Source organism: Streptomyces actinomycinicus, assembly GCF_016741775.1.
Classification (GTDB): Bacteria; Actinomycetota; Actinomycetes; order Streptomycetales; family Streptomycetaceae; genus Streptomyces; species Streptomyces actinomycinicus.
Genome location: NZ_JAERRK010000019.1, coordinates 1 through 180,409 on the forward strand (window position 1 = coordinate 1; position 180,409 = coordinate 180,409).

Annotated in this window: 158 protein-coding genes, 3 tRNA genes, 5 pseudogenes and 1 riboswitch; of the genes and pseudogenes, 68 read left to right on the plus strand and 98 right to left on the minus strand. The window is 72.3% G+C overall.

Annotated features, from left to right (window positions below; all coding sequences use genetic code 11):
* Window positions 1-193: 193 nt before the first annotated feature.
* The gene (locus JK359_RS28615; protein ID WP_201841636.1) at window positions 194-1,612 is read left to right on the plus strand and encodes an amino acid permease; all 1,419 of its coding nucleotides are present in this window, start codon (window positions 194-196) and stop codon (window positions 1,610-1,612) included.
* Window positions 1,613-1,746: 134 nt separating this feature from the next.
* Here the strand turns inward: JK359_RS28615 and JK359_RS28620 are convergent, their stop codons facing one another.
* From JK359_RS28620 to JK359_RS28640, 6 genes are all read right to left on the minus strand, one after another.
* Window positions 1,747-2,958: a sensor histidine kinase gene (locus JK359_RS28620; protein ID WP_201841639.1), complete on the minus strand. Its 1,212-nt coding sequence runs from the start codon at window positions 2,956-2,958 to the stop codon at window positions 1,747-1,749.
* Window positions 2,955-3,089, minus strand: a complete 135-nt coding sequence (locus JK359_RS39950; protein ID WP_269139050.1) for a hypothetical protein — start codon at window positions 3,087-3,089, stop codon at window positions 2,955-2,957. Before JK359_RS39950 ends, JK359_RS28620 begins: the two co-directional genes overlap by 4 nt.
* A complete protein-coding gene (locus JK359_RS28625; protein WP_201841641.1) occupies window positions 3,086-4,840 on the minus strand; it encodes a sodium/solute symporter in 1,755 nt (584 codons plus the stop codon). Before JK359_RS28625 ends, JK359_RS39950 begins: the two co-directional genes overlap by 4 nt.
* A gap of 52 nt (window positions 4,841-4,892) precedes the next feature.
* A complete protein-coding gene (locus JK359_RS39390) occupies window positions 4,893-5,261 on the minus strand; it encodes a hypothetical protein (RefSeq protein ID WP_236678608.1) in 369 nt (122 codons plus the stop codon).
* Between the two features lie 219 nt (window positions 5,262-5,480).
* Window positions 5,481-5,557: transfer RNA gene (locus JK359_RS28635), tRNA-Pro, on the minus strand.
* A gap of 45 nt (window positions 5,558-5,602) precedes the next feature.
* Entirely contained in the window at window positions 5,603-7,030 is a 1,428-nt protein-coding gene (locus JK359_RS28640) for an MFS transporter (RefSeq protein WP_201841644.1), read from the minus strand.
* A gap of 207 nt (window positions 7,031-7,237) precedes the next feature.
* Here JK359_RS28640 and JK359_RS28645 point away from each other — a divergent pair, with 207 nt between their 5' ends.
* Complete coding sequence (locus JK359_RS28645; protein WP_201841647.1) at window positions 7,238-7,816, plus strand: TetR/AcrR family transcriptional regulator; 579 nt, start codon at window positions 7,238-7,240, stop codon at window positions 7,814-7,816.
* Window positions 7,817-8,006: 190 nt separating this feature from the next.
* On the opposite strand, the gene JK359_RS28650 is transcribed toward JK359_RS28645, so the two are convergent.
* Window positions 8,007-8,522: a hypothetical protein gene (locus tag JK359_RS28650; RefSeq protein WP_201841650.1), complete on the minus strand. Its 516-nt coding sequence runs from the start codon at window positions 8,520-8,522 to the stop codon at window positions 8,007-8,009.
* Window positions 8,523-8,664: 142 nt separating this feature from the next.
* Here JK359_RS28650 and JK359_RS28655 point away from each other — a divergent pair, with 142 nt between their 5' ends.
* Window positions 8,665-9,009 (plus strand): cupin domain-containing protein, encoded by a 345-nt coding sequence (locus JK359_RS28655; RefSeq protein ID WP_201841653.1) that lies wholly within the window; start codon window positions 8,665-8,667, stop codon window positions 9,007-9,009.
* Window positions 9,010-9,149: 140 nt separating this feature from the next.
* On the opposite strand, the gene JK359_RS28660 is transcribed toward JK359_RS28655, so the two are convergent.
* Window positions 9,150-10,211, minus strand: a complete 1,062-nt coding sequence (locus JK359_RS28660; protein WP_201841656.1) for a LacI family DNA-binding transcriptional regulator — start codon at window positions 10,209-10,211, stop codon at window positions 9,150-9,152.
* Window positions 10,212-10,332: 121 nt separating this feature from the next.
* On the opposite strand from JK359_RS28660, the gene JK359_RS28665 reads away from it, so the two are divergent.
* The gene (locus tag JK359_RS28665) at window positions 10,333-11,484 is read left to right on the plus strand and encodes a Gfo/Idh/MocA family protein (RefSeq protein WP_201841659.1); all 1,152 of its coding nucleotides are present in this window, start codon (window positions 10,333-10,335) and stop codon (window positions 11,482-11,484) included.
* Here the strand turns inward: JK359_RS28665 and JK359_RS28670 are convergent.
* A complete protein-coding gene (locus tag JK359_RS28670) occupies window positions 11,474-12,496 on the minus strand; it encodes a LacI family DNA-binding transcriptional regulator (RefSeq protein WP_201841662.1) in 1,023 nt (340 codons plus the stop codon). The genes JK359_RS28665 and JK359_RS28670 overlap by 11 nt on opposite strands.
* 155 nt (window positions 12,497-12,651) lie before the next feature.
* Between JK359_RS28670 and JK359_RS28675 the strand changes: the two genes are divergently transcribed.
* Both JK359_RS28675 and JK359_RS28680 read left to right on the plus strand, forming a co-directional pair.
* A complete protein-coding gene (locus JK359_RS28675; RefSeq protein WP_201842062.1) occupies window positions 12,652-12,804 on the plus strand; it encodes a hypothetical protein in 153 nt (50 codons plus the stop codon).
* 14 nt (window positions 12,805-12,818) lie between these two features.
* Entirely contained in the window at window positions 12,819-13,823 is a 1,005-nt protein-coding gene (locus JK359_RS28680) for a Gfo/Idh/MocA family protein (protein WP_201841664.1), read from the plus strand.
* A 97-nt stretch (window positions 13,824-13,920) separates the two neighbouring features.
* Here the strand turns inward: JK359_RS28680 and JK359_RS28685 are convergent, their stop codons facing one another.
* The 5 genes from JK359_RS28685 to JK359_RS28705 all read right to left on the minus strand — a co-directional run bounded on the left by JK359_RS28685 (window position 13,921) and on the right by JK359_RS28705 (window position 18,176).
* Window positions 13,921-14,115, minus strand: coding sequence for a hypothetical protein (locus JK359_RS28685; RefSeq protein ID WP_201841667.1), 195 nt, complete (start codon window positions 14,113-14,115; stop codon window positions 13,921-13,923).
* 139 nt (window positions 14,116-14,254) lie between these two features.
* Window positions 14,255-15,163, minus strand: a complete 909-nt coding sequence (locus JK359_RS28690) for a sugar phosphate isomerase/epimerase family protein (RefSeq protein ID WP_201841670.1) — start codon at window positions 15,161-15,163, stop codon at window positions 14,255-14,257.
* Between the two features lie 2 nt (window positions 15,164-15,165).
* Window positions 15,166-16,077, minus strand: coding sequence for an ATP-binding cassette domain-containing protein (locus tag JK359_RS28695; RefSeq protein ID WP_201841673.1), 912 nt, complete (start codon window positions 16,075-16,077; stop codon window positions 15,166-15,168).
* A 3-nt stretch (window positions 16,078-16,080) separates the two neighbouring features.
* Entirely contained in the window at window positions 16,081-17,157 is a 1,077-nt protein-coding gene (locus tag JK359_RS28700; RefSeq protein ID WP_201841676.1) for an ABC transporter permease, read from the minus strand.
* Entirely contained in the window at window positions 17,157-18,176 is a 1,020-nt protein-coding gene (locus JK359_RS28705; protein ID WP_201841679.1) for a sugar ABC transporter substrate-binding protein, read from the minus strand. Before JK359_RS28705 ends, JK359_RS28700 begins: the two co-directional genes overlap by 1 nt.
* 568 nt (window positions 18,177-18,744) lie before the next feature.
* Here JK359_RS28705 and JK359_RS28710 point away from each other — a divergent pair.
* From JK359_RS28710 to JK359_RS28725, 4 genes are all read left to right on the plus strand, one after another.
* Window positions 18,745-20,058 (plus strand): ABC transporter substrate-binding protein, encoded by a 1,314-nt coding sequence (locus JK359_RS28710; RefSeq protein WP_201841682.1) that lies wholly within the window; start codon window positions 18,745-18,747, stop codon window positions 20,056-20,058.
* A gap of 8 nt (window positions 20,059-20,066) precedes the next feature.
* Complete coding sequence (locus JK359_RS28715; RefSeq protein WP_201841685.1) at window positions 20,067-21,047, plus strand: carbohydrate ABC transporter permease; 981 nt, start codon at window positions 20,067-20,069, stop codon at window positions 21,045-21,047.
* Window positions 21,044-21,931: a carbohydrate ABC transporter permease gene (locus tag JK359_RS28720; protein WP_201841688.1), complete on the plus strand. Its 888-nt coding sequence runs from the start codon at window positions 21,044-21,046 to the stop codon at window positions 21,929-21,931. The genes JK359_RS28715 and JK359_RS28720 overlap by 4 nt, the downstream gene beginning before the upstream one ends.
* A gap of 101 nt (window positions 21,932-22,032) precedes the next feature.
* Window positions 22,033-23,457: a cellulase family glycosylhydrolase gene (locus tag JK359_RS28725; RefSeq protein WP_201841691.1), complete on the plus strand. Its 1,425-nt coding sequence runs from the start codon at window positions 22,033-22,035 to the stop codon at window positions 23,455-23,457.
* 107 nt (window positions 23,458-23,564) lie between these two features.
* On the opposite strand, the gene JK359_RS28730 is transcribed toward JK359_RS28725, so the two are convergent.
* The 9 genes from JK359_RS28730 to JK359_RS28770 all read right to left on the minus strand — a co-directional run bounded on the left by JK359_RS28730 (window position 23,565) and on the right by JK359_RS28770 (window position 33,416).
* The gene (locus JK359_RS28730) at window positions 23,565-24,692 is read right to left on the minus strand and encodes a hypothetical protein (protein WP_201841695.1); all 1,128 of its coding nucleotides are present in this window, start codon (window positions 24,690-24,692) and stop codon (window positions 23,565-23,567) included.
* Window positions 24,689-24,991, minus strand: coding sequence for a helix-turn-helix domain-containing protein (locus JK359_RS28735; protein WP_201841698.1), 303 nt, complete (start codon window positions 24,989-24,991; stop codon window positions 24,689-24,691). Before JK359_RS28735 ends, JK359_RS28730 begins: the two co-directional genes overlap by 4 nt.
* Complete coding sequence (locus JK359_RS28740) at window positions 24,988-25,788, minus strand: hypothetical protein (protein WP_201841703.1); 801 nt, start codon at window positions 25,786-25,788, stop codon at window positions 24,988-24,990. Before JK359_RS28740 ends, JK359_RS28735 begins: the two co-directional genes overlap by 4 nt.
* Complete coding sequence (locus JK359_RS28745; RefSeq protein WP_201841705.1) at window positions 25,775-26,047, minus strand: hypothetical protein; 273 nt, start codon at window positions 26,045-26,047, stop codon at window positions 25,775-25,777. The genes JK359_RS28740 and JK359_RS28745 overlap by 14 nt, the downstream gene beginning before the upstream one ends.
* Complete coding sequence (locus JK359_RS28750; RefSeq protein WP_201841708.1) at window positions 26,044-26,844, minus strand: hypothetical protein; 801 nt, start codon at window positions 26,842-26,844, stop codon at window positions 26,044-26,046. The genes JK359_RS28745 and JK359_RS28750 overlap by 4 nt, the downstream gene beginning before the upstream one ends.
* A 110-nt stretch (window positions 26,845-26,954) precedes the next feature.
* The gene (locus JK359_RS28755; RefSeq protein ID WP_201841711.1) at window positions 26,955-27,656 is read right to left on the minus strand and encodes a Crp/Fnr family transcriptional regulator; all 702 of its coding nucleotides are present in this window, start codon (window positions 27,654-27,656) and stop codon (window positions 26,955-26,957) included.
* A gap of 152 nt (window positions 27,657-27,808) precedes the next feature.
* A complete protein-coding gene (locus tag JK359_RS28760; RefSeq protein WP_307788315.1) occupies window positions 27,809-32,260 on the minus strand; it encodes an NACHT domain-containing protein in 4,452 nt (1,483 codons plus the stop codon).
* A gap of 122 nt (window positions 32,261-32,382) precedes the next feature.
* Complete coding sequence (locus tag JK359_RS28765) at window positions 32,383-32,997, minus strand: hypothetical protein (protein WP_201841714.1); 615 nt, start codon at window positions 32,995-32,997, stop codon at window positions 32,383-32,385.
* 345 nt (window positions 32,998-33,342) lie between these two features.
* Window positions 33,343-33,416, minus strand: a tRNA-Pro gene (locus JK359_RS28770).
* A gap of 102 nt (window positions 33,417-33,518) precedes the next feature.
* Here JK359_RS28770 and JK359_RS28775 point away from each other — a divergent pair.
* Window positions 33,519-34,025, plus strand: coding sequence for a DUF309 domain-containing protein (locus JK359_RS28775; protein WP_201841717.1), 507 nt, complete (start codon window positions 33,519-33,521; stop codon window positions 34,023-34,025).
* Window positions 34,026-34,122: 97 nt separating this feature from the next.
* Complete coding sequence (gene cobF / locus JK359_RS28780; protein WP_201841720.1) at window positions 34,123-34,956, plus strand: precorrin-6A synthase (deacetylating); 834 nt, start codon at window positions 34,123-34,125, stop codon at window positions 34,954-34,956.
* A 94-nt stretch (window positions 34,957-35,050) separates the two neighbouring features.
* Here the strand turns inward: cobF and JK359_RS28785 are convergent.
* Window positions 35,051-35,794: pseudogene (locus JK359_RS28785) on the minus strand (cobalt-precorrin-6A reductase); the annotation flags it as partial.
* A 380-nt stretch (window positions 35,795-36,174) separates the two neighbouring features.
* On the opposite strand from JK359_RS28785, the gene JK359_RS28790 reads away from it, so the two are divergent.
* On the plus strand, window positions 36,175-36,966 hold the full coding sequence (locus JK359_RS28790; protein WP_201842044.1) for a TIGR01458 family HAD-type hydrolase: 792 nt from the start codon (window positions 36,175-36,177) through the stop codon (window positions 36,964-36,966).
* 50 nt (window positions 36,967-37,016) lie between these two features.
* On the opposite strand, the gene JK359_RS28795 is transcribed toward JK359_RS28790, so the two are convergent.
* The 3 genes from JK359_RS28795 to JK359_RS28805 all read right to left on the minus strand — a co-directional run bounded on the left by JK359_RS28795 (window position 37,017) and on the right by JK359_RS28805 (window position 40,695).
* A complete protein-coding gene (locus tag JK359_RS28795; protein WP_201841723.1) occupies window positions 37,017-37,796 on the minus strand; it encodes a sulfite exporter TauE/SafE family protein in 780 nt (259 codons plus the stop codon).
* Window positions 37,797-37,871: 75 nt separating this feature from the next.
* Window positions 37,872-39,383 carry a long-chain-fatty-acid--CoA ligase gene (locus tag JK359_RS28800; protein WP_201841726.1) on the minus strand — a complete coding sequence of 504 codons (1,512 nt, stop codon included), beginning with the start codon at window positions 39,381-39,383 and terminating at the stop codon, window positions 37,872-37,874.
* A gap of 124 nt (window positions 39,384-39,507) precedes the next feature.
* Window positions 39,508-40,695 carry a thiolase family protein gene (locus tag JK359_RS28805; protein WP_201841729.1) on the minus strand — a complete coding sequence of 396 codons (1,188 nt, stop codon included), beginning with the start codon at window positions 40,693-40,695 and terminating at the stop codon, window positions 39,508-39,510.
* A gap of 288 nt (window positions 40,696-40,983) precedes the next feature.
* Between JK359_RS28805 and JK359_RS28810 the strand changes: the two genes are divergently transcribed.
* The 10 genes from JK359_RS28810 (at window position 40,984) to JK359_RS28855 (ending at window position 50,081) form a co-directional block, all read left to right on the plus strand.
* Window positions 40,984-41,475, plus strand: coding sequence for a Dps family protein (locus tag JK359_RS28810; RefSeq protein WP_201841732.1), 492 nt, complete (start codon window positions 40,984-40,986; stop codon window positions 41,473-41,475).
* Window positions 41,476-41,505: 30 nt separating this feature from the next.
* Window positions 41,506-41,850, plus strand: a complete 345-nt coding sequence (locus tag JK359_RS28815) for a DUF3140 domain-containing protein (protein ID WP_201841735.1) — start codon at window positions 41,506-41,508, stop codon at window positions 41,848-41,850.
* Between the two features lie 4 nt (window positions 41,851-41,854).
* Window positions 41,855-42,502 (plus strand): HhH-GDP family DNA glycosylase, encoded by a 648-nt coding sequence (locus tag JK359_RS28820; RefSeq protein WP_201841738.1) that lies wholly within the window; start codon window positions 41,855-41,857, stop codon window positions 42,500-42,502.
* Window positions 42,503-42,570: 68 nt separating this feature from the next.
* On the plus strand, window positions 42,571-43,365 hold the full coding sequence (locus JK359_RS28825; RefSeq protein WP_201841741.1) for an SAM-dependent methyltransferase: 795 nt from the start codon (window positions 42,571-42,573) through the stop codon (window positions 43,363-43,365).
* A gap of 103 nt (window positions 43,366-43,468) precedes the next feature.
* A complete protein-coding gene (locus JK359_RS28830; protein ID WP_201841744.1) occupies window positions 43,469-44,281 on the plus strand; it encodes an SAM-dependent methyltransferase in 813 nt (270 codons plus the stop codon).
* A gap of 38 nt (window positions 44,282-44,319) precedes the next feature.
* On the plus strand, window positions 44,320-45,723 hold the full coding sequence (locus JK359_RS28835) for a type I glutamate--ammonia ligase (RefSeq protein ID WP_201841747.1): 1,404 nt from the start codon (window positions 44,320-44,322) through the stop codon (window positions 45,721-45,723).
* Window positions 45,724-45,725: 2 nt separating this feature from the next.
* Window positions 45,726-46,901 carry an amidohydrolase family protein gene (locus tag JK359_RS28840; protein ID WP_201841749.1) on the plus strand — a complete coding sequence of 392 codons (1,176 nt, stop codon included), beginning with the start codon at window positions 45,726-45,728 and terminating at the stop codon, window positions 46,899-46,901.
* Window positions 46,902-46,917: 16 nt separating this feature from the next.
* Window positions 46,918-47,445, plus strand: a complete 528-nt coding sequence (locus JK359_RS28845) for an NUDIX hydrolase family protein (RefSeq protein WP_201842046.1) — start codon at window positions 46,918-46,920, stop codon at window positions 47,443-47,445.
* A gap of 236 nt (window positions 47,446-47,681) precedes the next feature.
* Entirely contained in the window at window positions 47,682-48,962 is a 1,281-nt protein-coding gene (locus tag JK359_RS28850; protein WP_372445501.1) for a PP2C family protein-serine/threonine phosphatase, read from the plus strand.
* Window positions 48,963-49,043: 81 nt separating this feature from the next.
* Entirely contained in the window at window positions 49,044-50,081 is a 1,038-nt protein-coding gene (locus JK359_RS28855; protein ID WP_201841755.1) for an MASE1 domain-containing protein, read from the plus strand.
* A 28-nt stretch (window positions 50,082-50,109) separates the two neighbouring features.
* Here JK359_RS28855 and JK359_RS28860 read toward each other — a convergent pair.
* Window positions 50,110-50,186: transfer RNA gene (locus JK359_RS28860), tRNA-Pro, on the minus strand.
* 125 nt (window positions 50,187-50,311) lie between these two features.
* On the opposite strand from JK359_RS28860, the gene JK359_RS28865 reads away from it, so the two are divergent.
* Both JK359_RS28865 and JK359_RS28870 read left to right on the plus strand, forming a co-directional pair.
* Window positions 50,312-51,019 carry a thiamine pyrophosphate-binding protein gene (locus JK359_RS28865; RefSeq protein WP_201841758.1) on the plus strand — a complete coding sequence of 236 codons (708 nt, stop codon included), beginning with the start codon at window positions 50,312-50,314 and terminating at the stop codon, window positions 51,017-51,019.
* 144 nt (window positions 51,020-51,163) lie between these two features.
* Complete coding sequence (locus JK359_RS28870) at window positions 51,164-52,084, plus strand: transketolase family protein (RefSeq protein WP_201841761.1); 921 nt, start codon at window positions 51,164-51,166, stop codon at window positions 52,082-52,084.
* Between the two features lie 80 nt (window positions 52,085-52,164).
* Here JK359_RS28870 and JK359_RS28875 read toward each other — a convergent pair whose 3' ends face one another.
* The 11 genes from JK359_RS28875 to JK359_RS28925 all read right to left on the minus strand — a co-directional run bounded on the left by JK359_RS28875 (window position 52,165) and on the right by JK359_RS28925 (window position 63,535).
* Window positions 52,165-53,454, minus strand: a complete 1,290-nt coding sequence (locus JK359_RS28875; protein ID WP_201841764.1) for an MFS transporter — start codon at window positions 53,452-53,454, stop codon at window positions 52,165-52,167.
* Between the two features lie 246 nt (window positions 53,455-53,700).
* Entirely contained in the window at window positions 53,701-54,060 is a 360-nt protein-coding gene (locus JK359_RS28880; protein ID WP_201841767.1) for an MmcQ/YjbR family DNA-binding protein, read from the minus strand.
* Window positions 54,061-54,140: 80 nt separating this feature from the next.
* Window positions 54,141-55,043 carry a LysR family transcriptional regulator gene (locus JK359_RS28885; RefSeq protein WP_201841770.1) on the minus strand — a complete coding sequence of 301 codons (903 nt, stop codon included), beginning with the start codon at window positions 55,041-55,043 and terminating at the stop codon, window positions 54,141-54,143.
* 31 nt (window positions 55,044-55,074) lie between these two features.
* Window positions 55,075-56,268 carry a glycine C-acetyltransferase gene (locus JK359_RS28890; protein ID WP_201841773.1) on the minus strand — a complete coding sequence of 398 codons (1,194 nt, stop codon included), beginning with the start codon at window positions 56,266-56,268 and terminating at the stop codon, window positions 55,075-55,077.
* 66 nt (window positions 56,269-56,334) lie between these two features.
* Entirely contained in the window at window positions 56,335-57,363 is a 1,029-nt protein-coding gene (gene tdh, locus JK359_RS28895; protein WP_201841777.1) for an L-threonine 3-dehydrogenase, read from the minus strand.
* Between the two features lie 207 nt (window positions 57,364-57,570).
* The gene (locus JK359_RS28900) at window positions 57,571-58,146 is read right to left on the minus strand and encodes a GAF domain-containing protein (RefSeq protein ID WP_201841780.1); all 576 of its coding nucleotides are present in this window, start codon (window positions 58,144-58,146) and stop codon (window positions 57,571-57,573) included.
* Window positions 58,147-58,207: 61 nt separating this feature from the next.
* Entirely contained in the window at window positions 58,208-58,807 is a 600-nt protein-coding gene (locus JK359_RS28905; RefSeq protein ID WP_201841783.1) for a GTP-binding protein, read from the minus strand.
* Window positions 58,785-59,156, minus strand: coding sequence for a DUF742 domain-containing protein (locus tag JK359_RS28910; protein ID WP_201841786.1), 372 nt, complete (start codon window positions 59,154-59,156; stop codon window positions 58,785-58,787). The genes JK359_RS28905 and JK359_RS28910 overlap by 23 nt, the downstream gene beginning before the upstream one ends.
* A 2-nt stretch (window positions 59,157-59,158) precedes the next feature.
* Window positions 59,159-59,593 (minus strand): roadblock/LC7 domain-containing protein, encoded by a 435-nt coding sequence (locus JK359_RS28915; RefSeq protein ID WP_201841789.1) that lies wholly within the window; start codon window positions 59,591-59,593, stop codon window positions 59,159-59,161.
* A 91-nt stretch (window positions 59,594-59,684) separates the two neighbouring features.
* The gene (locus tag JK359_RS28920; RefSeq protein ID WP_201841792.1) at window positions 59,685-61,862 is read right to left on the minus strand and encodes an ATP-binding protein; all 2,178 of its coding nucleotides are present in this window, start codon (window positions 61,860-61,862) and stop codon (window positions 59,685-59,687) included.
* A 506-nt stretch (window positions 61,863-62,368) separates the two neighbouring features.
* Window positions 62,369-63,535 (minus strand): MBL fold metallo-hydrolase, encoded by a 1,167-nt coding sequence (locus JK359_RS28925; protein ID WP_201841795.1) that lies wholly within the window; start codon window positions 63,533-63,535, stop codon window positions 62,369-62,371.
* 236 nt (window positions 63,536-63,771) lie between these two features.
* On the opposite strand from JK359_RS28925, the gene JK359_RS28930 reads away from it, so the two are divergent.
* Window positions 63,772-64,950, plus strand: coding sequence for a glutamate dehydrogenase (locus tag JK359_RS28930; RefSeq protein ID WP_201841798.1), 1,179 nt, complete (start codon window positions 63,772-63,774; stop codon window positions 64,948-64,950).
* Between the two features lie 67 nt (window positions 64,951-65,017).
* Window positions 65,018-65,638: a TetR/AcrR family transcriptional regulator gene (locus tag JK359_RS28935; RefSeq protein WP_307788317.1), complete on the plus strand. Its 621-nt coding sequence runs from the start codon at window positions 65,018-65,020 to the stop codon at window positions 65,636-65,638.
* Window positions 65,639-65,933: 295 nt separating this feature from the next.
* On the opposite strand, the gene JK359_RS28940 is transcribed toward JK359_RS28935, so the two are convergent.
* The 3 genes from JK359_RS28940 to JK359_RS28950 form a co-directional block, all read right to left on the minus strand.
* Window positions 65,934-66,719: an SGNH/GDSL hydrolase family protein gene (locus tag JK359_RS28940; protein ID WP_201842050.1), complete on the minus strand. Its 786-nt coding sequence runs from the start codon at window positions 66,717-66,719 to the stop codon at window positions 65,934-65,936.
* Window positions 66,720-66,934: 215 nt separating this feature from the next.
* Window positions 66,935-67,936 carry a M23 family metallopeptidase gene (locus JK359_RS28945; RefSeq protein ID WP_201841801.1) on the minus strand — a complete coding sequence of 334 codons (1,002 nt, stop codon included), beginning with the start codon at window positions 67,934-67,936 and terminating at the stop codon, window positions 66,935-66,937.
* A 5-nt stretch (window positions 67,937-67,941) separates the two neighbouring features.
* A riboswitch (cyclic di-AMP (ydaO/yuaA leader) is annotated at window positions 67,942-68,105 on the minus strand.
* Window positions 68,106-68,408: 303 nt separating this feature from the next.
* The gene (locus JK359_RS28950; RefSeq protein WP_201842052.1) at window positions 68,409-70,580 is read right to left on the minus strand and encodes an alpha-galactosidase; all 2,172 of its coding nucleotides are present in this window, start codon (window positions 70,578-70,580) and stop codon (window positions 68,409-68,411) included.
* Window positions 70,581-70,751: 171 nt separating this feature from the next.
* Between JK359_RS28950 and JK359_RS28955 the strand changes: the two genes are divergently transcribed.
* Window positions 70,752-71,549, plus strand: coding sequence for a tyrosine-protein phosphatase (locus JK359_RS28955; RefSeq protein ID WP_201841804.1), 798 nt, complete (start codon window positions 70,752-70,754; stop codon window positions 71,547-71,549).
* 43 nt (window positions 71,550-71,592) lie between these two features.
* Here JK359_RS28955 and JK359_RS28960 read toward each other — a convergent pair whose 3' ends face one another.
* Entirely contained in the window at window positions 71,593-71,715 is a 123-nt protein-coding gene (locus tag JK359_RS28960) for a DUF6126 family protein (RefSeq protein WP_201841807.1), read from the minus strand.
* Window positions 71,712-72,335 (minus strand): helix-turn-helix domain-containing protein, encoded by a 624-nt coding sequence (locus JK359_RS28965; RefSeq protein ID WP_201841809.1) that lies wholly within the window; start codon window positions 72,333-72,335, stop codon window positions 71,712-71,714. Before JK359_RS28965 ends, JK359_RS28960 begins: the two co-directional genes overlap by 4 nt.
* Before the next feature lie 178 nt (window positions 72,336-72,513).
* Between JK359_RS28965 and JK359_RS28970 the strand changes: the two genes are divergently transcribed.
* A complete protein-coding gene (locus JK359_RS28970; protein WP_201841812.1) occupies window positions 72,514-72,798 on the plus strand; it encodes a hypothetical protein in 285 nt (94 codons plus the stop codon).
* 4 nt (window positions 72,799-72,802) lie between these two features.
* Here JK359_RS28970 and JK359_RS28975 read toward each other — a convergent pair whose 3' ends face one another.
* The 18 genes from JK359_RS28975 to JK359_RS29055 form a co-directional block, all read right to left on the minus strand.
* Window positions 72,803-74,188: an aspartate aminotransferase family protein gene (locus tag JK359_RS28975; RefSeq protein ID WP_201841815.1), complete on the minus strand. Its 1,386-nt coding sequence runs from the start codon at window positions 74,186-74,188 to the stop codon at window positions 72,803-72,805.
* On the minus strand, window positions 74,185-76,167 hold the full coding sequence (dxs, locus tag JK359_RS28980; RefSeq protein ID WP_201841818.1) for a 1-deoxy-D-xylulose-5-phosphate synthase: 1,983 nt from the start codon (window positions 76,165-76,167) through the stop codon (window positions 74,185-74,187). The genes JK359_RS28975 and dxs overlap by 4 nt, the downstream gene beginning before the upstream one ends.
* Before the next feature lie 31 nt (window positions 76,168-76,198).
* A complete protein-coding gene (ispG, locus tag JK359_RS28985; RefSeq protein ID WP_201841822.1) occupies window positions 76,199-77,332 on the minus strand; it encodes a flavodoxin-dependent (E)-4-hydroxy-3-methylbut-2-enyl-diphosphate synthase in 1,134 nt (377 codons plus the stop codon).
* A 4-nt stretch (window positions 77,333-77,336) separates the two neighbouring features.
* Window positions 77,337-78,359 carry an adenosyl-hopene transferase HpnH gene (gene hpnH / locus JK359_RS28990; RefSeq protein ID WP_201841825.1) on the minus strand — a complete coding sequence of 341 codons (1,023 nt, stop codon included), beginning with the start codon at window positions 78,357-78,359 and terminating at the stop codon, window positions 77,337-77,339.
* Window positions 78,360-78,364: 5 nt separating this feature from the next.
* Window positions 78,365-79,006 carry a phosphorylase family protein gene (locus JK359_RS28995; RefSeq protein WP_201841828.1) on the minus strand — a complete coding sequence of 214 codons (642 nt, stop codon included), beginning with the start codon at window positions 79,004-79,006 and terminating at the stop codon, window positions 78,365-78,367.
* A 1-nt stretch (window position 79,007) separates the two neighbouring features.
* Complete coding sequence (gene shc / locus JK359_RS29000; RefSeq protein ID WP_201841831.1) at window positions 79,008-81,038, minus strand: squalene--hopene cyclase; 2,031 nt, start codon at window positions 81,036-81,038, stop codon at window positions 79,008-79,010.
* A 118-nt stretch (window positions 81,039-81,156) separates the two neighbouring features.
* Window positions 81,157-82,221 carry a polyprenyl synthetase family protein gene (locus JK359_RS29005; RefSeq protein WP_372445504.1) on the minus strand — a complete coding sequence of 355 codons (1,065 nt, stop codon included), beginning with the start codon at window positions 82,219-82,221 and terminating at the stop codon, window positions 81,157-81,159.
* A 71-nt stretch (window positions 82,222-82,292) separates the two neighbouring features.
* Window positions 82,293-83,720 carry a hydroxysqualene dehydroxylase HpnE gene (gene hpnE / locus JK359_RS29010; RefSeq protein WP_201841837.1) on the minus strand — a complete coding sequence of 476 codons (1,428 nt, stop codon included), beginning with the start codon at window positions 83,718-83,720 and terminating at the stop codon, window positions 82,293-82,295.
* On the minus strand, window positions 83,717-83,845 hold the full coding sequence (locus JK359_RS40455) for a DUF6380 family protein (protein WP_372445502.1): 129 nt from the start codon (window positions 83,843-83,845) through the stop codon (window positions 83,717-83,719). Before JK359_RS40455 ends, hpnE begins: the two co-directional genes overlap by 4 nt.
* Window positions 83,845-84,807, minus strand: a complete 963-nt coding sequence (gene hpnD, locus JK359_RS29015; RefSeq protein ID WP_201841840.1) for a presqualene diphosphate synthase HpnD — start codon at window positions 84,805-84,807, stop codon at window positions 83,845-83,847. The genes JK359_RS40455 and hpnD overlap by 1 nt, the downstream gene beginning before the upstream one ends.
* Window positions 84,804-85,730, minus strand: coding sequence for a squalene synthase HpnC (gene hpnC, locus JK359_RS29020; RefSeq protein ID WP_201841843.1), 927 nt, complete (start codon window positions 85,728-85,730; stop codon window positions 84,804-84,806). The genes hpnD and hpnC overlap by 4 nt, the downstream gene beginning before the upstream one ends.
* 330 nt (window positions 85,731-86,060) lie before the next feature.
* Window positions 86,061-86,861 (minus strand): ABC transporter ATP-binding protein, encoded by an 801-nt coding sequence (locus tag JK359_RS29025; protein ID WP_201841846.1) that lies wholly within the window; start codon window positions 86,859-86,861, stop codon window positions 86,061-86,063.
* On the minus strand, window positions 86,854-87,783 hold the full coding sequence (locus JK359_RS29030) for an ABC transporter permease (RefSeq protein ID WP_201841849.1): 930 nt from the start codon (window positions 87,781-87,783) through the stop codon (window positions 86,854-86,856). Before JK359_RS29030 ends, JK359_RS29025 begins: the two co-directional genes overlap by 8 nt.
* Window positions 87,784-87,887: 104 nt before the next feature.
* A complete protein-coding gene (locus JK359_RS29035; protein WP_201842054.1) occupies window positions 87,888-88,760 on the minus strand; it encodes a glycosyltransferase family 2 protein in 873 nt (290 codons plus the stop codon).
* A gap of 5 nt (window positions 88,761-88,765) precedes the next feature.
* On the minus strand, window positions 88,766-89,551 hold the full coding sequence (locus JK359_RS29040) for a CDP-alcohol phosphatidyltransferase family protein (protein WP_201841852.1): 786 nt from the start codon (window positions 89,549-89,551) through the stop codon (window positions 88,766-88,768).
* Window positions 89,529-90,590 carry an iron-containing alcohol dehydrogenase family protein gene (locus JK359_RS29045; RefSeq protein WP_201841855.1) on the minus strand — a complete coding sequence of 354 codons (1,062 nt, stop codon included), beginning with the start codon at window positions 90,588-90,590 and terminating at the stop codon, window positions 89,529-89,531. The genes JK359_RS29040 and JK359_RS29045 overlap by 23 nt, the downstream gene beginning before the upstream one ends.
* Complete coding sequence (locus tag JK359_RS29050) at window positions 90,578-91,330, minus strand: phosphocholine cytidylyltransferase family protein (RefSeq protein WP_201841858.1); 753 nt, start codon at window positions 91,328-91,330, stop codon at window positions 90,578-90,580. The genes JK359_RS29045 and JK359_RS29050 overlap by 13 nt, the downstream gene beginning before the upstream one ends.
* Entirely contained in the window at window positions 91,327-93,156 is a 1,830-nt protein-coding gene (locus JK359_RS29055; protein ID WP_201841861.1) for a DUF5941 domain-containing protein, read from the minus strand. Before JK359_RS29055 ends, JK359_RS29050 begins: the two co-directional genes overlap by 4 nt.
* A 267-nt stretch (window positions 93,157-93,423) precedes the next feature.
* Between JK359_RS29055 and galE the strand changes: the two genes are divergently transcribed.
* The 3 genes from galE to idi all read left to right on the plus strand — a co-directional run bounded on the left by galE (window position 93,424) and on the right by idi (window position 96,353).
* Window positions 93,424-94,395: a UDP-glucose 4-epimerase GalE gene (gene galE / locus JK359_RS29060; protein ID WP_201841864.1), complete on the plus strand. Its 972-nt coding sequence runs from the start codon at window positions 93,424-93,426 to the stop codon at window positions 94,393-94,395.
* A 234-nt stretch (window positions 94,396-94,629) separates the two neighbouring features.
* Complete coding sequence (locus tag JK359_RS29065) at window positions 94,630-95,571, plus strand: cation diffusion facilitator family transporter (protein WP_201841867.1); 942 nt, start codon at window positions 94,630-94,632, stop codon at window positions 95,569-95,571.
* 188 nt (window positions 95,572-95,759) lie between these two features.
* The gene (idi, locus tag JK359_RS29070; RefSeq protein WP_201841870.1) at window positions 95,760-96,353 is read left to right on the plus strand and encodes an isopentenyl-diphosphate Delta-isomerase; all 594 of its coding nucleotides are present in this window, start codon (window positions 95,760-95,762) and stop codon (window positions 96,351-96,353) included.
* 2 nt (window positions 96,354-96,355) lie between these two features.
* Here the strand turns inward: idi and JK359_RS29075 are convergent, their stop codons facing one another.
* A complete protein-coding gene (locus JK359_RS29075) occupies window positions 96,356-96,853 on the minus strand; it encodes an ATP-binding protein (RefSeq protein WP_201842056.1) in 498 nt (165 codons plus the stop codon).
* Window positions 96,854-97,147: 294 nt separating this feature from the next.
* On the opposite strand from JK359_RS29075, the gene JK359_RS29080 reads away from it, so the two are divergent.
* Complete coding sequence (locus JK359_RS29080) at window positions 97,148-97,903, plus strand: enoyl-CoA hydratase/isomerase family protein (RefSeq protein WP_201841873.1); 756 nt, start codon at window positions 97,148-97,150, stop codon at window positions 97,901-97,903.
* On the opposite strand, the gene JK359_RS29085 is transcribed toward JK359_RS29080, so the two are convergent.
* Complete coding sequence (locus JK359_RS29085; RefSeq protein WP_201841876.1) at window positions 97,890-98,525, minus strand: DJ-1/PfpI family protein; 636 nt, start codon at window positions 98,523-98,525, stop codon at window positions 97,890-97,892. The two genes, JK359_RS29080 and JK359_RS29085, sit on opposite strands and share 14 nt — an antisense overlap.
* A gap of 210 nt (window positions 98,526-98,735) precedes the next feature.
* The gene (locus JK359_RS29090; protein ID WP_201841880.1) at window positions 98,736-99,701 is read right to left on the minus strand and encodes a GlxA family transcriptional regulator; all 966 of its coding nucleotides are present in this window, start codon (window positions 99,699-99,701) and stop codon (window positions 98,736-98,738) included.
* Between the two features lie 153 nt (window positions 99,702-99,854).
* Here JK359_RS29090 and JK359_RS39955 point away from each other — a divergent pair, with 153 nt between their 5' ends.
* Complete coding sequence (locus JK359_RS39955) at window positions 99,855-99,986, plus strand: LPFR motif small protein (protein ID WP_307788318.1); 132 nt, start codon at window positions 99,855-99,857, stop codon at window positions 99,984-99,986.
* 128 nt (window positions 99,987-100,114) lie between these two features.
* A complete protein-coding gene (locus JK359_RS29095) occupies window positions 100,115-102,514 on the plus strand; it encodes a Tex family protein (protein WP_201841883.1) in 2,400 nt (799 codons plus the stop codon).
* Window positions 102,515-102,729: 215 nt separating this feature from the next.
* Here the strand turns inward: JK359_RS29095 and JK359_RS29100 are convergent, their stop codons facing one another.
* Complete coding sequence (locus tag JK359_RS29100) at window positions 102,730-104,370, minus strand: ABC-F family ATP-binding cassette domain-containing protein (RefSeq protein WP_201841886.1); 1,641 nt, start codon at window positions 104,368-104,370, stop codon at window positions 102,730-102,732.
* A gap of 215 nt (window positions 104,371-104,585) precedes the next feature.
* Between JK359_RS29100 and JK359_RS29105 the strand changes: the two genes are divergently transcribed.
* Complete coding sequence (locus tag JK359_RS29105; RefSeq protein ID WP_201842058.1) at window positions 104,586-105,506, plus strand: FAD-dependent oxidoreductase; 921 nt, start codon at window positions 104,586-104,588, stop codon at window positions 105,504-105,506.
* Between the two features lie 261 nt (window positions 105,507-105,767).
* Here the strand turns inward: JK359_RS29105 and JK359_RS29110 are convergent, their stop codons facing one another.
* Window positions 105,768-107,729, minus strand: coding sequence for a Xaa-Pro dipeptidyl-peptidase (locus JK359_RS29110; RefSeq protein ID WP_201841890.1), 1,962 nt, complete (start codon window positions 107,727-107,729; stop codon window positions 105,768-105,770).
* Window positions 107,730-107,905: 176 nt separating this feature from the next.
* Here JK359_RS29110 and JK359_RS29115 point away from each other — a divergent pair, with 176 nt between their 5' ends.
* Window positions 107,906-109,393: a M1 family metallopeptidase gene (locus JK359_RS29115; RefSeq protein WP_201841893.1), complete on the plus strand. Its 1,488-nt coding sequence runs from the start codon at window positions 107,906-107,908 to the stop codon at window positions 109,391-109,393.
* Between the two features lie 150 nt (window positions 109,394-109,543).
* Here the strand turns inward: JK359_RS29115 and JK359_RS29120 are convergent, their stop codons facing one another.
* From JK359_RS29120 to JK359_RS29130, 3 genes are all read right to left on the minus strand, one after another.
* Window positions 109,544-110,452 carry an adenosine kinase gene (locus tag JK359_RS29120; RefSeq protein WP_201841896.1) on the minus strand — a complete coding sequence of 303 codons (909 nt, stop codon included), beginning with the start codon at window positions 110,450-110,452 and terminating at the stop codon, window positions 109,544-109,546.
* 76 nt (window positions 110,453-110,528) lie between these two features.
* The gene (locus tag JK359_RS29125) at window positions 110,529-111,017 is read right to left on the minus strand and encodes a macro domain-containing protein (RefSeq protein WP_201841899.1); all 489 of its coding nucleotides are present in this window, start codon (window positions 111,015-111,017) and stop codon (window positions 110,529-110,531) included.
* 42 nt (window positions 111,018-111,059) lie between these two features.
* Window positions 111,060-112,526: an amino acid permease gene (locus JK359_RS29130; RefSeq protein WP_201841901.1), complete on the minus strand. Its 1,467-nt coding sequence runs from the start codon at window positions 112,524-112,526 to the stop codon at window positions 111,060-111,062.
* Between the two features lie 222 nt (window positions 112,527-112,748).
* On the opposite strand from JK359_RS29130, the gene JK359_RS29135 reads away from it, so the two are divergent.
* On the plus strand, window positions 112,749-113,465 hold the full coding sequence (locus tag JK359_RS29135) for a MerR family transcriptional regulator (RefSeq protein ID WP_201841904.1): 717 nt from the start codon (window positions 112,749-112,751) through the stop codon (window positions 113,463-113,465).
* 52 nt (window positions 113,466-113,517) lie between these two features.
* On the opposite strand, the gene JK359_RS29140 is transcribed toward JK359_RS29135, so the two are convergent.
* The 4 genes from JK359_RS29140 to JK359_RS29155 all read right to left on the minus strand — a co-directional run bounded on the left by JK359_RS29140 (window position 113,518) and on the right by JK359_RS29155 (window position 118,649).
* Window positions 113,518-115,695 carry a 3-hydroxyacyl-CoA dehydrogenase NAD-binding domain-containing protein gene (locus JK359_RS29140; protein WP_201841908.1) on the minus strand — a complete coding sequence of 726 codons (2,178 nt, stop codon included), beginning with the start codon at window positions 115,693-115,695 and terminating at the stop codon, window positions 113,518-113,520.
* A 41-nt stretch (window positions 115,696-115,736) separates the two neighbouring features.
* Window positions 115,737-116,951: an acetyl-CoA C-acetyltransferase gene (locus JK359_RS29145; protein ID WP_201841910.1), complete on the minus strand. Its 1,215-nt coding sequence runs from the start codon at window positions 116,949-116,951 to the stop codon at window positions 115,737-115,739.
* A gap of 43 nt (window positions 116,952-116,994) precedes the next feature.
* Window positions 116,995-118,161 carry a CaiB/BaiF CoA transferase family protein gene (locus tag JK359_RS29150; RefSeq protein ID WP_201841913.1) on the minus strand — a complete coding sequence of 389 codons (1,167 nt, stop codon included), beginning with the start codon at window positions 118,159-118,161 and terminating at the stop codon, window positions 116,995-116,997.
* Between the two features lie 314 nt (window positions 118,162-118,475).
* On the minus strand, window positions 118,476-118,649 hold the full coding sequence (locus tag JK359_RS29155; RefSeq protein ID WP_201841916.1) for a hypothetical protein: 174 nt from the start codon (window positions 118,647-118,649) through the stop codon (window positions 118,476-118,478).
* A 70-nt stretch (window positions 118,650-118,719) separates the two neighbouring features.
* On the opposite strand from JK359_RS29155, the gene JK359_RS29160 reads away from it, so the two are divergent.
* The gene (locus tag JK359_RS29160; protein ID WP_201841918.1) at window positions 118,720-119,898 is read left to right on the plus strand and encodes a saccharopine dehydrogenase family protein; all 1,179 of its coding nucleotides are present in this window, start codon (window positions 118,720-118,722) and stop codon (window positions 119,896-119,898) included.
* Here JK359_RS29160 and JK359_RS29165 read toward each other — a convergent pair.
* Window positions 119,870-120,580: an endonuclease V gene (locus tag JK359_RS29165; RefSeq protein WP_201841921.1), complete on the minus strand. Its 711-nt coding sequence runs from the start codon at window positions 120,578-120,580 to the stop codon at window positions 119,870-119,872. The two genes, JK359_RS29160 and JK359_RS29165, sit on opposite strands and share 29 nt — an antisense overlap.
* Window positions 120,581-120,640: 60 nt before the next feature.
* Here JK359_RS29165 and JK359_RS29170 point away from each other — a divergent pair, with 60 nt between their 5' ends.
* Window positions 120,641-120,937, plus strand: coding sequence for a YciI family protein (locus JK359_RS29170; protein WP_201841923.1), 297 nt, complete (start codon window positions 120,641-120,643; stop codon window positions 120,935-120,937).
* A gap of 10 nt (window positions 120,938-120,947) precedes the next feature.
* Here the strand turns inward: JK359_RS29170 and JK359_RS29175 are convergent, their stop codons facing one another.
* Entirely contained in the window at window positions 120,948-121,286 is a 339-nt protein-coding gene (locus tag JK359_RS29175; protein WP_201841926.1) for a plasmid stabilization protein, read from the minus strand.
* A 55-nt stretch (window positions 121,287-121,341) separates the two neighbouring features.
* The gene (locus JK359_RS29180) at window positions 121,342-122,412 is read right to left on the minus strand and encodes a WD40/YVTN/BNR-like repeat-containing protein (protein WP_201842060.1); all 1,071 of its coding nucleotides are present in this window, start codon (window positions 122,410-122,412) and stop codon (window positions 121,342-121,344) included.
* A gap of 349 nt (window positions 122,413-122,761) precedes the next feature.
* Between JK359_RS29180 and ssgD the strand changes: the two genes are divergently transcribed.
* The 4 genes from ssgD (at window position 122,762) to JK359_RS29200 (ending at window position 127,256) form a co-directional block, all read left to right on the plus strand.
* A complete protein-coding gene (gene ssgD / locus JK359_RS29185) occupies window positions 122,762-123,178 on the plus strand; it encodes a spore wall synthesis regulator SsgD (protein WP_201841929.1) in 417 nt (138 codons plus the stop codon).
* A gap of 326 nt (window positions 123,179-123,504) precedes the next feature.
* Window positions 123,505-125,130 carry an ABC-F family ATP-binding cassette domain-containing protein gene (locus tag JK359_RS29190; RefSeq protein ID WP_201841932.1) on the plus strand — a complete coding sequence of 542 codons (1,626 nt, stop codon included), beginning with the start codon at window positions 123,505-123,507 and terminating at the stop codon, window positions 125,128-125,130.
* A gap of 144 nt (window positions 125,131-125,274) precedes the next feature.
* Window positions 125,275-126,051 carry a dimethylargininase gene (ddaH, locus tag JK359_RS29195; RefSeq protein ID WP_201841935.1) on the plus strand — a complete coding sequence of 259 codons (777 nt, stop codon included), beginning with the start codon at window positions 125,275-125,277 and terminating at the stop codon, window positions 126,049-126,051.
* A 230-nt stretch (window positions 126,052-126,281) separates the two neighbouring features.
* Window positions 126,282-127,256: an acyl-ACP desaturase gene (locus tag JK359_RS29200; RefSeq protein ID WP_201841938.1), complete on the plus strand. Its 975-nt coding sequence runs from the start codon at window positions 126,282-126,284 to the stop codon at window positions 127,254-127,256.
* 48 nt (window positions 127,257-127,304) lie between these two features.
* Here JK359_RS29200 and JK359_RS29205 read toward each other — a convergent pair whose 3' ends face one another.
* Window positions 127,305-127,553 carry a WhiB family transcriptional regulator gene (locus JK359_RS29205; RefSeq protein WP_201841941.1) on the minus strand — a complete coding sequence of 83 codons (249 nt, stop codon included), beginning with the start codon at window positions 127,551-127,553 and terminating at the stop codon, window positions 127,305-127,307.
* Window positions 127,554-127,823: 270 nt separating this feature from the next.
* On the opposite strand from JK359_RS29205, the gene JK359_RS29210 reads away from it, so the two are divergent.
* On the plus strand, window positions 127,824-128,615 hold the full coding sequence (locus tag JK359_RS29210) for a VOC family protein (RefSeq protein WP_201841944.1): 792 nt from the start codon (window positions 127,824-127,826) through the stop codon (window positions 128,613-128,615).
* Window positions 128,616-128,630: 15 nt separating this feature from the next.
* On the opposite strand, the gene JK359_RS29215 is transcribed toward JK359_RS29210, so the two are convergent.
* Both JK359_RS29215 and ligD read right to left on the minus strand, forming a co-directional pair.
* Window positions 128,631-129,734, minus strand: a complete 1,104-nt coding sequence (locus JK359_RS29215; protein WP_201841947.1) for a LacI family DNA-binding transcriptional regulator — start codon at window positions 129,732-129,734, stop codon at window positions 128,631-128,633.
* A gap of 90 nt (window positions 129,735-129,824) precedes the next feature.
* Complete coding sequence (ligD, locus tag JK359_RS29220) at window positions 129,825-130,844, minus strand: non-homologous end-joining DNA ligase (protein ID WP_201841949.1); 1,020 nt, start codon at window positions 130,842-130,844, stop codon at window positions 129,825-129,827.
* Between the two features lie 73 nt (window positions 130,845-130,917).
* Here ligD and JK359_RS29225 point away from each other — a divergent pair, with 73 nt between their 5' ends.
* The gene (locus JK359_RS29225) at window positions 130,918-131,994 is read left to right on the plus strand and encodes an ATP-dependent DNA ligase (protein WP_201841952.1); all 1,077 of its coding nucleotides are present in this window, start codon (window positions 130,918-130,920) and stop codon (window positions 131,992-131,994) included.
* Between the two features lie 222 nt (window positions 131,995-132,216).
* Here the strand turns inward: JK359_RS29225 and JK359_RS29230 are convergent, their stop codons facing one another.
* Entirely contained in the window at window positions 132,217-133,407 is a 1,191-nt protein-coding gene (locus JK359_RS29230) for a zinc-dependent alcohol dehydrogenase (protein ID WP_201841954.1), read from the minus strand.
* Between the two features lie 121 nt (window positions 133,408-133,528).
* Window positions 133,529-134,035 (minus strand): MarR family winged helix-turn-helix transcriptional regulator, encoded by a 507-nt coding sequence (locus JK359_RS29235; RefSeq protein WP_236678612.1) that lies wholly within the window; start codon window positions 134,033-134,035, stop codon window positions 133,529-133,531.
* 179 nt (window positions 134,036-134,214) lie between these two features.
* Here JK359_RS29235 and JK359_RS29240 point away from each other — a divergent pair, with 179 nt between their 5' ends.
* The 4 genes and pseudogenes from JK359_RS29240 to JK359_RS29255 form a co-directional block, all read left to right on the plus strand.
* Window positions 134,215-134,970, plus strand: a complete 756-nt coding sequence (locus tag JK359_RS29240) for a CoA transferase subunit A (RefSeq protein ID WP_201841957.1) — start codon at window positions 134,215-134,217, stop codon at window positions 134,968-134,970.
* Window positions 134,970-135,605: a CoA transferase subunit B gene (locus tag JK359_RS29245; RefSeq protein WP_201841960.1), complete on the plus strand. Its 636-nt coding sequence runs from the start codon at window positions 134,970-134,972 to the stop codon at window positions 135,603-135,605. The genes JK359_RS29240 and JK359_RS29245 overlap by 1 nt, the downstream gene beginning before the upstream one ends.
* 62 nt (window positions 135,606-135,667) lie before the next feature.
* Window positions 135,668-136,045 (plus strand): annotated as a pseudogene (locus tag JK359_RS29250) (hypothetical protein); the annotation flags it as partial.
* A pseudogene (locus JK359_RS29255) lies at window positions 136,042-136,449 on the plus strand (alpha/beta fold hydrolase); the annotation flags it as partial. The pseudogenes JK359_RS29250 and JK359_RS29255, both read left to right, overlap by 4 nt.
* Window positions 136,450-136,504: 55 nt before the next feature.
* Here JK359_RS29255 and JK359_RS29260 read toward each other — a convergent pair.
* A pseudogene (locus tag JK359_RS29260) lies at window positions 136,505-139,190 on the minus strand (ATP-binding protein).
* 296 nt (window positions 139,191-139,486) lie between these two features.
* On the opposite strand from JK359_RS29260, the gene JK359_RS29265 reads away from it, so the two are divergent.
* On the plus strand, window positions 139,487-140,638 hold the full coding sequence (locus JK359_RS29265; protein WP_201841963.1) for a DUF2510 domain-containing protein: 1,152 nt from the start codon (window positions 139,487-139,489) through the stop codon (window positions 140,636-140,638).
* 137 nt (window positions 140,639-140,775) lie between these two features.
* On the opposite strand, the gene JK359_RS29270 is transcribed toward JK359_RS29265, so the two are convergent.
* Window positions 140,776-141,390, minus strand: a complete 615-nt coding sequence (locus JK359_RS29270) for a TetR/AcrR family transcriptional regulator (protein ID WP_201841966.1) — start codon at window positions 141,388-141,390, stop codon at window positions 140,776-140,778.
* Between the two features lie 204 nt (window positions 141,391-141,594).
* Here JK359_RS29270 and JK359_RS29275 point away from each other — a divergent pair, with 204 nt between their 5' ends.
* Window positions 141,595-142,395, plus strand: coding sequence for a phosphatase PAP2 family protein (locus tag JK359_RS29275; protein WP_201841970.1), 801 nt, complete (start codon window positions 141,595-141,597; stop codon window positions 142,393-142,395).
* Complete coding sequence (locus tag JK359_RS29280) at window positions 142,392-143,405, plus strand: DMT family protein (protein ID WP_201841972.1); 1,014 nt, start codon at window positions 142,392-142,394, stop codon at window positions 143,403-143,405. Before JK359_RS29275 ends, JK359_RS29280 begins: the two co-directional genes overlap by 4 nt.
* Before the next feature lie 81 nt (window positions 143,406-143,486).
* Here the strand turns inward: JK359_RS29280 and JK359_RS29285 are convergent, their stop codons facing one another.
* The 9 genes from JK359_RS29285 to JK359_RS29325 form a co-directional block, all read right to left on the minus strand.
* On the minus strand, window positions 143,487-144,335 hold the full coding sequence (locus JK359_RS29285; protein ID WP_201841975.1) for an LURP-one-related family protein: 849 nt from the start codon (window positions 144,333-144,335) through the stop codon (window positions 143,487-143,489).
* A gap of 66 nt (window positions 144,336-144,401) precedes the next feature.
* On the minus strand, window positions 144,402-146,450 hold the full coding sequence (locus JK359_RS29290) for a phosphocholine-specific phospholipase C (RefSeq protein ID WP_201841978.1): 2,049 nt from the start codon (window positions 146,448-146,450) through the stop codon (window positions 144,402-144,404).
* A 193-nt stretch (window positions 146,451-146,643) separates the two neighbouring features.
* Complete coding sequence (locus tag JK359_RS29295) at window positions 146,644-148,821, minus strand: galactose-binding domain-containing protein (protein ID WP_201841981.1); 2,178 nt, start codon at window positions 148,819-148,821, stop codon at window positions 146,644-146,646.
* 57 nt (window positions 148,822-148,878) lie between these two features.
* Window positions 148,879-150,486, minus strand: coding sequence for a glycoside hydrolase family 13 protein (locus JK359_RS29300; RefSeq protein WP_201841983.1), 1,608 nt, complete (start codon window positions 150,484-150,486; stop codon window positions 148,879-148,881).
* Between the two features lie 32 nt (window positions 150,487-150,518).
* The gene (locus JK359_RS29305; protein ID WP_201841985.1) at window positions 150,519-151,397 is read right to left on the minus strand and encodes a carbohydrate ABC transporter permease; all 879 of its coding nucleotides are present in this window, start codon (window positions 151,395-151,397) and stop codon (window positions 150,519-150,521) included.
* Window positions 151,394-152,347 (minus strand): carbohydrate ABC transporter permease, encoded by a 954-nt coding sequence (locus tag JK359_RS29310; RefSeq protein WP_201841987.1) that lies wholly within the window; start codon window positions 152,345-152,347, stop codon window positions 151,394-151,396. Before JK359_RS29310 ends, JK359_RS29305 begins: the two co-directional genes overlap by 4 nt.
* A gap of 5 nt (window positions 152,348-152,352) precedes the next feature.
* Window positions 152,353-153,705 (minus strand): ABC transporter substrate-binding protein, encoded by a 1,353-nt coding sequence (locus JK359_RS29315; protein ID WP_201841989.1) that lies wholly within the window; start codon window positions 153,703-153,705, stop codon window positions 152,353-152,355.
* Window positions 153,706-153,836: 131 nt separating this feature from the next.
* On the minus strand, window positions 153,837-154,835 hold the full coding sequence (locus tag JK359_RS29320; RefSeq protein WP_201841991.1) for a LacI family DNA-binding transcriptional regulator: 999 nt from the start codon (window positions 154,833-154,835) through the stop codon (window positions 153,837-153,839).
* Between the two features lie 146 nt (window positions 154,836-154,981).
* A complete protein-coding gene (locus tag JK359_RS29325; protein ID WP_201841993.1) occupies window positions 154,982-155,653 on the minus strand; it encodes an MmyB family transcriptional regulator in 672 nt (223 codons plus the stop codon).
* 258 nt (window positions 155,654-155,911) lie between these two features.
* On the opposite strand from JK359_RS29325, the gene JK359_RS29330 reads away from it, so the two are divergent.
* The 3 genes from JK359_RS29330 (at window position 155,912) to JK359_RS29340 (ending at window position 157,752) form a co-directional block, all read left to right on the plus strand.
* Complete coding sequence (locus tag JK359_RS29330) at window positions 155,912-156,568, plus strand: helix-turn-helix domain-containing protein (protein WP_201841996.1); 657 nt, start codon at window positions 155,912-155,914, stop codon at window positions 156,566-156,568.
* Window positions 156,569-156,582: 14 nt separating this feature from the next.
* Window positions 156,583-157,140 carry a toxin-antitoxin system, toxin component gene (locus JK359_RS29335; RefSeq protein WP_201841999.1) on the plus strand — a complete coding sequence of 186 codons (558 nt, stop codon included), beginning with the start codon at window positions 156,583-156,585 and terminating at the stop codon, window positions 157,138-157,140.
* A 384-nt stretch (window positions 157,141-157,524) separates the two neighbouring features.
* Window positions 157,525-157,752 (plus strand): hypothetical protein, encoded by a 228-nt coding sequence (locus JK359_RS29340; protein ID WP_201842002.1) that lies wholly within the window; start codon window positions 157,525-157,527, stop codon window positions 157,750-157,752.
* A 242-nt stretch (window positions 157,753-157,994) separates the two neighbouring features.
* On the opposite strand, the gene JK359_RS29345 is transcribed toward JK359_RS29340, so the two are convergent.
* The gene (locus tag JK359_RS29345; RefSeq protein WP_201842005.1) at window positions 157,995-158,690 is read right to left on the minus strand and encodes a 4'-phosphopantetheinyl transferase family protein; all 696 of its coding nucleotides are present in this window, start codon (window positions 158,688-158,690) and stop codon (window positions 157,995-157,997) included.
* Window positions 158,638-159,543: a metallophosphoesterase family protein gene (locus tag JK359_RS29350; protein WP_201842007.1), complete on the minus strand. Its 906-nt coding sequence runs from the start codon at window positions 159,541-159,543 to the stop codon at window positions 158,638-158,640. Before JK359_RS29350 ends, JK359_RS29345 begins: the two co-directional genes overlap by 53 nt.
* Window positions 159,544-159,846: 303 nt before the next feature.
* On the opposite strand from JK359_RS29350, the gene JK359_RS29355 reads away from it, so the two are divergent.
* Both JK359_RS29355 and JK359_RS29360 read left to right on the plus strand, forming a co-directional pair.
* On the plus strand, window positions 159,847-160,968 hold the full coding sequence (locus JK359_RS29355) for an ATP-grasp domain-containing protein (RefSeq protein ID WP_201842010.1): 1,122 nt from the start codon (window positions 159,847-159,849) through the stop codon (window positions 160,966-160,968).
* A 200-nt stretch (window positions 160,969-161,168) separates the two neighbouring features.
* A complete protein-coding gene (locus tag JK359_RS29360; RefSeq protein ID WP_201842013.1) occupies window positions 161,169-162,854 on the plus strand; it encodes a carbohydrate binding domain-containing protein in 1,686 nt (561 codons plus the stop codon).
* A gap of 48 nt (window positions 162,855-162,902) precedes the next feature.
* Here JK359_RS29360 and JK359_RS29365 read toward each other — a convergent pair whose 3' ends face one another.
* Window positions 162,903-164,240: a 6-phospho-beta-glucosidase gene (locus JK359_RS29365; protein ID WP_201842015.1), complete on the minus strand. Its 1,338-nt coding sequence runs from the start codon at window positions 164,238-164,240 to the stop codon at window positions 162,903-162,905.
* Between the two features lie 497 nt (window positions 164,241-164,737).
* On the opposite strand from JK359_RS29365, the pseudogene JK359_RS29370 reads away from it, so the two are divergent.
* The 3 genes and pseudogenes from JK359_RS29370 to JK359_RS29380 form a co-directional block, all read left to right on the plus strand.
* A pseudogene (locus JK359_RS29370) lies at window positions 164,738-165,226 on the plus strand (DUF4981 domain-containing protein); the annotation flags it as partial.
* A 130-nt stretch (window positions 165,227-165,356) separates the two neighbouring features.
* Window positions 165,357-167,216 (plus strand): LamG-like jellyroll fold domain-containing protein, encoded by a 1,860-nt coding sequence (locus tag JK359_RS29375; protein ID WP_201842019.1) that lies wholly within the window; start codon window positions 165,357-165,359, stop codon window positions 167,214-167,216.
* A 19-nt stretch (window positions 167,217-167,235) separates the two neighbouring features.
* Entirely contained in the window at window positions 167,236-168,909 is a 1,674-nt protein-coding gene (locus JK359_RS29380; RefSeq protein WP_201842021.1) for a PHP domain-containing protein, read from the plus strand.
* Window positions 168,910-169,026: 117 nt separating this feature from the next.
* On the opposite strand, the gene JK359_RS29385 is transcribed toward JK359_RS29380, so the two are convergent.
* Window positions 169,027-169,644 (minus strand): TetR/AcrR family transcriptional regulator, encoded by a 618-nt coding sequence (locus tag JK359_RS29385; protein WP_201842022.1) that lies wholly within the window; start codon window positions 169,642-169,644, stop codon window positions 169,027-169,029.
* A 160-nt stretch (window positions 169,645-169,804) separates the two neighbouring features.
* Here JK359_RS29385 and JK359_RS29390 point away from each other — a divergent pair, with 160 nt between their 5' ends.
* Both JK359_RS29390 and JK359_RS29395 read left to right on the plus strand, forming a co-directional pair.
* Complete coding sequence (locus tag JK359_RS29390; protein WP_201842024.1) at window positions 169,805-170,671, plus strand: class I SAM-dependent methyltransferase; 867 nt, start codon at window positions 169,805-169,807, stop codon at window positions 170,669-170,671.
* A gap of 396 nt (window positions 170,672-171,067) precedes the next feature.
* Window positions 171,068-172,459 carry a glycoside hydrolase family 16 protein gene (locus JK359_RS29395; RefSeq protein ID WP_201842026.1) on the plus strand — a complete coding sequence of 464 codons (1,392 nt, stop codon included), beginning with the start codon at window positions 171,068-171,070 and terminating at the stop codon, window positions 172,457-172,459.
* A 27-nt stretch (window positions 172,460-172,486) separates the two neighbouring features.
* Here the strand turns inward: JK359_RS29395 and JK359_RS29400 are convergent, their stop codons facing one another.
* A complete protein-coding gene (locus JK359_RS29400; RefSeq protein WP_201842028.1) occupies window positions 172,487-173,410 on the minus strand; it encodes a helix-turn-helix domain-containing protein in 924 nt (307 codons plus the stop codon).
* A 145-nt stretch (window positions 173,411-173,555) separates the two neighbouring features.
* Here JK359_RS29400 and tkt point away from each other — a divergent pair, with 145 nt between their 5' ends.
* The 5 genes from tkt to pgi form a co-directional block, all read left to right on the plus strand.
* The gene (tkt, locus tag JK359_RS29405) at window positions 173,556-175,631 is read left to right on the plus strand and encodes a transketolase (RefSeq protein ID WP_201842030.1); all 2,076 of its coding nucleotides are present in this window, start codon (window positions 173,556-173,558) and stop codon (window positions 175,629-175,631) included.
* An 18-nt stretch (window positions 175,632-175,649) separates the two neighbouring features.
* Window positions 175,650-176,792, plus strand: coding sequence for a transaldolase (gene tal, locus JK359_RS29410; RefSeq protein ID WP_201842032.1), 1,143 nt, complete (start codon window positions 175,650-175,652; stop codon window positions 176,790-176,792).
* Window positions 176,792-178,375 carry a glucose-6-phosphate dehydrogenase gene (gene zwf / locus JK359_RS29415; protein ID WP_201842034.1) on the plus strand — a complete coding sequence of 528 codons (1,584 nt, stop codon included), beginning with the start codon at window positions 176,792-176,794 and terminating at the stop codon, window positions 178,373-178,375. Before tal ends, zwf begins: the two co-directional genes overlap by 1 nt.
* On the plus strand, window positions 178,372-179,298 hold the full coding sequence (gene opcA / locus JK359_RS29420) for a glucose-6-phosphate dehydrogenase assembly protein OpcA (RefSeq protein WP_201842036.1): 927 nt from the start codon (window positions 178,372-178,374) through the stop codon (window positions 179,296-179,298). The genes zwf and opcA overlap by 4 nt, the downstream gene beginning before the upstream one ends.
* Before the next feature lies 1 nt (window position 179,299).
* The coding region (pgi, locus tag JK359_RS29425) for a glucose-6-phosphate isomerase (RefSeq protein WP_201842038.1) at window positions 179,300-180,409 on the plus strand (1,110 nt) is incomplete at its 3' end.

Consider the following 180,409-nt stretch of genomic DNA (forward strand, 5'->3'; position numbering starts at 1 on the left):
CCCCCCCCCCCCCCCCCCCGCGGCCGGCACCGGACATCTGGCGGCGCGAAGGCCGCCACGCGACGTTTTTTGCATGCTCAGGCCGTCTCCACGGGACAAGAAGCGGCGATTTTGCGGCACATCGGTGCATCCCCGACCATGGCCCGGTCCCGGCGATCCCGGGAACGTCAGTTCCATGAGAGGCGCACCACCCATGCACAGCACCGGAACCGCCACGCAGCCGGCTCCGGCCTCCGCGGAGACCCCCGCGGCTCACATCGAGGAACCGCACGGCGACGCCGGAAGGCATGCCCGCAGGTTCGGCCTGCCCGTCGCCACCGCGCTGGTCATGGGCAACATCATCGGCGGCGGCATCTTCCTGCTGCCCGCCTCCATCGCCCCGTACGGCACGGTCAGCCTGGTCGCCTTCGTCGTCCTGACCGTGGGAGCCGTCGCGCTCGCCCTGGTCTTCGGCCGGCTCGCCGCCCGCGACCCCCGCACCGGCGGGCCCTACGTCTACGCGCGTGAGGCGTTCGGCGACTTCGCGGGCTTCCTCGCGGCCTGGTCGTACTGGATCACCACCTGGGTGTCGAACGCGGCGCTCGCCGTCGCCGCCGTCGGCTACCTGGACGTGCTGATCCCGGTCACCGGCCACCGCTGGACCGCCTGCCTGGCCGCCCTGACCCTCCAGTGGCTGCCCGCCCTCGCCAACTTCGCCGGCACCCGCTATGTGGGCGCCGTCCAGCTGGTGTCCACGGTGCTGAAGTTCGTGCCGCTGCTGCTGGTCGCGGTCGGCGGGCTGTTCTTCTTCGATCCGTCGCGGCTCGGGCCGTTCAACGCCGGCGGGCACAGCGCGATCGGCGCGGTGTCGGCCTCCGCCGCCCTGCTGCTCTTCTCCTACCTGGGTGTGGAGTCGGCCGCGGTCAGTGCCGGCGAGGTCCGGGACGCCCGCCGCAACGTGGGGCGCGCCACCGTCATCGGCACCGCGGGCGCCGCCCTGGTGTACCTGCTGGGCACGCTGTCCGTGTTCGGCACGGTCCCGCACGAGCGTCTGGTGGCCTCGGCCGCGCCGTTCTCGGACGCCGTGAACACCATGTTCGGCGGCAGCTGGGGCGGTACGGCCGTGGCGCTCGCCGCGCTCGTGTCGATGACCGGCTGCCTCAACGGCTGGACGCTGCTGAGCGCGCAGACGCCGTACGCGGCGGCCCGCGACGGGCTGTTCCCGAGCGCCTTCACCCGCAGGCGGCGGGGCGTTCCCACGGTCGGTGTCGGTGTGACCGTCGTCCTCGCCTCGCTGCTCACCGTCTACAACTACTGCTCGGGCTCGGGCAAGGTCTTCGAGATCCTGGTTCTGGTCACCACGTTCACCGCGACGGTGCCGTACCTGCTGGCCGCCGCCGCGCAGATCTTCCACCTCGTCGCCGGCCGGCCCGAGGCGGTCGACAAGGGACGGCTGGTGCGGGACTCGGTGATCACCGCGGTGGCCGCCGTGTTCTCGGTCTGGCTGATGGCGGGCGCCGGCTATGCGGCGGTCTACCAGGGCGTGCTGTTCCTGTTCGCCGGGATCATCGTCTACGCGGTGATGGCGGGGCGGCGCCGGCGCAAGCAGGCACCGGCGGTAGAGGTGCCGTGATTCGCCGGCCCTCGCCGGGCGTGCGGCGGATGACTCTTCGACGCGACGCCCCGCCGTCCGTCACCGCCTGCCCGGACGAGACCTCCCGACGGCTCTGGCGCGACCACCCGTTCACGGCGCCGCCGCTGCCCGTCTCATCGTGACGCGGTGTGCGGGGGCGCGCTGCGCACGCCCGGCCGGTACTTGGGAATGCGCATCGTGATCTTCATCCCGGCTCCGACGCCGGTCTCGATCACCAGACCGTGGTCGTCCCCGTAGACCTGCCGCAGCCGCTCGTCCACGTTCCGCAGCCCGGTGCCCGCCGGGGAGCCGTCCGCCCCGCGCAGGATCCGGCGGAGCCGGTCCGGTTCCATGCCGACCCCGTTGTCCTCGATGACGATGCGGGCCAGCGCCCCCTCGTCCCGCGCGGTGATGCCGATCCGGCTGCGCTCGACGCTCTCCTCCAGTCCGTGCTTGACCGCGTTCTCCACCAGCGGCTGCAGGCACAGGAAGGGCACCGCCACGGGCAGCACCTCGGGGGCGATCTGCAGGGTCACCTCCAGCCGCTGCCCGAAGCGGGCGCGGACCAGTTCCAGGAACTGCTCGATGGAGCGCAGCTCCTCGGCCAGCGTGGTGAAGTCACCGTGACGGCGGAAGGAGTAGCGGGTGAAGTCGGCGAACTCCAGCAGGAGTTCGCGGGCACGCTCGGGGTCGGTGCGGACGAACGAGGCGATCGCGGCCAGCGAGTTGTAGATGAAGTGCGGGGAGATCTGGGCGCGCAGGGCCCGGATCTCCGCCTCGATCAGTCCGGTGCGGGTCCGGTCGAGGTCGGCGAGTTCGAGCTGTACGGACACCCAGCGGGCCACCTCCTCGGTGGCCCGGACCGCGGACGCCGACTCCTCGACGCCGAGCACGACGAGGGCACCGAGCACGCGCCCGTCGACCGTGAGCGGCGCGGCCGCGCCCCTGCGCACCGGGCAGTCCGGGACCTGGCAGGTGACGGCGAAGGTCTGGGTGCGGCCGGTGTCCAGCACGTGGCGGACCCGTTCCAGGGCCGCCTCCTCGTGGTGCCGGCCCGGCCCGTCCCAGGCCAGCAGCCGGTCCTCGGCGGTGAGACCGAGCGCGGCCGGGCCGAACAGCGGGCGGAGCCGGCGTACCGCCTTGCGGGCCGCGTCCTCGGTGAGTCCGGCGCGCAGCGGGGGCGCGGCGGCGGAGGCGGTATGCAGGGTCTGGAAGGTGGCGCGTTCCACGGGCGTGCCGAGGTCCGCTCCGGCCTGGGCGGCCCGGTGTGCCAGGAGCCGTCCGGCGGCGAGTCCCGCGGCGAAGAGCAGTGCGCCGACCGCGGCGGCGAGGAGGAGCCCGGTCACGTACGGGTCCGGTAGGTGGCGGGCCGCTCCGGGATGACGGGTGGCCGAGCGGCGGGCTCCAGGGGGGTGGGCCGCACGGCGGACGGCTCCGCGGTGGTGGGCCGGAGGGCGGCGGGCAGGGGGGTCGTCATCGGGTCGTCACTCCTCGGCGGGTGGCGGGCACGCCCCGGCCGGCCGGGCGTTCGGGCAGGTGGAGGCGGGCCATGGCCGCGTCGGTGCCGGCCGGGATCCGGTCCCGGGTGGCCAGCGAGACCAGGACCATGGTGAGAAAGCCGAGCGGCACCGACCACACCGCCGGCCAGGCGAGCAGCGTGTGCAGCCAGCCGTCGGCGAACGGCCCGGCGATGGTCAGGGCGACCGCGGTGAGGGCGCTGCCCCCTCCGGTGAGGAGTCCGGCGATCGCACCGGGCGCGGTGAGTCCGCGCCACCAGATGCCGAGCACCAGCAGCGGGCAGAACGACGAGGCGGCCACCGCGAAGGCGAGCCCCACGGCGTTGGCGACGGGGAGCTTTCCGGCGGCGGTGCTCACGGTGAGGGGAACGGCGACGGCCAGCAGGGTCGCCAGCCGGAAGTGGCGGACGCCGAGCGAGGGCAGCACGTCCTGGCTGAGCACGCCCGCGACGGAGAGGGTGAGCCCCGATGCGGTGGAGAGGAAGGCGGCACAGGCACCGGCGGCGATCAGGGCGCCGAGCAGGTCGCCTGCGGCGCCGCCCACGAGACGTTCCGGCAGGACGAGGACCGCGGCGTCCGTGTTGCCGGTGAGCAGCAGGTCGGGGGCGTAGATCCGGCCCAGGAGGCCGTAGAGGGGCGGCAGCAGGTAGAAGCCGCCGACCAGGGCGAGCACGATCACGGTGGTGCGCCGGGCGGCCCGGCCGTCGGGGTTGGTGTAGAAGCGGACGAGCACGTGGGGCAGCCCCATGGTGCCGAGGAAGGTGGCGAATATCAGGCCGTACGTCGTGTACAGCGGGTGCTCGTCCCTGCCGCCCGACAGCGGTGCCGCCCAGCTGGAGGCGCCGCCGCCCCGGCCGTCGCCGCTCTCACGCGCCGGCACCGGGGCGCCCGGCGGGAAGCGGAGTGCCGTCCCGGCACGGACCTCGTGGACGCCCGGTTCGAGCGCCAGACGTTCGTCGTCGTAGCGCTTGCCGTCGACGGCGCCGGACGCGACGGCCCGCAGCGGTTCCCGGATCCTGAGGCGGACGGTGTCGTCGACGGTGACCTGGGTGTGCCGGCGGAAGGTCGGCGGTTCGTCGAGGGCGGCGCCGGGGTGCGGGTCGCCGTGCCAGGCGAGGACCAGGAAGAGGGCGGGCACGAGGAGCGCGGTCAGCTTCAGGCAGTACTGGAACGCCTGCACGAAGGTGATGCTGCGCATGCCGCCGGCGGCCACGGCGAGGGCGACGACGACGGCGACGAGCGCTCCGCCGAGCCAGCGCGGCGCGCCGGTGACGAGACCGAGGGTGAGGCCCGCGCCCTGGAGCTGGGGCAGCAGGTAGAGCCAGCCGACGCCGACGACGAGCACGCTGGCGACGCGCCGGGCGGCCCTGGACTCCAGTCGCACGTCGGCGAAGTCGGGCAGCGTGTAGGCCCCGGAGCGGCGCAGCGGGGCGGCGACGAACGCGAGCAGCACGAGGTAGCCGGCGGCGTAACCGACGGGGAACCAGAGCATCTCCACGCCCTGCGCCACGACGAGTCCGGCGATGCCGAGGAAGGAGGCCGCCGAGAGGTACTCGCCGCTGATGGCCATGGCGTTGAGGTACGGCGGGACCGTGCGCGAGGCGACGTAGAAGTCCGAGGTGGTGCGGGAGATGCGCAGGCCCGTCGAACCGATCACGAGGGTCACGACAACGGCCGCGGACACGGCCACCACACCGTAGGTCTGGTTCACCCGGCGGCCCCGGGTCCGCGGCCGGGCCCGCGCGGCCGGGCGCCGGTCACCGTCAGGCCCTCTCGACCGGGTCCGCGGTGTCCCGCTCGTTGCGTTCGGCGCGTACGACGTACCAGCGGCCGATGAGGACGAGGGCGGGGTAGACGGCGACCCCGAGGACGGCCCAGACGATCAGGGCGCTGCCCGGCCAGGCAGCGGGATCGGGCAGGGCGGTGAACGCGAGGGGCAGCAGTCCGACCAGGGCGACGAGCAGCCCGGACGCCGAGGCGGACAGCCGGAACTGGCGGCGTATCAGGGCCCGGACGGCGGCGGTGTCGACGGCGGGGTCCTCCGCGTACGGGCGGACGGGCCCGGGGGCCGTGCGAGGGGGGCGCGGCGCCCCCGTGACCACTTCACGTCGAGGAGTCCCAGGTGCACCCATGCCGCGCCCTCCGGCCCGCGATGATCACACTTCGCAGTGGAGTGTACGCATCAAGAATGCCGAGGGACAGCTTCCGGTCACGCCTCACCGTCGGCCGTCGGCGCCAATGCCGGCGGCCACGGACCGGACGTGCGACCACCCTGCGACCACCAGGGCTCCGGACACACGGAAGGCCGTCCTCCCATCTGTGAGAGAACGGCCTCCGACCTGCTGAAAGCATGGTCGGGACGACAGGATTTGAACCTGCGACCCCTTGACCCCCAGTCAAGTGCGCTACCAAGCTGCGCCACGTCCCGTTGCGGTCTCACGCAGGTCGATCCGCGTGATCACGCAGGTCAACCCTACCGCACCCGCGCGGGTGCCCGTACCGCCTCCGGTGCGGCGGCCTCCGCCGGGTGGCCGGAGCGGCGGACCGGGACGAGGAGCGCGGCGCCCGACGCGGCGAGGCAGAGCAGGGCGAGCAGGGCCCAGCCGTGGGTGTAGCCGGATTCGTACGGCAGGCCCGAGGGCTGCAGCCGGCCGGTGACCAGGACGCTGGTGAGCGCGGCGCCGATGGAGCCGCCGATGGTGCGGATGTTGGCGTTCATGCCGGTCGCGGCGCCGGTCTGCTCGGGCGGCACGCTGCCCACGATGAGGTTGGCCATGGAGGCGAAGGCCAGGCCGATGCCGAGCCCGAACAGGCCCGCGACGACCGCGACCTGCCATTGCGCGTCATGCCAGAGGGTGAGGAATCCGCAGGCCAGCGCGCCGAGCGCGGCTCCCGTGGTGAGCAGCGCCTTCGCACCGACGCGGGGTTCCAGACGGCCCGAGAGGACACCGGAGAGGAACATCGCGACCAGCATCGGGAGCAGCAGCAGACCGGAGGCGGTGACGCCGGCGCCGAACCCGTAGCCGGCGGCGGTCGGCGTCTGGAGGAAGCCGGGCAGGAAGGACCAGATGGCGTACATGCCGGCACCGAACAGCAGGGCGGCCGCGTTGGTCGTCCACACCGCCGGCAGCCGCATCACACGCAGGTCGATGAGCGGGGTGCGGGACCGGGCCTCGGTGGTCAGCCACAGGGCGAACAGGAGGGCGGCGGCGGTGAACAGGCCGAGCACCTTCGGTGAGCCCCAGCCCCACTGACCGGCCTGGCTCAGCGGCAGCAACAGGGCCACCAGCCAGGCGGAGAGCAGCACGGCCCCCAGCCAACTGACCTTGCCCTGAGCCCTCTTGGGCGATTCGGGCACATAGCGCAGGGCGATCAGGGCGGTGGCGGCGACGATGGCGACCGGTATCCAGAACAGCCAGCGGTAGTCCAGCGCGGAGACGATCGGGCCGGCGGCCACGATGCCGACACCGCCGCCCGCGGCGATCACCGCGGAGAGGTTGCTGATGCTGCCGGGCACCTCGGCCGGGGCGAACTCGTCGCGGATGATGCCGAAGGACAGCGGGAACAGTGCGCCGCCGACGCCCTGGACGACCCGGGCGACGATGAGGACGCCGATGTCCGGGGCCAGCGCGGCGATGAGGCATCCGGCGAGTACGGCCAGCAGCACGGCGACGAGCGTGCGCTTCTTGCCGACGAGGTCGCCGACCCGGCCGAGGATCGGGGTGAAGACCGAGGCGGACAGCAGGTAGGCCGTCATCACCCAGGTCGCGGTGGACTGGGAGGTGTGCAGGGCGTGCTGGACGGTCGGCAGGGCCGGCGCGATCAGCGACTGCAGCATGGAGAAGACGCCGGCACCGGTCGCGAGGACCGCGAAGGTGAGGCGGGTGGAGGTGCGGGGCATTCGGGAGCCTCTCCGAGATCAGGGAAGCGGAGGGTCGAGTACGAGGACACGGCACGGCCGTACGGGCCGTGCGCCGGTGCACGGAGGGGGCGAGCGGGCCGGGTAGGGCCACGGCGGAACCGCCCTCCACACGGTAAAGTGGAGGTACCCCTCCACTGTAGCGGAGGTGACCCTCCGTTTCAATCCACGCCCCTCCGGGAGGCAGCAGTGACGGCAACGCCGTTCCCCGTCAGCGAGATCGTGGCGGCCCGCCGGCCGCACCGTAAGGACGCCGCCCGCAACTACGACGCCCTGATCGACGCCGCGCGCGAGGCCTTCGCGGAGCACGGCTCCGACGCCGCCCTGGAGGACATCGCCCGCCGGGCCGGCGTCGGCGTCGGCACCCTGTACCGCAACTTCCCGACCCGCCGCGACCTCTTCGAGAGCGTCTACGCGGACGAGGTCAACACCCTGTGCGCGGCAGCGCTCGAGGTCGCGGACCGGGAGCCGTGGGAGGCACTGACGGCCTGGCTGAACCGGTTCGCCGGATACATGGTCACCAAGCGCGCCGTCCGGGAGGCCCTCGACGGCGAGTCGGACATCTTCCAGTCCTGCCGCGAGTCCATGTACGCGGCCGGCGGTCCGCTCCTGGAGCGCGCGCAGCAGGCCGGGGTCGCCCGGACGGACATGGACTTCGGCGATCTGCTCCGCATGGTCGCCGGAATCACGGCGACGGCGTTCGAGGACAACGCCCAGCGCGACCGGGTCCTCGCGATCGCCCTGGACGGGGTCCGCACCCGCACCTGACCCACCCGGTGCCCCACACCCCCGGCCGGGGTCCGCACCGGCACCCGACCCGTCCGGTGCTCCACACCCCTGGCCGGGGTCCGCACCGGCACCCGACCCGTCCGGTGCCGCGAGCCCGCGTCCCGGACGCGGGCTCGCGGCACGCCCGCGCCGCGGGCGCCCGCTTTCCGTGGGCGTCCCCGTCGTTCGCCTACTTGATGAAGGCGTTGGCCACCACCACGACGAGCCCGAGCAGGGCGTCCCCGAGCCCCATCAGGACGGCGGCCGGCCAGCTCCGCGCCGACCAGCGGGCGGTGAGGATGCCGAGCGCGAACAGGATGACGATGTTGAGCACGAACGCCGCGTACTCGACGCCGTTCGCGGTCCACCACTTCCACCGCGCTCCCGCGAGCAGGAAGACCGTGGGCACCACGGCCGCCACGAGCGACCACTCGTCGCGCATGGCGCGCAGGACGTCCCACCGCCGGTGCGGGGCACGCTCGGCGATGTAGTGGGCGTATCCGTGGGCCAGTGCGGAGGCGAACGCGGTCACCAGCACCCAGGCGGCGTCGTATCCGCGGACCTCGGCGGACGTGTGCCCGTACCGGGTGAGCGCCGCGACCATCGAGCTGGCGAGGACGGCGCCGTACACGCCGCCGAAGAGGACGACCTCGCGCGTGTCGTGCTGCCGGTGCGGTGCACCGGCGGGCGCCGGTGAGTCAGCCATTCCCCCACGATCGCCCGGCCCCCGCGCCCCCGCCAGCGGGCACACCGTCCGCCCCCGCCCGACGAAGTGTCCCGCGACCAGGCACGATGCCCCACACACTGTCCACGGCGGCCCGGCTCGCGCGCCGACTAGGGTCGGCCGCATGACGCACAGTTTCGCGCTCCACATCCCGGACGCCGACCTCGAACCCGAGCCCCTCGCCCCGGAACAGATCGTCTCCGGGAACCCGGAGGTGACCGGGAAGGTGGTCTGGGAGTCGCCGGACGGCCGTCAGATCCGCGGGATCTGGCAGATCACCCCCGGCGTGGTCACCGACACGGAGGCGGACGAGCTGTTCGTGGTGGTCAGCGGCTCGGCGACGATCGAGTTCGAGGACGGCCCGACGCTCCGGGTGGGCCCCGGCGACATGGCGGTGCTCCGCGCCGGCGACCGTACGACGTGGACCGTGCACGAGACGCTGCGCAAGGCGTACGCGATCAACCTCTGAACAGCCGGCGGCGGGCCGGGTTGCAGCCTGCGGCAGGTGGTGCGGCCCCGGACCACGACGGCCGGGCGTAGGGCCGCGGCGGCTACGGCACAGCGCGGCCAGGACCGGACCGCCGCGGCCGGGGCGTACGGCCGCGGCGGCTACGGCACAGCGCGGCCGGGGCCGGACGACGCAGGGCGGTGCGCCTGGCGCCCCGGCCTGCCGGAGTCCTCGGCCGGCGGCCCCGTCGTCCCCCGTACCTGGAGCGTGGGCGGCGACAGGTGGACGGTCCCCGCGCCGCCGTGGCCGGCCAGGCGGTCCAGGAGGCAGCGGGCGGCGCGGCGGCCGGCCTCGTGCGGTGCCGTGTCGACGGTGGTCAGCCAGAGGTGCCGCAGCCGGGAGATGCTGGTGTTGTCGTACCCGGTGACCGACAGCTCGCGGGGCACCTCCAGGCCCAGTTCCCCGGCCGCGGAGAGGGCGCCCACCGCGGCCATGTCGTTGACGGCGAACACCGCCGTGGGCGGCTCGGGGCGGCTGAGCAGGCGTACGGCCCCCCGGTGGCCGCCCTCCTCGGTCAGGTCGCCGGGCTCGACGAGCGGTTCCGCGCCGTGCGCCCGCATCGCCGTCTCGAATCCGCGCCTGCGCAGGGCGCCGACCTCGCCGTGCCCGGCGAGATGGGCGATCCGGCGGTGCCCGAGGCCGAGCAGATGTTCCGTGGCGAGCCGGGCGCCCTGCTCGTCGTCGCCGGCGACGACGTCCACGCCCGCCGGCTGCGGTTCGCGGGCACCCGCCACGACCACCGGCATCCGACGCGCGAGCGCGCCGAGCCCGCCCGCGTCCGGGACCGTGCCGACCACGACCAGGCCGTCGACGCCCAGGTCCAGGAAGGGCTCGGCGAGGTCGTGGCCCATCCGCCGGTTCAGGCGGGCGTCCGCCAGGAGCATGTGCAGACCGGCCGCGTGCAGCAGCGAGTTGAGGCCGTCGAGCAGCTCCACGAACCACGGATTGCGCAGATCGTCCAGGAGGACCCCGACGGTGCGGGTGCGCTGCTCGCTGAGGCTGCGCGCCGCCGCGTTGGGCCGGTAGCCCAGCTCGCGCACGGCCCGCAGGACCGCCTCCCGCTTCTCGGGGCGCACCGGGCCGGAGCCGCGCAGCACCAGGGAGACCAGCGACTTCGAGACTCCGGCCCGTTCGGCCACGTCACGGATCGTCGGCGGTCTCATGCCATGGACCGTTCCATGCGGCGTGCCGACCTGTCAAAGGGTTGACACCCAGCGCATGTCCGCACAAAGGTGGGCCGCACAGAAGATGGACCGGTCCAAACAGACGGGAAAGAGGGCTGCCATGGTGGATGCGCTCGGTGTCGCCGTCATCGGGTTCGGCTGGATGGGCCGGGTGCACACCCAGGCGTACGCCCGGCTCCCGCACCACTACCCGCATCTCCCGCTGCGGCCCCGGCTGGTCACGGTCGCCGAGGAGGTGCCGGGGCGGGCCGAGGAGGCGGCCGAGCGGTTCGGGTTCGCCTCGGCTACCCGTGACTGGCGCGAGGTGGCAGCCGACCCGCGTGTGCGGGCCGTCAGCGTCACCGCGCCGAACTTCCTGCACCGGGAGATCGGCGTGGCGATGGCCGAGGCCGGCAAGCACCTGTGGATCGAGAAGCCGGTCGGCCTGACCGCGGACGACGCCCGCGCGGTCGCCGCCGCTGTCGCCGATGCCGGTGTGCAGGGCACGGTCGGCTTCAACTACCGCAACGCGCCCGCCGTGGAGGCCGCCCGCGACCTGATCGCCTCCGGCGAGATCGGCACGGTCACCCATGCCCGCATCCGTCTGTTCAGCGACTACGCGGCCCACCCGGACGGCGCCCTGACCTGGCGCTACGAGCGTGAACGCGGCGGCAGCGGGGTGCTCGGCGACCTGGCCTCGCACGGCGCCGACCTGGCCCGGTTCCTGCTCGGAGACATCGCCTCGCTCACCGCCGACACCGCGGTGTTCCTCCCGGAGCGAGCCCGGCCGAGCGGTGCGACGGCCGGCCACGCCCTGGCCTCGGGCGGCGAGCCGGGCCCCGTCGAGAACGAGGACTACGTCAGCTGCCTGCTGCGGTTCTCCTCCGGTGCCCGCGGGGTGCTGGAGGCCTGCCGGGTCTCGGTCGGTGAGCAGAACGCCTACGGCTTCGAGGTGCACGGGACCAGGGGCGCGGTGTTCTGGGACTTCCGCCGCATGAACGAGCTGGGCGTGAGCCGCGGTACGACCTACCAGGACCAGCCGGTCAGCACGGTCTACGTCGGCCCGGGCGCCGGCGAGTTCGCCGCGTTCCAGCCGGGCGCGGCCAATGCGATGGGCTACGACGACCTGAAGGTGATCGAGGCCTACCGCTTCGTGCGCTCCGTCGCCGAGGGCACCCCGTACGGCACCACCCTCGCCGACGCGGTGCACAGCGCGACCGTGCTCGACGCCATGGCGCAGTCGGCGGAGAGCGGCCGATGGGTCAGCCTGTAGACATGTTGTACGGCGTGACCACCTGGATCGCCGACGGCGGCAGCGGCCCCGCGGGCGGCAGCGCGCCGTGGAAGCGCATCACCTCGTGACAGGCCTCGCGCAGATCGTGCCGCAGGTCGTGGTGGAGCACGGCGGACAGCCGGTGCTCGCGCAGCAGGCGGGTGTTTTCGTGGTCGAGATCGTGGGCCACGAACACCGCGCATTCCCGTCCGAGGTCGGCGAACGCCCGGAGGGTCGCGTTGTTGCCGCCGCCGATGGAGTACACCGCCCGGATCTCCGGGTCGCGCTCGAGGGCCGCGCGCACCAGGTCGTACTGCGTGGCGTCCAGGCCCTGTCCCCCGGCGGTCTCCACGAGGGTGCGCTCGGGGTGGCGGGCGCGCATCACGCTGCGGAAGCCCATCTCACGCTCCTCCTCGTTGCGGAAGAAGCCGCTGCTGAGGCTGGTGAGGACATGGCCGGGCCGGTCGCCGAGCCACTGGCCGGTCAGGTACGCGGCGGTGGCGCCTGCGGCCCGGTTGTCGATGCCGGCATAGGCGACGCGCCCGCTCGCGGGCAGGTCGGTGACGAGGGTGACCACCGGGATGCCGGCGGCGGTGAGCCGGCCGACGGCGGCGGTGACCTCGGGGACGTCCGCCGCCTTGAGGATCACGCCCTGCGAGCCGCGCCGGGCGATCCGGTCCAGCGTCGCGATCTGCTCCCCGGCCGGGCCGGTCTCACGGAAGTGGAACCGGGAGCGGACCACCGCCGGGTGCAGCGCCGGCAGCTCGGCCTCCAGGGCGGCACGCACGGCGGTGGTGAAGCGCTCGGGTGCCTGCACCACGATGTCGACCATGAAGGAGCGGCCGGTCAGCCGGACCTGGGTGCGCTGCCGGTCCAGATCGGCGATGGCCCGGTGCACCTCCCGCGCGGTGCTCTCGCGCACCCCTCCCCTGCCGTTCAGCACCCGGTCGACGGTGGCCTCGCTGAGTCCGGCCTGACGCGCGATCTCCCGGATCGGGAACGGATGGCCCATGGACCGGCTCCTTGAGGGGTTTTTGATGGCTGTGTGCTGGTTGTTCGAGGGCTTTGTACTGACAAGAATGACAGGGCCGAGTCGCGCCCGTGACCGGAAGGCGCGGACCTCGGGCCGCCGCCGAGCGGAGCGGGAGCCGAAAGGGCGGAGGGGGCATGGTCCTTCCCGACGACAAGGTCGTCGTGCTCTTGCTGCCGTCCGACCGGTCCGGGGTGGTCACCGGCCCGGTGACCGACTGGGACCGGAACGTCCTGGGCGCCCTCGACCGGCCCTTCTTCCCCGTCCCCTCGTCCTTGCCAGGAACCTAGGAGTTGCACGCCCCATGCGCATCGGAATTCTCGGTCTCGGCCGCATCGGCGCCTTCCACGCCGAAACCCTCTCCGGACTGGACGCCGTCGAGTCGCTCGTCGTCGCCGACCCGTTCGCGGACGCGGCCAAGGCCGCCGCGGAACGGTTCGGGGCCGAGGTGGCGGACTCACCGGAGGCCCTCCTGGCGGCCGGTGTCGACGGCCTCGTCGTCGCCGCGGCCACCGACGCCCATCCGGCGCTGATCCGGGCCGGTGTCGAGGCCGGGGTGCCGGTCTTCTGCGAGAAGCCGGTGGCCCGCACCATGGCGGAGGGCGTCGCGGTGCTGGAGTCCGTGCGGGACAGCGGCGTGCCGATCCAGATCGGCTACAACCGGCGCTTCGACGCGGGCTTCGCCGCCGCGCGGGCCGCCGTACGGGCCGGTGAGCTGGGCACGCTGCACACGGTCCGGTCCACGACCCTGGACCCGGCGCCGCCGCCGGCCGCGTACGTCGCCGCGTCCGGTGGCATCTTCCGGGACTGCTCCGTGCACGACTTCGACATCATCCGCTGGGTCACGGGCCGTGAGGTCACCGAGGTGTACGCGGTCGGCGGCAACCGGGGCGCCGACTACATCCGGGCGGCGGGCGACGCCGACACCACCGGGGCGGTCCTCACCCTGGACGACGGCACGATCGCGGTGGTGTCCAACTCGCGGCACAACGCCCGCGGTTACGACGTCCGCATGGAGGTGCACGGCTTCACGGACTCGATCGCCGTCGGCCTGGACGACAAGCTGCCGCTGCGCTCGGTCGAGCCCGGCGTGACCTTCCCGTCCGGTACCCCGCACGACTTCTTCATGGACCGCTTCACCGACGCCTACCGCGCCGAACTGACCGCGTTCACCGAGGTCGTGTCGGGCACCCGGCCCTCCCCCTGCACCGTCGAGGACGCGCTGGAGGCCGGCTGGATCGCGGAGGCCTGCACCCTGTCGCTGCACGAGCACCGGCCGGTGACACTCGCGGAGGTGCGCCGGAGCTGAGCCCGCGGCGGGACGCGATGTGCGGCGCCGGGTATCCGCCCGGCGCCGCACCCGCGTCCCGGCGCAGTGGCGTGCCTCAGCCGTGGTCCCCCGCGGCTCAGCCGCAGTACCGGATGAGCCACTCGTCCGGGTTGTACGTGTCCCGCGCCGGGTCGGGCACGGTCGCCGCCTTGGTCTCCACCGTGTCCTCCGGGCGTATCCGCTCGGGCAGCGAGCCGAAGCGGTCGCGGCGCAAGGACGCCGCTTCGGCGGCGTCCTGGGGTGTCGTGCGAGGTTCCGTGCGGTGTGTCATCTCGTCCTCCCGTCTGCGCGGGCTCCCCCCGGTCATCCTCCACAACGCCCGCGTGCCCCGCTTGGTTCCCGGACGCGGGCGGGCCGAATCCGTCGCAACTGCGCAGGATCCGGCCCGTCCAGGTGTGCGCCGTGGTCCGTCAGGCCCCGCAGGACCGCAGGAAGCGCCGCGTGCGCACCGCGATCGGCAGCGGCTTGTCCGGCTCGCACGGGTACATGTCCTGCTCGACGATCGCGAACAGGTCCACGCCCAGTTTCTGCGCCGCCGCCAGCACCGGGCCCAGCTCCGGCACCCCGGAGGGCGGTTCGCACATCACCCCTCGCTGCACGGCCGGCCCGAACGGCACACCCTGCACGACGACCTCCGCGAGGATGTCCGGGTCGACCTGCTTGAGGTGCAGGTAGCCGATGCGCTCGCCGTAGGTCTCGATCAGCTTGACGCTGTCGCCGCCGCAGTAGGCGTAGTGCCCGGTGTCGAGGCAGAGGTTGACCAGTTCGGAGTCGGTCGAGTCGAGGAAGCGCTCGACGTGCCGCTCGGTGTCGATGTGGGTGTCGGCGTGCGGGTGCACCACGATGTCGAGACCGTACGTCTCCTTGACCTCGTGGCCGAGCCGTTCCATGCCCTTGGTCAGGTGCGCCCACTGCTCGGCGGTCAGCTCGGGCGGTTCGAGGATCTCGGCGGTCTTGTCGTCCCGCCAGAAGGAGGGGATCACCACCAGGTGCCGGGCGCCCATCGCCTGCGTGAGCGCGGCGACCTGGCCGACGTGTGCCCAGGTCTCCTCCCAGACGGCGGGGCCGCGGTGCATGCCGGTGAAGACCGTGCCCGCCGAGACCTTCAGGTTCCGGCGGGCGACCTCCTCGGACAGCCGTGCCGGATCGGTGGGGAGGTAGCCGTAGGGGCCGAGTTCGATCCAGTCGTAGCCGGCCCCGGAGACCTCGTCCAGGAAGCGTTCCCAGGGGACCTGCTGCGGGTCGTCGGGGAACCAGACGCCCCAGGAGTCGGGGGCCGAACCGACCCGGATGCGGTCCAGCGGTGCGGAGTGCGCCATGGTCAGGTGGATCCTTCCGGAGAGGTCGCCACGGGTGCGGTGAGGTCGCCCTCCTCGGGCAGTTCCTCCACGTCGACGCCGCGTACCTGCGCCAGTTCGTGCTTGAGAGCGGCGAGTTCGGCGCCGCCGGCCATGTGGTTGGTCAGTTCCTCCAGACCGACCTGGTCGCGGGAGGCGGACAGTTCGAGGGTGCCCAGGCGCAGGACGCTGAAGTGGTCGCCGACCATGTAGGCGTGGTGGGGGTTGTGGGTGATGAAGATGACGCCCAGGCCGCGGTCGCGGGCGGCGGCGATGTACTTGAGCACCACGCCGGACTGTTTGACGCCGAGGGCGGCGGTGGGCTCGTCCAGGATGAGGACGCGGGCGCCGAAGTAGACGGCGCGGGCGATGGCCACGCTCTGCCGCTGTCCGCCGGAGAGGGTGCCGATGGGCTGTTCCAGGTCGTCCAGGACGATGCCCATGTTGCGCAGTTCCTCGTCGGCGGTCTTCTTCATGCGGGCGATGTCGAGCCGGCGTACGGGCCAGGGGCCCTTGGTCATCTCGGAGCCGAGGAAGAAGTTCCGCCACACGGGCATGAGGGGGACGGTGGCCAGGTCCTGGTAGACGGTGGCGATGCCCTTGTCGAGGGCCTCGCGCGGGCTGGTGAACCGCACCGGCTGTCCGTCCACCAGGAAGGTGCCCTCGGTGTGCTGGTGCAGCCCCGAGATGATCTTGATGAGGGTGGACTTGCCGGCACCGTTGTCGCCGAGCACGCACGTGACCTCGCCGGCGTGCACCTTCAGGTCGACGCCGTGCAGGGCGCGGACGTTGCCGTAGGACTTGCCGGCGCCGCGCAGTTCGACCAGGGGGCCGTCCGGGACGGGGGTGCTGTCCTCGAGGACGGCGCCGTGGGTTCCGTTCGTCTTGTCAGTCATCGGTCACCTCCGGGTCGCCGTGCGCTGGACCCACAGATTGATCAGGACGGCGCCGAGCAGCATCACGCCGAGGAAGGCCTTGAACCAGTCGGGGTTCCAGTTGGCGTAGACGATGCCCTGCTGCACCATGCCGAACATGAACGCGCCGAAGACCGGGCCGATCGCGGAGCCGGCGCCGCCGGTGAGCAGACAGCCGCCGATGACGGCCGCGGCGATGTAGATCAGCTCCTGGCCGACGCCCTCGCCCGACTGCACGGTGTTGAACGAGAACAGGTTGTGCATGCCGATGAACCAGGCGCCGAAGCCGACCAGCATGAACAGGGTGATCTTGGTGAAGTTCACCGGGACGCCGACGGCGCGGGCGCTGTCCTTGTTGCCGCCGACGGCGAAGATCCAGTTGCCGTACTTGGTGCGCAGCAGCACCCAGGTGGCGAGGGCCGCGAAGACCAGCCACCAGACCACGGTGATCTTCACCTGGACCCCGCCGACGTCGAAGGACGACGCGAAGATCTTCTTGGCCTGGTCGAAGCCGTCCATGTCGCTGATGTCGTCGGTGGCGACGTTGCCGGTGATCAGTTTGGTCACGGCGAGGTTGACCCCTTGGAGGATCAGGAAGGTGCCGAGGGTGACCAGGAAGCTGGGCAACCCGGTCCTGACCACCATCCAGCCGTTGAAGGCCCCGATGGCGAGGGAGACGATCAGGGCGACGACGACACCGGTCCACACGTTGACGGTCAGCTGGTAGCTGAGCATGCTCGCGGTGAGCGCCGAGGTGATCACCGCGACGCCGGACGAGAGGTCGAACTCGCCGCCGATCATCAGCAGGGCCACTGGGAGGGCCATGATGCCGATGGTCGAGGACTGGTAGAGCACCGTGGCCATCGAACTGCCCTGGCGGACCGTGGGCGCCGCGATCAGGAAGAAGACCAGTACGGCGACGGCGCCGAGGAAGACGCCGACCTCGGGCCGGGCCAGCAGCCTGAGGGCCAGCGGGCGCCGGGCGGTGCGGCCGTCCTTGTCCTTCGGACCGGACGCCGGCGGCCTGTCCACCGCCGGACCAGCCTGCTGGGTCATGCTCATCACCGGGTGCCCTTCGCGGCGAACTCGGCGACCTTGCCGACGTTGGACTTGTCGACGAAGGCGGGGCCGGTCAGCACCGGCTGCTCGCCGCCGCCGCTGTAGTTGCCGTTGTTCTCGTAGAGCCACAGCGAGTCGACCGCCAGGTAGCCCTGGAGGTACGGCTGCTGGTCGACGGCGAACTCGATCGTGCCGTTCTTGACGGCCTTGACCAGGTCCTTGTTGAGGTCGAAGGTGGCCACCTTCGCCTTGCTGCCCGCGTCGCCCACCGACTGCGTCGCGGTGAGGGCGAAGGGCGCGCCGAGGGTGACGACGGTGTCGATGGAGTTGTCCTGCTTCAGCTTCGCCGTGATGGTCGACTTCACGGAGGGCATGTCGGTGCCGTTCACGTACAGGATGTCAGTGGTGCCCTCGAACGTCTTCTTCACGCCGTCGCAGCGCTGGGTGAGGCCCACGTTGCCCTGTTCCTGGATCACGCAGACGATCTTCTTCGCGCCGGTGGTGTTGAGCTTCTTGCCGAACGCCTCCCCGGCCACGCTCTCGTCCTGGCCGAAGAACTCCAGCAGACCGAGTTGCTTCCAGTCGCTCAGTCCCGAGTTGAGGCCGACCACGGGTATGCCGGCCTGCTGCGCCTTGGCGATCACACCCTTCATCGCGTCCGGCTTGGCCAGCGTGACCGCGATGCCGTCCACCTTCTGGTCGATGGCGTTCTGCACCCAGTTGGCCTGGTTGCCGGCGTTGGGGTCGGCGGAGTAGACGAGCTTGACGTTGTCCTTGGCCGCCGCGGCCTCGGCGCCCTTGCGGACGGTGTCCCAGAAGGTGTCGCCGGGCGCCTGGTGGGTGACCAGCGCGACGGTCATGCGAGGCGTGTCGGCCTTGCCCGCGGAGGCGTTCGCCGCTCCCTCCTCGGCCTTCTTGCCGCCGGAGCTGCTGGAGCAGCCGGCGAGGGTGAGGGCTGCCGCGGCGGCCATGGCGACGACGGGGGCCAGTCCGCGGGAGCGGGGACGAGAAGAGCGGTCCATCTTTCCTGCACCTCACTGTGCGTGCGACGGGGCAAGGGACGCTGTTGCGTTGGGACGGGATACAAGCCTCTGCCGAGCCCGCTGTCAATACTTTGTTAAGACATCATTTCACGCGGTGGTAAGAATGTAAGTACAAAGCATGGGACGGCCGGCCCCGCCTTGCCGGACCCGCAGCCGAGTGGCACGAGCCCAGTACACCGCACGCCGCAGCGAACGGCACCGGCTGATCGCGCACCCGACTCCTCCGGTTACCCGTCGCCCCAGGGGGCCCGGACGTCCCGCCGCTGGTCAGAACCCGAAACGGAACCACCTCTTTCACACAGCCCCCGCGGCCCCCGTGCCACGGGGGCCGCTTCGCCTGTCGTGCGCCCAACGGTGCAGGTGACAGTGACGATTACGTTTCGGGCAAGAGACACACCAGTGCGACCGGAGCTATTGACGCGTGCGCGGACGTGGGGCTGTTATTACGCCCACGATGTTCGGTCGAGTTGGTTTCTGAGCGGTTTCGAAGACCTTTCGTTGATCAACTCATCCCCTTGGCCGAACCCTGTACCCCTCAGGAGCCGCCATGCGCCTCTCCCCCTCAGGTCTCTCCGTCACGGGTCCCAGCCGTCGCGCCCTGCTGCGCGGAGCGGGCGGCGCCGCCCTGCTCACCGGAGCCGGCATACCCTTGCTGTCCGCGTGCGGAAGCAGCGGTTCCTCCTCCGACCCGAAGACCGTCACCCTGGGCTCCAACGCCTCCGACGCGGTGCCGAAGAAGGCCTTCGAAAGTGTCTACGCGGCCTTCAAGAAGCAGTCCGGCATCACCGTCGACGTGAACACGAAGGACCACAACACCTTCCAGGAACAGATCAACTCGTACCTGCAGGGCACTCCGGACGACGTGTTCAACTGGTTCGCCGGCTACCGCATGCAGTTCTTCGCCGCGAAGAAGCTGGCCACGCCGGTCGACGACGTCTGGGCGAAGATCGGGGACAACTTCCCCGAGGCGATGAAGAAGCTCAGCAAGGGCGAGGACGGCAAGTACTACTTCGTGCCGCTGACGACGTACCCCTGGGCCGTCTTCTACCGCAAGAGCGTCTTCCGGCAGCACGGGTACGAAGTCCCCGGCACCTGGGACGACTTCGTCGGCCTGCTGAAGCGGATGAAGAAGGACGGCCTGGTGCCGCTCGCGTTCGGCGACAAGGACGCCTGGCCCGCGATGGGCACCTTCGACCAGATCAACTTCCGCCTCAACGGCTACGACTTCCACGTCGAGCTGATGGCGGGCAAGGCCTCCTGGACCGACGCCAAGGTGAAGGACGTCTTCGACCACTGGGCCGAGATCCTCCCCTATCACCAGGACGGCTTCATGGGCCGCACCTGGCAGGACGCCGCACAGACGCTGGTGTCCAAGAAGGCGGGCATGTACCTCCTGGGCTCCTTCGTGGCCCAGCAGTTCACGGACAAGGCCGACCTGGACGACCTCGACTTCTTCCCCTTCCCGGAGATCAACCCCGCGTACGGCCAGGACACCGTGGAGGCGCCGACCGACGGCTTCATGGTCAGCAGGTCCCCGAAGAACCACGCCGGGGTCGTGAAGCTGCTGGAGTACCTCGGCGGCCCGGCCGCCGAGGGGCTGTACCTCAAGACCGACCCGAGCGTGGTCGCCGCCTCGAGCAAGGCAGACACGTCCTCGTACTCGGCACTGCAGAAGAAGGCGTTCGAGATGATCGGTGGCGCCAAGAGCCTCACCCAGTTCATGGACCGTGACAGCCGCCCCGACTTCACCTCCACGGTGATGCAGCCCGGCCTGCAGAAGTTCCTCCAGAACCCCAAGGGCGTGGACGGCCTGCTGTCGTCCGTCGAACGCCAGAAGAAGACGATCTTCGCATCCTCGTGAGCGGCCCGATGACGACCGATACGACGACGAAGAGCCCGCAGGCGGCGGCCGTGCCGCCGCCGGGCACCACCCCCGGGCGGGAGCAGGTCACGCACGGCCGGCGGCGCCTGCTGACCCGCCGTGACCGGTTCACGCTCGCCGTGATGGCGGGCGTGCCCACCGTCCTGCACGTGATCCTGGTCTGGGTCACCGCGATCGCCTCGATCTTCCTCGCCTTCACCACCTGGGACGGCATCGGGTTCGACTCGATCACCTGGGTCGGGCTCGACAACTTCCGGCAACTCTTCAGCGACAACCCGCAGTTCTGGCCGGCCGTCCAGCACAACGTCATCTGGTTCGTGGTGCTGATCCTGATCCCGACGCCGTTCGGCCTGTTCCTCGCCGTCCAGCTGGACAAGCGGATCCGGTTCACCCGGGTCTACCAGACCGCGTTCTTCCTGCCCGTCGTCATCTCGATGGCGTGCATCGGCTTCGTCTGGCAGCTGGTGTACAACCCCGACACGGGCCTGATCAACAGCATCATGGGCGCCAACGAGCCCGGCCACTACATCGACTGGATCGGCGACCCGGACCTCAACCTCTGGGCGGTCCTGATCGCCGCCTCGTGGCGGCACACCGGCTACATGATGATCCTTTACCTGGCCGGCCTGAAGAGCGTCGACCCGTCGCTGCGGGAGGCGTCCGCGCTGGACGGCGCCAACGAGTGGCAGACGTTCAAGAACGTCATCTTCCCCACCCTGCGCCCGACCAACACGGTCGTCCTGGTGGTCACCATCATCGAGGCGCTGCGCGCCTTCGACCTGGTCTTCGTCTTCAACAAGGGTGCTCAGGGCACCGAGTTGCTCTCGATCCTGGTCACCAACAACATCATCGGCGAGTCCAGCCGGATCGGTTACGGGTCGGCCATCGCGGTCGTCCTGCTGGTCATCTCCCTCGCGGTGATCATCCCGTATCTGATCGCCACCTTCCGGAAGGAGCGGCGCGCATGAGCAGCACCGCCGTCCCGCTGAAGCGGCGCGCCCCGGTCCGCCCCGCCCGCGTCCTGCTGCACGTCTTCCTCGCGGGCACCGCCCTGGCCTGGCTGGCTCCCCTGCTGTGGGCCGTCTTCTCGGCCCTGCGCCCGTACAGCGAGACCAGTGCCAAGGGCTACGTCTCCTGGCCCGACAAGCTGAGCTTCGAGAACTTCACGAACGCCTTCCAGCAGTCGGACATGATGCACTACTTCGGCAACACGCTGATCATCGCGGTCCCGGCCGTGCTGCTGACGCTCTTCCTGTCCTCCTGTGTGGCCTTCTACGTCAGCCGGTTCGACTTCCGCCTCAGCCTCGCCCTGCTGCTGGTGTTCACGGCCGGCAACCTGCTGCCGCAGCAGGTCATCATCACACCCCTGTACCGGCTGTACCTGCTCACGGACCTGCCGGGCATCACGGCGAGCGGCAAGCTGTACGACTCCGCGCTGGGCCTGGTCCTGATCCACGTGGCGTTCCAGTCGGGGTTCTGCGCGTTCGTGCTGAGCAACTACATGCGCTCGCTGCCCCAGGAGCTGACGGAGGCCGCCCTGGTCGACGGCGCCTCGGTGTGGCGGCTGTACTGGCAGATCACGCTGCCGCTGTGCAAGCCGGCGATGGCGGCCCTGGCGACCCTGCTGTCGATCTGGATCTACAACGACTTCTTCTGGGCGCTGGTACTGATCTCCACCGGCGAGAACATGCCGATCACCTCGGCCCTGAACAACCTCTCCGGCCAGTACTTCACCGACCCGAACCTGATCGCCGCCGGCGCCCTGCTGACCGCGATCCCGACCCTGATCGTGTACTTCGTGCTCCAGCGCCAGTTCGTCAGCGGCCTCACCCTGGGCTCCAACAAGGGCTGAGCGCACCCCACTCGACGAGGCGCCCGAGAGCCCGTCGCTCCGGGCGCCGGGGCCCGTCGGGCCCGCCGGGGGACTTGATTACTTCAGCGGCTGCTGATGGGATGCGCGACGCCAAGAACACGTCGGCCCGGAGGTTTCCCGTGCTGCGAGCGTTTCTGACGGCGAGCGCGCTCGTCACCGCGCTGCTCGCCCCCGCAACGGCCCGTGCCGGGGAGGCCGGGAACACCGGCGGGCCCGGGCAGGACATACCCCGGCTCACCGACCGTCAGGGCCGGACGCTCACCCTGCACGGCTGGAACATCGAGGACAAGACGCACCGCGGCGACGAGGCCCTGACCGCCGTCACCGAACGTCATCTGCGGGACATGCGGGCCAAGGGCTTCGACTTCGCCCGGCTGCTGGTCTTCTGGGACGACCTGGAACCGGAGCCGGGCCGGTTCAGCCGCGGTTACCTGCGCCGGATCGAGCGCATCCTCGACTGGGCCGAGCGCTACGACGTCAAGGTCGTCATCGACGCGCACCAGGACGTCTTCGGCCCCCGGTTCGGCCACCGCGGCATCCCCGACTGGGCCACCAGGACCGACGGTCTGCCCTTCGAGAAACACCCGGACGACTGGTTCGCCGAATACTTCGAGCCCGCCGTACAGCGCGCCTTCACGCACCTCTACGACGACCCCGACCTCCGCACGGCCCAGGCCCGGATGTGGCGGACCCTCGCCGCCCGCCTCGCCCGCCACCCCGCGGTCCTCGGCTACGACCTCGTCAACGAGCCGATGGGAGAGCTCCAGCCGGGCGAGGACCTGGCGTCGGCCGCCCGCCGCATCGAACGCGACCAGCTCACCCCGATGTACAACCGCCTCGCGGACGCCGTCCGCTCGGCCGACGACGACGCCTGGGTGTTCGTCGAACCGACCCCGATCGTGGGCGAGGGCGTGCCGACCGGTCTCGGCCGCATCCGTGATCCCCGGGTCGTGTACGCGCCGCACTTCTACAACGGCACCATGGAGGCGGGGGGCGACTACGATCCCGGCGCCGGCTGGATGGAGGCGTACGAGCGGGCGGTCACCGCGTACCCGGAGCGGTACCGGGTCCCGGTCGTGGTCGGTGAATGGGGCCCCCTGAACAGCACCCTGCCGAACATGAACCGCTTCTACCGCGACGCGATGGCCTCCCTCGGCCGCTACTCCTCCGGCTGGGCGGCGTACGTGTGGTGCTACGGCGGCGGGTACTGCGCGGTGGACGACACCGGCGCCTTCCGCACCAACAAGGACCTGACCGCCGAGCCCTACGCGGAGGCGGTGGCAGGCACGGTCCGCTCGGCGGCGTACGACTCGGTGACGGGCGTGTACCGGCTGGCCTACCGAGCGGCTTCCCACGGCTCCCGGACGACCGTCCTGTCGCTGCCGCCGGGCACCTGGCGGATCACGGCCGGCGGCGGCGCGACCGTCGTGCGCAGGACGGCGGGGCGGGCGTGGGTGCTGGCGGCCCCGGGCAGCCGGGCGACGGTCACGGCCGAACGCGGCTGACCCGCCGGGTCTCCCGGACACGGCCGGGACCGGACGCGCCTCCCGGACACGGCGGGGCCGTACCGGATGCCCCGGCACCGCCCCGGCCTGCGTGCCGGCACGTCGTGTCATGCGGTGGCGCCGGGCGCCAGAGCGCGGGCCTTGGCCGCCCACTCCCCCATGCACGTGATGGCCGAGGTCATCTGCTTCACGGCGGCGGAGATGTCCTGCACCGGCTTGCGGAGGTGCCGGCTCACGCGGACCATGCCGCCCGCGGAGGTACCGAAGAAGCCGAGCTGTGCCAGGCTTTCGTGAGCGGACTCGTCCAAGGACACGAGCTGTTCCAGGAACTCCTCCGCTCCCTCGCCGCGCTCGCCGGGCGGAGTCACCTCGATCAGGCCCAGCGCCGCCCTCACCCCGCTGTCCAGTGTCACCATCCGTTCCGCGAAAGTCCCCGCGACGGCCTTCAGTTCGCCGGTCGGCACGCTGATCGACTGTGCGTACCGGGCCACCGAAGCGAGCCGTGCGCCGGCGGGCGCGTTCGCCTGGCCGAGGTCGAGCATCTCGGCACCGGCCTGTTCGGTCAGCGCTCCGATCGTCTCGATCGTCTTGCTGATCGCCTCCATGTCCGCGGTCATCGCGTCCAGCCCGTCCTCGATCGCCGCGAAGTCGTCGAGCAGACCGGGCGTGTCCTCGTCCTCCGCGTTCCCGCTCTCCGTGGCGGGGGACGGTCCGTCGCCGGGCTGGAGTCCGCGCAGCACCCGCGCCGGGGTGAGGGGTTCGAAACCGTCCCGGAGTCCGGCTTCCAGCGCGCCCTCGATCTCCCTGCGCGCGTCGGCGAGGTGGCTGCGCGTCCGTCGATACCGGATCGTCCTGATCGACGCGATGTCGAAGGGCAGCTGCCCGGCCTCCCCGATGTGGATCGTCGGCCTGCCCGTGATGTGACGCAGTCCCAGCTCGTACATCACGTTGGGGTTGCCGCCGCTGACGTCCGCGATGACCAGGTCCGACTCGATGACGTGGCGGCAGATCTGCTCGTTCATGTCACCGGCGTGCGCGATGCCGTCCGCGCGCACGGCGGTGATCCCGTACCTCTCGCAGGCGGGGGCGATCACCTGCTCGAAGATCCCGAGGTGATGCTCGTACGCCGCACGTTCGGGGCTGCCGTGCGCGGCGTACGAGTCGCCGATGGGGCCGATGACGAAACACTTGCGGGGCTGGTGCGGCTCCTGCCGGTGAGCCGGTGGCGTGATCATGCGGGGTCCTCCGTTCCACGGGTGTCGTCGAGGCGGGCGGCGTTGGCGGCACCGGCTTCCAGGTCGACGGCGTACACCGGCCGCTCCTCGATGCCGAGGGCGCGCAACAGGTACGCGGTCGGGATGCGGTAGCGCCGGCCGAGACGGAGCACCGGGCAGGGGAAGGCGCCGAGACGGATCAGCCTGTACGCCGTACCGGGGCAGACTCCGAAGGCGCGGGCAGCCGTCCGCAGGTCGACGCTCAAGGGCAGGTCGAAGGCCTCCGCGAAGCCGAGGGGCGGGCCGGACCGCGCGCTCACCGCGGGGCTCCCGCGGGACGGAGAGCCAGCGTGCCGATGCGCACGGCCTCCTCGTGGCGCCGGGCCCGGAACACCAGCTCGGGCAGGCCCGCGCAGTGGGCGAGCGCTCCGAGGCGTTCCCCTTCCCGCCCGGTGCGCGACTCGGCGAAGCGAATCGTCGCGGACAGCCCGTCGTGCCGGGGCGGCGGCGTCAGGTGCAGTTCCCACCCGTCGGCCGGCCCTTCAAGCTCCTCCGGCGGGACGGGGGCGTTGCGGGCCGCGGCGAAGGCCGCGATGTCCACGACGGGGACCTCCCGTCCGACGCGGTCCGCGTGGGCCCACATCCGGTTCACCGCCTGCCTGATCAGGTGGCCGCCGGTGCCCGGGCTGTCCGGGTCGGCCGTGTCGAGGGCGGCGAGTACCGCGAGGACGGCCTCCGCCTCGAGGTCGGCCCGCTCGACCCGCCGCCGGCGCAGGATCCGGTGCAGGTTCCGGTACGTCCCGGGCAGCGCCAGCCAGACGACGAGCAGCCGCCGGCTGCCGTCGCCGTGGACGGGCTCGCGCCGCGCCTCGGTGACCGCCTGACGCCACACCGCCGTCCGCAGCGCCTCGTCGCGTCGCGGCCCGTACAGCGCCTGCCGTGCCGCCTGCGGTGACAGCTGGACCGAGCGGTCGCCGGCGCGCACGACGAGGTGCGACCGCACGTCGTCCTGTGGTGGCGCGAACCGTGGTGCCGCGAACCGTGGTGCCGCGAACCGTGGTGCCACGAAGTTCTCCTCGATCAGGGCGAAGACGCCCCGGGATTCAGTGGATGTCATCGCTGCTCCTGTCCTGCCCCGGCAGGCCGGCCGCCGCGAGCGCCGCCACCGCCCGTGCGCAGGCGCGTGCCAGGGCGGCCAGCGCGGCACGCGCGGCGGCGTGCCGCGTGGCCGAGAGCGGGCGCGTCCGTCCGTCCGGGAACCGGGCTGCCGCACCTGCCGGGGCCGCCGGGTAGATGTTGATGGTGCCGAGCACGTCGCCACCGACGTTCACCCCGTAGTCCGCCCACTGGGTGCGGTCGGCGCCGAGGGCCGTCACCGGGCAGGGTCCGGGCCGGCCGGCGGAAGGTGCGCCGGAAGGCCGACCGTGATTCCTCCGGAGACGTCACCGCCGACGGCGACGCCCCGGTGGACGTACTGGGAGAGGGCGGCGCCGGTCGCCCTGTCCGGGGTGGGTGGGTCCGGTGCCGGCCGCGGTCCGGCCGCCCCCTCCACCCACGGCCGCAGCTCCTGGGGCCCGTGGCCCGGCACACGGATCCAGCCGTAGCCGCCGAAGTCCTTCACCCGCACATGGGCCCGGACGTACGGGGCCGGGTCGAGCCCGGGGTGCCCGAACCGTACGACGTCCTGGTACAGCCGGTCCGCCACGATGACGGCGAGGTCCGCCGAGGTGAGGGCGGCCAGTACGGATCTGAGCTGGGGGGCGTTCACCAGACGTGCCACGGCGACCGGCGTGGGTCCGGCGTGGCCGAGGGCGGCGTCCGCCACGACGCCTTTGTCGACGGCCAGCCGCAACCTGACGCGGGGGGCGGCCGGACGGGCGTTGAGGACGCGGAGCCGGGCCGCCAGATGGTGTACGAAGGGTCCCAGCACCGTGGCCTCCGAGGTGGCCTCGGGGAGGACGGCGAACTCCTGGTCGCCCTGCGGCTGGCGGGTCCAGGCGGCGCGGTCCAGGCCGGTCAGCGACGCCGCCTCGTCCAGCAGCCGGACGAGATCGGACTGGACAGCCTTCTGGGTCCGGGTGTCGAGGCGGCTGTACTGCTCCACGTCCGCCGCCAGGCACAGCCGGCGGTGCGCGGAGACGTCCGAAGGCCAGGGGCAGGAGGGTTCGTTCACGACAACTCGCCACCTTCCAGGGGTCGTTGAGTGCGATGCACGCCAACTGTGCGGGGAAGGAACCGAGGGCGTCGAACTACCCGCATTAATGCGGCTTCGTGGTCATGGCGCTAGCCGACCGGCACACTCAGCCGGGCTGCCTTCCGCAGTCGGGCCAGGTCCCGCACGTGCGTCTGCCGGATGCCGGTGGTGATGAGTCCGTCCTTGCGCAGCTGGGCGAGCGCCTTGTGCACGGTGTGGGTGGTGGAGCCGGTGAGGGCGGCGAACTCGGACTGGGACAGGTTCACGTCGATGCGCACCGTGTTCCGGTCCGGCCGCCCGTACGACACCGCCAGTTCCACGAGTACGCGGGCCAGCCGGACCGGGACCGGGTAGCCGCCGAACTCCAGACGCCACCGGTCGGAGCGGCGCAGACGACCGCAGAGCAGCCGGTTGAGCGCCAGGGACGTCTCGGGGTTGGCGAGGAGGAAGGGCACCAGTTCGTGCCCCGGGACGACGGTGGCGACCACGTCGCCGCAGGCGGTGACCGTGGCCGATCGCGGTCCGAGGTCCATCGCCGCCAACTCGCCCACGACGTCACCGGCGATCTTGATGTCCATGAGCGACTCCCGGTCACCGTCCAGTCGGGCGGTCACCTTCACCAGCCCTTCGTGGAGCACCACCAACTCCTGTGCGTGGTCTCCCTCGTTGATGAGTACGTCCCCCACGGCGTAGCGGCGCCGGACGCCGAGCAGGGTGAAGGCCGCGCGCGCCCCGTCGGGCAGCATGTCGAGAAACCGGGCGCGATCGTCAGGGTTCGAGCCGTGCGTCATGTGCACAGCAGAGCACTTCCGCGACGCAGTGGTGCGTGTTTCCGCCCGGTCCGCCGGTGCGCCGAACGCACGCCGGGGCGCGCCACGGCGCACAGCCGGAGCACCCGTGGTTCCCCGGTGCAGACCGGCCCCGGGGTCCACGGCGGTGCTGGTCAGCCCCGCGCGCCCCGGTCGGCCTTGCCGACCGCCTCGGCCACGCCGTAGGAGCCCAGCAGGAGCAGCCGGTCCAAGAGGTCGAGGATCTCGGACCGGCGTGCGGCCGAGGGGGCCTGGGCGTGTGCGCGGACCAGCAGCTCACCGATGTGATGCGCGTCCGCCGCCGCACCGCTCGCCCGGTCGGCGGAGGCGGCGCCGAGCACGGTGAGGAATCGCCTCACACACGCCAGCACCAGCTCGTCCACCCGGTCCGGGGCATCCTCCAGCGTGATCAGCAACTGGGGCAGGGCGGGCACGAAGGCACCGGCGTCGATCAGCGCGGTGACCGTCCGGCGGAAGGGCGTCAGGCGCCGGCCCCTCAGCGCGACGGCTACCGCGGCAGCGGCTTCGCGTACGTCCTCCTCGGGGTCGTGGAAGAACCGGACGAGTGCGTGGTGGGCCAGGGCGGCGTCCCCGGTGTTCACCAGGCGCCGGGCGCAGACGTCCGCGGCCCCCTGCCGCTGTGCCCCGTCGTTCCCGGCGAGCACCTTCGCGAGGAGATCCGTCATCTCCCACTCCATCGCCGCGAGCGCGGCGACCTGTCCGCCGACCCGGCGGACCGCCGGCACCGAGGAGCCCGACATGCGTTCCACGACCGGCCTGCCCGACACCGGGTCCCCGTGGCACAGGGCCACCACCAGGCGGGTCACGTGCGGGGAGGCCAGAAGCTGATCGGGGGCCGCGGTGAGGACCGCGAAAGCGTCGGCCACGGCGAGGCGGTCGTGGCGCACCGCGGCGTGCAGCACATGCGCCACGCACGCCCGGACGGCCAGGGAAGGGTCGGCCGCCAGCCGGCCCAGGTGGGGGACGACCAGGGCGGCCCGAGACCCGTCCGTATCGTGCACGAGCAGGTCACCCAGGCATTCGGCCGCGCTGCCCCGTACGGTGTTGAGGCCCGCGGTGAGCAGGTCGCGCTCCACGTCTCCTGCGTCATCACCGGACCCGTCACCGCCGTCGTCCGAGCCGAGGGCCCGGCTCAGCAGCGTCTCCACCAGGTCGAGGGGCGCACGGGTGAGGTGCCTGCGCAGCGCCCACCCGAGCCAGCGGTCGTGCTGCGGCCTCCCCTGGCCGGCGAAATGACGGACCGCGGCGAAAACGGCGTCCGGTACGTCCTGTGGCTCGGCGTCACCGAGGCCGAGGAGCAGCGACGCTCCGTATGCCGGGTGCGTCCCTGCGTCCATCCGCAGGGCGAGCCGCGCGAAGCGGCCGGGGTCCGCCGCCGTCATGCTCCGCAGCACGTGGGACAGCTCCCGGGCCCCGCCGGTGAACGTCGCCCAGTCGGTACGGTCCCGGCTGTGCTTCCGCATGGCTCTCAGCCACTGGTCGTCGCTCATGTGCCGGGCCGCGTCCGCCGGGATGGGTGATCCGATGAACCCGGCCGACCTGCCCCGCGGTTCGTCCGGCTCCCGCAGGTCGGCGTGACGTCTGCGGAGTTCCCCGAGCCGACGCGCCGCCCGCTCCGTCAGACGCCCCTCGGGGAGCGCCGTCAGCAGGGTGAACTCGTGCCAGGGCGAGAACTCCTCGTCCGGGGGAAGGCGCAGGTGGAGGAGGGTGTTCTCCAGCCGCCCGAGGGTGTCGTCGGGCAGTGCGCCACCGACGGCGCGGAGGACCTCTCGTGCGCCCCACACGACGTTGGCCCCGTAGCCCGACAACAGGCGGTGTCCGCCCTGCAGAAGGATCTCGGCGGCCCAGGGGGCGAGAGCCGGCCCCGCCCCGGCGAGCGCTTGGTAGAGCAGCCATTGCGCCGCCTCGTACGGCACGTCCACGAGCCCCTTCACGAGTGCGCGCACCCGAGCGGCGTCTCGGCCCGCCACGGTCCGCAGCGCCCCGGCCGCCCCCTGGAACAGGGCCTCGCCCAGGTCGCCGGGTTCGTCGTCGGGGTAGCGGAACGCGAAGTGCCGGTCGAAGACCAGCCGGGCCGCCCGCGGCGGGCAGGCGGTCGCGGCCATGACGTCCAGCAGCACGGGGAGAAGCCGGGCACAGAACTCCTCGGGAGCGCCCAGGGCTGCGGCCGCCACCAGACGGAGTGCCCAGTGGTCCCGGGACAGCAGCACGGCGACCCTGCCCTGATCATCGAGTTGCAGGGCGTCCGGGCGTTCTGTCAGCAGCACACCGAGCAACTCGACCGCCCATGCGGGCTCCTGGGCCGCGAGGTCGCACGCCGACGTCCAGAGGTCGTGCTCGCGGCCGGTGAAGAGGCCGGAACGTACGCTGTCGAGCAGGAGATCGAAAAGCCGGCGGCTCCCTGCGAGGCGGGCGAAGCGAAGGATCCAGGCGAACCTGGAGCCGTGGCCGGGGTCCGAAGTGTGCGGTTCCAGGAGGCGGGCCAACCGGTCGGGGAAGGTGCCGGCGGCTGCGGCCATCATCCGTACCGCCCAGTCCCGTTCCCTGGCGTCGGGGCTGGTCAGCCAGTTCTCCAGCACCGCCTCGTCGTCGGCGCGACGGAACCATGCCGCGGTGCTGACCGCGTTCACCAGCTGGTCCTGGAAGGCGGGGCGGGTGTCCAGCACCCGCACGACGGCATCCCACTCGGCCGCGGTGGGAGCTTCGAGGCCGCGCAGGACGGCCATGGTGACGTCCTTCAGGTGGTAGCGGATGCCGGGGCTGGTCAGCAGCGCCTCGACCTCGGCGGTGAACCGCTGCGGGTCCAGGTCCCGCAAGTGGTCGAGGACCTGGCGCACCTGACCGCGGCGGAAGAGTTCCTGTTCCCCGCCGGTGAGGAACGCGACCAGGCTCTCGTCGCGCCGGAGCCAGTCCCGCGCGAAGGCGTAGTCGAAGAAGCTCTCGTGGAAGAAGGCCAGTTGCCGGCCGTCGAGCACGCAGACGTGTTCCGAGACCAGCACGTCTCCGGTCGCGGCGAGGTCGTCCGTGTCGAGCAGGCTGTGCGGTACGAACAGCTGCTGCCGGGCGCTCATGGCCGCCACGACGGCCGACACCGCCTCGTGGAAGCGCGCGGCGGGCTGGCGACGCACGCACTCCTTCCGCTTGGTGTCCCAGAAGGCGTCGAAGAGCTGTCGGGTGGTGCGGAAGGAGAGGGCTGACTCCTGACCGGCGACCTGTGCCAGGAGGACCAGGTGCAGCGGTGACCGCAGCAGTGCCCGCTGTGGTGGGGCCACTCGGGAGGGGTCCAGGCCCATGTCCGTGACCGCGGTGTCGACGCAGGCGTCGGAGAGTGACCCGACCGTCATGCGGGCACAGCGGTCGGATGCGGTGAGCTGGCGGATGCGGGGATCGGCCTGGGCGTCGAACGCACGGCACACCAGCACGACGCGCAGGGCAGGGTGTGTCACCGCCTCGGTCACGAGGTCGGCCACCACGTCGAAGGTGTCCGGGATGCGTCCCGACGCGAGGCTCACCGCGTCGAGCTGGTCGATGATCAGTACGGCGGGCCGTCCGTCGGCGACGGCTCCGAGGGCGCTGACCGGGGACATGGCCAGACCGATGCGCCGGCCCAGTTCGTGGGTCGAGGTGAAGGGGTCCAACCGGTCGAGACGGAAGGCGAGCACCGGTACGGCTCGCTCGACGAGCGCGTGCAGGGCCTGATGCAGCACGGCGGTCTTCCCGCCACCCGCGGCACCCGTCAGCAGGACGAGCTGCTCGGTTCCCGTCGTGACCTGCTCCACCAGGCGGTCGGCTTCGTCCCGGGGGATCGTGGGCCGCAGGAGAGCACGTTCGACGCTCGCCGCCCACTGACGCGTGGCCCTGGCCACCGCGTCGGTCACCGCGTCACCGTCCACCCTGCTGACCCGCCGCAGTCCGTACGGGGCCAGCCGGGCGATGATGCCCGATGCGTCGAGAGTGGTGCCCAGGCTGTTCAGCAGGAGGTCGCCGAGTCCGGCCGCCGCGAGCCGGCCCGCCGCCCCCGCGAGGGCCTGTTCGGCCAGGACCGCGTTGGTGCTCATGACGTCCCGTTCGTCGTGCCACTCCACCCAGAGCCCTCTCAGCATGCGCCAGGCGGTCGCGGCCGAACCGTAGATGCCGGCCGCGGCGAGGGCGGCGAAGGGGCCTCGGAGTTCATCGGTCAGCCACTCGGCTTCGAACGAGGCACAGTCGTCGGAGCGACGGGCCCGGTCGGCGAGTTCGTCGAGGGAACGGGCGGGGACCAGGGAGACGAAGTGGAACGCGCGGCCCGCCTCGACGTGGGAACGCAGGTTCCTCCACACGTCCTTGTCGCGGAGGGAGGCCACGTTCCAGCTGTTCGCGTTCCGGTTCTGCCGCTTGACCTGGTGCACCTCCGTTCCGCCGTGGTGGCGGTAGACGAACTCGACACCGTCACCGGAGGCGGGGCCCGGCTCCAGGGTGATCGACGTCCCCATGCCCAGGAGCACGTACAGGGCGTGCCTGACCGTCCAGGCTCCTTCGTAGCGGTTGCCGAACTTGTCCGCCTCGCCTCCGGGCCGTGGTACCACCGTCCCCCTCACCCTCCCCCGGGGCGGCCTCGTCCGTCCGCCCACGAGCGCGGACGCTACCGCACGGTCCGGGGTACCGGGCGCGGTCAACGAGGCTTCACGTAGCCGGCCGCCCCCCGGCGCTATGTGTTGCAACTGGTGACGCCCAGGGCCACCAGGCCCTCTTGCCACTGCGAGAGCAGGGGGTCCACTTTCTTGATTTCGCTGTCGGCGGCGTTGAGAACCCGTAGTGACTGAGTAGGGTTCGCCAAGCTGACCTGACTCAGATCTCCCGCGACTCGCGACATCGCATTACTCGCGCCCACCCCGCCGTCCACCACCTTGTCCACATCCCCCTTGATGCTTTCCGGACGCTCGATGCTCCTGATCTCCCCGTTGATGCTGCGCAGCGCTCCGGCCGCTGCGTCGAAATACCACGCGGCGTTTTTGATCTGCTGATCGGTCAGAGTGCCGGCCCGCAGGCTCGTCTGCATGGCACTGAGCGAAGAACGCGAGTTGAGAGTCGCACTGCTCAGTGTGCCGATCTCGCGCTCACAGACCGCGTTTGCCTCAGACACCCAGTCTGCTTTCGTCCAGGGTTCAGGACGGTCCACAAGCGTGACAACCAGGCCGATGATCCCCGCGATTCCCGCAAGCGCCGCAATGAGGCCGCCGATCCGCTTGGCAAGTCCGTGTCGGGGGCCTTCGGATTGTCCATTACCGCCTGCAGGGTTCTGCCCTCGATCGCCATCTGGCATGTCGTGCCCCCGTTTCGTGCGGTCCCCCCTCTCGGGTCCGGGGCCGGCGGAGACGGCTTGCGAAGTCCTTGACGGATCTCTGGAGACGGGTTCCGGGGCTCGACGCGGGTAGGTGCTGGTTCAGTAGGCGATAGCCCCATGAAGCAGCTGTGTGCGCCTGTCCACACTCCGAGGATCTCGCTTTTCCTCGCAGATCGCTACTTGGAGTGACGCAGAATCCGGCTGCCCGCGGGAAACCTGTCCGGCACCCGAGGAATCGGGGGACGAGTACCCGAAACGATCAAGGGCCTCGCGTCACATGAAGTGATGCGAGGCCCTGACCTGCGACTACGGAGCGAACTCCAGTCGGGACGACAGGATTTGAACCTGCGACCCCTTGACCCCCAGTCAAGTGCGCTACCAAGCTGCGCCACGTCCCGATGCCCTCACGCGCGGTGTCCCGCGTGATCGTGCGGACAGCACTTTACCCCACGACCCGGGCTGTGCCGAAGAAGGCTTGGGCGGAGGGGGACAATCTGCGTATGACGAACGCGGGCGCATCGGAGGGCAGGGACCGGGACACGGCCGGGCGGGCCCGGAACGCGCGGCCCCGGGACGGGCTGGGGCGGCCTATGCCGTACGGCGCCGAGGGCGTGCCGCGGCAGCCGGAGGGGGTGGTGCGGGCGCCGGCCGAGACGGTCGCCCAGGCGCAGGCGCTGCTGGCCGCGGGCCGGCCGTTCCACGCGCACGAGGTGTTCGAGGACGCCTGGAAGTCGGGTCCGGAGGACGAGCGCACCCTGTGGCGTGGGCTGGCGCAGCTGGCGGTGGGGCTCACCCACGCGGCCCGCGGGAACACCGTCGGCGGTGCGCGCCTGCTGCGGCGGGGCGCGGGTGCGGTCGAGGACTGGGAGACCGAGCGGGGCGAGGACCGGCCGTACGGACTGGATCTGGCGGGCCTCGCCCGGTGGGCGCGGGAGTTGGCCGGGCGGGTGGAGCAGGACCCGGCGCCGGTGGATGCGCGCACCGAGGCACCACGGCTGGGCCCCTGAACGGGACCGCGGGGCGGGCCGCTGCTGACCGGGGTGCCGTCGCAGCGCGTGCGGAGGTGGGGGACGCGCTGTCAGTGGCATACGGCAGACTCGGGGCGTGCGAAAGATTCATGTCATCGGTATCGGCGCGGGCGACCCCGACCAGCTGACCCTCCAGGCGGTCAAGGCGCTGCAGGGCACGGACGTGTTCTTCCTGCTGGACAAGGGCGAGGTGAAGAGCGATCTGACGCAGCTCCGCCGGGACATGCTGGACGCGCATCTGCCGGCGGGGTCGTACCGGGTCGTGGAGGCACGGGACCCGGAGCGGGACAGGAAGGCGGGCGGCACGGCCTACTCGCCGGCCGTCGGGGACTGGCGCAGCGCGCGCGCCGGGATCTACGAGCGGCTGATCGCCGACGAGCTGGCCGAGGACGGCACCGGCGCCTTCCTGGTGTGGGGGGACCCCGCGCTGTACGACAGCACCCTGGCGATCCTGGAGGAGGTGCTGGAGCGCGGCGCGGTGGAGTTCTCGTACGACGTGGTGCCCGGCATCAGCAGTGTCTCCGCGCTGGTCGCCCGGCACCGCACGGGCCTGAACCGGGTGGCGCGGCCGGTGCAGATCACCACCGGGCGGCGGCTGGCCGAGGGCTTTCCGCAGGGGGTGGACGACGTGGTCGTGATGCTGGACGCGCACCAGGCCTTCCGGCGGTACGCCGAGGAGGACATGGACATCTACTGGGGCGCCTACATAGGCACGCCGGACGAGATCCTCGTCTCCGGGCCGATCGCCGAGGCCGGCCCGCGCATCGAGCGGCTGCGGGCCGAGGCGCGGGAGCGCAAGGGCTGGATCATGGACACGTATCTCCTGCGCCGGCATCCCCTGGAGGACGGTCCGGCACAGGACCGGCCGAACCAGGACGGTCCGGCACAGGACCGGCCCGCCCGGGACTGACCGCTGCCGAACCGGCCCGCCCGGGACTGACCGGTGCCGGACCGGCCGGCCCACGGCTGACCGGCGCAGGACCGTCCTGTCCGGCGGCGGTCGGTGCCGGGGTGAGACCCAGGGTTCGCAGCACGGCCGCCACGTCCGGTACCGCCCGGACGCCCGCCGGCAGCGGCGGCCGGCGTACGACGACCACCGGCAGCCCGAGGTCGCGCGCGGCCGTGAGTTTGGCGGACGTGGCCTCCCCTCCGCTGTCCTTCGTGACGAGGACGTCGATCCGGTGGGCGCGCAGGAGTTCCGTCTCGTCGGTCGTCGTGAACGGGCCGCGGGCCAGGAGCACCCGGGTGTCCGGCGGCAGGGGCGGCTCGGGCGGCTCCACCGAGCGGACGACGAAGTGCAGGCCGGTCAGATGGGCGAAGGCCGCCAGGCCGAGGCGGCCGGTGCTGAGGAACACCCGGCGGCCGAGGGCGGGCAGGGCCTCGGCGGCACCGGCCAGGGTCGGGACGTCGTACCAGCGGTCGCCGGGGCCCGGGCGCCAGCCGGGGCGGCGCAGGACGACCGCGGGGATCCCGGTGGCCCGCGCCGCGCGGGCCGCGTTGGCCGTGATGGACCCGGCGAAGGGGTGGGTGGCGTCCACCAGGGCGTCCACGTGGTGCGTGCGCAGCCAGTCCGCCAGGCCCTCCGGGCCGCCGAAGCCGCCGGTCCGCACCTCGCCGGGCAGCGCCGCGGGCCGGGTGACCCGGCCGGCGAGCGACGTGGTGACCCGGACACCGGGGCGTGCGGCGAGGTCGGCGGCGAGACGGCGGGCCTCGGTGGTGCCGCCGAGGACCAGAACGTGCGCGGGCACAGGGGGCGACACAGGGGACGCCGGAACAGCGGGGAGCGGGAGAACGGGCGGCCGGACAGCGGGCAGCTGAAGAGCCGGCGGCGGAACAGGGACCACCGGCACGAGAGGCTCGGAGGGCTCGTGCGGCTGGGACAGCTCGGACAGCTCGGACGGTTCGGAGGGCTCAGACGACTCGTGCGGCTCGGACAGCTCAGACGGCCCGTGCGGCTCGGACAGCTCGGACGGCCCGTGCGGCTCGGACAGCTCGTGCGGCTCGGACAGCTCGGACGGCTCGTGCGGCTCGGGCATAGGGGTGAGCGTACGAGGTCGTCCGGGGTGGGCGGTCGTCCGGGTCGGCTCGATCGGGCCTTCGGGTCGTTACGGTCGGGGTCATGGAGTCCTTGGCGTCCGTGCGTGCCGTCCTGATCGACATCGACGGCGTTCTGACCGTGTCGTGGAGGCCGCTGCCCGGTGCGGTGGAGGCGCTGCGTGCCCTCCGCGCGGCGGGGCTCGGCGTGGCCCTGGTGACCAACACGACCTCCCGGTCCCGGGCCTCGATCGCCGGGGCGCTCTCGGAGGCCGGTTTCGCGGTCGACGCGGAGGACGTGCTGACCGCGCCCGCCGTCACCGCCGCCCATCTCGCCGAGCACTTCCCGGGCGCCCGGGTCGCCCTGCTCAACAGCGGGGACATCGGGGCGGATCTGGGTGACATCACACTGGTCGAGGACGGGGCCGATGTGGTCGTGGTCGGCGGGGCCGGGCCCGGGTTCGACTACGCGGCGCTCAACCGGGCCTTCGGCCTGCTGCAGCGCGGTGCGCGGCTGGTCGCCATGCACCGCAACCTCTACTGGCGGACAGACGCCGGGCTGCAGCTGGACTCCGGCGCCTTCCTGCTGGGGCTGGAGAGGGCGGCGCGGGTGGAGGCCGAGGTCACGGGCAAACCGTCCCGGGCGTTCTTCGAAACGGCGCTGGCCCGGCTCGGGGTGGGCGCGGAGCAGGCGCTGATGGTGGGCGACGACATCGAGTCGGACGTGCTGGCGGCCCAGCGCGCCGGGATCACCGGGGTGCTGGTGAGAACGGGCAAGTACCAGGCGGGCACGCTCGAGAACGCGAGTGGCGCCCCGGACCACGTGGTGGACTCCTTCGCAGGTGTCCCGGAGCTGCTGGGACTGGAGCCCGGCGGGGCGGGCTAGCGGTCGGCGGCCAGCGGGCCGGCCAGCGGCCAGTGGCCAGCGGCCAGCGGCTAGCGCAGGACCAGTTGTACGCCGCCCACGATCGTCGCGGCGATCACCAGTTGCTCGAAGAGTCGCTGGTTGATCCGGTTCACGGCCCACTTGCCGAACAACGCACCGGGTACGACGAACACCACGAGCGCCGCGTCAAGGAGCAATGAGCGGCCGTCGATGAGGCCCAGGCCCGCGCTGAACGGGACCTTGGCGACGTTCACGATGAGGAAGAAGAAGGCCGACGTGCCAAGGAAGCCCAGCTTCCGGAAGCCGGCGGACAGCAGGTACAAGGACATCACCGGCCCGCCCGCGTTGGCGACCATCGTCGTGAACCCGCCGAGCACGCCGTACGACCGCGCCTTCATCCGGCCCGTCCGGGTCGTCACCGCATCCGGCTCGTCCGCCGTACCGCCGTCCTCGCGGCGCCGCCGCCACAGGGTGACACCCGCCATGAACAGCAGGATGGCGCCGATCGAGGTCCGTACGACCGCGTCGTCGGCCCACATCAGGAACACCGTGCCGGCCACCACGCCCGCGGCGACGGCCGGGAACAGCCGCCACAGGGTGGGCCAGTGGGCATGTCGCCGGTAGGTGAGGACGGCGAGCACGTCGCCGGCGATCAGGACGGGCAGCAGGACGCCGGTCGAGGCGCGGGCGGGCAGGACGGCCGCGAAGACGGCGAGGCTGATCGTGTTGGCACCGCTGACCGCGGTCTTGGAGAAGCCGACGAGCAGCGCCGCGAAGGCGAGGGCGGCGAACTCCCAGCCGGTCAGGTGCCAGGGCGTCATCGTGTTCATGCGGGGACCGATCTTATGTGCGAGCGCGCGGGGCGCGTAAGGAGCGTCTCGCGGTTCGGTCCCCACACTGGGTGGCTAGCGGCCCGTGTACCGCGCCCGCAGCTCCCGCTTGAGCACCTTCATGCTCGGTCCGAGCGGCAGCGCGTCCGTGAACTCCACGCGCCGCGGGTACTTGTGCCGGCCCAGGTGTTCCTTGGACCACTCGGTGACCGCGGCGGCGTCCGGGGCGGTGCCCTGTGTGGGGACGACGACGGCGCACACCTCCTCGCCGTGCAGGTCGTCGGGCAGGCCGATGACGGCGACCTGGGCGATCTCCGGGTGGCGCATCAGGGCCTCCTCGACCTCCCTCGGGTAGACGTTGTAGCCGCCGCGGATGATGACGTCCCTCTTGCGGTCGACGATCCGCAGGAAGCCGTCGTCGTCCTTGGTGCCGAGGTCACCGGTGCGGAACCAGCCGTCCACCAGGGCCTCGGCGGTGGCCTCGGGCCGGCCGAGGTAGCCGGAGAAGACGTTGTGGCCGCGGATGACGACCTCGCCCAGTTCGCCGGGCGGCAGCAGTTCGACGCGGCCCTCCACCTCGGCGCGCGCGATCTCCGCCTCGACGCCCCACAGCGGATGTCCGATGGTGCCGGCCCTGGTGCCGAAGTCGGGCTGGTTGACGGTGGCCGCCGGAGAGGTCTCCGACAGTCCGTACCCCTCGTAGACCGGCGCGCCGAACGCGGCCTCGAACCGCTCCAGCACGGCGACGGGCAGCGAAGCCCCGCCCGACACGCAGACGTCCAGCTTCGGCAGGGCGGGGGCGTCGGCGGCCGCGGCGGCGAGGGCGACGAACATGGTCGGCACGCCGTGGAAGGTGTTCACCCCTTCCCGCACCATCAGCTCGATCGCGCGGGCCGCGTCGAAGCGGGGCAGCAGCACGAGCGTGGCACCGGCCCGCCAGGTGGAGTTGAGCGACACCGTCTGGCCGAAGGCGTGGAACAGGGGCAGCGCGCCGAGGGTGATGTGGTCGGCGCGGACGTCGTGGGCGTCGAAGGCGTTGACGGTCGCGTTCATCACCAGGTTGAAGTGGCTGAGGACGGCGCCCTTGGGGACACCGGTCGTGCCGCTGGTGTAGAAGATCACCGCAGGGTCGTCGGCGGCCCGGCTGACGTACGACGCGAGCGGCTCGGTGCCGGCCGCGCGCTTCTCCAGCTCGCCGCCAAGGGTGACCACCGGGACGCCCACCGCCTCGGCGGCGGCGCGGCCGGTCTCCTCCTTGGCCGGGTGGACGAGCAGCAGGGTCGCCCCGCTGTCCTCGAGCACGTGCTGGACCTCGCCCGGCGACAGCAGCAGGTGCACGGGGACGACGACACCGCCGGCCGCGGCGATCGCGTAGTAGGCGAGCGGGAACTCGGCGGTGTTGGGGGCCATCAGGGCGACCCGGTCACCGGGCCGTACGCCGAGGCCGGCGAGTGCGCCTGCCTGGGCCAGGGCCCTGCGCCACGCCTCGGCGAAGGTCAGTCGCAGTTCTCCCTCGACGAGGGCGGTCTTGTCGGGGCGGCGCCGGGCGTTCTCGGCGAGGATGGCGGCGACGGACAGGGTGGCCATGTGGTGGTGCTCCGTTTCTCTGCTGCGCTCGGTGTTGCCCGGCCGTCCCCGGGGGCCGCCGCCCCCGGGCCCCCGCTGCGGCCCGCACGGCCTCGTCCGTACGCGCCGGACGGGGCTGCTCGTCTCAATGTCGTTCGACCAGCACCGCACTTCCCTGGCCGACGCCGACGCACATGGTCGCCAGCCCCCGTCGGGCGCCGGTGCGCCGCATCCGGTGCAGCAGCGTGGTGAGGATGCGGGCGCCGGAGCAGCCCAGGGGGTGACCGAGGGCGATGGCGCCACCGGTGGGGTTGACCAGGTCCGGGTCGATGCCCAGCTGGTCGACGCAGGCGAGTGCCTGGGCGGCGAACGCCTCGTTGAACTCGGCCTCCTGGAGGTCACCGGTCCGCCAGCCGGCCCGGGCCAGCGCCTTGCGGGTGGCGGGGACCGGGCCGATGCCCATGACGTCGGGGTGGACGCCGGCGGAGGCGCCGGCGACATAGCGCCCGAGGGACTCCAGTCCCAGCTCGTTCAGGGCCTCTTCGCTGACCAGCAGCAGGCCGGCCGCCCCGTCGTTCATGGGCGAGGCGTTGCCGGCGGTGACCGTGCCGCCCTGCCGGAAGACCGGCTTCAGCCGGGACAGCTTCTCCAGCGAGGTGTCCTCGCGGATGCACTCGTCCTGTTCGACCACGATGCCGTCCGGCCGCTCGACGGGCAGGAGTTCGTCGTCGAAGTGACCGTTCTTGCGTGCGGCGGCCGCGAGTTGGTGGCTGCGCAGCGCGAACTCGTCCTGGCGCTCGCGGGAGACGCCGTGGCGCCCGGCGACCTCCTCCGCGGTCTCGCCCATGGAGAGCAGTCCGTGCAGCTCCTTCATGGCGGGGTTGACCAGGCGCCAGCCGAGCCGGGTGTCGTAGGTCTCGAGGCGCGGCGGGAGGGCCTCGTCGGGGCGGGGCAGGACGAAGGGGGCGCGGCTCATGGACTCGGAGCCGCCGGCGATCACGACGTCGGCCTCGCCCGCGGCGATGGTCCGGGCGGCGGTGGTGACCGCCTCGAGGCCGGAGGCGCACAGCCGGTTGACGGTGGCGCCGGGCACGGACTCGGGCAGTCCGGCGAGCAGGGCGGCCATGCGGGCGACGTTGCGGTTGTCCTCGCCGGCCTGGTTGGCGGCGCCCCAGTAGACGTCGTCGATGCGGGCCGGGTCGAGCGCGGGCACTTCGGCCACCAGGTGGCGGATCACCGTGGCCGCGAGATCGTCGGGGCGGACGGTGGAGAGTGCTCCGCGCAGTTTGCCGATGGGGGTGCGGCGGGCGGCCGCGAAGTGGACGGGACGCACGGCTGAGGACTCCTGACCTACGGCTGACCCACGACGCTGTGGTTCAGACGGACCGGCACAGCACCATTAATTAGCACTGCTAGTTTTTGACTATAGACCTCCGGACGGCTCCCTGGGAAGACGTCCAGGATCCTCCACCGGGACGGCCGCAGGAGAGATGCGCCACGCCCGCGCGCATGCCCCCGTCGGCACGCCACCCGGCTGATCAGCCTGTTTGCCGCCCATGACGCGGGGCACCCGCCCTTTCGGACAGACCGCAGACAGCTGACGAAAGGGGACCTGCCCACCATGACCGTGGTCAAGAGCACGCTGCCCGAGGAGGCCCTCGGCGTCACCGGGACCGCCCTGCAGGAGACGCTCGTCGACCTGCTCGGACTGTCGCTGGTCGGCAAGCAGGCGCACTGGAACGTGGTCGGCCCGCGGTTCCGGTCGGTCCACCTCCAGCTGGACGAGGTGGTCGCCACCGCCCGGACCCACTCCGACACGGTCGCCGAGCGGGCCGCCGCGCTGGGCGTGCCGCCGGACGGCCGGCCGGAGACCGTCGCCGCGGCCTTCGCGTTGCCCGGCGCCAAGGACGGCTGGCTGCGCGACACGGAGGCCGTGGAGCTGATGGTGCGGTCACTGGAGGCGGCGGTCACCCGGTTGCGCGAGCGGATCGCCGCGACCGAGAAGGCCGACCCGGTCACCCAGGACCTGCTGATCTCCATCACGGCCGACCTGGAGAAGCAGCGCTGGATGTTCGAGGCCGAGAACCACCCGCGCGACCGCGAGTCCAGCTAGTACGCCCGTCTTCGCACGGAAGGAAAACCCATGGCCGACGCCCTGGAGATCGAGGCGCTGTGGGAGGATTTCCACCGCGTGGTGAACATGACCTCCGCCGAACTCGCGGCCTGGCTGAGGGTCCGGGACGCCCACGAGGAGACGGAACCGCTGCCGGAGGAGTCGGGCTCGCCCACGGGGCAGCACGTCCTGGCGATCCTCCAGAAGCGCCGCACCGACCTCACCGACGACGACGTCCGCGTGATGTACAGGGTCGTCGACACGGTCGAAGACCTCGTGGACTTGGAGAACGAGCCCGAGCCGGAGAGCACGCCGGAGGACACCCGCCGCCGGCACCGGCTGATGACGCTCGGCCACGATCCGCTCAAGCCGTAGCCCCATGAACCGGGACGAACGGGTCGTGCACGAGCTGGTGTCCGAGTACGGGCGGACGTACGCCGAGGAAGCGGACATCCGCCTGAAGGACACCCCGCAGCCGCTGTACCGGCTGCTCGTGCTGTCCCTGCTGCTCAGCGCCCGGATCCGGACCTCGGTCGCGGTGGCCGCCGCCCGGGCGCTGCACGAGGACCACCTGGACAGTCCCCGCCGGATGGCGGACGCCGACTGGCAGCAGCGGGTGGATGCTCTCGGCCGCGGCGGCTACCGGCGCTACGACGAGCGGACCGCCACCCAGCTCGGTGACGGCGCCGAGCTGCTGACCGAGCGGTGGGGCGGGGACCTGCGCCGCCTGCACCGGGAGGCGGAGGGCGACACCGCCGCACTCAAGCGGCTGCTCCAGGAGGAGCCGGGCATCGGGCCGGCCGGCGCCGACATCTTCCTGCGCGAGGCGCAGCGGGTGTGGCCCGACGTCGCGCCGTACCTGGACGGCAAGGCGCTGTCCGGCGCCGGGCGGCTCGGCCTGCCGAAGGACCCCCGCAAGCTCGCCGGGCTGGCCGGTGACACCGAACCGGCCGTGCTGGCCGCCGCGTTGGTACGCGCGGCGCTCGACGAGCAGGTGGCCGAGGACTGTCTGCGCCGCGCCGGCTGACCGTGCAAGACTGCTCCCCGCACGTCCCGGGGTGACCGCCGGGACCGGACGGGGCGGAGGAGCAGCACGTGACGGGGACCGGGGCGGACATCCAGGACATCGACACCACGCGGCCGCATCCGGCCCGGGTGTACGACTGGTTCCTCGGCGGCAAGGACAACTATCCGGTCGACGAGCGGCTGGGCCGGCAGATCGCGGCGATCGACGGGGGTGCCCCGAAGGCCGCGCGCGCCAACCGGGCCTTCATGCGCCGGACCACGCGCGCGCTGGCCGCGGAGGCGGGAATCCGCCAGTTCCTGGACATCGGCACCGGCATACCGACCGAGCCGAACCTGCACCAGATCGCGCAGTCCGCCGCCCCGGACGCCCGCGTGGTCTACGTCGACAACGACCCCATCGTGCTGGCCCACGCGAACGCGCTGCTGCGCGGCACCCCCGAGGGCGTGACGGAGTACGTGCAGGCCGACGCCCGCGATCCGCGCACCATCCTCGAACAGGCAGCCCGCGTACTGGACTTCGGCCGGCCGGTGGCCCTCTCCCTCATCGCCCTGCTGCACTTCGTCGCCGACGAGGACGGCGCCCATGAGCTGGTCACCACCCTGGTCGAGGCGCTGGCACCGGGCAGCGCGCTGGTGCTGTCCACCATGACCGCCGACTTCGAGCCGGAGAACGTCCACAAGGGCATCGCCATGTACGCGGCGGGCCGGGTGACCCTGGTGGCCCGTTCGCACGCCGAGGTCGGCACGTTCTTCACCGGGCTCGACCTGATCGAGCCGGGCATCGTCTCGGTGGCCGACTGGCGCCCCGAGAGTCCGTCCGACGGGCCGGTCTCCCTGTACGGCGGGGCCGCGCTCAAGCCCTGACCGGCCTTCCGCCTCCTCCCGGTGGTCCACGTGCCCTCTCGCCCGTGGGTTCCGGCCTGCGCGACAATGACGGCGGACGACCCCCCGTGGGAAGGGCGGATACGTGAGTGAGGGCCACCTGCCGCCGGCCGGGCCGGCGCGGCTGAACACCTCCGTGGCGCACAACGCTAGGGTGTGGAACTACTGGATCGGCGGCAAGGACAACTACGAGGTCGACCAGCAGGTCGGCGAGCAGGTCGCCGGAATGTTCCCGGTGATCCGGGCGGTGGCCCGCGCGGACCGGGACTTCCTGGGGCGCGCGGTGCGGTTCCTGGCGGGCGAACGGGGCATCCGCCAGTTCCTGGACATCGGCACGGGCCTGCCGACGGCCGACAACACGCACGAGATGGCCCAGCACATCGCCCCCGAGTCCCGGGTCGTGTACGTGGACAACGACCCGATCGTGCTCGTGCACGCCCGCTCGCTGCTCACCAGCTCCCCCGAGGGCGTCACGGACTACATCGACGCCGATGTGCGCGACCCGGACGCGATCATGCAGCGCGCCGCCGAGACCCTGGACCTCACCCGGCCGGTCGCGCTGATGATGCTCGGCATCCTCAACTTCGTGCTGGACACGGCCGAGGCCCGGGACATCGTGCGGCGGCTGACGGCGACGCTGCCCGCGGGCAGCCATCTCGCGCTGACCCATCCGACGTACGACGCGGACGTGGGCGGCGAGGGCAACGTGGCCGCCATGGAGTTCTGGAACGCCCACGCCACCCCGCCGATCACGGCCCGCGGCCGGGAGGAGATCGCCGGTTTCCTGGAGGGTCTCGAGCCGGTCGAACCGGGGCTGGTGCCGTGCTCGCAGTGGCGCGCCGAGTCGGCGCCGGCGGCCCCGGTGCCCCAGTTCGGCGCGGTGGCCGTGAAACCCTGAACACTCCAGCACCGGGCGGATTCCGCCGAGGAGGACGCATGACCACCCTTGCCGATCCCGTGCCCGGCGGGCGTCCCGACGATCTGCGCCGGGTCGCCGCGCTCACCGCCGGCCTGGCCGCCGGCGGCGTGCGCGGCATCGTGCTGGCGTACGTCGACACGGCGGGCGTCACCCGGGTGAAGACCATCCCGACGGCACGGCTGGAGGCTGCCGTGGCCTGGGGGGTCGGCATGTCCCCGGTGTTCGACACGTTCCTCGCCCACGACTCGGTCGTCACCACCGACGTCCTCGGCTCCCCCGACGGTGACCTGCGGCTCTACCCGGACCTGGACCGGCTGGTGGCACTGGCCGGGCAACCCGGGTGGGCGTGGGCGCCGGTGGACCGGATCACCCAGGAGGGCGCCCGGCACCCCGGCTGCGCCCGGACCTTCCTGCGCCGGGTCGTCGCCGACGCCGCCCAGCGGTACGGCCTCGCCTTCAAGGCGGCGGTCGAGGTCGAGTGGGCGGTCGGGCTCGGCTCGGCGCCCGCCGGGGAGTTCGAGCCGGCGGTGTCCGGTCCGGCGTACGGCGCGATCCGGCAGGTCGAGCTGAGCGACTACACCGCCGACCTGCTGGCCGCACTCGACGCCCAGGACGTGGACGTCGACCAGGTGCACCCCGAGTACGCGGCCGGCCAGTTCGAGATCTCGGTGGGCGCGCTGGACCCGGTGGCTGCGGCCGACCGCAGCGTGCTGGTGCGGCAGACCGTCCGGGCGGTGGCGCAGCGGCACCGGCTGCGGGTCTCCTTCGCGCCCGCGTACCTTCCCGAGGGGGTCGGCAACGGCGGCCACCTGCACCTGTCCTGCTGGCGCGGCGGAAGGAACCTGCACGCCGGCGGCGACCGCCGGTACGGCATGACGGCCGAGGCGGAAGGCTTCGCGGCCGGAATCCTCGCCCGCCTCCCCGCTCTGACGGCGGTCACCGCCCCGAGCCCGGCCAGCTATCTGCGCCTCAGGCCGTCCCAGTGGGCGGGCGTGTTCACGGCCTGGGGCCGCGAGACGCGCGAGGCGGCGCTGCGGCTGATCACGGGCATGGCGGGGCGCCACGACCGGGACGCCAACCTGGAGGTCAAGCCGGTCGACCTGGCGGCCAACCCGTATCTGGCCCTCGGCTGCGTGATCGCCGCCGGACTCGACGGCATCACGGCGGAGCGCGCCCTGCCCGACGAGATCACCGGCGACCCGGCCCGCTACGGCCCCGACGAGGCGGCGGCCCTCGGCCTGCGGCGGCTGCCGCGGTCGCTGCCGGAGGCCGTGGAGGAGTTCCGCGCGGACCCGGTGCTGCGGGCCGCGCTGGGCCCCGTGCTGGCGGACGCGGTGAGCGCAGTACGGCTCGGCGAGGCGGCGGCCGCCCGTGACCTCGACGACGCCCAGGTGGCGGCGGCCTACCGCTGGACGTACTGACGATGGCCGCTCCGGGACCGGTCCACGAGGCCCTCGCCGCGCTGCCGCTGGTGGATCACCACTGCCACGGTGCGGTGACCGCCGACCTGAGCGCCGGGGAGTTCGAGTCACTGATCACCGAGGGCGAGGCCTGGCCCGGCGTCTCGGCCTTCGACAGCCCCGCCGGGGTGGCCGTCCGCCGCCACTGCGCCCCGCTGCTGGACCTCCCCCGGCACGCACCGCCCGCCGAATACGTGGCCCGCCGGGCGGAACTCGGCTGGCAGGAGGTCAACCGGCGCTTCCTGACCGCCGCCGGAGCCGAGGTCTTCTGCCTGGACACGGGCTACGCCCCGCACCCCGTGACCTCCCCGGCGCACCTGGCGGCGGCGGCCGGTGCCACCGCGTGCGAGGTCGTACGGCTGGAGCAGATCGCGGAGTCGGTGGCCGAGCGGGGCGTGGAGGCGGGCGAGTACGCGGCCGTGTTCCGCGCCGCCGCCGAGGAGGCCGTTCGCCGGCCGGGCGTGGTGGCGGTGAAGTCGGTCGCCGCGTACCGCACCGGCTTCGCCCTCGCTCCCGGGCGCCCGACGGACGCCGAGGTGACGCGGGCGGCCCGGCGCTGGCAGGCGCGGGGCGGCCGGCTCACCGACCCGGTCCTGGTCCGGCACCTGCTGTGGACCGCCGTCGACCTGGGCCTGCCGCTGCAGTTGCACACCGGGTTCGGCGACGCGGACCTACGGCTGCACCGCGCCGATCCCGCGCTGCTCACCGACTGGCTGCACCGGACGGCCGGCACCGTCCCGGTGCTGCTGCTGCACTGCTGGCCCTACCACCGCCAGGCCGCCTACCTGTCGGCGGTGTTCGAGCAGGTGTACCTGGACGTCGGCCTCGCCCTGCACTACACCGGCCCGGCCCGCTGCCGTGCCGTACTGGAGGAGGCACTGGAGATCACCCCGTTCCGCAAACTGCTGTACAGCTCCGACGCCTACGGTGTGGCCGAGTTCCACCACCTGGGTGCCCTGTGCTTCCGGCAGGGCCTCGCCGATCTGCTGCAGGACCGCGTGGACGCCGACGAGTTGAGCCTGGCCGACGCCCTGCGGATCGCGGCCTGGACGGGCCGCGACAACGCCCGCCGACTGTACGGGCCGCCCGTATCCGAACCGGCCCGCGAACCCTGCGGACGCCCCGCCCGGAAAGTATGATCAAGCAATGTCTGACATGACCGAGACCACGCCCGGCTGGCTGACCACGGACGAGCTGGAAATGGCCAGGGCCCGGATGCCGATCCTGTACGTCGAGGCCGTGCCCGTGCGCGTGGACGACAGCGGCGAAGTCACCAGTATCGGACTGCTGCTGCGCATCGGCCCGGACGGAACGGTCAGCCGGACCCTGGTCTCCGGGCGCGTCCTGCACCACGAGCGGGTCCGCGACGCGCTGCTGCGCCACCTGGAGAAGGACCTCGGCCCGGTCGCCCTGCCGCGCGTCCCCGCCTCCCTGCAGCCCTTCACGGTCGCCGAGTACTTCCCCACGGCCGGTATCACCCCGTACCACGACCCGCGCCAGCACGCGGTGTCCCTGGCCTACATCGTGCCCGTCACCGGGGACTGCCGGCCCCGCCAGGACGCGCTGGACCTCGTCTGGTTCAGCCCCCAGGAGGCCGCCTCACCGGCCGTGCAGAACGAGATGCCGGGCGGCCACGGCGTCCTGCTCAAGCAGGCGCTCGCGCACGTGGGCCTGACCTTCTGACCGCTGGGGATCAGCGCACACCGATGCCACAATCGAGAACGACACAGTGCACGGGGGTCGTGTCAGGAGGCCCGAATGTGCGGCTCGATCGAGAGGCTCGCAAAGCCGATCCGCGGTGACCCGTGCACGGACGGCCCGGCCCGGTCCCCGGGCTGTCCGGCGCTCGCGGACGGGGCGCAGTGATGGCGGTGGGGCGGGAGGGGAGACGACCGCGGCAGCCCCTTCCCGACCTGCACGTGCGGCTGCGTTCCGAACTGGGCCGGATCGACGAGCAGCTGCGTGCCCTGGTGTCCTCCATGGACCGGCTGCAAGGCCTGCTGGACGCGGTGGTGGCCATCAGCCGTGAGGTGGAACTGCCCGCGGTGCTCCGCCGCATCGTGACCACCGCCATGGACCTGGTCGGCGCCCGTTACGGGGCGCTGGGGGTACTCAACGAGTCCGGGGAGCGGCTGGAGCAGTTCATCTCGGCCGGTCTGTCCGAGCAGGAACGCCGTGATCTGGCCGAGGTGGGACTGCCTCGCGGTCGCGGTGTCCTCGGCCACCTGATCCGCTACCCCGACCCCCTGCGGGTCACCGACATCCTGGCCCACCCGTCCTCCGTCGGGTTCCCGCCCGGCCATCCGCGCCTGCACTCCCTGCTCGGGGTCGCCATCTCCGTGCGCGGCGAGATCTACGGCGACCTCTACCTCTCCGAGCGCCTCGACGGGCGGTCCTTCGACGTGCACGACGAGAACGTGGTCGTCGCCCTGGCCAGCGCCGCCGGCATCGCGATCGAGAACGTCCGCCTCTTCGAACGGGTGCGGGTCGGAGCCGAGCAGTTCCAGCGGCTGCTGCTGCCCACCCTGCCCGACCTGCGGCCCTTCACCGCCGCCGCCATCTACCGGCCCGCCGCCGAGCCCAGCCAGCTCGGCGGGGACTGGTACGACGCCGTCCCCCTGCCCGACAACGTGGTCGCGGTCGTCATCGGTGACGTGGTCGGCCATGATCTGCGGGCCGCCGCCGCGATGGCCGCCACCCGCAACATGCTCCGCGCGCTCCTGCTTCACCCGGCCGCCCCTCCGCCCGGCGCGGTCCTCACCCAGCTCGACCGGGCCCTCGAGGCCGTCACCGACCATCCCGTCACGACCACCACCCTGGCCCGCATCGAACCGGCCGAAACGGGCTGGCGGCTGCGCTGGAGCACCGCGGGCCACGTCCCGCCCCTGGTGATCACCCATGAGCGCCGCGCCGCATACCTGCTCGCCGAGCCCGGGCTGCCGCTCGGCGTCGACACCGCTCAGCCCCGGCCCGACCACTCCCGCTTCCTGCCCCCGCAGGCCACCGTGGTCTTCTTCACCGACGGGCTGATCGAACACCCGCGCCACCCCATCGACCAGAGCCTGAACGACCTCGCCGAACTCGCCTCGGCGCACGCCTCGCTCCCCCTCCCGGAGTTCGTCCGGGTACTGGCCGACCAGCACCCCAGCGACGGGCACGACGACATGGCCGTCCTCGCCCTGCGCACCCCGGCCCCCTGACCGCCCGCCCGGTGCCGTGGAGGATCCCCCGGATCCGGCGGATGATGGGCCTCGGGGCGATGTCGAGACGGAGGTCGCCCGATGGCTGACGCCCGGCACGAACGGTTGCGGCGCACGGGCCTGACCGCCCTGGAGATCTGTGTCGTGGCGGCCCTGTACTTCGGTTCGGCCAGGGCGGGGCTGGTGCAGCAGCTGGTGCGCAGCCAGGTCACCCCCCTGTGGCCGCCCAGTGGTATCGCGCTGACGAGTCTGCTGCTCGGCGGATCGCGGATCTGGCCGGGCATCGCCCTCGGCGCCTTCCTGGCCAACATCTGGCTCGGGCCGTCGCTCGCCGCCGTGCTCGCGATCACGGCCGGGAACACCTTGGCGCCCGTCTGTTCCTACGCGCTGCTGCGCCGGGCGGGGTTCCGCAAGGAACTGGACCGTCTGCGGGACGCGCTCTCGCTGATCTTCCTGGGTGCCTTCACCGGAATGCTGGTCAGCGCCACGACGGGCAGCACGACGCTGCTCCTCGCGGACGCGCTGAGCAGTCACGGCTTCTGGCCGACGTGGTCGGTCTGGTGGACCGGCGACGCGATGGGCGTGCTGGTCGTGACGCCGTTCCTGCTCGTCCTGCGCTCGGCGCGATGGCCGAAGCACGCGTCGCCGTCCCGGTGGGTGGAGGGGCTGCTGCTCACGGCGGCCACCGCCTGTGTCGGCTTGGTCGAGACCAGCAGCACGCCCCTGCTGTTCCTCGGCTTTCCGCTGCTGATCTGGGCCGCCTTCCGCTTCCAGCTGGCCGGGGCCGCACCGTGCGCGCTGGCCGTGTCGACCTTCGCGATCGTCTCCGCCGCCCGGCGGACGGGCCCGTTCGCGGGACACGACCTGCTCACCAACATGATCACCCTGCAGGCGTTCAACACCTCCGCCGCGCTGACCGCGCTGCTGCTCGCCACGGTCATCAGTCAGCGGAACCAGACCGAGCGGGAGATCGCGCGGGCCTGCACCCAGCTCGCCCAGATGGTCGCCAGGATCACCACCGGCGATCAGCGCCCGATGTTCCCCGGCCGGGAGAGCGACCACGACGAGCCGGCCGGGCAGAGCCGGCAGACACAGCAAAGGCCGTCTCCTCAAAGTTGAGAAGACGGCCTCCGACCGGCATCAAAGCTGGTCGGGACGACAGGATTTGAACCTGCGACCCCTTGACCCCCAGTCAAGTGCGCTACCAAGCTGCGCCACGTCCCGGTGCCGTTTGACCTGGGCTTTCCCCGGGCCGAACGCGCACAGAAACAATACCGCACTCGGATCGGTGGTCGCGCGCCCCTTTCCTCGTTGACCTCAAGCTTGGTTGAGGTTGCACGATCGTCCGTATGACGATCACAGCGGACGAAAGCCGCGTGTACGGCTACGACGACCTGTCCCGGCTGATGGGCATGATGACCGGCGACGAGAAACACGGCCCCGCGGCGACCTCCACCCTCGACGTGCTGTGGGTGCTCTACGACCGCGTGCTCCGGGTCACCCCCGAGCGGCGCGACGACCCGGCCCGGGACCGCTTCCTGCTGAGCAAGGGGCACGGGCCCATGGCCTACTACGCCGTGCTGGCCGCCAAGGGCTTCGTGCCGGTGGAGTGGCTGCCGGGCTTCGGGTCGTACGACTCCCCGCTCGGGCATCACCCCGACCGTGTGCTGGTGCCGGGGGCCGAGATCGGCAGCGGGTCGCTCGGGCACGGGCTGCCCATCGCCGTGGGCACCGCGCTGGGCCTGCGGGCGCGGGGGCTGGGCGATCCCGCGGTCTGGGTGCTGATCGGGGACGCCGAGCTGGACGAGGGCAGCAACCACGAGGCGATCGCCTTCGCCGGGCCGGCCGGTCTTGACCGGCTGCACACGGTGGTGATCGACAACTCTTCCGCCAGTCATGCGCTGCCCGGCGGGATCGCCGCCCGGTTCGAGGCCGCGGGCTGGTCCGCGGTGACCGTCGACGGGCGGGACCACGAGGCGCTGTCCGCCGCGTTCACCGCGCCGCATCCGGGCCGGCCGCGCGTGGTCGTGGCCCGCGTCGAACCGAAGAACGCCTGACCCTCCTGCCGCCGCCGTGAAACGCCGTGGCCCGTGTGACCCCGTGGCCGCGGCCCGATGACTCGGCCTCACGGCGCTGACGGCCTCACGGCCGCGCGGCCGCACAGAATCACGGCCTCACTGACTCATGGAAAGGGCCCTTCGATGGACACCATGCGTGACCGCTTCGCCCCCGTCGTCTCCCGGATGCTGGACGAGGACCCGCGGGTCGCCGTCGTCCTCGCCGAGATCGGTGCCGCCGGATTCCAGGAGGCCGCGCGCCGGCATCCCGAACGCGTGATCAACGTGGGCATCCGGGAACAACTGATGATCGGAACGGCGGCGGGGCTGGCGCTCACCGGGCTGCGGCCCGTCGTGCACACCTTCGCCAGCTTCCTCGTGGAGCGGCCGTTCGAGCAGGTCAAGCTGGATCTGGGGCACCAGGACACGGGGGCGGTGCTGGTCAGCGCCGCCGCTTCCTTCGACTGGCCGGCCGGCGGCTTCACCCACATGGCCCCGGGCGACGTGGCAATCCTGGACACGCTGGACGGCTGGACCGTGCACGTGCCCGGACATCCGGACGAGGCCGAGACACTGCTGCACCACGCGGTCGCCGCGGGCGACGACAAGGTGTACGTGCGGCTGTCCGTGCAGTCCAACCGGGCGGGCCGGGTGATCGACGGGCAGCACCTCCGCACGGTCCGCGGGGGCCGCTCCGGGGTGGTCGTCGCCGTCGGGCCGATGCTGGACGCGGTCCTCGACGCCACGGAGGGCCTGGACGTGACCGTGCTGTACGCGACGACCGTACGGCCCTTCGACGCGGCCGGCCTGCGCCGGGCGACGGAAGCCGCGGGCACGGACGTCGTGCTGGTCGAGCCGTACCTCGCCGGGACGTCGACGGCCGCGGTGAACGAGGCGCTCTCCGACGTCCCGCACCGCGTGCTCGGCCTCGGCGTGGGCCGCCGCGAGCTGCGCCGCTACGGCACGATCGAGGAACACGTCGCCGCCCACGGCCTGGACCCGGCGGCCTTGCGGGAACGGATCGGCGGCTTCACGGGCGCTGGACGAGCGGCGGCTGCGGGGTGAGCACCGGGGCCGGGGGCCGGGCGGCCGGCAGGTGCACACCGGAGGCCGGACGAGCGGCTGCTGCCGGGTGAGCACCGGGGTCAGGGGGCGGGGGTGTTCGTGTCCGTGCGGATCAGGTTGCGTATCGCCGGGACGGCGAGCAGGGCGGCGGCCACGACCAGGCTCGTCGCCGCGGCGATGAGCAGCACCCGGTCGGCACCCAGGGCTCCGGCCGCCGGACCGGCGAGGGCCTGGCCGACCGGCATCATGGCGAGCGAGCCCGCGACGTCGTAGGCGTGGATGCGGTTGAGGACGTCGGCCGGTACCTGGGTCTGGACGGTGGTCGCCCACATGACGCTCCAGAACGACAGGCCGACGCCGGCGACGGCGGCCGCGGCCGCCATGGCGGGTACGCCGAGGCCGGCCCCGACGGCCGCCGGGAGGGCGAAGAAGAGGAAGAGGGAGACCGCACCCGCGCGGAGCATGCGGCGGGGCCGGAGCCGGAGCGCGAACAGGCCGCCGACCACCGTGCCCGCCCCCAGCGCCGAGTTGATCAGGCCGTAGGCTCCCGGACCGTGGTTGCGGACCACCTCGGTCGCCACCAGCGGGACGGTCGGCCCCCATGCGGCGATCATGTAGAGACACCAGATCGCGATCACACCCCACAGCCACGTGCGGGAGCGGAACTCCCGCCAGCCGTCGACGAGATCGGCGCGGAAGGCACGCGGTCCGGAGCCGGTGGCGGCGCGGCCGCCCGGGGGGAGCGGGGGCAGCCGGAGCAGCAGCAGGCACAGCGCGCTGACCGCGTAGGTGGCGGCGTGCGCGGCGAAGACACCGCCGGGCGAGGCCAGACCGACCAGGACACCGGCGACGGCCGGGCCGGCCAGCTGAGCGGCGGACTCCGCGATGCGGATCGCCCCGTTCGCGCCCTGGACGTCGGCGGCGAGACGGGGCACCGTGCTGGCCACGCCGGGCTGGAACACGGCTCCGGCCATGCCGTTGACGACACCTGTGGCACAGATCTGCCAGAGCACCACGTGACCGGTGAAGAACAGGCCCGCGGCGAGGGCCTGGGTGCCGAGCCGGACGAGGTCGGCGCCGATCATCAGTCTGCGGGTGCTGAACCGGTCGGCGATCACCCCGCCGAAGACGACCAGTCCGGCGAACGCGGCTGCCGTGGAGGCCATGGCGAGGCCGACGGCGCCCGCGCCGTACCCGTGCTCCAGCAGGCCGGCGGCGAGGGCCACGGGCAGCATGGTGTCGCCGAGGCGGGCGACGGCCCGGGCCGCGAAGAACAGCGCGAAGTCCCGCGACCAGACGGGCGGGGCCCCGCCCGCTTCCCCGCGTACCCGCTGGGCGGCGGTGCCGCGCCGTGCACCCGTTCCGGTCATGCCGAGTTCTCCCCTCCCTGTCCCCGCGTGGCCCGGCCACACTGCCGTCCGGCGAGCGGCGCGAGGAGACGGTGGCGCCGTACGGGGCGGATGCACCCCGCAGACGGCCCGGCCCTCGGGCCGTCGACCCCACAGCTCCTCAGGGCCGTCGACCTCACAGTTCCTCAGGCCTCCCGCCCCGCCCTGTGTCGCGCGCCGCCGACGCGCGGGATCATGCCACGCCGCGGCCCCTGCCCACCGGGGTTTTCACTCCCCGGGCGGCATCCCCAACTCGGGGTGGGCGTCCAGGAGTCGGGGCGGGGCGGCCTGGCGCCAGGAGTCGGCGAGGATGTCCCGCAGCTCGCCCTCGTCCTCCAAGGCGCCCAGTCTCACCCGCACCCAGGCGAACTGGGCCTCGTGACCGGCGATCCAGAACTTGTCCGGCTCCGCCAGCACCAGTTCGTCGCGTTCCTCCTTGGGGCACCGCACCGCGATGGACGTCTCGTCCTCGGGCAGGGTCGCGAACATCTTGGCGGCCACCCGGAACGTGGGCATGCTCCAGGCGGTCTTCTCCGTGGTGTCCGGCAGGGACAGGGCGATTCGGCGTACGTCTTCGGCATCCGGCATGCCACGCACCGTAGCCCCTGCCACTGACAGTCACTCCGCCGAAGCCCCAGGCCGCTCGCGGAAGGAGGCGGCCGGGGCTGTCACGCCTGTGCCGCCTCCCCCAGGGCCTGCAGCACCGGGCGGATCAGCGGGTGTTCCTCGGCACCCCGGCGTACGGCCGCGAAGACCCTGCGGGTCGGGGCGACGCCGTCGACGGGGCGTACGACCACGCCGCTGAGGTCCATGCCGCGCAGCGCCGAGCGCGGCACGAGGGCCACGCCGACGTCGGCCGAGGCGAGGGCGACGACGGCCCTGAAGTCGTCGGAGGAGTGCTCCAGGCGGGGCTCGAACCCGGCACTCTCACAGGCGAGGACCACCACGTCGTGGCAGGGATTGCCCGGGTACGGGCCGATCCAGGGGTCCTTGGCCAGTTCGGCGAGCGGCACCTCGGGTGCGTCCGCCAGGCGGTGCCCCACGGGTACGACCGCGTCGAACGGCTCGGCGTAGAGCGGTACGTGGGTCAGGCGGGGGTCGTCGGCGGGCGGCGCACCCCGGTACTCGACGGCCACCGCCACGTCCACCTGCCGGTCCAGGACCATGGGGAGGCTGGCGTCGCCCTCGGCGTCCTGGACCCGGATCCGTATCCCCGGCGCGGCGGCGACGAGGCGGGCCACCGCCGGGGCCACCACCTGGGCGATGCCGGTGGCGAAGGCAGCCACGGTGACCGTGCCGGCCTCGCCCGAGCCGTACGCGGCCAGCTCGGCCTCGGCCCGCTCCAGCTGGGCCAGGACGGCATGGGTGTGGTTGAGCAGGATCTCGCCGGCCGGGGTGAGCCGTACGCCCTTCGCGCCGCGCTCGACCAGGCGGTGCCCGGTCTCCTGCTCCAGGGCCGTGAGCTGCTGGGAGACGGCGGAGGGGGTGAGGTAGAGCGCGGCGGCCGCCGCCGTGACCGTGCGGTGGTCGGCCACCGCACGGAGGATGTGGAGCCGCCGTGCTTCGATCATGCCTTCCAGTATCCCAGGGCGGCCGCCCTGGTCAGGCCTCCAGCTGGGCGCGCGCCGCGATGAAGGCGTCGACCGCGCGGTCGACGTCCGCCGTGGAGTGCGCGGCGGACAGCTGGACGCGGATGCGGGCCTGTCCCTGCGGGACGACCGGGTAGGAGAAGCCGATCACGTAGACCCCGCGCTCCAGGAGCAGCTCGGCCATGCGGCCCGCCTTCGCCGCGTCGCCGATCATGACGGGCGCGATGGCGTGGTCGCCGGGGAGGACGTCGAAGCCCGCCTCGGTCATCCGGCTGCGGAACAGCTTGGTGTTCTCGGCGAGCCGGACGCGCAGGTCGTCGGCGGACTCCAGCAGGTCGAGGACCTTCAGGGAGGCGGCGGCGATCACCGGGGCCAGCGTGTTGGAGAACAGGTACGGGCGGGAGCGCTGGCGCAGCAGGGCGACGATCTCGGCGCGGGCGGCGACGTAACCGCCGGACGCGCCGCCGAGGGCCTTGCCGAGGGTGCCGGTGATGATGTCGACGCGGTCCATGACGCCGTGCAGCTCGGGGGTGCCCCGGCCGGTCGGGCCGACGAAGCCGACGGCGTGCGAGTCGTCGACCATGACCATCGCGTCGTACCGGTCGGCGAGGTCGCAGATCTCGGCGAGCGGGGCCACGTAGCCGTCCATGGAGAAGACGCCGTCGGTGACGATCAGGCGGCGGCGGGCGTCGGACGCCTCCTTGAGCTTCGCCTCCAGGTCCGCGAGGTCCCGGTTGGCGTAGCGGTAACGGCGGGCCTTGGACAGCCGGATGCCGTCGATGATGGAGGCGTGGTTGAGGGCGTCGGAGATCACCGCGTCCTCCTCGCCGAGCAGGGTCTCGAAGACGCCGCCGTTGGCGTCGAAGCAGGAGGAGTACAGGATCGTGTCCTCCTGGCCGAGGAACGCCGACAGCCGGGCCTCCAGCTCCTTGTGCACTTCCTGGGTGCCGCAGATGAAGCGGACCGACGCCATGCCGTAGCCCCAGCGGTCCAGGGCCTGGTGCGCGGCGGCGATCACCTCGGGGTGGTCGGCGAGGCCGAGGTAGTTGTTGGCGCAGAAGTTGAGGACCTCGCCGGGACGGCCGCCGGCGGTGACGTTCACGGTCGCGGACTGCGGGGTGCCGATGACGCGCTCGGGCTTGTGCAGGCCGGCGGCGCGGATCTCGTCGAGGGTGGCGCGCAGGTCGTCACGGACGGTTTCGAACATGGGTGCTCCTGAAAGTGCTGACGGGGTGAGGGCGTTCGCGTTCCACGGCTCGTGCCGTGCCACGGCTCACGCGGTCCAGTCGAGGATGACCTTGCCGCCCTTGCCGCTCGCGGCGTCGGCGAACGCGGTCTCGAAGTCCCGGTAGTCGTACCGGCCGGTGATCACCGGGGCGAGGTCCAGGCCGCCCTCCAGCAGCACGGACATCGCGTACCAGGTCTCGAACATCTCACGGCCGTAGATGCCCTTGATGGTGATCATCGAGGTGACGATCCGGGCCCAGTCGACGGGGAACTCCTGCGCGGGCAGGCCGAGCATGGCGATCCGGCCGCCGTGCGTCATGTTGGCGATCATGTCGCGCATGGCCTCGGGCCGGCCGGACATCTCCAGGCCGATGTCGAAGCCCTCGCGCAGGCTCAGCTCCCGCTGCCCGTCGGCGATGGTGGACTCGGCGACGTTCAGGGCGAGGCTCACCCCTATCTTGCGGGCGATCTCCAGGCGCTCCTCGCTGACGTCGGTGATGACGACGTTGCGGGCGCCGGCGTGCCGGGCCACCGCGGCGGCCATCAGGCCGATCGGTCCGGCACCGGTGATCAGCACGTCCTCGCCGACCAGCGGGAAGGACAGGGCGGTGTGCACGGCGTTGCCGAAGGGGTCGAAGATCGCGGCGACGTCGAGGTCGACGGGGATGCGGTGCACCCAGACATTGGACGCGGGCAGGGCGACGTACTCGGCGAAGGCGCCGTCACGGCCGACTCCGAGGCCCACGGTGGCCCGGCACAGGTGGCGGCGGCCGGCCAGGCAGTTGCGGCACTTGCCGCACACGAGGTGGCCCTCTCCGCTGACGCGGTCGCCGATGCGGATGTCGGTGACGTCGCGACCGGTCTCGACGACCTGCCCGACGAACTCGTGCCCCACCACGAGCGGCGTGCTGATCGCCTGCTGGGCCCAGCCGTCCCAGGCCCGGATGTGCAGGTCGGTACCGCAGATACCGGTCCGCATGACCTTGATCAGTACGTCACCGGGTCCGATGGCGGGCTCCGGGACGTCCGTCAGCCAGAGTCCCGGCTCCGCCTTCTGCTTGACCAGCGCCTTCACGCAACGGCTCCTGAGGGTGAGGCCCGGGCCGCGGGCATGCCGAAGAAGCCCGCACCGGGTCAGAGGGGTGGAATCACTCCGCAATCTGCCGTATGTGCGGACCGGGGTCCATCGAGCTTTTCTTAACCGCCGCCTCAGCTTTCCTTCAGGCCCCGCGCAGAGCCCTTGGCACAGCCGCGTTCCGTGCCTCTTTCGATGTCCGCCGCGTCAGAGGGGCAGGCCGCCCTCCGTACTCCGTTCGAGGCGTAGGACGAGGTCGGCGGCGAGCGTCTTGATGGTCTCCAGGCCCGCCCTGCCCCAGGCCCGGGGCTGGATGTCGGCGGCGCACACGGTGCCGAGCGTCATGCCGGAGCTGTCGATGAGCGGGGCGCCGAGATAGGACCGGATGCCGTACTCGTCGACGACCGGGTTGCCCGCGAACCGGGGATAGTCGCGGACGTCCTCCAGCACCAGCGCTTTGTGGCGGACTACCACATGGGGGCAGAAGCCATAGTCGCGCGGCAGCGTCCGGCCGATCTCGGCTCTGCTGCCGTCGTCCCGTACGACCGGGGCGGTGGCGGGGGTACTCAGGCCCGCGAAGTACTGGTGGTCCTCGCCGATGAAGTTGACCATGGCGTAGAGCGCGCCGGTGAGCTGGGCCAGGTGGCCTGCGAACGCGTCGAGCACCGGATCGGGCCGGTCCGCCAGGCCGAGTCGGCGCAGCCGGTGCACGCGGGCGGGGGCCTCCTTGTCCTCGGGGGTGAGCAGCAGACCCCGGACCGGCCGGGGCGGCTCGTAGCTCATGACCGGGCTCCGTCGCTGTGGACGTCTCTCATATAGCGGCTCCGTGGGCGGTAGGGCGGGATCACATGTGGGCGCCATGGCTGGGCATGGTCGCCGGGGCGTGGGCGAGGAGGTGGCGTACGAGGGTGAGCAGGGTCTGCACGCCGGAACTGGAGATCCGGGCGTCACAGCGCACCACCGGCACCTCCGGATCGAGGTCGATGGCGGCCCGCACCTCGTCGGGGTCGTAGCGCAGGGAGCCGTCGAACTCGTTGACGGCGATGATGAAGGCGAGCCCGCGCTCCTCGAAGAAGTCCACGGCGGCGAAGCAGTCCTGCAGGCGCCGGGTGTCGGCGAGGATCACCGCGCCGAGCGCGCCCTCGGACAGCTCGTCCCACATGAACCAGAACCGCTCCTGTCCCGGCGTGCCGAACAGGTAGAGCACGTGTTCCGGATCGAGGGTGATCCGGCCGAAGTCCATGGCGACCGTGGTCTCCATCTTGTTCTCGATGCCGTCGAGACTGTCCGTGCCGACACTGACCGTGGTGAGCAGCTCCTCCGTGCTGAGCGGCGCGATCTCGCTGACCGCGCCCACGAAGGTCGTCTTGCCGACTCCGAACCCGCCCGCCACAAGGATCTTGAGCGCGGTGGGGAACGGGTCAGAGCTGTCGTCGTAGTCCATCGAGCACTGCCTCCAGCAGAGACCGGTCAGTGGGGATGTGGTGGTAGGCGGGCGGCTTGGTGGTCAGCGCGCCGCAGTCGACGAGGTCCGACAGCAGCACCTTGGTGACCACGGCGGGCAGTTTCAGCTGGGCGGCGACCTCGGCTACGGAGACGGGTGCGCGGCACAGGTCGAGAGCCTGTGCGTGCTCGGGCCCGAGGTAGCCCAGTGGGGTGACGCCGGTGGCCATCACCTGCGACATCAGGTCGAGGGCGATGCTCGGCTCGGTGCGGCCGTTGCTGATCGTGAAGGGGCGCACCAGCCGCCCGGCAGCGTCGTCCAGCCAGGGCCCGTCGCCGGCTGCGGCCACGCTCAAGTCCTCGTCGCCGTGGCATCGACGGCGTGCTGCCGGGGTGCGGTGACCAGGTAGGGGCGGACGCTCTTGACCAGCATCGCCATCTCGTAGCCGAGCACCGCCGCGTCGGCCTCCCGGCCGGCGAGCACCGCGAGGCAGGTCCCGGAGCCGGCCGTGGTGACGAACAGCAGCGTCTTGTCGAGTTCGACGACGACCTGGCGGACGTCGCCGCCGTCCCCGAACCGGACGCCCGCGCTGCGGCCGAGGGAGTACAGACCGGAGGCCAGGGCCGCCATGTGGTCGGCGCTGTCGAGGTCCAGGCCGTGTACGGACTTCACCAGTCCGTCGCAGGACAGGAGCACCGCGCTGGAGGTGTGCGGTACGCGCTGCACGAGGCCGCTCAGCAGCCAGTCGAGGTCGGTTGCGTGGGCGGTCGGCGCATCGCTGGCCATGGTGGATCGACTCCTTGGGGTACGAACGTCTGAGGGAGCGCTGGGGCGGGGGTACGACATACGGGGGTACGACATACGGGTGCGGGGGCGGTCATCCGGCCGGTGCGCTCCCTTCGGGCCGGCCGGTGCCGCGGGTGCCGTCGGATGCGGGCACATGAGCGGGTGCCTGGGGTATGGGGGCGGGCACCATGTGTTCCGAGGCCCCGTGTTCGGGGCGGGTGCGTGTGGGTTCGGCGGATTCCGGTGCGGCGGACTGGAGGTGGCCGGTGTACTCCGGGTAGTCCGACTCCAGGTGCTGCTGGGCTTCGGCGAGTCCGATCCCGCGCTGGAAGGCGGCCATCAGGCCGGGGTCGTGGCCGGCGACGGTGTCGGTGTCCTGGCGGGGCGCGGGACCGCCGCGCAGCTGGGGCACGATGTGCTGCTGGGCGCGGCGGCGCGGGAGTTGGGGCTTGTCCATCGTGCCGCGTACGGTGCCGTCGCGCGGGGTGGGTGCGATGCCCGCGTGCGCCTCCACCACCGGCCGGTCCGCGGCGCTGACGCCGGGCACCGCGTCGGCGGGGGTGGGCCGGGTCTCATGGGCGCCGCGCACGGGGAGCGGGGCGGGGGCACCTCCGTGCCGCCCACCGTTCTCCGTGCCGTGCGGGCCGGATCCGCTGTCGGCACCGGGGCGCCCGGCTCCGGCGTCCGCGCCACGCCGTCCCGGACCGCGCTGGGCGTGCCGCCGCCGGCCGGTTGCCGGAGCCTGCCCGCCACCCGCCACGCCCTCGGCACCGGCACCAGCACCAGCACCAGCACCAGCACCAGCACCAGCACCAGCACCAGCACCAGCAGGGGAACTGCCCATGCCCCCGGCCGCGGAACCGACGCCCGGTCCGCTGGCCCCGCCGCCCGCGCCCGGCGGCCCGGCCTGGAGAGGAACGTGGCCGCCCCGGGGCGCTTCCGCCGGCTGCGCGGGCGCGGGCGGCGGTGCCACGGCGGCCCCCGGCTGCTGCGGCTGCCCGGCTCCCGCCGGATCCTGCGGCTGCGCCGCGCCGGCTCCGGCACCCGCGCCCGCCGTACCCGGTGCGTTCCCCGACAGCGCCTGGGGGACGACGAGTACGGCCTGCACACCGCCGTAGATGTTGGTCTGCAGCCGCACGTGGATGCCGTGCCGGCGGGCGAGCTGGGAGACGACGTAGAGGCCGATGCGGCCGTCGGCCAGCAGGCTGGCGACGTTGACCTGGTCGGGGTCGGCGAGCAGGGCGTTCATCCGGTTCTGCTCGCCGACGGGCATGCCGAGCCCGCGGTCCTCGACCTCCACGGCGAGCCCGGAGGTGACGAGGTTGACGCGGAGCAGCACCTGGGTGTGCGGGGCGGAGAACACCGTGGCGTTCTCGATGAGTTCGGCGAGCAGGTGGATGACGTCGGCGACGGCGTGGCCGCGCAGTTCGCCGTCGATCGGCGGGACGAGCTTCACCCGGGAGTACTGTTCCACCTCGGCGATGGCCGAGCGCAGCACCTCGGTCATGCTGACCGGATTGCTCCACTGCCGCCGGGAGACCGCGCCGCCGAGCACGGCGAGGTTCTCGGCGTGCCGTCGGATACGGGTGGCCAGGTGGTCCACGTGGAACAGACCCTTGAGCAGGTCGGGGTCCTCGATCTCGTTCTCCAGGTCGTCCAGGATCGAGATCTCCCGGTGCACGAGGGACTGCAGCCGGCGCGCCAGGTTGACGAAGACCTCCAGCTTCTGTTCGCTGCCCGTCTGACTGGAGAGCTGGGCGGCACGCACGACGGCGGTGACGGCGCCGTCGTGCGCGCGGGCCAGGTCGGCGGCGAGCAGCTCGAAGTCGTCGGCGTCCACCGGCGGCCGGCGGCGCTGGCTGCGCTGGGGCGGGGCCTCGCCCTGCCGGAGCGCGTCGACCAGCGCGTGCAGGTCGGCCTCGCCGTGGGCGGCGGTGCGGCGCAGCGCGTCGACGCGGTCGGTGACCGAGCGGGCGGCGCGGTCGGCGGCCACACCCGCGATCAGGATGCCGGCGACGGCCACGCTGACCGCTCCGGCGAGCACGGCCCACAGGGTGGGGGCGGGGCGCACGCCGGAGGAACGGATGCTGAACAGGACAGCGGCGGTGCCGCTGAGCGCGACCGCGAGGGGCGGCAGCACGGCGAGCCGCATGAGCTGGGGCCGTATGTGCCTTTCGGGCAGTGCGGGAGCGGGTCGGGCGACCGGTCGCCCGTGCCGGCCGCCCTCGCGGCGGTCGGCGCGGGCGGCCGGTGCTCGGAGGTGAGACATCTGCGTCCTCGTACTGGTCCGTCGGGCTCGATTCCTCGTGCGGTGCGCGCAGCGGGCGTGGCGCCGGTGCCGGGCACGCGTCATCGCGGCGTCGGCCGACGGGACCGGTGCATCCGGCCGCGCGTCGTCCGACGGACACTCACAGTAGTTGCCTGCGCATCATGTGCGGTGGGCAGTTGCCAAACTCCCCCGCACAGCATCCCGCTCTGGTATGAGGCCTCGTACGAAGGTCCGATGACCCCGACCCGCACCTCGAACCGATCCGAAAGAACAACGATAGGACCTGGTCAGAACCGACCCGAAAGGGAAAAGGGCGGATGACGGTCCGGCGCACTCGCGCCTCTCGTCATCCGCCCGTTTCCGGCAGTCACCTGCTCGCGGCCCCGGCTCGGACCGCCTCCCTCGAACGCCGGACCCCTCCCGCCACAAACACGCAGAGTCATGCCCTTGGCCTGACCTGCGGTCGGACCAGCGCTTTCCCGGCGAGGGGTCGCCGGTCCCGCGCGTCAGCCGCGCTTGGGCGGCTCGGCGACGAACGCCCCGACCGAGCGCCAGGTCCGCCGGGCGCTCCCGGAGGCGCTCCGCCACCACGCCTCCGCGGGCAGCTTCCCGGCCGGTTCGAAGGGCTCGCCGGGGCGGGGCAGGGCCACGGCCTGGCCGGCCTCCTCGGCGGCCTCCTTGGTCCACTCCCCCGGCTCGGCCCAGGGGTGCGGGGCGAGGTTGAAGGTGCCCCAGTGGATCGGCAGCAGCACACCGTGGGGCGCTCCGCCCTGCAGATCGAGGTGGGCGCGCAGACCTTCCTCCGGGGTCATGTGGATGTCTGGCCAGAACTCGCTGTACGCCCCGATCTGGATCATCGTGGCGTCGAACGGGCCGTGCGCGGCGCCGATCTCCGCGAAGCCGTCGAAGTAGCCGGTGTCACCGCTGTGGTAGATCCGGTGTTCCTCGCCGGCGACGACCCAGGAAGCCCACAGGGTGTGCTGGGTGTTGCGCAGGCCGCGGCCGCAGAAGTGGCGGGCCGGGGTCGCGGTGAGAGTGAGGCCGCCGACCCGGGTGGACTCGTGCCAGTCCAGCTCGCGCAGCCGGTCCGGGGAGACGCCCCAGTGCTCGAGGTGGGCGCCGACACCGAGCGGTACGGCGAACAGGGTGTCCGTGCCGGCCAGGGCCTTGATCGTGGGAAGGTCCAGGTGGTCGTAGTGGTCGTGCGAGATGACGACGACGTCGACCGGGCCGAGGGCGGCCAGCGACAGCGGCACCGGATGCAGCCGCTTGGGCCCGGCGAACGGGAACGGGGAACAGCGCTCGCCCCAGACAGGGTCGAACAGGACCCGGTGGCCGTCGATCTCCGCGAGCACGCTGGAATGGCCCGTCCAGGTCAGCCGGAGCCCGGTGGCGGGCACCTCGGCCAGGTCGGCGTAGGTCGTGGGATGCACCGGGACGGTGCCCCGGGGCGCGCGCAGGGGCCGGGTGTCCTTGTCCAGGAAGACCTTGGCGAGGTCCAGCGAGGAACCGGAGGGGCGGGTGCGCGCGGGACCGCCGGGATTCTGGAAGACACCGTCCTTGAAGTGCGGCGAACGGCGGATCCGCGCCAGGCGCTCACCGCCCGGGTCCGCGCCGAAGGCCGCGGGCCGCAGCGCACGGAACCCGGAGTTCGGGGAACGCAGTCCGGACACGGTACCTCCCGGTGGAGTGGATGAGGCCCTCCATTATGGTCGGCCCCTCCGACAGTCCGGACGCGGCGGGTGCGGCGCCTGTGTCCCGAACGCTCCGATCAGCGCGTTGACAGTCCCGGGACGGCTCCAGATACTGACTCGCGATTCAGTAATCGTCCTCGTCGCACTCTCCCTGGAGCAGCGCGCTGCTCCACTCCCGGCCGCCACCCCCTGAACACCGTCCCCGAGGAGAGCCCATGACCACCCCCCTGATGTCGCTCGTCTGGACCGACCACGTCACCGGAAGGCAGGGCTTCCTCGTCGTGGACCGGCTGGTGCGGGGCGTGGCCAGCGGCGGTCTGCGCATGCGGCCCGGCTGCACGCTGGAGGAGGTGGCGGGGCTCGCCCGCGGGATGACGATGAAGGAGGCCCTGCACTACAACCCCGAGGGCCGGTACGTCCCGCTCGGCGGCGCGAAGGGCGGCATCGACTGCGACCCGCAGGACCCGGGGGCCTACGCGCTCCTCGTGCGCTATCTGCGGGCGATGCGGCCGTACATCGAGAGCTTCTGGACCACCGGCGAGGACCTGGGCCTCACCCAGGACCTGGTGGACCGCGCGGCGGCCGAGGCCGGGCTGGTCTCCTCCGTCCAGGCGGTGTATCCGCTGCTCGACGACGAGGCGGCGGCCCGCGAACGGCTCGCGGCCGCCTTCGCGGTGGAGGTGGACGGCATCGGCCTGGACGAGCTGGCGGGCGGCTGCGGAGTCGCCGAGTCGGTGCTCGCGGCCCTGGACCGGGCGGCGGTGCCGTACCCGGGCACCCGGGTCGCGGTGCAGGGGCTCGGCACGATGGGCGGAGCCACCGCACGCTTCCTCGCGCGCGCGGGCCTCACGGTGGTGGCCGTCGCCGACGTCAAGGGCACCGTCGCCAACCCGGCCGGACTCGACGTCGAGGCGCTGCTGGTCGCGCGGGACGGCTACGGCACCGTCGACCGCGGGGCGCTGCGCCCCGGCGACCGCGAACTGCCCGGCGACGCCTGGCTGTCGGTGGAGGCGGAGGTGCTGGTGCCGGCGGCCGTGTCGTACGCGGTCGACACCGCGAACCAGGAGCGGATCGGCGCCCGCTGGATCGTCGAGGCCGCCAACATGCCCGTCGTGCCAGAGGCCGAGGCACTGCTGGCCGCGCGCGGGGTGACGGTGCTGCCGGACGTGGTCGTCAACTCCGCGACGAACGCCTGGTGGTGGTGGACGCTGTTCGGCGACATCGGCGCCGACGCCGACGAGGCGTTCGGGCACATCCGCCGCTCGATGCGGGCCCTGGTGGGCCTGGTGCTCGACCGCGCCAGGACCGACGGGACGACCCCGCGTGCGGCCGCGCACGCCCTGGTGACCGACCGGCTGCCGGTGATCGCGGAACGGTTCGGCTGGTACCGGTGACGGAAGCCGCCCGGCGGAGGGACCGTCCCCGCCGCGCGGCACCGGCGACAGCGACTAGGGTGACCGCGTGGCGAGAGTGCGGTTGAGCGTGGCGGAACGGCAGGAGGAGCTGCTGCGGGCTGCCATCGAGCAGATCGAGGCGCGGGGCGTGGCGGCGGTGAGGATCGCGGACGTGGCCGCGGCCCTCGGTGTGAGCAACGCACTGGTGCTGTACCACTTCTCCACGAAGGAGAAGCTGGTCGCCGCCGCGTTCACGTACGCGGCCAAGGACGATCTCGCGCATCTGCGCAGGCTGCTGGGGCGGCGGACGTCGGCACTGCGCCGGCTGCGGTCCGCGGTGCGCTGGTACGCGCCGACCGGGCAGGCCAAGGGGTGGCGGCTGTGGATCGAGGGCTGGGCCGTGGCCCTGCGCGATCCCGCCCTGCGCGAGGTCACCCGGGACCTGGACAAGCAGTGGAAGGCGGCGATCACGGAGGTCGTCGCCGAGGGCGTGGCGGCCGGCGAGTTCGTGTGCCCGGACCCGGCCGGTGCGGCGCTGCGGCTGACCGCCCTGCTGGACGGACTGGCCGTGCAGCTGACGTCGTACCCGGGCGGCGTGCCGCGGTCCCGGGCACAGGAATGGGTGGACGACGCCCTGGCACGCGAACTGGGCCTGGACCGGAAGGCGTTGACGGAACGGGACCGCTGAACGCAGCGCAGCGCCGGGGCGTCGGCGATGAGAGCGGTGCATGCGGGGCCGAGGTGTGCCGGCCACCGGACCAGGGAACGCCGCGCCGGGGCGTCGGCGAGGAGAGCGGTGCATGCGGGGCCGAGGTGTGCCGGCCACCGGACCAGGGAACGCGGCGCGGGGGCGTCGGCGGGGAAAGTGGTGACGCAGGGGCCGGGGCGTCGGTGACGAGGGCGGTGCGGCGTCGGTGACGGAGCCGGTGGGCCCCCGTGCCCCGGCCCGCTCACGCGGCGGTCCGGGGCACGGCCGGGCGGCGTCAGGCGACCGCCGCGATGCGCAGCTTGATGTCGTCCGGCGACAGGGTGCCCTTCGCGGTCACGTGGTCCCCCGAGGACTCGCCGCGCAGCCGCCGCCCGATCCACGGGACGAGGTACTCACGCGCCCAGTGGACGTCGTCGCGGCGGACGTCCAGGGTCCCCCGGGGAGGCAGCGGGGGCCACGGCTGCTCCGGGTCGGCCGGGACCTCCAGGTCGAGTGCCTGGCCGGCCCTGAGCGCCACGCGCGTGTGCCCCTCGGGCGAGAGGTGCAGCCGGTCGCTGTCCCAGGCACGGCGGTCCTGCACGGACTTCAGGGACCACAGGTCGAGCACCGGGCAGCCGTACCGGTCGGCGATGGCGCGGACGTGCCCGTTGTAGGTGGCGATCTTGCCCCGCAGATGCTTGAGCAGGGGGACGCCCCGGGTGTCGAAGCCGGTCGTCACGAGCACCGTGCCGGCGGCCTCGGTCAGCCGGGCCACGGCACGCTCGAACCGCTCGGCCACCTCGTCCGGGTCGGTGCCCGGGCGGATGATGTCGTTGCCGCCGGCGCAGAAGGAGACCAGGTCCGGGGCCAGTTCGGCGGCCTTCGGGACCTGGTCGGCCACGATCTGGTCCAGCAGTTTCCCGCGCACGGCGAGGTTGGTGTACCGGAAGTCGCCCTCTGGGCGCCGGTCGGCGAGCAGCACCGCGAACCGGTCGGCCCAGCCGACGAACGCCCCGTCCGGGCCTGGGTCGCCGACGCCCTCGGTGAAGCTGTCCCCCACCGCCACGTACGACCCGATCACTGATCTGTTGTCATTCTTCGAATCGTCTGCCACGTCGGACCATGATTCACCTTCGGATGTGACCTACGCGACCGTAGGCCGGGGTTGACGAACGGTGAGATGAGACACCCTTAAATAATTTGCCAATCCGGGAATACCGAAGGCCGGACCCGGGGATCGGGGGGTCCGGCCTTCGGTGGCGTGTCAGGCAGGTGGTGCTCGCGGGGCGGGGCGGCTCAGCCCACGGCGACGCCGTGCCGGCGGAGGTAGGCGACCGGGTCGATGTCGGAGCCGTAGTCCGGCGTGGTGCGGATCTCGAAGTGCAGGTGCGGGCCGGTCACGTTGCCGGTGGCACCGGACAGGCCGATCTGCTGGCCGGCGGTCACGGTCTGGCCGGCCGAGACGGACAGCTGGGACAGGTGGCCGTACTGCGCGTAGTAGCCGTCGTCGAGCTTGATGACGACCTGGTTGCCGTACGCGCCGCCCCAGCCGGCGGAGACGACGGTGCCCGCGGCGACGGCCTTGAGGGGCGTGCCGGTCGGCACGACGAAGTCGACACCGGTGTGGTAGCCGCTGGACCACATGCTGCCGGCCGTGTGGTAGGCGGTGCCGATGGTGGCACCGGCGACCGGGAGGGTGTAGCCGGTGGCTTCCGCCTGCGGGGCGGTGGAGCCGGACGACTGGGAGGCGTCCGGCCGTGAGGTGTCCGGCCGGGAAGGCTCGGCGGCGGGCTGCGAGGGCTTGGCGGTGTCCGGCCGGGAGGGCTCGGCGGGCTTGGCCGAGCCCTCGGTGCCCTGGGGGGCGGCGGGCTTGGCCGAGCCCTCGGCGTCCTGGGGGGCGGCGGGCTCGGTGCGGGTCCGCGCGGCCTTCTTGCCGACACTCAGCTCGAGGCCCGGGTGGATCAGCGACGGGTCGGCGCCGACGGCCTCCCGGTTGTCGTCGTAGAGCCGGTGCCAGCCGCCGGCGACGTGCTGCTCGTCGGCGATCTTCGCGAGGCAGTCACCGCTCCGCACGGTGTAGGTGCGCACGCCCGTATTCGGCTGCGCGGGGGTCTTCTCCGCCGTGCCCGTAAAGGACTGCACGGCCTTTCCGGAAACGGGCTGCGCGGAAGTCGCGGCATGCGCTCCGGTGGCCCCGAAGAGCGGGAGGGCCAGTGCGGCGCCACCGGTTCCGGCGACGGCGATGGAGCGGGAAAAACGCGGGGTCTTGGGGCGTCGGTGCTTACCCTTTGCGGGCATGGCGCAATTCCTCTCCGGCGCCTGCGAGGTCAGCTGTCGGGTTCGGGCTGGAGCTGCCCGGCCGCGCGCTGCACGGCTGCACCCCAAGCCTGTCGCGGAGACCGGGACAGGCAGTCGTACCTGATGGGTCCCCCGCTCCTGCCGTACACGGGTCAAGTGTGTGGGGACTCCGGGCGGCGGCAGGATTCGGCGTTCCGTCCGGATTGGTGGCGAACGTAAGCGAGCAAGACGTACGGGAACAAGCAGCAGGTTCCGCTTGTTCGGGTTTCGGATGATCGGATTCGGGAATACTCGGTCACCCTGCGTGAATTCCCGCCTTCGCCGCTCTTCGAATTCCCATTTCGGAACGCTCATTACGTGGACATGATGAGCCACTCAGGGTCACCGATATGACGCTCCTCACGCCACGCCCCCTCATGACCCCTTATTCCACAGCGAGTTGCAATGAAGACCGCTATTTCGGACAGAAGGCTCACATCCGGCGTAGCCGGATGACCGTAGCATCCAGGTCGCCTCTGAGCCCGGTGCGCACCCCATGGTGCAGCAGTACCGCACCTCGGTGGGTTTCGCCCGTTTCGCGGCATTCATACGATGCCGTGGGGTCGACTCCGCGCAGCCGCACCGCCGGCACCGGTTCGCCGTAGCTCTGCGCCTGCAGCCAGGCGAGTACGACGGTCTCCTCGTCCAGGACGTACTGGACGGCACTCAGGCCGCCCGCCGGGGGGCGCAGCCGGTACAGGTCGCCACGCTGCACGACGGGGCGGATCTCCTTGTACAGCTCCACCCAGCGCCGGGCCTCCGCGAGTTCCTCGCCGGTCCACCGGGTGAGGTCGCCGCCGATCCCGAGGACGCCGGCCATGGCGCTGACGAACCGGAAGCGCAGCGAGCTGACCCGCCCGTTGAGCTGGGTGTTCGGGCTGTCGGTGACCCAGGCGGCCATCACGCGCGCGGGGTGGATCTGGGTGAAGCCGTGCTGGATGGCGAGCCGGTCCAGCGGGTCGGTGTTGTCGGAGGTCCACACCTCGTCGGTGCGGCTCATCACCCCCAGGTCGATCCGGCCGCCACCGCCGGAGCAGGACTCGAAGGCGACGTGGGGGTGGGCCGCGCGCAACCGGTCCAGCAGGTCGTACAGGGCGCGCACGTGGTCCACCCACAGGCGCTGAGGATACGGCTCTCCCGGCCAGCCGGCGTCGGTGAAGCAGCGGTTGAAGTCCCACTTCACGTAGTCGATCGGGGCGCTGGACAGCAGGGTGTCCAGTCTGCCCAGGAGATGCTCCTGGACGTCCTCGCGGGCGAGATTGAGGACGAGCTGATGGCGCAGCTGTGTCCGCTTGCGTCCGGGCTGGTACTGCACCCAGTCGGGGTGGGCACGGTAGAGAGCGCTGTCCGGGTTGACCATCTCCGGTTCGACCCAGATGCCGAACCGCATGCCGAGGCCGTGCACCCGGTCGGCGAGGGGCTTGAGCCCGTGCGGGAAGCGGTCGGGGTTGGGCGTCCAGTCGCCGAGGCCGGCCCGGTCGCTGGTGCGGGCGCCGAACCAGCCGTCGTCCACCACGAACAGCTCGACGCCGATGTCCGCGGCCCGGCGGGCGAGGGCGGCCTGCTGTTCCTCGGAGATGTCGAAGTTCGTCGCCTCCCAGGAGTTGAAGAGGACCGGACGGTCCCGCTCCGCGTCCGGGATGACATGGGTGCGCTGGTAGGCGTGCCAGGTGCGGCTCGCGCCGCCGAAGCCCCCGTCGGTCCACAGACCCGCGAAGACCGGGGTGGTGTACGACTCACCCGGCTCCAGGAGCAGCAAGCCCGAGTCGTCGTGACCGGCGCCGCCGGTGATCTGCACGCGTCCGTCGGGGAGTTGGGCGACGGCGATGCGCCAGGACCCGGACCAGCCGAGCGCGCAGCCGTAGACGTCGCCGCGCTCCTCGGTGGCGTCGGTGTCGAGGGCGACCCAGGGCAGGTGCTGGTGGCCGGTGTGTCCGCGGCGGCTGCCGATGACCTTCTCGCCGTAGGTGAGCGGGGCGGTGGTGAGCCGGGACTCGGCGGCCCAGCGGCCGTGCAGCTGGGACAGCCGCCAGCCCTCCCGGTCGGGCAGGGTCCAGGTGGCCGCGTCGGCGCGCAGCAGCTCCACGCGCGCGGGGCCGCCGTTCTCGACGGTCACCCGGCGCTCGACCACATCGCCGCGCATCCGGTAGTGCAGGGTGATCCCCACGCCGTCGTCGTCGAAGCGCAGCCGCAGCTCCGCGCCCGCGCCGCCGCCACGGCCACCGCCACCGTCGCCGTCGCCGTCGCCGTCGCCGTCGCCGCCACCGTCGCCGTCGCCGTCGCCGTCGCCGTCGCCGTCGGCCGCAGTGTCGTACGACACGAAGCGCCACTCGGTGCCGCGCCGTTCCCCGGTGCGTACGGAGAGGGCGGGCCGGACGAAGCGGGGGCCGCCCTCGACCGGATACTCCTCGCGGCCGTCGAGCGGGGACTCGAAGGGCCAGTAGCCGGGCAGCGGGCTCGCCGCGAGGGCCTCCGCGTCCGCGAGGGCGATCCGCGGGCCCCAGTGCAGGTGCAGCAGCTCGTCCGCCCCGGTGAGGTGCAGGGCGTAGCTGCTGCTCGGGCCCGACAGGAGCCAGGTACGTCCGTCTTCGGAGATGTCCACCATCGAGACCTCACAGGTGCCAACAGATCCGCTCAAGTGTCAACATCATCAAGGGCCACGGCCCCGCCTGGCAATGCCTGTGGACAACTCATTGCCCCAGGAAATCAATGCCGTATGGTCGACGGAGCGCCCGCCGACGAGTCGCGCCGGCGGGACCGACCGGGAGGAGCCCCCGTGACGCAGCAGGTCCCGTCGACCGAGCCGGAGCTGGCCGGAGTGCGCAATTTCCGTGACGTGGGCGGCCTGCCGACCGTGGACGGCCGACGGGTGCGGTACGGCGTGCTGTACCGCAGCGGGCACCTGGCGCACGCGACCGAGCAGGACGCGGCGTTCCTGGCCTCCCTGGACCTGCACACGGTCTTCGACTTCCGCAACGCGGCCGACCAGAGGCTGGAGGGCCCCGACGTCGAGCTGCCCGGCGTGCGGAACGTGAACCTGCCCCTGAGCGACCCGGCCGACGGCGCCGAGTTCTGGAAGATGGTCCGGGACGGCGATCTGGACCAGCTGCGGGAGATCCTCGACGACGGCAAGGCGGCGGGCCGGATGACCGCCTCCTACCGGAAGATCGTCAAGGAGCGCACCGCCGAGCACTCCCAGGTGCTGCACGCGCTCGCCGAGGACAGCGTGCCCGCGTTGATGCACTGCGCCGCGGGCAAGGACCGGGCGGGCATCTCCATAGCCGTCACCCTCCTCGCCCTGGGTGTGGAGCGGGACGCGATCGTCTCGGACTACCTGGAGTCCAACGCCAAGCACCGCCGCTACAAGGTCCACCGCAGCGGCAGCGCGGACACGGCGTACACCCCCGAGGTGATGGAACTCCTGAGCCCGCTCTTCGACGCCCGCGCCGAGTACCTCGCGGCGGCCTTCGACAGCATCGAGCAGACCTGGGGCGACGTCGACACCTACCTGGAGCGGGGCCTCCGTCTCAGCCCGGAGAACCGGGGCCGTCTGCGGGACCGCCTGCTGGACTGACGCCGGCCGGGCGCGGGCGCCTGCCGGACCGGCGCCGGCCGGGTCAGCCCTTGGCGCCCACCGCGAACAGCAGGTACAGGAACGCGGCCAGCACATGCCCGAGGGCGATGTAGATGATCAGCCGGACCCACAGGGAACGCGGGAACTTCTCCTCGAAGTTGCTCATGGCATCTCTCCGGTCAGCGGCCCCAGGCACAGCGTGGCCGTGGGGCTCTGCAGCAGGGTGTGGACGAACAGCAGTTCCACGCCGTCATGGTCCTCGGCGGCGAGGCGGTGCGGGGTGAGTGAATCGAAGTGCGCACTGTCGCCGGGCGCGAGCAGGTGCACGGTGTCGCCCAGGCGCAGGCGCAGCCGCCCCTTGAGGACGTAGAGCCATTCCTCGCCGGGATGGACGCGGACGATGTCGCCCTGCGAGCCGTACGGCACACGGACACGGAGGGCCTGCATGCCGCGGCCGGGGGCACCGGCCTGCAGGTAGGTCCAGCCGCCCGCCCGGGTCGGCTCCATGTCCGCGGCCCGCACGATCGCGTCCTGGTCGGCGACCGTCTCGCCGAGCAGCTCGGAGACGGTCGTACCGTAGATACGGGCGAGCGCCAGCAGCATCGGCAGCGAGGGCTGGCGGTGCCCGGTCTCCAGGCGGGACAGATGCGCCGGGGAGAGCCCGGCGTCCCGGGCGGCGGCCTCCAGGGTGAGGCCGGCGCGCCGGCGCAGGGCCCGCAGCCGCGGCGCGACGGCGGGTAGCTCGTCGCCCGGTCCGGTGGGGGGCACGGCGTCTGAGGCGGTCATGCATCCATTGAGCCCCGAATTTGCCTGTGCGGCAATTTTATTGCCTCAGAGGCAAACCAGCCTCCGGCCCCCGAACCAGCCCCCGCTCCCCCAGAGCATCGGCGCGCCCGCCCGTCCCGGTGCGCCCCTGCTACGATCATGACCAGGATTTGAACGCGTTCAAACCAAGGGGGACCCCATGCCTGCGAGCACCACGACCGACCGGACCGACACACCCGCCGGCGCCCTCGGTCCCACCGCACTCGTCTTCGGGGCCCTGGCCGCGGCGGGCCTGTGGCCGACGCTCACCTTCGGCCTGCTGCCCTGGACGCTCATGGCCGGGGGACTCGCCGTCACGTTCGGTCTGATGGGCGTGCACCACGCCCGCCGGGGCGCAGGCCGCATGGTGACCTCCGTGACGGGAGCCGTCCTCGGCACGATCGGACTGCTCTGGCCCTTCGTCCTGATCATGTCCCTCTACTGAGCGGTCAGCGGTTCGCCACCGCCTGCTTGATGAGGGTCTTCCCGAAGTCCCACATCAGTCCGCCGCCACCGTGTGCGTCGTCCATCACCGCGGTGAACGCCTCCACGAACCGGTCCACGTCCGCCCCGTCGAGGACCAACGGCGGAATGAGCTTGATCACCTCCAGGTGGTCGCCGGAGACCTGGGTGAGGATCCGGTGCTTCTGCAGCAGCGGTACGACGACCATCTGCGCGAACAGGCCCTTGCGGGCCGTCTGCAGCATGGTCCAGCGGCTGCGCAGCTTCAGTGAGGAGGGCCTGCCGAACTCGATGCCGATCATCAGGCCCCGGCCGCGGACGTCGGCGAGCAGCTCGTACCGGTCGACGAGTGCGGTCAGCCGGGACTTGAGCAGCTCACCGGTCGTCCGTACCCCGGCGACGATCTGCTCGTTCTCCATGACCGACAGCACGGCGAGGCCGCACGCCATGGCCTGGGCGTTGGCGCCGAAGCTCGCCGAGTGGACCAGGACGCGGTCCATGGACGAGTAGACCTTCTTGAAGATCCACTCCTTTCCCAGGGTGGCGCCGACCGGGACGTACCCGCCGGACAGCGCCTTGGCCACGCACACCAGGTCGGGTTCGACGCCGTCCTCGTGCTGGTAGGCGTAGAAGTCGCCGGTGCGGCCCAGGCCGGTCTGCACCTCGTCGGCGATGAGCAGCGCCTTGTGCGCCCGCAGCAGTTCCTGCGCGGCGCGCAGATAGCCGGGCGGGGCCTCGTGCACGCCCTTGCCCTGGATCGGCTCCACGATCAGGGCGGCCACGTCGCCCTTCTTCAGCTCCCGGGCGAGAGCGTCGAGATCGCCCAGCGGTACGGCGGTGTCGGGCAGCAGCGGGGCGAAGCCGTCCCGGAAGCCGCTCTCGCCGTTGACCGACAGCGAGCCGGTGGTCAGGCCGTGGAAGGCGTGGTCGCAGTAGAGGATCCGCGGCCTGCCGGTGGCGTAGCGGGCGAACTTCAGGGCCGTCTCCACCGCTTCGGTGCCGCTGTTGCCGAAGAACACCCGGTCCAGGTGCGGGCTGTGGGTGAGGAGCCGCTCGGCGAGCAGGCCGGGCAGTGGCTGGCAGTCGAAGCGGGTCAGGTCGGCGAGGTCGAGGTCGAGCACGTCGTGCAGCGCCTTGCGGACGACCGGGTGGTGGCGGCCCAGCCCCATCACCCCGAACCCGGCGAGCATGTCCAGGTGGTCGTTGCCGTCCGCGTCGAAGAAGTGGGCACCCTCGGCGCGCTCGTAGACCTTGTCGAAGCCGATGGTGTGCAGCATGCGCGGGAGCTGCGGATTGAGGTACTTCGCGTGCAGCTCGTAGCGTTCGGCTCCGCGCTCGGCGAGCAGGGCGCCGAGGTCGAACTCCGTGCTCATTCACTCTCCTTGTCGGCGCCCCCGAGGGGCGCGGGGAACTGCGCGACCAGCCCCGGCGGCGCCGCGGGCGCGATACGGCCTTCCTCGGCGCTTCCCGAGGCGCACCCGGCGTCCCGCACCGCGAGACTCGCGCTGATCCGCCCGGCGATCTCGACGGGCGTGAGACCGATGTCGGCCAGCACCTCACTGCGTTTGGCGTGCGCGAGGAACTGCTCCGGGATGCCGAACCGCCGTACCGGCACGTCCACGTCGGCGTCACCGAGGGCCAGCGCCACCGCCGAACCGACGCCGGCCGCACGGCTGTTGTCCTCGACGACGGCCACCAGGCGGTGCTCGGCCGCGAGACCGGGCAGAGCGGCATCGACCGGTTTGACCCAACGGGGGTCGACCACCGTGCAGCCGATGCCCCGGGCCCTGAGCAGCTCCGCCGCCTGCAGGCACACGGGTGCCATCACGCCGACGGCCACCAGCAGCACCTCGGGACGTCCGGCCCGGTGCAGCACGTCCATCCCGCCGACCCGGTCGAGCGCCGGGACCTCCGGGCCGACGGACTCCTTCGGGAAGCGGACCAGGGTGGGCGCGTCGTCCACGGCGACCGCCTCGCGCAGCTGGGCTCGCAGCTGGTCGGCGTCGCGCGGGGCGGCGATCCGCAGGCCCGGGACGACCTGGAGGACCGACATGTCCCACATGCCGTTGTGGGAGGCGCCGTCGGTGCCGGTGACCCCGGCCCGGTCCAGCACGAACGTGACCCCGCAGCGGTGCAGGGCGACGTCCATCAGCAGCTGGTCGAACGCCCGGTTGAGGAAGGTGGCGTAGACGGCGACGACCGGGTGCAGACCGCCGGTGGCGAGGCCGGCCGCCGACACGGCGGCGTGCTGCTCGGCGATGCCCACGTCCCAGACCCGGCCCGGGAAGCGCTCGGCGAACCGGCCGAGACCGACCGGGTGCAGCATGGCGGCCGTGATCGCCACGACGTCCTCGCGCTCCTCCCCGATCCGCACCATCTCCTCGCCGAAGACCGAGGTCCAGGACGGGCCGCCGGACGGGGCGAGCGGCTCGCAGGTGAGCGGGTCCATCACGCCGACGCTGTGGAAGTGATCCTCCTCGTGCGCGAGTGCGGGCTCGTAACCGCGGCCCTTCTCGGTCAGGCAGTGGACCAGGACGGGACCGTGGAACCGTTTCGCGCGGCGCAGCGCCGACTCGACGGCCTTGATGTCGTGGCCGTCGATCGGCCCGAGGTACTTCAGCCCCAGGTCCTCGAACATGCCCTGGGGGGCGAAGGCGTCCTTGAAGCCCTTCTTGGCGCCGTGCAGGGACTCGTAGAGCGTGTGGCCGACGACCGGGGTGCGCTGCAGCACGTCCTTGCCCCAGGCGAGCATCTTCTCGTAGCCGTCGGTGGTGCGCAGGGTGGCGAGGTGGTTGGCGAGGCCGCCGATGGTGGGGGCGTACGAGCGCTCGTTGTCGTTGACGACGATGATGAGCGGGCGGTCCCTGGCGGCGGCGATGTTGTTCAGCGCCTCCCAGGCCATGCCGCCCGTCAGCGCGCCGTCACCGATGACCGCGACCACATGGCCCGGCTCCCCCTGGACCTGACGGGCCTTGGCGAGGCCGTCGGCCCAGCCGAGGGCGGTGGATGCGTGGCTGTTCTCGATGACGTCGTGCTCGGATTCCTCGCGCGAGGGGTAGCCGGACAGGCCGCCCTTGCCGCGCAGCTTGGAGAAGTCCTGACGGCCGGTCAGCAGTTTGTGCACGTAGCTCTGGTGACCGGTGTCCCACAGGATGCGGTCGGCCGGCGACTCGAACACCCGGTGGAGTGCGACGGAGAGTTCCACCACCCCCAGATTGGGCCCGAGGTGACCGCCGGTCCTCGACACCGCGTGCACCAGGAACTCACGTATCTCTCCGGACAGTTCACCGAGTTCCGCCTCGGACAGCGCCTTCAGGTCGCGTGGTCCCCGGATGGTCTCCAGAATGCTCACGCTCGGGCCCCCTCTCGGTCCGTGCCTTGCCTCAACTCGACTGTTCTGCGGGGCTCGTCCGTTCGGCGAGCTTCATGGCCTCCTCGATGAGGGTTTCCACGATCCTCGACTCGGGCACGGTCTTGACGACCTCGCCCTTGACGAAGATCTGACCCTTGCCGTTGCCCGAGGCAACTCCGAGGTCGGCCTCCCTGGCCTCCCCCGGACCGTTGACCACGCACCCCATCACCGCCACCCTCAGCGGCACTTCCATGCCGTCCAGACCCGCGGTGACCTCCTCGGCGAGCTTGTACACGTCCACCTGGGCCCGGCCGCAGGACGGACACGAGACGATCTCGAGGCGCCGCTGCCGCAGCCCCAGCGACTCCAGGATCTGGATGCCGACCTTGACCTCCTCGGCGGGCGGCGCACTCAGCGACACGCGGACGGTGTCGCCGATGCCCCGGGAGAGCAACGCCCCGAAGGCCACCGCCGACTTGATCGTGCCCTGGAACGCCGGGCCGGCTTCCGTGACCCCCAGGTGCAGCGGGTAGTCGCAGCTCTCGGCGAGCTGCGTGTACGCCTCGATCATCACGACGGGGTCGTTGTGCTTGACGGAGATCTTGATGTCCCGGAAGCCGTGCTCCTCGAAGAGCGAGGCCTCCCACAGCGCGCTCTCGACCAGCGCCTCGGGGGTCGCCCTGCCGTGCTTCTGCAGCAGCCTCCGGTCCAGGGAGCCGGCGTTGACCCCGATGCGGACCGGCGTGCCGCGCTCCCCGGCGGCGCGCGCGATCGCCCTGACCTGGTCGTCGAACTTCTTGATGTTGCCCGGGTTGACGCGCACCGCCGCACAGCCCGCCTCGAGGGCGGCGAACACGTACTTCGGCTGGAAGTGGATGTCCGCGATCACCGGGATCTGCGACTTGCGGGCGATGGTCGCGAGGGCGTCCGCGTCGTCCTGCGTGGGGCAGGCGACGCGGACGATCTGGCAGCCGGCCGCGGTGAGTTCCGCGATCTGCTGCAGGGTGGCGCCGATGTCGGACGTACGGGTCGTGGTCATCGACTGCACCGACACCGGGGCTCCTCCCCCGACCGCCACCGGCCCGACGTGGATCTGCCGCGACCGCCGTCGCGGCGCGACCGGACGGGCCGGTACCTCGGGGACGCCCAGGGGAACGGCGGTCACCACGTCACTCCCGGTTGCCGGAGACGGTCTCGCGCATGGCACGCAAGGACTCCTTCAGGGAGCCCATGGTGGCCAGGACGGCGGTCGGCTCGTAGCCGCAGTGCGCCATGCAGTTGTCGCAGCGCGGGTCCTTGCCGCGGCCGTACTTGTCCCAGTCGGTCTCCTCCACCAGTTCCCGGTACGTCGGCACGTATCCGTCGCTCATCAGGTAGCAGGGGCGCTGCCAGCCGAAGAGCGAGTAGTTCGGGATCGCCCACGCCGTGCACGGGAAGTCGACCTTGCCCTCCAGGAAGTCCAGGAAGAGCGGGGAGTGGTTGAGCCGCCACTTCTTGCGGTTGCCGCCCGCGAAGGCCTTCTTGAACAGCTCGCGGGTCTGCTCGACCCCGAGGAAGTGCTCCTGGTCGGGTGCCTTCTCGTAGGCGTAGGCGGGCGAGATCATCATCTCGTCGACCTTGAGGTCGTCGTTGAGGAAGTTGAGCACCTCGATGACGGTCTGCGGGGTGTCGGTGTTGAAGAAGGTGGAGTTGGTGGTCACCCGGAAGCCGCGCCGCTTGGCCTCCTTGATGGCCTCCACCGCCTCGTCGAACACCCCTTCCTTCGCGACGGACTCGTCGTGCCGCTCGCGCAGCCCGTCGATGTGCACCGCGAAGGCGAAGTAGGGCGAGGGCTTGAACATGTCCATCTTCTTGCGGAGCAACATGGCGTTGGTGCACAGGAAGACGTATTTCCGCTTCGCCACCAGCTGCCGTACGATCTCGTCGATCTGAGGATGCATCAGGGGTTCGCCGCCGGCGATGGACACCATCGGCGCACCGGACTCCAGGACCGCGCCCACGGCCTGCGCCACCGGCATGCGCTGCTTGAGCACACCCGCCGGGTGCTGGATCTTGCCGCAGCCCTCGCACTTGAGGTTACAGGCGAAGAGCGGCTCCAGCTCCACGATGAGCGGGAACTTGTCCCGCCTGCGCAGCTTCTGTTCAGCCAGGTAAGTAGCGACCTTGATGGACTGACGCAACGGCATGGCCATCTGGCTCACCTCCGGGGGAGCAGCAAGGAACGGTGCCATTCGAAAAGAGCGGGAAGGATGGATCGGAGAACACGGAAGGCTGATATTCCACCGCGTACCGTGCCGATCCGGACGAGTTCATGTTCTGGAGCGTCCACGACCACCCGGACGGCCGCAACCGGGCGGGGGCCCGTGCGGACGGCGCCGAGGAGGGTGGCCGCCGACTCCATGTCGACCGCGATCGCGCCGGTCGCGAGCAGTGCCGAGCGCTCGTGGCCGCGCACGACGTGGTCGGAGCCGGTCAGCGGGCCGGTGTGCACGGTGCGTCCGGGCAGCAGACGCACGAGTTCCTTCACGAGGAGTTCGGTGCCGACGCACGGGACGGTCCCGCGCGGGTCCCGGGTCTCCTCGGCGACCACCAGGTCGCCGGGGTGCATCCCGGGGGCGAGTCCGGCACAGAAGCCGGTGGCCAGCACGGCCGCGTCGGTGTGCGCCGGAGCGGCCAGCTGTCCCGTGACGCAGCGTTCCGCCGCACGGGGGCCCATGCCCGTGCGGACGAAGACGACCGGCCCGTCCGCCCCGCTCCGGTCGCCGGTGCGCAGGGCGAGGTGCTCGATGCCGAGCGCGCAGGCGATCAGCAGCGGGGCCGGAACGGGCTGGTGGCTCAATTCAGCTCCCCCCGGCCCGCGCGGCGGCCTTCCCGGCGCGGGCGAGCAGGTTCCGCTCGAAGGGGTCTCCGTGCAGGTACCGGCCGAGCGCGGTGAGCGGGAACACCTGCCGGTAGAGGTGGTAGTTGATGGAGAAGTCCCAGGGGAAGCCGGTGCCCGTGAAGTACGGCTCGTCCCAGCTGCCGTCCTCCCGCTGCGTCGCGGCCAGCCACTGGACGCCGCGCTCGACGGCCTTGGAGTCCTTCTCGCCCGCCGCGAGCAGCGCCATCAGCGCCCATGCGGTCTGTGAGGCGGTGGAGGCGCCCCGGCCGCTCCACTCCTTGACGTGCTTGTAGGAGCGCAGGTCCTCGCCCCAGCCGCCGTCGTCGTTCTGGACGCTCTCCAGCCAGGCCACGGCCCGCCGGATCGCCGGGTGCGAGCCGGGCAGTCCGGCCGCGGTGAGCGCGGGGACGACCGAGCCGGTGCCGTAGATGTAGTTGACGCCCCAGCGGCCGAACCAGGACCCGTCGGGCTCCTGTTCGGCGAGCAGCCAGTCGATGCCGCGCCGGGTGCGCGGGTCGTGGGCCAGGCCCTCGGCGGCGAGCATCTCCACGACGTGCGCGGTGACGTCCGCGGACGGCGGGTCGATGACCTCGCCGAAGTCGCAGAACGGCAGCCGGTTCGGGAACGGGCTGGTGTTGTCGACGTCGAAGGCGCCCCAGGCGCCGTTCTTCGACTGCATCCCGAGGTTCCAGCGGACGGCCCGCCCGATGGCGTGGTCGACCCGCTCGGGGTCGTGGTGCCGGACCCGGCGCAGGGCGAGGGCGACCTCGGCGGTGTCGTCGATGTCCGGGTAGTTGTCGTTGTGGAACTCGAACGCCCAGCCACCCGGGGGCAGCTGGGGTCGTTTCACTGCCCAGTCGCCGGGCCGGACGATCTCCTCGCCCAGCATCCAGTCGGCCGCCTTGACCAGTTGCGGATGGTCGGCGGGGAGCCCTGCGTCGACGAGGGCGATGGTGGCGAGGCAGGTGTCCCACACCGGGGACTGGCAGGCCTCGATCATCCGGGCGCCGTCCTCGCGCCAGACGGCGAAACGGTCCAGCGAGGCGAGGCCCTCGCGCATCACCGGATGCTGGAGGTCGTAGCCGAGCAGGTGCAGGGCGATGACCGAGTACACGGCGGGGGGCTGGATGCCGCCCCAGCAGCCGTCGTTCTCCTGCCGCTCGATGATCCAGCGGGCGGCGGAGTTCATCGCGGCCCTGCGCAGTCCGCGCGGGACGACCTTGCGCAACCGGTGCAGCGCCTTGTCCAGACGCTGGAAGGCGCCGTCCCAACTGGTCACGGGCGCGAGGGGCTTGCGCGGTCCGGGGTTGGCCGGGTCGGTGTGCAGCTCGTCCAGCGGGAAGGGCGCCGGGCGCACCGGGCGCTTGGCCGAGACGATGGTGAGCGGCACGATGGTCTGCCGGGCCCAGCAGCCGAAGTCGTAGATGTTGAGCGGCATCCAGGACGGGAAGTAGATCAGCTCCGGCGGCAGTTCGGGCAGGTCCTCCCACTTCCACCAGCCGAACAGGGCCAGCCAGATCCGGGTGAAGACGCGGCAGGCGGCGATGCCGCCGCGCTCGCGGATCCAGGCGGACGCCCTGGCCATGTGCGGGGCGTCGGGCTCGTCGCCGGCCAGCCGCAGGGCGACGTACGCCTCGACGGTGGCGGAGAGTTCGCCGGGTCCGCCGTAGAAGGTGGCCCAGGTGCCGTCCTCGCGCTGCTCGCCACGGATGAACTTCGCGGCGGCCCGGGTCGTCGACTCGTCGCGGATGCCCAGGAACTGACGGAGCAGCAGGTCCTCGGCGTCCATGGTGACGTTGGTCTCCAGGTCGCCCTTCCACCAGCCCTGGTCGTCCTGCCGGGAGAGCAGGAAGTCGGTGGCGCGCCGTGCGGCGTGTGCGGCGGCTTCTTGTACCCCGGCCGCCTCGGGGGTGGTGAGCGTGGTGTCGCTGGCCGCGGCAGCGCGGGACGGCAAGGTCGCCCCGGTGCTTCCGTCGGTCGTCGCTGTCATGGCTTCCCCTTCGTGCAGTCGTGCGAGTCGTGCTGCTGTGGGTCCGCCGTCGGCCGGTGTCCGCAGCTCCCGCGGCACCGGCCGGCGACTACGCGCGGCGTTGTCTAGGCGATGGTGATCATCTCTTCCGTACGACGACGAAGTCGGCGAGCGCGGTGAAGGACTCCCGCACCGGGTCGGGCATGTCGACGGTGTCGAGGGCCTCGACGGCGACCGTGTGCTGGCGGCGTGCCTCCTCGGCCGTCCACTCGCGACCGCCGGCCTGCTCGATGAGGGCGGCGCGGGCGGCGAACTCCTCCTCGGAGAAGTTCGCGAAGTCGCTGCTCTTGGCGTCGGCGGTGAGGATCTCGCCGAGCTGCTCGGAGGCGGGGCCGCCGGCCGCGAGGGCGGCCACCACCGGCAGGGACTTCTTGCGCTGGCGCAGGTCGCTCCAGGTCTGCTTGCCGGTGGCCACCGGGTCGCCCCAGATGCCGAGCAGGTCGTCCACGGCCTGGAAGGCGAGGCCGAGGTGGTAGCCGTACCGTTCCAGCGCGTCGGCGGTGGCGTCGTCCGCGCCGCCGAGGACGGCGCCGATGGAGGAGGCGCAGGCGAGCAGCGCGCCGGTCTTGTTGCCCTCCATCTCCAGGCACTCCTCGACGCTGACCCGCTCGCGGTGCTCGTAGGAGATGTCCTGGGCCTGGCCGTCGATCAGGGCGCGGCTGGCGGCGGTCAGGCGACGGGTGGCGCGGCCGGCCTCGACCGTGCCCAGCTCCAGCAGGACCTCGTTGGCGAGGGCGAACAGGGCGTCGCCGACGAGGATGGCCTGGGCGGGACCGTGCACCTTCCAGACGGTGTCGCGGTGCCGGCGCTGCTCGTCCCCGTCCATCAGGTCGTCGTGGAGCAGCGAGAAGTTGTGCACGAGTTCGACTGCGACGGCGCCCGGGACGCCCACCTCGGGTGCGGCGCCGGTGACCTCGGCGGAGAGCACGGCGAGCGCGGGGCGGACGGCCTTGCCGCCGTCGCCGTCCGCGGGGTTGCCCGCGGCGTCGATCCAGCCGAAGTGGTAGGCGGCGACGGTGTCCATGGGCGGCGCCAGGCGGTCGACGGCCGCGCGCAGCACCGGTGTGGCCAGGGTCCGGCCGCGCTCCAGAAGCGCGGTCACGTCCGCCGCTGGCCTCCGAGCGGGCGTCGCGGCCGGGGGCACAGTGGGCACAGTCTCTCCTCTTGTTGCGGTACCGGGGGTGCGGGGGCCTGCCGCATGCTCCTGATCAAGCATCAGGCCGCCTCCTCGAACTCGAAGAGGTGGCGGGGGCGGGGCCGGCCCAGGGCGGTGAGCGCGGCGTCGGCCGCGCTCACTCCGCTGCGGACCGCACTCTCCATGGTCGCGGGCCACCCGGTGGCGGTCCACGCTCCGGCCAGGTACAGGCCGGGGGCTTTGGTGCGGGCGCCGGGCCGCAGCCGCCCGACGCCGGGGGCGGGTGCGAACGTCGCCGTGCGCTCCCGGGTGACGAAGAAGTCCTTGACCCCGGCCGCGCGCGCTCCCGGGATCAGCCGCTCCAGCTCGGGCAGGTAGCGGTCGCGGAGGTCGGTGACCGGGAGGCCGATCTCGTCCTGCGCGGCGGACTGGGACAGCGCGAGGTACTGTCCCGAGTCCAGCCCTGAGGCGTGGGTGCGGTCGAAGACCCACTGCACCGGGGTGCCGAGGGCCGCGAAGAAGGGTCGCGCCAGTACCTTGCGGTCGTAGACGACATGGACGTTGAGGATCGGCGCGGTGCCGATCTCCAGCAGCCGCCCGGGCGCGTCGAGGGCCCCGGCCGGCAGCAGTGCGTGGGCCTCGCGCTGGGGCACGGCGAGGACGACGGCGTCCGCGGAGAGCGTCTCGCCGGGAACCTGAACGCTCCAGCTCCCGTTTCCGTTGGTAGAGACGGAGGTGACGCGTGTACGGACCTCGGTACGGACGCCCGCGGAGCCGAGCGCCTTGCGGGCCAGCCGGTCGTGCAGTTCGCCCAGCGGGACATGGGCCCAGCCGATGTCGGCCGCGCCCGGGTCGGACAGCAGACCGGTCTTGAACACCATCGCGGCGAGCCCCAGCGAGGCGTCGCCCGCGACCGCGTTGAGGGTGGCGACGCCGACCAGGTCCCACAGGGCCTCGACGGCGCGCGCCGACTGGCCGTGCGCGGCCAGCCAGGTGCCGAAGTCCTGGGTGTCCAGGGCGGGATCGGTGAGGTCGAGTGCCTTCAGCGCGAGCGCGGCGCGCCCGACGGCTGCGCGTTCGGCGAGCGAGAGGTGCGGATAGGCGGCCAGGCTGCGTCCCAGGTGGAGGGGGACGGGCAGCGGGTCGCGCCGCAGTCTGCCGAGCCGCCGGCCCTCGGGCTTGGCGACGTCGACGACGGGTACGTCCAGGCGGTCCTGCAACGGTGCCAGCGCCGCGCCCTCGATCCGGTCGAGGAACCAGCGGTAGGCGGTGCAGCAGCGCAGGTACACGTGCTGGCCGTTGTCGACGGTCAGTTCGCCGCGCCGGAAGGAGAAGGCGAGGCCGCCCAGTCTGGGCCTGCCTTCGAGCAGAGTGACGCGGACGCCCGCGTCGGCGAGGGCGAGCGCCGCGGTGATCCCGGCGAGGCCGCCGCCGATCACGACCGCGCTGCGGCCTGCCGTGCGCGCGCTCGCGGCGTGCGCCTGTGCGGGGCGTGAGCCGTCGCTCATCGTGCGTCCTTCCGTGCGTGCCGAACGTGCTGGTTGAACGGTGCACGCCCGGCCGTCGCAGTCAGGGACGCCACGCCGCAGCGGAGGGTTGCCTGCCGGTTGCGGTCCGGTTCCGTGAGGTCCATCAGGCGCGCCTCCTGACGGAGCGCCGGGAGACGTGGCGGGTCACATGACGGGTGTCGAGGCCGGACAGGCCGCGCACGGCGACGTAGGCCTTCTCGTGGCCGGGCAGTGAAACCCGGCCGCGCAGCACGGCTTCGGGGTCGCGCTCGATGCGGTCCAGCAGCCGGCGGTAGATGCCGGCCATGGCGGCCACGCAGGCGCCGCTGCGCCGGTCGAGCATGGGCAGCAGACGGTAGCCCTCGGCGAACAGGGCCCGGGCGCGCCGCACTTCGAAGTGGACGAGGCCCGCGAAGTCGGAGCCGTCCGGCGGGGTGGGCCCGTGGAACCCGGCCGAACAGCCGAACTTGGCCAGGTCGTCGGCGGGCAGATAGGTACGGCCGCCGGCCGCGTCCTCGCGGACGTCGCGGAGGATGTTGGTGAGCTGCAGCGCGAGGCCGAGGGTGTCGGCGTACTCGGCCGCGCGCTCGGCGCCGCGCGCGCCCGGTTCGGTGCCGAACACGCCGAGCGAGAGGCGGCCGATGGCACCGGCGACACACCGGCAGTAGACCTTGAGGTCGTCCCAGGTCTCGTAGGACTCCCCGCGCACGTCCATCTGGACGCCGTCGATCAGCTCGTCCAGGCCGCCCAGCGGGACCGGGAAGGCCCGGGCGGCATGGGTGAGGGCGACGGCCACCGGGTCGGTGTCGTCCTCGTGGACCTCGTCCTCGCGGATCCGGGCGAGCAGCGCCCGGGTGTCCTCGAGGCGCGCCAGCTTGGTCTCACCGGGAAGGTCGCCGTCGCCGATGTCGTCCACGCGCCGGGAAAACGCGTACAGCGCCGACATGGCGCGGCGCTTGCCCGTCGGCAGCAGCCGGATGCCGTAGGCGAAGTTACGGGCCTGCTGCCCGGTGACGGCCTCGCAGTAGCTGTAGGCGGCGAGTACCGGCGCGGACACATGCGGCGCAGACTCCACGGTCCGGATCACCCCTCTCCTCGCAGGATCACGCCCGCCTCGCGCAGCAACTGAACCTTGCCGGGCTTGGGCGGGCCGGGAAGTACGTCGTATTCGGCGGCGGCGATCGCCCGGATCGCCGCCCTTCCCCCCGCCACGAACCCTGCGAGCAGCAGCCTCAGCCTGCCGTGGACGCTACCCACCAGGGGGGCGCCTTCATTCAGCAGATCGCGGGCGCGTTGCGCTTCGTATGCAACCAGGGCGCGCACCGATGCGCCCGCGGTTTTCGCGGTGAGGTCCGTTTCCTGGACGTGAAAGCGCTTCATGTCCGCCGCGGGCAGATAGATCCGGTCGCGGTCGAGGTCCTCGGCGACGTCCTGGAGGTGCTCCACGATCTGCAGGGCGGTGCAGATCGCGTCGGACAGCCGGATCCGCTCAGGGGTGGAGGTTCCGGTGACGCCGAGGACGAGGCGGCCGACGGGGTTGGCGGACAGTTCGCAGTAGGCGAGGAGGTCGTCGTAGGTCTCGTAGCGGGTGACGAGCTGGTCCTGGCGGTTGGCGGCGATCAGCCCGAGGAACGGCTCGGGGGTGAGGGCGCAGCGGCGGACGGTGGGCTGCAGGCGGCGCAGCAGCGGGTGGCGCGGGGTGCCGTCGAAGACGCGGCGCAGGTCGGTCTCGAAGGCGTCGAGGAGAACCAGGCGGTCCTCGGCCTCGGCGGGCGACACGCCGAGCACACGGGTGTCGGCGCCGCCGGGGGCGAGGTCTCCGTCGCCGATGTCGTCCACCAGTCGGGCGAAGCCGTAGACGGCCATGAGGTCGTCGCGCCACGCCCGGGGCAGGAAGAAGGGTGCGACGGGGAAGTTCTCGGTCGCGGCCTTGTCGAGTGTGGCGCGTTCCAGGTCCGAAGCCGTGTCGGCGGCCGTCACCGGACGCTGCCCGCGGCGGGGACGGCACATGCTGCGCTGAGCTGGGGAGTTTCCGTAGCCATTGCCGTCACATCTCCCGTTCTACACTGCCGACCTAATACACACTATTTCGGACACGCCGCCCAGCCGCGCGCGGGGCCGCCCCGACGGAGGGTGTCGCGCATTATCGCCCCACTTGCCGGTTTCCGGCACCGGTACAGCTTACGTTGTACAACGCAGCAACGACTGTGGGGGTGTCCTGCACATCACAACAACACACCGATTGGCTCCAAGATTCCTGGCGCCAGCGGGAGTTGACGTTTCCTTTGCAGACGCGGGGCCCCGCCGGACGACTCCCGGCGGGGCCCTGGCCGAAACGGGTCACTTGCCCGTGAACTTCTCGTACTCCTTGAGCACCTCGTCCGTCGGACCGTCCATGCGCAGCTCGCCGCGCTCCAGCCACAGCACGCGGTTGCAGGTGTCGCGGATGGACTTGTTGTTGTGACTGACCAGGAACACCGTGCCGGCCTCCTTGCGCAGTTCCCGGATCCGCTCCTCGGAGCGCTTCTGGAACTTGCGGTCACCGGTGGCCAGCGCCTCGTCGATCATGAGCACGTCGTGGTCCTTGGCCGCGGCGATGGAGAACCGCAGCCGGGCGGCCATGCCGGAGGAGTACGTGCGCATCGGCAGCGTGATGAAGTCGCCCTTCTCGTTGATCCCCGAGAAGTCGACGATGTCCTGGTAGCGCTCCTTGATCTGCTCCCGGGACATGCCCATGGCGAGGCCGCCCAGGATGACGTTCCGCTCGCCGGTGAGGTCGTTCATCAGGGCCGCGTTGACGCCCAGCAGGGACGGCTGGCCGTCGGTGTAGACCTTGCCCCGCTCGGCGGGCAGCAGGCCTGCGATGGCGCGCAGCAGCGTGGACTTGCCGGAGCCGTTGGAGCCGATCAGACCGATGGCCTCGCCGCGGTAGGCGACGAAGGAGACCCCGCGCACGGCGTGCACCTTGCGCACGCCCCGCGCCGAGTCGTCGGAGCCGCGCTTCAGGATCCGGCTCAGGGCGGCCGTCGCGCTGCCCCGGCCGGTCTTGGCGCCGTTGACGCGGTAGACGATGTGCAGCTCGTCCGCGATGACCGTCGGGCGACGGTCCTGCGTGCTCTGCTCGGCGTTCTGCTCAGCCACGGCCGTACCGCTCCTCAGCCTTCCAGAAGTACACGAAGCCCCCGGCGAAGACGACCACGGCCCAGAACAGGGCGATGGCCCACACGTGCGGCGGCAGGTTCGAGGCACCGTAGCCGTCGATGAGCGCGAACCGCATCAGGTCCATGTACACCGCGGCCGGGTTGACCTGGAGCACACGGACGATCCACTCGGGCCGGCCCTCGAGCATCTTGTTGATCGAGAACATCACGCCGGAGGTGTACATCCAGGTGCGCAGGATGAACGGCATCAGCTGCGCGAGGTCCGGCGTCTTGGCGCCCATGCGGGCCACGATCAGCGCGAGCCCGGTGTTGAACAGGAACTGCAGCACCAGCACGGGCACGATCAGCAGCCAGGACGCGCCCGGGTAGCTGCCGAAGCCGATCGCCACGACGAACATCACGATCATCGAGAAGAGCAGTTGCTGGAGCTGTTGCAGCGAGAAGGAGACCGGCAGGGAGGCGCGCGGGAAGTGCAGGGCGCGGACCAGGCCGAGGTTGCCGGAGATCGCGCGGACGCCCGACATGATCGAACTCTGCGTGAAGGTGAACACGAACACACCGGTCACCAGGAACGGGATGTACACGTCCTGGGACATGCCGCGGCTGGCGTGCAGGATCAGCCCGAAGATGAGGAAGTACACGGCCGCGTTCAGCAGCGGCGTGGCCACCTGCCAGAGCTGGCCGAGCTTGGCCTGGCTGTACTGCGCCGTCAGCTTCGCCTGCGAGAAGGCGAGGATGAAGTGGCGCCGTCCCCACAGCTGCCGGACGTACTCCCCGAGCGAGGGCCGGGCGCCGCTCACGGAGAGCCCGTACTTGGCGGCCAGCTCGGCCGCCGCCAGTCCCGCGTCGGGCGACGGCGCCGCGGTCACCGCGACCGTGCCGTCGTGCGTGGTCTCACTCACAGGGGGAAACTTTCGTCCTCGGGTTCGTCTGCCGCGTCGCCGTCCGACCAGCGAACACGTGTTCCTGGAATGTTCGACAGTAGCGGCTGTCAGGGTCGAGCTTGTCAGATCACCGGGGGGCGGCCCAGTCGGGTGAGACGCCACACAGTACGCCAGCGCATCGGGCGGCGGGGGCCGCACGGTGTTGTCCAGCCTTCCCGGAAACCGCCGAACCAGGCCTTCAGGGCCGGCCGCGAGGGGCGGCGGATCAGGGTGAGCAGCAGCCAGACCCCGAGGTAGACCGGGACCAGGAGGGCGGGGAGGTTGCGGCGGGCGAGCCAGACGCGGTTGCGGGCGACCATGCGGTGGTAGACGGCGTGCCGCGAGGGCGCGGTCGTCGGGTGGTACAGCACCATGTCGGACCGGTAGTCGATCATCCAGCCGGCGTCGAGGGCCCGCCAGGCCAGGTCGGTCTCCTCGTGCGCGTAGAAGAACTCGTCCGGGAGCCCGCCGACCTCGGCGAGGACCCGGGTGCGTACGGCGTTGGCGCCGCCGAGGAAGGTGGTGACCCGGGAGGAGCGCATCGGGTCGGAGGCACGCAGCCGCGGCACGTGCCGGCGCTGCGTCTCGCCGGTGTCCGGGTCGGCGATGCGGAAGCTGATGATGCCCAGCTCGGGGTCGGCGGCGAAGGCCTGGCGGCACAGCTCGGCGGTGTCGTTCCGGGCGAGCAGGCCGTCGTCGTCCAGGAACAGCAATATGTCGACATCGCGACCGCCGGGCCCGAAGGCCTCTATCCCGACGTTGCGCCCGCCCGGGATGCCCAGGTTCTCGGGCAGTTCTATGGTCCGCACGCCCTCGGGCACGTCCGGGACGGGTGAGCCGTTGCCGACGACGACCACCTCGACCCGGTCGCCGTCCTGCTTGGCGACGGAGTCGAGCAGGGCTCGCAGCTCCTCGGGCCGGTTGCCCATGGTGATGATGACGGCGCCGACCTTCATGGCACTCACTTCAGCCTGCTGGAGGCGAGGATGGACACCAGGTGCAGCAGCGTCTGGAGCAGGGCGATGCCGGCCAGGACGGCCGTGCCGAGGCGGGTGAAGAACAGGTCGCCGCGGGCCTGGTCCACGATCGCGAGGACCAGGATCAGCAGCGACGCCTCGATGCCGAGGATCAGCCGGTGGAACTTCAGCGCCGCGGCGGCCCGCCGGGCCAGCGCCATGCCGGAGGAGCGCGGCTCGGCGACCGCGGCCGCGTCCTTCACCGGCGGCAGTCCGGCCTGGTGCCGTGCGACGCCGACCAGGTCGGTCTCGGCCTTGATCAGGATGGCGCCGAGCGCGGCGAGGGTGCCGAGGAAGGCCCACAGCCAGTCGATACGGCCGCTGCCCCACACGTCGGCGGCGCGCAGGCCGAGGCCGACGAGGACGGCCGCGTCGGTCAGGTACGCCCCGACCCGGTCCAGGTAGACGCCGTTCAGCGAGTACTGCTTCTTCCAGCGGGCGATCTCGCCGTCGACGCAGTCCAGCAGCAGGTACAACTGGACGCAGACCACGCCGAGCACGGCGCCCCAGATCCCCGGCACCAGGAGCGCCGGGGCCGCGAGCACGCCGCAGACGGTCATCAGGTACGTGAGCTGGTTGGGCGTGACCCGGGTGTTCACCAGGTAGCGGTCGACCCGCAGGGACACCTCACGCATGTAGAGGCGTCCCATCCAGTGCTCACCGCTGCGCCGGTCCTTCACCCCCGCGGGGTGGACGACCGGACGGAGTTCAGCTACCGATGGCCTTGACATAGTCGGCGTAGATGTCCTTGATCTGGTTCGTCTTGAGGTCGAGGTGTTCGATGATCGTGTAGCGGCCGGGCCGGGTCTCCGGAGCGAACTCCACCGCGCGGACGAACTCGTCCACGGTGAAGCCGATCTCCTCCGGCAGCACCGGAAGTCCGTGGCGGCGCAGCACCTCGGCCATGTACGCCGACTCCTCGTGCGCGCCGCGCAGGTACATCGCGAAGGCGGCGCCGAGGCCGCACTGCTCGCCGTGGGCGGCGGCCCGCTTCGGGTAGAGCAGGTCGAAGGCGTGGTTGATCTCGTGGCAGGCACCGGAGGACGGACGGGAGTCGCCCGACACGGACATGGCGATGCCGGTGAGGACCAGTGCCTCGGCCAGCACCTGGAGGAAGCCGTCGTCGCCGACCCCGCCCGGGTGCCGGAGCACGGCCTCGCCCGCCTGGCGGGCCATGGCGGCGGCCAGGCCGTCGATCTTCTCGCCGTTGACCCGGTTGGCCAGCTCCCAGTCCGCGACCGCGGAGATGTTGGAGATGGCGTCACCGATGCCCGAGCGCACGAACCGGACGGGTGCCTCGCGGATCACGTTCAGGTCGATCACGACCGCGATCGGGTTCGGCACGCCGTACGAGCCGCGGCCCGCGTCGTTGTCGAGGGTCGCGACCGGGGAGCACAGGCCGTCGTGGGCGAGGTTGGTGGCGACCGCGACCAGCGGCAGGCCCACCCGGGCCGCCGCGAACTTGGCGCAGTCGATGATCTTGCCGCCGCCGAGGCCGACGACCGCGTCGTAGTGCCCGGCCTTTATGGCGCTCGCCAGCCGGACCGCGTCGTCGATGGTGCCGCCGTCGACCTCGTACCAGGTGGCGCCGGGCAGGGTGGGGGCGATCCGCTCGCGCAGCCGGGCGCCGGAGCCGCCGCTGACGGCGACGGCGAGCCGGCCGGACTGCGAGATGCGCTCGTCGGCGAGGACGCAGGCCAGGTCGTCCAGGGCACCCGGGCGGATGTCCACCACGACCGGCGAGGGGATCAGCCGGGTCAGTACTGGCACGCGATCTCCCGTCCGCGGGCGAGATCGTCATGGTTGTCGATCTCCACCCACTTGACGTCGCCGATCGGCGCCACGTCGATCCGGAAGCCCCGGTCGACCAGTTCCTGGTAGCCGTGCTCGTAGAACTGCTGCGGGTCGGTCTCCCAGACCGTCTTCAGCGCGTCGGCCAGCTCGGGTGCGGCGTCGCCCTCGATCAGGGTGACGCCGATGTACTCACCGGTGGCCTCCGCCGGGTCCATCAGCTTGGTGATCTTCGTCATGCCCTTCGCGGGGTCGACGACGACCTTCATCTCCTCGTCGGCCAGGCTCTTCACCGTGTCCAGGGCGAGGATGATCTTCTTGCCCTCGCCGCGGGCGGCGAGCAGCGTCTTCTCCACGGACACCGGGTGGACGGTGTCGCCGTTGGCGAGGATCACACCGTCCTTGAGGGCGTCACGGCCGCACCACAGGGAGTAGGCGTTGTTCCACTCCTCGGCCTTGTCGTTGTCGATGAGGGTCAGCTTGAGGCCGTACTTGGCCTCCAGGGCGGCCTTGCGCTCGTACACGGCCTCCTTGCGGTAGCCGACGATGATCGCGACCTCGGTCAGCCCGATCTCGGCGAAGTTGCCGAGGGTGAGGTCCAGGACCGTGATGCTGTCCTCTATGCCCGCGGGACCCACCGGCACCAGAGCCTTGGGAAGGCTGTCGGTGTAGGGGCGCAGACGCCGTCCGGCGCCGGCCGCCAGCACGAGGCCGATCATGCGGGTTCTCCTTCATCGTGTACGGCGGGCGCACCCCTCAGATGAGAGGTCACCCAGAAGCGGATGCTCTCGACGAGCACCAGCAGGGCCACGGCCACGGCCAGCACCGCGAGCGCGACCTTGAACTGCGAGGCGGTGAGCACCGCGGCCAGGGCGGTGACGAGCAGCGTCCGTCCCTCGTGCCCCCCGATGGCACGTACCAGCCAGGCCGGCGGCGCTCCGGCGTTGCCGCGGATGCGGTAGACCGTGTCGTAGTGATGGTAGGCGACGGCGGCCACCAGGCCGAAAGCCGCTGGAAGAGCCCCGTTCACCCCGGCTTTGCCCGCGAGGGCGAGGACGGTGCCGTACTCGGCGGCCCGGAAGAGGGGCGGGACCAGCCAGTCGAGGGCGCCCTTGAGGGGCCGGGCGACGGCGAGGGCCGAGGTGAGGACGTAGACGAGGGCGCCGACGACCGGGAGCACCCCGCCGAAGCCGGTCAGTGCCGAGCAGGCGACGACAGCGGTGCCGCCGAGCAGGGCCACGGCCGGCACGGCGAGACCCGGCAGGCCGCGCCTGGCCACGCGCCGGACCGCCTCGGCGAGCGGGCCCGAGTCGGCGAGGTCGGCGAGCGCCTGCGCGGCCCGGTCGGTGCGCCGGGCCTTGCGGGTCACCGAGCGCAGCACGCGGCCCGCCGTGGTGTAGGCCGCGGCGAAGGCGCAGCCGGCGAGCAGGACGTAGAAGGTGATGCGGGGGGTGGTGGCGGCCGTGAGGACGGCGATCATCGCCCAGCGCTCCCCGATCGGGAGCACGATCATGCGCCGCAGCCAGACCGTCCAGCCGACGCTGTCGAGTTTGTCGGAGAGGGCGGCGGTGGGGCTGGTGTTGGCGGTGGCGTCGTGGTTGGCCTCGTTGAAGGAGAAGTCGACCACGTGCCGGCAGATCTGCAGGATCATCGCGCCGAGGGCGAGGGCCCACACGTCGTCGCCGCCGCGGGCGGCGCCGAGGGCGAGGCCGGCGTAGTAGGCGTACTCCTTGGCCCGGTCGAAGGTGGCGTCGAGCCAGGCGCCGAGGGTGGAGTACTTCAGGGCGTAGCGGGCGAGCTGGCCGTCGGTGCAGTCCAGCACGAAGGAGGCGATCAGCAGCACGCCGGCGGCGACGAAGCCGCCGCGGGTGCCGGTGGCCGCGCAGCCGGCCGCTATGAGCGCGGTGAGCAGCGAGGCCGTGGTGACCTGGTTCGGGGTCAGGCCGCGGCGGGCACACCAGCGGGCGATGTAGCGCGAGTACGGGCTGATGAAGAAGGTGGTGAAGAACCCGTCCCGGGACTTCACGGCCGACTTCAGCCGCACGGCCTCGTCGTCCACGGCGTCGACGGCCTGCCGGGCCTCGTCGCGGGCCTGCGGATCGGCCGGCACCGCGGCGACCAGGCTGCCCAGCTCGGGGCGGTGCACCGCGCCGCCGTCGCTGCCGAGTGCGGCGGCGACCCGGTCGGCGAGGCTGTCCACCGAGAGCGCGGGGGCGCCGCCGGGAACCGGCGTGTTGTCGTCCGCGGAGGTCTCGCGCGCCACGGCGCGGGTGAGCTGCTGCCGGGCGGCCGGCTGGGCGGTCACGGCACCGGGGACGGCGGCGAGCGGGAAGCGCGGGTCGGTCAGGCCCAGCCGCAGCGCGTGCTGGTGGCCGACGAAGCGGGCGTCGACCAGGGCCACGCGCCGGTCGGCCGGGACGGCCGCGAGCAGGGTCTCGGTCTCGGCGGCGTCGGCGGCCACGCGCACGTCGAAGCCGAGGGACCGCAGATCGTTCTCCAACGACGATCCCGGGACCGGCTGACCGGTGACGATGGCGGTCGGCAACCGAACTCACTCCCTGGGTGCCGGCGCACTGCGCGCCGGTCTGCTGCGTGGTGGGGGCGCCCCTGCCTGCGGCACCCGGGCGGCATGTCGGCAGAGGCTATCCGATGTACGGGAGCCGGTGTTCACCGGCCGTTCACGGCCCGGCCCACGAGGGCTGCCCGGGCCTTTGCCGCGATCATCATCGGGGATCCGGGGCCCGGCCCACAAACCCGTGGGGCAGACCCGGGCATCCGGGACACGGGGCGGCTCGGCATAGGGTGGACGACCATGACGTGGCTGATCACCGGCGGGGCCGGATACATCGGGGCACATGTGGCACACGCCATGGCGGGCGCCGGCGAGAGCGTCGTGGCACTGGACGACCTGTCGGCCGCCGTGCCCGCGCGGCTGCCGGCCGAGGTCCCGCTGGTCCGGGGTTCGACCCTGGACGGGGCGGCGCTGAAGCGGGTCTTCGCCGAGTACGGCGTCACGGGCGTCGTCCACCTGGCGGCGCGCAAGCAGGTCGCCGAGTCGGTGGCCCAGCCCACCCGCTACTACCGGGAGAACGTGGGCGGCCTCGCCACGCTGCTGGACGCGGTGGCCGAGGCGGGCATAGGCAGGCTGGTGTTCTCCTCGTCGGCGGCGGTGTACGGCAACCCGGACGTGGAGCTGATCACCGAGGACACCGCCTGCGCGCCGGTGAACCCTTACGGCGAGACCAAGCTGGCCGGGGAGTGGCTGGTGCGGGCGGCCGGCCGGGCACACGGGATCTCCACGGTCTGTCTGCGCTATTTCAACGTGGCGGGCGCCGCGGCACCGGAGCTGGCGGACACGGGTGTGTTCAACATCGTGCCGATGGTCTTCGACCGGCTCACCCGTGACGAGGCCCCGCGGATCTTCGGCGACGACTATCCGACGCCGGACGGCACCTGCGTCCGGGACTACATCCATGTCGCCGATCTCGCCGAGGCGCACCTGGCGGCGGCCCGGCGGCTCGCCGGCGGGGACCTCACGGGTGACCTGACGCTGAACATCGGCCGCGGCGAGGGCGTGTCGGTGCGCGAGCTGATCACGGTGATCGGGGAGGTCACCGGGGACCGCAGGGCGCCCCTGGTGGAGGGGCGCCGGCCGGGGGACGCGCCGCGCGCGGTGGCCTCGGCCGAGCGGGCCGCCGAGGCGCTGGGCTGGCGGGCCCGGCGCGGGGTGCGGGAGATGGTGGAGTCGGCCTGGCAGGGCTGGCGGCTGCACGGCGGCGCCTGAAGCCGACGGCCGCCGTGCGCCCGGCGGCGGCGAGACGCGCGGGCGCTCGGCCGTCCGGACCGCGGCGGGTGGCGGCCCGGCGGGCGGCTCGGCGGGGCCGGGTGGGCCCTCCCTGACCTGCGGATCGTTTCCGCAGGTCAGGGCACATGACAACGGTGTTCAGTGCCGCGTTGCCCGATACCCCCCACCCGTAGTTGACTGGCCTTCCGGCAGGCATACGAGAGGGCGGTATTCATGGGGGCTGGGCACGACCACGGGCACGCGCACTCCCACGCGCCGGCCCCGGGTACGGCCACGGCGGCGTACCGGGGACGGCTGCGGGTCGCGCTGGGCATCACGCTCACGGTCATGGTGGTCGAGATCGTCGGCGGTCTGTTCGCGGACTCGCTGGCGCTGATCGCGGACGCGGCACACATGGCCACGGACGCGGTGGGCCTCGGCATGGCCCTGCTGGCGATCCACTTCGCGAACCGGCCGGCGAGCACCAACCGCACCTTCGGCTACGCCCGCGCCGAGATCCTCGCCGCGCTGGCCAACTGTCTGCTGCTGCTCGGTGTCGGCGGATACGTGCTGTACGAGGCGGTGCAGCGGTTCGTCGAGCCCGCGGACACCCGGGGCGGCCTGATGATCGTCTTCGGTCTGATCGGCCTGCTGGCGAACTCCGTGTCGCTCGTTCTGCTGATGCGCGGACAGAAGGAGAGCCTCAACGTGCGCGGTGCCTTCCTCGAGGTGGCCGCGGACGCGCTCGGCTCGGTGGCGGTGCTGATCTCGGCGGCCGTGATCCTGGCGACGGGCTGGCAGCCGGCCGACCCCATCGCCTCGCTGGTGATCGGGCTGATGATCGTACCGAGGACCCTGAAGCTGCTGCGCGAGACGCTGGACGTGCTGCTGGAGGCGGCCCCCAAGGACGTCGACATGGCCGAGGTGCGCGCGCACATCCTGGCGCTGGACGGCGTGGAGGACGTGCACGACCTGCACGCCTGGACGATCACCTCGGGCATGCCGGTGCTGTCGGCGCACGTGGTGGTCAGCTCCGAGGTGCTGAACGCCATCGGCAACGAGAAGATGCTGCACGAGCTGCAGGGCTGCCTGGGCGACCACTTCGACGTGGAGCACTGCACCTTCCAGCTGGAGCCGGGCGGGCATGCCGAGCACGAGGCACGGCTGTGCCACTGACCGATCCTCCGCACTGTCGTTCGACGCACCCCCGGACGGTTCCCTGGGGCGGCCGCCGGGCACGATGATCACCGGGTCCGGCTTCCCGTGCCGCGCCGCGCGCGGACATGCGGACGTGCACGGAAGTGTCGGGAGTGCCGGATTCGTACGGCAGACTTGGGGTGCGAAGACCGAGGCGAAGGATGGGTATGCCGATCACACCTGCCACCGCGACGCACAGCTCGTCGAAGGGCACCACGGAGGCGATTTTGCTGGAACTGGTCGACGAGAAGGGTGTGACGATCGGTACGGCGGAGAAGCTCACCGCCCATCAGCCGCCGGGGCAGCTCCACCGGGCGTTCTCGGTGTTCCTCTTCGACGAACAGGGTCGGCTGCTGCTGCAGCAGCGGGCGCTCGGCAAGTACCACTCCCCCGGCGTGTGGTCCAACACCTGCTGCGGTCACCCGTTCCCCGGTGAGGCGCCGTTCGCGGCCTCCGCCCGGCGCACGTACGAGGAGCTGGGCGTGTCGCCGTCGCTGCTCGCGGAGGCCGGCACGGTCCGTTACAACCACCCGGACCCCGCCTCGGGCCTGGTGGAGCAGGAGTACAACCACCTGTTCGTCGGCCTGGTGCAGGCGCCGCTCGCCGCGGACCCGGAGGAGGTCGCCTCGACCGCCTTCGTGACGGCGGCCGAGCTGGCGGAGCGGCACGCCCGGGACCCGTTCTCGGCCTGGTTCATGACCGTGCTGGACGCGGCCCGCCCGGCGATCAGGGAGCTGACGGGCGCGTCCGCCGGCTGGTAGGGCTAGCCGGGAAGTGAGGCGGGCTTGAGCGGCAGGGCGGCCCAGATCACCTTGCCGCCGCTCGCCGTGTGCTCCACGTCGACCACCCCGCCCGCCTCCCGGGCCACCTCCCGGACCAGGAGCAGGCCCCGGCCGCCGGTGCGGCCGTGGTCGGCCTCCAGGGCGGTCGGGCGGTACGGGTGGTTGTCCTCCACGGACACCCGTACCCACTCGGCCCCGACGGCGACCTCGACGGCCAGCGTCGGCGACAGCAGCGCCGCGTGCCGGACCGCGTTGGTGACCAGTTCGGAGACGATCAGCAGCAGTCCGTGCACCAGGTCGTCGGAGGCCGGTACCCCCTGGCGCAGCAGCAGGTCCCGCACCGCGTGCCGGGCCTGCGGGACCGAGGCGTCCACCGCGGATGCGGTAAAGCGCCAGACGCCCTCGTAGGGCAGTGGATCCGGCGGCCGTTCGCCGCCCCCCGCTGGGCGCGGGCCGTCCCCGCGCCCGTGGTTGTCCATCGTCCGGTCGCCACCCTCGCGCTCGATTGTCACCACACCTCGAGTGTTGGTAACGATGTGCGCCGGTCCAGACACCTGACCAGAAGTCGGCGGGTATCGAACGGTTTCTGACCGACTGCGCATGACATGACGATGAGTAGGACTGTTCCTGCCCCTCGGAAGCCGGTTCGCGAACTAGTCGGGTTGTACGGGTTCCAAGGCCGCTCCTCGGACGTGCGGGGCCGCGAAGAGCCTGCCGTGCGCGCGGCCGGAGCCCCCGGCCGCCCCCGCGCAGCCGGCCGATAGCATCGCCGCATGGAGCCCCAGCTGTCGCATGAGGTCGTCGACTCCGTCGCCACCGTGGTCATCCGCCATCCGGCCCGGCGCAACGCCATGACGGCGGCGATGTGGCGTGCCCTGCCGCCCCTGCTGGACCGGTTCGCGGCCGACCCCGGGGTGCGGGCCCTGGTGCTGACCGGCGAGGGCGGGACGTTCTGCGCGGGCGCGGACATCACCTCGCTGCGGGAGACCCCGGAGGAGCCGCAGGCCCTCGCGGTGGCGGCCGAGGAGGCCCTGGCCGCGTTCCCCAAGCCGACCGTCGCCGCCGTGCGCGGCCACTGCGTGGGCGGGGGCGCGCAGCTGGCGGTGGCTTGCGATCTGCGGCTGGCGGAGGAAGGTTCCCTCTTCGGCGTGACCCCGGCGCGGCTCGGCCTCGTCTACCCGGCCGGCTCGACCCGCCGGCTGGCGTCGCTCGTGGGGCCCTCCACCGCCAAGTACCTGCTGTTCACCGCCGAGCTGATCGACGCAGGACGCGCGCTGCGCACCGGGCTCGTGGACGAGGTGCTGCCGCAGGGCCGGCTCGAGGAGCGCGTCACCGAGCTGACCCGGGTGCTGGCGTCCCGCTCGCTGCTCACCCAGGCCGCGGCGAAGGAGTACGTGAACGGCAGGACGGACCGGGACGCCCACTGGGCCGAGCGGGCCCGCGGCCACGGCGAGGCCGCGGAGGGCATCACCGCGTTCCTGGAGCGCCGGCAGCCGCGCTTCACCTGGAGCCTGTCTACGACAGGATGAGGTGGCTCGCCGCGCGCCACTTCTCGACCAGGTGCGCGGGCGCCTTCCCCGGCGACCCGGCGTCGTACGGCGGTTGCGGATCGTACTCGGTCAACAGCTGGACGGACTGGGCGACTTCGTCACCGGCGAGGGTGCCCAGCAGGGTGAGGCCCATGTCGATGCCGGCCGAGACGCCCGCGGCGGTGACGTACTTGCCGTCCATCACCACCCGTTCGCCGGTCGGCTCAGCCCCGAAGCGGCGCAGCTGCTCCAGGGCCAGCCAGTGCGAGGTGGCCCGGCGGCCCCGCAGCAGCCCGGCGGCGGCCAGCAGCAGCGAGCCCGTGCACACCGAGGTGGTCCAGGTGGTGGCGGCGTCGGCCGTGCGCAGCCAGTTCAGCAGGGTTGGGTTCTCCATCTGCGGCGTCTGGCCCGGACCGCCGGGCACGATCACGATGTCCGGGGACGGCACGTCGGCCAGGGCACGGTCGGCGGTGATCGCCAGGTTCCCGGTGTCGGCGCGCACTGGTCCCGTGCGCTCGGCGACGAACACGGTCTCGGAGTCCGGGAGCCGGCCCAGGGTCTCGTAGGGTCCGACGGCGTCGAGGGCGGTGAAGCGGTCGTAAAGGAGGATGGCGATCTGCATGGGGTTACCCGTCTCTCGTCTCTCGTCGGCTGTCGGGGTGTGCCGGGATCTGTATGTGCTCTGTCGGGCGTGCCGGGATCTGTATCTGCTCTGTCGGGCTCGTCGGGAGCTGATGCGGCTGTCGGGGTGCGACTGTTTCGCCGGGGTGCCGGTCGGGTGACGGGGGCGGGGCCGGTGCCGGTCAGGTGACGGGGGCGGGGCCGGTGCCGGTCAGGGGGCGGGGGCGGCGGCGGGGCGGAAGCGGCGCCGGTACTCGGCCGGGGCGACGCCCAGGGTGCGCAGGAAGGCGCGGCGCATGGCCTCCGGCGTGCCGTAGCCGCTGGCGCGGGCGATCCGCTCGACGCCGTCGGTGGTGTCCTCCAGCAGGCGGCGCGCGTGTTCGAGACGGACCCGGTCGACGTACCTGCCGGGTGTCGTTCCGGTCTCGGCGTGGAAGGCGCGCGCGAAGTGGCGGGGGGAGAGCGCGGCGCGAGCGGCCAGCGCCTCCACGCCGAGGTCGCCGTCCGGGTGCTCGCTGATCCACTGCTGGACGTCGCGGAGCGGCTCGCGGCGGGCCGTCTGAGCGCTGAGCTGGGCACTGAACTGGGCCTGGTTGCCCGGCCGGCGCAGAAACACCACGAGGTGGCGGGCGACGGTCAGCGCCGTCCGGCGGCCCAGGTCCTCCTCGACCAGTGCCAGGGCGAGGTCGATGCCCGCGGTGACCCCGGCCGAGGTGACCACGTTCCCGTCCCGCACGAAGATCGGGTCGGGGTCGACCCGGACGGCGGGATGCCTCCGGGCGAGATGGTCGCAGTACGCCCAGTGCGTCGTGACCCGCCGGCCGTCCAGGAGCCCGGCCCGGGCCAGCGGAACGGCACCGGTGCAGACGGAGACCAGGCGCCGTGCGCCCGGACCGTGCTCGCGCAGCCACTCCACCAGCCGCGGCTCCGGGTCACGGGTGCCCTCCCCGCCGGGGACCAGCAGCGTGTGCGGATCGGCGGCGTCCGCCAGGGATCCGTCCGGTACGAGGGTCAGCCCGCTGGAGGAGCGCACCGGCCCGCCGTCCAGGGAGGCCGTGCGGATGCGGTACGAGCCCGGGGTGTGCGTCTCCGCCCCGGCGAAGACCTCCAGGGGGCCGGTGACGTCGAGACTCTGGACGCCGTCGAAGAGGACGAAGAGAAGCGTTCGCTGCGCCATGACCTCGATTCTTGGCGGGCACGGCGGTGGCCGCAACGACTCCTTTCCCACCTTTTCTGCCATCAGGGGTTCCGCGGCGACCCGCGGAGGTACCCGGACACCGCCCGGTCGAACGGACCGGGCGGAACGACCAGGCGGGAAGGAGAGGTTTTCGTGTTCCGTGCCATCGCAGACGTACTGCGGCAGGTGGGCGGGGCCGCCGCCACGGTGGTCACGCTGCCGTTCCGGGCGGCCGCCCGGCTGTTCGGCGGAGCGTCGTCCACCACGCGCGGCAGCCGGGCCTGACGGCCCGCGTCGTCCATCGCCCGCGGCGGCCGGCCCGACGGCCCGCCGCGTGCCGCCCTGATCCCCGGTTGCCGGTGTCACCTGCCACAATTGCCGCGCAACCTCAGTGGATAAGGCGGTACGCGATCGTGACGACACCCGGGTCCCTGGCAGCAGGGACCATCGAAGGCAGGATCGCCGAGGAGCTCGGCGTACGGGAGCGGCAGGTGAAGGCCGCGGTGGAACTGCTCGACGGCGGTTCCACGGTGCCCTTCATCGCCCGCTACCGCAAGGAAGCGACCGAGATGCTCGACGACGCGCAGCTGCGCACGATCGAGGAACGGCTGCGCTACCTGCGGGAACTGGAGGAGCGGCGGGCCGCGATCCTGGAGTCGGTCCGCGAGCAGGGCAAGCTCACCGAGGACCTGGAGGCCCGCATCCGCGGCGCCGAGACCAAGGCGCGGCTGGAGGACGTCTACCTCCCGTACAAGCCCAAGCGGCGCACCAAGGCGCAGATCGCGCGGGAGGCCGGCCTGGAGCCGCTCGCCGAGGGGCTGCTGGGCGACCCGGGGGTCGAGCCGCTGGCCGCGGCCGCCGCGTTCGTGGACGCCGACAAGGGCGTCGCCGATCCGCAGGCCGCGCTGGAGGGCGCACGGGCGATCCTCACCGAGAGGTTCTCCGAGGACGCCGACCTGATCGGCGAGCTGCGCGAGCGCATGTGGGTGCGCGGGCGGCTGGCCGCGAAGGTGCGCGAGGGCAAGGAGGAGGCGGGCGCCAAGTTCGCCGACTACTTCGACTTCGCCGAGCCGTTCACCGAGCTTCCCTCGCACCGGATCCTGGCCATGCTGCGCGGCGAGAAGGAGGAGGTCCTGGACCTCGTCCTGGAGCCGGAGGAGGCCACGGAGGGGCCGTCCTCGTACGAGGGGATCGTCGCCTCGAAGTTCGGCATCGCCGACCGGGGCCGCCCGGCCGACAAGTGGCTGAAGGACACGGTCCGCTGGGCCTGGCGCACCCGGATCCTGGTCCACCTCGGCATCGACCTGCGGCTGCGGCTGCGTACGGCGGCCGAGGACGAGGCGGTGAACGTGTTCGCCGCGAACCTGCGCGACCTGCTGCTGGCCGCCCCGGCCGGCACGCGCGCGACGCTCGGCCTGGACCCCGGCTTCCGTACGGGCGTGAAGGTCGCCGTGGTCGACGCGACGGGCAAGGCCGTCGCCACGGACGTCATCCACCCGCACGTCCCGGCCAACAAGTGGGACGAGGCGATCGCCAGGCTGGCGCGGCTGGCGAAGGAGCACGCGGTCGAGCTGGTCGCCATCGGCAACGGCACGGCGTCCCGGGAGACCGACAAGCTCGCCGCCGAACTCATCGCCCGGCACCCGGAGCTGAAGCTCACCAAGGTGATGGTGTCCGAGGCCGGCGCGTCCGTGTACTCGGCGTCGCAGTACGCCTCGCAGGAGCTGCCGGAGATGGACGTGTCGCTGCGCGGCGCGGTCTCCATCGCCCGCCGGCTGCAGGACCCGCTGGCCGAGCTGGTGAAGATCGACCCGAAGTCGATCGGTGTCGGGCAGTACCAGCACGACCTGTCCGAGGTGAAGCTGTCCCGTTCGCTGGACGCGGTCGTCGAGGACTGTGTGAACGGCGTCGGCGTGGACGTCAACACCGCCTCCGTACCGCTGCTCTCGCGGGTGTCGGGCATTTCCGCCGGGCTCGCCGAGAACATCGTCGCGCACCGGGACGCGAACGGGCCGTTCACGTCCCGCCTGGAACTGAAGAAGGTGGCGCGGCTCGGCCCGAAGGCGTACGAGCAGTGCGCGGGCTTCCTGCGCATCCGGGACGGCGTGGACCCGCTGGACTCCTCCAGCGTGCACCCCGAGGCCTACCCGGTGGTGCGCCACATGGTGAAGACCACGGGCCAGGAGGTGGCCTCCCTCGTCGGCAACACGGGCGTGCTGCGTTCGCTGCGGCCCGCCGACTTCGTGGACGACACCTTCGGTCTGCCGACCGTGACGGACATCCTGAAGGAGCTGGAGAAGCCGGGCCGCGACCCGCGACCCGCGTTCAGGACGGCCACCTTCAAGGAGGGCGTGGAGAAGCTCTCCGACCTGTCCGCCGGGATGGTCCTGGAGGGGGTCGTGACGAACGTGGCCGCCTTCGGCGCGTTCGTGGACATCGGCGTCCACCAGGACGGTCTGGTGCACGTGTCGGCCATGTCGAAGACGTTCGTCAAGGACCCGCGTGATGTCGCCAAGCCCGGTGACATCGTCAAGGTGAAGGTCCTGGACGTGGACATCCCGCGCAAGCGCATCGCGCTGACCCTGCGACTGGACGACGAGGCGGCACCCCAGGGCCAGGGCGGCGGCCGGCAGCAGCGCGCCGGCGGCGCCCGCCCGCCGCAGCAGCGCCAGGGCGGCGGCCAGGGCCGGCGCGAGGGCCGCGGCGGCGACCGGGGCGGTGACCGCGGCGGACGCCAGGCGCCGGCACCGGCCAACAGCGCGATGGCCGACGCGTTGCGCCGCGCCGGGCTGCTCGACCCGAAGAAGCGCTGAGACCGCGGGGCCGGCCCGGGCACACCACCGGGCCGGCCCCGCGCTCCCCGGCCGCGCTTCCCCGCCGCGCCTTGCCGCCGCGGTCGCGCGCCGCGGGACCGGTCCCGAAGCCGCCGGCCGGCCGGAGCCCTCGGTACGGGTCCCCGCCCGGCCGGGGGCACGTGGAATGCGGCCCCGGACCGGTCGGCCCGGACTCCTCCCGGACCCGTGACGCCCTAGCGTTCGGTCACCTTGCCGGCCGCCACCTCCAGGCGGCGGGTCACCCGGACCGCGTCCAGCATGCGCCGGTCGTGGGTGACCAGCAGCAGGGTGCCCTCGTAGGCGTCGAGGGCCGACTCCAGCTGTTCGATGGCCGGCAGGTCGAGGTGGTTCGTCGGTTCGTCCAGGACCAGCAGGTTGACGCCCCGGCCCTGGAGCAGCGCCAGGGCGGCGCGGGTGCGCTCGCCCGGCGAGAGGGTCGCGGCCGGGCGCAGCACATGTCCGGACTTCAGACCGAACTTTGCCAGCAGCGTGCGGACCTCGACCGGTTCCGTGTCGGGGACGGCCGCGCAGAAGGCGTCCAGCAGGGCCTCGGTGCCGTGGAACAGCTTGCGGGCCTGGTCGACCTCGCCGACCAGCACACCGGAGCCGAGGGCCGCATGGCCGGAGTCGAGCGGGACACGGCCGAGCAGCGCGCCCAGCAGGGTGGACTTGCCGGCACCGTTGGCCCCGGTGACCGCGATCCGGTCGGCCCAGTCGATCTGCAGGGACACGGGGCCGAACGTGAAGTCGCCGCGCCGGACCTCGGCGTCCCGGAGGGTCGCCACGACCGCACCCGAGCGCGGGGCGGACGCGATCTCCATGCGCAGCTCCCACTCCTTGCGCGGTTCCTCGACCACGTCCAGGCGCTCGATCATGCGCTGGGTCTGGCGGGCCTTGGCGGCCTGTTTCTCGCTGGCCTCGCTGCGGAACTTGCGGCCGATCTTGTCGTTGTCGTTGCCGGCCTTCCGCCGGGCGTTCTTCACGCCCTTGTCCATCCACGCGCGCTGCATCAGGGCACGGTCCTGGAGGGCGGCCTTCTTGTCGGCGTACTCCTCGTACTCGTCACGGGCGTGCCGGCGGGCCACCTCCCGCTCGTCCAGGTAGGCCTCGTAACCGCCGCCGTAAAGATTGATCTGCCGCTGGGCGAGGTCGAGTTCGAGGACCTTGGTGACCGTGCGGGTGAGGAACTCGCGGTCGTGGCTGACGACGACCGTGCCCGCGCGCAGTCCGGTGACGAACCGTTCCAGGCGTTCCAGGCCGTCCAGGTCCAGGTCGTTCGTGGGCTCGTCCAGCAGGAAGACGTCGTAGCGGGAGAGCAGCAGGGAGGCGAGGCCGGCACGGGCCGCCTGGCCTCCGGAGAGGGAGGTCATCGGCTGGTCCAGGTCCACGGCCAGGCCCAGGGAGTCGGCGACCTCCTCGGCGCGTTCCTCCAGGTCGGCGCCGCCGAGGCCGAGCCAGCGCTCGAGGGCCGTCGCGTAGGCGTCGTCGGCGCCGGGCGCGCCGTCGACGAGCGCCTGGGTGGCCTCGTCCATGATCCGCTGGGCCTCGGCGACACCGGTGCGGCGGGCCAGGAACTCACGGACCGTCTCCCCCGGCCTGCGCTCCGGTTCCTGCGGCAGGTGGCCGACGGTCGCGGTGGGCGGGGACAGCTTGAGTTCGCCCTGCTCGGGCGGGGTGAGTCCGGCGAGCATCCGCAGCAGGGTCGACTTGCCCGCGCCATTGGCGCCGACCAGCCCGATCACATCGCCGGGCGCGACGACCAGGTCGAGCCCGGAGAACAGGGCGCGGTCGCCGTGCCCGGCGGCGAGGTTCTTGGCAACGAGGGTGGCAGTCATGAGAACGCCGATTTTAATGGCCCGGGCCCGGTGCCCCGGGCCGACGGTCCCGGCCGTGTTCCGCTCCGGTCCCCGGAGCCGGACACCCGCCCGGCCCGCCCCGCCGGCCGGACACCCGGCCCGGGCTCGCCGCACGGCTGCCCCGCCCGCCGCACTGCCGGAGCCGGCCGCGCAGGTCCTATGGTCCTGGTGTGGACAGCGAGCCGAGTGACGAAGTGATCGTGGTCGGGGGCGGGATCGCCGGGCTGACGACGGCCGTGCTGCTGGCGGAGTCCGGGCGGCGGGTGCGGGTGTGGGCGCGGGAACCTGCCGAGCGTACGACGTCGGCGGTCGCCGGGGGCCTGTGGTGGCCGTACCGCATCGAACCGGAGCCCTTGGTCGGCACGTGGGCGCTGGAGTCCCTCGCGGTGTACGAGGAGTTGGCGGCCCGGCCGCAGGAGACGGGCGTACGACTGGCCGAGGGCGTGCACCGAGGGAGCCGGCTGGACGAGCTGGGTACGTGGGCGGGCCGGGTGCCGGGACTGCGGGCGGTGCCGGGCGGACTGGCCGCACGGCTGCCGCTGATCGACATGCCGGTGCATCTGGCGTGGCTGCGGGAGCGGTTGGCGAAGGCGGGCGGGGTGACGGAGGAACGCGAGGTGACCGACCTGGCCGCCGTGCCGGCCGCCGTGGTGGTCAACTGCACGGGACTGGGCGCCCGGTCGCTGGTGCCTGATCCCGCGGTGCGTCCGGTGCGCGGGCAGCTCGTCGTGGTGGAGAACCCGGGCATCACCACGTGGTTCACGGCCGTCGGCCCGTCCGCCGCCACCTCCACCTACTTCATGCCGCAGCCGGGCAGGCTGTTGCTGGGGGGCACGGCGGAGGAGGACGACTGGTCCCTGGAGCCGGACCCGGACACCGCCTCGGCGATCGTCGCCCGGTGTGCGCGGGTCCGGCCGGAGATCGCCGGGGCGCGGGTACTGGCCCACCGGGTCGGGCTGCGGCCGGCCCGCCACGCGGTACGCCTGGAGCGCCGGCCGCTGCCGGACGGCCGCGTCCTGGTGCACAACTACGGCCACGGCGGAGCCGGGGTGACGGTCGCCTGGGGCTGCGCCCGAGGAGCGGCCGGCCTGGCCTCCCGGCCCGCCGCCACCTGAGACGGCCCCGGGCGGTGCGGCACGTGCACGCTCCGGGGACGTGCACTCCCCCGGGGCGCGGGGAACTGCGCGAACCGCCACGACGGCGCCGCACCCGGAACGACGACCGCCCACACCCACAGCGCCACACCCGGAACAACGACCGCCCACACCCACCGCGCCACACCCGGCTCGACCGCCCACACCCACCGCGCCACACCCGGCTCGACCGCCCACACCCACCGCGCCACACCCGGAACAACGCGCGGAACGCGCCGTCGGCTACCCCGGAACGTGCTCGGCCACGCGCGGTGCGCGGACGCCGTGCAGGGTCCCCGGCGCCGGACCGGTGCCCGCGCTGCCGGACGTCGCGCGGGTGAACGCCGGAGCACCACCGACCAGCGGCAGCCTGGCCGTCGTACGGGACAGGTCCACCGCGAGGGTCGGCCGGGTGGGCGGCGGATCGATGAGGTCCTTGTCCGTGCCGGCGACGATCAGGGCGAGGCGGTGACCCTTGGGCACGACGTGGTCCGTGGCCGCCAGGTCGAGGGTGATCGTGTAGGCCTTGCCGGGGGTGAGCGGCTCACCCTTGCCGAGCGAGGCGTGATGGCCGAGGTCGGCCCAGCCGCGGCTGACCACCGTGTAGTCGACGGCGGCCCGCTTCGCCCGCGTCTCCTTGTAGCAGGCGCTGTCCACGGCCGTGCTCGCACCCCAGCAGGTGCGCTCGTCGAGCGTGGTGATGCCCTCGGCGCTGTCGGCGTAGTCGCGGATGGTGTCCGGGCCGAGGTCGACCAGGACGGCCGACAGGTGGGCCGAGGTGGTGGTCGGGGTGGCGGTGACGGTCACCCGGGAGGAACCGGACAGGCGCAGGGGGCGGCTGAGCGGTGCGGTGAGGAAGCCGGCCTTCTCCGGAGTGGAGGTGGCGAGGTGGGCGGCCCAGTCCGTCTCGCTCAGGCGCGGGTCGTCCGTGAACTTCTCGGTGCCGGCCGCCGGGCGCAGGCCGAGTGTGCCGACGCCTGCCCGGCTGCCGGGGGCCGGGTGCAGGGTGGTGGTGCGGGTGCCGGCCGGGGGCCAGGCCGTGGCGGTGGCCCACTGGTCGGGGTGGCGTTCGACGTCGGCCATGGGTTCGCGGTCGACGCCGTTGTCGTAGCCGAGGAGTTCGTGGTCGAACCAGCGGTGCAGGGTGTCGACCCAGGCGCCGCGCCGGTAGTCGAACGGGTCGACGTGACCGGTCTGGGAGAGCCAGATCTTGCGCTCGACGCCGTGCTTCGCGAGCGCGTCCCACCACTGGCCGAAGTGCTTGGTTCGTACGTTGAGGTCCTGCATGCCGTGGACCACGAAGACACTGGCGCGCACCCGGGCCGCGTCCTTGACGTAGTCCCGCCCGGTCCACAGCGGGGTCCAGTCGCCGCTGCGGGGGCTGCCCTCGGCCAGCTTGCGCTGTACGGCCGCGCAGCGGGCCCGGGCGTCGTCGCTCTCGACGTAGTCGGCCAGTTCGTCGGGGCCGCCCTCGTAGAGCGGGGCGCCCTGGGCGAAGTAGTAGTCGTACCAGGAGGAGATGGCGCTGATCGGGACGACGGTCTTCAGGCCCTTGACGCCGGTGGCGGCGACGCCGTTGGCGATGGTGCCGTCCCAGCTCTTGCCGATCATGCCCGTTCTGCCGTTGGTCCAGGACGCCTTCACCGGGGTGCCGTCCGTGCGGCTGGTGTACGCCCTCGCGCGGCCGTTCAGCCAGTCCACGACGGCCTTCGCGGACTGGATGTCGGAGCGGCCGCCCACGTCCACACAGCCGTCGGAACGGCTGGTGCCGGCGAGGTCGACGCCGACGAAGGCGTAGCCGCGGGGCACGAAGTAGTTGTCGTAGTACAGCGGCATACGGATGACATGTCCCTGCGCGTCGTACGTCTTGCGCTGGCTCTCGTTGCCGCGTCCGCAGCAGGAGTAGTAGGGGCTGGCGTCCATGATGACGGGCACCTTGCGGCCCTGCCGGGCGGGTTCGGCGGGCCGGACGATGTCGGCGGCGACGCGGTCGGTCCTTCCGTCGCCGTCCTCGTCGAGGCCGGTGTCCACCCACACCGACTCGCGGACGGCGTCGGCGTAGGAGTAGACGGGTCTGCTCTCCCGCGGCGCGGACAGGGCGGCGGCGGACGGGGTGGGGAGCACGGCCGTCAGGGCGGTGACCGCGGCTGCGACGGCGGCGGTGACGAGCGTTCTCCAGGTCGTGGAGCGCGTACGTGTCGGCATGCGCGGACCGTACTCCCGTCAACTGCCGTGCAAAAGGCGCCCTTCCGTGAGTCATGACGGCTGAATGGCGATCGTGTGACAGCCGGGGTCATGGACAGGTCGGTGGCCACGGGACTGAATAGGCTCCGAAGAGACATCTCCGAACGGACGTGCAGTCCTGACGACTTGGAGCTGACGTGCACCGCAGAATCATCGCGCCGGGCGCACTGGCGGCGGCCTCCCTCCTGCTGGCGATCCCGGCATCGGCCGCGAGCCCTTCGCCGGGTGCGCCGGGCATCGGCGACCCCTACTACCCGTACTACGGCAACGGCGGCTACGACGTCTCGCACTACGACCTGAGGCTGCAGTACCAGCCGAAGACGGACGAGTTGCAGGGCACGGCGACGATCCTGGCGAAGACCACCCAGGACCTGTCCAGCTTCGACCTGGACTTCCTGCTGGACGTGAGCGAGGTGCGGGTCAACGGCGCCAAGGCCTCCTTCACGACGTCCGGCCAGCACGAACTGGTCGTGACCCCGAAGAACCCGCTGGCCAAGGGCACGGCGATCACGGTCGTGGTCCGCTACAGCGGGGTGCCCTCGGCGAAGAGCGCCTACGGCTTCACCTCCTGGCACCGCACGCCCGACGGCGGCGTCGCCGCCAACGAGCCCGAGGCCGCCTGGTGGTGGTTCCCGAGCAACGACCACCCGACCGACAAGGCCACCTACGACGTGTCGGTGGCCGTGCCGGACGGTACCCAGGCCCTCTCCAACGGCACGCTGCAGTCGGCCTCGTCGCGGCTCGGCTGGACCCGTTACAACTGGCGGCAGAACAAACCGCAGGCCACCTACCTGGCCACCCTCGCGCTCGGCAGGTTCGACATCACCACCGGTACCTCCGACGGCGGAGTGCCCGTGGTCAACGCCTACAGCAAGGACCTCGGCGACACCGACGGCGCCGCGCGGGCGAGCGTGGAGCGCACCGGGGAGATCGTGGACTGGCTGAGCGGCTATTTCGGGCCGTATCCGTTCAGCAGCGCCGGCGGCTACGTCCCGAACACCACGACCGGGTACGCGCTGGAGACGCAGACCCGGGTCTACTACAGCCCGCGGCAGTTCGCGAACGGCTCCAACACCTCCGTGGTCGTGCACGAGCTGGCCCACCAGTGGTACGGCGACTACGTGTCGCTGAAGGGCTGGAAGGACATCTGGATCAACGAGGGCTTCGCGCGGTACGCGCAGTGGCTGTGGTCGGAGCACGAGGGCGAGGGCACCGCGCAGCAGCTCGCCGACTACGTGTACGCCGGGCACCCGGCGGAGGACGCGTTCTGGACGGTCCGGCCCGGCGACCCGGGCCCTGACGGGCAGTTCGACGTCGCCGTGTACGACCGGGGTGCCCTGGCCATCCAGGCGCTGCGCAACGAGATCGGTGACGACGCGTTCTTCGCGGTCCTGAAGGGCTGGCCGAAGGAGCACGCGTACGGCAACGCCTCGGTGGCCGACTTCCAGCGGTACGCCGAGCGGGTGTCCGGCAAGCCCCTGGCCGCGCTGTTCGAGACCTGGCTGTTCCAGCCGTCGAAGCCGGCCGCTTCCGCGGCCCGCTCCCTGGCGAAGTCGGGGACGGCGGTGGCCCCGCCGAAGTCGTGGAAGAAGATCGAGGCCACGAACGACGCGCACGAGCACTGAGGCCCGCGGTCGCCGGGCAGGGCGCCTCACGGCCACGCGTGTGCAGCGCGGGCCCTGAGGTTCCCGGCCGCCGGGTGCCTCACGCGTTGCCGTGTTCCTCAGCGTTGCCTGTTCCTCAGCGTTGCCGGGTGGCTCAGCGTTGCCGGTGCCTCAGGGGTTCGGGCCGGCCGCGCGTGCGAGGAGGGCCGCCCGGCCTATCGCCTCGGCGCGAGTGGCCGGGACGGTGCACGCGTGGGCCCCGGCGATCGCGCCGTACCGGGCGCAGCGCTCGGGTGGCTCGCCGGCGAGGCGGCCGTAGAGGAACGCGGCGGCGAAGGCGTCGCCCGCGCCGTTGGAGTCGACCACCGGCGCGGGCGGGGTCACGGCCGGTATCCGGCTCAGCTCGCCGCTCACGAGCAGGTACGCGCCCTCCGCTCCGGCGGTGGCGACGACCGCCTCGGCCCGGCCCCGCTCGGCGATGCGCCGCATGGTCCGCTCGGGGTCGGTCAGGGCGGCGGCCGACAGGAAGACGAGGTCGGCCGCGTGCGCGAACGGTTCGTGGTACGGGTTCTCGCCGTCCCAGTCGTGCAGGTCCGTGGAGAGCGGTACGCCCGTCTCGCGCAGGACCGGCAGGGCGGCGGCGCAGGGCTGGGTGATGGTCACGTGCACATGCCGGCTCGCGGTGGCCAGCTCGCGCAGGGCCGCCTCGGGAAAGCGGTCGCCTGGGCGGGCTCGGGTGGTGTCGTACAGGGACAGGCGGCGGCCGTCCGGGGCGACGAGATTGACCGCCCGCTTGGTGCCGGCCGGCTGCGGCAGCGCGGTGAGGGCGATGCCGTGCTCGTGGTGCAGGGCGCGGACGAGGTCGCCCTCGGGATCGTCACCCAGCAGGTCGAGGTGGTGGGTGTCCAGGCCGAGTGCGGTCAGACCCAGCGCCACGAAGTCGCCGGTCTGTCCGGCCCGGGTGCGGATCCCTGAATCGATCATGTAGCTGTCGGCGAGGGGCAGGGGCAGCTCGGGGACGTGGATGACGGTGTCCACGCCCGCTCCGCCCAGCACCAGCACATCGCTCCGGCGGGTCATCTCCCGCCCTCCCCCTGCTCGTGCCGTGACACCGGTCATGGCGCGCCCTCCCCGGCTCGTCATCCGTGACCCACCCTCATCCCCCGCCCTCCCCGTGGTCGTACACCGTGACTGAGATCCCCCGCTGCGCCAAGCGCGCGTCGACGAGCGGCTGGATGCGGGACCACTTGCCGCCCGCCAGGCCGCAGCCTATGCGGGGCATGTGCACGGACGCACCGAGTTCGATCACTTCGCCGGCGAGGCGGGCGAGGGCGGTGTCGATCGCCTCGTAGCGCACGGGGGCGCCCTTGCTGCCGGTCCTGACGCCGCGCTGGCCGATCATGTTGGCCACCCAGAGGTGCCGGCCGACCGGGACCATCTGGACCGAGCCCAGGCCGAAGTCGTTGTGCACGCGGTCGCGGTGCCAGGAGCGGTACGCCGCCTCGGGCTCCGGCCAGCGCCGGGACAGCGCGAGGACGAAGCCCTTCCCCCAGCCGCCGATGTCGTTGCAGACATGGGCGATCACCTTGGGGCCCTTCACCGACGGAACGGTGGCGTCACCTCGGACATACGTGATCTCCGGCATGACGCCACCGTAGGCGATGCCACTGACAGTGGCTCCGAGCCGCTACTTCGTCAGTTCGGACAGCTCCTGGTCGGTGTTGCGGGCCACGCGGCGGCGCACCCCGAACCAGCCGGCGACCAGCATGACCGCGATCACCGGGATGAGGAGCAGGGTCTTGCGGCCGACATCGGGGTCGTTCCACATCATGCCGAGGCAGACCAGCAGGAAGACGATCGTGGCGATCTCGGTGACGGGGCTGAACTTCAGCTGGAAGTGCGGCCGTGCCACCAGGCCCGCGCGGGCGCGGCGGACGAACAGCATGTGGCAGAGCATGATGATCACCCAGGTGCTGATGATGCCGAGGGAGGCGACGTTCAGCACGATCTCGAAGGCCTGGCTGGGCATCAGGTAGTTCAGGCCGACGCCGAGCACGCAGACCGCGCAGGTCAGCAGGATGCCGCCGTAGGGAACCTGGCTGCGGTTCATGCGGGCGGTGAACTTGGGCGCGGAGCCGGACATCGCCATGGAGCGCAGGATGCGGCCGGTGGAGTAGAGGCCGGAGTTCAGCGAGGACATGGCGGCGGTCAGCACGACCAGGTTCATCACGTCGCCGGCCGCCGGGACACCGATCTTGGACAGCACGGTGACGAACGGGCTCTGGTCGGCGGAGTACACCGAGCCGGGCAGCAGCAGGGCGAGGAGCACGACGGAGCCGACGTAGAACAGGCCCACGCGCCACATGATCGAGTTCACCGCACGCGGGACGACCTTCTCCGGCTCGGCGGTCTCACCGGCGGCGACGCCGACCAGCTCCAGGGCGGCGTACGCGAAGATCACGCCCTGCATGACGAGGACGACCGGCATCACGCCGTGCGGGAAGACACCGCCGTTGTCCGTGATGACGCTCAGGCCGGGGGTGTGTCCGCCGACCTTGTGCTGGGTGGCGAGCAGGAAGACGCTGATCAGCATGAAGCCGACGATGGTCGCGACCTTGATGATCGCGAACCAGAACTCCATCTCGCCGAAGATCTTCACGGAGATCAGGTTCACGGCGAGGACCACCGCCAGGGCGATCAGCGCCAGCACCCACTGCGGGATGGAGGTGAACATGCTCCAGTAGTGCGTGTAGAGCGCGATCGCGGTGATGTCGGCGATGCCGGTGGTCGACCAGTTCAGGAAGTACATCCAGCCGGCGACGTAGGCGCCCTTCTCGCCGAGGAACTCACGGGCGTAGGACACGAAGGACCCGGAGGACGGGCGGTACAGGACCAGCTCGCCCAGCGCCCGGACGACGAAGAAGGCGAAGACGCCACAGACCAGGTAGGCCAGGGCGAGCGCGGGGCCCGCGTTGTGCAGCCGGCCGCCGGCGCCCAGCAGGAGTCCGGTGCCGATGGCGCCGCCGATGGCGATCATGTTGACGTGGCGGGCCTTGAGGTCCTTGCTGTAGCCGGCGTCGCCCGCGTCCGCGGGCGTCCCGGCCGCCGGGATGTGGGGGGCGGCCTGCGCCGATTCCACGGCTTTCTTGCTCACGGGTGGTTCCACTTCCTGGTGCGCCCGGACCTCGTGGGTCCGGGGGTCGTACAGGTACCGGCCCGCACCACCAGGTGTGTCGCGGCACAGACCAAGGCAGCAGCTTCCCAGAGGGATCAACCCATACGCGGTGGTCCAGGTCACAGAGCGGTTCTTCTCACACGGTCGACACGCGCTCCCCGCGGGTTTCACACCATTGGTGAGACAGCGATACTGCTGCACATGACGACCGAGACCGGGGAGCCCACCCTCACGATCGACGAGCTGGCCGCGCGTGCGGGCGTCACCGTCCGCACCGTCCGCTTCTACGGCAGCAAGGGTCTCCTCCCGCCGCCGGAGATCGGTCCGCGCCGGGTGGGCCGGTACGGGCCCGGTCATGTGGCACGGCTGGCGCTCATCGAGGAGCTGCAGCAGCAGGGCATGACCCTGGCGGCGATCGAACGGTATCTGCGTCAGCTGCCGCCGGACCTCACCCCGCACGATCTGGCCATCCACCGGGCGGTGGTCGCGTCCTGGGCGCCGGAGGCGGTCGAGACCGTCTCGCGCCGGGAACTGGAACGGCGCGCGGGACGGCCGCTGGACGACGAGGACGTCGAGCGGCTGGCGGCGATGAACGCGGTCGAGCCCGGCGACGGGGACACGTTCCGGATGGACGCCGGGCTGCTGCGGCTCGGCGTCCGGCTCCTCGACGTACCGCTGTCGCAGGAGGCGATCCTCGCGGCGCGCAAGGTGCTCGTGGAGCACTCACGCGCCGCGGCGCACGAACTTTCCCAGCTCTTCCGGGGCGAGGTGGCGGAACGTGACGCCCGGGACGTGAAGTCCCTGTCGGCCCACATGCACCCCTTGGTGGTGCAGGCGCTGCTCACGACGTTCCAGCACTCGCTGCGGCAGGAACTGCGGGGCTGGCTGAGCGAGCCCCGCGTGGGCGGCGAGGAGTGAGGACCGGGGCGTCGGCAGGTGGATCCTGCCGGCGCCCCGTGCGGTACGCGGGTCAGCGGGCGTCGGTGAAGACCTCCCCCTTCTCCGCCTTCTCCACGAGCAGGGCGGGCGGGGTGAAGCGCTCGCCGTAGGCCGCGGCCAGCTCGCGGGCGCGGGCCACGAAGCCGGGCAGGCCCCCTTCGTAGCCGTTGACGTACTGGAGGACGCCGCCGGTCCAGCCGGGGAAGCCGATGCCGAAGATCGAGCCGATGTTGGCGTCCGCGACGGAGGTCAGGACGCCCTCCTCGAGGAGGCGTACGGTGTCGAGCGCCTCGGCGAAGAGCATACGCTCCTGCATGTCCCGGAACGGGATCTCGTGCCCGGGCCGGGTGAAGTGCTCGCGCAGGCCCGGCCAGATCCCGGCGCGCTTGCCGTCCTCGGCGTAGTCGTAGAAGCCGGCGCCGCCGCTGCGGCCGGTGCGGCCGAACTCGTCGACCATGCGGTCGATGACCGCCTCCGCCGGGTGCGCCGTCCAGGTGCCGCCGGCCTCCTCCACGGCCCGCCTCGTCTCGTTGCGGATCTTCCGGGGCAGGGTGAGGGTCAGCTCGTCCATGAGGGACAGCACCTTGGCCGGGTAGCCGGCCTGGGCCGCGGCCTGTTCGACGGAGGCGGGCTCGATGCCCTCGCCCACCATGGCGACGCCCTCGTTGATGAAGTGGCCGATCACCCGTGAGGTGAAGAAGCCGCGCGAGTCGTTGACGACGATCGGTGTCTTGTTGATCTGCCGGACCAGGTCGAAGGCGCGTGCGAGGGCCTCGTCGCCGGTGCGCTCGCCCCTGATGATCTCGACCAGCGGCATCTTGTCGACGGGCGAGAAGAAGTGCAGTCCGATGAAGTCGGCCTGGCGCTCCACGCCCTCGGCGAGCGTGGTGATGGGCAGCGTGGAGGTGTTGGAGCACAGCAGCGCGTCGGGGGCGAGGACGGACTCGACCTCCTGGAAGACCTTGTGCTTGAGGGCGGTGTCCTCGAACACGGCCTCGATGACCGCGTCGCAGCCGGCGAGGTCGGCGACGTCGGCGGTGGGCGTGATGCGGGCGAGCAGCGCGTCGGCCTTCTCCTGGCTGGTACGGCCCCGGGCGACGGCCTTGGCGCACAGCTTCTCGGAGTAGCCCTTGCCCTTGACGGCCGCTTCCAGGGCGACGTCCTTCAGGACGACGTCGATGCCCGCACGGGCGCAGGCGTAGGCGATGCCGGCGCCCATCATGCCGGCGCCGAGCACGGCGACCTTGCCGACCTTGCGGGGCTGGATGCCCTTGGGGCGGTTGGCGCCGGAGTTGACGGCCTGGAGGTCGAAGAAGAACGCCTGGATCATGTTCTTCGAGGTCTGGCCCGCGGCCAGCTCCACGAAGTAGCGGGCCTCGATGACCTGGGCGGTCTCGAAGTCGACCTGGGAGCCCTCGACGGCGGCGGCGAGGATGTTGCGCGGGGCGGGGTAGGGGGCGCCGCCCGTCTGCTTGCGCAGGGTGGCCGGGAAGGCGGGCAGGTTGGCGGCGAACTTCGGGTTGGCCGGCGTACCGCCGGGGATCTTGTAGCCGGGCTTGTCCCAGGGCTGGCGCGACTCGGGGTTGGCGTCGATGAAGGCGCGGGCCTTGGCGAGCAGCTCCTCCGGGGTCTGGGCCACCTCGTGGACCAGACCGTTCTCCTGTGCGCGCCGCGCGTTGTACTGCTGGCCCTGCAGGAGCACCTTGAGCAGCGCGTCCGCGATGCCCAGCAGCCGTACGGTGCGGGCGACCCCGCCGCCTCCCGGCAGCAGGCCGAGGGTGACCTCGGGGCAGCCGATCTTCGTGCCGGAGGTGTCGAGGGCCACCCGGTGGTGGCAGGCGAGGGCCAGCTCGAAACCGCCGCCGAGGGCCGCGCCGTTGATCGCCGCGACGACCGGCTTGCCGAGGGTCTCGATGCGGCGGAGGTTGCGCTTGATGGCGAGGCCGCCGTCGAACAGCTCCTGGGCGGTCTCGGGCGTGACCCGTATCAGGTCGCGCAGGTCGCCGCCCGCGAAGAAGGTCTTCTTGGCGGAGGTGAAGATGATGCCGCGGATGTTCTCCTGCTCCGCCTCCAGGCGGTCGGTGATCGCGGCGAGGGAGTCGCGGAACGCCTGGTTCATGGTGTTCGCGGACTGGTTCGGGTCGTCCAGGACGAGGGTGACGACCCCGGTGTCGTCCTGCTCCCAGCGGATGGTGGTGCTCTCGGTCATGACAGTCGTCTCCGTTGAAGTCGCTTGGTTCCGCAGGGAGTTCAGATGCGCTCGATGATCGTGGCGACGCCCATGCCGCCGCCCACGCACAGCGTGGCGAGGCCGTACCGCTTGTCCTGGCGCTCCAGTTCGTCGACGAGCGAGCCGAGGATCATCGCTCCGGTGGCGCCGAGGGGGTGGCCGAGGGCGATGGCGCCGCCGTTGACGTTGACCTTGTCCAGGGACAGGCCCATGTCCTTGACGAAGCGCAGCACGACCGCGGCGAACGCCTCGTTGATCTCGACCAGGTCGATGTCGTCGATGGTGAGGCCGGCCTTCGCCAGGGCCTTGCGGGTGGCGGGTGCGGGGCCGGTGAGCATGATGGTGGGCTCGGAACCGGAGACGGCCGCGGAGACGATGCGTGCGCGGGGGGTGAGGCCGTTGCGCTCGCCTGCCTCCTTGGACCCGATGGCGACGAGCGAGGCGCCGTCCACGATGCCGGAGGAGTTGCCGGCGTGGTGGACGTGGTCGATCTTCTCCACCCAGTGGTACTTCTGCAGCGCCACGGCGTCGAAGCCGCCCAGCTCGCCGATGTCCGCGAACGAGGGCTTCAGCTTGGCGAGGGAGTCGGCGGTGGTGCCGGGGCGCATGTGCTCGTCGTGGTCGAGGACCACCAGGCCGCTGCGGTCCTTCACGGGGACGACCGAGCGGTCGAAGCGGCCCTCCTTCCAGGCGGTGGCGGCACGCTCCTGGGACAGGGCCGCGTACTCGTCCACGTCCCGGCGGGAGAAGCCCTCGATGGTGGCGATCAGGTCGGCGCCGACGCCCTGGGGCACGAAGTTGACGGCGAGGTTGGTCATCGGGTCGTTGAACCAGGCACCGCCGTCCGAGGCCATCGGGACCCGGGACATGGACTCGACACCGCCCGCGAGGATCAGGTCCTCCCAGCCGGAGCGGACCTTGGCGGCGGCCAGGTTGACGGCTTCGAGGCCGGAGGCACAGAAGCGGTTCTCCTGGACGCCCGCGACGGTGTCGGGCAGTCCGGCGGCGATGGCGGCGATCCGGGCGATGTCGGAGCCCTGGTCGCCGACGGGGCCGACGACGCCGAGCACGACGTCGTCGATCGCGGCGGGGTCCAGGCCCGGGAAGCGGTCGCGGATCTCGTGGATGAGGCCGATGACGAGGTCGATGGGCTTCGTGCCGTGCAGGGCGCCGTTCGCCTTGCCGCGGCCACGCGGGGTGCGGATCGCGTCGTAGACGTACGCTTCGGTGCTCACTGGTGTGCCTTTCGGGAGGGTGGGCCGAGCGGGGTGGGCGGGGTCAGCCGCCGTCGGTGACCAGGTCGTCGGGGTCGCCGGCGGGGCGTGCCGGTATGCCCCAGTCCCGGGCGACCGTGTCCGTGTCCGCGCCGGGCCGTGCGGGTCCGGTGCGGACGGCGGTCGGGGTCGCCGAGAAGCGCGGGGCGGGGGCGGGCTGGGTGATCCCGCCGTGGTCGGTGAAGGTGCCGCGGGCGGCCAGGTGCGGGTGGTGCGGGGCCTCGCCGAGGCTCAGTACGGGCGCCACGCAGGCGTCGGTGCCCTCGAAGACGGCCGTCCACTCGGCCCGGGTACGGGACTTGAAGGCGGTGGCGATCCGTTCCCGCAGCTCGCCCCAGCGCGTCCAGTCCTTGTGGGCCGGCGCCAGGTCGTCCAGGGCGAGCAGGTGCAGGAACTCCTCGTAGAACTTTGCTTCCAGGGCGCCGACCGCCATGTATCCGCCGTCGGCGGTCTCGTAGGTGCCGTAGTAGGGGCAGCCGCCGTCGAGCAGGTTGGCTCCGCGCCGGTCCTGCCAGCCGCCGGCGGCGAGCATGCCGTGGATCATCGCGGAGAGGTGGGCCGTGCCGTCGACGATGGCGGCGTCGACGACCTGGCCGGCGCCGGTCGTCCGCGCGTGGTGCAGGGCCGCGAGGACGCCGACGACCAGGTAGAGGCTGCCGCCCGCGTAGTCCCCGAGGAGGTTGGCGGGCACGGCCGGGGGTTCGTCCGGGCGGCCGATCATGCCGAGCGTGCCGGTGAGCGCGATGTAGGCGACGTCGTGGCCCGCGCGCTGGGCGAGGGGGCCGTCCTGTCCCCAGCCGGTCATGCGGCCGTAGACCAGGCGTGGGTTGCGGGCGTGGCAGTCCTCGGGGCCGATGCCGAGCCGCTCGGCGACGCCCGGGCGGTAGCCCTCGACCAGGATGTCGGCGCGCTCGGCGAGGCCGAGGACGCGCGCGGGGCCGTCCGGTGCCTTCAGGTCGATCACGACGGAGCGCTTGTTGCGGTTGGTGACGTCGTACGCCGGGTCGACGGCGAGGCCCGGGCCGCCCGGCCGGTCCACCCGAACCACGTCGGCGCCCAGGTCGGCCAGCAGCATGGCGGCGAACGGGCCCGGCCCGATGCCGGCCAGTTCCAGCACCCGCACGCCGGAGAGCGGGCCTGCGCCCGGCGTCGGCGGTCCTGCCGTGGTCATGCGACCAGCCCCCAAACGTGTGTGACACAACTGATGTAACACCGGTGATGCTAGGAACGCCTTCGACCGGACACAAGACCTGAACGAGCAAGCGCTTAGCCAAGTGCCCGTCGAGCCGGTCATCACCCGGGAGAGTGACGGACCCCTGGGCCGGCTCCCTCACGTGCGTGCGGGAACGCCGGGAGACGCAGGAGCCGCCGGGAGACGCAGGAGCCGTCGGGACACGCGCAGCCCCCGAGGCCGCAGGAGCTGCCCGGGAGGCCGACGGGACGCGCGGAGGGCGGGTTCCCCTACGAGGCGGAGGTAGGTCTCCGCTACGAGGCGGAGGCGCCGGTCTGCGCTACGGGGCGTATCGGGGCGATCGCGTCCGTCGGTCCGACGGTGATCCCCGGCGGGGAGAGCGCGAACGCGTGCGCTTTCTCCCACTTCTTCGGGGCATTCCCGGCCACGGCCACCGCTGCCTCCAGGCTGGTCGTCGGACTGCGCACACCTCACGCTAGCCTCAGCCACCGACAGCGGCGCGGGCTGCGCGACGGGCCGCACGAACCAAGGGGTGTCATGAGCAGGCTGAACCGGACGCAACGTCCCTACGACCTGGTGCTCTTCGGAGCCACGGGATTCGTCGGCACGCTCACGGCGCAGTACCTCGCCGCGCATGCGCCGCAGAACCTGCGCTGGGCGGTCGCCGGCCGCGACGAACGCAGGCTGGAACAGCTGCGCGAACAGTTGCCCGGCGGCACCGGCGTCGGCGTCCTGCGCGCCGACGTGGCCGAACCGGACACCCTGCGCGCCCTCGCCGACCACGCGCGCGTGGTCGCCACGACCGTGGGCCCGTACGTGCTGCACGGCGAGGCGCTCGTCGCCGCCTGTGCCGACGCCGGTACCGACTATCTGGACCTCACCGGTGAGCCGGAGTTCGTCGACCTGATGTACGTACGGCACGACGCACGCGCGCGTGAGACCGGCGCCCGTCTGGTGCATGCCTGCGGCTTCGACTCCGTACCGCACGACCTGGGCGCGTACTTCACCGTCCGGCAGCTGCCGGAGGGCGTTCCGCTGACCGTGGACGGCTATGTGACCGTCGACGCGGCCTTCTCCGGCGGCACCCTCGCCTCGGCGCTGAACCAGATGGGCCGCGGACGGCGGATGCTGGCCGCCGCGCGTGAGCGGGCCCGGCACGAACCACGGCTGCTGGGCCGCCGGGTGACGGCGCCGGCGGGCGCGCCGAAGTTCGCCGGCGAGGTCGGCGCGTGGGCGCTGCCGCTGCCGACCATCGACCCGCGGATCGTCTGCCGTTCGGCACGCGCGCTGGAGCGGTACGGCCCGGACTTCCGCTACCGGCACTACGCCGCCGTGAAGCACCTGCCGGTCGCCCTCGGCGGCGTCGCCGCCGTCGGCGCGGTGACCGCCGCGGCCCAGCTGCCGCCCGCGCGGCGCTGGCTGTCGGCCCGGCTCGCGCCGGGCGACGGACCGAGCGCCGAGAGGCGCGCGAAGAGCTGGTTCACCGTGCGCTTCGTCGGTGCGGGCGGCGGTCGGCGCGTGTTCACCGAGGTCGCCGGCGGCGATCCCGGATACGACGAGACGGCGAAGATGTTCGCCGAGGCGGCCCTGTGCCTGGCCTTCGACGACCTCCCGCAGACGGCCGGTCAGGTCACCACGGCCCAGGCGATGGGCGACGCCCTGACCGCACGCCTGCGCGCCGCCGGGATCACCTTCCGGGTGGCGGCGGAAAGCTAGCGGCGTCCCGCAGGGCCTGCCGGCACAGGGCGTCCGCCCGGCGGGTGGTCTCCGGCAGGCGGAACCGCGGGGTCAGTGCCAGGGTGTGCGCCACCGCGCCGGCCAGGCCGACCCGGTGGCCGACGGAGACGAAGACCGGCTTGACGCCGTCCCGGGTGCGCAGGGCGCGCCCGACCTCCTCGGCGCCGGCGAGCAGCGGCGCGGAACCGCCCCGCGCCGGCCCCGGGTCGTCGTAGGTGAAGGTGAACGGGTTCTTGGCCACGCCGATCGTCGGCAGGCCGGTGAGCACGCCCAGGTGGCTCGCCAGGCCGAAGCGGCGCGGGTGGGCGAGCCCGTAGCCGTCGCACACGACCAGACCGGGCGGGCAGGGCAGCCGGTCCAGGGCCGCCAGCACGGCCGGGATCTCGCGGAAGGCGAGGAGCCCGGGCACGTAGGGGAAGGAGACCCGGCCGACGGCCGTCGCCTCCCCCACGACGTCCAGCGTCGTGGCGTCCAGCACGACGGCCGCAGCCGCGACTAGGTCCAGGGCGTCGTCGTAGGCGACGTCCACCCCGGTGACGAGGCCCGTGCCGGGCGGTGGCCCGGGTTCGTCCAGCACCACCCGCCCGCGCAGCTCGTCCTGGACGGTGCGGGCCTCTTCCTCGGTCGCGGGCCAGCCCGCGGGTACGCCGACGATCGTCATGATCCGTGACTGTACGGGCCCTTGACGGACCGTCCGCCCGGCGGGGGTAGGCTCGCGATCATGTTCGTGTTGGAGCTGACCTACACCGCCCCGCTCGAGGCCGTGGACGCCGTCCTGCCGGACCATGTGGTCTGGCTGGAGGAGCAGTACGAGAAGGGCTTCTTCCTGGCTTCGGGACGCAAGAACCCCCGCGACGGCGGGGTGATCCTGGCCGTCGCGGGGGACCGCGCCCGCATCGAGGAACTCGTCGCGGGCGACCCGTTCACCGTCGCCGGCGTGTGCGCCTACCGCATCACGGAGTTCATCGCCACGAAGACGGCCCCCGAGCTGGCGCGGTACCGGCAGACGCTCGGCTGAGCCCGGGGGCTCAGCCCTTCTTGGCGTTCAGCGCACGCTGCAGCTGATCCTTGTTCATGTTCGAGCGGCCCTCGATGCCGCGTTGCTTGGCCTCGTTGTACAGCTGGTCTCGGGTCGGGCCCTGTGAACCGGCCCGGTTGCCCGACCGCTGACCGCCACGCCTGCTCGACGACATGTCCTGGGTCGAGCTGCGGCTGGCGGTCTTGGACTCGCCCGAGCGGGCACGTTCCTTGTTCACGGTCCGCGCGGCGATCTCCTTGGCACGTCCAGCGCTCTCGCCCCGGTCCTGTGCGCTCTGCTTGATGTGCTCGTACTGACGTTCGCGCTTGGGGCTGGAACCGGCTGGCATGATCGCTCCCTTCCTTTGCGGCAGGGGACGAGTACCCGCGTTCCGGGCACTTAGCTCACCGTTCCAGTCGTGCCACTCTTCCCCGCTCTCCGGCGGCCCAGCAGCTCAGGTCGGGCGTGCAGGCCACGGTGTCGTACGAGCCGGGGTCGATCGTCCGCCAGCTGCGGCCGCCGTCGGTGGTGAGGTCGGTGCCGGCCGGGCCGACGGCCAGGGCGGCGCCGCGGCTGTGCGGGAGCCAGGCGGCACCGGAGCGGTACGCGGGGGGCGGGGTGGCGGCCGGCCGCCAGGTACGGCCGCCGTCGGCGGTGACCGCGGCGGCCTGCGGCGAGGACTCGCCGGGGCGGTAGTCGCCGCCGACCGCGATGCCGTGGGTACGGTCGCGGAAGGCGAGCGCGAAGACGCCCCGCGCCGGATCGCCCGCCGGGACCGGCGTGTCGGCGGCCGTCCAGGTCCGGCCGCGGTCCGCGGAGTGCAGCACGCGCGCGTGGGCGGCCCCGCCGGTGGCCAGCCAGACGTCCTTCGGGCCGGAGGTGACCAGGCACTGGCCGCTCGCGGCGAAGCCCGCCTCGCCCTCCAGGGCGGGCGGCATGCCGTCCGAGGGCAGGACGCGCCAGGAGCGTCCGCCGTCGGCGGTGGACAGGATGCGGAACCTCCCGTCCACGGGGTCGCCCATGGCGAGGCCGTGGCGTCGGTCGAAGAAGGCCAGGCAGTCGTAGAAGGCCTTCGGGTCGGTGTTGCGGAAGGACTCCGTCCAGGTCGTCCCGCCGTCGTCGGTGCGGTACACCCGGGACGCCTCGCCCTCGCCGATGGCCAGCACCACCGCGCGCCGCGCGTCGAACGCCTCGACGTCCCGGAACTGCACGTCGGCCGCGCCGGGCGGAGAGACGTTCCGCCAGTTCGCGCCGCCGTCCGTGGTGCGCAGGACCGTGCCGCCGGTGCCGGCCAGCCACGCGGTGTGCCGGTCCACGGCCGCGAGCCCCCGGAAGCGGACCTGCGGGGTGCCGGAGTCCTTCGGTGCCCAGTGCACTCCTGCCCCGACTTCACTCGCCGGCCCGGCCGGCCGGGCCGCGGCCGCCGGGACCGTCAGTGCGGCCAGTGCCGCCCCGCACGCCGCCCCCGTCGCCATCAGCTTGCCGGCCCGTCCCCCGCGTCGCGTGCTCCCCAAGCGCCTCATGGCGGGCGAAGCTAGTCCACTCCCCCGGCGCCGTCCAGAGGACCACCCCGCGGGCCCTCGCACCGCGGTCGCCGGCGTGGTGCCGGTCGGCCGCCGGGGCGACCGGGCCGCCGCCCGCCTGCGGGCCGCATGCCGCCGGCAGCGGAAAGCGAACGGGGACGGCCGCACGGCCCTCGTGCATGAAGGCGGTGACCGAGGTCACTCGTTCCCCGTGTGCACGCATCGGCCGTTTCCGTCGTCTCTTCCGTTGCCGGGTGTCGCACATCCGGCCGTAGTCCAGCCGTCACGAGGGAGCAAGGCGTTGTCCACCGTCATCGAGCAGCCGGTAGAGGCCCGTCTCGTCGCCGCAGCCCCGCGCATGCCGAGCATTCCCGCCACGCTGCGCTACGACCGGCGCGACCCGTTCGCCGTCCGCATGACCTTCCCCGCCCCGGCCACCCTGGAGGGCGTCGAGGTGTGCTGGACGTTCTCCCGGGAGCTGCTGGCGGCCGGGCTGCACGGCCCCGAGGGCCACGGCGACGTGCGCGTGCGGCCGTACGGGTACGACCGCACGGTGCTGGAGTTCCACGCCCCCGAGGGCACCGCGATCGTGCACGTGCGCTCCGGTGAGATACGCCGGTTCCTGGAGGCGGCCGGCGAGCTGGTGCCCGTCGGCCTCGAACACCTCCAGCTGGACCTCGACCACGACCTGGCCGAGCTGATGCGGGACGCCTGCTGAGCGCTCCGCGCGCGTGAGGAGCGTGGTCGGCCGTCCGTGCCGCCGGGTCCGGAAGCGTCCCGCCGTTAATTCGTTGACACCCCTCCCCCGCCCTCGTACGGTGTACAGCGGTTCTGTTGCCGTCGATTGGAGAAGGACGTTGCTCGTCTGAGGTTCTGGGACATCGCGTCGCACCTGTGAGGTGTACGCGGCGTACGACCTCGGCGTCCGAGCCGTCCTCCGGCACAGGCCTTTTTCATGGCCGCCTCCGTGCCCAGACCCTTCGGTTTCCGCCTCGCGGTGTCTCACACGCGTCCACCGACCCCACGCACCCTCGCGAGGCGCCCATGTCTGCATCCCTCACCTGCACGTCCCTGTCCTTCACCTGGCCGGACGGCACCACCGTCTTCGACGGCCTCGACATCGCCTTCGGCCCCGGCCGCACCGGGCTCGTCGGCGTCAACGGGTCGGGCAAATCCACCCTGCTGAAGCTGCTGGCCGGGGAACTGACACCGGCCGACGGCAGCGTCAAGGCGGCCGGCGAGATCGGCTGCCTCCCGCAGAACGTCACGCTCGACACCACACTCCGCGTCGACCAGGCACTCGGCATCGCCGAACGGCGGGCCGCGCTGCACGCCATCGAGGCGGGGGACGTCGCCGAGGAGCACTTCGAGACGGTCGGCGACGACTGGGACGTCGAGGAGCGCGCCCTGGTCACCCTCGGCGAACTCGGCCTCGGCCACATCGGCCTCGACCGGACGGTCGGCGAGGTCTCGGGCGGTGAGTCGGTGCTGCTGCGGCTCGCCGCACTGCTCCTGCGCCGCCCGGACGTCCTGCTCCTGGACGAGCCCACCAACAACCTCGACCTGTACGCACGCCGGCGGCTGTACCAGGCCGTCGCCTCCTGGCCGGGCGTCCTGGTGGTGGTCTCCCACGACCGGGAACTGCTCGACCTGGTCGACCAGATCGCGGAGCTGCACTCCGGGGAGGTCACCTGGTACGGCGGCAACTTCTCGGCCTACGAGGAGGCTCTGGCCGTCGAGCAGGAGGCGGCCGAGCGGATGGTCCGCGTCGCCGAGGCCGATGTGCGCAAGCAGAAGCGCGAACTGGCCGACGCGCAGGTCAAGCTGGCCCGGCGCAAGCGGTACGGGCAGAAGATGTGGGACTCCAAGCGCGAACCGAAGATCGTCATGGGCGCCCGCAAACGCGCCGCCCAGGAGTCCGCCGGCAAGCACCGCATCATGCACGAGGAGCGGCTCGCCGAGGCGCGGGAGCGCCTGGACGAGGCGGCGGAGGCCGTACGGGACGACGACGAGATCCGCGTCGACCTGCCGTTCACGGCCGTGCCGCCCGGCCGCCAGGTGCTCACCCTGGAGCAGCTCGACATGGTCCACCACGCGCGGGTGGAGGGCATCCTCGATCTGCGGGGCCCGGAGCGGATCGCGCTCGTCGGCCGCAACGGCGCCGGCAAGACGACGCTGCTGCGGACCGTCGCCGGGGAGTTGGCGCCGCTGGCGGGCTCGGCGACGGTGCACGTTCCGGTGCGGTTCCTGCCCCAGCGGCTGGACGTGCTGGACGACGACCGGACGGTCGCCGAGAACGTGGCCCGGTTCGCGCCCGGCGCCACCAACAACCGGATCCGCGCGCGGCTGGCCCGCTTCCTGTTCCGGGGCGGGCGTGCCGACCAGAAGGCGGGCACGCTCTCGGGCGGTGAGCGGTTCCGGGCGGCCCTGGCCGCGCTGATGCTCGCCGAACCCGCGCCCCAGCTGCTGTTGCTCGACGAGCCGACCAACAACCTCGACATGGCGAGCGTCCGGCAGCTGACCTCGGCGCTGGAGTCGTACGAGGGAGCCCTGATCGTGGCCAGTCACGACCTGCCGTTCCTGGAGTCCGTCGGGATCACCCGGTGGCTGCTGATGGAGGGAGGAGAGCTGAAGGAGACGACGCCCGAGGCGCTCGCGGATCCGGCCTGACCGGCCCCGGCGGGGGTCTCAGGAGGGGCACGGCCTGGCAACGAGGGTTTTGTCCTGGCCGGAGTGCCCTGCATGATGGCGGACCGGTGCCGTATCGGCGGCACCGGAAGCCGCACCTCGACCGACAGCTCCGAAAGGTCCCTCGTGCCCAGCAAGAAGGCCCTCGTCCGCCGCCCCAGCCCCCGCCTCGCCGAAGGCCTGGTGACGCACATCGAGCGGGAGAAGGTCGACGTGGGGCTCGCCGTCGAGCAGTGGGAGGCCTACGTCGAGGCCCTGCGCACGCACGGCTGGGAGACGGTCGAGGTCGAACCGGAGGACGACTGCCCGGACTCGGTGTTCGTCGAGGACACCGTCGTCATGTACCGGAACGTGGCACTGATCACCCGGCCGGGTGCCGAGTCCCGGCGGGCGGAGACCGCCGGCGTCGAGGAGGCGGTGGCCCGCCTGGGCTGCTCGGTCAACTGGATATGGGAACCGGGCACGCTGGACGGCGGTGACGTCCTGAAGGTCGGCGACACGGTCTATGTCGGCCGGGGCGGGCGGACCAACGCGGCCGGTGTGCAGCAGCTCCGGGCGGCGTTCGAGCCGCTGGGCGCCCGCGTGGTGGCCGTGCCGGTGAGCAGGGTGCTGCACCTGAAGTCGGCGGTGACCGCGCTGCCCGACGGCACGGTCATCGGGCAGATACCGAAGATCGACCGCCCGTCGCTGTTCCCGGGTTTCCTGTCCGTGCCGGAGGAGTCCGGCGCGCACGTGGTGCTGCTCGGCGGCAGCAAGCTGCTGATGGCGGCGAGTGCCCCCAAGACGGCGGAACTGCTGACCGATCTGGGCCACGAGGTGGTCACGGTGGACATCAGTGAGTTCGAGAAGCTGGAGGGCTGTGTGACGTGCCTCTCGGTGCGCATGCGGGAGCTGTACACCTGATCGGGTGATCCCTTTGCTCCGCCAGCCCCGGGACCTGCGGGTCCCGGGGCTGTTCGGCATGCCTGTGAACTGCCGTCCCACGCAGGCTGATCAGCGGTTCTTTACAGACGCCTTAACCTACGGCTTCGTAACCTACGGATTCGTAGCCTACGATCACGTAGGTTCCCGGCACCGCTCGCCGGACCGTCCCCGTCCCTCCCCCTTTAGTTCGGCGTCCCCCTGGAGTTCCCGTGACGATCACCTCCCCTCACCTCGGCAGCCCGTCCGCCTGGACCGACGCTCGGCTGCTGTACGCCCTGGAGGAGGTGGTCGAGACGGAGCTGAACCGGCATCTGAAGGTCGCCAAGGACTGGATGCCGCACGAGTACGTGCCGTGGACCGACGGCCGCAACTTCCCCGGCCAGTTCGAGGACGGGGAGGCCTGGGACAAGGAGCAGTCCAAGGTCACGGAGCTGGGCCGGATCGCCCTGGTGGTCAACCTGCTGACCGAGGACAACCTGCCGAGCTACCACCACGAGATCGCGTCGCTCTTCGGCCGCGACGGCGCCTGGGGCACCTGGGTGCACCGCTGGACGGCCGAGGAGGGCCGCCACGGCATCGTGATGCGCGACTACCTGCTCGCCTCGCGCGCGGTGGACCCCGACCAGCTGGAACGATTCCGCATGGCCCACATGAGTGAGGGCTTCGAGTCCGACAACCGGCACTCCATGCTGCACTCGGTCGCCTACGTCGCCTTCCAGGAGCTGGCCACCCGGATCTCGCACCGCAACACGGGCCACCAGTCCGGTGATCCCGTCTGCGACCGCATGCTGGCCCGCATCGCGACCGACGAGAACCTGCACATGGTCTTCTACCGGAACCTGCTCAAGGCGGCCTTCGAGCTGGCTCCCGACCTGACCATGCAGGCGGTCCGGGACGTCGTCGTGAACTTCCGCATGCCCGGCCACGGCATGCCCGGCTTCGAGCGGGCCGCCGCGCAGATGGCGATCGGCGAGGTCTACAACCTGCGCATCCACCACGACGACGTGCTGCAGCCGGTGCTGCGCTTCCTGAAGGTCATGGAGATCGACGGGCTCGGCCCCGAGGGACGCCAGGCGCAGGAGGAACTCGGTCTGTTCCTGGGCGGGCTGGACGCGGAGGCCCTGAAGTTCGACGAGAAGCTGGCCGCGCGGAAGGCCCGGCTGGCGGCACGCGCCGCGGGCTGACACCCCACGCGGAAGACCGGGCGGGCGGCGCCGTCCGCCCGGGCGGGATCAGCCCGCGGTGGTGCGCCTGATGGCGAGGCGCTCCTTCTCCGACAGGCCGCCCCAGACACCGAAGCGCTCGTCGTTGGCCAGCGCGTACTCCAGGCAGGCGGGGCGCAGCTCGCACATGGCGCAGATGCGCTTCGCCTCGCGCACCGAGCTGCCGGGCTCGGGGAAGAAGAAGTCCGGCCCGGTCTGTGCGCACAGCGCCTGTGCCTGCCAGGTCTCGTCGGCCGGGGTGATGGTCTCGAAGTGCATGTCAGAAGCGTGCCGCGCGGCGAAAAACGTTCCATCAACGCCGGCTCAACGACAGCCCCGGGGCCTCCGGCCGCCTTGATGATGCTCCCTGGTGCCCAGCCTGCGCACGGCGGCGCGCGGAGCCGGTGTGAAAACCGTGGGAACGCGCGCCGTCACGCTGGGTGAGCGCGGAGCAGGGGCGGCGCGGCGCGCGACTCCGGCGGCGGTTGTCGGTGGGCGGTGCCAGACTCGGCAGTGCACAGGACGGGATCCCTGTCGAGGAGGGCCACGATGCTCACCACCCGTTTCGTCACCGGTGCGCCCAACTGGATCGACGTCGGCACCCCCGACATCGAGGGCGCCACGTCCTTCTACGGCGCTCTGTTCGGCTGGCGGTTCCGGTCGGGCGGACCGGAGGCCGGTGGCTACGGCTTCTTCCAGCTGGACGGCAGGACCGTCGCGGGCGGAATGCAGACGGGCGCCGAACAGGGCCCGCCGGCCTGGACGGTGTACTTCCAGAGCGAGGACGCCCGGGCCACCGCCCGCGCTGCCGAGCTGGCCCACGGCCGGGTGCTGGCACAGCCGGTGGACGTGATGGGGCAGGGACACATGGCGGTCCTCGCCGACCAGGCGGGCGTTCCGTTCGGGATCTGGCAGCCCGGGCTGACCAAGGGCGTGGACGTGGCGGACGAGCCGGGTGCGCTGTGCTGGGTCGAGCTGTACACGCTGGACATCGCGGCTGCCGCCGCCTTCTACCACAAGGTGCTCGGTCTGGAGACCTCCGGCGTGCCGTTCCCGGGCGGGACGTACACCTGCGTCAATCCGGCGGGCGGCGGTGACGAGACGATGTTCGGCGGTGTGGTGCCGCTGGCCGACGACCCCGTCGAGGCGCAGGCGGGCCCGTACTGGCTGCCGTACTTCGAGGTGACGGACACCGACGCCGTGGCCGACCGGGCGCAGCGGCTCGGCGGGACGGTGCGGATGCCCGCGACGACCCTGGAGGGCGTGGGCCGGATGGCCAAGCTCGCCGATCCGTTCGGGGCCCGGTTCGCGGTGATCACAAGCGACACGCCCCAGGGCTGAGCCCGGGCGGGGCGGTCAGGCCGAGGCGCGGCGTATCAGGGTCGTCGGGAGGATCACGCCGTTGCCCGCCGCGTCCGGGCAGCCGGCCGCCGGTCCCCCGCCGTCCCGGTCGCCGGACAGACCCCGCAGCAGCAGGCGGGCCATCAGCCGGCCCATCTCCTCGATGTCCTGACGGACCGTCGTCAGCGGGGGGTCGGCCTGCTCGGTGACCGGCACCATGTCGTCGAAGCCGATCACCGCCACGTCCTCGGGCACCCGCCGGCCGTGCGCCCGCAGCACGCGCAGGGCGCCGAGCGCGGTGAGGTCGTTGGCGGCGAACACGGCGTCCACGTCCGGGCAGCGGCCGAGGAGTTCGCGCATGGCGTCCTCGCCGCCGCCCGGGGTGAAGTCGCTCTCGACGACCAGCCGGGGGTCGTCCCGGCCCAGGACCTCCGCCATGACGTCCCGGTAGCCGTCGAGCCGGTCCACCGCCGACGTCTGGTCGAGCGCGCCGGTGATGTGCGCGATGCGCCGGCGGCCGAGGCCGACGAGGTGCCGTACGGCCGAGCGGGCCCCGCCCCGGTTGTCGCAGTCGACGTACACCGGTCCCGGGTCGGCGTCCGCCCGCGCGGGTCCGGGCCCGGCGTTGCGGGGGTCCTGGCCCCAGCCTGGGCGTCCGCCGAACACGGTGGGCACGCCGGCGTCCTGTATGAGTCCGGGCAACGGGTCGTCCAGGTGCAGCGAGAAGACGAGCGCGCCGTCGACGTGGTTGCCGGCGAGGTAGCGGGCCACGCGCGCGTGGTCGGCGCGGCCCTCGATGAGGAGCAGCACCAACTGGTTGTCGTGGGCGGTCAGTTCCTTGCTGATGCCGCGCAGCTGAAGGGCGAAGAAGGGGTCGGCGAACACCCGGGTCTCGGGCTCGGCGATGACGACGGCGACGGCGTCGTGCCGCTTGGTGACCAGGCTGCGGGCCGCCTGGTTGGGCACGTACCCGAGTTCCTCCACCGCCTTGCGGACCCGTGCGGCCAAGGGGCCCCGGACCCCGTCCCCGCCGTTGACGACCCGGGACACGGTCGCCCGGGACACCCCGGCCCGCGCGGCCACGGCCTCCAGCGTGGGGCGGGACACTGCCTCGGTCACTGCGGGACTCCTCATCGGCGGCTGGAGATCAGAATAGCCGCGGTGCGCTGTGGCAGAAGGGCCCGGAACGGGGTTGCCCGGCGGGGCCGGTCAGGACCTCTCCTCCCGGCGTGCCCGGCTCGGCTGGACCCGCTTGGGCTCGCCGGGCATCTTCGGGTACTCCGGCGGGTACGGCAGGTCGCCCAGCCCGTGGTCCTGCTCGTCCCGCCGGGCCAGGTCGAGCAGGGCGTCGAGGGAGTAGGCGTGGTCGTCCATGTCGGCGTGCACGTCGCCGGCCTCGGCGAACCGGGCCGGCATGGTGGCGAGGTCGAAGTCCCGGGGGTGGGCGACACCGACCTCCTCCCAGCGCAGGGGTGCCGAGACGGGGGCGTGCGGGCGGGGGCGCACGGAGTAGGCGGAGGCGATGGTGCGGTCGCGGGCCGTCTGGTTGTAGTCGAGGAAGATGCGGCTTCCGCGTTCCTCCTTCCACCACTTGATGGTCACCTGGTCGGGCATCCGGCGTTCCATCTCCCGGCCGACCGCGATCGCGGCGCGACGCACCTGGGTGAAGGTCCAGCGGGGTTCGATGGGCACGAAGACGTGCAGGCCCCGGCCGCCGGACGTCTTCGGCCAGCCGCGCAGCCCGCCGAACTCGTCCAGCACGGCGCGCAGTTCACCGGCGGCACGGGCGGCGTCGTCGTAGTCGGTGCCGGGCTGCGGGTCGAGGTCGATGCGGAGTTCGTCGGGGCGGTCGACATCGGTGGCGCGCACCGGCCAGGGGTGGAAGGTGAGGGTGCCGTACTGGGCGGCCCACACCACCGCGGCCTCCTCGGTGGGACACATCTCGTCGGCGCTGCGTCCGCTGGGGAAGGTGATGTGGGCGGTCGGGATCCAGTCGGGCATGCCCTTGGGGGCCCGCTTCTGGTAGAACCACTCGCCGCCGACGCCGTCCGGGTAGCGCTCCAGGGTGGTGGGGCGGTTGCGCAGGGCGCGCAGGATGCCGGGTCCGACGGCCGCGTAGTAGCGGGCGAGGTCGAGCTTGGTGAAGCCCCGTTCCGGGAAGAACACCTTGTCCGGGCTGGACAGCCGTACCGTCCGGCCGGCGACCTCCAGTTCCACCGCATCACCCATGCGGCCACGGTAGGCGCACCCCGCACGGCTCGCACACCGGGCGAAGCCGTGTGCGTGCGAGCAGAATCGGACCATGGATCTGCCCGTCATGCCGCCCGTGAAGCCCATGCTCGCCAAGTCGGTGGCGAAGATCCCGCCCGGCATGCACTACGAGGCCAAGTGGGACGGGTTCCGTTCGATCGTGTTCCGGGACGGTGCCGAGGTCGAGCTGGGCAGCCGTACCGGCAAGCCGTTGACGAGGTACTTCCCCGAGCTGGTCGAGGCGCTGAAGGAGCGGGTGCCGCAGCGGTGCGTGCTGGACGGGGAGATCGTGATCGCGCGGGGCGGCCGGCTGGACTTCGACGCGCTGACCGAGCGGATCCACCCGGCGGCGTCCCGGGTGCGGATGCTGGCCGAGCGGACGCCGTCGTCCTTCGTCGCCTTCGATCTGCTGGCCCTGGACGACCACGGCCTGCTCGACGTGCCGCTGACCGACCGCCGTGCCCTGCTGGACCGGGCCCTGGCCGGGGCGACACCTCCGGTGCACCTGGCGCCGGCGACGACCGACATCGAGGTGGCCCGGCACTGGTTCGAGCAGTTCGAGGGCGCCGGCCTGGACGGTGTCGTGGCCAAGCCGCTCGACCTGCACTACCGGCAGGACGAGCGGGCCATGTTCAAGATCAAGCACGAGCGGACGGCCGACGTCGTCGTGGCCGGGTACCGCTTCCACAAGAGCGGCCCGGTGGTGGGCTCGCTGCTGCTCGGGCTGTACGACGAGCACGGCCGGCTCCAGCACGTCGGCGTGTCGGCCGCCTTCGCCATGAAGAGGCGCGCGGAGCTGGTGGACGAGCTGGAGCCGCTGCGCATGGAGGAGGTTTCCGGGCATCCCTGGGCCGCCTGGGCGGACGAGACCGCGCACGAGACGGCCCGGCTGCCGGGGGCGCCGAGCCGCTGGTCCGGCAAGAAGGACCTGTCGTGGGTGCCGCTGCGGCCGGAGCGGGTGGCGGAGGTGGCGTACGACCACATGGAGAACGGGCAGCGGTTCCGGCACACGGCACGCTTCCGCCGCTGGCGCCCGGACCGCACGCCGGAGAGCTGCACGTACGCGCAGCTGGAGGAGCCGGTGCGCTACGACCTCGCGGAGATCCTCGGCGAGAAGCACCGCACCTGAGCGCACCGCACCTGAGCCCCGGCCGCCCCGGCGGCTGCCCACCGCGGTCGGAACCACGGCCGCGCAGCGACTGCACCCCGGACGGACCACGGCCGCACACCCCCCTCGGACCGGCGCCGTCCCCGCGGCCGCACACCGCACACCGCACACCGCACACCGCACGGCGAGGGTTCTGCCCGCCGCGTCTGCGGCTGCTCGGCGCGACCGGCTGACGGCCGCTGTTCAGGGCTGCATGAGGATCTTCACGGCGCCGTCCTGCTTGCGCTGGAACATCTCGTACGCGTGCGGCGCCTCGGCCAGCGGCAGCCGGTGCGTGGCGAAGTCCTCGACGCCCAGCGGGTCCTCGTCCGTCAGGTAGGGGAGGATCTGGTCGGTCCAGCGACGGACGTTGGCCTGTCCCATGCGGAGCTGGATCTGCTTGTCGAAGAGGGTGAGCATCGGCATCGGGTCGGCCATGCCGCCGTAGACACCGCTGAGCGAGATCGTGCCGCCGCGGCGGACCAGATCGATGGCCATGTGGAGGGCGCCGAGCCGGTCGACGCTGAAACGTTCGGCGAGCGGGGCGCTGAGCTTGCGCGGCATGAGCGCGGTGGCCGTCTGGGCGAGCTTGGCGGCGGCGCTGCCGTGGGCCTCGGTGCCGACCGCGTCGATCACGGCGTCCGGGCCCCGGCCACCGGTCTCGTCCTGGATCGCGTGAACCAGCGCCTTCTCGTTGTCGAAGGCCCTGAGGTCGTAGGTCTCCACGCCGCGCCGGTTCGCGCGGGCGAGCCGCTCGGGCACCAGGTCGACCCCGAACACCCGTTCCGCGCCGCGTGCCTTGGCGATCCGGCAGGACATGTCGCCGATCGGGCCGAGCCCGAGCACGGCAACGGTGCCGCCGGGCGGGACGGCGGCGTACTCGACCGCCTGCCAGGCGGTGGGCAGCACGTCGGAGAGGTAGACGAACCGGTCGTCGGACGGGCCCTCGGGCACCTTGATCGGGCCGAAGTGTGCCTGCGGGACGCGCAGGTACTCGGCCTGGCCGCCGGGGACGGCGCCGTACAGCCGGGTGTAGCCGAACAGCGCGGCGCCCATGCCCTCACCGGTGACCTGGGTGGTCTCGCACTGCGTGGGCAGCCCCGTGTCGCACATGAAGCAGTGCCCGCAGGCGATCTGGAAGGGCACGACGACGCGGTCGCCCGGCTGGAGGTTCGTCACCTCCGAGCCGACCTCCTCGACGATGCCCATGGGTTCGTGGCCGAGGATGTCGCCGGGGGTCATGAACGGGGTGAGCACCTCGTACAGGTGCAGGTCCGAGCCGCACAGTCCGGTCGACGTGATCCGGATGACGGCGTCCGTGGTTTCCTCGATCCGCGGGTCGGGCACGTCCTCGACCCGGACGTCCCGGTGGCCCTGCCAGGTGACTGCCTTCATGGGGTCGCACTCCCTTGGTCGCGGGTGCCGGCGTCCTGTGCGGTGGCGCCCGATTTCCTGTGTGCGGTGGCGCCCGGGTACCCGTACCGACCGGCACCGAACCCCGGCCGCAGGGGCGCGGTCAGCCCTGGGCGGCCAGCGGCCCGGCCGGGTCGCGCAGGCCCCCGCCCGGGCCGCCGGGGCCCTCGGCGGGGTTGCGCAGCTCCTCGGCCGCGTCCGCGACCCGGCGGATCAGGTCGAAGAAGACCGTCTGTTCGCCGGCGGACAGCGGGGTGAGGAAGACCTGGTTCATCCGGGCGGTGCGCACGCTCAGCTTGCGGTGGCTGCGCAGCCCCTCGTCGGTGAGGCGGAGCAGGAACCGGCGGCCGTCCCGGGGGTCGCGCACCTTGTCCAGCAGCCCGCGGCGGCCGAGCCGGCTGATCACCTCGGCGATGGTCGAGCGGTCCAGGCCCACCCTCTCCCCGACGGTCCGCTGGTCGAGCCCCGGCTCGGCGACGAGGGCGTTCAGCACGGCGAACTGCGGCGCGGTGATCTCCTCCGAGACCATCGTGTTCCACAGCAGGTGGTGCGCCTGCTGGAGCCGCCGGGCCAGATGCCCGGGATGGGTGGCGAGATCCACCGCGGCCATGTGCGCTCCCCTGGTCGATTCGTTGGTGCACTGAACGATACCGCCGCTCGGCACGGGTGTCCCGCCCCCGTTGCCGGCGTGTACCCAGGTATTGACGGTCGGTGTCGCGGGTGACAGCGTGATGAGCACCTCGCTGAAATGGTCAGTGCGCTGATTAATTGAAGAGATGAGGCTCACGGATGGACAAGGTGGTCGCCACGGCCGCGGAGGCGGTGGCCGATGTGCCGGAGGGCGCCTCGCTCGCCGTCGGCGGGTTCGGGCTGAGCGGTGTGCCGAACGTGCTGATCGAGGCGCTGTACGAGCGTGGCGTCGGCGGGCTGAGCGTGGTGTCGAACAACTGCGGGGCCATGGAGTCCGGGCTGGCGGTGCTGCTGGCCGCGGGACGGATCGCCCGGGTCACCGGCTCGTACATCGGGGCCAACAAGGAGTTCGCCCGCCAGTATCTGGCCGGCGAGCTGGAGGTGGAGCTGATCCCCCAGGGCACTCTGGCCGAGCGGCTGCGGGCCGGCGGCGCCGGGATCCCCGCCTTCTACACCCCGGCCGGAGTCGGCACCCAGGTCGCCGACGGCGGACTGCCCCTGCGCCACGACGGTTCCGGCGGGGTCGCCCTGGCCTCGCCGCCCAAGGAGGTCCGGGAGTTCGACGGCGTGGAGTACGTCCTGGAGCGGGGCATCCGCACGGACTTCGGGCTGGTCCGGGCCGCGCGCGGGGACCGGCACGGAAATCTCGTCTTCAACAAGTCAGCCCGGAACTTCAACCCCCTGGCCGCCATGGCCGGCCGGATCACGATCGCCGAGGTGGAGGAACTGGTCGACCCCGGCGGGATCGAGCCGGACGCGGTGCACCTGCCGGGGATCTTCGTGCAGCGGGTCGTGGCGCTCACCCCCGGGCAGGCGGCGGACAAGCGGATCGAGCAGCGGACGGTGAGCAGCTGATGGCCTGGACGCGCGAGGAGATGGCCGCCCGCGCGGCCCGTGAACTGCAGGACGGGCAGTACGTCAACCTGGGCATCGGCCTGCCGACGCTGATCCCGAACCACCTTCCGCCGGGAGTGGAGGTGGTCCTGGAGTCGGAGAACGGCATCCTCGGCACCGGTCCCTATCCCACCGACGAGGAGATCGACCCGGACCTGATCAACGCCGGCAAGGAGACGGTAACGGTCCTGCCGGGGGCTTCCTTCTTCGATTCGGCGCTGAGCTTCGCGATGATCCGGGGCGGGCACATCGACGTGGCCGTGCTGGGGGCGATGCAGGTGTCCGCGGGCGGGGACCTCGCCAACTGGGCGGTTCCCGGCAAGCTGATCACCGGGATCGGCGGCGCCATGGACCTGGTGCACGGCGCCCGCAGGGTGGTCGTCGTCATGACCCACACCGCGAAGGACGGCTCCTCGAAGGTGGTGGAGCAGTGCACCCTGCCGCTCACGGGCAAGGCGTGCGTGAACCGGGTCATCACGGACCTGGCGGTGCTGGACGTCACGGACGCGGGGCTCGTCCTGGTGGAGACCGCGCCCGGCGTGACCGTGGAGGACGTCGTCGCCCGCACCGCCGCCGAACTCCGGGAGACCCCATGAGCCTCACCCAAGCCGCCGTCGACGAGGAGATCGCCGCAGCGCGCGCCGCCTACGCCAAGCGGGCCTTCGCGGCGGGGGCACTGGGCAAGCTCGCCGCGGACGTCCTGACGTTGTCGCGCGCCGAGATCGGCGAGGTGAGCGAGGGCGACGGCGGCGGCTCGCCGGCCATGCCACACAAGGCGAACCCGGTACGGGCCACGCTGCTCGCGGCCGCGGCCCGGCGTGCCCCGCAGCTCGCTGCCACGCTGTACGGCTCCGTCGGCGCCGGGGAGCTGCTGACCGAACTGGCCGGCCGGGCCCGTGCCGAGGACCGCCCGCTGCGCGATCTCCTCGCCGAGCAGCCGGAGTTGCAGGGTGTCGACCTGGACGACCTCTGCGCCCCGGCCCACTACACCGGGTTCGCCGGACCGCTCACCGACCGTGCGCTGGAGCGACGCTGACCGTGAGACTCCTCAACCATCTCCAAGAGGGGCCGCTTTCGGCTCCCGCCGTGCTGCTCGGGCCCTCGCTCGGCACCTCGTTCGCCCTCTGGGACCAGGTGGCACCCGAACTGTCCGCCGGGCACCGGGTGGTCCGCTTCGACCTGCCCGGGCACGGGGGTTCGGCGGCGGATCTGATCGGGCCGGGCGCGACCGTGGGGGACCTCGTCGCGCTGGTGCTGGAGCTGGCCGACGCGCTGGGCGTCGACCGGTTAGCGTACGCGGGCGTCTCCCTCGGCGGCGCCGTCGGTCTGCACCTGGCCGTCCACCACCCCGAGCGGCTGTCCTCCCTGGCGGTGCTGTGCTCCTCGGCCCACTTCGGAGGGGAGGCACCCTGGCGGGAGCGGGCGGAGCGGGCGCGCCGGCTGAGCGGGCACCGGCCGGCGGCCCCTTTCGGCGGCTGCCGGCCGTGTGGCGCTTTCAGTGCAGGCCGCGGCCGGTTTCCAGTACCTCCCGGGCCTGGGCGACCAGTCCCTCCGCGCCGCAGGCCCGGGCGAGGTCCAGGCCGCGGTTGAGTTCGGTGACCGAGCGGGCGGCGATGCCGTACTCGACACGGGCCGCGGCGTGTTCGTACTGGCAGGGCGAGGCCTCCAGGTACGTGACGGCCTGGGCGGCGAGCTGGACCGCCCGCTGCCCCGTCTCCAGGGCGGCGGCGCAGCGCAGGGCCTCGCCGATGGCGGTGTCCGTGCCGAACCGCTCGGCCTGCCGCCGGGCGTCGGCCGCGAGCTGGGTGGCCCGGGCCGGGTCCGAGACGGCGAGGGCCTTGGCGAGGCCGATGGACCAGGGCGCGAGGACCGGGTTTGTGGCCGCCGCGCGAGGTGGCCGTCTTCTCGGCGGCCTCCAGCTCGTTGACGCCCTCCTCGGTGCGGCCGACGGCGAGCAGCAGCCGGCCCCGCACGGAACGGATGTCGGGCAGCACGATGGTGGACGGGTACGGCGGCGTGAAGCCGTACTGTTCGGCGACCGACCAGGCTTCGTCCACCCGGCCGCGGGCGAGGAGCGTGTCGACCAGTCCGCAGGTGGAGGACCAGTACAGCGGCAGGCGGCGGCCGACGCGTTCGGCGAGCGCCAGGCCCTCGCGCAGGGTGGACTCGGCGTCCCGCAGCCGGCCCTGTCTGCGGTAGGCGAGGCCGAGGAACGCGTTGGCCAGGGACAGGTGGCCGCCGCGCCAGCCGGCTCCGGTGTAGACGCGCCGGGCCTCGGCGAACAGGCTCTCGGCCCGGTCCAGCCGGTCGGCGTAGGCGTACGCGCTGCCGAGCATCATCAGCAGCTCCATGCCCCACTCGGTGTCGGTCCAGCCGAGGCCGGGCGCGAGGCGGCCGTTGACGAGGGCGCGGTCGCACAGTTCGAGTACCTCGTCGGCGCTCTCCCCGTGGGTCATCGCGTCGAAGCCGCGCAGGATCAGCAGGGCGCGTTCGGCGTTGTCGCGGCCGGTGCAGGTGCTCGCCAGTTCGGCCAGGCGCCGGGAGCGGGCCGGGGAGACGGTCTCGCCGTGGATGTTCTCCCACATGAACTGGAAGGCCTGCAGCCGCATACGGACGGGGCCGGCCTCGTGCCGTGCCGCTTCGGCCTCGACCGTGCGGACGGCCTCCTCCAGCTGGTCGTTGTGGAGCAGCGCCTGGGAGAGGCGGACCACGGCGTCGACGCGTTCGTTCCCGTCGAGGCCGGGCATGGCGAGGGCGCTCTGCAGGTGGTCGAGGGTGACAGCGGGGTTGGTCAGGAGCGTGGCGCAGCCCAGTTCGTAGAGGACGTGTGCGTGCACCTCCGGGAGCGGCGGCTCCTCCAGGGCGCGTTCCAGGCAGCGGCGGGCCGCGTCGGGCGCGCCGACGGCGAGGTGCTCGCGGGCGGCCTCGCGCAGCTGCTCGACGAGTTCCTCGTCGTCGTCCGGGTGCACCTTCAGCAGGTGCCGGGCGGCCTCGGCGGCGCCGCGGCCCATCTCGGTGATGAGCTGCGCGGCGACACCGTGCATGGCGGTGCAGACGCCGGGCGGAATGGAGTTGTAGACGGCGGTGGCGATCAGCGGGTGGACGAACTCCAGCTCACCGTAGACGTGCTCGGTGCCGGGAAGCGGGTCGGGTTCGGTGAGGATGCGGGAGTTGCAGAGCAGTTCGGCGCAGTACCGGGCGAGTTCGTCGTTCATGGTGGCGAGGCGGGCGACCATCTCGACGGTGATGCCGGTGCCGAGGATGGCGGCGGCCCAGGCGAACCGGGTGGCTTCCAGACCGAGGCCCTTGAGCCGGTCGACCAGTCCGCCGCCGCGGGCCGCGCGGTTGAGGGCGCGCAGCTCGGCGGCCCGCGCCTCGACGGGCTGGAGTTCGCTGTCCTGCACCTTGGCGAGGAGTTCGACGGTGTCGTAGGGGTTGCCGCCGGTGACGGCCCAGACCTCGCGGCAGAACGGATCGTCGGCGTGCCGGCCGATGGTGGCGCGGGTCAGTCCGGCGGCGGCGTCCGGGGTGAGCGCGCTGAGGTTGTGGACGGGCCGGCCCGCGGCGGCGGCCACCGCGTCGAGGTGGCGGGCGCTGTCCCCGCTGACCTCACCGGGCCGGCGGGCGACCACGAGGAGGACCGAGACGTCGTCCAGGCGTTCGGTGAACGCGGCGAGCCAGCGCAGCGACTCCTGGTCGGCCCAGTGCGCGTCGTCGAGGAGCAGCACCAGCGGCCATTCGCGGCGGGCGAGCCGGCGCACGGCCGCGACGAGTCCGTCGCAGACGTACTGCGGGTCGGCGTTGCCCTCTTGAGGGTCGGCTATACCGAGGGCGGGGCCGGCGATCTCGTACCAGTCGCCGAGGTACTCGCGGGCTTCCTCGGGCAGTAAGGACAGCAGTGCGGGCTGGAGCAGCTGCCGCACCACGTTGAACGGGACGGATCTCAGGGTCTCGGCACCACGGGCCGACCAGACGGTGCAGCCGCGGTGTTCGGCGATCCGGCGCAGCTCGGTCAGCAGCGCGGTCTTGCCGAGTCCGGCCTCGCCCCGGAACACCAGCAGGCTGCCCGCGGACGACTGGTCGGCGCACAGGACGTCGAGTGCCTGCACGGCGGTGGCGATCTCGGCGTCCCGCTCCCACAGGGAACCCGAGGCAGCCGCCGGCGGCCGTCCCTCCGTCATCCCGTTACCTCCCCAGGTCGCCCGAATGACGTACAGAGCACGAGCGTAGCCGTCCCGTGGGGTGCGTGGTGGCAGGTCGTGCCGGCTGTTGCCCGGGCGGGTGAAAGAGGGGCACGGCAGGCGACGCACGGACCTGTCCGACCAGCGGACGGGGCGTCAACAGTGTCTCCGTGGGGCCGCCGGTGGCGGGTGGGCGGGAGGGGCGGCGGAGGAATTCCGGGCGAAAGGGTACGGTCCGCGGGGCCGGTGCCGGATCCTCTCATCGCACTTTCACCGTCGCCTCATACGGTGGGGTCATGACGCAGGTGACTCCTCCCGGGTGGTATCCCGACCCCGGGCAGACGAACGACGGTCCGCCCACCGAGCGCTGGTGGGACGGCAAGGCCTGGACGGACCGGACCCGCCCCGCCGGGACGGCCGCCCCATGGGATCCCCCGGCACACCCGGCGCCGGCCGGCCCGGGACACCCGCAGACCGGTCCGGGACACCCGCAGACCGGTCCGGCGCCCACCGCTCCGGCGGGGTACGGCGGGCATCCGGCATATCCGGGGCCTCCGACGTATCCGGGGTCTTCGGGATATCCGGGGTATCCAGGGCAGCCGGGGTATCCGGGACAGCCCGGCCGGCCGCCGGCCGGGCCGCGGCGCGGACTGCGCAACGGCATAGCCGCCGCGGTGGCGGCCGCGGTACTGGTGTGCATCGGGGTGGGCGTGTACGCCCTCGCCCAGCGCGACGGCGGCAACGGTGACCGGGCGGGGTCGCAGCAGGAGCCGGGAGGCGGCCAGGACGGCGGCCGGGGCGGCCCGTTCGGCGGGAACGGCGGCTCGGGCGGAAGCGGCGGCTCCGGCGGTTCGGGGGGCCCGGGCGGTTCCGACGGCGCCTCCCCGTCCCCGGATCGGTCCGCGCCGCCGAAGATCAAGGGCGGCGGCACGGTGCACGACGGGGTCAACGGCGTCAGCCTGCAGGTGCCGAAGGGCTGGACCGGGCAGGCGAACCCCGTCGGCGCACAGCTGGACTCGGGCGACGTCTACGAGTGTCCGGGCGACCCGGCCGAGCAGTGCACCGCGGGCGGCGCCTACACGGTGCCGGCGCAGAAGCTGGGCCTCGCGGGTGGCACGCCGGAGGAGGTCGCCAAGGCGGACATCGCGGCCAACGCCAAGCTGTCCTACGGCGGTTCCGCCTACGGCGGCATCACCAAGCACGAGGTGCTGGCCTCCGCGGCGGTCACGGTGGCCGGGCAGAAGGGCTATCTGGTGCGCTGGAAGGCGGTCACCAGCAAGGGCGCCGACGGCTACGTGGAGTCGGTCGCGTTCCCCTCCCCCGGCGCCGCCCGGCGGATGGTCGTGCTGCGTTTCGGCGTGGACGTCGGGCAGAAGCAGTCCGTCATGGACGAGATCGTCAAGGGCATCAAGGTCTCGTCCGGCGGTGGCGACGGCCAGAACGTCTGAGGAACGCGATCGGCCGGGTGGGATTCCCCTCCGCTCAAGAGGAACCCCACCCGGCCGGGGGTGCGCGCCGCCCCCGTCCCCACGGTGCGGCGCGGGCAGGTCACCGTTCAGTCATCCCGTGAACGGCGGCCTGGGTCTCAGGTCAGCCCGAGTGCCGGCAGCACGGCGGCCTCCACGAACCGGGCGAGGTAGTCGGAGTCGGCGTACTCGCCGCAGAGCACCGGTCGCACCCGCAGGACGCCGAGCATCATGGCGGGTACGTACTCCAGCGCCGGGTGGTCCGATCGGATCTCGCCCCGGGCCACGCCCCGCGCGAGCATCTCCTGCAGCGCGGCGATCTCCGGGTCGATCAGTGCCTCGCGCAGCGCCCTGGACAGTTCCTGGTCCGAGGTCATCGCGTGGCCCAGCGCCTGGAGCAGCTTGGTGTCCTTGGCGGACCAGTCGCCCGCGGCGCGCGCGGCCTGGCGCAGGTCGTCGGCCAGCGATCCGGTGTCGATGCCGGTGAACCGCACCCGGCGGTTGGCGCGCAGCGCGGCCGCGACGAACTGCGGCTTGGTCTTCCACTGCCGGTAGAGCGTGGACTTGCTGCACCGGGTGCTGGCCGCGACGCCCTCCATGGTGACGGACTCGTATCCGCACTCCCGGATCTGCTCCAGCACGGCGTCGAAGAACTCCCGCTCACGCTCGGGCGTGATCTTGGAGCGGCGCGAGGCGACGACCGTCTCCGGTTCGTCCGCGGCCTGCGACGTCATGTGCTGCTTCCCCTCTCTGGTGCCTGTTCTCCAGTGTGTCGCACATCAATCGATACGCCAGTGTACCGGTACTCAGCCGTATCGGTACACTGGCGTATCGGTACGGCAACGTATCGCTGGATTCCACGCACCGGGACCCCGCGGACGCACCCCGAACCACGCATGCACCACCACACGCACCACCGTCAGCGAAGGGGCCGGGGGATGAATGCCCGAACCGAGCCTGGGGAGGCGGGAGCCGAGCCGAACACTTCGGCACGCCCGTCTCTGATACGTGAGTTCCTGCTGGTCGCCGGGCTGTTCCTGGTCTACAAGCTGGGCCGGCAGCTGGCGACGGGGCACACCGCACAGGCGTTCCACAACGCCCGCCGGGTGTGGCACCTCGAGCGGGACGTGCACCTCCCCCACGAGAACGCCGTGCAGTCCGCACTGCTGCACGGCGACACCCTCGTCCACCTGGCGAACACCTACTACGCGACCGTCCACTTCCCGGCCACGCTCGCCTTCCTGATCTGGCTGTACCTGCGGCGGCCCGCGCACTACGTCTGGGCCCGGCGGGTGCTCGCCGTCGTCACCGCGGCCGCCCTCGTGCTGCCCTTCACCTTCCCGCTGGCCCCGCCGCGGATGGTGACCGGGACCGGCCTGGTGGACACCGCCCGCGCCTACGGCCCGTCCGTGTACGGGCCGCCGTCCAGCGACCACCTGTCCAACCAGTTCGCGGCGATGCCGTCGCTGCACTTCGGCTGGGCGCTGATGGTGGCGATCGGCCTGATCGCGGCCACCCGGTCCCGGTGGCGATGGCTGTGGCTGCTGCACCCGCTGGTCACCCTGCTGGTGATCGTCGGCACCGCGAACCACTACTGGCTGGACGCGATCGTCGCCACGGCCATGCTCGGCCTGGCCCTCGCGGTCATCCACCCGCCACGGCGCACGGCCACCACGGCGGGGTGCGGCACCGGCCGGCTCTCGGCGCCCGAGCCCGTCCTGGCGGGAGCGGCCCGATGAGCGCCGCGGCGCTGGCCGCCCTCGCCCTGTCCCTGGTGTCGGCCGTGGCCTACGCGCTGGCCGCCGTCGCCCAGGAACGCCTCGCCTCGCGCAGCGCCGGAACCGGTCTGGTGCGGCTGCTGGGCACCGGCGCCTGGTGGTCGGCGGTCGGGCTGAACGCCGCCGCCGCGCTGCTGCACGTCGTCGCCCTGAAGTACGGCCCGCTGACCGTCGTCCAGCCGCTGGGCGCGCTCACCCTGGTCGCCGCCGTGCCGCTGGGCGCGCGGGCGGCCGGGCGCCGGGTCAGCGCGGTGGAGTGGCGCGGCACGGCGCTGACCCTGCTCGGGCTCGCCGGGCTGCTGGTCACCGCCTCCGGGCCGGCGCCGGCCCGGGTGCTGTCGCTGACCGAGGCGCTGGCGGTCGCCGGTACGACCGCCGCGGCGATCGGTCTGCTGTCCCGGCCCGGCGCCCGGCCGGGCCTCAGGCACGCCACCGCGGCCGGCTTCGCCTCCGGTGTGGCCTCCGCGCTCACCCAGACGGTGACCGTGGCGGCCACGGACCGCTCGGGACCGGTGCTGAGCACCGAGGTGATCGTGGTCGCCGTCCTGGTCGCCGGGTTCGCGGTCGGCGGGCTGCTGCTGTCGCAGACGGCCTACCGGGGCGGCCTGGGCGCCCCGCTGGCCGTGGTCACGCTCGCCAACCCGACGGCCGCCGCCGTGATCGGGATCACCCTGCTCGGGCAGGGCCTGCAGGGCGGCGCCGCCGGGGTGCTGGGGGCCCTGGCCGGCGCGGGGCTGGCCGCGTGGGGCGTGGTGCTGCTCACCCGGGCGGCCCCCGGAACCGGCCACGCCGCACAGCCCGAAGACGACGGCGGGCGCGGCGCGCACCATGAGTACGGCCACGGCGGGCACCACGCGCACGACGAGCACCCGGTGGCGGCCGTACTGGCGCTGGAACCCCGGACGGCCACGTCCGAACCGGCCCTGGTACCGCGCCAGAAGGAACAGCCGGGGCACCTCACGGCACTGTGAGCACCTGCACGTGCGGCGGCGGCCGGTGCGCGGGAGACATCCGCGTGCACCGGCCGCCGTCGCCGAAGGGTCCCGGGCCGGTCAGCCCCAGCCGCGGGCGTCCTGCTTGAGGGCGGTGTCGACGGTCAGCGCCGTCGCCACCACCAGGCTCAGCAGCGGCTCGGGCAGCTGGTAGTGGATCTGCAGGACGTAGTTGTCCGCCGTCGTGAACAGCGTCTTGGCGAGGCCCTCCCAGGTCTTGGTGATCCGGGCGACCTCGTTGTCCGCGTGGTCGACGATCGCGAAGTTCCAGGCGCGCCAGTTCTCCGCCTTGATCGCGCCGACCTGCTGGCCGTTCGCCATCATCGCGAAGTTGATCTTGCCGATCATGTTCTTCTGGACGATCTCACCGACCGGCGAGCCGTCCGGGCGGCTCACGATCACCCGGGACTTGAAGATCTTCGCGGGCCGGGTCAGCAGCAGCTGCGGCTGGCCGTAGGCGTCGCGGATCTCCAGCTTGTGGGTGAGGAACTGGTCGAGGCTGGAGACGAAGCGGAGGATCTTGCGGAGCACGCCCTGGCCGACCTGGGTGACCGAGCCGATCTCGCGGCCGTTCTGATCCATGACCTTGTACTCGTTGGTCAGCTCGATCAGCTTGGCCTTCTGGTTCACGACCAGGACGGGCTCGGTGAAGAGGGTGCCGCCGCCGGGGCCGCCGCCCGCGACGCCGGCCTGCTTCTGCACCTGGCGCTGCACCTTGGCGTCGCCGGCCTGCTGCTGCGGGAAGGCGGCCTGCTGGGCCGGGGCCTGCTGCGGCGGAACCTGCCCGGCGGCCTGCTGGGCCGGGTTGGTGTGCTCGGTCCACTGCGTGCCGTCCCAGTAGCGGAGCGTCTGCGCCGCTCCGTGCGGATCCGGGTACCAGCCTGCAGGAGTGTTCGATTGCGTGGTCACCGGGGCACACTACCTTGATCTGACCAGTACCTGACCAGTCCGCACGGAGCGGTGCTCATCGTCCGCTCACCCCGTCAGGATCGCCGGGTCGCTGACGCCGGGCAGCCCGTTCTCGACGTGACCCGCGAAGCCGCGCAGGAAGGCCGGATCGGCGTCGGAGGTGACGGTCAGGTCGTACCAGCGCTTGCTCGCCGCGAGGGCCACCGTCCGCTTCACGGTCGCGCCCGGCCGGACGGACACCGCGACGGGGCCGGCGCCGTAGCCGTCGGCCAGCTTCAGGCTCACCGTGCCGGAGCCCTTGTTGGTGAAGGTGAGTTCGACGTCGTCGCCCACGTGCCGGGCCGTGACCTCGGGGCCGGCCACCTTGTTGCGGCCCTTGAAGACGCGCAGGAAGCCGTTGGGACCGTGCACGGCGAGGTCGTAGTTGCCGCCGGAGTACACCGAGTTCCAGGTGTCCGAGAGCGTCTTGCCGGCCTCCGTGGTGTACGTCCAGGGACCGTCGGTGCGGCTGTTTGACGTGACGAGGAAGGCCGCGCCCGCGTTCGCCCCCGAGGCGAACGTGAGCGTGAACTTGCCGGCCGTGGTGTCCGCCGCGCCGTCCACCGCCGGGGCGTACTTCAGCGGGCGGGTCGGGCGGCAGCCGGCCTCCTGCCGGGGCAGGGAGGGATTGGCGGGCGGCTTGGGCACGTAGTCCGGGTGCCGGTTGCGGTCCGGCGGCAGGTAGCCGGCCGTGGAAGGCAGCGACACCGGCGCGGTGTCCTGGCGGGAGAAGTCGAAGGCGCTGGTCAGGTCGCCGCATATGGCACGCCGCCAGGGCGAGATGTTGGGCTCCTGGACACCGAAGCGGCGCTCGATGAACCGGATGATCGAGGTGTGGTCGAAGGTCTCGGAACAGGCGTAGCCGCCCTTGCTCCAGGGCGAGACGACGAGCATCGGCACGCGCTGGCCGAGTCCGTAGGCACCGGCGACATGGCTGCTGTCACCCTTGAACAGGTCCGGCGTCGGGGTCACGGTCGACTTGCCCTGGGCGGCGGAGGCCGGCGGGTAGGGCGGGATCAGGTGGTCGAAGAAGCCGTCGTTCTCGTCGTAGGTGATGAACAGCGCTGTCCTGCCCCACACCTCGGGGTTGGAGGTGAGCGCGTCCAGCACCTGCGAGATGTACCAGGCGCCGTAGTTCGCGGGCCAGTTGGGGTGCTCGGTGAAGGCCTCGGGGGCGACGATCCAGGAGACCTGGGGCAGCCTGCCCGCCTGGACGTCCGCCTTCAGCCGGTCGAAGTAGCCCTCGCCCCTGCGGGCGTCCGTGCCGGTACGGGCCTTGTCGTACAGCGGGTCGCCGGGCTTGGCGTTGCGGTACTTGTCGAAGTACAGGAGCGAGTTGTCGCCGTAGTTGCCGCGGTAGGCGTCGTTGATCCAGCCCCAGCCGCCGGCCGCGTCCAGGCCGTCGCCGATGTCCTGGTAGATCTTCCAGGAGATCCCGGCCTGCTCCAGGCGCTCGGGGTACGTCGTCCAGCCGTAGCCCTTCTCGTCGTTGCCGAGGACCGGGCCGCCGCCCTTGCCGTCGTTGCCGGTGAAGCCCGTCCACATGTAGTAGCGGTTGGGGTCGGTGGAACCCATGAAGGAGCAGTGGTACGCGTCGCAGATGGTGAAGGCGTCCGCGAGGGCGTAGTGGAAGGGGATGTCGTCACGCGTGAGGTACGCCATCGTCGTCGATCCCTTGGCGGGCACCCACTTGTCGTACTTGCCGTTGTTGACGGCGCTGTGGGTGTCGTTCCAGCCGTGCGGGAGGTCCTGGAGGAAGGCCAGGCCCAGGTCGTCGGCGTCCGGGTGGAAGGGGAGGATGTCCTTCGTGCCGTCGGACTGCTTCCAGACGGAACGGCCGTTCTGGGTGACCGAACGGGGGTCGCCGAAGCCGCGGACGCCCCGGAGGGAGCCGAAGTAGTGATCGAAGGAACGGTTCTCCTGCATGAGGACGACGATGTGCTCGACGTCGTCCACCGATCCTGTGCGGTAGACGGCGGGCAGGGCCGCCGCACGCTGGATGCTGCTGGACAGCGCCGTGAACGCCGTGGTGGCGCCCGCGAGTTGCAGGAAGCGCCGCCGGTTGACCTCGGGCATGGGTGAGAGTCCTCTCGTCCTGACGTACGTGCTGCCGTCGCATGACGGAATCTGCGCGGAGCGAGTGTTCCAAGAGCAGCAAACGTCAGGGAAGGGTCTGGTGTCGCCCACGTGAAACTCGACGGTCCGTGCGGTGCGGGTACGGCGGTGCGCTCCTGGCCCCGGGCGGGGCCAGGAGCGCACGAGAGGCGCGTCAGGGCGTCTGGTACGCCTCCCCCTCGCTGAACTGGCCCGCGGGCCAGCCGGTGTTGCCGCTGACGGTCAGGCACAGGTGGCGCAGGTTCGTACCGCTGGGCAGGGACACGGTCGCGGTGTTGCCGCCGGCCGGGTCGAAGCGGTACCCCTGCGCGCCCACGACGGTCGAGTAGTGGGAGCCGTCGGTGCTGCCGAGCACGGTGATGGTCTGGGTACGGGCAGCCCAGGCCGGGGACGGCGGCAGTTTCAGCACCAGGCGGCGCACGGCGTAGGAGGCGCCGAGGTCCACCGTCCAGGACTGCGGGAAGGCGTTGTTGGTGGACTCCCAGTACGAGTTCGCGTCGCCGTCGACCGCCTTGCCCGGCGTGTAGACGTCCTGGGAGCCGGTCGCGGTGGCCGGGCGGCCCTTGGCGAGGTTGCGGTTCGGGTCCGGGTCGGGGTTGCCCTGTCCGGGCCGGGGCCAGGTGGTGCAGTCCGTCCAGGTGGAGGACCAGCCGGAGTTGCCGCCGCCGTCGGTGAGCACGAAGGAGCCGGAGTCCACCGGGTAGGGGCAGTTGTAGACGCCGGCCGCCCCGACCTGGGTGGCGGTGACGTTCTTGAACGTGGCCGCGCCCTGTGCCTCGGCCTGGACCACGACCGTCCCGGTGTTCCGCACGGTCGCGCCGGCCACATGGACGTTCTTCACCGGGTGGCCGTGCCCGCCGCCGGAGACGAACTCGAAGGCGCTGTACGGGCTGTCGGTGATCGTGGTGTCGGTGATGTCGACGGTGGCGTTGATGGCGCTGTCGTAGGAGTCGACGCGCAGGGCGCCCATGGGGTGGTTCCAGTTGGGGTTCATCGCGCCCGCGCGGACGAGCGTGTTGCCGTCGACGGTGATGGTGCCGGCCAGCGGGCTGAAGGGGTCGAGGAACTTCTGGTTGGAGATGGCGATACCGCTGCCGAGGGCGTTGGTGTCGGAGATCAGGTTGTTCCGCACGGTGATGTCGGTGCCGCCGTAGACGGCGATGCCGTTGGCCAGGTTGGGCTGCGAGATCGTGTTGTTCTCGAAGCTGGAGTCCGTGTCCGGGGAGTACAGCGACCACATGGCGAGGGAGTCGTCGCCCTGGTTGCGCAGGAAGTTGTTGCGGACGCGGACGCCCTTGGCGGTGCCGTTGAGGTTGAGGCCGTCGGCCGTGGTGTCGAGGATGCGGCTGTCCTCCACCACGAGGTTGTCGTTGTTGCCCGTGAGCCAGAGGCCGACCTTCAGGTGCTGCAGCCACATGCCGGAGACCGACGAATTCGGGCCCAGGGAGCCGTTGACGAAGTTGTCGGGGCTGGAGTCGACACGCTCGGTGACCTCGCCGATGACGGCGAAGTCCTTGATCCGGGCGTTCCCGGCGGAGCTGGACTGGTCGATGAAACGGGAGGTGTGCACGACCGAGTACCAGCTGCCGGCGCCCTGCAGGGTCACGTTCTGCACGCCGTTCAGCGAGGAGGTGATGCGGTAGTCGCCCGGCGGGATCCAGACCGTGCCGCCCTGGGCGGCGGCGATGGCGTCCCGGAAGGCCTGGGTGGAGTCGCCGTTGCCGCTGGGGTCGGCGCCCTCGGCGACGACGGACACGGAGCCGGCGGGCCGGCCGGCGGCCGGGGCCACCTGCTCGAAGTCGGCGACGTCGACGGTGACCTGGACGCCCGCCGCCTCGACGGCGACCTTGTCGCCGGCCCGGACGGTCTGCCCGAGCAGCAGCCGGGTGTCGTCGAAGAAGTGGTGCGTCTTCGAACCGGGGATCCAGCCGGTGTCGATGTAGGAGTACTTGGAGGTGACCGGGAGGGTCTTGGCGAGCCTGGTGCCGTTGACGTACACGTTCAGCGCACCGGACTGGCCGTCCGGGACGCTGTAGGCCACGTTCAGCGCGTTGGCCGTGCGCGGCGCGGTGAACTCCACCCGCTGTCCGGCGGAGAGCCGGACGGCCTGGCGGCCGGAGGCCTCCGAGGCGAGGGTGCCCTGGGTGTGGTCGGGCCCGATCCTCGTGCCGTCGGTGGTCGCCGACTCGGCTTCCACGGAGGTGAACGGAAGCGTGGCCCCCGCCGCCGCGTGGGCGGCCGGTGCGAGGGTGACGAGCATGCCGGCGGCGAAGGCGACGACCGCCCCGGCCGCCGGCACGCGCCTGACGTGTCCGGCGCTGCTGCTGTGCATGTGCTGATCCCTTCGTGGTGGGGGTGCGTGGGATAGCAAGGTGCGTACGGGCGCGGCTCAGGCGCGCAGCCAGGCCGCCGTGTCCTGCGGCAGCCGGCCCGACTCGTCCAGGGGGCCGCTGCCGAGCAGGAGTCGGGAGTGCGCGGGGAGGCCTGCGGGCGTGGGCGCGAGGTTCACCACGCACAGCACTCCGTCCGCGCGGGAGAAGGCGAGCACGCCCTCGGGGGCGGGCAGCCAGGTCAGGGGGCCCTCGCCGAACTCCGGACGGAGGGCGACGGCCCTGCGGTACAGGGTGAGCATGGAGTGGGGGTCCCGCTGCTGGCGGTCGACGGCGTACATGGGCCAGTCGGGCGGCTGCGGCAGCCAGGGCTCCTTGCGGGAGCCGAATCCCGCGTACGGCAGTCCGGCGGCCCACGGCAGCGGCACCCGGCAGCCGTCGCGGCCGGGGTCGGTCCCCCGCGAGCGGAGGTACATCGGGTCCTGGATGCGGCCGGCCGGGATCTCGGCCTCGGGCAGGCCCAGTTCCTCCCCCTGGTAGAGGTACACCGCGCCGGGCAGGGCCAGGGAGAGCAGGGCGGCGGCCCGCGCCCTGCGGGTGCCGAGCACCGGATCGGCCGGCGTGCCGAAGGCCTTGGTCGCGAAGTCGAAGGCGGTGTCCTCGCGGCCGTACCGGGTGACCGTGCGGGTGACGTCGTGGTTGCACAGCACCCAGGTGGCCGGGGCGCCGACGGGGGCGTGCTCGGCGAGGGTGGTGTCGATCGCCTCGCGCAGCCGGGCGGCGTCCCAGGGGCAGGACAGGAAGGAGAAGTTGAAGGCGGTGTGGAGTTCGTCGGGGCGCAGGTAGCGTGCGAAACGCCCGGGGTCGGGCAGCCAGACCTCGCCGACGAACACGCCGTCGTACTCGTCCGCCACGCGGCGCCAGGAGCGGTAGACGTCGTGGAGTTCGTCGCGGTCGACGAAGGGGTGCGGCCGCGGGTGCGCGGCGAGGTCGGGGAGGTCCGGGTCCTTGGCGAGCAGGGCCGCCGAGTCGATGCGGACGCCGGCGACACCCCGCTCGAACCAGAAGCGCAGGATGTCCTCGTGCTCCTGGCGGACGGCCGGGTGGGCCCAGTTCAGGTCGGGCTGTTCGGGCGTGAACAGGTGCAGGTACCAGTCGCCGTCGGGCAGCCGGGTCCACACCGGCTCGGTGGAGCCGGCGAACTGCGACGGCCAGTCGTTCGGCGGGAGTTCGCCTCGCGCGCCGCGGCCGCGCCGGAAGTGGAACAGTTCGCGCTCCGGGCTGCCCGGCCCGGCGGCGAGTGCCGCCCGGAACCAGGGGTGCTGGTCCGAGACGTGGTTGGGCACGATGTCGACGATGGTGCGGATGCCCAGCTCCCGCGCCTCGGCGATCAGCTTCTCGGCTTCGGCGAGGGTGCCGAAGGCCGGGTCGATGGTCCGGTAGTCGGCGACGTCGTAGCCGCCGTCCTTCAGCGGTGAGAGGTACCAGGGGGTGAACCACAGGGCGTCCACGCCGAGTTCGGCCAGGTACGGCAGCCGGGTGCGGACGCCCGCGAGATCGCCGGTGCCGTCGCCGTCACCGTCGGCGAAGCTGCGGACGTACACCTGGTAGATGACGGCGGAGCGCCACCAGTCACGGTCTTTTCGGGCAGGGGTGGGCTGTCCCACTGAGCTTGCCTTTCTCTGGACGGGCGGCGGCGTCAGCCCTTGGTGCTGCCCGCGCTGATCCCCGCGATGATGTGCCGCTGGAAGACGAGGAACAGCGCGACCATCGGGACGCTGGCGATCACCATCGCGGCGATGAGCACGGTGAGCTGGATGTTCTGCGACAGCTGGACCAGGGCCACGCTGATCGGCTGCTTGCCGGTGTCGGAGAAGACCATGAGCGGCCACAGGAAGTCCTGCCAGACGGCGACCAGCGCGAAGATCGACACCACGCCGAGCACCGGCCGGGACATGGGCAGGACGACGGACCACAGGATCCGCAGCTTGCCGGCGCCGTCGATCTCGGCGGCCTCCAGCACATCGCGCGGCAGCTGGTCGAAGAACCGTTTGAGCAGGTACAGGTTGAAGGCGTTGGCGACCGCCGGCAGCCAGATGGCGAGGGGGTCGTCGAGCAGGCTGGTGTGGATCAGCGGCAGGTCGGCGACCGTCAGGTACTTCGGTACGACCAGGGCCTGCGCCGGGACCATGAGGGTGGCGAGGATGCCGCCGAGGACCACCTTGCCGAAGGCGGGCTTCAGCCTGGACAGGGCGTAGGCGGCGGCCGTGCAGAAGACGAGCTGGCAGGCCCAGGCGCCGGCCGCCTGGACGAGCGTGTTGAGCAGGTGCTGCGGGAGCTGCATGAGGTCCCAGGCGTCGGTGTAGCCGCCGGGGTGCCAGTGCTCCGGCAGCAGCGTCGGCGGGGTCCTGGCCACCTCGTCCGGGGATTTCAGCGCACCGGTCACCATCCAGTAGACCGGGAAGAGGAAGGCCACGGCGAAGAGGACGACGACGGCCGTGAACACCGTCCAGTAGACGGCCTTTCCGCGCGGGCGGGCGAGGGCGGCCGGGGAGATCAGGGTGCGGGTACTGCTCATGCGTCCCCCTCGGTCCGGGTGAGCCGCAGGTAGACCCCGGAGAAGGCGCCGAGCAGGAGCAGCAGCATGACGCTGAGGGCGCAGGCGCCGCCGAAGTCGTTGTAGAGGAAGGCGTACTTGTAGATGAGGTAGAGGACGGTGACCGTGGCGTTCTCCGGGCCGCCGCCGGTGATGACGAAGGGCTCGGTGAACACCTGCATGGTGGCGATGATCTGAAGGAGCATCAGCATCAGGATCACGAACCGGGTCTGCGGGATCGTGACGTGCCGGACGCGCTGCAGCAGGCCGGCGCCGTCCAGTTCGGCGGCCTCGTACAGCTCGCCGGGGATGGACTGCAGGGCGGCCAGGTAGATGAGGACGGTGCCGCCCATGTTGGCCCAGGTGGCCACGATCACCAGGGAGACGAGCGCGGTGTCGGCGCCGTTGGACCAGTTCGAGGTGGGCAGGTGCAGGAAGCGCAGGGTCTCGTTGGCGAGGCCGGCTCCCGGGTCGTAGAACCACTTCCACAGCAGTGCGCTGACCACCGGCGGGATCATCACCGGCAGGTAGACGACGACCCGGAAGAACGCCTTGGCGTGCCGCAGTTCGTTGAGGACGAGGGCCAGCACGAAGGGGATCGCGAAGCCGATGAGCAGGGCCAGCAGGGTGAAGGTGAGGGTGTTGCGCCAGGCGGCGGTGAACTCGGGGTCGTGCAGGACCCGGGTGAAGTTGTCGGTGCCGACCCACGCGGGCGGTGAGCCGGGCGTGTACTTCTGGAAGGCGATGACGACCGCCCGGATCGCCGGGTACCAGGAGAACAGGGCGAAGCAGAGCAGGCCGCCGAGGAGGAAGCCGTAGGCACGGAGCTGGTCGGTCAGGCGGCGCCGCCTGGAGTCCCGCACCGGGGGCGGCGCCGGGACTTGGTGGGCGGCGGCCTTCGTGACGCGGCGCCGCTCGGCCGTCTTCGTCATCCCGGTCAGCTCCGGGCCAGGATGCCGTCGATCTTTCCGGACGCGTCCTTCAGCAGCTGGTCGATGTCGGCGTCCTCCTTGGTCAGCACCGCGGACACGACGGAGTCGAGGACGGAGTAGATCTGCTGCGCGTGAGGCGGTTCGATCTTCAGCTGGAGCTGCCGGCTGCCGTCGAGGAACGCCTGGTAGTTCTCCACCGGGACGTTTGCGTCGGCCTTCTTGGCCTGCTGGTCCTTCGTGTCGGCGGCGCCGGTGAACAGGCGCGGCTCGGGCAGGCCGACGGGGGCGTCGTTCTTCCTGGCGCGGGCGTAGTCGCCGAGGAAGCCCTTGCCGGGGGTGAGGAACATGTGGTCGAGCCACTTCAGGCCGGCGCGGATCTGGGCGGGCGTGTCGTGCTTGTTGAACATGTAGCCGTCGCCGCCGATGAGGGTGCCCTTGCCGCCGGGCATGGGGGCGAGCGCGAGGTCCTTGTAGTCGCCGCCCTTCTCCTTGACCAGGATCGGGATGTTGTCGGGGGCGGAGAGGTACATGCCGAGCTTGCCCGAACCCATCATCTGCTGCACGTCGTTGATGACGAGGAGCTGCTTGCTGCCCATGGAGTCGTCGGTCCACCGCATGTCGTGCAGGTTCTGCAGGACGGCACGGCCCTCGGGGGTGTCGACGGTGGCCTTCTTCCCGTCCGCGTCGACGACGTCGCCGCCCTGGGAGTACAGCTCGGCGGTGAAGTGCCAGCCGCCCTGGTTCTGCGCGCTGTAGTCGGCGTATCCGACGGTGCCGTCACCGAGTGCGGCGATCCTCTTCGCGGCGGCGCGGACCTCGGCCCAGGTCGCCGGGGGCTCGTCGGGGTCCAGGCCGGCCTTCCGGAAGAGGGCGCGGTTGTAGATCAGTCCCATGGAGTAGCCGGTGCGGGGTATGCCGTAGACCTTGCCGTGCACGGTGTAGATGTCCCGCAGTTGCTTCTGGATGCTGTCGTAGCTCTTCAGTTCCTTGAGGTACGGAGTGAGGTCGGCGGCCTGTCCGACGTCGACGACGTGCGCGGCGTCGGTGAAGTACGTGTAGAACACGTCCTCCATCCGGCCGCCGGCGAGCTTGGCGTCGAAGGTCTTCGGGTCCTGGCAGGGGAAGGCGTCGTGCGCGACGACGTCGATGTCCGGGTTGCGCTCCTCGAAGGAGGCGACGTCCGCCTCGAAGAAGCCGCGGTCGACCTCGGCGCTCCTGGGCGGCTCGCAGTTGACCGTGATGCGGGTCCTGCCGCTCGCCGGCCCGTCGTCATCGGACCCGCAGGCGGTGGCGGCGAGGGCGAGGGAGGAACTGACGCCGATCGCGAGGACGGTACGGCGGAACCCGGTGTGTCTCATCGGTGGACCCCTCATGGCACTCATGGGCAGGAGCGGGTGGGCGCCGCACACTCAAGCACCGCCGACATCTGACCGCAAGATGTCGCGCAGGATCTGTAATTAATTGACAGCGGGATGGATCTTCCGGAGGTTCAGTCGCGCGGGGCTTGCGCGGTGGAGCCGCGTACCACCAGCTCGGGCTCGAAGAGCAGTTCTTCGGCAGGCACGGAGGTGCCGCCGATCTGCGCGTTCAGCAGCTCGACGGCCGCGCGGCCCATGGCCTCGATGGGCTGGCGGACGGTGGTCAGCGGGGGTTCGGTGCAGTTCATGAACGCCGAGTCGTCGTAGCCGACGACGGAGATCCGGCCCGGAACGGCGTACCCCTTGCGGCGGGCCGCCCGGACGGCACCGAGGGCCAGCGGGTCGGAGGCGCAGATGATGCCGGTGACGCCGCGGTCGATCAGCCGGGAGGCGGCGGCGTGGCCGCCCTCGAGGGAGAAGATGGCGCGGGCGACGAACTCGTCCGGGAGGTCACCGGCGATCGCCCGGGCGGCGGCCAGCTTGCGTGCCGAGGGCACGTGGTCGCCAGGGCCGAGCACCAGGCCGATGCGTTCGTGGCCGAGGGAGGCCAGGTGGCGCCAGGCCTGCTCGACGGCCACGGTGTCGTCGCAGGACACGGCCGGGAAGCCGAGGTGTTCGATGGCCGCGTTGACGAGGACGACCGGGATGTTGCGGTCGGCGAGCAGCCGGTAGTGGTCGTGCGGCGCGTCGGCCTGGGCGTACAGGCCGCCGGCGAAGACCACGCCCGAGACCTGCTGATGCAGCAGGAGTTCGACGTAGTCCGCCTCCGAGACACCGCCCTTGGTCTGCGTGCAGAGCACCGGGGTGAGTCCGAGCTGGGCCAGCGCACCGCCGATGACCTCGGCGAACGCCGGGAAGATGGGGTTCTGCAGCTCGGGCAGGACCAGGCCGACCAGACGGGCGCGTTCGCCGCGCAGCTGGGTGGGGCGCTCGTAACCGAGGACGTCCAGCGCCGTCAGGACCGCCTGCCGGGTGGCGTCGGAGACTCCGGGCTTGCCGTTGAGCACCCGGCTGACCGTGGCCTCGCTGACCCCGACCTTCTTCGCCACTTCCGCAAGTCGTCGCGTCATGCGCGCAAGACTAGCGCAAGTTACGCAAGCTGCTTGCGTAAGTGGCGACGAGGATCCGGGAGGCCGGGCCGGGGGGAGCAGCCGGGCCGGGCGGCGGGTACAGCCGACCCGGCGCCGCCGGCGACCTGAACGCCGGCGGTGCCGGGTCAGCTCTCGGGTGACGGTACGACCGTCAGGTGGGTGGCCGCGCCCTTCTGGCGGCGCGGTCGGCGCACCGGCGCGGCGGGCCGGCGCGGCTCGCGCGGGACCAGGGACAGCCGGCGCAGTCCCAGGTCCCGCAGCGGCTGCGGCGACTCCTCGATGACGCGGCACTCGGTGGGCCCGCGGCGCGGGTCCGGGTGGTGCAGGAGGCGTACGGCCCCGTCGAGGCGGGTCGCGGCCTCGCCGACGGCCCGGATCCAGTGCGGCAGGCCCTGCCGGTAGGCGGCCTCCATGATCGGGTCCTGGGCGATCTCCCGGCGCAGGGTCTGGAGTTCGTGGTCGTGCCCGTGCGCCTCCAGGGCGGACCGCAGCTCGGCCAGCATCGGCAGGCACCAGCCCGCCTCGTGCTCGCCGAGGACCTCGCCCGCGTCCGGGTGGAAGAGCACGAACCGCAGGAAGTTGTCCTCCGGCATGGCGGTCGGGTGGGGGCGCACACCGCGGAAAAGTGACTCGAATGCGCTGTTGGCCATGACCACGTCCCAGTGGCGGTCGACGACCAGGGACGGGCAGGACAGATGGTCCATCAGCAGGGCGTAGTCCTGCAGGTACGCCTGGTTCTCACATGTCTCGGGGACGGGCCGCGGTGCCGGCCGCTGCCCTCCTGCCTGATGTGCCATCGGGAGGTCACCCCTCTTGCCTCTGCGGCCTTTCACGCGGCGTTGCGATCCTGCTGCCCCGGCAAGAGTCGTGTCAACTATCGTGGCATTTCATGCCGGTTGACGGCTGAAATTCGCCACAGTTGTGGCGACACCTGGATGTGAGTTCGAGACACCCGCTACTCTCCGGGAAGTTCACGGCGATCGCTCGTGAGAAGCACGGACGCATCTGAAGCACGCACGCATCTGAAGCCCTTGAGAGACGTAGGAGTTCTGTCGGTGACGGATGGCTATGAGGATCCGGGCGCCTCGGCGACCGCCCAGCTGCCGGCCGTCGTCGCCCGCGTCACCGCGCTCGCCGACCGGCTCGGCGTACCGCATGCCGAGGTCTTCGACGTCGGACGGCTCTCCGTCGCCTGCGGTGTGCCGGAGCCGGTGGTCAAGGCCCTGCTCAGCGGTCGGCCCGCGGGTGAGCCGGACGTCCAGGCCCGCTTCCTGCAGCGCCTGGACCTGCTGCGCCGGACCCGGCTGAAGCCCGGCGGGCGCAAGTACACCCAGCAGGAGATCGCCGACGGCGCGGGCATGTCCCGGCAGCAGGCCGGCGCCCTGATCAACGGGGACCGGCGGCCCACCATGGAGCACTGCGACGCCCTGCAGCGCTTCTTCCGCGTGCACGCCGGCTTCCTCACCGCCGAGGACCCCGAGGCACTGGCGGGCACGCTGCAGCGCACCGAACAGGAACTGCTGCAGAAGCTCGCCGACCGGGAGCGGGCCGCCGCCGAGACCGCCGCCGACCCGCTGGAGCGGCTGCTGCAGGACCACGGCGTACGCGGCATCGCCTGGCGGGCCGCCCAGTTGCCCACCGACCAGCACCGGGACAAGGTCGCCGAGTGGCTGGACATGCTCCTGGAGAGCGTCAAGCGGCCCGAATCGTGAGCCGGGGGAGGACTGTGGGCATCGGCAGGGACATGCGCCGGCTGTGCAACGAACTGGTGGGCGGGCTGACCCTGCCCGCGCCCGCGGCACCGGAAGAGCTGTACCGCGCGCTGTGCGACGCGATGAGCCGCCGCCGGGGCCGCCCCGTGCACTTCCGTACGGCCGTCTTCCCGCCCGGCACGGCCAGCGGGCTGTGGCTCGACCTGACCGACCGGGACGTCGTCGTCGTGGAGGAGCGCACCGCCCCCGGCCACCAGTTGGTGATCCTGGGCCACGAGCTGTGGCACATGCAGGCCGACCACAGCGGGCACCATGTGGACGGTGTCGGCGCCGCCACCCGGCTCCTCCTCGAGGACACCGACCGGGAGGCGCTGCAGGCGGCGGTGCAGCGGGTCGCGGCCCGTACCCGATTCGACCACGCCGAGGAGCGGGACGCCGAGAGCTTCGGCCTGCTGCTCGCCAGCAAGTGCCGGGCCATGCTGGCCGGTTCGGCGGTGCGCGGCCCGGTCCAGCGGGACGGCGTGGCCGGCCGCATCGGGGCCTCCCTGGGCTACCCGGGCCCCCAGGGCTGAACGGGAGCACCGCGCCCCGGGTGGCCCGGCGTCCCGCCCGCCGGGCCGTCCGCACCCACCCCGGCACACCTCGACACACCCCATCACACCCCGCACAGCCCGTCCCCGAGGGAGCAGGCACCTGAGCCGCCCGGCCGTCCGGGGCGGGTACCTGAGCGGCCCGGCCGTCCGGGGGCGGGTACCTGAGCGGCCCGGCCGTACAGAGGCGGGTACCTGGGCCGCCCGGTAGTCCGGCGTGGCGGCCCGGGGTCCTGGTGTGGTTTCGCCTCGGCTGAGCGGGCGAACCGGGGCGGAGCCGGACGGCGTTGTCAGTGGTGGGCGGCAAGCTGGACATGAGCGCCGCAGCGCGCGTGACCGTGACGCCTACTCGGGGAGAGCCGACCGATGCCCACCGCCCTACTGACCGATCGTGAACGCACCGCCGTCCAGGCCTACCTGCGGCTGCTGCACACCGTGCGCGCCGCCTTCGACGGACCACCGGACGGCGGCCGGCCCGCCGTCGTACCGCCCGCCGTGCTGGCCGAGGCGGAGCAGGCGCTGGACCGGGCGGGACTCGCGGGCAACGAGGCGGAGTTCTTCCGGCTGCTGCACGACTGGTGCCCGCCCGCCTGACCACCGGACAGGACCGCGCCACCGCTGGCCACCGGACAGGACCGCGCCACCGCTGGCCACCGGACAGGACCGCGCCACCGCTGACCACCGGACAGGACCGCGCCGCCGCCGTCACCAGCGGGACCCCGCGACGACGGCGGCCGCCTGCCGCCCCCGTGGCCGGTCCGGCCCGCAGCGATCGAACGGCGTTCAGCTCCGCGAGCGAGGCACCGAGGCCGGCGGCAGCCGTACCTGACCGGTCGTCAGGACCGTGTCCCGCCGGGGTGCGGGACGACGACGGACGTGGCCGCCACTCCGTCGCGGACGATCCACCGGCCCTCGAAGTCCTGCAGCTGGTGACCGCCGACCACGGGCCCCGGCACGAGCAGGCGGGCCTGCAGGGTGCCGTGCGGCCGGCCGTCGGACGCCGCGTGCAGGGTGATGTCGGCCTCGGAGAAGTCCAGCCACTTCCGGGTGAGGGGGAACCACGCCTTGTAGACGGATTCCTTCGCGCTGAACAGGATCCGGTCCCAGTGCACGGCAGGCCACTGCGCGGCCAGCCGGTCCAGCCGCGCGATCTCGGCGGGCAGGAAGACGGTGGCTCCGACGCCCTCCGGCAGCTGCCCGTGCGGTTCGGCGTCGATACCGAGGGAGGCGAGATCGCCGGCGCGGACCAGGGCGGCAGCGCCGTAGCCGTCGCAGTGGGTCATGCTGCCGAGGATGCCGTCGGGCCAGGTCGGGGCGCCGCGCTCACCGCTGACGACGGCCTGCGGCGGCACGCCGAGCTTCTCCATGGCGCGCCGGGCGCAGCCACGGACGGCGGCGAACTCACGGCGGCGCTTGGCCACCGCGCGTGCGACCAGCGCTTCCTCCGCCGGGTAGAGCGGAGCATCCCACAGCGGGTCGTCAGCGTGGGCCTCCACGGCCACGACCGACGCCGGGAGCAACTCCTCGATCACCTGCTTCGACCTCCATAGGCAGGACACGGCGCAGCCTTCCCGGCGGTTCCGGACGCTTGCGCCATTCGCGGGGGTATCCCACGGAGACCTCCATGAAGCGGACTCCGTCGTGCCAGGTGGTGCGCGGGATGTGCAGATGCCCGTACACCATGGTGGCGACCCGGAACCGGCGGTGCCAGTCGGCTGTCAGACCGGTTCCGCACCACATGGCGAACTCCGGGTGCCACAGGACCTCGGTGGGGTGCCGGTCCAGGGGGTAGTGACCGGCCAGGACCGTCGGGAGGTCCTCGGGCAGTTCGGCGAGCCTGCGCTCGGTCTCCGCGACCCGTGCCCGGCACCAGGCCTCACGGGTCGGATACGGATCGGGGTGCAGCAGGTACTCGTCGTTGCAGACGATGCCCGTGCTCTCCGCGTAGGCCAGGCCCTCGGCCTTGGTGCTGCAGCCGGCCGGGAGGTACGAGTAGTCGTACAGCAGGAACAGCGGGGCGACGACGGCCGGGCCGCCGGGGCCGTCCCAGACGGGGTAGGGGTCCTCGGGGGTGACCACGCCCAGCTCCCGGCACACCTCGACCAGGTGCTCGTAGCGGGCGACACCGCGCAGGGTGACCGGATCGCTCGGATGGGTCCACAGCTCGTGGTTGCCCGGGGCCCACAGCACCTTGCGGAAGCGGCTCGCGAGCGTGCCGAGGGCCCAGCGGACGTCGGCGACGGTCTCCGCGACGTCGCCGGCCACGATCAGCCAGTCGTCCTCGCCGTCCGGGCGCATGTCCTCGACCAGGGCGCGGTTGTCCGGATAACCGATGTGCAGGTCGCTGATGGCCAGTAGCTGTCCGGCCCCGGCCGTCGACTCCACCCCGCACACTCCTTCCGATCACCCGATGGCACCACGAGAACACATGCACGCGGCGCCGGACAAGAGCTTCCGTCCCCGCGTGTCCTGTTCCTGCCCCCTTCGGACCTTCGCCGCGCGGCGTCGGTCCGGGCGCCCGGAATCCGTAACGCGCGCGTTGCCCGAGGGACCTTTGAAAGCCGTATGATCGCCCCGACACCGGCGCCCTCGACTCCCCTTTTCCCAGGGCCGTTTGGTGACCCTTCCTCCCTCCTGCCCGGGCACGGGCCGCTCCGCCCTGCCCGCGCACCCCGAAAGGCGGCCTGCATGCCCTCTCGCGTACGCGTCTGGCTCAACCGCACGTACGCGGAGAACGTGTTCTTCATGGATCAGCTGCGCAGAAATCCCAGTGACCGCGCGGTCGAGATCCACGCCACCCACGGCGACCCCGACTCCCCCGTGCTGGCCGCCGCCGACACCGCCGAGCTGGAGCCGGAGGGACTGTCCCCGGCCGGGTACGTCGAGTACGCCCTCGACCAGTGCGTGCGGCGCGGGATCGACGTCTTCGTGCCCCGGCTGCACCAGGCCGCGATCGTGGCGCAACGGGCCGAGTTCGCCGCGGCCGGCACGGCGCTGCTGGCGCCGACGCCCGAGGCGGTGGCCGTGTTCGAGGACAAGGCGATCGCGTACGAGGCGGTGCGCTCGGTGGGCGTGCCGGTGCCACCGTGGTGGCGGGTCCGGACGGCGGACGAACTCGTCGCGGCCATAGAGGAGTTGGAGGCGGGCGGGCACCGGGCCTGCTTCAAACCGGCCGCCGGCGCGGGCGGGGCCGGCTTCCGGGTGATCACCCGCTCCCCCTTCTCGCTGGCCGGCCTCGAGGGCTTTCCCGGCCCGTACGTGCAGCTGGACCTGGTGACCGAGGCGCTGCGGCGGGCCGGGAAGCCGGTGGACTGGCTGGTGATGCCGCGCCTGGAGCAGCCCGAGGTGTCCGTCGACTGCCTCACCGGGACCGACAACCGGGTACGACTGGCGGTGGGCCGTACCAAGAACGGCCGGCGCCGGGGCTTCACCCTGGACGAGCGGTGGCTGCGGCCGGCCCGGCTGATCGCGGAGGGCTTCGGGCTGCACCACCTGTCCAACGTCCAGTTCCGCATGTTCGGCGACCGCCCGGTGCTGCTGGACGTCAACACCAGGCCCGCCGGGGGCTTGCACCAGCTGTCGCTCTGCGGGGTGAACGCGCCCTGGTCGGCGGTGCAGTTGGCGCTGGGCGAGGAGACGGGCGTGATCGAACCGCCGTTCCTCGGCCAGGACTACACGGTGGTGTCGGGGCCGCGCCCCCTGCTGCCCGCGGCGCTTCCGCGGCAGCGGGCGGAGTCGCCGGAGGTGCTGCTGTCGGCGGTGCCCTCCCCGGCGCAGCCGGCCGCCGCGGCCCAGGTGCTCCCGCTCTAGGCCACCGGACGGCCGCGGGCCCCGTCCGCCGCGGCTCGTCGCGCGGATCCCCACGCCCACCCGGGGGCCCCACGGCTACCGGCACGGACCGATCCCGCTCATCTCCTTGACACCGGGATTGGTCCATACCAAATTCATTGGCGCACCTGTTCCGCACTTCCCCGCACTCCCCGACGCCCCCATCCCCACAGGGAGAACGCGTGCGCAACATACTCGGGCGTTCCAGACGCCGGCTTCTCGCACTCCTCGGTTCCGCCGCTCTCGTACTCGGCGGGGCCATCGCCCTTCCCGGTACGGCCCACGCGGCCGACATCCTGTCCAACCCCGGCTTCGAGTCGGGCAGCCTCTCCCCCTGGAGCTGTACCGGCAACCTCGGTTCGGTCGTCTCCTCCCCCGTGCACGGCGGCGCCAAGTCGCTGCAGGGCGCGGTGACCTCGAGCGACAACGCGCAGTGCAGCCAGACCGTCGCCGTCCAGCCGGACACGACGTACAGCCTCAGCGGCTTCGTGCGCGGCAGCTACGTGTACCTCGGCGTGACCGGCGGCGCCTCCACCTGGACCACGTCCCCTTCGGCGTACAGCCGGCTCAGCGTCTCCTTCACCACCGGCGCCGCGCAGACCAGCGCCACCGTCTACGTGCACGGCTGGTACGCCCAGGGCACCTACTACGCCGACGACATCGCCCTGGACGGCCCGGGCGGCGGCGGAGGCGGGGACACCCGGGCGCCGAGCGCGCCCAGCGGTCTCACTTCCACCGGCAAGACCTCCTCGAGCGTGTCGCTGAGGTGGGACGCCGCCACGGACGACGTGGGCGTGACGGCGTACGACGTCTACAGCGGCTCCGGTCGGGTACTGAGCGTCTCCGGGACGTCCGCCACGGTCAGCGGGCTGTCGCCCAGCACGTCGTACACCTTCAGCGTCAGGGCGCGGGACGCGGCCGGGAACGTCTCGGCGGCCTCCGGCTCCGTCTCCGTCACCACGGACGCGGGCCCGGGCGGCGGCACCGGCTTCAAGCAGGCCGCGCCCTACCTGTACGAGGGCTGGGGTGACCCGCCGAGCCCGACGGCCGTGATGAGCGCGACCGGGGTCAAGTGGTTCACGATGGCGTTCGTGCTGGACTCCGGCGGCTGCACACCGGCCTGGGACGGCAGCCGGGCGCTGAGCGGCGGCGTGGACCAGAGCGCGATCAACCAGATCCGGTCCGCGGGCGGGGACGTCGTCCCGTCCTTCGGCGGCTGGCAGGGCAGCAAGCTCGGGGCCAACTGCTCCTCCGCGAGCGCGCTCGCCGGGGCCATCCAGAAGGTGATCGACGCCTACGGCCTGAAGGCGGTCGACATGGACATCGAGAACACGGACGAGTTCGAGAACGAGGCCGTGCAGGCGAGGATCCTCACCGCGCTGAAGACGGTCAAGGCCGCCAACCCCGGCCTGAGGACCATCGTCACCTTCGGCACGTCCACCACCGGCCCGACGTACTACGGCAACCGGCTCATCGAGCAGGCCAAGTCGCTGGGCGCCGACATCGACGTCTTCACCATCATGCCGTTCGACTTCGGCGGCGGCTCGGACATGTACGGCAACACCGTGAACGCGGCGGAGGGGCTGAAGGGCAAGCTGAAGTCCACCTTCGGCTGGGACGACGCGACCGCCTACGCCCACATCGGCATCTCCGGCATGAACGGCCTGTCCGACCAGCAGGAGACGACGACCCCGGCGATCTGGACGCAGATCCGCGACTGGTCGAACGCCCACCACATCGCCCGGCTCGCCTTCTGGTCGGTCAACCGTGACCGGCCCTGCCCGGGCGGCGGTGTCGCCGAGAACTGCTCCGGCATCGGCCAAAGCAACTGGCAGTTCACCTCCGTCACGGCCGGGTTCACCGGCTGACCGGACGCGCAACGGCGGAGGGCCGCTCGGCGGAGCGGCCCTCCGTGCTCATTTCAGGTAGGCCAGACCCGGATGGACGCCGGTGTAGCCCTCGACCAGTCTGCGGGCCACGGTGACCGAGTCGACCAGGGGGTGCAGCGCGAAGGCCTTCACCGCGGTCGTCCGGGACCCGGACTCGGCCGCGGCCAGCACCTCGCGCTCGACGGCCTTGACCGAGCAGACCAGGCCGGTGGCGTGACCGGGCAGCGGACCGGCGGACAGCGGGTGGGCGCCGCTCGCGTCGACCAGGCACGGGACCTCGACGACCGCGTCGGCGTCGAGCACGGACAGCGTGGAGCGGTTGCGGACGTTGAGGACGAGTGTGGCGCGTTCGTCCCGGGCGATGGCCCGCATGAGGGCGAGCGCGACCTTCTCGTACCCGCCGGACAGGTCCTCGTTCTCGCGGTCGCCGGCGCCGGCGCTCTCCCGGTTCTCGGCCATGTAGGTGGCCTCGCGCTCGGCGCGGGTGCGGTCCCAGGCGAGCAGGGCGGAGGCGTCGGGGTCGGCCGCCTCGGCGTAGAAGCGGGCCTGCTGGTCGCGCAGGAAGGCGCCGCGCGTCTGCGGGGCGTTCCGGTAGGCGTGCACGGCCTCGCGGTTGAAGTAGTAGTAGTGCAGGTACTCGTTGGGGATCGCGCCGAGCGACTGCAGCCATGCGGTGCCGAACAGCCGGCCCTCCTCGAAGGAGCCGAGGAGCGCGGGGTCGGCCAGCAGCCGGGGCAGTTCGTCGCGTCCGGCGACGTACAGGCCGCGCACCCAGCCGAGGTGGTTGAGGCCGACGTAGTCGACGAAGGCCTCCTCGGGGTCGGCACCGAGCACCCGCGCGACACGGCGGCCGAGGCCGACCGGCGAGTCGCAGATGCCGATGACGCGGTCGCCGAGGTGGCGGGACATGGCCTCGGTGACCAGGCCGGCCGGGTTGGTGAAGTTGATGACCCAGGCGTCCGGGGCGAGCCCGGCCACGCGCCGGGCGATGTCGACGGCGACCGGAACCGTGCGCAGTCCGTAGGCGATCCCGCCGGCGCCGACGGTCTCCTGGCCGAGGACCCCTTCCGCCAGCGCGACCCGTTCGTCGTTCGCCCTGCCCTCCAGGCCGCCGACGCGGATCGCGGAGAAGACGAAGCGGGCGCCGCGCAGGGCCTCGTCCAGATCGGTGGTGGCGGACACCCGCGGCGCATCGGGAACACCGGCGGCCTGTTCCGCCAGTACCCGGGTCACCGCGTGCAGCCGGCGCTCGTCCAGGTCGTGCAGCACGACCTCGGTGACCCGCCCTTCCCCGTGGTCGGCCAGCAGGGCACCGTAGACCAGCGGTACCCGGAACCCGCCGCCGCCCAGAATCGTCAGCTTCACGCCCGCACCCTTCCTCACGCGTGTTCCTCCGTCACAACCCCTCACCGTGCCGGTGCCGTACCGGCGCCCTGGCGTACCGGTGCCGTGGCGTACCGGTGCCGGTGCCGGTGCCCGTGCCAGGGCTCGTGCCCCGTGCCGTATCGGTGCCCGTGCCCGTGCCTCAGCGTGCCGTACCGGTGCCCGTGCCCGTGCCCGTGGCTCAGCGTGCCGTACCGGTGCCCATGTCCGGGCGCCCGGCGGACTCGGCGAGCGGTACCACCTTGTCATCCGCCGCGGTCCGGGTCCCGCCCGGGCGGCACGACGCCCGGGGCCGTGTCCCCGCGCCCCCGCCGACCGCCCGCCCACACGCCCGCAGGCCCGACACGTCCACAGGCCCAACACGTCCGCAGGCCCGACATGTCCACAGGCCGAACACGTCCACGGGCCCACAGGCCTGCACTCCCGTACGCCGGCGCTCCGCCACGCCTGCACGCCCGCGCACCCACACGCCACTGGGCGCCATCGAGTCCACCCCGGGTCTTCAGGGCGGCTTCATCCGGGAGTTCCGGGACCGCGGGATCGTGCAGCGCGTGAGCGACGGAAGACCGGCCGGGCCCGTGGGCGCCGCGCAGGACGACAACGGTGCCGGGCCCGGCCGACGCCGGGTGTACGGCGGTGCCCCCGGGGCGTGCGAGACCGCGGCCGCGGTCGGCATCCGGTGCTACCGGCACGAGGGCGTCGTGGTCACCAACCGGCAGCGGGTCCACGGCCTCGGCCGGCTCGCGGGCACCTGGGAGCTGACCCTGGCCGACGGACGCACCCTGACCGCGCCCGCCGCGCTGCCGGACCTCCGGCCGGGCGAGACCGCGGCCGTGCCCCTGGGGCTGGCGCTGCCGGTGGACGGCGGTGCGCTCTGGCTGACGCTGCGGGTGGTCACGACCGACGACCGTCCGGGGACACCACGCGGTACGACTCTGTGCGCGCCGCGCATCCAACTCCGCGGGGCGGTGGCGGACTCGGGGCCGGCGGGGGTTCCGGCGCCGCTCCTTCGTACCTCGTGCGGACCGCCGACCGTCGCCGAGACCGGCCCCGCGCGTATCTCTGACCGCCGCTTCCCCCTCACCTCCCGGAGCAACCGTGTGCACGTCGCGTGATCCTTCCCAGGGCGAGGCCGCACAGGCCGGTGCCGGGCGCCGCGGCTTCCTGAGAGCGACCGCGCTGCTCGGCGCCGCCGCCACGGCCGGGGTGGCGTTGCCGGCCACCGCGGCGGCGGCCGAGGCGGCCGAAGCGAGGAGGGCGGGCAGCCGGCGGCCCGATACGGAGAGCCGCCGGTTCACGCTCGCCGTGATGCCCGACACCCAGTACCTCTTCGACGGACCGAGCATCGACCCCGCACCGGTCGAGGCGTCGCTGCGCTATCTGCTGGAACACGGCAGGGACGAGAACATCGTCTTCCTGTCCCACCTCGGCGACCTCACCCAGAACGGCGCCGAGGACGAATTCGCGGCGATCGGCGACGCGTTCGGGATCCTGGACCGGCGGGGCGTCGGCTACAGCGTCCTGGCCGGCAACCACGACGTGCGGTCGACGACGGACGACCAGCGCGGCGCGACGCCGTACCTGGACACGTTCGGGCCGCGACGCTTCCAGGGCAAGCCGACCTTCGGCGGTTCCTCACCGGACGGCTACCACACCTACCACCTGTTCCGGGCGGCGGGCCGCGAGTGGATGGTGCTCGCGCTGGACTGGCGGCTGTCGGCGCAAGGGTACGCCTGGGCGGAGGAGGTGCTCGCCCGGCACCCGCGGACTCCGGTCGTCCTCACCACGCACGAGCTGGTCGTCGCCGACGACACGTTGTCGCCGTACGGCCGGCAGCTGTGGGACCGGCTGATCGAGGGCCACGACCAGATCTTCCTGACCCTGAACGGCCACTACTGGCCCGCGGGCCGGGCGATCCGCGAGAACGCGGCCGGCAACGACGTACACCTGCACCTGACGAACTATCAGAACCGCTACTTCGGCGGCGCGGCGATGATCCGCCTCTACCGCTTCGACCTGGACCGGAACGTCATCGACGTGGAGACGATCTCCCCGTGGATCCTGGGCCGGGCCGCCAAGGGGCTCAACGAGCTGGAGCGACAGGAGATCGAGCTGAGCGGCGACGCCGACCGCTTCACGGTCGGCATCGACTTCGCCGCACGGTTCTCCGGCTTCGCCCCGGAGCCGGCCCGCCCGGCGCGGCCCGCGGCACAGCTGGTGATACCGGGCACGGTCGCCTACTGGCGCTTCGACGGCCGGGCGGACGGTACGCCGGTGAGCGGCACCGTCCGCGACCTGTCCGGGCGGGGCAACGACCTCACCGTGGTCGGCGTGGGCGGTGGCACGCTCACCTGGTCCTCCGACCACCACCCCGACCAGCCCGGCCACGGCAGCCTGGAGTTCCGGGGCGACAAGTCCCCACTGCGGGGCGCCTACCTGCGCACGGTCGACGGAGCCCCGCTCAACTCAGCCACTTTCCAGCACGGTTACACCATCGAGGCGTTCTACCGGCTGCCCGCCGACTGGGACGCCGGCCGCCACGCCTGGTCCGGTCTGGTCGGCCGAACCGGCCGCAACGGTTCCGCCGGCCCGGTCACGGACGACCCGGACGAGCCGCTGGCCACACTGTCGCTCTCCGACGGGCCGGGCCCGCAGTGGGCGGCCCGTGCCCTGAACCGGCAGCAGCTCGCCACCAACTGGGGAGACGAGACCGCCCGGGAGAGGTGGTGGCACGTGGCCGTGGTGAACGACGGACGCCACACGACGATGTACGTCCAGGGCTGCCCCGTGGCCCGGAACCCGCACGCGGCGGCCGTCGGCATCGCCTCGGCCGGGCGGCCCTGGCTGCTCGGCGGCTACGAGTACGCCGACCGCATCGACCAGGTCCTGCACGGGCGGCTCGGTGACGTCCGGATCGTCTCGCGGGCACTGCCCGTCTCCTCCTTCATGACCCGCTGACCGCCTTCCGAGGATCACCATGACCGAGCAGCAGCCGCCCGCATGGGCCGACCCGGCGGTCGCCCCCGCCGCCCTCGACGCCCAGGGCGTGTCGAGACGCCGTCTCCTGCGCCGCGCGGGCCTGTTCGGTGCCGCGTTCGCCCTCGGCGGGTCCGCCGTGCCGGCCGTCGCCGCCACCGGCCGCGGCTTCGGCGGCGAGGACCCCCGCCTCGCCTACCTGGTCGGCGACCACCACGTCCACTCCGTGTACAGCCACGACGCGAAGTACACCTTCTCGCAGCAGGCACGGGCCGCCGCCCGGTACGGCCTGGACTGGATGGTCTTCAACGAGCACGCCAACTTCGGGCACGCCTCCCACGGCGCCGCGCTGGAGCACCGGGAGATCCTCAGGGCCCGCGCCGAGAACCCGCGCCAGCTGATCTTCCAGGGCCTGGAATGGTATATTCCGGCCGCCGAGCACTGCACGGTCTTCGCGGCGCCCGGCCCGCACGAGGCCGACCTGCTCACGCGGTTCGAACTCGCCTACGACGGCAAACTGCTGGGCTACACCGAGGGTGCCGCCGGGGCGACCGACACCGCCCGCAACGAGGCCCACGCCGTCAAGGCCATCCAGTGGCTGGCCGAACAGCGCCGTACCGGTTACGTCGACGACGTCCTCGTCTTCGCCAACCACCCGCTGCGCCTCGGCATCGACTCCCCGCACGAGATGCGCAACTGGCGGGACGCGGCACCCGAGATCATGATCGGCATGGAGGGCGCGCCCGGCGCCCAGGGCGCGGCGATCCCGGGGTGGGGCGGCGCCACGTCGGTCCGCGGCGAGTACCAGAACGGCCCGTCCGCGCAGTCGTGGGCGGGTTACCCGAGGGACGCGTGCCTCACCTACGGCGGTTTCGACTGGGCGACGGCGACCGTCGGCGGCCTGTGGGACTCGATGCTGGCCGAGGGCAGGATGTTCTCGGTCACCACCAACTCCGACAACCACCGGACCGTCTTCGACACCTGGAAGAACGGCGACTGGGCGCCGGGGCAGAACTTCGACGGCACCGGCAGGCTGCCCGACCCGGTGCCCACGGACACCCCGCAGCCCGGCAGCGACTTCTGGCCCGGCGAGTTCAGCCGTACCCACGTCGGGGTCACCCGGTACGGCTACCGCGCGGTGATGGCGGGTCTGCGGGCAGGCCGGGTGTGGCTCGACCACGGGCACCTGCTCGACGGGCTCGACGTCCGGCTCAAACGGGACTGCGACCACGGCCGCGGTGTCACGCTGGGCGGCCGGCTGCGCGTCCGCAGGGGCGAGCGGATCACCCTGTCCGTGACGGTGACGACCGCGTCCCGCCCCAACCCGCACGGCGTCCTGCCCGAGTTGGCTCACGTGGACGTCATCCGGGGTGCCGTGCGCGGCCCGGTCGCCGACCGGGACACCTGGAAGGCGCCGGACACCAGGGTCGTGCACACCACCGAGGTCACCGGACGCCGGGGCACCTACACGCTGCGCATCCCGCTGACCGCCGGTGAGGAGTCGTTCTACGTCCGGCTGCGCGGCAGCGACGGCAACCGGCACGGCACCGGCTACCTCGGCTCGGCCGTCGACCCGCACGGGCCGGTCCCGCACGCGCCGGGGAACGGTGACCCGTGGGCGGACACGTGGTTCTATTCGAACCCCGTCTTCGTCGACGTGACGGAGAGCCGATGAAGCGCCGGCTTCCGCCGGCATCGCACCAGGGGCAGTTCGAAGCCCGGTTGACCACCGGGGGCTTGGCTGCGGTGCCCGTCGCGGGGAGCAGGGCGCCGGCGGTGTCCGGGGAGCGGGTCACGGCTCGCGCGAGTGATGCGCGGGAGAGCACCGGCCGTCGACCAGCGTGGTCACCAGGCGTGTCATGGCGGGTCCGGGGTCGGGTGCGCCCGGCCAGCTGGTCATCAGCAGATGGTGGGCGGCGCCGACGACGGCCAGCGCCACGCTGCTCGGGTCGACGGTCTCCGCCAGCCGGCCGAGCCCCTGTTCGGCCTCCAGATAACCGGTGACGGCCGTCTGGATCGCGTCGAAGCCCGGTGCCCCGCCCTCCAGTGCCCGGCGGATGCGCAGCGCGGCGCCGGGCCGGGTCATGGCCAGCCCCGAGATGCCCGGGCCGCCGGACTCGAACAGTGCGAGGGCGACGGCGTCGAGGTTCCGGGCCACGGTGTTCCGCCCCACGAGTTCCGACAGCGACCGCGCCTTCGCGGCGGTCCGCGCGAAGCGGCTGAGGCAGAGTTCGGCGACGAACTCGTCCATCCCCGAGAAGTGCGCGTGCAGCAGCCCCTTGGCGCAGCCTGCCTCGGTGGTGACGGCCCGGCTGGTGAGGGCGCCGGGGCCGTCCCTCTCCACGACGCGCTCGGCGGCTGCGAACAGCTGCTCGCGCGCGTCCGGCGTCGCCACTCCACGCGGTGACATGGGCCCCTCTTCCGTTCCGCTTGCGGGCGCCCGCAAGGCGCCCCAACTGCCGTGATGGTAGCGGACATTGCATGCTTGGGCAGATGCCCATACTGTTTGGGCAGGCGCCCATACCTTGGGGTGCACGCCCATCCCCCGTCATCCGTCGCAGGAGGCACCCGTGCCCGACGTCGTCAACACGGAACAGGCACACGCATGGAACGGCCCCGAGGGAACCCACTGGGCCCGCAACCAAGACCGCTGGAACGCCGTGAACGAGGGCTTCAACGAGCCGCTGCTCGACGCCGCCGCGCTCACCGTGGCCGATCGCGTCCTGGACCTCGGCTGCGGCTCCGGACAGACCACGCGCCTCGCCGCGCGCGGGACGCCCCACGGTCACGCACTGGGTCTCGACCTGTCCGGCCCCATGCTGGCCGAGGCGCGGGCCGGCGCGGAGCGCGAGGGCATCACCAACGCGTCCTTCCTGCAAGGTGACGCGCAGGCCCACCCCTTCGACGCGGGCGAGTTCGACACGGCGATCAGCCGCTACGGCGTGATGTTCTTCGCCGACCCGGTGGCCGCGTTCGCCAACGTCCACCGGGCATTGGCACCCGGCGGCCGGCTGGCGTTCGTCTGCCCGGCGGAACCGCTGCTCAACGGCTGGGTGGTGGCCATGACCTCACTCCGTGACGTTCTGCCGGTCGGTGAGTTCGGACAGCCCGGCCTGCCCGGCATGTTCTCCCTGGCGGAACCGGACCGCATCCGCGAGGTTCTCACCGCGGCCGGTTTCACGGGCATCACCGTCAGCCGGACAGAGGCGCTCGGGGCGTGGGGGGAAGGAGCCGAGGACGCGGCGGACTTCCTGCTGGGCACGGGCCCCGGCCGCCACCTGATGGAACAGACCGACGCACCGGGACGGAGCAGCGCCCGCCGCGCCCTCACGAACCACCTGCGGGCCCATGAGACGGCGGACGGCACCGTCCGCCTGCGCAGCACCTCCTGGCTCGTCACGGCGGACCGCCCGGCCACCCCGGCGGACCGGGCCTGACGGCGGCCACGGCCGCATCCACCGCCCGCACTCCGAGGCCCGCCGCTCACCCCACCTTCCGCCCTCCACTACCCGCCGCACCCCCCCTTCCGCCCTGCGCCGCTCACCCTCCGCCCTGCGCCGCCCGCCGCTCACCGCCCGCCTACCGCCCTGCGCCGCCCGCCGTCCGTCCGCCGCCACCCCACCGGCGGGGCGTCGGCGGGCGTCGCGCTCCGATCCGGTACGGGTGGCTTCAGCGGGTGAACTCCCGTGCGCCGCAAAGACTTTCCCTGCTTCAAGTCTTGACGGTCCGAGAGCCGGAGAGCACATTGGCGGCACTTGAGAGCGCTCTCACGCACCCACGAGAGCGCTCTCGTCAGCGCATCCCGTGCACACCCCCGTACCGAGAGGTTCCCCATGAGCGCACCCTCCGGCACACCCGGACGCCGCCCCGTGCGGCGCACCCTCCTCACCGTCCTCGCCACGCTCGGCCTGGTGGCGGTGGCCGCCACGGCCGCCACCACGCCCGCCGACGCCTCCGCCCCCACGCCACCCTCGGGCTGGACGCAGGTCTTCGCGGACGACTTCGACGGCGCGGCCGGATCCGGCGTGAACACGGCCGACTGGCAGTACGACACCGGCACTTCGTACCCCGGCGGCGCCGCACGCTGGGGCACCGGAGAGGTCGAGACGATGACGTCGAGCACCAGCAACGTGTCGCTGGACGGCAACGGCAACCTGCTGATCACCCCGCGGCGTGACGCCTCCGGCCACTGGACCTCCGGCCGGATCGAGACGAACCGCACCGACTTCCAGCCCCCGGCGGGCGGGAAACTGCGGGTGCAGGCCCGGATCCGGATGCCCGACGTCACCGGCGCCGCGGCCAAGGGGTACTGGCCGGCGTTCTGGATGCTCGGCGCCCCGTTCCGCGGGAACTACTGGAACTGGCCGGGCATCGGCGAGCTGGACATCATGGAGAACGTCCAGGGCCTGAACACCGACTGGGCCACGATGCACTGCGGCACCAACCCGGGCGGCCCGTGCAACGAGACCTCCGGCATCGGCGGCTCCACCGCCTGCACCGGCACCACCTGTCAGGCCGGCTTCCACACCTACGCGATGGAGTGGGACCGCTCGACCAGTCCTGAGGAGATCCGCTTCTACCTGGACGGCGTCAACTTCCACACGGTGCGGGCGAACCAGGTCGACGCGACGACGTGGGCCAACGCCACCGACCACGGCTACTTCCTCATCCTCAACGTCGCGATGGGCGGCGGTTTCCCGGACGCGTTCGGCGGCGGCCCGGACAGCGGGACGGAGCCCGGCCATGCGATGGCCGTCGACTACGTGCAGGTCCTGCGGTCCTCCGGCGGTACGACTCCCCCGCCGTCCGGCAACCGGGACGCGTACGGCACCATCCAGGCCGAGTCGTACGACGACCGGTCCGGGATCAGCACCGAGACCACCACGGACTCGGGCGGCGGACAGGACATCGGGTACATCGCCAACGGTGACTGGGCCCTGTACAAGGGGGTGAACTTCGGGTCCACGCCGGCGCGGCAGTTCACCGCGCGGGTCGCGAGCGGTGCGGCCGGCGGGGTCAGCGGACTGGTGGAGGTGCGCCTGGACAGCCGCGCCAACGCGCCTGTCGGGAGCTTCGCGGTGGCCGACACGGGCGGCTGGCAGTCCTGGCGGACGGTCCCGGCCAACATCGGCGCGGTGACCGGCACGCACGACGTCTACCTCACCTTCACCAGCGGCCAGCCGGCCGACTTCGTGAACGTGAACTGGTTCGGCTTCGGACACTGAGCGGGCCCGGCGCACCGGCCGGACGGCCTACCGCAGGTCCGCCCGGAACGCCACCGGTGTCCGGCCGGTGTGCAGGTGGAAGAACTTGGAGAAGTTCGCCGCGTCGGGGAAGCCCACGGCCACGCCGACGCGGCCGATCGGCAGGTCCGTGTGGGCCAGGAGGCGTTTGGCCTCCAGGGCGACGCGTTTGTCGATGAATCCTTTCGGGGTCCCGCCGGTGGCCGCGCGGACGGCGCGGACCAGGGTGCGGCGGGAGTAACCGAGGGCGTCCGCGTAGGCGCTGACGCTGTGGTTGGTGGCGAAGTCCCGCTCCACCGCGTCGCGGAAGCGGGTGAAGGCGTTGTCCGTCTGCTGCCCGGGGGAGCGTGCGGAGCTGGCCGCGAGGTGCGCGAGGCGCAGCAGGAAGGCCGTCAGGGTGTGCCGGAGTACGGCCGTGTGCAGGCCGAGCGGGAGCGTGGTGGTGTCCTCGTACTCGCGGCGGAGTTGGTCCAGCACCGCCTGGAGGGCGGTGAGCTGGGCCGGGCCGGGGTGCAGCAGGGGCGGCAGGTCGTAGCGGTACAGGCCGGTGGCCTCGACGGTGGCGCTGGGCAGGAAGCCGGGCTGCATGGTGAGGACGGTTCCGCGGTACACGTTCTCGCGGGAGAAGCGGTGGACCTGTCCGGGTCGGATCCACAGCAGGTCGCCGGCCGTCGCCTCGTACTCGGCGAAGTCGACCATGTGCCGTACGGGTCCGCCGGTGAAGAGCATGACCACGTGGAAGTCGATGCGGTGGACGCGGTGCAGGGGCGCGTCGGCGTGCCAGGTGCGGTCGGGTCCCAGGGGACCGATCTGCATGCCGACGCCGCCGACTGCCAGGTCGGCAGGGAAGGGGAGGGTTCTGATCCCGTCGCGGTCCGGGTTCGCGCCGTCGCCGGTGTCGCCGCCGGCGCCTTGCTGCGTTCTGTCGGTCATGCCCTTTTCGTGCCGTCCCTGTCGCGCGGTCGCTGTCCCAGATTCACCACAGGCTGGCACACCGCACCCTTCCCTCAAAAAAGTCAGACTTTTAAGTTTGAACACATCCGGACCGTTAGCCGCACCGAACGAGGACTTCTTGAAGATGACTCCCGGGACATCCGACGGCTTCGAGTGGACCGACCTCGACCGTCGCGCCGTGGATACAGCCCGTTTGCTGGCGGCCGATGCGGTGCAGAAGGTGGGGAACGGACACCCGGGCACCGCGATGAGCCTGGCACCTGCCGCGTACACGATCTTTCAGAAGGTGATGCGACACGACCCGGCCGACCCCGAGTGGACTGGCCGTGACCGGTTCGTCCTCTCCCCCGGCCACACCTCGCTGACCCTCTACACACAACTCTTCCTCGCCGGGTACGAGCTGGAGCTGGCCGATCTGCAGGCGTTCCGGACACACGGCTCCAGGACTCCGGGTCACCCCGAGTACGGGCACACCGCCGGCGTCGAGACCACCACCGGTCCACTGGGCCAGGGCGTCGCGAACGCCGTCGGCATGGCGATGGCCGCCCGCTACGAGCGCGGTCTGTTCGACCCGGACGCCCCCCGGGGAACCTCCCCCTTCGACCACATGATCTGGGCGATCGTCTCCGACGGCGACCTGCAGGAAGGCGTCTCCGCCGAGGCGTCCTCGCTGGCCGGCCACCAGAAGCTCGGCAACCTGGTCCTCCTCTACGACGACAACCACATCTCCATCGAGGGCGACACGGCGACCGCGTACTCCGAGGACGTGCTGAAGCGGTACGAGGCCTACGGCTGGCACACCCGGCGCATCGAGCCCACCGCCGACGGCGACATCGACGTCCGGGCCCTGCATGCGGCGCTGGAGGCGGCCCGGACGGAGACCGGACGGCCTTCGATCATCGCGATGCGCACGATCATCGCCTGGCCCGCCCCGAACGCGCGGAACACCGAGGCCTCCCACGGCTCAGCCCTCGGCGAGGACGAGATCGCCGCCACCAAGCGCATCCTCGGCTTCGACCCGGGGCGGACCTTCGAGGTCGCCGAGGAGGTGCTGCGCCACACCCGCCGGGCCCTGGACCGGGGTGCCGAGGCGCACGCGGCCTGGGACAAGCGGATCGCCGAGTGGCGTGCCGCGCAGCCGCAGCGGGCCGAGCTGTTCGACCGTGTGAGCAAGGGCGAACTGCCCGAGGGCTGGGAGGAGGCCCTGCCCGTCTTCGAGGAGGGCAGGGCCGTAGCCACCCGCGCCGCCTCCGGCAAGGTGCTGCAGGCGCTCGGCCCGGTGCTCCCCGAGCTGTGGGGCGGCTCCGCGGACCTCGCCGGGTCGAACAACACCACCATCGACGAGGACAGCTCGTTCCTGCCCGAGGGCAACCCGCTGCCGGAGGCTCACCCCTACGGCCGTACCGTCCACTTCGGCATCCGCGAGTTCTCGATGGCCGCGGAGATGAACGGCGTCGCCCTGCACGGCGACACCCGCGTCTACGGCGGCACCTTCCTCGTGTTCTCCGACTACATGCGCAACGCCGTCCGGATGTCGGCGCTGATGCAGCTGCCGGTGACGTACGTCTGGACGCACGACTCCATCGGACTCGGTGAGGACGGCCCCACCCACCAGCCGGTCGAGCACCTCGCCTCGCTGCGTGCCGTCCCGGGTCTGAACGTCGTCCGCCCGGCGGACGCCAACGAGACCGCGGTCGTCTGGGCCGAGATCCTGAAGAGGCACGCCACCGACCCCGCCCCGCACGGGCTCGCGCTCACCCGCCAGGGCGTGCCGGTGTACGCGCCCGACCCGGACGCGGCCAAGGGAGGCTATGTGCTGCGCGAGTCCTCGACGGAGGTCCCGGAGGTGATCATCATCGCGACGGGATCCGAGGTGCAGCTCGCCGTGGCCGCGCGGGAACGGCTGGAGGCCGAGGGGACGGGCACCCGGGTGGTGTCGATGCCGTCGGTGGAATGGTTCGAGCAGCAGCCGCGCGAGTACCGCGAGCGGGTGCTGCCCCCGGCCGTGAGGGCCCGGGTCGCCGTGGAGGCCGGCATCGCCCTGACCTGGTACCGGTTCGTGGGCGACGCGGGGCGGATCGTCTCGCTCGAACACTTCGGTGCCTCCGCCGACGCCGGGACGCTGTTCACCGAGTTCGGCTTCACCCCCGAGAACGTCGCCGCCGCAGCCCGCGAGTCGCTCGCTGCCGCGCGCGCCTGATACCGACGCGAAAGAAAGATGATCACTGTGACCGAAGCAACCGCCACCCCCGGAGCCCTCAAGCGCCTCGCCGACGAAGGCGTGTCGGTCTGGCTCGACGACCTGTCGCGGAGGCGGATCACCTCGGGCGGCCTCGCCGAGCTGGTGGCGAACGGAAGCGTCGTCGGTGTCACCACCAACCCGTCCATCTTCCAGGCCGCCATAGGCTCCGGCGAGGGCTACGAGGAGCAGCTCGCCGACCTCGCCGAGCGGGGTGTGACGGTGGACGAGGCGGTACGGATGATGACGACCGCCGACGTGCGGGACGCCGCCGACATCCTGCGCCCCGTGTACGACACGTCGGGGGGCCGGGACGGCCGGGTCTCCATCGAGGTCGACCCGCGCCTGGCCCACGACACCGCGGCCACCGTCGCCGAGGCCAAGCAGCTGGCCTGGCTGGTCGACCGCCCCAACGTGATGATCAAGATCCCGGCGACCCAGGCGGGCCTGCCGGCGATCACCGAGGTCATCGGTCTCGGCATCAGCGTCAACGTGACCCTGATCTTCTCCCTGGAGCGCTACCGCGAGGTCATGGCCGCCTACCTGGCCGGTCTGGAGAAGGCCCGCGAGCGGGGCGTCGACCTGGCCACGGTCCACTCGGTCGCGTCCTTCTTCGTCTCCCGCGTGGACTCCGAGATCGACAAGCGGCTGACCGCCCTCGGCACCGACGAGGCCCTCGCGCTCAAGGGCCGCGCCGCCCTCGCCAACGCCCGCCTCGCCTACCAGGCGTACCAGGAGGTGTTCGCGTCCGGGCGCTGGCCGGCCCTCTCCGGCGCCCGGGCGAACAAGCAGCGCCCGCTGTGGGCGTCGACCGGGGTGAAGGACCCCGCGTACAAGGACACCCTGTACGTGGACGAACTGGTCGCGCCGGGCACCGTCAACACCATGCCCGAGGCCACCCTGAACGCCGTCGCCGACCACGGTGAGATCACCGGCGACACCGTGACCGGCGGCTACGCGCAGGCCCACGCCGACCTGGCCGCCGTCGAGCGGCTCGGCATCTCCTACGACGAGGTCGTCCGGCAGCTGGAGGACGAAGGCGTCGCCAAGTTCGAGGCGGCCTGGCAGGAGCTGCTGGACGCCGTCGCCACGTCCCTGAAGAGCAAGGGAGTTGACGCCTGATGACCGAGAACGCACCCGCCCAGGCACCCGAGCAGGCGCGCGTGCCGGTGATCCCGGCCGCCGACTGGGTGAACCCGCTGCGGGACACCCGCGACCGCAGGCTCCCCCGTATCGCCGGACCTTCGGGCCTGGTCATCTTCGGGGTGACCGGTGACCTGTCCCGCAAGAAGCTGATGCCGGCCGTGTACGACCTGGCCAACCGCGGTCTGCTGCCGCCGGGCTTCTCCCTCGTCGGGTTCGCCCGCCGGGACTGGGAGGACCAGGACTTCGCCCAGGTCGTGCACGACGCCGTCCGTGAGCACTCCCGCACCCCGTTCCGTGAGGAGGTCTGGCAGCAGCTGGCCGAGGGCATGCGGTTCATCCCCGGCGACTTCGACGACGACACCGCGTTCAAACAGCTGAAGGACGCCGTCGAGGAGCTGGACGCCTCCCGGGGCACCGGCGGCAACTTCGCGTTCTACCTCTCGGTGCCGCCGAAGTTCTTCCCCAAGGTCGTGCAGCAGCTGAAGAAGGTCGGCCTGGCGAGCCCGCCGCAGGGCTCCTGGCGGCGCGCGGTCATCGAGAAGCCGTTCGGCCACGACCTGGCCAGCGCCCGTGACCTGAACGCGATCGTGCACGAGGTGTTCGAACCGGACCAGGTGTTCCGGATCGACCACTACCTCGGCAAGGAGACCGTCCAGAACATCCTGGCGCTGCGTTTCGCCAACCAGATGTACGAGCCGATCTGGAACCGGTCGTACGTCGACCACGTCCAGATCACCATGGCCGAGGACATCGGCATCGGCGGCCGGGCCGGCTACTACGACGGCATCGGCGCCGCCCGGGACGTCATCCAGAACCACCTGCTCCAGCTGATGGCGCTGACCGCCATGGAGGAGCCGATCGCGTTCGACGCGGAGGCGCTGCTCACCGAGAAGCTGAAGGTGCTGAAGTCGGTGCGTCTGCCGGAGGACCTGGGCCGGCACACCGTGCGCGGCCAGTACGCGGCCGGCTGGCAGGGCGGCGAGAAGGTCGTCGGCTACCTGGAGGAGGACGGCATCGACCCGAAGTCGAAGACCGACACCTTCGCCGCGGTCAAGCTGGGCATCGACAACCGCCGCTGGGCGGGCGTCCCCTTCTACCTGCGCACGGGGAAGCGGCTGGGCCGCCGGGTCACCGAGATCGCGGTGGTCTTCAAGCGGGCCCCGCACTCGCCGTTCGACTCCACCGCCACCGAGGAACTGGGCCAGAACGCGATCGTCATCCGCGTCCAGCCGGACGAGGGCATGACGGTGCGGTTCGGCTCGAAGGTGCCGGGGACGTCGATGGAGATCCGGGACGTGTCGATGGACTTCGCCTACGGCGAGTCGTTCACCGAGTCGAGCCCCGAGGCGTACGAGCGGCTCATCCTGGACGTACTGCTCGGTGACGCCAATTTGTTCCCCCGCCACCAGGAAGTGGAAGAGTCCTGGAAGATCCTCGACCCGATCGAGGAGTACTGGACGGCGCACGGCAGGCCGGCGCAGTACGCGTCGGGCAGCTGGGGACCGAGGGAAGCCGACGAGATGCTCGCACGAGACGGACGGAGCTGGCGCAGGCCATGAAGATCGACCTGACCGACACCACGGCAAGCAAGATCAACAAGGCGCTGGTGCAGGGCCGCCGCGCCATCGGCACGCCGGCCGTGGGCATGGTCCTGACGATGGTCATCGTCACGGACGAGGAGAACGCCTACGACTCGATCAAGGCGGCCGAGGAGGCCTCGCACGAGCACCCCTCGCGCACCCTGGTCGTCATCAAGCGGCACGCCCGCACCCTGCGGGACCGCACCCACTCGCGGCTGGACGCCGAGGTACGCGTCGGCTCGGAGGCGGGCACCGGCGAGACGGTCGTGCTGCGCACCTACGGCGAGGTGTCCGACCACGCCGACTCGGTCGTCCTGCCGCTGCTGCTGCCGGACGCCCCGGTCGTCGTCTGGTGGCCGGTGGAGGCACCCGACACACCCTCCAAGGACCCCCTGGGCGCGCTGGCCCAGCGGCGGATCACCGACCTGTACGCGGTCGAGCGGCCGATGGAGGTCCTGGAGACCCGCGCCCGCAACTACGCGCCGGGCGACACCGACCTGGCCTGGACGCGGCTCACCCTGTGGCGGTCCATGCTGGCCGCCGCCCTGGACCAGGCCCGGGCGAAGGTGACGTCGGCGGCCGTCGAGGCCGAGGCGGACAATCCCAGCGCGGAACTGCTGGCCCGCTGGCTGGAGGCCCGGCTGAACGTGCGCGTCGACCGCGTGGTCACCGCCGGACCGGTCGTGACCGCCGTACGCCTGGGCACCGCGGCCGGCGAGATCGTCATCGACCGCCCCGAGGGACCGCTCGCCACACTGACCCTGCCGGGCCAGCCGCCGCGCACCCTCGCCCTGAAGGTCCGCTCCACCTCCGAACTCATCGCCGAGGAGCTGCGCCGCCTCGACGCCGACGAGATGTACGCCATCGCCCTGCGGGGCGAGGCCGCCGAGGAGAACGCCTGAGATGGCCGAGTTCCCGAAACTCACCAGCCGGCCCGAGTGGACGGCACTCGCCCGCCACAGCGCCCAGGGCCGGCCGCACCTGCGCGAGCTGTTCGCGGCGGACCCCGGGCGCGCCGAGCGGTACGTCGTACGGGTCGGCGACCTGTACATCGACTACAGCAAGCACCTGGTCACCGACGAGACGCTGGCCCTGCTGCGGCAACTCGCCGCCGCCACCGGCGTGTTCGCGCTGCGGGACGCCATGTTCCGCGGCGAGAGGATCAACGTCACCGAGAACCGGGCCGTGCTGCACACCGCGCTGCGCGCCCCGCGGGACGCGGTGATCGAGGTCGACGGCGAGAACGTGGTGCCGAAGGTGCACGCCGTGCTCGACAAGATGGCCGGCTTCGCCGACCGGGTCCGCTCGGGCGAGTGGACCGGTCACACCGGCAAGCGCATCCGGAACGTCGTCAACATCGGCATCGGCGGCTCCGACCTCGGGCCCGCCATGGCCTGCGAAGCGCTGCGCCCCTACACCGCACGGGACTTGACGTTCCGGTTCGTGTCGAACGTGGACGGCGCCGACCTGCACGAGGCGACCCGCGACCTGGACCCGGCCGAGACGCTCTTCATCGTGGCGTCCAAGACGTTCACCACGATCGAGACGATCACGAACGCGACGTCGGCGCGGTCCTGGCTGCTCCGGGCCATGGACGGCGACGAGAAGGCGGTCGCGAAGCACTTCGTGGCACTGTCCACGAACGCCGGGAAGGTCGCCGGGTTCGGCATCGACCCCGACAACATGTTCGAGTTCTGGGACTGGGTCGGCGGCCGCTACTCGTACGACTCGGCGATCGGCCTGTCCCTGATGATCGCCATCGGCCCGGACCGGTTCCGGGAGATGCTCGGCGGGTTCCGCCTCATCGACGAGCACTTCCGCACCGCGCCCGCCGAGTCCAACGCCCCGCTGCTGCTGGGCCTGCTGGGCATCTGGTACGGCAACTTCCACGACGCGCAGTCGCACGCCGTGCTGCCCTACAGCCACTACCTGTCGAAATTCACCGCGTACCTCCAGCAGCTGGACATGGAGTCCAACGGCAAGTCGGTGGACCGGCAGGGCGACCCGGTGCAA

Bases quoted from the DNA above. Each gene is read 5' to 3' on its own strand.
- JK359_RS28840 (WP_201841749.1), top strand. From the start codon at position 45,726: ATGGCCGCTCCGGGACCGGTCCACGAGGCCCTCGCCGCGCTGCCGCTG.
- JK359_RS29140 (WP_201841908.1), bottom strand. From the start codon at position 115,695: ATGACCGAGAGCACCACCATCCGCTGGGAGCAGGACGACACCGGGGTC.
- JK359_RS29325 (WP_201841993.1), bottom strand. From the start codon at position 155,653: ATGGCACATCAGGCAGGAGGGCAGCGGCCGGCACCGCGGCCCGTCCCC.
- JK359_RS28865 (WP_201841758.1), top strand. From the start codon at position 50,312: ATGACGATCACAGCGGACGAAAGCCGCGTGTACGGCTACGACGACCTG.
- JK359_RS29315 (WP_201841989.1), bottom strand. From the start codon at position 153,705: ATGAGACACACCGGGTTCCGCCGTACCGTCCTCGCGATCGGCGTCAGT.
- JK359_RS29180 (WP_201842060.1), bottom strand. From the start codon at position 122,412: ATGGCGACGGGGGCGGCGTGCGGGGCGGCACTGGCCGCACTGACGGTC.
- JK359_RS29380 (WP_201842021.1), top strand. From the start codon at position 167,236: ATGACCGAGCAGCAGCCGCCCGCATGGGCCGACCCGGCGGTCGCCCCC.
- JK359_RS29065 (WP_201841867.1), top strand. From the start codon at position 94,630: ATGGGGGCTGGGCACGACCACGGGCACGCGCACTCCCACGCGCCGGCC.
- hpnH (WP_201841825.1), bottom strand. From the start codon at position 78,359: ATGGCCATGCCGTTGCGTCAGTCCATCAAGGTCGCTACTTACCTGGCT.
- tkt (WP_201842030.1), top strand. From the start codon at position 173,556: ATGACTCCCGGGACATCCGACGGCTTCGAGTGGACCGACCTCGACCGT.
- JK359_RS28660 (WP_201841656.1), bottom strand. From the start codon at position 10,211: ATGAGACCGCCGACGATCCGTGACGTGGCCGAACGGGCCGGAGTCTCG.
- zwf (WP_201842034.1), top strand. From the start codon at position 176,792: ATGACCGAGAACGCACCCGCCCAGGCACCCGAGCAGGCGCGCGTGCCG.
- JK359_RS29085 (WP_201841876.1), bottom strand. From the start codon at position 98,525: ATGCAGATCGCCATCCTCCTTTACGACCGCTTCACCGCCCTCGACGCC.
- JK359_RS29090 (WP_201841880.1), bottom strand. From the start codon at position 99,701: ATGGCGCAGCGAACGCTTCTCTTCGTCCTCTTCGACGGCGTCCAGAGT.
- JK359_RS28675 (WP_201842062.1), top strand. From the start codon at position 12,652: ATGGTCCTTCCCGACGACAAGGTCGTCGTGCTCTTGCTGCCGTCCGAC.
- shc (WP_201841831.1), bottom strand. From the start codon at position 81,038: ATGACAGCGACGACCGACGGAAGCACCGGGGCGACCTTGCCGTCCCGC.
- JK359_RS29190 (WP_201841932.1), top strand. From the start codon at position 123,505: ATGTCTGCATCCCTCACCTGCACGTCCCTGTCCTTCACCTGGCCGGAC.
- JK359_RS29110 (WP_201841890.1), bottom strand. From the start codon at position 107,729: ATGCCGACACGTACGCGCTCCACGACCTGGAGAACGCTCGTCACCGCC.
- JK359_RS28970 (WP_201841812.1), top strand. From the start codon at position 72,514: ATGCCTGCGAGCACCACGACCGACCGGACCGACACACCCGCCGGCGCC.
- JK359_RS28855 (WP_201841755.1), top strand. From the start codon at position 49,044: ATGGCTGACGCCCGGCACGAACGGTTGCGGCGCACGGGCCTGACCGCC.
- JK359_RS28775 (WP_201841717.1), top strand. From the start codon at position 33,519: ATGACGAACGCGGGCGCATCGGAGGGCAGGGACCGGGACACGGCCGGG.
- JK359_RS28845 (WP_201842046.1), top strand. From the start codon at position 46,918: ATGACCGAGACCACGCCCGGCTGGCTGACCACGGACGAGCTGGAAATG.
- JK359_RS28695 (WP_201841673.1), bottom strand. From the start codon at position 16,077: ATGACTGACAAGACGAACGGAACCCACGGCGCCGTCCTCGAGGACAGC.
- hpnC (WP_201841843.1), bottom strand. From the start codon at position 85,730: ATGTGCCGTCCCCGCCGCGGGCAGCGTCCGGTGACGGCCGCCGACACG.
- JK359_RS28725 (WP_201841691.1), top strand. From the start codon at position 22,033: ATGCGCGACGCCAAGAACACGTCGGCCCGGAGGTTTCCCGTGCTGCGA.
- JK359_RS28945 (WP_201841801.1), bottom strand. From the start codon at position 67,936: ATGCCCGCAAAGGGTAAGCACCGACGCCCCAAGACCCCGCGTTTTTCC.
- JK359_RS29075 (WP_201842056.1), bottom strand. From the start codon at position 96,853: ATGGACAACCACGGGCGCGGGGACGGCCCGCGCCCAGCGGGGGGCGGC.
- JK359_RS28800 (WP_201841726.1), bottom strand. From the start codon at position 39,383: ATGGCCACCCTGTCCGTCGCCGCCATCCTCGCCGAGAACGCCCGGCGC.
- JK359_RS28700 (WP_201841676.1), bottom strand. From the start codon at position 17,157: ATGAGCATGACCCAGCAGGCTGGTCCGGCGGTGGACAGGCCGCCGGCG.
- JK359_RS29395 (WP_201842026.1), top strand. From the start codon at position 171,068: ATGAGCGCACCCTCCGGCACACCCGGACGCCGCCCCGTGCGGCGCACC.
- JK359_RS28710 (WP_201841682.1), top strand. From the start codon at position 18,745: ATGCGCCTCTCCCCCTCAGGTCTCTCCGTCACGGGTCCCAGCCGTCGC.
- JK359_RS28730 (WP_201841695.1), bottom strand. From the start codon at position 24,692: ATGATCACGCCACCGGCTCACCGGCAGGAGCCGCACCAGCCCCGCAAG.
- JK359_RS28650 (WP_201841650.1), bottom strand. From the start codon at position 8,522: ATGGCTGACTCACCGGCGCCCGCCGGTGCACCGCACCGGCAGCACGAC.
- JK359_RS28900 (WP_201841780.1), bottom strand. From the start codon at position 58,146: ATGAGCTACGAGCCGCCCCGGCCGGTCCGGGGTCTGCTGCTCACCCCC.
- JK359_RS28950 (WP_201842052.1), bottom strand. From the start codon at position 70,580: ATGGTGGACATCTCCGAAGACGGACGTACCTGGCTCCTGTCGGGCCCG.
- JK359_RS28905 (WP_201841783.1), bottom strand. From the start codon at position 58,807: ATGGACTACGACGACAGCTCTGACCCGTTCCCCACCGCGCTCAAGATC.
- JK359_RS29265 (WP_201841963.1), top strand. From the start codon at position 139,487: ATGACGCAGGTGACTCCTCCCGGGTGGTATCCCGACCCCGGGCAGACG.
- JK359_RS28875 (WP_201841764.1), bottom strand. From the start codon at position 53,454: ATGACCGGAACGGGTGCACGGCGCGGCACCGCCGCCCAGCGGGTACGC.
- JK359_RS28885 (WP_201841770.1), bottom strand. From the start codon at position 55,043: ATGATCGAAGCACGGCGGCTCCACATCCTCCGTGCGGTGGCCGACCAC.
- idi (WP_201841870.1), top strand. From the start codon at position 95,760: ATGCCGATCACACCTGCCACCGCGACGCACAGCTCGTCGAAGGGCACC.
- JK359_RS29035 (WP_201842054.1), bottom strand. From the start codon at position 88,760: ATGAAGGTCGGCGCCGTCATCATCACCATGGGCAACCGGCCCGAGGAG.
- JK359_RS29235 (WP_236678612.1), bottom strand. From the start codon at position 134,035: ATGGCCGCGGTGGATCTCGCCACCCATCCCGGGCATCTGGCCCGGCGG.
- JK359_RS28810 (WP_201841732.1), top strand. From the start codon at position 40,984: ATGACCGTGGTCAAGAGCACGCTGCCCGAGGAGGCCCTCGGCGTCACC.
- JK359_RS29175 (WP_201841926.1), bottom strand. From the start codon at position 121,286: ATGCCAGCCGGTTCCAGCCCCAAGCGCGAACGTCAGTACGAGCACATC.
- JK359_RS29245 (WP_201841960.1), top strand. From the start codon at position 134,970: ATGGCCTGGACGCGCGAGGAGATGGCCGCCCGCGCGGCCCGTGAACTG.
- JK359_RS29205 (WP_201841941.1), bottom strand. From the start codon at position 127,553: ATGCACTTCGAGACCATCACCCCGGCCGACGAGACCTGGCAGGCACAG.
- JK359_RS28665 (WP_201841659.1), top strand. From the start codon at position 10,333: ATGGTGGATGCGCTCGGTGTCGCCGTCATCGGGTTCGGCTGGATGGGC.
- JK359_RS28720 (WP_201841688.1), top strand. From the start codon at position 21,044: ATGAGCAGCACCGCCGTCCCGCTGAAGCGGCGCGCCCCGGTCCGCCCC.
- JK359_RS28655 (WP_201841653.1), top strand. From the start codon at position 8,665: ATGACGCACAGTTTCGCGCTCCACATCCCGGACGCCGACCTCGAACCC.
- JK359_RS29295 (WP_201841981.1), bottom strand. From the start codon at position 148,821: ATGCACAGCAGCAGCGCCGGACACGTCAGGCGCGTGCCGGCGGCCGGG.
- JK359_RS29320 (WP_201841991.1), bottom strand. From the start codon at position 154,835: ATGACGCGACGACTTGCGGAAGTGGCGAAGAAGGTCGGGGTCAGCGAG.
- JK359_RS29270 (WP_201841966.1), bottom strand. From the start codon at position 141,390: ATGACGTCGCAGGCCGCGGACGAACCGGAGACGGTCGTCGCCTCGCGC.
- JK359_RS28820 (WP_201841738.1), top strand. From the start codon at position 41,855: ATGAACCGGGACGAACGGGTCGTGCACGAGCTGGTGTCCGAGTACGGG.
- JK359_RS28920 (WP_201841792.1), bottom strand. From the start codon at position 61,862: ATGTCTCACCTCCGAGCACCGGCCGCCCGCGCCGACCGCCGCGAGGGC.
- JK359_RS29240 (WP_201841957.1), top strand. From the start codon at position 134,215: ATGGACAAGGTGGTCGCCACGGCCGCGGAGGCGGTGGCCGATGTGCCG.
- JK359_RS28740 (WP_201841703.1), bottom strand. From the start codon at position 25,788: ATGACATCCACTGAATCCCGGGGCGTCTTCGCCCTGATCGAGGAGAAC.
- JK359_RS28715 (WP_201841685.1), top strand. From the start codon at position 20,067: ATGACGACCGATACGACGACGAAGAGCCCGCAGGCGGCGGCCGTGCCG.
- JK359_RS28615 (WP_201841636.1), top strand. From the start codon at position 194: ATGCACAGCACCGGAACCGCCACGCAGCCGGCTCCGGCCTCCGCGGAG.
- JK359_RS29120 (WP_201841896.1), bottom strand. From the start codon at position 110,452: ATGACCCGCCGGAGCGATGTGCTGGTGCTGGGCGGAGCGGGCGTGGAC.
- JK359_RS29355 (WP_201842010.1), top strand. From the start codon at position 159,847: ATGCCCTCTCGCGTACGCGTCTGGCTCAACCGCACGTACGCGGAGAAC.
- JK359_RS29230 (WP_201841954.1), bottom strand. From the start codon at position 133,407: ATGAAGGCAGTCACCTGGCAGGGCCACCGGGACGTCCGGGTCGAGGAC.
- JK359_RS29385 (WP_201842022.1), bottom strand. From the start codon at position 169,644: ATGTCACCGCGTGGAGTGGCGACGCCGGACGCGCGCGAGCAGCTGTTC.
- JK359_RS28975 (WP_201841815.1), bottom strand. From the start codon at position 74,188: ATGAGCACGGAGTTCGACCTCGGCGCCCTGCTCGCCGAGCGCGGAGCC.
- JK359_RS29150 (WP_201841913.1), bottom strand. From the start codon at position 118,161: ATGACCACGGCAGGACCGCCGACGCCGGGCGCAGGCCCGCTCTCCGGC.
- JK359_RS28960 (WP_201841807.1), bottom strand. From the start codon at position 71,715: ATGAGCAACTTCGAGGAGAAGTTCCCGCGTTCCCTGTGGGTCCGGCTG.
- opcA (WP_201842036.1), top strand. From the start codon at position 178,372: ATGAAGATCGACCTGACCGACACCACGGCAAGCAAGATCAACAAGGCG.
- tal (WP_201842032.1), top strand. From the start codon at position 175,650: ATGATCACTGTGACCGAAGCAACCGCCACCCCCGGAGCCCTCAAGCGC.
- JK359_RS29080 (WP_201841873.1), top strand. From the start codon at position 97,148: ATGGAGCCCCAGCTGTCGCATGAGGTCGTCGACTCCGTCGCCACCGTG.
- JK359_RS28670 (WP_201841662.1), bottom strand. From the start codon at position 12,496: ATGGGCCATCCGTTCCCGATCCGGGAGATCGCGCGTCAGGCCGGACTC.
- JK359_RS29125 (WP_201841899.1), bottom strand. From the start codon at position 111,017: ATGCCGGAGATCACGTATGTCCGAGGTGACGCCACCGTTCCGTCGGTG.
- JK359_RS28685 (WP_201841667.1), bottom strand. From the start codon at position 14,115: ATGACACACCGCACGGAACCTCGCACGACACCCCAGGACGCCGCCGAA.
- JK359_RS28870 (WP_201841761.1), top strand. From the start codon at position 51,164: ATGGACACCATGCGTGACCGCTTCGCCCCCGTCGTCTCCCGGATGCTG.
- JK359_RS39390 (WP_236678608.1), bottom strand. From the start codon at position 5,261: ATGGGTGCACCTGGGACTCCTCGACGTGAAGTGGTCACGGGGGCGCCG.
- JK359_RS28640 (WP_201841644.1), bottom strand. From the start codon at position 7,030: ATGCCCCGCACCTCCACCCGCCTCACCTTCGCGGTCCTCGCGACCGGT.
- JK359_RS28915 (WP_201841789.1), bottom strand. From the start codon at position 59,593: ATGGCCAGCGATGCGCCGACCGCCCACGCAACCGACCTCGACTGGCTG.
- galE (WP_201841864.1), top strand. From the start codon at position 93,424: ATGACGTGGCTGATCACCGGCGGGGCCGGATACATCGGGGCACATGTG.
- JK359_RS29275 (WP_201841970.1), top strand. From the start codon at position 141,595: ATGAATGCCCGAACCGAGCCTGGGGAGGCGGGAGCCGAGCCGAACACT.
- JK359_RS39950 (WP_269139050.1), bottom strand. From the start codon at position 3,089: ATGACGACCCCCCTGCCCGCCGCCCTCCGGCCCACCACCGCGGAGCCG.
- JK359_RS29135 (WP_201841904.1), top strand. From the start codon at position 112,749: ATGACGACCGAGACCGGGGAGCCCACCCTCACGATCGACGAGCTGGCC.
- JK359_RS29310 (WP_201841987.1), bottom strand. From the start codon at position 152,347: ATGACGAAGACGGCCGAGCGGCGCCGCGTCACGAAGGCCGCCGCCCAC.
- hpnE (WP_201841837.1), bottom strand. From the start codon at position 83,720: ATGAGCGACGGCTCACGCCCCGCACAGGCGCACGCCGCGAGCGCGCGC.
- JK359_RS28680 (WP_201841664.1), top strand. From the start codon at position 12,819: ATGCGCATCGGAATTCTCGGTCTCGGCCGCATCGGCGCCTTCCACGCC.
- JK359_RS28815 (WP_201841735.1), top strand. From the start codon at position 41,506: ATGGCCGACGCCCTGGAGATCGAGGCGCTGTGGGAGGATTTCCACCGC.
- JK359_RS29400 (WP_201842028.1), bottom strand. From the start codon at position 173,410: ATGACCGACAGAACGCAGCAAGGCGCCGGCGGCGACACCGGCGACGGC.
- JK359_RS28890 (WP_201841773.1), bottom strand. From the start codon at position 56,268: ATGTTCGAAACCGTCCGTGACGACCTGCGCGCCACCCTCGACGAGATC.
- JK359_RS28965 (WP_201841809.1), bottom strand. From the start codon at position 72,335: ATGACCGCCTCAGACGCCGTGCCCCCCACCGGACCGGGCGACGAGCTA.
- JK359_RS29100 (WP_201841886.1), bottom strand. From the start codon at position 104,370: ATGACTGCCACCCTCGTTGCCAAGAACCTCGCCGCCGGGCACGGCGAC.
- JK359_RS29050 (WP_201841858.1), bottom strand. From the start codon at position 91,330: ATGATCGGCCTCGTGCTGGCGGCCGGCGCCGGACGGCGTCTGCGCCCC.
- JK359_RS28705 (WP_201841679.1), bottom strand. From the start codon at position 18,176: ATGGACCGCTCTTCTCGTCCCCGCTCCCGCGGACTGGCCCCCGTCGTC.
- JK359_RS28930 (WP_201841798.1), top strand. From the start codon at position 63,772: ATGACCACCCCCCTGATGTCGCTCGTCTGGACCGACCACGTCACCGGA.
- JK359_RS28755 (WP_201841711.1), bottom strand. From the start codon at position 27,656: ATGACGCACGGCTCGAACCCTGACGATCGCGCCCGGTTTCTCGACATG.
- JK359_RS28795 (WP_201841723.1), bottom strand. From the start codon at position 37,796: ATGAACACGATGACGCCCTGGCACCTGACCGGCTGGGAGTTCGCCGCC.
- JK359_RS28765 (WP_201841714.1), bottom strand. From the start codon at position 32,997: ATGCCAGATGGCGATCGAGGGCAGAACCCTGCAGGCGGTAATGGACAA.
- JK359_RS29160 (WP_201841918.1), top strand. From the start codon at position 118,720: ATGAGCAGGCTGAACCGGACGCAACGTCCCTACGACCTGGTGCTCTTC.
- JK359_RS29340 (WP_201842002.1), top strand. From the start codon at position 157,525: ATGCCCACCGCCCTACTGACCGATCGTGAACGCACCGCCGTCCAGGCC.
- JK359_RS28835 (WP_201841747.1), top strand. From the start codon at position 44,320: ATGACCACCCTTGCCGATCCCGTGCCCGGCGGGCGTCCCGACGATCTG.
- JK359_RS28690 (WP_201841670.1), bottom strand. From the start codon at position 15,163: ATGGCGCACTCCGCACCGCTGGACCGCATCCGGGTCGGTTCGGCCCCC.
- JK359_RS29290 (WP_201841978.1), bottom strand. From the start codon at position 146,450: ATGCCCGAGGTCAACCGGCGGCGCTTCCTGCAACTCGCGGGCGCCACC.
- JK359_RS29165 (WP_201841921.1), bottom strand. From the start codon at position 120,580: ATGACGATCGTCGGCGTACCCGCGGGCTGGCCCGCGACCGAGGAAGAG.
- JK359_RS29280 (WP_201841972.1), top strand. From the start codon at position 142,392: ATGAGCGCCGCGGCGCTGGCCGCCCTCGCCCTGTCCCTGGTGTCGGCC.
- JK359_RS28880 (WP_201841767.1), bottom strand. From the start codon at position 54,060: ATGCCGGATGCCGAAGACGTACGCCGAATCGCCCTGTCCCTGCCGGAC.
- JK359_RS29170 (WP_201841923.1), top strand. From the start codon at position 120,641: ATGTTCGTGTTGGAGCTGACCTACACCGCCCCGCTCGAGGCCGTGGAC.
- JK359_RS29225 (WP_201841952.1), top strand. From the start codon at position 130,918: ATGGATCTGCCCGTCATGCCGCCCGTGAAGCCCATGCTCGCCAAGTCG.
- JK359_RS40455 (WP_372445502.1), bottom strand. From the start codon at position 83,845: ATGGACCTCACGGAACCGGACCGCAACCGGCAGGCAACCCTCCGCTGC.
- JK359_RS29305 (WP_201841985.1), bottom strand. From the start codon at position 151,397: ATGAGCAGTACCCGCACCCTGATCTCCCCGGCCGCCCTCGCCCGCCCG.
- JK359_RS29210 (WP_201841944.1), top strand. From the start codon at position 127,824: ATGCTCACCACCCGTTTCGTCACCGGTGCGCCCAACTGGATCGACGTC.
- JK359_RS29040 (WP_201841852.1), bottom strand. From the start codon at position 89,551: ATGTCAAGGCCATCGGTAGCTGAACTCCGTCCGGTCGTCCACCCCGCG.
- ligD (WP_201841949.1), bottom strand. From the start codon at position 130,844: ATGGGTGATGCGGTGGAACTGGAGGTCGCCGGCCGGACGGTACGGCTG.